The 193,730-nt window shown below is 38.5% G+C and carries 154 protein-coding genes, 2 tRNA genes and 2 pseudogenes (1 of these 158 only partly in view); 64 read left to right on the top strand and 94 right to left on the bottom strand.

Annotated elements, in window-relative coordinates:
* Window positions 1-1,126 (bottom strand): annotated as a pseudogene (locus ACFO5T_RS03850) (hypothetical protein); the annotation flags it as partial.
* Between the two features lie 577 nt (window positions 1,127-1,703).
* Between ACFO5T_RS03850 and ACFO5T_RS03845 the strand changes: the two are divergent.
* The 3 genes from ACFO5T_RS03845 to ACFO5T_RS03835 all read left to right on the top strand — a co-directional run bounded on the left by ACFO5T_RS03845 (window position 1,704) and on the right by ACFO5T_RS03835 (window position 2,206).
* Window positions 1,704-1,775: transfer RNA gene (locus tag ACFO5T_RS03845), tRNA-Gly, on the top strand.
* A gap of 77 nt (window positions 1,776-1,852) precedes the next feature.
* Window positions 1,853-1,936 (top strand) — tRNA-Leu (locus tag ACFO5T_RS03840).
* 48 nt (window positions 1,937-1,984) lie between these two features.
* Complete coding sequence (locus ACFO5T_RS03835) at window positions 1,985-2,206, top strand: GIY-YIG nuclease family protein (RefSeq protein ID WP_380032182.1); 222 nt, start codon at window positions 1,985-1,987, stop codon at window positions 2,204-2,206.
* 135 nt (window positions 2,207-2,341) lie between these two features.
* Here ACFO5T_RS03835 and mutS read toward each other — a convergent pair whose 3' ends face one another.
* The gene (mutS, locus tag ACFO5T_RS03830) at window positions 2,342-4,933 is read right to left on the bottom strand and encodes a DNA mismatch repair protein MutS (protein WP_380032208.1); all 2,592 of its coding nucleotides are present in this window, start codon (window positions 4,931-4,933) and stop codon (window positions 2,342-2,344) included.
* Between the two features lie 462 nt (window positions 4,934-5,395).
* Between mutS and ACFO5T_RS03825 the strand changes: the two genes are divergently transcribed.
* Window positions 5,396-8,374, top strand: coding sequence for a SusC/RagA family TonB-linked outer membrane protein (locus ACFO5T_RS03825; protein ID WP_380032180.1), 2,979 nt, complete (start codon window positions 5,396-5,398; stop codon window positions 8,372-8,374).
* Between the two features lie 9 nt (window positions 8,375-8,383).
* A complete protein-coding gene (locus tag ACFO5T_RS03820; protein ID WP_380032178.1) occupies window positions 8,384-9,706 on the top strand; it encodes a RagB/SusD family nutrient uptake outer membrane protein in 1,323 nt (440 codons plus the stop codon).
* A 141-nt stretch (window positions 9,707-9,847) separates the two neighbouring features.
* Here ACFO5T_RS03820 and ACFO5T_RS03815 read toward each other — a convergent pair whose 3' ends face one another.
* The 4 genes from ACFO5T_RS03815 to ACFO5T_RS03800 are packed head-to-tail and all read right to left on the bottom strand — an operon-like array spanning window position 9,848 to window position 16,556.
* On the bottom strand, window positions 9,848-13,393 hold the full coding sequence (locus ACFO5T_RS03815) for an efflux RND transporter permease subunit (RefSeq protein ID WP_375252023.1): 3,546 nt from the start codon (window positions 13,391-13,393) through the stop codon (window positions 9,848-9,850).
* A 3-nt stretch (window positions 13,394-13,396) separates the two neighbouring features.
* Complete coding sequence (locus ACFO5T_RS03810; RefSeq protein ID WP_380032206.1) at window positions 13,397-14,563, bottom strand: efflux RND transporter periplasmic adaptor subunit; 1,167 nt, start codon at window positions 14,561-14,563, stop codon at window positions 13,397-13,399.
* A gap of 47 nt (window positions 14,564-14,610) precedes the next feature.
* Window positions 14,611-15,951, bottom strand: coding sequence for a TolC family protein (locus ACFO5T_RS03805; RefSeq protein WP_380032175.1), 1,341 nt, complete (start codon window positions 15,949-15,951; stop codon window positions 14,611-14,613).
* A complete protein-coding gene (locus ACFO5T_RS03800; protein WP_035334696.1) occupies window positions 15,951-16,556 on the bottom strand; it encodes a TetR/AcrR family transcriptional regulator in 606 nt (201 codons plus the stop codon). The genes ACFO5T_RS03805 and ACFO5T_RS03800 overlap by 1 nt, the downstream gene beginning before the upstream one ends.
* A 161-nt stretch (window positions 16,557-16,717) precedes the next feature.
* Here ACFO5T_RS03800 and ACFO5T_RS03795 point away from each other — a divergent pair, with 161 nt between their 5' ends.
* Window positions 16,718-17,692, top strand: a complete 975-nt coding sequence (locus tag ACFO5T_RS03795; RefSeq protein ID WP_035325748.1) for a polyprenyl synthetase family protein — start codon at window positions 16,718-16,720, stop codon at window positions 17,690-17,692.
* Between the two features lie 103 nt (window positions 17,693-17,795).
* The gene (locus tag ACFO5T_RS03790) at window positions 17,796-19,214 is read left to right on the top strand and encodes a CotH kinase family protein (RefSeq protein ID WP_380032172.1); all 1,419 of its coding nucleotides are present in this window, start codon (window positions 17,796-17,798) and stop codon (window positions 19,212-19,214) included.
* A 15-nt stretch (window positions 19,215-19,229) separates the two neighbouring features.
* On the opposite strand, the gene folK is transcribed toward ACFO5T_RS03790, so the two are convergent.
* A complete protein-coding gene (gene folK, locus ACFO5T_RS03785) occupies window positions 19,230-20,348 on the bottom strand; it encodes a 2-amino-4-hydroxy-6-hydroxymethyldihydropteridine diphosphokinase (RefSeq protein ID WP_380032170.1) in 1,119 nt (372 codons plus the stop codon).
* A gap of 96 nt (window positions 20,349-20,444) precedes the next feature.
* On the opposite strand from folK, the gene ACFO5T_RS03780 reads away from it, so the two are divergent.
* Window positions 20,445-21,158: a queuosine precursor transporter gene (locus tag ACFO5T_RS03780; RefSeq protein ID WP_380032168.1), complete on the top strand. Its 714-nt coding sequence runs from the start codon at window positions 20,445-20,447 to the stop codon at window positions 21,156-21,158.
* 54 nt (window positions 21,159-21,212) lie between these two features.
* On the top strand, window positions 21,213-23,894 hold the full coding sequence (locus ACFO5T_RS03775) for an AsmA-like C-terminal region-containing protein (protein WP_380032166.1): 2,682 nt from the start codon (window positions 21,213-21,215) through the stop codon (window positions 23,892-23,894).
* Here the strand turns inward: ACFO5T_RS03775 and ACFO5T_RS03770 are convergent.
* From ACFO5T_RS03770 to der, 4 genes are all read right to left on the bottom strand, one after another.
* Complete coding sequence (locus tag ACFO5T_RS03770) at window positions 23,891-26,551, bottom strand: DUF3857 domain-containing protein (protein WP_375252029.1); 2,661 nt, start codon at window positions 26,549-26,551, stop codon at window positions 23,891-23,893. The two genes, ACFO5T_RS03775 and ACFO5T_RS03770, sit on opposite strands and share 4 nt — an antisense overlap.
* Before the next feature lie 104 nt (window positions 26,552-26,655).
* The gene (locus ACFO5T_RS03765) at window positions 26,656-27,573 is read right to left on the bottom strand and encodes a patatin-like phospholipase family protein (protein ID WP_038597473.1); all 918 of its coding nucleotides are present in this window, start codon (window positions 27,571-27,573) and stop codon (window positions 26,656-26,658) included.
* Between the two features lie 75 nt (window positions 27,574-27,648).
* Window positions 27,649-30,429, bottom strand: coding sequence for an outer membrane beta-barrel protein (locus ACFO5T_RS03760; protein WP_380032163.1), 2,781 nt, complete (start codon window positions 30,427-30,429; stop codon window positions 27,649-27,651).
* Between the two features lie 238 nt (window positions 30,430-30,667).
* Entirely contained in the window at window positions 30,668-31,975 is a 1,308-nt protein-coding gene (gene der, locus ACFO5T_RS03755) for a ribosome biogenesis GTPase Der (protein ID WP_298348874.1), read from the bottom strand.
* Window positions 31,976-32,151: 176 nt separating this feature from the next.
* Between der and ACFO5T_RS03750 the strand changes: the two genes are divergently transcribed.
* Both ACFO5T_RS03750 and ACFO5T_RS03745 read left to right on the top strand, forming a co-directional pair.
* Window positions 32,152-32,766: a LysE family transporter gene (locus ACFO5T_RS03750; RefSeq protein ID WP_380032161.1), complete on the top strand. Its 615-nt coding sequence runs from the start codon at window positions 32,152-32,154 to the stop codon at window positions 32,764-32,766.
* A 49-nt stretch (window positions 32,767-32,815) separates the two neighbouring features.
* Window positions 32,816-33,430, top strand: a complete 615-nt coding sequence (locus tag ACFO5T_RS03745; protein ID WP_380032159.1) for a LysE family translocator — start codon at window positions 32,816-32,818, stop codon at window positions 33,428-33,430.
* Here the strand turns inward: ACFO5T_RS03745 and ACFO5T_RS03740 are convergent.
* Window positions 33,423-34,220 carry a DUF2797 domain-containing protein gene (locus ACFO5T_RS03740; RefSeq protein WP_380032157.1) on the bottom strand — a complete coding sequence of 266 codons (798 nt, stop codon included), beginning with the start codon at window positions 34,218-34,220 and terminating at the stop codon, window positions 33,423-33,425. The genes ACFO5T_RS03745 and ACFO5T_RS03740 overlap by 8 nt on opposite strands.
* Window positions 34,221-34,321: 101 nt before the next feature.
* On the opposite strand from ACFO5T_RS03740, the gene ACFO5T_RS03735 reads away from it, so the two are divergent.
* Together ACFO5T_RS03735 and ACFO5T_RS03730 are read left to right on the top strand one after the other, a co-directional pair.
* Window positions 34,322-35,833, top strand: coding sequence for a GH3 auxin-responsive promoter family protein (locus ACFO5T_RS03735; RefSeq protein ID WP_380032155.1), 1,512 nt, complete (start codon window positions 34,322-34,324; stop codon window positions 35,831-35,833).
* A gap of 159 nt (window positions 35,834-35,992) precedes the next feature.
* Complete coding sequence (locus ACFO5T_RS03730) at window positions 35,993-37,606, top strand: OmpA family protein (RefSeq protein ID WP_380032153.1); 1,614 nt, start codon at window positions 35,993-35,995, stop codon at window positions 37,604-37,606.
* Between the two features lie 173 nt (window positions 37,607-37,779).
* On the opposite strand, the gene clpX is transcribed toward ACFO5T_RS03730, so the two are convergent.
* From clpX to ACFO5T_RS03690, 8 genes are all read right to left on the bottom strand, one after another.
* Complete coding sequence (gene clpX / locus ACFO5T_RS03725) at window positions 37,780-39,012, bottom strand: ATP-dependent Clp protease ATP-binding subunit ClpX (protein ID WP_375252397.1); 1,233 nt, start codon at window positions 39,010-39,012, stop codon at window positions 37,780-37,782.
* A gap of 51 nt (window positions 39,013-39,063) precedes the next feature.
* Window positions 39,064-39,738, bottom strand: a complete 675-nt coding sequence (clpP, locus tag ACFO5T_RS03720; protein ID WP_035325770.1) for an ATP-dependent Clp endopeptidase proteolytic subunit ClpP — start codon at window positions 39,736-39,738, stop codon at window positions 39,064-39,066.
* Window positions 39,739-39,827: 89 nt separating this feature from the next.
* On the bottom strand, window positions 39,828-41,150 hold the full coding sequence (gene tig, locus ACFO5T_RS03715) for a trigger factor (protein ID WP_380032150.1): 1,323 nt from the start codon (window positions 41,148-41,150) through the stop codon (window positions 39,828-39,830).
* A gap of 78 nt (window positions 41,151-41,228) precedes the next feature.
* The gene (locus ACFO5T_RS03710; RefSeq protein WP_380032148.1) at window positions 41,229-41,573 is read right to left on the bottom strand and encodes a phage holin family protein; all 345 of its coding nucleotides are present in this window, start codon (window positions 41,571-41,573) and stop codon (window positions 41,229-41,231) included.
* 112 nt (window positions 41,574-41,685) lie between these two features.
* Window positions 41,686-43,269 carry an SGNH/GDSL hydrolase family protein gene (locus ACFO5T_RS03705; RefSeq protein ID WP_038597505.1) on the bottom strand — a complete coding sequence of 528 codons (1,584 nt, stop codon included), beginning with the start codon at window positions 43,267-43,269 and terminating at the stop codon, window positions 41,686-41,688.
* A gap of 10 nt (window positions 43,270-43,279) precedes the next feature.
* Complete coding sequence (locus ACFO5T_RS03700) at window positions 43,280-44,551, bottom strand: OmpP1/FadL family transporter (protein ID WP_380032146.1); 1,272 nt, start codon at window positions 44,549-44,551, stop codon at window positions 43,280-43,282.
* Window positions 44,552-44,679: 128 nt separating this feature from the next.
* On the bottom strand, window positions 44,680-45,447 hold the full coding sequence (locus tag ACFO5T_RS03695; protein WP_380032144.1) for an alpha/beta fold hydrolase: 768 nt from the start codon (window positions 45,445-45,447) through the stop codon (window positions 44,680-44,682).
* A complete protein-coding gene (locus ACFO5T_RS03690; RefSeq protein WP_380032142.1) occupies window positions 45,448-46,161 on the bottom strand; it encodes a pyridoxine 5'-phosphate synthase in 714 nt (237 codons plus the stop codon).
* A 78-nt stretch (window positions 46,162-46,239) separates the two neighbouring features.
* On the opposite strand from ACFO5T_RS03690, the gene ACFO5T_RS03685 reads away from it, so the two are divergent.
* The 8 genes from ACFO5T_RS03685 to murI all read left to right on the top strand — a co-directional run bounded on the left by ACFO5T_RS03685 (window position 46,240) and on the right by murI (window position 54,470).
* The gene (locus tag ACFO5T_RS03685) at window positions 46,240-46,896 is read left to right on the top strand and encodes a CBS domain-containing protein (protein WP_035325779.1); all 657 of its coding nucleotides are present in this window, start codon (window positions 46,240-46,242) and stop codon (window positions 46,894-46,896) included.
* Window positions 46,897-46,902: 6 nt separating this feature from the next.
* Window positions 46,903-47,787, top strand: a complete 885-nt coding sequence (locus tag ACFO5T_RS03680; protein WP_375252388.1) for an NAD kinase — start codon at window positions 46,903-46,905, stop codon at window positions 47,785-47,787.
* 155 nt (window positions 47,788-47,942) lie between these two features.
* Window positions 47,943-48,617 carry a type IX secretion system protein PorG gene (gene porG, locus ACFO5T_RS03675; protein WP_035325782.1) on the top strand — a complete coding sequence of 225 codons (675 nt, stop codon included), beginning with the start codon at window positions 47,943-47,945 and terminating at the stop codon, window positions 48,615-48,617.
* A 7-nt stretch (window positions 48,618-48,624) separates the two neighbouring features.
* Complete coding sequence (locus ACFO5T_RS03670; RefSeq protein ID WP_035325783.1) at window positions 48,625-49,365, top strand: isoprenyl transferase; 741 nt, start codon at window positions 48,625-48,627, stop codon at window positions 49,363-49,365.
* Window positions 49,298-51,979: a BamA/OMP85 family outer membrane protein gene (locus ACFO5T_RS03665; protein WP_380032138.1), complete on the top strand. Its 2,682-nt coding sequence runs from the start codon at window positions 49,298-49,300 to the stop codon at window positions 51,977-51,979. Before ACFO5T_RS03670 ends, ACFO5T_RS03665 begins: the two co-directional genes overlap by 68 nt.
* A gap of 37 nt (window positions 51,980-52,016) precedes the next feature.
* Complete coding sequence (locus tag ACFO5T_RS03660; protein WP_380032136.1) at window positions 52,017-53,021, top strand: OmpH/Skp family outer membrane protein; 1,005 nt, start codon at window positions 52,017-52,019, stop codon at window positions 53,019-53,021.
* Between the two features lie 39 nt (window positions 53,022-53,060).
* On the top strand, window positions 53,061-53,573 hold the full coding sequence (locus tag ACFO5T_RS03655; protein ID WP_380032134.1) for an OmpH/Skp family outer membrane protein: 513 nt from the start codon (window positions 53,061-53,063) through the stop codon (window positions 53,571-53,573).
* 90 nt (window positions 53,574-53,663) lie between these two features.
* A complete protein-coding gene (murI, locus tag ACFO5T_RS03650; RefSeq protein WP_380032132.1) occupies window positions 53,664-54,470 on the top strand; it encodes a glutamate racemase in 807 nt (268 codons plus the stop codon).
* Between the two features lie 6 nt (window positions 54,471-54,476).
* On the opposite strand, the gene ACFO5T_RS03645 is transcribed toward murI, so the two are convergent.
* Window positions 54,477-55,211, bottom strand: coding sequence for a LytR/AlgR family response regulator transcription factor (locus tag ACFO5T_RS03645; protein ID WP_380032130.1), 735 nt, complete (start codon window positions 55,209-55,211; stop codon window positions 54,477-54,479).
* Between the two features lie 2 nt (window positions 55,212-55,213).
* Window positions 55,214-57,412: a histidine kinase gene (locus ACFO5T_RS03640; protein WP_380032128.1), complete on the bottom strand. Its 2,199-nt coding sequence runs from the start codon at window positions 57,410-57,412 to the stop codon at window positions 55,214-55,216.
* Between the two features lie 253 nt (window positions 57,413-57,665).
* Here ACFO5T_RS03640 and ACFO5T_RS03635 point away from each other — a divergent pair, with 253 nt between their 5' ends.
* Together ACFO5T_RS03635 and ACFO5T_RS03630 are read left to right on the top strand one after the other, a co-directional pair.
* A complete protein-coding gene (locus tag ACFO5T_RS03635) occupies window positions 57,666-58,838 on the top strand; it encodes a hypothetical protein (protein WP_380032126.1) in 1,173 nt (390 codons plus the stop codon).
* Between the two features lie 130 nt (window positions 58,839-58,968).
* On the top strand, window positions 58,969-59,850 hold the full coding sequence (locus tag ACFO5T_RS03630) for an OmpA/MotB family protein (RefSeq protein ID WP_380032124.1): 882 nt from the start codon (window positions 58,969-58,971) through the stop codon (window positions 59,848-59,850).
* A gap of 90 nt (window positions 59,851-59,940) precedes the next feature.
* Here ACFO5T_RS03630 and ACFO5T_RS03625 read toward each other — a convergent pair whose 3' ends face one another.
* Window positions 59,941-60,942, bottom strand: a complete 1,002-nt coding sequence (locus ACFO5T_RS03625) for a PorP/SprF family type IX secretion system membrane protein (RefSeq protein ID WP_035325795.1) — start codon at window positions 60,940-60,942, stop codon at window positions 59,941-59,943.
* Window positions 60,943-61,251: 309 nt separating this feature from the next.
* On the opposite strand from ACFO5T_RS03625, the gene ACFO5T_RS03620 reads away from it, so the two are divergent.
* Window positions 61,252-62,154, top strand: coding sequence for an iron-sulfur cluster biogenesis protein NfuA (locus ACFO5T_RS03620; protein ID WP_038597548.1), 903 nt, complete (start codon window positions 61,252-61,254; stop codon window positions 62,152-62,154).
* Window positions 62,155-62,231: 77 nt separating this feature from the next.
* Here ACFO5T_RS03620 and ACFO5T_RS03615 read toward each other — a convergent pair whose 3' ends face one another.
* From ACFO5T_RS03615 to ACFO5T_RS03600, 4 genes are all read right to left on the bottom strand, one after another.
* On the bottom strand, window positions 62,232-63,410 hold the full coding sequence (locus ACFO5T_RS03615; RefSeq protein WP_038597551.1) for an acyl-CoA dehydrogenase family protein: 1,179 nt from the start codon (window positions 63,408-63,410) through the stop codon (window positions 62,232-62,234).
* A gap of 58 nt (window positions 63,411-63,468) precedes the next feature.
* Complete coding sequence (locus ACFO5T_RS03610; RefSeq protein WP_375252133.1) at window positions 63,469-64,287, bottom strand: tRNA1(Val) (adenine(37)-N6)-methyltransferase; 819 nt, start codon at window positions 64,285-64,287, stop codon at window positions 63,469-63,471.
* Entirely contained in the window at window positions 64,287-64,811 is a 525-nt protein-coding gene (rimM, locus tag ACFO5T_RS03605) for a ribosome maturation factor RimM (protein WP_038597557.1), read from the bottom strand. The genes ACFO5T_RS03610 and rimM overlap by 1 nt, the downstream gene beginning before the upstream one ends.
* A gap of 105 nt (window positions 64,812-64,916) precedes the next feature.
* Entirely contained in the window at window positions 64,917-65,435 is a 519-nt protein-coding gene (locus tag ACFO5T_RS03600; protein ID WP_035325802.1) for a 30S ribosomal protein S16, read from the bottom strand.
* A 131-nt stretch (window positions 65,436-65,566) separates the two neighbouring features.
* On the opposite strand from ACFO5T_RS03600, the gene ACFO5T_RS03595 reads away from it, so the two are divergent.
* The 3 genes from ACFO5T_RS03595 to dnaE all read left to right on the top strand — a co-directional run bounded on the left by ACFO5T_RS03595 (window position 65,567) and on the right by dnaE (window position 71,636).
* The gene (locus ACFO5T_RS03595; protein ID WP_380032120.1) at window positions 65,567-66,379 is read left to right on the top strand and encodes a DUF6252 domain-containing protein; all 813 of its coding nucleotides are present in this window, start codon (window positions 65,567-65,569) and stop codon (window positions 66,377-66,379) included.
* A 216-nt stretch (window positions 66,380-66,595) separates the two neighbouring features.
* The gene (locus ACFO5T_RS03590; RefSeq protein WP_380032118.1) at window positions 66,596-67,042 is read left to right on the top strand and encodes a ferritin-like domain-containing protein; all 447 of its coding nucleotides are present in this window, start codon (window positions 66,596-66,598) and stop codon (window positions 67,040-67,042) included.
* Window positions 67,043-67,244: 202 nt separating this feature from the next.
* Window positions 67,245-71,636 carry a DNA polymerase III subunit alpha gene (dnaE, locus tag ACFO5T_RS03585; RefSeq protein WP_380032115.1) on the top strand — a complete coding sequence of 1,464 codons (4,392 nt, stop codon included), beginning with the start codon at window positions 67,245-67,247 and terminating at the stop codon, window positions 71,634-71,636.
* Here dnaE and ACFO5T_RS03580 read toward each other — a convergent pair.
* Complete coding sequence (locus tag ACFO5T_RS03580) at window positions 71,633-72,031, bottom strand: hypothetical protein (protein ID WP_035325807.1); 399 nt, start codon at window positions 72,029-72,031, stop codon at window positions 71,633-71,635. The two genes, dnaE and ACFO5T_RS03580, sit on opposite strands and share 4 nt — an antisense overlap.
* Window positions 72,032-72,275: 244 nt before the next feature.
* Here ACFO5T_RS03580 and ACFO5T_RS03575 point away from each other — a divergent pair, with 244 nt between their 5' ends.
* The 3 genes from ACFO5T_RS03575 to ACFO5T_RS03565 are packed head-to-tail and all read left to right on the top strand — an operon-like array spanning window position 72,276 to window position 75,070.
* Window positions 72,276-72,437, top strand: a complete 162-nt coding sequence (locus ACFO5T_RS03575) for a hypothetical protein (RefSeq protein WP_375252135.1) — start codon at window positions 72,276-72,278, stop codon at window positions 72,435-72,437.
* Window positions 72,438-72,482: 45 nt separating this feature from the next.
* On the top strand, window positions 72,483-74,393 hold the full coding sequence (locus ACFO5T_RS03570; RefSeq protein WP_380032110.1) for a tetratricopeptide repeat-containing sensor histidine kinase: 1,911 nt from the start codon (window positions 72,483-72,485) through the stop codon (window positions 74,391-74,393).
* Window positions 74,394-74,404: 11 nt separating this feature from the next.
* Window positions 74,405-75,070 (top strand): helix-turn-helix transcriptional regulator, encoded by a 666-nt coding sequence (locus tag ACFO5T_RS03565; RefSeq protein WP_035325810.1) that lies wholly within the window; start codon window positions 74,405-74,407, stop codon window positions 75,068-75,070.
* A 402-nt stretch (window positions 75,071-75,472) separates the two neighbouring features.
* Here ACFO5T_RS03565 and odhB read toward each other — a convergent pair whose 3' ends face one another.
* Window positions 75,473-76,723: a 2-oxoglutarate dehydrogenase complex dihydrolipoyllysine-residue succinyltransferase gene (gene odhB / locus ACFO5T_RS03560; protein ID WP_038597575.1), complete on the bottom strand. Its 1,251-nt coding sequence runs from the start codon at window positions 76,721-76,723 to the stop codon at window positions 75,473-75,475.
* 69 nt (window positions 76,724-76,792) lie between these two features.
* Complete coding sequence (locus ACFO5T_RS03555; RefSeq protein ID WP_380032105.1) at window positions 76,793-79,540, bottom strand: 2-oxoglutarate dehydrogenase E1 component; 2,748 nt, start codon at window positions 79,538-79,540, stop codon at window positions 76,793-76,795.
* Window positions 79,541-79,651: 111 nt separating this feature from the next.
* On the opposite strand from ACFO5T_RS03555, the gene ACFO5T_RS03550 reads away from it, so the two are divergent.
* On the top strand, window positions 79,652-80,191 hold the full coding sequence (locus tag ACFO5T_RS03550; RefSeq protein WP_380032102.1) for an alpha-ketoglutarate decarboxylase: 540 nt from the start codon (window positions 79,652-79,654) through the stop codon (window positions 80,189-80,191).
* Between the two features lie 16 nt (window positions 80,192-80,207).
* Here ACFO5T_RS03550 and ACFO5T_RS03545 read toward each other — a convergent pair whose 3' ends face one another.
* The 7 genes from ACFO5T_RS03545 to hflX form a co-directional block, all read right to left on the bottom strand.
* On the bottom strand, window positions 80,208-80,492 hold the full coding sequence (locus ACFO5T_RS03545; protein ID WP_380032099.1) for a YciI family protein: 285 nt from the start codon (window positions 80,490-80,492) through the stop codon (window positions 80,208-80,210).
* Complete coding sequence (gene scpA / locus ACFO5T_RS03540; RefSeq protein ID WP_380032096.1) at window positions 80,493-82,616, bottom strand: methylmalonyl-CoA mutase; 2,124 nt, start codon at window positions 82,614-82,616, stop codon at window positions 80,493-80,495. It lies immediately after the preceding gene.
* Window positions 82,609-83,202 (bottom strand): hypothetical protein, encoded by a 594-nt coding sequence (locus ACFO5T_RS03535; RefSeq protein WP_380032093.1) that lies wholly within the window; start codon window positions 83,200-83,202, stop codon window positions 82,609-82,611. The genes scpA and ACFO5T_RS03535 overlap by 8 nt, the downstream gene beginning before the upstream one ends.
* 2 nt (window positions 83,203-83,204) lie before the next feature.
* Complete coding sequence (locus ACFO5T_RS03530) at window positions 83,205-84,560, bottom strand: methylmalonyl-CoA mutase subunit beta (RefSeq protein WP_380032090.1); 1,356 nt, start codon at window positions 84,558-84,560, stop codon at window positions 83,205-83,207.
* Window positions 84,550-84,840: an FtsB family cell division protein gene (locus ACFO5T_RS03525; protein ID WP_316930951.1), complete on the bottom strand. Its 291-nt coding sequence runs from the start codon at window positions 84,838-84,840 to the stop codon at window positions 84,550-84,552. The genes ACFO5T_RS03530 and ACFO5T_RS03525 overlap by 11 nt, the downstream gene beginning before the upstream one ends.
* A 63-nt stretch (window positions 84,841-84,903) precedes the next feature.
* Entirely contained in the window at window positions 84,904-85,512 is a 609-nt protein-coding gene (gene udk, locus ACFO5T_RS03520; protein WP_035325822.1) for a uridine kinase, read from the bottom strand.
* Window positions 85,513-85,562: 50 nt separating this feature from the next.
* Window positions 85,563-86,789, bottom strand: coding sequence for a GTPase HflX (hflX, locus tag ACFO5T_RS03515; protein ID WP_380032087.1), 1,227 nt, complete (start codon window positions 86,787-86,789; stop codon window positions 85,563-85,565).
* Between the two features lie 69 nt (window positions 86,790-86,858).
* Between hflX and ACFO5T_RS03510 the strand changes: the two genes are divergently transcribed.
* The 4 genes from ACFO5T_RS03510 (at window position 86,859) to ACFO5T_RS03495 (ending at window position 94,731) form a co-directional block, all read left to right on the top strand.
* Window positions 86,859-87,845 (top strand): endonuclease/exonuclease/phosphatase family protein, encoded by a 987-nt coding sequence (locus ACFO5T_RS03510; RefSeq protein WP_380032084.1) that lies wholly within the window; start codon window positions 86,859-86,861, stop codon window positions 87,843-87,845.
* 229 nt (window positions 87,846-88,074) lie between these two features.
* Window positions 88,075-91,845, top strand: a complete 3,771-nt coding sequence (locus ACFO5T_RS03505) for a choice-of-anchor L domain-containing protein (protein ID WP_380032082.1) — start codon at window positions 88,075-88,077, stop codon at window positions 91,843-91,845.
* 51 nt (window positions 91,846-91,896) lie between these two features.
* Window positions 91,897-92,811 carry a PorP/SprF family type IX secretion system membrane protein gene (locus tag ACFO5T_RS03500; protein WP_380032079.1) on the top strand — a complete coding sequence of 305 codons (915 nt, stop codon included), beginning with the start codon at window positions 91,897-91,899 and terminating at the stop codon, window positions 92,809-92,811.
* Window positions 92,812-92,832: 21 nt separating this feature from the next.
* Window positions 92,833-94,731, top strand: a complete 1,899-nt coding sequence (locus ACFO5T_RS03495) for an OmpA family protein (protein ID WP_380032077.1) — start codon at window positions 92,833-92,835, stop codon at window positions 94,729-94,731.
* A gap of 331 nt (window positions 94,732-95,062) precedes the next feature.
* On the opposite strand, the gene ACFO5T_RS03490 is transcribed toward ACFO5T_RS03495, so the two are convergent.
* Window positions 95,063-96,469: a DUF5689 domain-containing protein gene (locus ACFO5T_RS03490; RefSeq protein WP_380032075.1), complete on the bottom strand. Its 1,407-nt coding sequence runs from the start codon at window positions 96,467-96,469 to the stop codon at window positions 95,063-95,065.
* A 26-nt stretch (window positions 96,470-96,495) separates the two neighbouring features.
* Window positions 96,496-99,273: a carboxypeptidase regulatory-like domain-containing protein gene (locus tag ACFO5T_RS03485; RefSeq protein WP_380032073.1), complete on the bottom strand. Its 2,778-nt coding sequence runs from the start codon at window positions 99,271-99,273 to the stop codon at window positions 96,496-96,498.
* Between the two features lie 135 nt (window positions 99,274-99,408).
* Between ACFO5T_RS03485 and ACFO5T_RS03480 the strand changes: the two genes are divergently transcribed.
* Complete coding sequence (locus ACFO5T_RS03480) at window positions 99,409-100,461, top strand: endonuclease/exonuclease/phosphatase family protein (protein ID WP_375253254.1); 1,053 nt, start codon at window positions 99,409-99,411, stop codon at window positions 100,459-100,461.
* Window positions 100,462-100,588: 127 nt separating this feature from the next.
* Here ACFO5T_RS03480 and ACFO5T_RS03475 read toward each other — a convergent pair whose 3' ends face one another.
* The 15 genes from ACFO5T_RS03475 to ACFO5T_RS03405 all read right to left on the bottom strand — a co-directional run bounded on the left by ACFO5T_RS03475 (window position 100,589) and on the right by ACFO5T_RS03405 (window position 119,834).
* Window positions 100,589-101,023 (bottom strand): hypothetical protein, encoded by a 435-nt coding sequence (locus ACFO5T_RS03475; RefSeq protein WP_380032071.1) that lies wholly within the window; start codon window positions 101,021-101,023, stop codon window positions 100,589-100,591.
* 113 nt (window positions 101,024-101,136) lie between these two features.
* A complete protein-coding gene (locus tag ACFO5T_RS03470; RefSeq protein ID WP_380032068.1) occupies window positions 101,137-104,412 on the bottom strand; it encodes a TonB-dependent receptor in 3,276 nt (1,091 codons plus the stop codon).
* 172 nt (window positions 104,413-104,584) lie between these two features.
* Entirely contained in the window at window positions 104,585-106,195 is a 1,611-nt protein-coding gene (gene pgi, locus ACFO5T_RS03465) for a glucose-6-phosphate isomerase (RefSeq protein ID WP_380032066.1), read from the bottom strand.
* An 18-nt stretch (window positions 106,196-106,213) separates the two neighbouring features.
* Complete coding sequence (locus tag ACFO5T_RS03460; RefSeq protein WP_380032064.1) at window positions 106,214-107,506, bottom strand: M23 family metallopeptidase; 1,293 nt, start codon at window positions 107,504-107,506, stop codon at window positions 106,214-106,216.
* Between the two features lie 15 nt (window positions 107,507-107,521).
* Window positions 107,522-108,460 carry a tryptophan 2,3-dioxygenase family protein gene (locus ACFO5T_RS03455; RefSeq protein WP_038597618.1) on the bottom strand — a complete coding sequence of 313 codons (939 nt, stop codon included), beginning with the start codon at window positions 108,458-108,460 and terminating at the stop codon, window positions 107,522-107,524.
* A 101-nt stretch (window positions 108,461-108,561) separates the two neighbouring features.
* Window positions 108,562-109,380 carry a DUF3108 domain-containing protein gene (locus tag ACFO5T_RS03450; RefSeq protein WP_375253082.1) on the bottom strand — a complete coding sequence of 273 codons (819 nt, stop codon included), beginning with the start codon at window positions 109,378-109,380 and terminating at the stop codon, window positions 108,562-108,564.
* Between the two features lie 161 nt (window positions 109,381-109,541).
* A complete protein-coding gene (gene hppD, locus ACFO5T_RS03445; protein ID WP_380032061.1) occupies window positions 109,542-110,702 on the bottom strand; it encodes a 4-hydroxyphenylpyruvate dioxygenase in 1,161 nt (386 codons plus the stop codon).
* 97 nt (window positions 110,703-110,799) lie between these two features.
* Window positions 110,800-111,960 carry a homogentisate 1,2-dioxygenase gene (locus ACFO5T_RS03440; protein WP_038597624.1) on the bottom strand — a complete coding sequence of 387 codons (1,161 nt, stop codon included), beginning with the start codon at window positions 111,958-111,960 and terminating at the stop codon, window positions 110,800-110,802.
* Between the two features lie 183 nt (window positions 111,961-112,143).
* Window positions 112,144-113,052, bottom strand: coding sequence for an ATP-grasp domain-containing protein (locus tag ACFO5T_RS03435; protein ID WP_380032058.1), 909 nt, complete (start codon window positions 113,050-113,052; stop codon window positions 112,144-112,146).
* A 26-nt stretch (window positions 113,053-113,078) separates the two neighbouring features.
* On the bottom strand, window positions 113,079-114,326 hold the full coding sequence (locus tag ACFO5T_RS03430; protein WP_380032056.1) for an NAD(P)/FAD-dependent oxidoreductase: 1,248 nt from the start codon (window positions 114,324-114,326) through the stop codon (window positions 113,079-113,081).
* Window positions 114,327-114,347: 21 nt separating this feature from the next.
* Window positions 114,348-115,352 carry a 4-hydroxyproline epimerase gene (locus ACFO5T_RS03425; RefSeq protein WP_380032054.1) on the bottom strand — a complete coding sequence of 335 codons (1,005 nt, stop codon included), beginning with the start codon at window positions 115,350-115,352 and terminating at the stop codon, window positions 114,348-114,350.
* A gap of 94 nt (window positions 115,353-115,446) precedes the next feature.
* Window positions 115,447-117,159, bottom strand: a complete 1,713-nt coding sequence (locus ACFO5T_RS03420; RefSeq protein ID WP_380032052.1) for a DUF885 domain-containing protein — start codon at window positions 117,157-117,159, stop codon at window positions 115,447-115,449.
* A gap of 1 nt (window position 117,160) precedes the next feature.
* Window positions 117,161-118,657: an aldehyde dehydrogenase (NADP(+)) gene (locus ACFO5T_RS03415; protein WP_380032050.1), complete on the bottom strand. Its 1,497-nt coding sequence runs from the start codon at window positions 118,655-118,657 to the stop codon at window positions 117,161-117,163.
* Window positions 118,657-118,920, bottom strand: a complete 264-nt coding sequence (locus ACFO5T_RS03410; protein ID WP_380032048.1) for a DUF1272 domain-containing protein — start codon at window positions 118,918-118,920, stop codon at window positions 118,657-118,659. Before ACFO5T_RS03410 ends, ACFO5T_RS03415 begins: the two co-directional genes overlap by 1 nt.
* Window positions 118,920-119,834: a dihydrodipicolinate synthase family protein gene (locus tag ACFO5T_RS03405; protein WP_380032046.1), complete on the bottom strand. Its 915-nt coding sequence runs from the start codon at window positions 119,832-119,834 to the stop codon at window positions 118,920-118,922. Before ACFO5T_RS03405 ends, ACFO5T_RS03410 begins: the two co-directional genes overlap by 1 nt.
* Before the next feature lie 132 nt (window positions 119,835-119,966).
* Between ACFO5T_RS03405 and ACFO5T_RS03400 the strand changes: the two genes are divergently transcribed.
* From ACFO5T_RS03400 to ACFO5T_RS03385, 4 genes are all read left to right on the top strand, one after another.
* Window positions 119,967-120,794 carry an AraC family transcriptional regulator gene (locus ACFO5T_RS03400; RefSeq protein WP_380032044.1) on the top strand — a complete coding sequence of 276 codons (828 nt, stop codon included), beginning with the start codon at window positions 119,967-119,969 and terminating at the stop codon, window positions 120,792-120,794.
* 100 nt (window positions 120,795-120,894) lie between these two features.
* Window positions 120,895-121,443, top strand: coding sequence for a response regulator (locus ACFO5T_RS03395; protein WP_038597651.1), 549 nt, complete (start codon window positions 120,895-120,897; stop codon window positions 121,441-121,443).
* A complete protein-coding gene (locus ACFO5T_RS03390) occupies window positions 121,443-122,855 on the top strand; it encodes a sensor histidine kinase (RefSeq protein WP_380032042.1) in 1,413 nt (470 codons plus the stop codon). Before ACFO5T_RS03395 ends, ACFO5T_RS03390 begins: the two co-directional genes overlap by 1 nt.
* Window positions 122,856-122,859: 4 nt before the next feature.
* The gene (locus tag ACFO5T_RS03385; protein WP_380032040.1) at window positions 122,860-123,279 is read left to right on the top strand and encodes a response regulator; all 420 of its coding nucleotides are present in this window, start codon (window positions 122,860-122,862) and stop codon (window positions 123,277-123,279) included.
* On the opposite strand, the gene ACFO5T_RS03380 is transcribed toward ACFO5T_RS03385, so the two are convergent.
* From ACFO5T_RS03380 to trxA, 10 genes are all read right to left on the bottom strand, one after another.
* Window positions 123,276-124,277: a metal-dependent hydrolase gene (locus ACFO5T_RS03380; protein WP_380032038.1), complete on the bottom strand. Its 1,002-nt coding sequence runs from the start codon at window positions 124,275-124,277 to the stop codon at window positions 123,276-123,278. The genes ACFO5T_RS03385 and ACFO5T_RS03380 overlap by 4 nt on opposite strands.
* 2 nt (window positions 124,278-124,279) lie before the next feature.
* Entirely contained in the window at window positions 124,280-124,651 is a 372-nt protein-coding gene (locus tag ACFO5T_RS03375; RefSeq protein ID WP_380032036.1) for a VOC family protein, read from the bottom strand.
* 55 nt (window positions 124,652-124,706) lie between these two features.
* On the bottom strand, window positions 124,707-126,479 hold the full coding sequence (locus ACFO5T_RS03370; protein ID WP_380032034.1) for a MutS-related protein: 1,773 nt from the start codon (window positions 126,477-126,479) through the stop codon (window positions 124,707-124,709).
* A gap of 1 nt (window position 126,480) precedes the next feature.
* A complete protein-coding gene (locus tag ACFO5T_RS03365) occupies window positions 126,481-126,837 on the bottom strand; it encodes an MmcQ/YjbR family DNA-binding protein (RefSeq protein ID WP_380032031.1) in 357 nt (118 codons plus the stop codon).
* Window positions 126,834-127,322, bottom strand: coding sequence for a P-loop nucleotide/nucleoside kinase family protein (locus tag ACFO5T_RS03360; RefSeq protein WP_375252758.1), 489 nt, complete (start codon window positions 127,320-127,322; stop codon window positions 126,834-126,836). The genes ACFO5T_RS03365 and ACFO5T_RS03360 overlap by 4 nt, the downstream gene beginning before the upstream one ends.
* Window positions 127,322-127,942: a DUF4230 domain-containing protein gene (locus ACFO5T_RS03355; RefSeq protein WP_038597668.1), complete on the bottom strand. Its 621-nt coding sequence runs from the start codon at window positions 127,940-127,942 to the stop codon at window positions 127,322-127,324. Before ACFO5T_RS03355 ends, ACFO5T_RS03360 begins: the two co-directional genes overlap by 1 nt.
* A 105-nt stretch (window positions 127,943-128,047) precedes the next feature.
* Window positions 128,048-129,559: a carboxypeptidase-like regulatory domain-containing protein gene (locus ACFO5T_RS03350; RefSeq protein ID WP_380032028.1), complete on the bottom strand. Its 1,512-nt coding sequence runs from the start codon at window positions 129,557-129,559 to the stop codon at window positions 128,048-128,050.
* A gap of 133 nt (window positions 129,560-129,692) precedes the next feature.
* Window positions 129,693-129,857 (bottom strand): hypothetical protein, encoded by a 165-nt coding sequence (locus tag ACFO5T_RS03345; RefSeq protein ID WP_375252756.1) that lies wholly within the window; start codon window positions 129,855-129,857, stop codon window positions 129,693-129,695.
* 19 nt (window positions 129,858-129,876) lie between these two features.
* On the bottom strand, window positions 129,877-130,479 hold the full coding sequence (locus ACFO5T_RS03340; protein ID WP_380032026.1) for a thiamine phosphate synthase: 603 nt from the start codon (window positions 130,477-130,479) through the stop codon (window positions 129,877-129,879).
* Window position 130,480: 1 nt separating this feature from the next.
* On the bottom strand, window positions 130,481-130,777 hold the full coding sequence (gene trxA / locus ACFO5T_RS03335) for a thioredoxin (RefSeq protein ID WP_380032024.1): 297 nt from the start codon (window positions 130,775-130,777) through the stop codon (window positions 130,481-130,483).
* A gap of 160 nt (window positions 130,778-130,937) precedes the next feature.
* Here trxA and ACFO5T_RS03330 point away from each other — a divergent pair, with 160 nt between their 5' ends.
* Window positions 130,938-131,087 carry a hypothetical protein gene (locus ACFO5T_RS03330; protein ID WP_375252753.1) on the top strand — a complete coding sequence of 50 codons (150 nt, stop codon included), beginning with the start codon at window positions 130,938-130,940 and terminating at the stop codon, window positions 131,085-131,087.
* Window positions 131,088-131,127: 40 nt separating this feature from the next.
* Here ACFO5T_RS03330 and acs read toward each other — a convergent pair whose 3' ends face one another.
* Window positions 131,128-133,038 carry an acetate--CoA ligase gene (acs, locus tag ACFO5T_RS03325; RefSeq protein WP_375252752.1) on the bottom strand — a complete coding sequence of 637 codons (1,911 nt, stop codon included), beginning with the start codon at window positions 133,036-133,038 and terminating at the stop codon, window positions 131,128-131,130.
* A gap of 321 nt (window positions 133,039-133,359) precedes the next feature.
* Here acs and ACFO5T_RS03320 point away from each other — a divergent pair, with 321 nt between their 5' ends.
* From ACFO5T_RS03320 to ACFO5T_RS03300, 5 genes are all read left to right on the top strand, one after another.
* A complete protein-coding gene (locus ACFO5T_RS03320) occupies window positions 133,360-135,588 on the top strand; it encodes a tetratricopeptide repeat-containing hybrid sensor histidine kinase/response regulator (RefSeq protein ID WP_380032020.1) in 2,229 nt (742 codons plus the stop codon).
* Window positions 135,589-135,867: 279 nt separating this feature from the next.
* Window positions 135,868-136,206 carry a single-stranded DNA-binding protein gene (locus tag ACFO5T_RS03315; protein WP_035325876.1) on the top strand — a complete coding sequence of 113 codons (339 nt, stop codon included), beginning with the start codon at window positions 135,868-135,870 and terminating at the stop codon, window positions 136,204-136,206.
* 125 nt (window positions 136,207-136,331) lie between these two features.
* Window positions 136,332-138,437 carry a DNA helicase RecQ gene (gene recQ, locus ACFO5T_RS03310; RefSeq protein WP_380032016.1) on the top strand — a complete coding sequence of 702 codons (2,106 nt, stop codon included), beginning with the start codon at window positions 136,332-136,334 and terminating at the stop codon, window positions 138,435-138,437.
* A 26-nt stretch (window positions 138,438-138,463) separates the two neighbouring features.
* Window positions 138,464-139,906 carry an SLC13 family permease gene (locus ACFO5T_RS03305; protein WP_380032014.1) on the top strand — a complete coding sequence of 481 codons (1,443 nt, stop codon included), beginning with the start codon at window positions 138,464-138,466 and terminating at the stop codon, window positions 139,904-139,906.
* 41 nt (window positions 139,907-139,947) lie between these two features.
* The gene (locus ACFO5T_RS03300) at window positions 139,948-141,060 is read left to right on the top strand and encodes a T9SS type A sorting domain-containing protein (protein WP_380032011.1); all 1,113 of its coding nucleotides are present in this window, start codon (window positions 139,948-139,950) and stop codon (window positions 141,058-141,060) included.
* 90 nt (window positions 141,061-141,150) lie between these two features.
* Here ACFO5T_RS03300 and ACFO5T_RS03295 read toward each other — a convergent pair whose 3' ends face one another.
* The 9 genes and pseudogenes from ACFO5T_RS03295 to ACFO5T_RS03255 all read right to left on the bottom strand — a co-directional run bounded on the left by ACFO5T_RS03295 (window position 141,151) and on the right by ACFO5T_RS03255 (window position 151,278).
* Complete coding sequence (locus ACFO5T_RS03295) at window positions 141,151-141,663, bottom strand: GTP cyclohydrolase (protein WP_380032009.1); 513 nt, start codon at window positions 141,661-141,663, stop codon at window positions 141,151-141,153.
* A 21-nt stretch (window positions 141,664-141,684) separates the two neighbouring features.
* Window positions 141,685-142,266 (bottom strand): annotated as a pseudogene (locus tag ACFO5T_RS03290) (methyltransferase domain-containing protein).
* A gap of 127 nt (window positions 142,267-142,393) precedes the next feature.
* Window positions 142,394-144,178, bottom strand: coding sequence for a YfiR/HmsC family protein (locus tag ACFO5T_RS03285; protein WP_380032007.1), 1,785 nt, complete (start codon window positions 144,176-144,178; stop codon window positions 142,394-142,396).
* Window positions 144,179-144,184: 6 nt separating this feature from the next.
* Complete coding sequence (locus tag ACFO5T_RS03280; RefSeq protein WP_380032005.1) at window positions 144,185-146,908, bottom strand: TonB-dependent receptor; 2,724 nt, start codon at window positions 146,906-146,908, stop codon at window positions 144,185-144,187.
* Between the two features lie 3 nt (window positions 146,909-146,911).
* Entirely contained in the window at window positions 146,912-147,292 is a 381-nt protein-coding gene (locus ACFO5T_RS03275) for a response regulator (protein ID WP_380032003.1), read from the bottom strand.
* Window positions 147,282-147,722 (bottom strand): response regulator, encoded by a 441-nt coding sequence (locus ACFO5T_RS03270; protein WP_298349148.1) that lies wholly within the window; start codon window positions 147,720-147,722, stop codon window positions 147,282-147,284. The genes ACFO5T_RS03275 and ACFO5T_RS03270 overlap by 11 nt, the downstream gene beginning before the upstream one ends.
* A gap of 210 nt (window positions 147,723-147,932) precedes the next feature.
* Window positions 147,933-148,772: a cupin-like domain-containing protein gene (locus ACFO5T_RS03265; RefSeq protein ID WP_375253214.1), complete on the bottom strand. Its 840-nt coding sequence runs from the start codon at window positions 148,770-148,772 to the stop codon at window positions 147,933-147,935.
* Between the two features lie 122 nt (window positions 148,773-148,894).
* Entirely contained in the window at window positions 148,895-149,989 is a 1,095-nt protein-coding gene (gene bioB / locus ACFO5T_RS03260; protein WP_035334803.1) for a biotin synthase BioB, read from the bottom strand.
* Between the two features lie 134 nt (window positions 149,990-150,123).
* Window positions 150,124-151,278 (bottom strand): beta-ketoacyl synthase N-terminal-like domain-containing protein, encoded by a 1,155-nt coding sequence (locus tag ACFO5T_RS03255; protein WP_375253215.1) that lies wholly within the window; start codon window positions 151,276-151,278, stop codon window positions 150,124-150,126.
* Between the two features lie 133 nt (window positions 151,279-151,411).
* Between ACFO5T_RS03255 and ACFO5T_RS03250 the strand changes: the two genes are divergently transcribed.
* A complete protein-coding gene (locus ACFO5T_RS03250) occupies window positions 151,412-151,855 on the top strand; it encodes a cytochrome c oxidase assembly factor Coa1 family protein (protein ID WP_038597706.1) in 444 nt (147 codons plus the stop codon).
* Here the strand turns inward: ACFO5T_RS03250 and bioA are convergent.
* The 3 genes from bioA to ACFO5T_RS03235 all read right to left on the bottom strand — a co-directional run bounded on the left by bioA (window position 151,852) and on the right by ACFO5T_RS03235 (window position 155,057).
* On the bottom strand, window positions 151,852-153,117 hold the full coding sequence (gene bioA, locus ACFO5T_RS03245; RefSeq protein ID WP_380031999.1) for an adenosylmethionine--8-amino-7-oxononanoate transaminase: 1,266 nt from the start codon (window positions 153,115-153,117) through the stop codon (window positions 151,852-151,854). The two genes, ACFO5T_RS03250 and bioA, sit on opposite strands and share 4 nt — an antisense overlap.
* 68 nt (window positions 153,118-153,185) lie before the next feature.
* A complete protein-coding gene (gene bioD / locus ACFO5T_RS03240) occupies window positions 153,186-153,818 on the bottom strand; it encodes a dethiobiotin synthase (protein ID WP_380031996.1) in 633 nt (210 codons plus the stop codon).
* A gap of 54 nt (window positions 153,819-153,872) precedes the next feature.
* A complete protein-coding gene (locus tag ACFO5T_RS03235; protein ID WP_380031993.1) occupies window positions 153,873-155,057 on the bottom strand; it encodes an aminotransferase class I/II-fold pyridoxal phosphate-dependent enzyme in 1,185 nt (394 codons plus the stop codon).
* Between the two features lie 85 nt (window positions 155,058-155,142).
* On the opposite strand from ACFO5T_RS03235, the gene ACFO5T_RS03230 reads away from it, so the two are divergent.
* The 3 genes from ACFO5T_RS03230 to ACFO5T_RS03220 all read left to right on the top strand — a co-directional run bounded on the left by ACFO5T_RS03230 (window position 155,143) and on the right by ACFO5T_RS03220 (window position 157,764).
* Window positions 155,143-156,915, top strand: a complete 1,773-nt coding sequence (locus tag ACFO5T_RS03230) for a M61 family metallopeptidase (protein ID WP_380031990.1) — start codon at window positions 155,143-155,145, stop codon at window positions 156,913-156,915.
* Window positions 156,916-157,044: 129 nt separating this feature from the next.
* On the top strand, window positions 157,045-157,551 hold the full coding sequence (locus ACFO5T_RS03225) for a hypothetical protein (protein WP_380031988.1): 507 nt from the start codon (window positions 157,045-157,047) through the stop codon (window positions 157,549-157,551).
* A 3-nt stretch (window positions 157,552-157,554) separates the two neighbouring features.
* Complete coding sequence (locus ACFO5T_RS03220; protein WP_380031986.1) at window positions 157,555-157,764, top strand: helix-turn-helix domain-containing protein; 210 nt, start codon at window positions 157,555-157,557, stop codon at window positions 157,762-157,764.
* A 10-nt stretch (window positions 157,765-157,774) separates the two neighbouring features.
* On the opposite strand, the gene ACFO5T_RS03215 is transcribed toward ACFO5T_RS03220, so the two are convergent.
* From ACFO5T_RS03215 to ACFO5T_RS03190, 6 genes are all read right to left on the bottom strand, one after another.
* A complete protein-coding gene (locus ACFO5T_RS03215) occupies window positions 157,775-158,251 on the bottom strand; it encodes a hypothetical protein (protein ID WP_380031984.1) in 477 nt (158 codons plus the stop codon).
* A gap of 70 nt (window positions 158,252-158,321) precedes the next feature.
* Entirely contained in the window at window positions 158,322-158,600 is a 279-nt protein-coding gene (locus tag ACFO5T_RS03210; protein WP_035325900.1) for a F0F1 ATP synthase subunit delta/epsilon, read from the bottom strand.
* A gap of 48 nt (window positions 158,601-158,648) precedes the next feature.
* Window positions 158,649-160,157 carry a F0F1 ATP synthase subunit beta gene (gene atpD / locus ACFO5T_RS03205; protein WP_035334816.1) on the bottom strand — a complete coding sequence of 503 codons (1,509 nt, stop codon included), beginning with the start codon at window positions 160,155-160,157 and terminating at the stop codon, window positions 158,649-158,651.
* A 295-nt stretch (window positions 160,158-160,452) separates the two neighbouring features.
* On the bottom strand, window positions 160,453-162,300 hold the full coding sequence (glmS, locus tag ACFO5T_RS03200; protein WP_380031981.1) for a glutamine--fructose-6-phosphate transaminase (isomerizing): 1,848 nt from the start codon (window positions 162,298-162,300) through the stop codon (window positions 160,453-160,455).
* A 15-nt stretch (window positions 162,301-162,315) separates the two neighbouring features.
* A complete protein-coding gene (locus tag ACFO5T_RS03195) occupies window positions 162,316-164,094 on the bottom strand; it encodes a DUF4270 domain-containing protein (protein ID WP_380031979.1) in 1,779 nt (592 codons plus the stop codon).
* A gap of 9 nt (window positions 164,095-164,103) precedes the next feature.
* Entirely contained in the window at window positions 164,104-164,916 is an 813-nt protein-coding gene (locus ACFO5T_RS03190; protein ID WP_035325905.1) for a glycogen/starch synthase, read from the bottom strand.
* Between the two features lie 109 nt (window positions 164,917-165,025).
* Between ACFO5T_RS03190 and panC the strand changes: the two genes are divergently transcribed.
* From panC to radA, 6 genes are all read left to right on the top strand, one after another.
* Window positions 165,026-165,874, top strand: coding sequence for a pantoate--beta-alanine ligase (gene panC / locus ACFO5T_RS03185; protein ID WP_380031977.1), 849 nt, complete (start codon window positions 165,026-165,028; stop codon window positions 165,872-165,874).
* Window positions 165,875-165,898: 24 nt separating this feature from the next.
* A complete protein-coding gene (panD, locus tag ACFO5T_RS03180) occupies window positions 165,899-166,249 on the top strand; it encodes an aspartate 1-decarboxylase (protein ID WP_035325908.1) in 351 nt (116 codons plus the stop codon).
* A 53-nt stretch (window positions 166,250-166,302) separates the two neighbouring features.
* Window positions 166,303-167,208, top strand: a complete 906-nt coding sequence (locus ACFO5T_RS03175) for a lysylphosphatidylglycerol synthase transmembrane domain-containing protein (RefSeq protein WP_375252582.1) — start codon at window positions 166,303-166,305, stop codon at window positions 167,206-167,208.
* Window positions 167,209-167,252: 44 nt separating this feature from the next.
* On the top strand, window positions 167,253-168,398 hold the full coding sequence (locus ACFO5T_RS03170; RefSeq protein ID WP_380031975.1) for an alpha/beta hydrolase: 1,146 nt from the start codon (window positions 167,253-167,255) through the stop codon (window positions 168,396-168,398).
* Window positions 168,399-168,635: 237 nt separating this feature from the next.
* Window positions 168,636-170,069: a LuxR C-terminal-related transcriptional regulator gene (locus ACFO5T_RS03165; RefSeq protein WP_380031973.1), complete on the top strand. Its 1,434-nt coding sequence runs from the start codon at window positions 168,636-168,638 to the stop codon at window positions 170,067-170,069.
* 131 nt (window positions 170,070-170,200) lie between these two features.
* Window positions 170,201-171,571: a DNA repair protein RadA gene (gene radA / locus ACFO5T_RS03160; protein ID WP_298349204.1), complete on the top strand. Its 1,371-nt coding sequence runs from the start codon at window positions 170,201-170,203 to the stop codon at window positions 171,569-171,571.
* 71 nt (window positions 171,572-171,642) lie between these two features.
* On the opposite strand, the gene ACFO5T_RS03155 is transcribed toward radA, so the two are convergent.
* From ACFO5T_RS03155 to ACFO5T_RS03140, 4 genes are read right to left on the bottom strand one after another with little or no spacing between them, the layout of a single operon-like run.
* A complete protein-coding gene (locus ACFO5T_RS03155) occupies window positions 171,643-172,677 on the bottom strand; it encodes an aldo/keto reductase (RefSeq protein ID WP_380031971.1) in 1,035 nt (344 codons plus the stop codon).
* A 10-nt stretch (window positions 172,678-172,687) separates the two neighbouring features.
* Entirely contained in the window at window positions 172,688-173,137 is a 450-nt protein-coding gene (locus tag ACFO5T_RS03150; RefSeq protein ID WP_380031969.1) for an RDD family protein, read from the bottom strand.
* Between the two features lie 2 nt (window positions 173,138-173,139).
* Complete coding sequence (locus ACFO5T_RS03145; RefSeq protein WP_380031967.1) at window positions 173,140-174,120, bottom strand: OmpA/MotB family protein; 981 nt, start codon at window positions 174,118-174,120, stop codon at window positions 173,140-173,142.
* Between the two features lie 37 nt (window positions 174,121-174,157).
* Window positions 174,158-174,922, bottom strand: coding sequence for an exodeoxyribonuclease III (locus tag ACFO5T_RS03140; RefSeq protein WP_380031965.1), 765 nt, complete (start codon window positions 174,920-174,922; stop codon window positions 174,158-174,160).
* A gap of 118 nt (window positions 174,923-175,040) precedes the next feature.
* Between ACFO5T_RS03140 and ACFO5T_RS03135 the strand changes: the two genes are divergently transcribed.
* A complete protein-coding gene (locus ACFO5T_RS03135) occupies window positions 175,041-178,466 on the top strand; it encodes a hypothetical protein (protein ID WP_380031963.1) in 3,426 nt (1,141 codons plus the stop codon).
* 38 nt (window positions 178,467-178,504) lie between these two features.
* Window positions 178,505-178,849 carry a hypothetical protein gene (locus tag ACFO5T_RS03130; RefSeq protein ID WP_380031961.1) on the top strand — a complete coding sequence of 115 codons (345 nt, stop codon included), beginning with the start codon at window positions 178,505-178,507 and terminating at the stop codon, window positions 178,847-178,849.
* A 74-nt stretch (window positions 178,850-178,923) separates the two neighbouring features.
* On the opposite strand, the gene ACFO5T_RS03125 is transcribed toward ACFO5T_RS03130, so the two are convergent.
* From ACFO5T_RS03125 to ACFO5T_RS03115, 3 genes are all read right to left on the bottom strand, one after another.
* Window positions 178,924-181,857 carry a proprotein convertase P-domain-containing protein gene (locus ACFO5T_RS03125; protein ID WP_380031959.1) on the bottom strand — a complete coding sequence of 978 codons (2,934 nt, stop codon included), beginning with the start codon at window positions 181,855-181,857 and terminating at the stop codon, window positions 178,924-178,926.
* A gap of 122 nt (window positions 181,858-181,979) precedes the next feature.
* Entirely contained in the window at window positions 181,980-183,515 is a 1,536-nt protein-coding gene (locus ACFO5T_RS03120; protein WP_380031956.1) for a glycine--tRNA ligase, read from the bottom strand.
* A gap of 164 nt (window positions 183,516-183,679) precedes the next feature.
* Window positions 183,680-184,561 carry a hypothetical protein gene (locus ACFO5T_RS03115; RefSeq protein ID WP_380031954.1) on the bottom strand — a complete coding sequence of 294 codons (882 nt, stop codon included), beginning with the start codon at window positions 184,559-184,561 and terminating at the stop codon, window positions 183,680-183,682.
* Window positions 184,562-184,692: 131 nt separating this feature from the next.
* Between ACFO5T_RS03115 and ACFO5T_RS03110 the strand changes: the two genes are divergently transcribed.
* Both ACFO5T_RS03110 and ACFO5T_RS03105 read left to right on the top strand, forming a co-directional pair.
* Complete coding sequence (locus ACFO5T_RS03110; RefSeq protein WP_375253469.1) at window positions 184,693-185,295, top strand: ComF family protein; 603 nt, start codon at window positions 184,693-184,695, stop codon at window positions 185,293-185,295.
* A gap of 65 nt (window positions 185,296-185,360) precedes the next feature.
* Window positions 185,361-187,001 carry an Ig-like domain-containing domain gene (locus ACFO5T_RS03105; protein ID WP_380031951.1) on the top strand — a complete coding sequence of 547 codons (1,641 nt, stop codon included), beginning with the start codon at window positions 185,361-185,363 and terminating at the stop codon, window positions 186,999-187,001.
* Here ACFO5T_RS03105 and ACFO5T_RS03100 read toward each other — a convergent pair.
* Window positions 186,988-187,767 carry a nitrilase family protein gene (locus ACFO5T_RS03100; RefSeq protein ID WP_380031949.1) on the bottom strand — a complete coding sequence of 260 codons (780 nt, stop codon included), beginning with the start codon at window positions 187,765-187,767 and terminating at the stop codon, window positions 186,988-186,990. The genes ACFO5T_RS03105 and ACFO5T_RS03100 overlap by 14 nt on opposite strands.
* A 93-nt stretch (window positions 187,768-187,860) precedes the next feature.
* Between ACFO5T_RS03100 and ACFO5T_RS03095 the strand changes: the two genes are divergently transcribed.
* The 3 genes from ACFO5T_RS03095 to ACFO5T_RS03085 are packed head-to-tail and all read left to right on the top strand — an operon-like array spanning window position 187,861 to window position 191,120.
* Window positions 187,861-189,771, top strand: a complete 1,911-nt coding sequence (locus ACFO5T_RS03095; RefSeq protein WP_380031947.1) for a DUF294 nucleotidyltransferase-like domain-containing protein — start codon at window positions 187,861-187,863, stop codon at window positions 189,769-189,771.
* On the top strand, window positions 189,772-190,461 hold the full coding sequence (locus ACFO5T_RS03090; protein WP_380031945.1) for a 3'-5' exonuclease: 690 nt from the start codon (window positions 189,772-189,774) through the stop codon (window positions 190,459-190,461). It abuts the gene before it with no gap.
* Window positions 190,458-191,120, top strand: coding sequence for an HAD family hydrolase (locus ACFO5T_RS03085; protein WP_380031942.1), 663 nt, complete (start codon window positions 190,458-190,460; stop codon window positions 191,118-191,120). The genes ACFO5T_RS03090 and ACFO5T_RS03085 overlap by 4 nt, the downstream gene beginning before the upstream one ends.
* A gap of 56 nt (window positions 191,121-191,176) precedes the next feature.
* Here the strand turns inward: ACFO5T_RS03085 and ACFO5T_RS03080 are convergent, their stop codons facing one another.
* Together ACFO5T_RS03080 and ACFO5T_RS03075 are read right to left on the bottom strand one after the other, a co-directional pair.
* Window positions 191,177-191,647, bottom strand: coding sequence for an ankyrin repeat domain-containing protein (locus ACFO5T_RS03080; RefSeq protein ID WP_380031940.1), 471 nt, complete (start codon window positions 191,645-191,647; stop codon window positions 191,177-191,179).
* 154 nt (window positions 191,648-191,801) lie between these two features.
* Window positions 191,802-192,233: an energy transducer TonB gene (locus tag ACFO5T_RS03075; RefSeq protein WP_380031938.1), complete on the bottom strand. Its 432-nt coding sequence runs from the start codon at window positions 192,231-192,233 to the stop codon at window positions 191,802-191,804.
* A gap of 219 nt (window positions 192,234-192,452) precedes the next feature.
* Here ACFO5T_RS03075 and ACFO5T_RS03070 point away from each other — a divergent pair, with 219 nt between their 5' ends.
* Window positions 192,453-192,965 carry a DUF1440 domain-containing protein gene (locus tag ACFO5T_RS03070; protein WP_380031936.1) on the top strand — a complete coding sequence of 171 codons (513 nt, stop codon included), beginning with the start codon at window positions 192,453-192,455 and terminating at the stop codon, window positions 192,963-192,965.
* Here the strand turns inward: ACFO5T_RS03070 and ACFO5T_RS03065 are convergent.
* Window positions 192,962-193,730, bottom strand: the 3' portion of a protein-coding gene (locus ACFO5T_RS03065; RefSeq protein WP_380031934.1) for a methionine aminotransferase. 374 nt of this gene lie beyond the right edge of the window; only the last 769 of its 1,143 coding nucleotides appear in the window; its start codon lies off the right edge, out of view — the gene reads right to left on this strand; the stop codon is at window positions 192,962-192,964. The two genes, ACFO5T_RS03070 and ACFO5T_RS03065, sit on opposite strands and share 4 nt — an antisense overlap.

Genomic DNA, 193,730 nt, shown 5'->3' with positions numbered 1-193,730 from the left:
GGTCTATTGACAATTCCGCTGTTGGTGTAGCGGTTAAAGTAACATCTGCTGGATCTACCGTCGCTCCGTTTAAAGTGTCATTGGCTAATACATCACTAAAAGTAATACCAGTAACACCTTCCTCTGCTGTAGCTGTGTAGCTATCGTCCATCGCATCGATTGGGTCTGGTGCGCTTACTACTACTGTAGCTGTCGCAGTCTCGCAATTTGATGGAACAGCTGTCTCACAAATTTGATATTCTAATGTATAAATACCAGGAATTACACTTGGGTCAACGTTTACCTCTCCAGTTGTGGTGTTTAAGGAAATACCAGGGTTAGACGAGTTAATTTCTGTTAAGTTAACAGTACCTGTTGTTGGAGGGCCTGAGTTCAAAGTATCATTACTTAAAACATTTGGAATAGCAACCCCACCAAGACCAGCAATAGCTGAGCCAGAGTCTCCTTGGGCATCTATAAAAATATTTACTCCGGTAAAAACAAACTCAACCGCATCAGCACCGTCAAAGGCTGCTGTATTTCCGGGCGCCTGAGATGTGTTTAAAGAAATTGTACTTGTCTCACCATTAACCCTCGCGCTTCCAGCCGCTGTACCTGCCCCTGGATCTGCTGCCGGGCCACATTCAGCTATTAGAGCAGCTATCGCAGTTCCTACAGTTCTATTAATACTAGTCGGACTAACTTCAAAATGAACATCATTTTCAGACAACTCAGTAAAAGTAAGCCCCCCTTGCAATGTAAACAAAGCTGAATTTGTTAACCTAGTGGGACCACCACCATTAGTCCCACCTCCTAACCTATCCAAATTAACTATAGGATCACTTACTACAACAGGTGTATTTGATGAAGGGCCATCAAAAAAACCAAAAGAAATATTTCCGGCTGCTGGGGTATTTGCTAATACTCTTAAAGAAGGATTAAAATTTACTGCGGGATTAGAATACGAACCAGCACAACCCATAACCTCAGCAAAACTTACGGCATTACCTCCTGTCAAGTTTATAACCCTAACCCAAACACTTCCAGCTTGAGCCTGCCATTCACCACTAGGTCCAGACTGAGACCACACTCCAGTAACTTGAGCATTTAAACTAAACGCAGAACACAATATTACAATTAACAACATCAAACTTCTTTTCCTCAACTTTTGAATTGAGGTAAAATTGTTTTTCAAAACGGATGGAAGCGTAATTTTTCCCATAAATATAATTTATAAACTGATTCTTTATAATAGCTTTATTTCTCGTCTCAGTAATTTGACCTCAATTCTTGACAATCAAAAAATGTCGCTGATTCACAAGAAAACATAATTACTTACAAACATAAACACGTCTGACAAATGTAATGTTAATTTAATAACATAATAAATTATAATGTATTTTATCGATGATTTTAACCTTTTTGTCGATGATTTGAGCCAAATCTACGACAAATAACATATTAATATCGACGAAATACACAACTCTACATCTTTCTTAATATTTCTAAAGGACTGACTGTGAAGCGTTTCATTTAGAATCAAAACAAATTACCCTTCTTAAATGACAATTTACATCTTCCTTACTGTAAGTTAACTCTAAAACAATCTGCGATTGATCCCATATTTTTTTTATAAAAAGTTTAAAAAACTCTTTGTAAAAACTAGAAAAGACTTAAATTTGCATCCGCTATGAGAAATAGTGATGTTCTTTACAGAATGAAATGCGAAAGTAGCTCAGGGGTAGAGCATCACCTTGCCAAGGTGGGGGTCGCGAGTTCAAATCTCGTCTTTCGCTCAAAATTTTAAATAATTACGCTTTCGCGAAAGCGTATAGAAAATATACCAATTTTATTTTCACAGCTGTGAGAATATGCTCGAGTGGTGGAATTGGTAGACACGTTGGACTTAAAATCCAATGTCCATTAGGACGTACGGGTTCAAGTCCCGTCTCGAGTACAAAAGGCTTCCATTTAGGAAGCCTTTTTTATTTTATAACTATTAATAATGGCTATAGTCTATATACTCTATTCCGAAAACCTTGACCGCTATTATATAGGCAGCTGCCTAGATTTAGAACAAAGAATTCAGCAACATATATTAAACAATAAAGGGTTTACCGCTAGAGCACAAGATTGGAAAATCTTCTTTAAAATAATAAATTTAGAATATCAACAAGCACGGAGAATCGAAAAGCAAAACATATTTAGTAAACCTCAAGAAGTATGACGAATTAACACAAAAGCTGATTCAAAAGTATAAATAACGGGTTCATCCCGATAGCTATCGGGACCCGTCTCGAGTACAAAAGGCTTCCATTTAGGAAGCCTTTTTTATTGATTTAATCAATTTAATGTTAACACATTAAGATGTTGATTTACTCTTTTTCTTAACAAGCATTCTTTTTATCTCGTTGAGTTTCATAAGCGCTTCTACCGGTGTAAGCGTGTCAATATCTATATGAAGTATCTCTTCTTTTATTTCTTCTAGTAATGGATCATCTAGATTAAAGAAGCTAAGTTGCATTTCTTCCTCTGCAGCATCTTTTAAGGTACCCGTAAGCTCTTCACTACCGTGAGACTTTTCTAGCTTACCCATCATCTTAGTAGCGCGACGCAGTACTTGCTGTGGCATTCCCGCCATTTTTGCTACGTGTATACCAAAACTATGCGCACTTCCTCCTGGCACCAGTTTACGTAAGAATAAGACGTTGTCTTTAAGCTCTTTTACAGAGACGTTATAGTTCTTAATACGCTCAAAGGTTTCACACATCTCATTAAGCTCGTGATAGTGTGTAGCAAAAAGCGTTTTTGGCCTTCCAGGGTGCTCGTGCAGGTACTCACTTATTGCCCAGGCTATAGATATACCGTCATAGGTACTTGTCCCCCTACCTATCTCATCTAGTAAAACCAGGCTTCGGTCGCTCAAGTTATTAAGTATACTAGCTGTCTCATTCATCTCTACCATAAAGGTACTCTCACCCATAGATATATTATCACTAGCTCCTACTCTAGTAAAAATCTTATCTACTAGGCCTATGTGAGCCGCTTGGGCTGGTACAAAACTTCCCATTTGAGCAAGCAGCACTATTAATGCTGTTTGCCTTAAAATAGCACTCTTACCAGACATATTAGGTCCAGTAATCATAATCATTTGTTGATCTGCACTATCTAGATATACATCATTTGTAACATATGCCTCACCTAGTGGTAATTGTTTTTCTATAACAGGGTGACGCCCTTCCTTTACATCTATTACTTGTGACTCATCTAGGGTGGGTCTCACATAATTATTTTCTCTTGCCAGTTGTGTAAACCCAAGCAAGCAATCAAGTTGTGCAATTTGTGTTGCATTAGCCTGTACTTGCGGAATAAAACCACCTACCCAGCTCACCAGCTCTGCAAACAGTTGCTGCTCTATGGCTTGTATGCGCTCTTCTGCTCCAAGTATTTTACCCTCATATTCCTTAAGCTCATCTGTAATGTAACGCTCAGCGTTAACAAGAGTTTGTTTTCTGATCCACTCCTCAGGCACCTTATCTTTATGCGTGTTTCTTACTTCTATATAATACCCAAAAACATTATTTGAGGCTATTTTTAAAGAAGTAATACCGGTGCGCTCCGTCTCGCGCTCCAGCATCTTTTCTAAGTAGTCTTTACCTCCTTGTGATAATGCTCTTAAATCATCTAGTTCTTTATGAAAACCAGGAGCAATTGCCCCACCTTTTACTATGGAGACAGGAGCCTCTTCTCTTAAGGTTTCTTTTATTTTAGAACGTAACACTTCACAGTTTTGCAACTGCTCACCTATAATTTTAAGCGATTCATTATCTGTAGCAGAAGCTAGCGCTTTAATAGGGACAACGGCTTCAAGTGAGTTTTTGAGTTGTATCACCTCGCGAGGACTAATCTTGCCTGTGGCAACCTTACTTATTAGACGCTCGAGGTCTCCTATCTGTTTGATATGAGACTGCATTTTATCAAAAATATCACCATTGTCTAATAAAAATGAGACCACCTCGTGACGTCGCTTTATCTCATCTAGCCTTTTAAGCGGTAATGCAAGCCACCTTTTAAGAAGACGTCCACCCATTGCAGAAGTGGTTTTATCTATTATATCTATTAGGGTTATAGCCTTTACTCCAGAAGCAGAATTATACAACTCTAGGTTACGTATAGTAAAGCGATCCATCCACACATAATCATCTGCAGCAATACGACTTATGCTTGTGATATGCTGTAGCTTATGGTGTTGCGTTTCTCCTAGATAATGTAAAGCAGCCCCAGCAGCTATAATACCTGCCGAAAGATGCTCGACACCAAAACCTTTAAGAGATTTCACTTCAAAGTGCTTATGCAATGATTCTCTCGCATAATCTATTTGAAAAACCCAATCTTCTTGATAAAAAGTGTGATAATCCGGCCCATACGATTCTAAGAATTTCTTTTTTTGAGCCTTAGAAACAAGTAATTCACTAGGAGTAAAATTCTGTAGCAACTTATCTACATAAGCGACATCTCCTTGAGCCGTAAGATACTCTCCTGTAGACACGTCTAAAAAAGAAACACCCACCTTGTCTTTTTCAAAATATACAGCTCCCAGAAAGTTATTTGTCTTTGCAGAGAGTATATCATCATTCATCGCGACACCAGGCGTGACAAGCTCTGTAACACCTCGTTTGACGATTTTTTTTGTTTGTTTTGGGTCCTCAAGTTGATCACAAATAGCGACACGACAACCCGCTTTTACCAGTTTAGGCAGGTATGTATTGAGCGAGTGATGCGGGAAACCCGCAAGCTCAGTGCGCTCTCCACCATTATTACGATTAGTTAACGTGATATTGAGAATGGCAGCAGCTTTTACCGCATCTTCACCAAATGTTTCGTAAAAATCGCCAACTCTAAAGAGTAACAAAGCATCAGGATATTTTGCCTTGATACCATTGTATTGTTGCATTAATGGGGTCACTTTCTTCTTTGCCAAACTGTAATTTTTAAAGAAAATAAAAATACGCCATTCTTTTGTGTTGACATTAATGACCTAAGGAATGTTATCCCCAGTTTTACACATTTTTTTAGTTCGCTTTCGCGAAAGCGTAAAATAAAGCGCTTTAAGAGCTTTTTACTGCGACCAACACACAAAAGTAAACCGCTAAATATAAAATCGATTTAAACCAATTTAAAATCACTCAAAAACAATAGGAAGAGTTTATTGTATTTTTATTTTTAATATCTTAAAACTATTAAATAATGAAACCCACCGCAAACAACTGTGAGAAAAATTACTATTTTCAATAAAAATATGAATTATCCTTAAAAATCATATATAATTAAGCTTATCATTAACAAATACACACTTATATGTAATTTATATTTAATATTATTTATAATTTGGATATGAATTTAAAATCCAAATTATATGAAACAAAAACATCCATTCATCAAAATGGTTTATTTCTTGTTATTTTTAATTCCTTGTGCAATGATGGGTCAATCTGTCGTTACTGGAGTTATAAGTGATGTAGGAAATAACCCAATTCCTTTTGTAAACGTCATTGAAAAAGGAACATCAAACGGAACTACATCAGATTTTGACGGAAATTATTCTATAACATTATCTGGCGACTCTGGAACCTTAGAATTTACATATTTAGGCTACGCAACTCAAGAAATTGCAGTTACTAGCTCACAAACACTTAATGTAACTCTTGAAGAATCTTCTGAATCACTAGATGAAGTTGTTATTTCTGGACTTGCGTCTTCTGTAAAAAGATCTAACGCAGCAAATGCAGTTGCATCAATCTCTGCCGAACAAATTACAGGTACAACACCACCTCCTACACTAGACGGTGCACTTTACGGAAAATTTGCCGGAGCGCTAGTGAGTCAAAACTCTGGAGCACCTGGTGGAGGACTTTCTATAAAATTACGTGGAGCAACTTCTATACAAGGTAACACACAGCCATTATACATTATAGATGGTGTATATGTAGACAACTCTTCTATCTCTGCAGGTCTTAATGCAGTATCGGCAGCATCGGCTGGAGGTAGTGCTTCAAACCAAGACAACCCAACAAACAGAATAGCAGATATCAACCCAGATGACATACAAAACATCGAGATATTAAAAGGAGCTTCTGCTGCTGCTATTTACGGGTCTCGTGCCGCAGCTGGGGTAGTTATTATTACCACAAAAAAGGGTAAAGCTGGAGAAACACAATTTAAATTTGGTCAATCCTTTGGATGGACTCAAGTGACTAAACTCTTAGGTTTACGTAACTACAATGAGCAACGTGTAGAAGATAGTTTTGGCGCAGACGCTGTACCACTTTTTATAGCAGCTAGAGATGAGGGACGCCTAGTAGATTATGAAGAAGAAATTTTTGGCGAGAAAGGTCTTATAAGTAAAACCAACTTTAGTATGAGTGGTGGTGACACCAAAACTAGATTTTATGCTGGGGTAACACATAGTAATGAAAATGGTATCGTAAAAAATACTGGATATGAAAAAACCTCTCTTAGATTAAATTTAGATCACAGAGCTACAGATTTCTTAAAAGTATCTCTTAATACAAACTACATCAATTCAAAATCTGATCGTGGTTTCTTTAACAATGATAACTCAGGGACAACTATTGGAGTTACATTAACAGGAACAACACCTTGGCTGGAATTATTTCCAGATGAAAATGGTGTGTATCCAGACAACCCAGCCGGTGCTTCTAACCCGTTACAGACACGCGATAGAGTTACAAATAGAGAAACAGTAGATAGATTTATCATAGGAGCATCTGCAAATCTTGATATTTTCAAGGCTGAAAAGTCAAGTCTAGAATTAATAATGCGTGGTGGACTTGACACCTATGGACAGAAGTCAAGAGCTATCTTCCCAAAAGACTTACAGTTTCAAAAACCAGCAAATGGTGGACAAAATGGTGTGGCCGTGCAAGGAGATACACAAAATAGAAACTACAACCTAGCAGCATTTTTAGTTCATAATTATAGAACAGATAATGATCTATCTTTTAGAACTCAAGCTGGTATAACTCGCGAGTATTTTGACAGAAACACACAACTTATCACAGCAAGTGGCCTTGTAGCGTCTGAAACTAATGTTGATCAAGCTGCAAATACGGGTACTAACCAGTTTAGATTACTTCAGGAAGATGCAGGTTTTTTTGTTCAAGAAGAGGTTAACTATCAAGACAAGCTTATAGGAGCTATAGGTCTTAGAGGTGATAAGTCTTCAAATAATGGAGATGCAAATAAGTTAAACTATTACCCAAAAGCTTCCCTTGCTGCCAATATCAACAAGTTTGATTTTTGGAAAGAAGATGGCTTTATAAACAAACTTAAGCTTAGAACGGCTTATGGAGAGGCTGGTAACTTTGCTCCTTTTGGCGCACTATTTACCTCATATACTTCATTCTCTACAGATGGATTACTAGGTATAAGTCTAGTAGGTGTGCGTGGAGATGCTGGATTAAGCCCAGAACGCCAGAAGGAACTTGAATTTGGTACAGATATTACTTTCTTTAATAATAAGGTAGATTTTTCTGCAACTTACTATATCAAAACCGTAGATGATTTAATTCTTAACTCTGCTCTCTCACCTTCTTCAGGTTTTACTAGCGAGTTTGTTAATGCAGGAGAATTACAGAATAAAGGTATTGAGTTATCTCTTAACAGTACTATTATCGAGTCAGAAAACTTTATTTGGGATGCTAGTGTAAACTGGTTTAAGAACACTTCAAAAATCACTCGTCTTGATGTAGATCCTTTTAACGTAGGAGCTTTTGGAGCAACATTAGGAACCTTTAGAATCGAGGAAGGATCAAGTGCTACGCAAATTGTAGGTATAGGCCCTAATCCTGGAGCAAATGGATTCCAGAAGTTTGGAGATTCTGAGCCAGATTTTCAAATGGCTTTAAATAATAGTCTTCAATACAAACACTTTCAATTATCATTTTTATGGCAATGGAAGAAAGGTGGAGATAACATCAACTTAACCACACTTCTATCTGACCTTAATGGTACAAGTGCAGATTATGACGATTTTGGTTTGGACCCAACTGGGACCCTCGCAAATGGACCATACAGAGTTAGCCAGTTAGGATCATCTGCAGACGTATTTGTAGAGGATGCATCTTACTTAAGATTACGTGAAGTAGGTTTATACTATACGCTTCCTTCTGCTACTTTAGATAACTTTTTAGGTGGTAATATAGACAACATAAAAGTTGGCTTTTCAGGTACTAACCTAATTAACATATTTGACTATAACAGTTATGATCCAGAAGTATCAAACTTTGGTGGTGGCGGTATCTTTACCGGTGTAGAGGTTACACCTTTCCCATCTTCTAAGCGATTCTTATTTAACCTAGCTGTAAACTTTTAATATAAAAAGATGAAAAAATATTTTATAAAAAGCCTACTCGCACTAAGTATTTGCGCCGGGTTTTATTCTTGTGAAGTTCAAGAATATTCAGATTTAAATAACCCTGAGGTTGATGCTTTTGCAGAAAACCTAACAAGGGGTGACCTACAAGATCTCGTAGGAGGGATTTTATACAGCTCAAGAGTTGGGCTTGGCACCTATTATGACGACTGTGGAGTTATAGGAAGAGAATACTATAGATTCTCAAGTTCTGACCCGCGTTTTACTAGTGATTTACTAGGTGGTGAGAACTCTGTGCTAGACAATAACACGTTTTACATCACAACACCTTGGTCAGCCCGCTATAGAACTGTAAAAAATGCAAATCTTATTTTAGGTTTTCTCGATGCACAAGACCTCTCTGCCATATTTACAGACGAAGAGCTTAGCGCTACAAGAGGGTTTCTTAATACAATGATTGCTCACGAGCTACTGCTCAACCTTAATCTTACAGATGAAGGTGGTATACGCATAGATGTGGCAGATGAGACTAACTTAGGGCCTATTGTTTCAAAAAGTGAAGCGTTAAGCTTTATAAAATCAACACTAGATGCTGCCGCCTTAGACCTAAGTGCTGGTGGTGATGCCTTTCCATTTGTACTTTCTTCTGGCTTTGGAGATTTTGATACTCCAGCAAGCTTTAGTCAAGTAAGCAATGCGCTTGCGGCACGTGTAGCTGCATATCAAGGCGATTTTGCTGGTGTACTATCATCTCTTGAAGATTCATTTTTAACATTAGATAATAATGAATTAGATTTAGGTGTTTATCACAACTTCACTCAAGACCAAACAGATATTCTTAACCCTATGTTTTTTGCTCTCAACTCATCTACTGCTGGTGCACGTATCGCACAACCATCATTTATTACAGATGCTGAGACAGATGACCAACGTCTTGATAAAGTTGTGCTTAGAGAATCTGCTCTTACTCTAGATGGTCTTACTGGAGAGTATGACGTGTTTAGATATACTAGTAACGTAGACCCTATTCCAATCATACGTAAAGAAGAACTACTCTTATTATACGCAGAGGCAAACATTACGATCAATCCTATGGAAGCAGTAATTGCTTTAGATATCATACGAGAAAGCGCTGGACTGGATCCTTATACCGGAGCTATGGATGCTGCTTCTCTTACAGATGAGATGCTTACACAACGCAGGTACTCACTCTATGCAGAAGGACACAGATGGATTGATGTTCGTCGTTATAATCGTCTTGATGAGCTCCCTATAGACAGAGCAAATGATGATGTATTTTCTCAATTTCCTATACCGCTTACAGAACTTTAATATTAAATAATTGAGCAACTCTAAAACACCCTACCTATAGGGTGTTTTTTTATGCTTTCGCGAAAGCGTAATTACCCACAAAAAAAAAGCGCATTCAGCTTATTGCCGAATGCGCTTTTTCACACTTAACTAACTAACAAATTATGCTGCTTCTGGCAGCTCTTTATCTTCTTCTGCTGTTTCTTTACCTCCTCGTATTTTATATTTAATACGATATACTATGTAATATAGCAATGGTACAATAATAAGAGTAAGGAAGGTAGCTATGATTAATCCGTAGATTACTGTCCACGCAAGTGGCCCCCAGAAAATCACGTTATCACCTCCTACATAAATCCCTGCATCAAACTCTTGGAACAATCCAAAGAAGTCAATGTTAATTCCTATTGCAAGCGGTATTAGACCAAGAACGGTTGTGATGGCAGTAAGCAATACTGGGCGTAAACGCGCTCTACCTCCTTCTATTATCAATTCTTGCATTGTCTTTTTATCAAGCAATTGCTTGTCTTCAAGACCTAGCGCTACTTCTTTTCTATCTACTAGCAACTGCGTGTAGTCCAGAAGTACCACCCCGTTATTTACTACAATACCAGCAAGTGAGATAATACCCATCATAGTCATTATGATAACGAAAGGCGCTCCACTTATGATAATACCTCCAAAAACTCCTATAAAGCTCAAGAAGATTGCAATCATAATAATCACTGGTTTTGATATAGAGCTAAACTGGAAAATAAGTAAGAAGAAAATTAACGCAAGACCTCCAAAGAAGGCACTTACTAAGAAGTTCATTTCTTTAGCTTGTTCTTCAATTTGCCCTGTGTAGTTTACCTTGATATCCTTAGGCACACCATCAAAGTTTTTCATCTCTTCTTGAATGGCTGCAACTACCACACCCGCATCTGTAAATCCAGCAGCAAGGTTAGAATATACCGTTACCACACGTTTTGAATCTCTGTGCTTGATCGCGCTAAAAGATGATGTATTTTTTGTAGTAGTAACAGCACTCACTGGCACTTCTTTTACTTGCCCAGTTGCTGGATCTCTAAACGTAATATTCTGATTAAATAAAGCAGATTTGTCATAACGCTGCTCTTCATTAAAGCGCACGTAGATGTCATAATCTTCTCCGTCTTTCTTATATACTCCAGCTTTATCACCAAAGATAGAACGACGTAGCTGCATACCTACTTGACCTGTTGCCACACCTAGCTCTCCAGCCTTCTGGCGATCTACAATGACCTCTGTACCTGGTTTACCTCTATTTACATTAATCTTAAGCTCATCTACACCTGGCACGTTACGGCTGTTGATGTAGTTACGCATTTGCTCTGCTGCGATAATGAGTTCTTGGTAATCTTTACCTTCTAGCTCGATGTTAATAGGGTATCCTTGTGGTGGTCCTGCAGCATCTTTTTCTACTGTAATCACCACTCCTGGGTACACACCTCTCACGGCATCTTGCACTTTAAAGCGTAGCTCTTCACTATCTGCCTCGTTACGGTACTTGTACTCACGCATTGTTGCCGTAATTTTTGCTTTATGCGGCATCTCGGCAGCACTACCGCCATCTGTTTGAGGATTACCTGCACCCTCACCTACTTGTGATACAGAAGTTTCTACAAGAGCATTGTAATCTTCGCCCTCTAGATATGCTTCGTCATTAAATACTTTAAAGACGCGCTGCTCTATTTCTTTAGTAATGGCATTTGTTTTCTCGATGGCTGTTCCCTCTGGATACTCGATATACACCGTAATTTGGTTAGGCTTATTATCTGGGAAGAACTCTATAGCGGTACGACCTGCACCTATAGAACCTCCAAATGCCATAAAAGTTAAAATTAACAGTAGAAAAATACCTCCTACAAATGCAATAGGTCTGTAGCCTCTAATAGACCACCCTAAGAAGTTTTTGTACACCTTCTCAAGCCACGTAAGGAAACGCTGCTGAAAAACATCGGCGGCACCTTTAAGTAGGTATTTGTAAATCCACATAAAGATAATAGTCGCTAGCACTAGACTTCCTAGACCGCGTATGCTTCCACCTAAAAATAATATCATTAACCCAATAGGCAACATAATGAGTGATGTGCGTATTAGAAATTTTCGCGAAAGCGCCTTCTCCTCTGTATTCATAAACTGTGATACGAGCATCGAGTTTATAAATATTGCCACAAATAATGATGAACCTAGCACCACAGATAATGTGATAGGGAAGTAAATCATAAACTGTCCCATAATGCCTGGCCATAATCCTAACGGTACAAAGGCTGCTACGGTTGTAAGTGTAGAAATGATAATAGGGAAAGCAATCTCTCCGATACCTTTTTTGGCCGCTTCTATGCGTCCCATACCTTCTTCATCCATAAGGCGGTATACGTTTTCTACTACCACAATCCCGTTATCTACAAGCATACCTAGTCCCATAATGAGGGCAAAAAGTATCATCGTATTCATCGTATAACCCATTAAATTAAGGATCATAAAACTCATAAACATAGACATAGGGATTGCAAAACCTACAAAGAGTGCATTTTTAAACCCTAAGAAAAACATAAGTACACCTACCACAAGTATAATCCCGAAGATGATATTGTTTACTAGGTCATTTACTTGGTTTTCTGTTTTGGCACTCTGGTCATTTGCGGTACGCACAACTACATCTGGAGGAAAGACCTCTGCCGTGGCGTTTTCGATAATCTCGTTGATTTGCTCAACGGCTTCAATCATATTTTCGCCAGAACGTTTCTTTACATCTAGCATTACCACTGTCTCGCTTATCTCCTCATCATCTACGGTGTCTCCATCATAAAGCGTGAGGTCACGTGCATAAGTAGTTTTATCTTCTTCTGTAAATGATACCGTTGCGATATCCTTTAGGTATATCGCTCCATTTTCTGATTTAATTACAAAGTCTTCAAGCTCTTCTGGGCTTTGTATCTCTCCTATAACGCGTATGTTACGACGCTGCCCACTGCTTATAAGGTTACCTGCAGAGAGGGTCATATTCTCATTACCTATAGAAGCAAGTATATCGTTAAAACTTACTTGAGCAGCAATCATTTTATACACATCTACCGCTACTTCTACCTCGCGTTCTTGAGCACCACGTATGGTTGCTTCCTTGATTTCTTTAAGACTCTCTATCTCGTCTTGTAGGTACTCTGCATACTCCTTGAGTTTTATAGTAGGGTAGTTACCAGATACGTTTACATTAAGAATAGGTGTCTCTTCTGAGATACTTAGGTCAAAAACATTAGGCTCTACCTTAGCGTTGTTAAACGTAGGCCAGTCCTCATTTGCAGTTTCTGAGTCTACCTCATCCTTAACACGTTGCTTTGCAACTTGTACATCTACGCCTTCTTTAAACTCTACTGTGATGATCGCATAATCTTCTTGTGAGGTAGATAATACTTCTACCACATCAGAAAGATTCTGCAGTTTATCTTCTAGAGGATCTACTATGAGACGTTCTATATCTTCGGCAGTGTTACCTGGGTAAGGTGCAGAGATATAAATTTTAGTCTCATTAATTTCTGGAAAGTTCTCACGAGCCATCCCTAGGTAGGCTCCCATCCCTAAGGCAAGAAACAGCGCCATAAGAACGTAAATAATAGTAGGATTATCTATCGCCCAACTTGAAATCGCAAACTCCTTGTTTACATTTTTCTTTTTCTTATCTGTCATCGCTTAGTATGTTAAGATTTTTACTGGCTGGTTATCTTTTACAGATCTCGCACCTTCTACAATGATTTTATCTCCTACTTCTAGACCAGATAGTACTTCTATGTTAGGTCCTTGAGATTTACCTGTAGTGATAATCTTTTGCTGTGCTACCATTTCGTCCGCTTTCGCGAAAGCGGTATACACAAATTGCTCACCAGCTGCATTTTCATTAATCACATTGAGAGGGATTAAAATTGCACTTTCTGCCGTGTAATCGTTGATAGAAAGTCTCGCTGTAAGATTAGGTTTTACCTTTCCATCCTTATTAGGAACGTCTACTTCTATCGCAAAACTTCTGTTTGATGGCTTGATATAATTACCCGTCTGGCGCACGGTAGTCTCTACAGACTCTCCTAGTACTGGAAACTCCACTTTTACCTTTTTACCAGCCGTTACTGTAGGTAGGTAGCTTTCTGGAATCTCTGCCGCTACATACATATTATCAAGATTTACGATTCTGAATAATGCCATACCTGGAGCAACCACGGTACCCTGGTCTGTAATCACCTCATCTATTACTCCAGAAAATGGAGCTGTAACCGTTGTTTTACCCAGCTGACTTTTAATCTGGCTCACCATATTTTGAGATGACTCATATTGTGTTTTTGCCTGCAAGTATTGTATTTCTGAACCTATTTTTTGATCCCAAAGACGTTGCTGGCGCTCAAAAGTAGTTTTTGCAAGTGCTAGTTGAGATTCCATTTGTGCTACTTGACTGCTTAGACCTCCGTCATCTATACGAGCCAGTGTTTGCCCTTTACGCACGCGCTGTCCTTCTTTTACAACTACACGAGATAAGGTACCTTGATACTCTGGGTAGATAAGTACATTTTGCTTAGTCTCTACATTACCTTGCACCTCTATAAAGTGATTAAACAAGGTGTCTTTTACCGTCATTGTGGTAATAAGAACCTCTTTTTTCTCTCTAGGATTCTTTTCTTCTAGCACCTTTTCTATTTGTGCTAGTTGATCATTTGTCGCTGCGACATCTGCCTTAAGTGCTTCTTGTTTTGCCTGTAACTCCTCTACAGATCCAGACTCTAGAAGGGCTTCTACAGATTTCTCGTTACTGTCTCCACCGCAAGAGGCTAGCGCGATACTTAAGATGGCAAGTGTGATATATTTTTTCATCATTGTTCTATTACTGATTGGTACTATTTGGATTCTCTTTTTAAAAACTAGTTGTTTGTATAGTTAGGTACATTAAGAATAGTCTCTAACTCTGCTTTTGTTGTTACAATTTGTAGCATTGCCTGTATTAATTCTTGCTGCACTTGGTAAAGCTGTGTTTGCGCTTGTCTTAAATCAAAACTCGTACTAAGCCCTTCTCTAAACTTTACTTGGTTTTTATTTTCAATGCGCTCTGCAAGTTTGATGTTTTCTAGCGCAGTGTTGTAGTTATCTATCGCAAGCTCGTGATCACTTTTTGCAGATGCATAAGCAAGTTTTATCTGTTGCTCTGTCTCCTCTCTTTGAGTTGCTGCTTGATCTAGCGCAATCTCAGCCTGCGCTGTTCTTGCATTACGCATACCAGAACTAAAAATAGGGATGTTGAGTGTAAAACCTGTGATAGACTGTGCAAACCACTTCTCATCACTATCAAAAAAGTTAAACTCATTACGCCCTGCAAAGGTACCCACATTAATAAACGCTCCTAGTGTAGGCAAGGCCTTGCTCTTTTCTAGCTTAAGCTCTAGTGCTCTTTGCTCATTAAGATTATTTACAATCTTATAGTCTACATTTTGCTCAATGTTAACCGTATCATTAAGTAATCCTAGTGCTGGAACAGCAAGTGACTCTAGACTATCTTTAAGAACCGTCTCCTCATCTACCCCTACACCTATTGCGAGGTTAAACATTTGCTTTGCAATCACCACCATTCGCTTTGCATTTGCACGCTGGTTTTGAAGCGACAAATAAGTGATTTGTAACTGCTCTACATCTTCCTCTTCTGCAAAACCATTTTCAAAAATGAGTTTTGTCTCCTTAAGGTTATCTTCTAGGTTTGCAATATTTCGATCTAAAATTGCTACACTTTCTTGTGCAAGTAGCACACCGCCATAAGCGTTTATAACTCCTTTGCGTACTTCGAGTTGTGTTTTTTCATTTGCATTTTTAGAATAGTCTAGAAACGTCTTTGCAGCTTGTAGACCTACAAGGTAGGACCCATCAAAAATAAGCTGACTCAATGTAGCGGTCGCAGTAGCATTTTGCTGTGTTCCAAAAACTACGGGTATAAAAGTACCTGGCTCTCCTCCAGTAAACTCGGCTGGTATAAGCTGTGTAGGCTGCTTGATTTGATAATTATAATCTAGACTTGCGCTTACTTGTGGCAACCCACTCGCTGTGGTCTCCCACTTTTGCTTTATTGCCTTTGCGATATCACGACGGCTATTTATTGCTGTGTAGTTGCTATCTAGAGCAAAAGTCACAGCCTCTTCTACAGTAAAACTTCTAGTCTGTGCGGTCACACCTACACTAGCAAGAAGTATTAGGGCTATATATAATCTCTGTATCATTAGTTATGGTTAGATTTAATAAGTTTATTTAAAATTTTTCTACCCTTAGGGGTTACAATACCGCGTATGTGATACTCTAAATACATATCGTGCAAGTCTCCTACAGGAAAAGCAGATCTAGGGAAAATCGTCTCATCTTTAATACCCGTCATACCGGTGAAGTAAATGTTTACCACAAACGGCACACTTATTTCACTAATAAAAAGTCCTTGCTCTATACCTCTAAGCACATTTCTAGTAACACAGCTCTGCATATAGTCGTACTGACTCTTTCTAAGGGTCTGGTGTATCTTAGGGTAATATTTTTGAAGTTGATACATAGAAGAAGTGCGCTCTCCGTTTATATGCTCAAGTACATATTTCTTTATGTCGTATAACTCTTCAATAGGATTTAATTCTTCATCAAGTATCCCATCTATACCTCCACAGACAGAATTAAACATATCAAGTGCGCAAGCAGAGACAATAGCCTCCTTATTAGCATAATAACTGTACACCGTCTTTTTAGACATTCCCATCTCACGGGCAATATCATCCATAGTAATGCTCTTAAATCCTTGATTTAAAAACAGTTCGGTGGCGGTTTTTAATAATTGTTCTTTCATAGTCAAGGCGCGAAGATACGCAGGAAACTTTTTAAGTTTTTAAAGTTTCCGTTAACTTTAGTTAAAATTTAACAACTGTAAGTTTTTACTGTGCGCTTTCGCGAAAGCGTAATAGGGCATAATCTCCTTTTATCACTTATTTTTACAAAAAATTGCCATTTATGCACAGCATACCAGAATACACATCTATATTTTTAGAATATCTCAACAAGCACGCGCTAGAGAAGGAACCTAAAAATCTTTATGAGCCTATTAATTACATCTTACAACTAGGTGGTAAAAGATTGCGTCCAGTACTTACACTTATGGCGTGTGAGCTTTTTGAAAAAGACTATAAGGATGCACTAGATGCAGCGCTGGCAGTAGAGATTTTTCATAACTTCTCTCTAGTGCACGATGATATTATGGATGATGCACCCTTGAGACGCGGGGAAGAAACGGTGCACGAGAAGTGGGATATTAATACGGGTATTCTTTCTGGTGATGCAATGCTTATACGTGCCTACCAGCTTTTTGAAAATTATGAGGGAGCCACCTTTAAGGAGCTGGCAAAACTGTTTTCAAAAACAGCAATAGAGGTTTGTGAGGGACAACAGTATGATGTAGATTTTGAGACGCGTGACGATGTGACCATCCCAGAATATATGAAGATGATTGAGTATAAAACCGCTGTTCTCGTAGGTGCTGCACTTAAAATGGGAGCTATTGTAGCTGGCGCATCAAAGAGTTGTCAAGAAGGTATTTATAACTACGGGCGTGATCTTGGGCTGGCTTTTCAACTACAAGATGATTATCTAGATGCCTTTGGCGATCCAGAGAGTTTTGGAAAGCAAGTAGGTGGCGATATTATAGAAAACAAAAAAACATTTTTATACCTCACTGCCCTAGCAAATTCTAACAAGGATGATGCACAACAGCTAGAGCACTTTTTCTCTATCTCACCGGCAGATCCTACAGATAAAATAGAGACGGTAAAGCAACAATTTCTGGACTCAGGTGCCGCAAAAGCAACCGAGGAAGAAATAGCTAAGTATACTCAAAAGGCGTTTACCGCACTTGATAATGTAGACATCTCAGAAGATAAAAAGGAAACGCTCAGACTTTTTGGGCAAGGGCTTATGAAGCGCACATACTAGCGAGCACACACCTTTTACAAGCAGTCCCCACGTAAACTTTTAACTAAGAGTTTATTATGGCACTCCGTTTGCTTAAATTTACGAGAACTAATCAATGTTACTCGTGAAGTATTTTCTATTTATTTTATTAGCCGCGGTGAGCCTCTCTAGCTGCGCTCAAAACACTTGGCATAGTGAGCAACTAGCTATAGATGACTCGTTACAGATTGCCGTCATACAGATACCAGAAAATAGAAAGCTATCACAAACAGAGGTTTTCTCAATGGGTAATGATTCATACACGCTTACCCTACATAACACAGACTCCATATACAGCACAACTCACACCCTCAAGCTTAATAACAACACCTATAAAGCTTACATAACAACCCTGCCGCTTATTACTATAAACGCCCCGCAAGAAATTGTAAATGAGCCTAAACGTATGTGTCGCATTGGGTATGCAGATGAGGAAATCACATTTACAAGTTATGCCGGTATTGAGCTACGAGGTAGCAGTTCGCTTGTTTTTAAGAAGAAAACCTATGACCTCAACTTTTACAAAGACAGCCTAGGTTTTGAAAATCAAGACTACAAGCTGGCTGGAATGCGCTCTGATGATGACTGGATTCTGGATGGACTTTATAACGAGCCCTTACGTATGCGCTCTTTTATCTCACTTAATCTCTGGAATGATATCTACACACCACATTATCTAGATAAAGAACCTAAGGCAAAGGCTGGTGCGACCGCCGCTTATAGTGAGGTATTTATAAATGGTCGCTACAAAGGTCTTTTCTTACTGCAGGAGCAGGTAGATCGCAAGCTAGTTAAGATAAAGAAAAACAAGGGTGATACCGTGCGCGGTGAGATCTTTCAAGGGGCACGCTACCTGGGTGCCAGCTCCTTTGACTCTATACCTCCTGCAAAGAATTTTTTAGCCAGCTGGGGTGGTTATGATATAAAATACCCATCGCCTTCTAATGCGCCTTGGGACAATGTATATCCTTTTACAGACTTTGTGGTTAATAGTGATGATGACGCTTTCGCGAAAGCGATCTCAAAACAATTTGTACTTGACAATGCTATAGATTACTTCTTATATATAAATGCCCTACGTGCACCAGATAATCTAGGAAAAAATCTCTACCTGATACGTTATGATGCAGGAGCGCCTTACTTTTATGCTCCTTGGGATCTGGACGGAACACTAGGCACCATCTACAGCGGAAAGCGTATAAATACCACAAATGACTTTTTAAGCAACGGACTATTAAGAAGGCTTATCGCCACAGATGCAGATGATTTTATTTCACGTTTTCAAGCGCGATGGCTCACCTTACGACAAGGAGTTTTAAGCGAAGAGCAGTTGCTCAAAAAACAAATGGACACCTATAATCTACTAAAAGAGCAGCAAGTATACGAGAGAGAAGCGCTCGTATGGGACACGTTTATTTATGAGGAAGAAGGCATTACGTATATGCAAGAATGGACAAAAAAGCGACTTGCCTTTTTGGACAAATACATTAGTTATTTAAAATAACAAGCGGCTGTAAAACTAAGCAGTAAAAGAGTTAATCACCTTCAAAAAGTCTTCGCGGTTTTTTACAAAATCAAGATCTGAGATGTCTATAATCTTTACATTAAGATTATGCTGTCCTTTTATAAAATCTAGATACCCTTGATTGATTTTTTCTAGATACTCTGGAGCAATACTTTTCTCATAACTACGGCCACGCTTCTTTATATTTTTAAGCAAACGCTCCGTGTTTTGATATAAGTACACATACAAGTCTGGTTGTGGCATATCTTTATACATCATCTCGTGGAGGCGCTTGTAGAGTACATACTCCTCTTCTTGTAGTGTAACTTGTGCAAAGATGAGCGATTTATATCGATCATAATCTGCACACATAAAGTCTTTAAACAAATCAAACTGACCAATATCATCAAGCAATTGCTGATAACGATCTGCTAGAAAAGACATTTCTAGAGGGAAGGCAAACCTATCTGGATCTTTGTAAAATTTAGGTAAAAATGCATTGTCTTTAAATCGCTCTAAAATAAGTTTTGCATTAAACTCCTCAGAAATCATTGTAGCGAGACTTGTTTTACCAGCGCCTATATTACCTTCTATCGCTATATAATTGTAACCACCTAGATCTATACTGTCTTGTGGCTTCTTGAGCCACTTTGCTTGCTTTGTTAATGTGCTATCATCTTCACAGTCTTCTAGCAACGCTGTAAAAGATTTATTAAAAACAGGAGCTACATCTTCTGCACTTATATCTACGAGCGGCTGCAATACAAAACGACGCTTGAGCATATGCTCGTGTGGTATGGTTAATCGCTCTGTTTGCTTGACAACATCGTCATATAGTAATATGTCTATATCTATATATCGTGATTGATATCCTTTTCCCTCTATTTTATCTCTGCCTAGTAACTTTTCTATAGCTTGCGTTGCATCTAAGAGCTTACTTGCAGATAATGATGTTTCCATCTTTACAGCACAGTTATGAAAATCTGCTCCCTCAAAACCCCAAGCTGGGCTTTGATACACTGGTGAGATTTTGCGCACACGTCCTACACGCTCAAAAAGCAATTGAATTGCATTATTGAGTGCCTCGTACGTATTACCTTGATTACTGCCTAATGATAAGTATATAGTATGCAATGAGATAGCTGTTCTAAGTTGGGCTTAAGATTTCACAACAAATTAAGGAAATCAAAATCACAATGCCCTAATTTTGAAATTGAAGTTATTAAGAAAATGAATCAAATCTCTAGTCACTTAAACTCAAAGGACTTACAACTAGCCTATCGCATCTATTTTACACTAGGTGCTCTTTTTATATGTGCCCTGGTGGTATCTAACCTTATATTTCAAAAATTCTTTAGCTGGGACTTTTTTGGCATTTATACTTTTGAAATTTCTGTAGGGATACTTCCCTACCCTATCACCTTTCTTATTACAGATATTGTAAGCGAGATTTACGGAAGAAAGAAAGCAAACCAGATGGTCACTGCTGGCATTTTTGCATCTCTCTTTTCGCTACTCATCGTTTATGTGGCAAAAGTAGTTCCTGCTACTAGCTGGTCACCTGTAAATGATAGCCTGTTTACAACTGTATTTGGTGCTACGGCGCTGGCAGTTTTTGCGAGTATGATGGCCTACTTGCTTGCGCAATATGTAGATATACACATTTATCATTTTTGGAAACGAGTAACCAAGGGCAAACACCTCTGGCTCAGAAATAACTTCTCCACCTTTTTATCACAATTTATAGATACGGCAAGTGTGCTTTTGCTCTTGTGCGCCTTTGGACTAATAGAGTGGAATTTATTTGGCGGACTATTATTAGGTGGATTCTTATTTAAAATTCTCGTAGCGGCATTCGACACACCGTTCCTTTATCTAGGTGTATGGTTATTTAAGAAGCGTTTTAACCTTGAAGAAGGAGAAGAAATTAAGCTCCCTGTATAATCAAGTATATTCACACTAAGGCAGATTGTAAAAGACAACATTAGAAAACCACAAATGAAAAAGATATTTAAAATTATAGGCATAGTAGTTCTTGTACTTGTTATCGTTCTTGCTGCTTCTCCATTTTTGTTTAGAGGAAAACTAGAAGACCTCCTCAAGGAAACCATAAACAATAACCTCAACGCTCAAGTAGAATGGTCTTCTCTGGATTTAAGCCTCTTCAGAAGTTTTCCTGATGCTACGGTTATAGTAAATGATTTTACGGTAGTAAACAACGCACCATTTGCAGGTGACACACTTGCGAGTGGTAAAGAAATACGCATTGAGATGGGCGTTACCCAGCTCTTTAAAAACACAGCAGATGAGCCTATTGCTATAGATGCACTATCACTTCTAGAAGCAAACGTACACGTACAAGTAGACTCCTTAGGCAATGCAAATTATGATATTGTAAAAGAGACACCAACTACAGAGACTACTACTGAGGAGAGCTCAGAACCTTTTGTTTTTAACTTACAAGAGTACAGCCTCATAGACTCAAAAATAATTTATGACGATCGCTCTACACAAACCCACTTAGAACTTACAGAGGTAAACCACACGGGTTCTGGAGATTTTTCGGCTATTGAGAGTGAGCTAGATACGAAGACCCACGCTGTAGTATCTTTTGATTATGGCGGCACAAATTACTTAGATGGGCACGATCTCGACCTCGAGGCTGTAATCCAAATGGAGCTAGAAAAACAGAAGTATACTTTTAAGGAAAACCTAGCCAAAATAAACGAACTCCCACTAGAGTTTAATGGTTTTATAGAGCTTCTTGAAGATGGTAATCTTATGGACTTATCATTTAAAACACCTTCATCAGATTTTAAAAACTTTCTAGCCCTAATCCCTAAGGAATATAGAGCAAATCTTGATGAGGTGGAAACGAGTGGCGATTTTCGCGTAAGCGGAATTATAAAAGGGAAAACAACCGAGACTAACATCCCAAATCTGGATATTGAGATTGTGTCTAACAATGCTTCTTTTAAGTATCCTGATCTCCCTAAAAGAATGAATAACATCAATATAGATGTAAAGATTAAAAATAATACTGGCATTACAGAACTTACTTATATCGAGATAAACGACTTACGTTTTAAGATTGACCAAGACACCTTTACAGCAAAGGGAACACTTAAAAACTTGATGGGTAATATGCTTGTTAATCTTGACCTAGATGGTGCGCTAGATTTAGGTAACATTGACAAGGTGTATCCTCTTAATCTAGACCAGCCACTGCAAGGTAGACTTGTTGCAGATGTAGTGACGAGTTTTGATATGAACGCTGTCGAGAAGCAACAGTATCAAAATATAAAAAGCTCTGGTAATGCTACACTTAGTGACTTCACTTATAGCACTCCACAACTGCCAAATCCCATTGCTATACAAAATGCAGATGTGAGTTTTAAAACCGGTAACATTGCACTTAACTCATTTGCCGCCACAAGTGGATCTTCAGATATAAATGCAACGGGATCTATAGAAAACCTCATCCCTTTTGTGATGTCTAAGGAAGATTTAAAAGGGCATTTTGATGTGACCTCAAAGGTGTTTAATCTAGATGATTTTGCAACCAGCACTGCTACTACAACTGGTAACTCACCAGCTAGCACAGGTGAGAGTAATACCGCCATACAAATTCCAGATTTTCTAGATGCCTCTGTAAACTTTAATGCCGCAAAGGTAATTTATGATGGGCTAGAACTTAGTAATACAAAAGGTAGCGTGACCATTGCAAATGAGCAGGCATCATTAAGCAATCTTAACTCTGGCATCTTTGGCGGTGCGGCAGGACTCTCTGGATCTGTCACCACACGCGATGGTGCTCCTACTTTTAATATGACTGTAGACTTGAGCAGTATAGACATAGACCGCTCTTTTAAGGAGCTAGAGATGCTGCAAGGACTTGCTCCTATTGCAAAGGCACTACAAGGCGCTCTCAATACCAAAATACAATTGCAGGGACAGCTAGATGACAACTTCAGCCCTATCCTTAGTACCATTTCTGGAGATGCCTTTGCAGAGATTTTGACCGCAGATGTTGATGCAGATAAAATGCCGCTTCTTAATCTCCTATCGCAAAAACTTGATTTTATAAACCTTGACGACCTGAAACTAGACAAGCTCAAAACAAGCCTTACATTTAATGATGGTCAGGTGGCTGTAAAGCCTTTTGATTTTAACATAAAAGGAATTAATGTACAAGTAAGCGGTGGACATAGCTTTACAAATGAGATGAACTACACCCTCAACCTTGATCTCCCTGCAAAATATCTAGGCGGAGACGTGAGCGGCTTACTCTCAAAACTTACAGATGCCGAAAAAGAGAACATCCATATAGACGTTCCTGTTTCCCTTTCGGGAAATTTTATTGCGCCTAAGGTAGACCTTAACTTAAAAGCAGCTACCACAGCGCTTACTAACCAGATTATAGAGATCCAGAAGCAACGCGCAAAAGACAAAGTAGAAGACAAACTCACAGATGTGCTAGGAGGTCTTTTAGGTGGAAACAAAACAACACCAAACACCACTGCGACAGATAGCACAACTACTGACACACAGACTCCTCAAAACACCACCACAACCCCAAAAGCTGAAGACGCCATTAAAGATGTTGCCACGGGAATTTTAGGTGGTCTCTTTGGAAAAAAGAAAACAACAAAAGAAACAGTGAAGGATACGGTTAATTAACCGTTTTTATCACGCTCATTTTCTAACCTATTTTCGAGACTATTATATTCCTTAGGAGTTTCTGCACTCTCTATAACTTGAACACTAGATTGCTGTACTGTCTCTGGTGGGGCTACATATCCAGGAGCTCTTTTTACAAAGGTTTCCTTTACGCGTTCTGACATAATAAAGTATGGAATCCAGACCGCACACCTAAAAATAGCCTTAATAATTTCTTTAAGTGACTCTTGATTTTCTTCTGGAGTAAACATATCTGAAGCAAGCGCATTTGCTGCAACACTATCTAAAATTAAGAAAGCAAGTGTGCCAGCATATAGAATAATCATTAACCTAGGAACAATTGTCCTTCTCTTAAAGAACAATATAATTACCACAAAACTATATACGATAAGCGCTACATTAATAATCATCTCTATGGCGATGAGTATAATCATTGGCTTTCCTGTTAAGCCTTCAGAATTCCATAGAGCAGACCAAGTATAGGCATCAAAATAACCGTCTTCAGAAAGTATTTGCACTAAAATAACGATAGGAGTAAAAACAAGACCTATTGCAATAAGTATGAGCCAGCCTCCTATATTTTTCCCTTGTGTATCCTTAACCTGAGCGGGCACATCATATTCGTAATAAAGTCTATAAGCTCCATACCCAAAAAACATCAAGCTAATTACTAGTAGGAAAATAGCGATATAACTTAGTCCTGAGGTTTCCATTGCAGAGGCTGCTTCTAGGTCATAAGTAATAAAATAAGAAAGATCATCTTGAACCTTACTATGATCAGATATATACTTACGCACGTCACCAGCCTCAACAAAATCTTTCTTTCTAGAGTAATTATGAGTTACTAGTAGTTTGTTTCCAAAATGGCTTGCTTGCTGTTCATACTTAAAATATGAGCTTTCGACCGTATTTTTATAGTCTTCAAATTCCCAAGGCTCCGGTAAGTTGACTGTGATATTAAACTCAATATCTAATGGATAGTTTATAGCATATGGCGCCGTGCGCTCTGGTGATGTAGTAGGGTTTACATAACTCTCTAATAATAACGGATAGGTCTCAATATATATAAGCTGCTCATTGTCTGGTGACTTTGCCCAGATAGAATCTATAACGTAAGACTCTCTTACTATAAACTCATTACGAGTATTTCTTAAATCCTCTACCTCAAGGTCATCTCCCTTTTTTATATTAGGATATAATGTACTGTAAAATCGCAGGTAGTCTTTTTGTATTGAAGCATTACTACGCTGGTCAAAATCTGCACGTAATCTATCTGCATCACTCCCTTTATATGTAGTTACAACGGTTAATGCTCCAGACCCATTAATCTCATCTATATCATATATCTCACTTATAGCAACCCCTCCTGTTGGCTTAAAATCAATTTGAGTCAGCCCTTTTTCTCCAGGTTTTAAAACGAGCCCCTTCTCATAATTTGGAAAAAATTTACCCTTTGCTCCTGTACCCTGATTTGAGATTGTGGGATCGATATAATAATCTTCACCGTCTAGATTATAGGTAACAACACAATGGTCAAAGAGATTAGGCGTAGGGAGTTTATCACCTATACTCTTTCCTGCAGTACTGTTTACCAGCATAGGGTATGCCTCAATGCCATTTGCTTGCAGCAACTCACTTAGTAAAAATGACTTCCCTTTACAATCTCCAAATCGTTGCTCAAGCACCTTAAGTGGTGACTCTGGTTTATGAGAATTCATCCCATTTTCAAAACCAAAATACCTCACATCATCTTGTACAAAATCTATAAGAGTATTTGCAATCTCCTCCTTAGAAGGAGCAAGATCTTTGGTCTCACTTTTGATATTTTGATCTGACAGTCGTTTTAATCGTTTTTTATCTGCGGCACTTAATGTGTAGATCTCTTTATACTGATTTACAATACTCTCCCACGATTCATAATTTACAAATTGCACAAAACCATAATCATCATACCACATAGGCTCGTTAGTATCATAAAACTTAGGTGCAACATCTTCTAGCGTCCATTCGTAAACCTTGCTATTACCTGAAATACTTTCTGCTGGCTTAGGCGCATTATTGAAGTATTTAAACTTAAAAGATTCATTATTAGGCACAGTCACCGTAAAGTGTAGTTTACCTACAGGGGCTGCATATTGAAAATAAAGACTGCTACTATATCCTCCTTCATAAATAGGGTTCTCTCCTGCTATAGTGTAAGCATAGTCTATCACATCACCCTCTCGCACATCTGTAAGATTTACAAGACTTGTAAGTCTCCCGTCATATAGATTCTTTTCTAGATTAGACTCTCTTTGTATAGTCTCAATCTTATTAAGATTAAGTTGAGAGATACGCTCCCCATCACGTATGATATCGATTTTATGAAAAATGAGCTTCTCATAAGATGGGTCAAATTCAAATGTTAGATTAGACATTTGAGTTATGCCCTCTCCATTTATAATTTTAACTACAGAGTTACTATATCTAGTTTTATTTACAGCATTAAGCTGCTTATCATATAGAAGATAGTAGTAGCCACTTTCTGCTTCTTCATTTTCAATATTCTCCTTATAGTCAACTTTATTTACCCACGATGGGATTTGTTTTATACTAGGATTTTGAGAATAGAGTGTTGTAAAAAAAAGAACGAATAGTAAACGTAAAATATGCTTCAAAGCCTGATTGATTTGTGGGTAAAAGACTACAATATAAGCTGTTCCAACTTAATTAGCAACGTATAAACTCTCAAAAATGTTTCCGCTTTCGCGAAAGCGGGATACTACCCCTCGTCATCTACCTTAATCTCGTTGAGCTCTTCGTTTTTGTACTTGGCATAGTCAAAACCACTCTTCCACCAGATTTTCATTTTTTCTTTATTAAAAATGAGCGAATTTGTAGTGAGTACCGTCGGTGTATAATAGAAGTTTATTATCGCCTCTTTTTGATTGGCAGCATATTTACCTATGGTAATATTTTGCTTTTCGATACGATCCATCATAAAGCCGTGTAGATTGCTTAATAGGGAGAACACGTTAGTAGAAGGGAGATTATTATAATAAGTCACTTCTGTTTCTAATATGATTACATCAATTTCGGTTGCGCCGCGTTCTACAGCCTCCTTGATGGGTACTAGTGCGCCAAAACCTCCATCTGCATACTCGCATCCATTTTTTGAGGCGAGGCTCATAAAAGGGATATAATTACACGACATCCACACCCAGTCACAAAAATCTTCGTATGTCTCTTCCTTACTGGATTTATATTCCGTTTTATGAAGTGAGAGATTAGAAACTGTGACTAGCACTTCTTTACCACTAGCCTGTAGCTGTTCATAATTTTCACGCGTAAAGGTTTTTTCTATAAGCTTGCGTAGCTTCTTACTTTCTCCAAAGGTTTTAGAGCCTTTTAAAAAATTGCGCAGTACGCTCCAGTGGTCTATAGCAATAGATTGCTCGCCAAATTTATCTTTCTTTATTACAAAAGGACATACATTAAAAATAGCATTTTGATTTACAGAGGTGTATACCTCTTTTATCTTTTCGATATTTTGAAGTGCAAGATGAGGCACTAAAAGACTTCCTGTAGAGGTGCCTACAAGCATATCATACTCTTTGCCCATTTCTTGCATAAGGTACTGAGCAACACCGCCGCCAAAAGCGCCTTTACTTCCTCCTCCTGAAATGACTAATGCTCGCATACCTCGTTTTAACTAATAGCTAGTCGAAAATAAGGTTTTTAAATTACAAATAGTTTTACGCTTTCGCGAAAGCGTCTAAAAGAACATTATCCCACCATTATCTGTCTCGCCTTTTTTACCTAGCGTGTTAAACTTCCAGCTTAAACTAAGCATAAAATACTGTTGCAATACGGTACTCTGTACGTCTTGTATAAAGTTTGCATTTGCCGTACGACGGGCGTTTGTATTTTGATCAAGCACGTCATACACCTTAAGTGTAGCTGTTGCTCTTTCTTTGGCAAATGAGTATGCTAGTGTCGAGTTCCAGAACAAAGCACTTTGCTGAAAGTCACTTGCAATATTAGGGTTATAGTTATAGTTTATCTCATTACGCCATTCCCAGTTTTTTGGCACAAAAAGAGCCGTACTCAAGCGCACTGTGTGCGAGATAAACTCTTGATCATCAAATGCATCTAGACCAAACTCAGTTTTTGAAAATGAGATGTTATAACTAGGACGCACCTCAAAGAGGTCTTTCCAAGTAAAAGTCACATTTACTCTTGGGGTAAGTGATCTTGTTTTACTTGCATACTTCACATCATTATTGAAGTTTACATTACGGCCAAAGTTCCCGTAAATACCTCCACCATATTTTATGGTTCTTAGTGAATCTATCTTGAGCGTTTTATTATAACCACCACCAGCGCCTACGTTATAATTACCATCTACATTCTCATAAGTAGTGGTGCGCACAAGGTTTTCATCTATGGTAGTTTTATTTACCACGGCATCATTTGTAACACTACCATTACCGTTTAAGTACCAACCACCACCTTTCTGGAAGTCAAAATTATTAAACCCTCCATAAAAATTATAGACATTAGAAGGTGATAAATCTGGATTACCCACAGTGATATTAAGTGGGTCTGACACATCTACAAAAGGATTGAGCTGTTGCACATCTGGCGGACTATTACTCTTACTCACACTGGCATATAATGATGCCTTTGGACTAAAACGATAGTTGATGTAAGAGTCTAGTTCTAGCGCTTCAAAATTTTCCTTTACATTAAGTTCTGGACGCAGATTATCTGTATTTTCTAGTGTTCTAAAAACATAACCTGCTCCAAAGTTAATATTAAACTTCTCTGTGTTATAATTAAGTCCCAGCTTAGGTGTTGTGCGCATATTGCGCCCCTCAAAGTCCGTGCTTAACGTCTCATTAAGTGTGCTGTACTGCTGAGTATTTTCATCAAAATCAAAAGTAGTTCTTGATCGCTTTCGGCTATCATCACGATGCCCAAAATCTGCATCTAGGAATAACTTTTTTGCAATAAGGGGTATGCGGTATGTAAAGTTAAGATTGTATCCATCCAGCTTAGTCTCACCATCTGTAAACTGGTTGCGCTCTATAAGCTCTGGAGCATCTCCTAGTATGGCAGTATTAGAGACTATAAAATCCTCACTTTCTTGTCTGTTTATTTCGTTCTGAAGACGAGCACGCACGTAGGCTCCTTTGTCACCCCACTTTTTTGTAATACTCAAAGTGTTTTCAAAATTCTTCCCCTGATCTTTTATAAAGTTTGCATTATCAGACTGGTTTATAAGATCCCCATTTTCATCAAGAGACTCTTCATCACGAGTATAGCGCGTCTCACTCTTTGCATAAGAAAACTTAGGACGTATGTTTATGAGAATAGTAGAATCCTTCTTAATATTTATAGTTGCATTTGCACTATGATTATCAGAGTTTGAGTCACTTCTTGAGTTGCTATTTGTAAAAAAACGACGATCTGGCAAGATGTTCTCACGCTCGATACGTGTCTCGTCAAAAGAGTTTGCTGCAGAGTAGAAGTAATCCATACTCGCATCAAAACCTTTTGCATACTCATCTGTATAATTTGTCCCGATGCTGCGACTGTTTGTAATACCCTGGCCACCACCAAAACTGCGCCCGTCTATACCAAAACTTCCATTACCGTTAAAGTAGACACTTCTCCCACCGCCAAACATCTTGCGTATCTCCCCAAAGCTAAAACCAGCCTCGTTTATATTATTACCTCCAGCAAGTACACTTATGCGCCTGTCATTATCAAAAGCATTTACAATACCGGCATACTCAAAGCGCTCATCTGTACCTGCACCAGCAGCTACACGACCAAAAACGCCCTTGTTCTTCTCTTCAGAGATGGTCAGATTTATGGTTTTATTCTCTTGATCACCATCTTCACCAGCAAAAGCCTCATCATCTGTTTTTGTATCTACCACTTGTATCTTTTCTACCATCTCCTTAGTAAGGTTGCGTGTAGCTACCGTAGGGTCATCGCCAAAAAAGGGTTTCCCATTTACAAGTATCTGGTTAACTTCCTTACCATTCACTAAGATTTTACCATCTTCATCTACCTCAACACCTGGCAGCTCCTTGAGAAGGTCCTCAATGTTTGCATCCTTTTTTGTTTTGAAAGAGGATACGTTAAACTCTAAAGTATCTTTTTTTACAGTAATGGGGGCCCTACTTTTTACCACAACCTCTCCCAGTGTGTTAGTCGCAAGCCCCACTTCTATAACGCCTAAAGAAATATCACCCGCACTAAGGTCTACTTGCTTGCTATAATTTTCATACCCCAAAAAAGATATATTAACTCGAGCATCCTTTTCTTGGGCTCTCCCTTCTAGGGTAAAAGCTCCATTTTGATTTGTGATGGTGTAGGTGATGAGCGTACTATCTTTTACGGTTTCAAGAAAAACGGTAGCAGCCTCAAGTGGCTCTTTTGATTCCTTGTCTGTAAGTGTACCTGTAACTGAGAAGTTTTGCGCTTTCGCGAAAGCTGAAACTAAAAGAAGTCCAACTAAGATTACTAAATGACGTAATTGCATTGTACTGATTAATTGATGAGTACGTAAATAACCAACCTTTTAGTGAGAAGTTTTAGCAGGATATTGTTTTTAATATAATTTTAACAATTTGAGATACTCCTTAAAAAAAGGTCTTGAGTGATTCTTTCTATACACGCTTTCGCGAAAGCGTAAAAAACCCACAACTGGACCTAAATCAAGTATCTAAAACAAAAAAAGCGACCTATAGAGGTCGCTTTTCTTATATATAAAAGTGGTTTTACTTCTTTCTAAAGTAAATAGAAATAGGCACTCCAGAGAAGTCGTAAGCTGCTCGCAGCTTATTTTCTAAAAATCTTCTGTAGCCTTCTTTAAGGTATTGCGGCAGGTTACAGAACAACGCAAACTGTGGTTGTGGTGTAGGTAGCTGCATACAGTACTTGATTTTTACATATTTACCCTTAATAGCCGGTGGAGGGAATGCCTCTACTAGCGGTAAGAAAAACTCATTAAGCTCACTGGTCTTGATACGTTTTGTTTTACTCTCGTAAACTTTTACGGCAGTCTCAATAGCTTTAAAAATACGCTGTTTCTCAAGCACAGAGATAAATACAATAGGCACATCTGTAAATGGCTCTATCTGCTGTCTAATGTGCTTTTCAAATTCTTTCATTGTGTTAGTCTTCTTTTCTACAAGATCCCACTTGTTTACTAAGATTACTATTCCTTTTCTGTTGCGTTCTGCAAGCCAGAATATATTTTGCACCTGGCCGTCAAAGCCTCTTGTTGCATCTACTACAAGTAGTACAACATCTGCGTGCTCAATAGCACGTACAGATCTCATCACAGAGTAAAACTCAAGATCTTCTTTTACCTTAGCCTTACGACGTATACCTGCCGTGTCTACAAGGTTAAATTCAAAACCGTAGCGATTGTACTTTGTATCCATCGCATCACGAGTGGTTCCTGCAATATCTGTTACGATATAACGCTCCTCACCTATTAATGCATTTATAAAAGAAGATTTACCTGCATTAGGACGACCTACTACCGCAAAGCGTGGTAGCTCATCTTCTTCGTTTTCTTCTTCTTTTTCTGGTAATGCCTCAACTACAGCATCCAGAAGATCTCCTGTACCACTACCATTTGTAGCAGCAATGGTATAAAAATCACCAAGACCAAGATTATAAAACTCTACAGCATCTGCCGCACGTTTATTATTATCTACTTTATTTACAGCAAGAAAAATAGGCTTCTTAGATCTACGTAGTAAGTTTGCAACCTCTTCATCCATCCCAGTGATACCGTGCTCTACATCTACCATAAAGATAATAGCATCTGCCTCATCTATGGCAAGCTCTACTTGCTTGTCTATCTCTGCTTCAAAAATGTCATCACTTCCCACAACATATCCACCAGTATCTATGACTGTAAACTCACGTCCATTCCAATCTGTTTTTCCGTAGTGGCGATCTCTGGTCACACCACTCACAGCATCAACAATTGCCTCACGACGTTGTACTAACCGATTAAAAAAAGTGGATTTCCCTACATTAGGGCGCCCCACAATAGCTACTATGGTACTCATTGTAAAATTTTTAGGTCTGCAAAGATAGGCTTTTAAAAAGGACAAAGAGATGGTAAACAACGTAAATACATCGTCACATAATGGACTAAGGATTACTTAAAATGCTAATGATATGATAAACTTAATGAGAACTAGGTGTCTATAATTTAATTTTGCATCCTTATAACACACTTTAATTGATTTTACTCTTACTACTCCTTGGTTTTGGGATTGCCCTAGTCGCTACAATTATCCCTAGCGCGACTAATTTACTTGTACTCAAAAAAGCTACAGGCGGCAGCATATTTAAAGCGATGTTTGTTGCATACGGAGCTGCACTGGGCGAAACTATTGTAGCAGGGTTTGCTATAAGTTTTGGTTTTTTAGTAAAAAAGCTCTACCAAGATTATTTATGGATACAGATTGCTTTTGTAGTATTAATGCTCTTAGCTGGTATCTTACTTATTCTAAAAAAAACCAGCTCACAAACTTCAGAAGATGAAGCGCATCAAAACTTTGGCACTGGTTTCTTACTTGGCTTTTTAAACATCCCTATGTTTATTTTTTGGGTAGCCGTGCTGTCTTCTATTTCGAGCTATGTATTTATAGGTAAAAACTCTCCTTGGAGTGTCATACTCTCTTTTCTTGCGGGAGTTCTAATAGGAAAAGTTGTGATGCTTTATGCATATGCAAGACTGAGTGATTTTTTTTCAAAGAAGTTTTCTAATCTTGAAAATAAGATGAATATAGTGATAGGTATTGTACTTATAAGTGCTGCAGTCTTTCAATCCATAAAGCTTATTACTGCATAAATAAGCGCAGATAGCGTAAGTTTTACTGTAAGACAACTACTAATCCTTTATGATTATTCTTGCTTTCTTCATAGGCTTTACAGCTACAGTTATAGGTGCACTGCCACCAGGAGCATCAAACCTTGCAGTGATTAAGGCACGAGTAAAAGGGTCTTATCAAGATGCTGTAAAGTTGAGCTATGGCGCTGGTCTAGGTGAGGCATTACTTGCACTTACTGCTTTAAGCTTTGGGATGGTTTTACAAGAGTTTATCTCTATGAACTACTGGGTGCAATATCTCGTTGCATTTTTACTTGCCCTTGTAGGCGTCTATTTTATAGTAAAGAAGCATTCTCAAAAAAATCCAAAACCAAGAAAACAATCTCAATATTTTGTAGGTTTTATTTTGAGCTTTATAAATCCTCCCGTTTTAATCTATTGGGTAGTTGTGTTTTCACTACTAAGTAAATGGATGCTCAGCGCCGGGCCCCATCCTTATCTATGGACCATTTTATTGCTTGCAGGCGTGTTCTTTGGTAAAATAGCCACACTCTTGATGTACAGCAAGTTTGGCTCTCATATTAAACAAAAGTCTACCTCGAGCCCTAATTCTCTTAATCGTTATATAGGCATTACACTTATTGTACTCTCGGTGATACAGCTCGTAAAACTAGTAGTTAGTTAAGGATCTCTAGTCGCACCACATAACCTTCCCAGCTACGTACGTTAAAAACAGTGTCGTCTTCAAAAATGAGGTATTGCCCCTTTATGCCTTTAAGAGTTCCCTCGTATGCAGGTGTTTTATCTAAGTTAAGTGTCTTAAGTTTTTCTGGGTAACGCTCTACAGGAAAGTGAACGTGCGTCTCCTCATTAGTAGGGATGAAATATTGCTTTGCTTCTTCTGGTATATATTGTTTTAATATTTCTCGATGCTCCTTAAGATTTACATCTTCTATATCATTTTTGAGCATTTTACGCCAGTTTGTTTTGTCAGAAACGTGTTCCTTTAACGCAAGCTCTGTAATACCTGCAAGGTAGCGGTTAGGTACTTCTACAATTTCTATAGCCTCGTGTGCACCTTGATCTATCCATCTTGTAGGTACTTGGGTTTTACGAGTTACTCCTACTTTTACATTACTAGAATTTGCTAGATAAACAATGTGCGGTTGTAGTTGGACACTTTGCTCATAAGCGAGATCGCGATCTTCTTCTCCTAGATGCGCTTTAGACAGTTCTGGTTTCATTATCCACTCTGCAGCTTGAGGTACTTTATAAAAGTCATCATAGCAATATCCTTGTCTAAAAATCTTTTTATTCTCCCCACAGGCAAGGCACTCATATTTTACAAACTCGATATGCAGTCTCTTATTAAGCAACTGATTCACCTGTATAAAATCACCTTCCATTACGAGGTAATAATTTATAGGATCTGTATGCTCCGTTTGCATTTTCTTGAGGACACCTTGGTATTGCATTTATAAGAATTTTGATTACTGCATTGTATAAAAAAGGTTAAATTAGCTTTCACGAAAGCAAAAAAAACAACCTATCACACACGTGTAAATATACCAACTTTATGCCGATCCCTTTAGTGCATTCTATTGCTTCTTGGTTCTTAAAAAAGCGCATTCACCAGATGGAGCTTTTTATGAAATACCCAGCCGAAGTGCAGGAAGAATTGCGCGCAAAACTTATCGATAAAGCAAAGGATACCGAGATAGGTAAAAAGTATGATTTTAGATCTATACGTAGTTATAATGACTTTGCCCAGACGATCCCCATCACCTCTTATGAGGAGAATCAAGCTTATATAGAAAGAAGTCGTAAAGGAGAGTCTAACATCTTATGGCCTACCCCTATAAAATGGTTTGCACAGAGTAGCGGCACTACAAATGCACGAAGTAAGTATATACCCGTAAGCCCAGAGTCGCTAGAAGATTGTCATTATGCAGCAAGTAAAGATTTACTCTGTATGTATCTCAATAATAACGAAGGTTCTCACTTATTTTCTGGCAAGGGGTTGCGCTTAGGTGGTAGTAAGCAACTATATCAAGACAATGGTACTGTATATGGTGACCTTTCTGCAATACTTATAGACAATATGCCTTTCTGGGCAGAATTTAGCAGTACTCCTAATCACGACATCTCCCTGTTAAGTGACTGGGAGGTAAAAATGCAAGCTATCGTAGATGAGACGATACAGCAAGATGTAACCAGCCTTGCAGGTGTCCCATCGTGGATGCTTGTGCTACTCAACAATGTACTAGAAACTACGGGGAAAGATAGTATACTGGACATCTGGCCTAACTTAGAAGTTTACTTTCACGGGGGTGTCAATTTTGACCCTTATCTTAATCAATACCAGAAAATCATTCCATCAGACTCTTTTAAGTATTATGAGATTTATAATGCCTCTGAAGGATTTTTTGCCATACAAGGGCAGAATGACTCAAAAGAGTTGCTTCTTATGCTAGATTACGGGATATTTTATGAGTTTATCCCTATGAACACCTACGGAACTTTAGATCAAAAAATCATACCTCTAAGTGAGGTAGAAGCTGGTGTAAACTATGCTATTGTTATTACGACAAACGCTGGTTTATGGAGATATAAAATAGGTGATACGGTGCGTTTTACTTCGACCAATCCATATAAAATTAAGGTAACTGGTAGGACAAAACATCACATTAACGTTTTTGGCGAAGAGCTTATCATCGAAAATGCAGAACAGGCACTTAAAAAAGCCACACAAGAGACTGGTTGCGAGATAAAAGACTATACTGCTGCACCCATTTTTATGGACGGAAAAGAAAAAGGTGCACACGAGTGGGTTATAGAGTTTAAAAATCCTCCAAGAGATATGAGCACTTTCAACACACTCCTTGACCTTGCACTACAAGAGGTAAATAGCGACTACCAGGCAAAACGTTTTAATAATACCACACTTAATGCTCCAAAAATACACGCAGCGCGAGAAAACCTCTTTTATGACTGGCTACGAGAAAATAACAAACTAGGGGGGCAACATAAGGTGCCGAGGCTTTCAAATAAACGAGATTTTATAGAGGCTTTACTACATATCAATTAATTACCAAAACACGTAGGGAGCTACTTGAAAAATTATGCTTTTTTAGTCGCTCATCGGCAAAAAACACCTTCTTATCTAAAAGTCAGGCTTTTACTTTATTCTTAGGGATATCACTCTTAATTTAGAGCAATGCGATTCCCCAGAATCATAATTAAGGAGATGAAAACAACGCTAACTTTTTTTACAGTTACGGCTTTATTGCTTTGCACATTTACAGCACTAGGTCAAGATCAATTAACCTATACTGCACTTGCTGATAATGTAGCAAATTATAGTGCTGAAGAAAAATCCTTCTACGGTGATAATGGTTTTAAGTTTGAAACCTTTAATACTGGTATTAACTCAAAATATTCTGACTACGGCATAGGCTTCTTTAGAGAGAAATTTATTTCATTTTCTGCTCGTAAAATAGGTGGTCTTGCAAAAAAGGATCCCATATCAAATGAACCATATACTAAGTTATATTGCTCAGACATCACCTATGATTATGACTTGAAAAGACCTTTATTATTCTCTTCTATTTTAAATCGCAATGACAATCTAGGTACCCTTGCCTTTTCTCAAGATGGCAACACCCTATATTTTACACAGAGCAAAGAAGATCATACACAAAGCTTTGAACTTTATCGCGCAGAGATGAATCCAGAGCGTGAAGGTGAGTGGATAAACATCACAGCACTATCAGTTAATGGGGATTACTCTGTTGAAAATCCTCATTTGAGCAGAAATGGCGAGTGGCTTTACTTCTCTTCAAATAAACCAGAAGCTATAGGAGGTTTTGACATTTTTAGAATTGCAGTAAAAGACAATGAACTTATAGGAAAAGCAGAAAGGATTGAGGGTAGTGTAAACACGGTTCTTGATGAGAAGTTTCCACAAACGTCTCTTGATGGCAAGTACCTTTACTTCTCTTCAAAAGGACACGATAGCCAAGGTGGTTATGACATCTTTAGGTCAAGAAAATCTAAGCTTGGTTTTGTTTCTACAAGAAACTTAGGAAGCACCATTAACTCTCCAAAGGATGAAGTTGCATTTATACAGGCAAATGAGAACATAGGTTATATGACCTCAAATAGAGATGGGGGTAATGGAGGTTATGATATTTATAAAATAGAAGAATCTATACTAGCACTTAGCGTTGCAGGAAAAGTTATAGACGCAGAGACAGAGATTGCACTGGCAAATGCTTCTGTTGCCCTACTTGATGATTATGGTGAAGAAGTAGCAAGTGTACGTTCTAATACAGATGGTAGTTATAACTTTCCTGTAGAAGGGTTTGTAAACTATACGGTTATTGCTTACAAAGATGGATTTGAAACTACTCGAGAGACATTTAATACAGCAGCTCAAGAGGATAAAATATTTGTCAAAAATCTCATACTTGGAGCCACACCAGCCCCTATTGCAAAAACAGCAGAAAAAACGATACTAAAAATAGATAATATTCTGTTTGACCTTGATAGTGATAGAATTAAAGAAGTTTCAACAATCACTCTTAATACAGTGGTGGCTACGCTTAGGGCAAATCCATCTATTAAAATTGCTATTAATGCCCATACAGACGCACAAGGTAGCGCAAGCTACAACAAGAGACTATCTATGCGAAGAGCTGCCTCAGCGATGAATTATCTACTAAGCAAAGGAATTTCAAAAGATAGGTTACAGTCTCAAGGTTTTGGAGAAGAACAACTACTTATAAACTGTACATTGTGTACTCCGCAAGAAAATGAACTTAACAGGCGTATAGAGTTTGTAGTTATTTCAAATGAGTAACTCTAGTACATAATTAAAATAGCAATCACTATGAGAAGTAATGATTGTAAAGCAGCTATCAGTTGGGGGACCGATAGCTGTTTTTTTTATGTTTATACGGTACGCTTAAAACAAAAAAAGAAGCATCCTAACAAGGACACTTCTTTTGATATAATTTATTATGCTTTTAAAGGCTATGAAGCGGCTTTAAGCTTCTTGAGCGTAGACTTATTTAGTTTACCCTCTGCGTAGGTTTTAGTCACATTAAGTGACTTCTCATCTGAGCTAGGCAAATCAAACATTGCATCTGTTAAGATAGCTTCACATAAGCTACGTAGCCCTCTAGCTCCTAGTTTATATTCTATAGCCTTATCAACAAGATAATCTAGCGCATCATCTGTAATGCTAAACTCTATATCATCCATCGCAAAAAGCTTCTTATATTGCTTTATAATCGCATTTTTAGGCTCTGTAAGGATTGCTCTAAGCGTTCCTGCATCAAGCGGGTTCATATGAGTTAATACAGGGAGTCTACCTATAATTTCTGGTATAAGACCAAAGTCCTTTAGATCTTTAGGTATAATATACTTGAGCATATTATCCTTCTCCAGAGCCTCATCGCTTTTACTTGCTACAAATCCCATAGCCTGCATATTAAGACGCTTAGAGATATGACGCTCTATACCGTCAAAAGCTCCACCAGCTATAAATAAGATATGCTCTGTATTTACTTCTATAAACTTCTGGTCTGGGTGCTTTCGTCCTCCCTTAGGCGGTACGTTTACTACCGTTCCTTCAAGTAATTTTAATAAAGCTTGCTGTACACCTTCACCACTTACATCACGAGTAATAGATGGGTTATCACTCTTACGAGCAATTTTATCTATCTCATCTATAAAGACAATACCGCGTTGAGCTTTCTCTAGGTTATAGTCTGCTGCTTGTAACAAGCGAGTTAAAATACTCTCTACATCTTCACCTACATAACCAGCCTCCGTAAGAACCGTTGCATCTACAATAGCAAGTGGTACGTTAAGCATACGCGCAACTGTTTTTGCTATTAGCGTTTTACCAGTACCCGTTTGTCCCACCATCACGATGTTACTTTTTTGGATCTCGATATCATCATCTGTATCTGGTTGTAATAATCTCTTATAGTGATTATAAACCGCTACAGACATTACTCTCTTTGTAAATTCTTGACCTATCACATACTCATCTAGAAACGACTTTATCTCTTGTGGTTTCTTTAACTTGAGTTCTCCTTCAAGATCATTTGTAGCTACATCCTTAGACTCTTCTATAACAATACCGTGAGCCTGCTCGATACATCTATCACATATGTGTGCATCTAGCCCCGCAATAAGTAGGTTAGTCTCTGGTTTTTTTCTGCCACAAAATGAACATTCTAAATCTTCCTTTGCCATTCTATTTACTATTTTGACTTGAATTACGCTTTCGCGAAAGCGTACCACTCATTAGTCTCTCTTCAAAATTTCGTCTATCATACCGTATTCAAGTGCTTTATCTGCCTTCATCCAGTAATCACGATCACTATCGTTATATACTTTATCATAATCTTGCCCTGAGTGCTTTGCAATGATATCGTACAACTCTTTCTTGAGTGTAAGGATTTCCTTTGCGGTAATCTCTATATCACTTGCTTGACCTTGTGCTCCACCCATAGGCTGGTGTATCATCACACGGCTATGTGGTAAACCGCTACGTTTTCCTTTTTCTCCAGCACATAACAACACGGCTCCCATAGAAGCTGCCATACCTGTACAAATGGTAGCAACATCTGGTTTTATAAACTGCATTGTATCATAAATACCTAAGCCAGCATACACGCTTCCTCCTGGTGAGTTTATGTAAATCTGGATGTCTTTATTTGCATCTGTACTTTCTAAAAATAGTAACTGTGCCTGTACAATGTTTGCTACCTGGTCATTTATTCCAGTACCCAAGAAAATGATGCGATCCATCATTAAACGTGAGAACACGTCAAAGATCGCGATATTCATCTGGCGCTCTTCTATAATGTTAGGAGTAAGTCCCTGAGGAAGCATACTCGTTATGATTTTATCGTAATAGTTAGAGCTTACACCCTGATCTTTAATTGCAAATTTTTTAAATTCTTTTCCGTAATCCATATCTATTCTAGCAATATTTTCTTTAATAAAAAAGCGTTTTACCTAGTCTAGTAAAACGCTTTAAAGATACTTATTATCTAGGAGGTATTCTAATTGTATACTTCCTTAACAAATTCGTCAAAGGTTACTTCCTTTTCCTTAAGTTTTACATTTTCTTTAAAGAATGTAAGCATTTTTACATTCATAAGCTGCTCAGAAAGACGCTTTACTTCTTCTTGATTACCAAGTATACGTGCTGCGATATCATCAAGCTCTTTTTCTTCTGGGTTCATTTGCCCGTACTGCATCATTTGTGCTTTAATCATATCTTTAGAATAATCTTTAAGCTCGTCAAATGTTACTTGAAGTTCGTTTTCTGTAACGACTTTACCCTCTATAAGCTGCCATCTTAAACCTTTTTCAGAGCGTGCAAACTCTTCTTTTGCTTCTTCTTCTGTCATAGGCTTCTCACCTGTAGACTGTATCCATCTAGCTAAGAAGTCTGAAGGTAGGTCAAACTTAGTTTCATCAATAAGACGCTCTGTAACGTCATTCATAAGTTGCTGGTCGCTCTGTTGTGTAAACTGGCGCTCACCATCTTCTTTTATTTTATCTTTAAGCTCTGTCGCAGATTTTACTACGTCCTTTCCGAATAACTTATCAAAAAGCTCTTGATCAAGATCTGCTTGCTCACGCTTGTTTGTTTCTGTAAGTGTAAAAGTAACTTCTGCATTCAGGTCTTTTGCTTCGTCTTCAGAGATTTTTAATGCTGCTTGGTATGTTGCAGGCTCTGAGAAAAGACTTTTAGTCTTAACCGTAATTACATCTCCAGGTTTTGCTCCTACAAATGCATCTACATTTTTCTTCCCTTTAAGTTGCTCTATCTCAAAAGTAGCTTGGTTATCTATACCAGCTTTCTCACTTGCAAATGTTCCAGTTACTTCACTGTCTTTTGCAACCTCTGTTTGAGAGATTAACTTCCCGTATTGTTTTCTAATAGTAGTTACTTGACTATCTACCATTTTATCATCTACCTTAATCTTATAGCTAGTGATTGCTTTTTTAGGCTTAAGATTTACATCAAACTTAGGCGCCATTCCTAGCTCAAACTCAAAGTTATAATCTTCTGCATCCCAGTTAAAATCTTCTTGATTTTTTGGAAGCGGATTACCTAACACGTCAAGCTTCTCCTCTTGTAAGAACTTACCTAGAGCTTCTTGAAGTATTTTATTTACCTCATCTACACGCACAGCCATCCCGTATTGCTTCTTCACCATTCCCATAGGCACGTGACCTTTTCTAAAACCAGGAATATTTGCTGTTTTACGATAGTTCTTAAGTATAGACTCTACCTTCTCGTTATAGTCATCCTTAACGATTTCTACCTTCACTACTGCGTTAAGGTCGTCTATTTGCTCTTTTGTAATATTCATTATAATGTAATTTTGAGGGCGCAAAAATACGATATTTTTACAACTCCAACAATCTTTTAATAAGTGCTTAACGTCCTCTTACTTATCATCTTTAAGTAGCGAGAATAATATGCTCTGAAAAATACTGAGTAAAATACTAAAGAGGAGTGCTATCCAAACGCCACTTACAGAAAAACCTCCCACAAAATAATCTGCTATTAATATGATAATGGCATTTATGACAAATAAAAACAGTCCGAATGTCACGATTGTAACTGGCAGAGTAAGTATCACAAGTATAGGCCTTACTATAAATTTAAGTAACGCGAGCACTACTGCAACAATGATAGCAGTCACAAAACCATCTACCGTTACACCTGGCAAAAACTTTGAAAGCACGACCACAGCAACCGCCGTAAGCAATATTTTAATAATTGTATTCATAATAGGTTGTTTTATAGGTTAAACACGCTTTCGCGAAAGCATAAATTTACACATAAAAAAAACGCCTTTTATAAAAAGGCGCTTTTACTATATAGTATGTAGGTTGTAAAACTTAGTTTACATCGTTGCTTATAGCTACTGTTGCATAAGAACCGATATCTACTCCTGGTATTGTAGAACCATACTGATCATTTATTGCATCTATAATAGCGTTTGCAGTAAATGCATAACCTCTAGGTGTAGGGTGTACACCATCTAGAGAGAAAGCCCCTCCAGTTACAAAGTCTGAGGTAAGCACTCCACCGTTAAAAGAAACACCACCATTTGCAACCACTTGTAATGCAGAACGTGCATCTACAAAAGCAAGATCATTTGCCTGCGCAAGTGCTTGTATAGTGGCATTGTACTGTGTTTGTGCTGCCGTGATAAGCTCTTGCTCTTGTGAGGTAAGTACAAACTGGTCTTGTAAAGGACGTGACACTCCATTTATAGCCTGTAGTGCAGCCTGCTCTGCAGGGATTCCTAAAGAAACTAATAGATTTAAGAAATCTTGATCTGTAGTTCCAAGCACTCCCGCTGTAGTAAGTGGCACTAGATCATCATTTGTAGTCTGGCGTAATTGAGATAATAATCCCGCAGTAATAGGATCTAAGTTAAAAGGAGGTCCTTGTACTATTGCAGAAATATCTGTAAGGTCTTCATCTTGTATCGTGATAAAGTTTGCTCCTTCGGCAAATGTGATTTGACGAGCAGCAGCCTCTTCTGCAGTGATGATTCCAAAAGATGCTAGACCTGGTAACACTTGAGTGTTATATGCTGCAAATGCTGCATTAAGAGTAGCCGCAGTACCTGCGTCTAAAGGAATAGACTGAGATGGTACCGTAGTAAAGAAAGGAATAGATGTTACATCTGGAATATTTACAAGTGCTCCTTGTGCTCCAGAACCTACTAGAAGTCCAACTTCTTGAGAATACACACTAGCAAAAACGTTAGGGTCTGTAATGTCATTAGGACCGTATGTAGTAGGATCAAAGTTTCCTGTCTGATCTACACCAGCACCACCTGATGTTGCAAAACCTAAAATATCATTGTTACCTATCCATAAAGAGAAAAATGATGGGTTTGCCGCAAGTGCATCTCCCATAACTGTAGCATTAGCCTCTGATGCAAATCTTGCAAAATATGGGTTTGCCTGTCCTGTAGGTACTCCAGCTACATTACCATAACCTGGCGCCACAAGGTGAAAACTCTTTGCACCTGGTACACCCACATTGTTAAAAGGTCCCGTTACAACATTTGTAATTTCTGTAGTAGGAGTTCCAGATAATACTGCTGGTCCTGGATTACCATTTGCATCTGTCGCAAGTACAAAGCGGTTATTTGCAATTTGAGTACCTCCTAGTGTTAACCCTCCTAGGTTATCACTTACTAATGGCTGTGTAAACTCACCTCCACCTGCAAGCGCAAACTGCTGCGCCATAATGTTAGGGTATGAGTTTTCTTGACCAGTTATATAAAGTGCTCCATCTGCAAAACCTGCAGTAAGCGAGTTACCTACAGCCACATATGAAGAAAAGTTTGCTTCTCCATTTGTGTATACTGTTCCATCCTCAATTTCATTTTCAAATTCTGGCTCACAAGCAACAAGGCCAAGTGCAAGCGCAGGAAGTGCGATATAATTAAAATATTTTTTCATTGCTGTAATTTTATAATTTGTAGCTTAATCCTAAACCTGGTGCAAATGCACTTGATCTATACGTTCCCGCAAATGGGGCTTCAACACCACTTTCTGTATATGCATCATAAGAAGCATCTACCTCTCTAAAGGCTAAGTATAAGAAAGAAGCATCTATAGCGAGCTTCTGTGTTACGTTATAAGAGAATCCTCCTGTAAAACCAAAAGAATCATTACGTGGAGTTTCTGGAGAGAAGAATCCTTCTTGTACTGGAGACTCGTCAAAATAAGCACCACCTCTTAAAGCAAGCTTATCGCTTACGGCATACTCTGCTCCTAGGCGTAATGTCCAAGCGTTTTGGTAGTTTCTTGGGTTAATAGACTCTAGTGCTACAGATCCATCAGGATTTAAGAAATTAAGATCAAGAGAGTTGTATATATCCCACTCTGCATAATTTACATCTGCGTTAAGAACCCACTTATCTGTAGGCTTGTAAGTGACACCCACTGTCCACTCTGCTGGTAATGGCAATGTTGCTGTAAAGTCAAAATCTCCGTTTACAGTAGGTGCAAGTGGTGAGTTAGGCACATTTGAGAATGTAGCTGTACCCTCTCCTTGCTCTACCTCGATATCAATTCTAGATCTATAGTTTACACCAAAAGACCACTTATCGCTAAACTTAGCATAACCACCTACAGAAAAACCATATCCTTTTACTCCAGAAGCATCAACCTCTACATTTGATCTATTTCCGTTTTCGTCTGTTAAAGTTCTTGTAAGATTTCGATTAAAGTTTACACCTCCTATAGCCAGAATCGGTCCTCCTCCAAAACTTACATTTTCAGTTAATTTTGTAGAGAATATAGGCTGTATAAAAATAGCAGATAGTTCTATACTATTTACTAAGTGCGATCCAGACCAATCTGTTGGATACTCTACTGTACTACCATACGGAGTATAAACTGCTAGCGCTACAGAAGACTTCTCGCTAAGCTTGTAAGCTGCATATAAATATAGAGGCGTTCCCGTAGGGCTGTCTGTTTGTGAAGATGTTCCAAACTCTGTGTTCTGGTACTTTACATCAGAAAATACTCCAAAGCCTCCTACAGATATACTTAGTTTACTTTCTAGGTGCACAAGGCCTCCTGGGTTAAAGAATGCTATCTCAGCACTGTTTACATAAGCCACACCTGTGTGACCCATTGCTAGACCTCGTTGTCCCTGTAGACTCACTCGGTAACCTCCGGCGTACGTCACTGCACAAACAAGTAGCAGAACAATGACACTTAATACTTTTTTCATAATTTAATTTAGGTTATGGGAATTGTGTTATTCGTAAAAATGTACCTTCAAAAATAAGCTATTTATAAAGGAAACTTTGATTTTTTACACATTTACTATGCATACATAGCTTTTTGTGATTGACAATACTATAAAAAATTTATCACTTCTTTATAAAAATCTTTAGGATTTTCTGCGTGAAGCCAGTGACCCGCATTAGAAATTGTCTTGATTTGCGCTTTCGCGAAAGCGTTATAAATCCCATTTTTATCTTCCTCGAGGATGTAATTAGATTTATCTCCTCTAAGGAATAAAGTAGCATCGTTATAAGTTGCGCCCAGTGGTAAGGGCTTTCCTATTTCTTCAATATTTTGAATAAGAGCCGCTAGGTTCATACGTAAACCTAAAACTCCTTTTTCTACCCAATAAAGATTTTTAAGTAAAAACATTCTCGTCCCTAAGTCTGATATATAATTTGCTAGAAATTGATCTGCTCCAGACCTACTAGACATCGCTTCGCTATTATTTGAAAGCGCTGTGAGCCCCTCTAAAATAGTTTGGTGATGCTGTGGATATTCTTTAACTCCTATATCTGCAATGATAAGTTTATCTACCATAGCTGGATACGTAACCGCAAAGAGCATTGCTGTTTTTCCTCCCATAGAGTGACCTAATAAGTGTATCTTATCAAGTCCATTTTCTTCACAATATAGTTTTAGATCTTCTACCAACACCTCGTAGCTAAATGTGTCACTATGAAAACTTCGACCGTGATTGCGCTGGTCTATAAGATGCACTTGGTAACCATCTGCAGCAAATTGTTTTGCCAGCGTTTTCCAGTTGTCACCCATACCTAAAAAGCCGTGTAAAATCACAAATGGCTCACCCTCTCCTATAATATTTGAGTGTACTATCATTTATTGTAATTTTTCTAAATAAGAGGCTACTACGGTCTCAAAACCAAGATATAATGACTCTGCCATAAGAGCGTGGCCTATAGAAACCTCTAGCAAATCTGGGATGCTGTTATGAAAATATGCCACATTATCTAGAGAAAGATCGTGTCCTGCATTAATGCCTATACCTAGATCACTAGCTAGAAAAGCTGCTGCGATATATGGTTTTATAGCCTCCTCCTTATTTATGGTATAACCATCTGCATAAGCTTCTGTATACAATTCTATTCTATCTGCACCTGTTTCTTTTGCCCCTTCTATAATTTCTAATACAGGGTCAACAAAGATTGAGGTGCGTATACCTGCATTTTGAAATTCGGCTATAACCTCCTTTAAAAAGTCCTTATGTTTTATTGTATCCCATCCCGCATTACTTGTAATTGCATCTACTGTATCTGGCACTAGTGTAACTTGTGTAGGTTTAGTCTCTAGTACGAGATCTATAAATTTTTGAATAGGATTACCTTCTATATTAAACTCTGTAGTCACCACATCTACTAGATCGCGAGCATCTTGATATCGTATATGGCGCTCATCAGGTCTAGGGTGTATGGTTATTCCTTGCGCGCCCATTTTCTCAAGGTCGCTTGCCACCTTTAATAGATCTGGCACATTCCCTCCTCTAGCATTACGCAATGTGGCTACTTTGTTAATATTTACGCTTAATTTTGTCATAGCTATCATATATTATTTGATGTCACAAAAATACAAAGAGACCAGTGCTAGGCGGGTATTTTTTCATTATTTTGCATTATGACATTAACAGATTTTATAATAAATGACATAAAGCCTGTCTCAGAAAAAGAGAATATAGGCGAGGTACAATCTATTTTTACACAAACTACGTACTCTCACGTGCCTATTGAGCGAGATGGGATTTATGTAGGGTCGCTCCCTGAGAATGATACACATTGCCTAGATGCAACTACCCCTATAAGTGATTATAACCACGGGTATGAGCAATTTTTTGTAAGATTTGATACTAACTGGCTAGACGTACTAGAAGCCTTTGCTCAAAATGGCTGCAACCTTATGCCAGTACTTGGAGAAAACAACACCTATCTTGGTTATTATGAACTTGAAGATGTGATGAATTTCTTTAATAACACACCATTTATAAGTGAGCCTGGAAGCGTAGTTGTAATTGAAAAAGGAGTGCAGGACTATTCTTTTAGCGAAATAAGCCAGATTGTGGAGTCTAACGATGGTAAACTGTGGGGGATGTTTATCTCAAAAATAGAAAATGATGTAGCAGAGATTTCTCTTAAAATAGGAAGGTCAAACTTTAACGATATACTAGCAGCTTTTAGAAGATACAGCTACATAATAGTCTCAAGTCATCAAGAAGATACATTTCTTACAGACCTACGTGAGCGATCACAATACCTTGAGAAATACTTAAACATATAACTAACTATGAAAATTGGTATATACGGTCAGTTCTACCACGAGGCCGCAGGACAATACATCCAGCAGCTCCTAGATATTTTAGACAAAAAGCAAATAGAAGTTATTATAGAGAAAAACTTTCTCAAACTTATACACGAGAATGACACTATAGAGAAGGACTACAATCACTTTTCTACCTTTAGAGAACTAGATAACACTTACGACCTTTTTGTGAGCATAGGTGGAGACGGTACAATTCTAAAAACTGTTACATATGTACGAGATCTTAACATACCTATAATAGGGATAAACACAGGTCGACTAGGTTTTCTTGCCACTATCAAGAAAAATGACATCGCCGCTTCTATAGAAAAAATACTTACCGGCAAGTACAGCATCTCAAAAAGGAGCCTACTACAAGTCACTACCAATAGCAAAAAAGACCCCATAGGAGAACTCAACTTTGCACTTAACGAGATTACTGTAAGTAGAAAAAACACCACCTCTATGATTTCTGTAACTACAAAATTAGACGGTGAGAATCTTACAAACTACTGGGCAGATGGTCTTATAGTTGCCACACCTACAGGCTCTACAGGCTACTCACTAAGCTGTGGAGGACCAGTAATCACGCCACAAACATCAAGCATTATACTCACCCCCATAGCGCCTCACAATCTTAACGCAAGACCACTAGTTATACCAGATGACACCACAATCGAACTGAGCGTCTCTGGAAGAGCAGATCAACATCTTATCTCTCTTGACTCAAGAATAGCTACGGTAGATAATGAAACAATCATAACGCTACAAAAAGCCCCATTTAAGATAAGCCTCATTCGTTTAGAAGGAGATAGCTTTCTAAAAACACTTAGACACAAGCTACTCTGGGGAGAAGATAAAAGGAACTAGACAATAATTATGCACAAAGGCTGTTTTCTTTTAGGACTGACTATATAGGGTTTAAAGACGCTTTCGCGAAAGCGAACACACACATAATCATCTTAATAACCTCTTATTGCCAGTACCATCACAGAATTGTTATATTTGCAAACTTTTACGGCTATATGAAGTACCTGACGATTGTTTTAATCGCCATTTTTTGGAATTTTGAAGTGCAAGGGCAAACCTATGAGATAGGGGCCTTTATTGGTGGGTCAAATGTTGTAAGTGACATTGGATCAACTAATTATATTGCGCCAAACAAACCAGCTTTTGGAGCGATTTTAAAATGGAACCGAAGTTCAAGACACTCCTTCAGGTTTACAGCCCTGTTTACAGAGCTGGAAGGAAATGATGTAGATAGCCACGAAGCTAGAAGACAAAGTAGAGGATTATCATTTACAAACAGTTTACAAGAAGTCTCACTGGGACTGGAGTATACCTTTTGGGAATTTGATATGTTTAAAGATCGTAATGCAAATGCACCATACTTATACTCAGGTATAACCGCATTTAATCACGAAAACATTTCTAGAGTAAGTGGCGTTACTCAAGATGGGAATGCTCTGGACTTTGCAATACCAATCGTGTTAGGCTACAAAGTAGCTTTTAACTCTATGGTTATTGCATTAGAAGGTGGTGCTCGTTATACATTTACAGATAATCTGGATGGAAGCGCACCCGTAGGAGATGACAATACGATAAGTATTGGAAATAGAAATAATAATGACTGGTATGTGTTTACAGGTGTAACTGTAAGCTTTACCTTTGGCCGCAGACCTTGTTTCTGCGCATTTTAAATATATAATGGACGCACTCGCCCACATTGACAAAAATAAATTACCCCAGCACGTTGCCATCATTATGGATGGTAATGGACGATGGGCGAAAAAACAAGGACTCCTTAGAGCCGTTGGTCATAAAAAAGGTACAAAAGCTGTAAGAGAAGCTGTTGAGGCTGCTGCAGAGCTGGGCATACCCCACCTTACACTCTACGCTTTTTCTACAGAAAACTGGAACAGACCTAAAGCAGAGGTAGATACACTTATGAATCTACTCGTCTCTTCTCTAAAAAAAGAAATTTCTACACTTCAAGACAATGATGTTGCGCTCAACACCATAGGTTTAACGAGCTCTTTACCTAAGAAAGCCCAGCGAGAACTCAATGAAGTGATAGAAAAAACAAAAGACAACAAAAGGCTTAAACTCACTCTAGCACTGAGTTACGGCAGTAGAGAAGAGCTTATAAAAACAGTACGAGAAATAAGCGATAAAGTTAAAAATAACCTAATTTCGCCAGCTGAAATAGATGAATCTTGTATAAATCAGCATCTTTACACCTATGACATACCAGATGTAGATCTGTTAATACGTACAAGTGGAGAGCAACGAGTGAGCAATTTCTTGTTATGGCAAATTGCCTATGCTGAATTTTACTTTACAGAAGTATTGTGGCCAGATTTCAGAAAGGAACATTTACATGACGCTATTTACAATTATCAGAAAAGAGAACGAAGATTTGGAAAGACAAGTGAACAGATTAAATAGTATAGCTACTTTTTCAAGAGCAACAGGCAGATGGATTTTTATTTTGGCCTTATTATGTAGCACCTTAGTAAATGCGCAAAGAGACACCCCGCTAGATCCAAATATCAAGTATGAAATTGCAGATATTAAGGTTACTGGAACTTCTACTTACAATGAGAATACTGTAATTGTATTTACAGGGTTAAGAGTAGGAGAACGTATATCTCTTCCCGGCACAAAAGTTTCTAACGTAATTAAGAAATTGTGGTCATTAGAGCTGTTTTCTGATATTAATCTTTATGTGACAGCAATAGATGGGGATAAAGTAGATCTCCAGCTAGATATTAAAGAAGTGCCAGAACTTAATGAAGTGCACTTTAAAGGTATTAAGCAAAAGAAAGGTTCTACCTTTATCAAAGACAATGGCCTTAACAAAGGGGCAAAAGTCACAGAAAACCTTGAGACCACCACTACAAACTACATTGAGAACTCATATAAGAAAAAAGGATTTTTAAACTCAAAAGTATTTGTAAATACAGTACCTGCATCAGACACGTTAGGTAAAAACAAAGTCAATATGATTGTAAATATTGACAAAGGAGAGCGTGTGAAAATTAAAGATATCAACTTTAATGGCCGCGAAAAATTACAAGAAGCAAAGCTCCTTGGATCAATGAAAAACACAAAGGAGAAAAAAATCTGGCGTCTTTGGAAAAGGTCAAAATTTATTAAGGCAGACTATGAAGACGACAAAGTAGCCATAATAAATAAGTACAAAGAAAAGGGATATCGTGATGCTAGAATTGTATCAGATTCTATCATTAAAAATAATGACAAAACGATAACTGTAGAAATAAATGTTGAAGAAGGTCGTAGATATTATATAGGTGACATAGACTTCATAGGAAACTCAGTTTATACAGACGAGCAACTAAGTAGACAGTTAGGTCTTAAAAGAGGTGATGTCTACAACGGTGTTTTACTTCAAGAACGTATAAAAGATGATACAGACCCTGATGCAGATAATATCGCAAACCTTTATCAAAACAGTGGTTACTTATTCTCAAATGTAAACCCAGTAGAGACTAGTGTAGAAAATGACACCATAAACTTTGAGGTGCGCATTACCGAAGGTAAACTCGCTTACTTTAATAAAGTAACTGTAAAAGGTAATGACAAGACTAAAGATAAAGTTATTTACAGAGAGCTACTTACCAAGCCTGGACAGCGTTACAGTAAGAAAGCAGTAGTAGGTACAATACGTGAGCTTGGTCAATTAGGTTTCTTTGACGCACAGCAGCTTACTCCTAATTTTAATAATTTTGACCCAGTAGGTGGAACTGTAGATCTAGAGTATAACGTTGTAGAGCAAGGAGCAAGCCAGATAGAACTTCAAGGAGGTTTTGGTGGTGGAGGTTTTGTGGGAACTCTAGGACTCTCATTTAACAACTTCTCTATACAGAACATATTTAATAAAGATGCCTACAACCCATTACCTATGGGTGATGGCCAGAAGTTTTCTTTGAGAGCACAAGCAAGTCAGTTTTTCCAGACGTATAGCGCTTCTCTTACAGACCCTTGGTTTGGAGGAAAACAACCAGTACAATTTTCTACATCATTCTCGCACACTATACAATACCTTTTTACAGGTATTACAACAGGTAGCGCAAGTGATCGTGTAGATAGAAACAGTAAATTCTTAATTACGGGAGGTTCTGTAGGATTATCTAAGCGTCTTAAATGGCCAGATAGAAACTTTAGCCTATCACACGCTATAAGTTTCCAGCACTTTGATTTACAAAACTACAACACAGGTCTATTTACCTTTGGAGATGGAGCTTCAGAAAACTTGGCCTATACTATAGGTCTAAGTAGACGTGAGCTTTATGGAGGATTAATTTTCCCTACAAGTGGATCTGACATAAGTCTAACAGCAAAATTAACCTTACCATACTCTGCTTGGAATGGTGTTGATTATAAAGGTCTAGCTATAGAGCGCGATGAGGCTATCGCAGATGGTCTTAGCAGCACAGGTAAAACTGTAGGAGAGATAGATCAAGAACGTTTTAACTGGCTAGAATACTATAAAGTAAAGTTTACTGGTAAGTGGTATACACCACTTGTAGGTAAGTTTGTACTACAATCTGGAGTAGAATTTGGATGGCTAGGTGCTTATAATCAAGATAGAGGCGTACCACCTTTTGAACGTTTCTTCTTAGGAGGTGATGGTCTAGGAGGTTTCTCTCTTGATGGTAGAGAGATTGTAAGACTTAGAGGATACCCTAACCAGTCTGTAACTCCTATAGATAGAGGCGCTATTTTACAAAGCACAGGGCAGGCTAATGATGGTGCTACCATTTACAATAAATTTAGTCTTGAACTACGTTACCCTATCACATTTAGCCCTCAGGCGAGCATCTATGCATTAACTTTTGCAGAAGCAGGATCATCTTATGACAATTTTAGAGATTATAACCCGTTTCAATTGAGTAGATCTGCTGGGGCAGGAATTCGTATATTTATGCCGGCCTTTGGATTATTAGGTCTGGATTTTGGATATGGATTTGACCCAATTCCTGGTACAACAGGAGCAAATGGATGGGAAACTCACTTCATTATCGGACAGCAGTTTTAATTTTTGGCACGATTATTTCTAATGCAACTCTGAAATTATGAAGACAAACGTTTTTATCTTATTAATAGCAACTTTCCTTTTAGGCCTTAGCGCTCAAGGTCAACGAGCAAGTGGTGTACGTATAGGTTATATTGATATGGAATACATTCTCGAGAATGTACCAGAATATCAAGAAGCTTCCTCACAACTTGATGAAAAAGTTGCAAGATGGAAAGGAGAGATAGAAACAAAGCTCGAAGAAGTATCTGCAATGAAAAAACAGCTAGATAATGAGCGAGCACTATTAACGAAAGAACTTATAGAAGAGCGTGATGAAGAGATTGCTTTTGAGAGAGATCAAATCTTAGAGTATCAACAAAAACGCTTTGGACCTGGAGGAGATCTCGCTATACAAAGAAGACAACTCGTAGAGCCCGTACAAGATCAAGTTTTTAATGCGGTGCAAGAGATATCTACAGCCAAAAAGTTTGACTTAGTTTTTGATAAATCTTCAGATCTTATGATGCTTTATACTGCAGACCGCCTTAACATAAGCGATCAAGTATTAAGAAGTATAACTCGTGCTGCAAAGCGCAACCAGATAAACAATAAGAAAGAAGAAAGAGACTTTGATATAGACGAAGCAAAAACTGTAGAGCAAGACAAGGCTACCCAAGAAAGACAACGTGCTATAGAGGCAAAAAAATCTGAGCGTGAGGCAGCACTAGAAGCACGTAATAAAGAACGTAATGCTCAAAAGGCAGAGCGTCAAGCAGCTTTTGAAGAAAGAAGAAAGAAACTTCTTGAAGAGCGTAAACGTAAAAAAGACTCTATTACAGCTGTGCGTGAGGCAAAAGCAGCAAGTAGAAATTCTGGAACTCCTACTTTAGATAAAAAAACAGGTGATGCGCTCTCTGCAAAAGAAGCAGCGCTAGAGGCAAGAAAAAGAAGAAAAGATTCTATAATTGCTGTACGTAAAGCAAAAAGAGATTCTATTATAGAAGCTAGAAAAAGAAAAGCAAATCCTTCACAAGCAGATGGCGAAGATGGAGGAGGTATTTAACCCTTATTAAATTTTACACTTAACTCAAATTAGATTACAATGAAACAGTTTACAAAAGTATTAGCAGCAATTGCACTTATCGTAGGAATGAGCAGCGCTATGCAAGCACAAAGCAAAGTTGCACACATTAACTCGCAGTCTCTTGTAGAAGCTATGCCTTCATATAAGACAGCTATGGCAGAGCTAGAAAAACTACAGAAGTCATATGATGCCGACATCTCAGGAATGGGTAATGAACTTCAAAAAACATTAGAACGTTACAACCGTGAGGCAGAAACGCAAACAGATGAAGAGAACCAAAGACGTATGAACGAAGTACAAGAAACTCGTACTAACATTGTGAAGTACCAACAGTCTGCAATGCAAAAACTTGAAGTAAAACAACAAGAGCTTATCAAACCTATCTTAGAAGAAGCTAGACTTGCTATCCAGAAAGTAGCACGAGCAAAAGGTTATGAGTTTGTACTTGACTCAACTCCAGGAGCAGGAGGCGTTCTTATGGCAGATGGTTATGATCTAATGGCAGACGCAAAAGCGGCTCTAGGGATATAAATCTAAAGCTTGATAACCAATCACTGAGTACATTATCAATAAGTATATAAAAACTGCCCTTTCTAGGGCAGTTTTTTTTATTTTAGAACTATGAGTAATAAGGATGTTATAGGAGTTTTTGACAGTGGTATAGGGGGCACCTCCATCTGGAAAGAAATAGTGACTAGACTACCTGGCGAAAACACCATCTACCTTGCAGACAGTATAAACGCACCATACGGCGCAAAGTCTAAAGAAGACATTATTGCTCTCTCTGTAAAAAACACAGAAAAACTCATTAATCTAGGAGCCAAAATCATTGTAGTAGCTTGTAACACGGCAACTACAAATGCTATAGACTATCTTAGAGAACACTACAATATTCCGTTTATAGGTATAGAACCTGCTATTAAACCTGCAGCTGTACAATCTCAGAGCAAGGCAATAGGTATACTCGCTACAAAGGGCACACTTAACAGCGCGCTTTTTCAAACTACCTCAGAGAGATGGACACAAGGCGTAGACGTTATTGAGGTAATTGGAGAAGGTCTTGTACCTCTTATAGAGCAAGGAGATCTAGAGAATCTTGAGCTATACAACTTATTAGAATCCTATATACAGCCTATGGTCGAAAAAAACATAGACTACCTCGTGCTAGGTTGCAGCCATTACCCCTACCTCATCCCATTATTAAAAAAGATGTTGCCTCCACACGTAGCAATTATAGACTCTGGGCTAGCTGTAGCTAGACAGACAGAGGCAGTTTTAAAAGGTTTAAACAATCTTTCGGGGGACGTGTCAAGTGAGCACTACCTGTATACTAATGGAGATGTGAAGGTGCTTAAAAAGGTCTTATTACGCTTTCGCGAAAGCGTAAAACCCACCACCACCATTACTATATCACACAAAGATTTTTAGAAACGTTTATTTAAAGTAAGCAAGCAGGTTAGACTTCTGACTCGCCGAGACAAGCACCTCTTTACCAGTACTCATAACTACGCTCCCGCCCTTTCCTTTTTTGTAACCAGTAATCTCATTTACATTTACAAGAAAAGACTTATGCACTCGAGCAAACCCAAAATCTGTAAGGGCTACTTCAAAAAACTTGAGCGTTTTACTTACTAGCTTCTTATCGCCAGATTTCATAAAAATCTGCGTATAATTATCATCTGCCTGGCAGTATAAAATATCTTTTGCCGGGAGCACCTCAAAACCATCTTGTACAGGTATAGTTATCTTACCCTGCTTATCCATATTGTGTGTGGTAAGCACCTTGTTTTCTAGTGCATTTTCTTTAGACTTTATCTCGATTACATAGTCTACTGCTTTGATAAGCTCATCTATAGAAACGGGTTTAAGTAAATAATATGAGGCGTGTGTATTAAGCGCATCCATCGCATACTGATTATATGCCGTGACAAAGACTGTCTCAAATGTACGATCGCCCACTTGCTCAAGCAGGTCAAAGGCATTACCCTTAGGCATCTCCACATCTAAAAAGACAAGATCTAGTTTATGATTGCGTATTAACACAAGGGCTTCATCTACATTTTCGGCCTCCCCAACAATAGTTACTTTTGGGCAATATTTTGTAAGATAGTTGCGCAGTATCTCTCTACTTGTCTCTTCGTCTTCTACTATGATTGTTTTGAGCTCCATAATTATGCTTTTTTAATAAAGAGTTGTACTTGTGTTCCCTCTCCGTTTTCAAAAATATCTGATACCGCAACACTTATTCTATCGCCATACATCTCGTTAAGGATTGCAATACGCTTTTTGATATTACCCATTCCTTTAGATTTCTGTTTCTTTTGATTTTCGGTTTTCAACTCCTTGCTTCGCTTGCGCCCCACTCCATCATCAGAAACGGTTATTACCGCCGTTTCTTCATCTTTTTGAGCAAAGGTTATTTGTAATTTTCCTTTTTCTTCTTTGTACCTCATACCGTGCCATACCGCGTTTTCTACGTAAGGCTGGAGCAACATAGGAGGTATCATAAATGCGTCTACATCGAGCTCTTCATCTACCTCGATCTCGTAGTCAAATCTATTTTTGAACCTAAAATGTTCTAGCATTGTATAGCGTTTTATGAGATCTATCTCGCTAGAGAGTGGTATAAAATCCTCCTCACTATTTTCTAATACGGCTCGCATTAGTATAGAGAAGTCAGACAAGTATCTATTTGCAGTGCGCTCATCATTAGTAGCTATAAAGCTATTAACAGAATTAAGGGCATTAAAGATAAAATGCGGATTCATCTGTGAGCGTAGACTTTTAAGAGCAAGTACATTATTTGCATACTGCTGCTTTTTACTACTACGGTACATTGCAAAAGCTGTAAGCATAAGCAAGGCTGTCACTAGAATTAATGATCCTATAATCACCTTTTGTCTAGTATCACGTGCCTTTACAAGCTCTTGCTCTTGAAAAGCTAGCTGATATCTACTCTCATTGAGTTGTCTATCTTTTTCTAAGCTTATGATTCGGTTTTGTTGTTCTGTAATATCTTTTGCAAATCTTGTAGCCTGCGAAATCTCTTGTTCCTTACGATTGTAACTAAGATCTACCACCTCCTTATAAGCCTCGTAAGCTTCTTTAAACTTATCTATGTCACCTTTATCTCTATATACCTCAGAGAGCCTTCTACGTGCATTAGTTTCTACCGTGAGGTCTTCTTTGCGTTTTGCTTCTTCAATACTTTTGTTAAGAAATGTTATAGACTCGTCGTATTTATTTTGAGCAGCCAGTGCAAATCCTATCTTATAATTTTGCTTTTGAGTGGTAATAACATCATCATTAGAAATAGAGTCTGGTGCAACCACACTTAAGTCTTCTATAGCAGATTTACGTAACTCGATCTCTGCGTCATAAGATTTGTTTCTACTATAATAATCTGCAATGTTTGTTTTTGCTCTTACAGAAGATTCTGTTTTTTCAAGACTAGATAACTGCGCCGCTTTGTTATAGTTTGATGCTGCTTCTTGTTGCGCCCCTTGCTGGTCATAAGCATCACCTATTTTTGTACGCACGCGTGCAGCTTCTGAGACTTTATTAAGCTCTGAAACCGTACGCTCTACAGCTTCATAATTTGTAATAGATGTCACATAGTCACCAGTAGCAACGTAGGCGTCTCCCAGGCCTTCTTTTACTGTAACAAGCTGTTGGGGAGTGAGCTTTTTGTTTTCTAGCCTTTTGTAGAGACGTATACTCTCTTGATAACTCTTATTATTATAGTATGCCTTTGCAAGAGCAATCTCTACCGCAGTGCTGGGTGTATTCTTTATACTAAGCTTATAGTTTGTAATGGCAAGATCATACTGTTTCCAGAAACTATAAATATCACCTAGTAATTTAAAACTCTCTGCTCGCTCTTGTGATGACAAGCCCTCTATGGCAAGTGCTTTTGAAACTTGATCTACGCCAGCAGCGGCATCTCTCCTATATATAGATTGTGCCTCGCTGAGATATGTTTTATAGCTTACTAATTCTTCTTCTACATCTTGCATTTGCTCGAGCGCTATAGCCTCTTCCAGCGGCCTTACCTCTACCCTAATGCGCTGCTTGTCTTTTACTGTATAATAAACAGTTTCAAAATCTTCACTTTTAACCACAAGCTCATCACCTAATTTTGCCTCTATACGAAACTCCCCATCGCGGCCAGTCTTTGTGTAAGCACCTCCAGTAACCTCTACATTTACCTTGTTTACAGGCTTCATAGTTTCGGTATCTAGCACACTACCTCTTAAAATGAAGATCTCGTTTGTGCTACGACTTACGGCTCTATTTTTTTGCTGTGCTTGCATTGCTGGTGACAGCAAGGCAATACAGAGTATGCATAATATGTAAATTCTAGTTCTCATTGGTATCAAACATACACTATAAATCTAGCATCCTAAAATCACAAGGCCCCGCAACTTGCTTATAAATGGCATTTTACATCCATATTTTGCCACTTTACTCAAATCACTGGTGCGTTCACTCACCAGTAGTGCTAGTTTACTCAATAACGATAATTTCTAGACAAAGCCCTTGCTACTTTTGACTTGTAACTAATTCAAAAAGAGACATTAGACATAACTCTCAACATTTTTATTCATCTCAAAAAACAAACTTATGAAAACGCTATTGCTACTTGCTGCTACCCTGGGAACACTCACAAACAGTATCGCAGGAGAACTTAAGGTGGAAAATTACGCTTTCGCGAAAGCGGAAACCTCATCACTACACATCTCTACTCCTAAACCTGACACAAACACCATAAAAGTCGCTTTGCTGCTGGACACCTCAAATAGTATGGATGGTCTTATAGACCAGGCAAGGGCTCAACTCTGGGAACTTGTAAACGAGCTTGCACTTGCAAAATGTGGAAATGACTCACAACCAGATCTTAAAATTGCCCTTTATGAATACGGTAATGATCGCCTTAATGCAAGAGAGGGATACATTAGGATGGTGAGCGCCTTTAGCACAGATCTAGATGAGATTTCTAAAAACCTTTTCTCACTCACAACAAATGGTGGTAACGAGTATTGTGGTAATGTGATACAAACCTCGCTCAACCAGCTAGACTGGGGTAAAAATGCAAACGACCTTAATTTAATATTTATAGCCGGCAATGAACCCTTTAACCAAGGGCCTATTACTTATGAAAGTGCTGCTAGCAATGCTTGCGGTAAGGATGTAACCATAAATACTATCTTTTGTGGTGATTATAATCAAGGTGTTAAAACACATTGGAAAGATGGTGCTGCGCTTACAAAGGGCGACTACATCGCAATAAATAGCGACCGTACAACGGTACATATCCCGTCTCCTTATGATGATGAGATTTTACATAAAAATGCAGCACTTAACAAAACCTATGTAGGGTATGGAAATCTTGCCTCGAGTAAGATGGCACTGCAAAGCAGTCAAGACACTAATGCAGAGGCATATGGTAGTGCAAATGCCGTAAAAAGAGCCGTAAGCAAGAGCTCAAGGTTATATAAAAATAGTAGCTGGGATCTTGTAGATGCGCTAGATGATAATGAGGGGATTGTAGAAGAGCTTGAAGTATCAGAACTTCCCAAGGAATTAAAAGGAAAGGACGAAGAGGAAATAAAAACATACATCGCTCAAAAAAAGAAAGAACGTAAAAAAATACAAGAGGAGATTGCCACTCTTAATAAGAAGCGTCAATCATATGTAGCGGCAAAGACAGATAAGAAAGATAACGAGTTGCGCAACGCCCTTATTGAAGCAATAAAAAAGCAGGGTAAAGTAAAAGATTACCACTGGGAAGAATAAGTTTAATACATCTAAATTTTAATTGCCTCTAGCGACAACTAGAGGCAATTTTTGTTTTTATGATTCTCTTAACGTCTATACAAATCACTCTAGCCGTATAAGATAGAAGTAAACACTAAACTAAAGATTTATGAGTATTTCAAGAATATCAAAAAACACCCTACTTATTGCACTTACTGCAGGAATGATAACCTCTTGCGTTTCAAAGAAAAAATATACCCAATTACAATCTGAGTATGACACTACAAAGGTTACACTTACCAAAACTAAAGTAGAGAAAGAAGAGATAGAAGCAAAGTATGCTGCTATAGAGCAACGTGTAGATGATTATAATAATAAAATTAACGCTCTTAAAGACACCAACACAGATTTACAGGCCTCAAATGATTCAAAATTTGAGATTACTACAAATGGTACGGTAATGTCTGAAAACACAAAAAAGAAACTTAGAGCTGTACTTGCAAATGTAGATCCAAGTGAGCTGGCACAAGCACAAACACTTGAAGACTCTATGAATCTTGCCGTATCGCACAAGCTCAAACGCAACCTAGACCGCGATGTGTATGGAAACAACGCTAGCCAAGATATTAACATCGACATAGATGATACGGTTGTACAAATCTCTATCTCAGATAAGATGTTATTTCGCTCAGGAAGCTATAAAGTAAGCAAAGAGGCAGATGATCTTTTAAGACGTATTGCAGCAGTAGTAAATTCTGAGCCTGCAGTAGAGGTTATGGTAGAAGGACACACAGATAGCCGCACCGTTAAGAAGGGTTCTTACCTTAAAGATAACTGGGACTTAAGTGTACAGCGAGCTACAGCAATAGTACGTGAGTTACAAAATAAACATAACGTAGATCCTGCAAAGCTTATAGCGTCTGGGAGAAGTAGCTATGTCCCACTTGTAGAAAACAACAGCAAAGAGAATATGTCTAGAAATAGAAGAACACGTATTCTTATTTTACCCAACTTAGATAAGTTTTTAGCACTTATGGCTTCAAATGAGTAAGTCTAGATAATGTCTTAAAAACAAGAAAGCCTCATCAATTTGATGAGGCTTTTTTATTGTGATTACGCTTTCGCGAAAGCGAGATAATAGTTAGTTTATTGCAGGGCAATTACAGTCATAAGGATCTTTATTTACTCCTAAATTAAGACCTAATGTAATCTGGTGGAAACCACCATTAGTAAGCACTACAGAGTTGCTCTGGTATGAGTATGTGTAACCAAAAATAAAGCGATCATACATTCCTCCTATAAAAGGTGTAACGTATTGTAATTTTTGTACATCTACAGTTTCACCATTTGTTGTAAACTCTGCTCCGTCAAAACTTCTTCTATATGACAAACCTCCCCAGAGACGTCCCCAGTCAAGTTTATAATATGCTTTTGCATTTACATCTAGTGTAGCTTCACCCGTTTGCTCTGTTGCTTGAAACATTACAGATGGTTCAAAACTCCAGTCTGTATAATTAGGTGTTACCGCATATGCCATTGAGACTATATAGCGACGCTGGTTGTTAGGCTCAAAATTTTCACTAAAAATATCACGCTTTGCAGGTATTGCATTCTTAACTGTAAAATGTGCAGAGAAGTCTAAGAAGTTATAAGACATTCCAAAATCTACATTTAAGTAAGAATCACTTTGCTCTATTCCTGAAATTACTGGATCAAAATCTGTGAGGTCAAAATTAGTCTCGTCTAGTTTACCCTGTATTATACCAGCGCTTATACCAAAAGAAAGCTGGTTAAGATCTGCAAAGCTACGACCTAACATTAAGTGATAAGCAAATGTTGCATAAGCACCTTGCTGAGAAAAGTATCCATTTCTATCATTAAAAAGGATACCTCCTACACCTATTTTCTCACCTACTCGACCATTCATACTAACCGTTTGTAATGCTGGTGCATCATCTACTCCTGCCCACTGGCCACGAGCAGTTCCTCTTAACTTTGTGGTTTGAGAGGCTCCCGCCATAGATGGGTGTAATAAATACAGGTTATCTTGTAAGTAATCAAGGTATACAGGTATTCCCTCTTGTGCAATAGCATATTGCGCAAAAAACAAGGCTATTAGAAAGTAGGATTTCTTCAAACTCATAGGTTTTTCGTTTTCTATACAACAGTAAATCGCATTGGATATTGCCCCTTGCGACTGCAGTCTATTATTTTTTAAGTAAGGCCTACAAAAGATTTTACTTCCGTAGCTCTCAAATATATGACTTTTTACAATACATATCCTTAAATATGAAGTGAACTCATATCGGGAGATACTATTACAGCAGCATATTTACCAAAATATAACACTAGTAGTATTAAAAATAATAACATCGTCCCTAGTACTCATTCATATACTATTCTATAACATTTTAAGGCTCATCTTCCCTACCTTTGCAAAAAAAGATCACCTATGGCAACATATAATATATCTGTAGAGGGAACATCAAATCCTGCTATCAAAAAATTTCAAGCAGATCAATTTCTTGTTAATCACAATAGCTACGAATTTAAAAATATAGATGAGGCTGCAAACTCTCCACTTGCACAGCAACTGTTTTACTTACCTTTTGTAAAAACTGTTTACATCGCACAAAACTTTGTCGCGATAGAAAAATATAATATCGTAGAGTGGATAGATGTGCAGCAAGAAGTTGCAAACCAAGTAGAAGATTATCTTAATGATAACGGGCTTGTAATTATAGAAGATGTTGCTGCCAAAAAAATACCAGTAACAGTATATGCAGAGTCTACGCCTAACCCGTCTACTATTAAGTTTGTAGCAAATAAAAAGCTGGTAACAACCTCTTTTGAGTTTAAAAGTATTGATGATACTGCAAATGCACCTATGGCCAAGGCGCTTTTTCACTTTCCATTTGTAAAAGAAGTATTTTTTGATGAAAATTATATCTCAGTCCAGAAGTATGATATGGCAGAGTGGGATGAGGTTGTAACTGAGACACGTGAGTTTATACGTGACTACATTCAAGATGGAAAAGAAATCGTAACTGCAGAGCAGCTCAAAACTCCTCAACAAGTAGACGCCATCGCCGAAGAAAAGTTTGAAACTCTAGATGACGTATCAAAAGAGATTGTAAATATTATAGAAGAATATGTAAAACCTGCCGTTGCTAGTGATGGAGGTAATATTGTTTTTAAACATTATGATGAGAAGACCCAAAACGTCTCGGTAATTTTACAAGGTGCTTGTAGTGGTTGTCCTTCTAGTACGTTTACACTTAAAAACGGAATAGAAAATATGCTTAAGCAAATGCTCCCAGGTAAGATCAATATGGTAGAAGCTATTAACGGCTAGATTTATAATCTCACAAAATTAAAAAAGCCTCATTACACAAAAATGTAATGAGGCTTTTTCAGTTAGAGTAACGTTTACTATTTAAAAGCATTCTCTCCTGTAATATCAAGCCCTGTTATAAGCAAGTGTATGTCGTGCGTACCTTCATAAGTGATTACACTTTCTAGGTTCATCATATGGCGCATAATACTATACTCTCCTGTAATACCCATACCACCTAGCATCTGGCGTGCCTCACGAGCAATTTTTATAGCCATCTCGACATTATTACGTTTTGCCATAGATATTTGTGCAGACGTGGCTCTATCTTCATTTTTGAGCTGTCCTAGTCTAAAAGCTAGTAATTGTGCCTTTGTAATCTCTGTAATCATTTCTGCAAGCTTCTTTTGCTGCAATTGGAATGCGGCAATAGGCTTCCCAAACTGGATACGCTCTTTTGCATAACGCAATGCAGTATCATAACAGTCCATTGCGGCTCCTATTGCTCCCCAAGCAATACCAAAACGTGCCGAATCAAGACAACCTAATGGCGCTCCTAATCCAGATTTATTTGGCAATAAATTTTCTTTAGGCACTTTTACATCTTGAAAGATAAGCTCACCTGTTGCACTTGCTCTAAGTGACCATTTATTGTGAGTCTCTGGAGTAGAAAATCCTTCCATTCCTCTTTCTACTATAAGACCGTGTATACGTCCCTCTTCATTTTTTGCCCACACAACAGCCACATCACAAAATGGGCTATTTGAGATCCAAAGTTTTGCCCCGTTTAATAGATAATGGTCCCCCATATCTTTAAAGTTTGTGACCATCCCACTAGGATTAGACCCGTGATCTGGTTCTGTAAGTCCAAAAGATCCCATAAACTCACCAGAGGCTAGTTTTGGTAAAAACTTGTTACGCTGCTCTTCAGAGCCATATTTCCATATAGGATACATCACTAGTGAAGATTGTACAGAGGCAGTAGATCGCACACCAGAGTCACCACGCTCTATCTCTTGCATTATAAGACCGTAAGAAATTTGATCTAAGCCAGCTCCGCCATATTGCTCAGGAATATATGGTCCAAAAGCACCTATCTCTGCTAGGCCTGGAATGATAGATTTTGGAAACTTTGCATCTTGCGCTGCTTGTTCTATTATAGGTGATACATCACGCTTTACCCAAGCGCGGGCAGCATCACGTATTAATTTATGTTCTTCGGTAAGAAGGTCGTCTAGATTATAATAATCTGGAGCCTCAAAAAGATCTGGTTTCATAGCTTAGTTTTTTGCATCGTAAAAGTAGCGAAAACGTTTTCAATGCCCAAAACCAAGCTTACATTTTGATATAGAAGTCTTTAACTAGCGAGACATATGCGTCCGTATAATCGTGGCGTGACTTTTCTATAATAAGTGTTGTTATCTCTGCGGGACTTTGCGGGGTTACGCTTTCGCGAAAGCGGTCTTCTCCACCTACCACTTCTTCATCTTGAACAGCAAATGAGAAAGACATAAGACTGCGCTTTACTGGTGCGTCTGGGGTTCCTTTTACTCTGGTAATTCTTGTAGGCACAAGTTGCGCTCTTGAGCATAGCAAAATAAAATCTTCTTCACGCTCATAAGGGATTATAACGTTAAATGTACCTTCTGGTGAAAGCAGCTTTGCTACCGCTCCCACAAGTAACTCAAAAGGCATCGCAGATTCAAACCTTGCTTGCTCTCTTGCATCTTGGGCTGCACCATCATTTTGCGACTTTTCTTTTAATGCATCTTGCGAGGCTTGTGTGAGATCTTCTGTATAAAATGGAGGGTTACAAACTATAAGGTCATACTCATCATCTACCTCTGCCGCAAACTCGTATAAATGTGCGTGGTAACAAAACAGACGATCGCCCCAGTCACTGTTTTCAAAATTTTCGGTAGCCTGCTCATAGGCATTATCATCTAGCTCTACGGCATCTATAGTTTGTGCATCGCAGCGCTGTGCAAGCATAAGTGCAATCACACCTGTGCCTGTCCCTATATCGAGTATGCTATCTGGATATGCCTCTGTAGACGTCCAAGCACCTAGCAAGACGCCGTCTGTACCTATTTTCATCGCACAGCGATCTTGAGCGATGGTAAACTGTTTGAATTTAAAGGGTTTTGATGACATTATATGTATAAATCTATCAAGCCTTCAGGTAATTCAAAATGCATTTGCTTGTTCTCGCGGTCTACTTTCTTGATAAAATCATCTACCATAGGGATGAGTACTTGAGAGCCATCACGGTCTATTTCAAAAATAGCCTGCGTGTTACTGTCATTTACATAAGTGATGGTACCTATTTCACCAAAAGCCTTATCTACTGCAGTAAAGCCTACTACCTCGTGGAAGTAAAATTGATCTCCGGTTAACTCTGGCAATAGGTCTAGTGGAAGGTATAAACCAGCTCCTATCATATCATCTGCATCTTCTTCTGTATCTATATCCTCAAATTTTACACGGAGCAGTGTAGACTTGTGTAGTTGTGAAGACTCGATAAAATAAGGTACAAGACTAGGCCCAAAATCGATAAAGACGGAGTCCATATCTACATATTGTTCTGGCTCGTCTGTATCTAGCTTTGCGAGTAGTTCTCCTTTAAAACTGTACTTACGTACTATTTTACCTAGGTAAAAACATTCTTCCTTTTTCATATGTTGTAAAAATACAATGATATCTTATAAAATAAGAAAACGTCCTAATAATTACATTAGGACGTTTCTGTTACATTTATAAAGCCCCTGGGCTTATAATGCTGTTTACTCTTCAGAGTCTGAAGCTGCTGCTTCTCCCTCTGCACCAGGAGCATCCTCAGCATCTGCAACCACTTCTGGCTGTGCTGCTGCGATACGAGCCTCGTTTACAGCTTTCTCAGCTGCAAGAGCGTCTGCTTTTGCTTTTTCTTCTGCTTTAGAAAGGTCACCTTTCTTAGCTGCTACTTTAGAAGCTTTTTCTTCTAACCAAGCGTTGAATTTTTCTTCTGCTTGCTCTTCAGTAAGCGCTCCTTTACGTACACCACCTGCAAGGTGATTTTTGAGCATTGCTCCTTTGTACGATAAAAGACGTTTTGCCGTCTCAGTAGGCTGCGCTCCGTTTTGTAACCACGTTACAGCTCCATCTACATCTAGATCAATCTGTGCTGGGTTAGTGTTTGGATTGTAAGTACCTATTTTTTCTAAGTATTTACCATCTCTCTTTGCACGTGCATCTGCTGCTACGATCCAGTAAAAAGGCTTTCCTTTTTTACCGTGTCTTTGTAATCTAATTTTAACTGACATAAAAGTTAATTTGTGGGGTACCCGACCCCTGTTTTTATTTAAGTCTGCAAATATACTACAATTTTTAATCCTTTCGACACGTTATATCTTTAATATAGAGTACTTTTGCAAAATATTTAAGACACCCCTCAATGAAAGTATTATTTCTTACATTTTTGAGTGTAATGCTCTTTACTTCTTGTAGTACCATAGAAGACAATAGTCCAGCCTTACAAGGAATTAAAGACAGCTTACTCTTTAGAGCAAACGACTCAAGAGCCATTTTTAACATAGATGGCAGTCTAGTAGTCGCTGGAGAACGCGGCCTTGAAGCTGTAAACATTCTCGTTAATAATCAAAGCCAGAGTCCTGTAACCCTAGGAGGTGCAAATAACACAAACATCGCAACCTATACAGATGAGAACGGTATAGAGTACAGCACTCTTAACGCGCTATCTACCGGAAATTTTATCTATACTCTTAATGGAGACAACAGCCTCTCTGGAGAGTTTAACTTTACGGCATATACAGAATCCCTACAAGACTCTGTTTTCTTTTATAGAGGTATTGCATATCAAGTCCCTATACTAAGTCCTTTAATGAATGAACCAGAAGTAATTGTACTTCAAAACAACTTTACTGCAAAGGTAAATACGATAACGTTTACTCCTACTATCATAAATAGTTCGGTATCTGGTAATCTTATAACAGTAGTGGGACAAACTTCGACCACATCTCTTGCGTTAAACTTTCCGCTCAACACAATGCCAGGTGACTATTTACTAGGTACAAATCCAGACCTTTCGGCTGGTTATACGGTTCCCAATGGAGTATCTAATGCTACATCTGGAGAGCTTACCATCATTACAAATGACGCAGCAAATGAGCTTATTGTAGGTACCTTTTCTTTTCAAACAGATGATGGGTTTGACGTAACAGAAGGTGCATTTACTATAAATTACTAAATTTTATTACGCTTTCGCGAAAGCGGAACCACGCACAATACGAGCACTCCACAAGGGGTGCTTTTTCTTTTATGTTAAGTATTTTAAGACACTTAACAGAGATTTACGTTAATATGCGCCAAAACTAGCGCTATGAGGTTAAAGGTGGTTAAACCTCTATCCCAAAGCCCTGTCTCCCTGTACCTTTACATCATTACTAACAACAAAAAACATATTATGAGCTATACAGAAGAAGTAGGAAATAAGTTAAACAATTTATTAACCAAGTCATATGATGCAGAAGCTGGCTATAAGAAAGCAGCAGAAAAAGTAAGCAACACAGGACTAAAAAACTTTTTTAATAACCGTGCTCAAGATCGATATAACTTTGGACACGAAATTAAGGAAGAGGTACGCAGCTTTGGCCAAGAAGTAGATAAAGGAACAAGCTTTACAGCAGATGCGCACAGAGCGTGGATGGATGTAAAAGCAGCTTTTACAACAGATAATGACGAAGCGGTTTTAGAAGAAGCAATACGAGGAGAAAAGGCCTCTGTAGAAACATATAACGAAGTACTCGCAGAGACTTCATTACCAAACTCAACAAGAATAATACTAGAAAAACAACGTAATAGCATACAGAATGCTCTTAACGAGGTAAAAACTCTTGAAGAGTGGGCATAATTGCCACATTTTAAAAAATTGGATTTGAAAAAGGAGAAAAATCCCAACCAGTAGGTTGGGATTTTTTTTTGCATCAATTTCTCATCATCAGCCACTTATAACGAGTAATATTATTGTGCATAAATCATTAAAATTTGACATTAAATAAGGGTATATTAAAGAGTAAAATTCTGTACATTTCTTATCCACATTTTTTACGCCTATGTACCTCATTTTTGACACCGAAACTACAGGACTTCCAAAAAACTGGAACGCTCCTATTACAGACTCAGACAACTGGCCACGCTGTATACAGATAGCCTGGCAGCTGCACGATGAGATGGGACAAGTCATAGAGCACCAAGATTATCTAGTAAAGCCAGATGGTTTTGACATTCCCTATGATGCAGAGCGTATACACGGGATATCAACAGCGCTGGCAGAAAAAGATGGAGTAGCACTCTCAGAGGTTCTTGAGAAGTTTAATGTCGCACTATCTCAAGCAAAATATGTGGTGGGTCAAAACGTAGGTTTTGACACAAATATTATGGGTGCAGAGTTTCACAGGCTCAACATTGGCAACGACCTGCAAGAGCTGCCCGTACTAGATACGTGTACAGAAAAAACAGCAACACTTTGCCAGTTACCAGGGGGACGAGGTGGAAAATTTAAACTACCTACACTTACAGAATTACACAAACATCTTTTTGGTGAAGGTTTTGGAGAAGCCCACAATGCTACGGCAGATGTTGAGGCGACTACGCGTTGCTTTTTAGAACTTATACGCCAGCGTGTATACACAAAAGAGGAGCTAGATGTACAGCCAGACTATTTTGACAGGTTCTCTCAAGCAAACCCGCAGCCCATTGAGTTTATAGGGCTCAAGCACATCAATCTCAAAAAAGCCTCTGAGCGTATTGCCAAAAAACTAGCTGCGCAAAATGAAGCTCCAGAAATATCACAAACAGAACTAGAAGATAATGCTGCAAAGCTCTCTGAGGTTAAGTTTGCTCATCTACATAATCACTCACAGTTTTCTATACTACAGTCTACCGCTAGCGTGCAAGACATTGTAAAAGCTGCTGCGACTCAAAAAATGCCTGCAGTCGCTATGACAGATATGGGTAATATGATGGGTGCATTTCACTTTACAAAAGCCGTAAAGTCTCATAACGCAGGTGTCAAAAAAGCAAATGCCGCAGCTGTAGAGGCTGGCGAAGAGCCAGAAGGAGTACCTCTTAAAGCCATTATAGGTTGTGAGTTTAACGTATGTGTAGATCACAAAAACAAAAGCCAGAAGGATAATGGGTATCAAATAGTGATCCTCGCCAAAAATAAAAATGGATATCAAAACCTCTGTAAAATGGCGTCTATTGCCTACACAGATGGTTTTTATTATGTACCTCGTATAGATCGTAATGTGATAATGCAATATCGCGATGATCTTATTGTACTCACAGGTAACTTATATGGAGAGGTGCCTAGCAAAATACTTAACGTAGGTGAAAATCAAGCCGAGGAAGCCCTCATTTGGTGGAAAGAGCAGTTTGGCGATGACTTATATATAGAGTTAATGCGTCACGGGCAAGAAGATGAGGATAGAGTGATGCCTGTTTTAATTGCGCTTTCGCGAAAGCATAATATTAAAACTGTCGCATCAAATAACACGTTTTACATAGATAAATCTGATGCAGATGCGCACGATGTATTGCTTTGTGTAAAAGATGGAGAAAAAGTAGCTACTCCAAAGGGGCGTGGTCGCGGCTATCGTTATGGCCTTCCCAATGATGAGTACTACTTTAAAAGTGGAGAGGAAATGAAAACCCTCTTTGCAGATGTGCCAGAAGCTATTTTAAATGTACAAGAGGTTGTTGATAAAATTGAACCTTATGAACTTGCGAGAGACGTACTGCTTCCAGCTTTTGACATACCTCAAGAATTTGTATCTCCAGAAGATGCAATAGATGGTGGAAAACGTGGTGAAAATGCTTTTTTAAGACATCTGGTTTATGAAGGTGCAAAAAAACGCTATGGTGAAGAACTCTCAGAAGAAGTTACAGAACGTTTAGATTTTGAGCTTGACGTTATAGAAAAAACAGGATACCCGGGTTACTTCTTGATTGTAGAAGATTTTATACGCGAGGCTCGTAATATGGATGTATCTGTTGGACCTGGTCGTGGATCTGCCGCAGGATCTGTTGCTGCATACTGTTTATGGATTACAAACATAGACCCGATGAAGTACGACCTACTTTTTGAGCGTTTCTTAAATCCGGATCGTGTGAGTATGCCCGATATTGATATTGACTTTGATGATGAAGGACGTGGGCGTGTAATGCAGTATGTAATAGATAAGTATGGAGCAAATCAAGTTGCACAAATTATTACATACGGTACAATGGCTGCAAAGTCTTCTATACGTGATACCTCTAGAGCACTAGATCTATCACTAGGAGATGCAGATCGTATTGCAAAGCTTATACCTACTATGAGTAAGCTGCGCAAGATATTTGGCAAGACAGATGCAGAGTTGCGTAGTTCTTTTAGATCTGATGATTTACCTAAGGTACAAGAACTTATAAATATAGAGACTCAAGACAATCTGGAAGGGCAAATGTTAAGGCAAGCACGCCAGCTAGAAGGGTCTGTACGTAACACGGGTATTCACGCCTGTGGAGTGATTATCACGCCAGATGATATTACAAATTTTGTACCTGTTGCACTAGCAAAGGACTCAGATCTCTATGTAACACAGTTTGACAACTCTGTAGTAGAGGAAGCTGGATTGCTTAAGATGGACTTCTTGGGTCTGAAGACCCTTACTCTTATAAAGGACACTGTTAAGCTTGTTAAGTATCGCCACAATGTAGATCTGGATCCTGAGAATTTTCCTCTGGATGATGAAAAAACATACGAACTTTTCCAGCGTGGAGATACCGTAGGGATTTTTCAATATGAATCACCTGGTATGCAAAAGCATATGCAATCTCTTAAACCTACCGTTTTTGAAGATCTTATTGCGATGAATGCCCTTTATCGTCCAGGTCCTATGGAATACATTCCCTCTTTTGTAAGAAGGAAGCACGGGGAAGAAGAAATTGAGTACGATCTCCCAGCGATGGAAGAGTACTTAAAAGAGACTTATGGTATTACTGTATATCAAGAGCAAGTGATGCTTCTATCTCAAAAACTTGCCGACTTTACAAAGGGTGAGGCAGATGTACTGCGTAAGGCAATGGGTAAAAAGCAAATTGCAGTTCTTGATAAAATGAAGCCTAAGTTTATAGAACAGGCATCTGCAAAAGGACACGATCCAGAAAAGCTGGAAAAAATATGGAAAGACTGGGAGGCTTTTGCCGCCTATGCCTTTAACAAGTCACACTCTACCTGTTATGCTTGGATTGCTTATCAAACAGCATATCTAAAAGCACACTACCCAGCAGAGTATCTTGCCGCTGTACTTTCTAACAATATGAATGACATAAAGCAAGTAACATTCTTTATGGAAGAGGCAAAGCGTATGGGACTAGAAGTACTAGGCCCAGATGTAAATGAATCTTTTAGAAAATTTACGGTAAATGATAATGGCGCTGTACGTTTTGGTATGGGTGCGGTAAAAGGCGTAGGTACAGGAGCTGTTGCCACTATTGTAGAAAATAGAAAAGATGGTAAGTACAAATCTGTTTTTGACTTTGCACGTCGCGTAGATTTACGAGCAGCCAATAAGAAAGCCTTTGAGAGCCTTGCACTTGCCGGCGGTTTTGACGAACTAGACGGCGACACCCACCGAGCGCAGTTCTTTAATGATAATGGTGATGGGATTACCTTTTTAGAAAAAGCTGTAAAGTATGGTGCTCGCTATCAAGAGAATGAAAATAGCTCTCAGGTAAGCCTTTTTGGCGAGTCAAGTGAGGTGCAAATTCCAGAACCAGAAGTTCCTCCGTGTGAAGAATGGGGCACAATGGAGAAGCTCAAACGTGAGAAAGAAGTGGTAGGTGTATATATATCTGGTCACCCACTAGATGATTTTAAAACCGAGATGGAAACCTTTTGTAACGCAACAGTTAGCCACTTTAACCAGATGGAAGCTTTTGTAAATAGGGAGCTTACCTTTGGCGGGGTGATTACAGACGTTCAACATCGCGTATCAAAAAATGGTAAAGGCTGGGCCGCCTTTACAGTAGAGGATTTTACAGATAGTTTTGAGTTTAGAATGTTTGGAGAAGAGTACCTCAAGATGAGGCACTTCTTAATACCTAATAGTTTTATACACGCAAAGGTCTTTATAAAAGACGGCTTTACTAATAGGGAAACTGGTCGAAAAGGAGATCCTCGCACACAGTTTAATAGTATACAGCAACTTCAAGATGTTATGGAGAATAATGCAAAAAAACTCACCATAAACATTGATATTAATGAAGTAGCTGAAGCTCGTGTAGCCGAAATTAAAGAAATATTAGACCAACATATGGGTAGTGCAAAACTGCACTTTCAAGTCTTTGAACCTAAGGAAAAAATCTACGTAAAAATGCCTAGCAAAAAGACCAAGGTCAAAATTTGCCAAGAACTACTAGATTCTCTAGATCAAAATAAAATACACTATAAGTTAAACTAAGCAACATTACGAGAAGGCACTAGCTCTCTACGTACAAGTATTGTAACTTCTTCTTTATAATTCTCCGTCTGGAGCGTATAAGTAAATGCCTGCGGATTTTTGCTACTCTTAACACCCTGCATACTAGCTTGGTGTAAAAGATAAGTGGCATAATTGGGATACCCTAGATACTTACAAAGCATCTCTATCATCTTTGCGTTAGGGCATAGCTCATCTTCATCGACCCCATCTACATAACTATTGTAATAATTGAGAAGCGTTCTTCTTGAAATTTGATACTTACACTCGCACCATAAACTATTTGCTAGGTGATCTGCCCATTGTGTTTTCGTGTTTCCGGGGGTTTCTGTTTCCGCTTTCGCGAAAGCGGACAAAACAATTTTTCTAAACATCATAATGGTATTTTTTTTTCTAATTCATTCTTACATACAAGTCTATTAAGAACAGGAAAGGATTTTCCATCGGTTTTCCATCTAGCACTCTTGATAAGCTAGATATTTACGTATCTAAAAGATAATCAGTACACAAAGAACGATAATTGGCAATAGGTTTCATAAAGGAAATCCGTAAAATGCAGCATATTTTTTCTTTGTGTAGGTTTTTTCTTTCAAAAAAATATAACCCTAAAACATTAAAATTATGAAAACGACAATTTACATCTTAGCATTTTTATTTATGGGAGTAACTTTTACTGCTTGTACTCCAGATACCGTGGTCGAAGAAAGTGATCGCATAGAGAGCACCTGGGGAGAGGATGATAATGGTGGACAAGATGAGAAAGAAGATGAAGAGGATAATTAGACCTTTTGCATCTTAATATTTTTTACTAATTCGTATATTAGAGGGATGAAACAGTTTATTCTGTCATCCCTTTTTTTACTGTATAGTTTTACGGTTTACAGCACCCTCGCACCTCAGAAATATAATGCTGAGGATAGTTTACTGTACTACAAAAAGTTAAGCCGTAAAAAAAAAGAATCCTACAAAGATAGACTGGCAGCAAATGATAAAGCAATTTACTGGTCAAGACAAGTGTCTGACTCTGTATACCTTGAACAACTAATCTATAGGTGTGATTTGTATTACTATGATAAGCAATACGATCAAGCAATTGCCCAGACTAAAACAGTATTAGACGAAGCAACTAGACTAAAAAGCAAGCGATTTATCGCTCAATCTTATGATAATCAAGGAGATATTTATAAGAAAAAGCAGAATACCTCTGAGGCCTTTACAAACTTTGTACACGCCATAGAACTCTTTACTGAGTTAAAGGATAGTATACAGATTATAAAAATTTCAAAAAAAGCGAGCTACATACAAACCAGTCTTGGCGATATGGATGGAGCAGAATATACTATTGTAAATGCTCTTGACTATAGTAACACATTAAAGGAACCTTCAGAAATCTCTTGGTTTTACGACATTCTGGGAAGGGTTTATAGAGAGCGTGGCTTGTGGCAAGAGGCAATACGGTACCATCGTAAAGCATTACAACTTGAGAACAACAAGGGAAGTAAGGCCTCTCTAATTAATAATTATGCCATTACACTATTAAAATCTGGTGATAATGATGGAGCTATACAACAACTAGAGGTAGGGCTTGCTTATAAAGATAGCTTATCACTCAATACATTATACCGACTCAAGGATAACTATGCATTTGCAAAATCACGTGCTGGACACAAAGACGCCATACCCTTACTAGAAGAAGCTTTAAACCTACGAACTAGCATAGATGACATACCAGGAAAGTATGCCAGTCATATACACCTTGCAGAGGCTTATATGACATTAGGAAATACTAAAAAGACTGCATATCACGCACAACAAGCTTATAATATATCTTCTAAAGCTAAGAATACTGAAGCTGTTGTAAAAGCTCTCGATTACTTGATCCCCGTAACCAAAGAATCTAATGTTCTTTTCAAAGAATATACAAGCTTATCAGATTCTCTAACTAAAGCGCAAAACAAAGCTAAGTTTGAGTTTGCAAAACTGCGGTATGATGTAGAAAAGGCCGAAGAGCGGGAAAACATAGCCTTACAAAAAATTACGGCCTCACAGTTACGAGAAGAAATTGCTATAAGAAAGAGAAACTGGGCACTAGTAGGCATAGGAGGTCTTTTAATCACAGGTTTAATATTTATACTATACCAAAGAGAACGCTCAAAAAAACAGCGAATACTAGATCGCTATGAAACAGAAAAACGCCTTGCCAAAAAACTACACGATGAGCTTGCAAACGAGATTTACCTAGTTATGAATGAGGTAGAAAACGAAATAAGCTCACCTGCAGTAGCAGATAGACTTGAAGACATTTACAAGTTAAGTAGAGACCTCTCTAGAGAGACTAAGCCTATACAAACAGATGAGAACTTCCCGACAGAACTTGCAATGAACTTACAAACCTATACCTCATCAGAAAGAAAACTAATACTAAGAGGTCTAGAGTCTATAAACTGGAATGTGATTAATCCCGAAGTAAAAATCGAGATTTACAGAGTATTACAAGAGTTAATGACTAATATGAGAAAGCATAGTAAAGCTTCTCTTGTAGCGCTAGTTTTTAAGAGTGTAGACAAACTTTTAGAAATTAATTACAGTGACAATGGTAAAGGAGTATCACTATCAAGAGATAATCGCGGGAGCGGTTTGTTAAACACGCAAACCCGTCTCAAATCTCTAGGAGGAGAAATAAAATTTGACTCTGCGGTAGATGAAGGTTTTAGAGCAGAATTATCAATCCCTATTTAATTTACAGTACAATGTTTAAAAAAATACTAGCGGCCGAAGACATAGATAACATAAAACTGGGTGTCTCCTCTATTCTTAAACAGCTCAAAATACCAGAAGTTGTACACGTCGAGTACTGTGATGAAGCCTTTTTAGAATTTAAAATGGCCATTCAAGATAACGCTCCTTTTGACCTTTTAATCACAGATCTCTCCTTTAAAGAATCTCATCGTAAAGAGCGCCTTACCTCTGGAGAGCACCTTTTTAAAGCTTTAAAAGAAGTAGATCCATCCATTAAAGTAATCGTCTACTCTATGGAAGATCACCCACAACGTTTTGACAGCCTCTGGAAGTCTGGCTTGCTAGATGGTTATGTTTGTAAAGATAGACGAGGGCTAGAAAATCTTAAGGAAGCCATAGAGCAAGTCGCAAAAGGTGAGAAATACATCTCTCAACACCTTGCAGATAATGTAAAACAAAAAAATCTGGTAGAACTCAATAACTACGATATTGAGCTATTAAGTCTTCTCGCAGATGGGGCTACACAAGATGAAATACAGCATTATTTTAAATCCAAAAATATGAAGCCTTACAGCCGCAGTAGTATTGAGAAGCGACTGCGTGAGTTGCGCACTGAGTTTGGTGCAAAAACTACTATACACCTCATACGTTTGTTAGCAGACTTGCGCCTGATTTAAAAAAAGTCAAAAAAAATTAAAAAAAAACGCCCAAATAAAGGAAATCCGTAAAATTTTACCTCCATACCATCATATCTTTGTGACTCCCCCGTAGCTTTTTTCATAAGAGGGTTATTATTCAAGATTTTGATGATATTTGAAAAAAAGCTATTATAAAACTCTCATTTCTTATAATGGGAGTTTTTATTTTTATGATTACGCAAACCTAAGCTTTCCCCAACTGAAAAGCACTCATTAAATTTTTTTAATGAGTGTTTTTTTTTACACAACTCTAAAAACTTATATCAAACGACTTAGTTGCTTTGATTATTAACACTATGGAGACCGCTTTCGCGAAAGCGTAAAAAAAGAAAAGCCAACTTATTACAAGTTGGCTTTTATATATTATTATATCCTAATGATTTACATCTCTAAGGCTTTCTTGATATCTCCATCCATAAGAATGTTAATAGGATCTTCTAGTGCTTCTTTTACAGCGACTAAGAATCCTACAGACTCTTTACCATCGATAATTCTATGATCATAAGATAATGCTACAAACATTATAGGTGCGATTACAATCTCGCCATCTTTTACGATAGGGCGCTCTACGATATTGTGCATTCCTAAGATACCAGATTGAGGTGGGTTTATGATAGGCGTAGATAACATAGATCCAAATACACCTCCATTTGAAATTGTAAAGGTTCCTCCTGTCATCTCATCTACAGTAATCTTACCGTCTCTAGCTCTTATTGCAAGGCGTTTTACCTCGCTCTCAACCCCTCTAAAAGAAAGGTTTTCTGCATTTCTAATAACTGGCACCATAAGTCCTTTAGGACCTGATACGGCAATTGAGATGTCTTTATAATCAAAAGTGAGCATCTCTTTACCATCTATCATACTGTTTACAGCAGGATACATTTCGAGAGCTCTTACCACTGCTAGTGTAAAGAATGACATAAACCCTAAACCTACACCGTGCTTTGCCTTAAAGTCTTCTTTGTATTGCTTACGCAGGTCAAATATAGGCTGCATATTTACCTCGTTAAAGGTAGTAAGCATTGCTGTTGTATTTTTTGCTTCTACGAGACGCTCTGCAACTTTACGGCGTAGCATAGATAACTTAGTACGTGAGTCACCTCTAGAACCGGGTCCTGGAGTTCCCATAGAAGGTGTTGCTTTTACAGCATCTTCTTTAGTCACACGGCCAGCTCTACCTGTACCCGTAACTTGGCTAGCGGTCATTCCTTTTTCATCAAGAATTTTTCTTGCTGCTGGGCTTGGAGTTCCAGATGCGTATGTCTTTTCAGTTTCGGCTGGAGCTTTTTCTCCTGTGTTAGGAGTTGCTGCCTGTTCTTTTTTGAGTTTTTCTTCTACTTTACCATCTCCACCACCTTCGTCACCACCTTCATAGGTGTCTGTAGCCGGCGCCTCTGCAGCAGTATCAATAAGGCACACAACTGCACCTACCTCAACAGCATCACCTTCTTCTGCTTTAAGTGTAATGATTCCACTCATCTCTGCTGGAAGCTCGAGCGTTGCTTTATCACTATCTACCTCGGCAATGGCCTGGTCTTTTTCTACATAATCGCCGTCTTCAACGAGCCATTGTGCGATTTCAACTTCTGTGATGGATTCTCCCGGTGAAGGGACTTTCATTTCTAAAACCATAATGTTTCTGGTTACGCCAGTGTTACTCAACTTAATTAGACTAAGGACGCTGGCGGCTATTAATTGTTACTATTTTACAGGCGCTTCAAAAACGCTATCTATTACTTTTTTGTGTCTTGCTTTTGATCTTGTACTACTTCCCGCAGCTGGAGATGCATACACACGTCGCGATGCTACTCTAAGTTTTACTTGATCAAAATTCATAAGCATATAACCCCAAGCTCCCATATTTCTAGGCTCTTCTTGTGCCCAGACATAATCTGTTACATTAGGATAACTTGCAATAATATCTTCTAACTGCTTTTGTGGCAGCGGGAATAGTTGCTCTATACGCACAAGGGCTACATCATCACGGCCATTTTCCTTACGACGCTCTAAGAGGTCATAATAAAACTTACCTGTACAGAATACAAGTGATGTAACTTTCTTCTTATCTACCTCAGTATCATCAAGAACTTCTTGAAAAGAACCTGTGGTGAGCTCCTCTTTAGTACTCACTACAAGAGGGTGTCTTAATAATGATTTAGGTGTAAAAACTACAAGCGGTTTTCTAAAATTCCACTTCATCTGGCGACGTAGTAGGTGAAAGAAGTTAGCTGGCGTCGTTACATCTGCCATTATAAGGTTATCTGTTGCACAAAGCTGTAGGTAACGTTCCATACGTGCACTAGAGTGCTCAGAACCTTGACCTTCATACCCGTGAGGTAATAACATTACGAGTCCATTTTGTGTTTTCCACTTAGACTCTGCAGCGCTTATGTATTGATCTAGCATTATCTGTGCACCATTTGAAAAATCTCCAAATTGAGCCTCCCAGATAGTAAGTGTTTTAGGAGCAGCCATCGCATACCCGTAGTCAAAACCTACCACTCCATACTCAGAAAGTAGTGAGTTATAAATATCCATCTTACCAGCTACATCTAGACGGTTGTGTAGATTAATCTCTTCTACATCATCTTCTGTTTTGATAATGGCGTGACGGTGAGAGAATGTTCCTCTCTCTACATCTTGTCCAGATATACGTACATTAAATCCTTCTTCCATAAGAGAACCGTAAGCTAGAAGCTCACCCATTCCCCAGTCTAATTGATTCTTTTCTGTATACTGCTTATTTCTATCTGCAACAATACGCTGTATCTTGCGTATGAATTTTTTATCTTCTGGTAACTTAGTAATACCGTCTGCTATAACATCTAGCTTACTTATATCATAGGTAGTATCTACAGGAGTAAGAATATCTTCTCTACTTCCTATCTCATACCCTTCCCAGTCATCTGCAAGAATCTCAGTAATTACTGTTTTATCTCTCTTACGAGATTCTTCAAGATCTTCTTCAAGATCATCTTTATATTCTTTTTCGAGCTGCTTTACATATCCCTTTTCTATAACCCCTTCTTTAAGAAGTCTTTCTGCATAGATATCACGAGGATTTGAGTGTTTTGAGATTGCCTTATATAATAAAGGCTGTGTAAATCTAGGCTCATCACCTTCATTATGCCCATACTTTCTATAACCTAGTATGTCTATAAATACATCACGGCCAAATTGCATTCTAAAATCAAGCGCAAAAGCAAATGCGTGACACACAGACTCTACATCATCTGCGTTTACGTGTAGTACTGGAGACAAGGTAACCTTACCTACATCTGTACTATAGGTAGATGATCTCGCATCGAGATAGTTTGTTGTAAAACCTACTTGGTTATTTGCTACGATATGTATCGTACCACCCGTGCGATATCCTTCTAACTGTGCCATTTGCACAATTTCATATACAATACCTTGACCAGCTACGGCAGCATCACCGTGTATAGCAATAGGAAGGATTTTCTTCTCATCTCCTCCTAATTGATTATCTATTTTTGCACGAGACATCCCCTCTATCACTGCTCCTACAGTCTCAAGGTGCGATGGATTAGGTGCTAGGTCCATACGTATTTTATGTCCTTTATCGCTTTCGCGAAAGCTAGTCCACCCCATATGGTATTTTACATCTCCATCAAAAAGTTCATCCTCATCATACTCTTTTCCGTCAAACTCAGAAAAGATTGCCTCTGGTGATTTTCCGAAGATATTTGCCAGTACATTAAGACGACCACGGTGTGCCATCCCTACTACAAATTGCTCAACACCTTTATCAGACCCTCTCTCGATAAGCGTATCAAGACCCGGAATCATAGCGTCAAGTCCTTCTACAGAAAAACGTTTTTGCCCTACATACTTAGAGTGCAAGAAACCTTCAAAAGAAGCTGTTTGATTTAATTTTTTGAGAATATGCCTTTTTTCCTCTTTTGAGAAAGAAGGATGGTTATCATTTTTATTGAGCCAGTTCTGTATCCAAGTAATCTCTTCTGGATTACGAATGTACATATACTCAATGCCTATGTGGTCACAGTATATAGCCTCAAGGTGGTTTACAATCTCTTGTAACGTCTTCTTCCCAATACCTAAAATTGAACCAGCTTCAAACTCTGTACTAAGATCAGACTTAGAGAGTCCAAAGTTTTCTATCTCTAGTGTAGGTGCATATTTACGGCGTGCACGTACAGGGTTAGTCTTTGTAAAGAGGTGACCTCTGTTACGGTATCCGTCTATTAATTTTACTATTTGAAATTCTTTTTGAATTCCTTCAGGAATAACCACAGTCTCTCCTCCTACATCACCAGTAACCTCTTCTGCACTTTCTAGCCCAAAGTCAAAACCTTGAAAAAAAGCGCGCCAGCTAGCTTCTACACTATCTGGGTTAAGTAAATATTGATCGTAAAGCTCAGCAAAGTAAGCGGTATGTGCGGCATTCAGAAATGAAAATCTATCCATTTGATATTTAAGTTCTGCGTCTTGCGACTTTAGAAAAGCAAAAATACGATAATTAACATTTTTGGACATATAATACCTATATTTATAACAGAGAATTAAGACACTACAGCTATGAAATGTAATTTTTTAGGGATTATACTACTCACAGGCCTCTTTTTTACAATGACAACAACAATTCAAGCGCAAGAGAATACTACAAAACCTAAAAGTGAGTTTTGGAGCAAGGTGCGTTTTGGCGGTGGATTAGGCTTAAATTTTGGTCGAAACAATACTAACATCACGGTTGCACCAAGCGCATTGTATCAACCCAATCAATATGTCGCATTTGGACCAGGACTTAATTACACTTATCAAAAATTTGGAGATTTTAAAACAACTCTTGTAGGGGCAAGTGCTATTGTCATTTCAAATCCGCTTGATTTCTTACAGCTCTCTGGAGAGTTTGAGCAACTTCGCGTTTTTCAATCGGTTTCTGGACTACCAGACATTCCAAACTCTTGGAATACTGCACTCTTTCTGGGCGCAGGATACCGTCTCAACGTAGGAGGAAATAGCCTAGGCGCAATCGGGATACGTTACAATGTACTCTTTGACGATAATGATTCTGTTTATGCAGATGCGTGGCAGCCTTTTGTACGTGTCTATTTTTAATACACGTTTACTACTATTATAACTTTGAGCCAAGCACAACATTCCACTCCTTGATATCGTAAGAAATAACAATACCATTTTTTACATAAGGATCTTGTGCCGCAAATGTCTCAACTTGTGATTTGTCTTTTACTTGAAAGATTAGCACACCTGTTTCACCAGGACCTTCTGTAGCTCCACCTAGTAGAAGACTGCCCGCAGCTACAGCTGCTTTTGCAACCTCAAAATGATCTTTGCGATAAGGTGTTCTTTTCTCTAAATAGTTTTCTATAAAAGTATATGTAAGGATGTAATATTTCATCTAGTCCATCATAATCTCTAGAAGACCTATCGCCGCCTCACTTATTTTTGTTCCAGGCCCAAAAACTGCTGCAGCACCAGCCTCAAATAAAAATTCATAATCTTGCTGCGGAATCACTCCACCTACAATCACCATAATATCTGGTCTTCCTAGCGCCTTTAGCTCTTCAATTACTTGAGGCACTAATGTTTTGTGACCAGCCGCAAGTGATGAGACTCCTAGTATGTGCACATCATTTTCTACTGCTTGTTTTGCTGCCTCTTTAGGTGTTTGAAATAGCGGCCCTATATCTACATCAAACCCTATATCTGCGTAGCCAGTTGCTACTACTTTTGCTCCACGGTCGTGACCGTCTTGCCCCATTTTGGCAATCATAATTCTAGGACGACGCCCGTCTTGCGTTGCAAACTGGTTTGCGAGTTGTTGCGCTTTCGCGAAAGCGGAATCTTCTTTCATCTCTTTGCTATATACACCACTAAAGGATTGTATCTGCGCTTTGTGACGCCCATAAACCTCCTCTAGTGCATCTGAAATTTCTCCTAGGGTTGCTCTTTCTCTAGCTGCTGTAACCGCAAGTGATAATAAATTACCATTGCCCTCTCTAGCTGCGTTTGTAAGCGCCTCTAAAGCTTGAGAAACTTTAGCTGAGTCTCTGTCATTTTTGATTTGATCCAGACGCTTAAGCTGGCCATCACGCACCTTTGTATTATCTACATCAAGTATATCTAGGTGCTCATCTTCTGTAGGTCTGTATTTATTAACTCCCACTATAATATCTTGACCACTATCTATGCGGGCTTGCTTTCTAGCAGCTGCCTCTTCAATACGTAGTTTGGGAATACCAGCTTCTATAGCTTTAGTCATACCTCCTAGCTCCTCTACCTCTTGAATAAGCTCCCAGGCTTTATGAGCAATATCATTTGTGAGAGACTCTACATAATAACTACCCGCCCACGGGTCTACGGTTTTTGTAATATGTGTTTCTTCTTGTAAGAAAATTTGTGTGTTACGAGCGATACGAGCAGAAAAATCTGTAGGCAAGGCAATGGCCTCATCTAGTGCGTTAGTGTGTAAACTCTGCGTCCCTCCAAAAGCCGCTGCAGCAGCCTCAATAGTTGTGCGCGCAACGTTATTAAATGGATCTTGCTCTGTAAGACTCCAGCCACTAGTCTGGCAGTGCGTTCTCAAGGCAAGAGACTTTGGGTTTTTAGGGTTAAATTGTTTTACAATTTTTGCCCATAACATTCTGGCGGCACGCATCTTTGCGATTTCCATAAAGTGGTTCATCCCTATTGCCCAGAAAAATGAAAGCCTTGGCGCAAAGCTGTCTATATCCATCCCGGCAGCAAGCCCAGTTTTTATATACTCCAGTCCATCTGCTAGGGTGTATGCGAGTTCTATATCACAAGTTGCTCCGGCTTCTTGCATATGATATCCAGAGATTGAGATACTATTAAATTTAGGCATCTTCTTTGCTGTATATTCAAAGATATCTGAGATGATTCTCATAGATGGTGTAGGAGGATATATGTACGTGTTACGCACCATAAATTCCTTAAGAATATCATTTTGGATTGTACCCGAAAGTAGCGCCGTATCTACTCCTTGCTCTTGAGCTGCGACTATATAAAATGCCATAATAGGAAGCACTGCTCCATTCATAGTCATAGAGACAGACATCTTATCTAGCGGTATCTGGTCAAAAAGGATTTTCATATCCTCTACCGAGTCTATCGCCACACCTGCCTTACCTACATCTCCTACTACGCGCTCGTGATCACTATCATAACCACGGTGTGTTGCGAGATCAAAAGCTACCGAGAGTCCCTTTTGGCCTGCGGCAAGGTTTCTACGATAAAATGCGTTACTATCCTCTGCAGTAGAAAAACCCGCATACTGGCGTATCGTCCAAGGTCTTCTTACATACATTGTACTGTAAGGCCCGCGTAAGTTAGGCGCCATACCGGCCACAAAATCTAAGTGCTCTAGATCTTGGACATCTTCAGGAGTATAGGTAGATTTTACATCTATCTTTTCGGCAGTGGTTTTTAAAACCACATCTTGTTGAGAACTACTTTTTACTTGAGCCCCAAGGGTGATATGTTGTACGTCTCTTCTACTCATTACTTTCTTGCGCTACTTGCGCTACTGGCGCAAGATGTTGATAAAATGCATCTAGTGCCACATAGAGCGCAGTGACTCTTTGATCTTTTGCTTGTCTTCCAAAGTTACGCATACGTGAATTGAACAACTTTGGGTTCATAGTATTAGTCTCTACAAGGGCATTTATAGTGGTAGACAAATCTTTATCTTCCATATTATTTATAACACACTGCACTGCAGGATGCTTATAGTTAAGATTACTAGTGCCTCCATCTTCAAGCAAAATATTGCGAGCCCGTAATTCTTTATAAATAGCAATGGAGTGACTTGTTGCAACTCTATCAAACTCTGCTGTACCCGTAAAACCTACATATAAGTAGCGACCGTAAGCACTTACAAGACGTTTTGCCTCTGGATCATATGCCTCTGTAATATCTTGTTCAAATTGATATAGCGCCTCATTAAGTAACGCGCTATCTTCATCACCACAGGTAGTTATACTTTCTTTTTCTGAATATTGTAGTGTAAGTTCTTTCTTGTCATCACAAGATATTAGGCTTACAGACAAAAGGAGAACCACTACTACTAGTTGATTAATTTTTATCATATCTACTCAGTTTTAAGACGCTCTTTTTCGACAGTTTCTGCGAGACGTCTCATTATTATAGGTTCGATTATTGTTTTGCGTGGATTTATTTTTACAAAAGGATATAACTCAAGATTGTCCTTCATCTTATCATCTTGATTAGGATGCTTGTTAGTTCCTAATAAAGTAATGACTCCCTCATCAAAAAGCTGCTGCTCTCTAGTAGCGCTTTCTTTAATCTTGCGTTGTACGGTTCCATCTTTGAGTTGTTTTAATAGACCCCCATTGCGCTCTATATCCTTAAACAGCGTAAGTGCTTTTTCCGCTAGCTGATGGGTGAGTTCCTCAACATAGTAAGATCCATCTGAAGGATTTTGTACAGCATCAAAATAGCTTTCTTCTTTAAGCACTATTAATTGATTACGAGATATGCGCTGTCCAAAATCATTTGTTTTATGATATAATGCATCGTAAGGCATATTTACCACCCAGTCTGCTCCTCCTAAAACTGCGCTCATACACTCTGTAGTGGTACGCAACATATTAGTATTATAGTCGTAAATAGTTTTATTTCTACGGCTTGGGTGTGCTACGATTTTAATAGCTGTGTCTTGATAAGAAAAAGCACTTAAAACAGTTTGTGCTAATTCTCTTAATGCTCTAAGCTTTGCAATTTCAAAAAAGTAATTTGCACCCACACTTACCTCTACAACTACTTCTTCTAGTTTAAGATTTTCTTGCTCGCAAAAGTTTAAATACTCAGCTAGTTGTGCCATACCGTATGCCAGTTGCTGTACCATAGTTGCTCCAGCATTCTGATAAAGTGTAGTGTCTATTGTAAAGGATGACGCTGCTTCTTGTATAACTTCTTTAAAATCTTGATGATCCTTATTGAGGTTTGTAAACCAGTTACCATCTAAAGCAAGATGGTTAATAATATCTAGCTTTACTACGAGCTCATACTTATCACTATATCGATATAGCTCCTTATAAAATTCTGCGTCTAAAAATGATAGATCAAAATACAGAGGCACCGAAGTATCACTAAGCGTTGTAAATAACGCAGCTATATCAAAAGGTTTATTGGCTTGAAAATAAACAGCCTCTACACCATTTGCTATAGCATTATTTGCCGTCTCTGCAGACTGTACTGCTTGATTTATAAAAATTTTCTCTCCTACAAACCACTGCTTAGGTAATGGTATTGCTGGTGATTTTTTTATCTCATCTTTATGGTAAAAAGGGCGTACGTGTATACCCTCTAAGCTCTGCCAGACAAGCGTCTCATTATAATCTGCACCCTTAAGATCAAACTGTATTTTCTGTTTGTATGCTTTTGCAGATACTGGATCAAATTCTGAAAATAAACTAGTCTTCATTTTCCTGTTTTAAACTATCTTGATATTCAATAATGTAAATCTCCTCGTTATCCTTTTTCATAAGGTATTCTTCACGAGCAAACCGCTCTAAACCTGCGCTATCTTTAAGCTGTAGTATTTGAGCATTATCCTTTGAAATTTCGTTTTTAAAATAATCGCGGTTACCCTTTAACTTATCTCGCTCTTGGTTAAGTTCCCTGTGTAATAGGTATGAACTCCCGTCAAAAAACAGCATCCAGATTAAGAAAATGATGGTAATGAGTAAATATTTATTACTCAATACTCTAAACCATTTTTTTTGCCTCAGCTCTTTGACACCCATTGTAGTAAATATAGTAAAACCTTAATTTAAACGTTCGTTTATAATACTTCGTACAATATCTACAGCAACAGTATTATACCTATTGTTTGGTATAATAATATCTGCAAATTCTTTTGTGGGCTCAATAAATTGCTGGTGCATAGGCTTAAGCGTGGTTTGATACCTATTAAGCACTTCATCTAGATCTCTACCGCGCTCTGCAATATCCCTCTTGAGACGACGTATTAATCGCTCATCACTATCTGCGTGTACAAAAACTTTGATATCAAAAAGATTTCTAATAGCAGGATCTGTAAGTATAAGGATACCCTCTACCACCATCACATTAGTAGGTGTGGTAAGCACCGTCTCTTCTGTACGGTTATGTGCAACAAATGAATATACTGGTTGTAATATATTCCTTCCTTCTTTAAGCTCTTTGAGATGTTGACACAGCAATGGAAAATCTATCGCATTAGGGTGATCAAAGTTTACTTTCTTTCTTTCCTCCATAGAGAGGCTAGAAAGATCTTTATAATATGAGTCTTGGGAGATAACCGTTACCTGTCCTTCTGGAAGGTCTGAAACTATCTGATCTACTACGGTAGTTTTTCCACTACCGGTACCTCCACCTATACCTATTATGAGCATAATTGTAATTGTGTTGTTTTAAGTACGCTTTCGCGAAAGCGTTATTCTTTTTATTCCTCTTCTTGTCCGTATTGATCTATATACTCTGGGTATAAAAACTCATTATATGGAAAACGTGTTACGTGTATCTCTCTCACGCGCTCGTATACCTTCTTTCTAAAGGAATCAAAGTTGTTTTTATTAAGCGCCGAAATGAATATCGCATCACCATTAGTGCGTGACATCCAGGTCTCCTTCCACTCCTCTAGTGAGTAGTGAGCCCCCGTGCGCTCTACCATAAGGTCATCATCATCATAAGCCTCTGCCTTATATGCATCAATTTTATTAAAGACCATAAGCGTGGGTTTATCCATACTTTTTATCTCATCTAGAATCTTATTTACGGCATTAATATGATCTTCAAACTGTGGGTGTGAGATATCTACCACGTGTAATAGTAAGTCTGCCTCGCGCACCTCATCTAGCGTACTCTTAAAAGAGTCTACTAGCTGTGTAGGTAACTTTCTTATAAACCCAACGGTGTCTGAAAGTAAGAATGGTAAATTACCTATTACCACCTTACGCACAGTAGTATCAAGGGTTGCAAAGAGTTTATTTTCGGCAAACACCTTACTCTTGCTTATCACATTCATAAGGGTACTTTTACCCACATTTGTATATCCTACAAGGGCTACTCTCACCAGTGCACCACGGTTACCACGTTGTGTAGACATTTGCTTGTCTATGGTTTTCATCTTCTTTTTGAGCAGGGTGATGCGGTCACGTACGATACGTCTATCTGTCTCAATTTCTGTCTCTCCAGGGCCACGCATACCTATACCTCCACGCTGGCGCTCAAGGTGTGTCCATAAACCTACTAGACGAGGTAAGAGATACTCATACTGCGCAAGCTCTACCTGCGTACGTGCATAACTAGTTTGTGCTCGTTGTGCAAAAATATCTAGTATAAGATATGTACGATCTACAATCTTACACTTAAGTAGTGCCTCAATGTTACGCTGCTGTCCCGGTGTAAGCTCGTCGTCAAAAATGACTGTACCTACATCGTGCTGCTCTACATAAGCAGCTACATCTTCCATCTTACCTGTACCTATAAAAGTTTTAGGGTTAGGACGTTCTAATTTTTGACTAAAACGCTTGAGAACCTCTGCTCCTGCCGTGTAGGCCAAAAACTCGAGCTCATCAAGGTATTCTGTCATTTTTTCGTGCGTTTGTTTTTGGGTTACAAGTCCTACAAGAATGCACTTTTCATATTCTATTTTTTCAACTTCCAGCATAAATACAAAGGTAGCAAATGGATTGCAGTCTTTTTGACTAAATTGTGGGTCTCATAGATACAGTTTAAAATGGAGGATACATCCGCTTTCGCGAAAGCGCAAACCAAAAAAATAAAATGTGCTATAGGTTTTTATAATCTTGAAAACCTTTTTGACACAAAAAATGACCCCGCAACACTAGATGACGACTTTACACCAGGTGGTTTTAAGGAGTGGAACTCTTATAAGTTTGACAAAAAAGTTAAAAAACTGGCTAAGGTTATTTCTAAAATAGGAAAAAAAGAGACTGCGGCATCACCAAGTTTACTAGGCGTAGCAGAGGTAGAAAACAAGGCTGTACTAGAAGCACTAATAAAAACTAGTAAGCTTGATGACGAAGGGTATAGCATTGTGCACTATGACTCTCCAGATGAGCGTGGTATAGATGTAGCACTTTTATACAAGAAGAAAGATTTTACGGTACATAAGAGTGAGGCCGTCACATTATATTTAGAGACAGAAGAGGGAGATCGTGATTATACCAGAGATATTTTATATGTGCAGGGTAACTTACTAGGTACAGAGGTACATATACTTGTAAACCACTGGCCATCTCGACGTAGAGGAGCAAATGAAACTTCTCACAAACGAATAAAAGCCGCTCAAAAAAATCGAGAACTTATAGACAATCTTGTCGCACAAAATCCAGAAGCAAGGGTAATTATAATGGGTGACTTTAATGATGGACCACACAGTGAGAGCATAAAAAAACACCTGGTTAAAACTGACTTTTACAACCCGATGCTTTATCTCGGGACGAGATATGAGGGTAGTCTTAATTATAATTATGAGTGGTTCATTTTTGATCAAATTATCTTTTCAAACAACTTTGTGCGCATTTATAACAATGACCTTCTTTATGAGAAGTCTGATATTTATAATGATTTTTATCTCACAGAGTACGATGGGAAGTTTAAAGGTAATCCCTTTAGAACATATGCTGGCAAAAACTACCTGGGTGGCTATAGTGACCACTTCCCTGTCTATACAATTTTAACGGCAACTGTTAAAAACTAGAATTTACCAAGTAGGAAAGAAGTCAGTTGTCGGATTTATAAAGTATTATATCCAATATTTTTGTTAATTGTTTGAAGATTGCTTTATTTGTTACACCTTAGCAGTGTATATAATTTAGCATTATAGTATATTCATTACATAATTTGTATCATAATTGTGCAGTTCTATATGTTTTAAGGATATTTCTTTATTCAACTATAAGGCTATAACTCACGACAAACCCAATCAAATGAAGAGACTTTTACTTTCCCTACTTTGGCTTATCCCTTCGGCATTATTTTCACAAATTACTGTAGACGAATCACTAACAACACAACAACTCGTAGAAGACATTCTCATAAACGCCTCTTGTGCAGGAACTGAGAACTTTGTACAAAGTACAGGTACAGATTTTGCATCTGTAAATGGCGTGGGTGCTTTTAATGCAAATGGCAGTAACTTCCCCTTTCAAGCGGGAGTAGTACTAAGTTCTGGTAGCGTATCTACGGCACCGGGCCCTAACCTTACTACGCAAAGCAACGGTGGGGCAGCGTGGCCAGGAGATACAGACTTAGAAAACTTTACTGGTGCAACGGCAACAAATAACGCTTCATTTATACAGTTTGATTTTACTCCTTTTACTGAGCAATTGAGCTTTGATTTCTTAATGGCATCAGAGGAGTACAATCAAAATTTTGAGTGCACATTTACAGATGCCTTTGCTTTTATACTTACAGATAATGACACAGGAACCTCTGTAAACCTTGCTGTACTACCTGGCACAAACACTCCAATAGAAGTGACAAACATAAGACCTGAAGTACCTAATAATTGTGCTGCAGTAAATGAAGAGTTTTTTGGTCAGTACAACTTCCTCCCTTTTAATGATGAAAACACAGCTGCAACAAACTTTAATGGTCAAACTGTCGAGCTTACCGCATCTACCACAGTAGTACCTGGAAATTCATACACGATTAAACTTGTGGTAGCAGACCAAACAGATAGTCTTTTTGATATTGCAGTATTTATTGAGGCTGGTAGTTTTAACGTTACAAATACAGATCTAGGTGAAGATTTACTCGTTGAAAATGGCCTTGCATCTTGTGAAGGAGACCCTGTTACTCTAGATGCTACAGATCCAGATGCAGAAACTTACACCTGGTTGCTTAACGACGTAGTTATAACTGGAGAAACATCATCAACACTAGTTGTTACTGAGCCTGGTGAATATAGCGTAGTAGTAACTCTTACAGATTTGCCAGATTGTGAAGTACGAGACGATATAACAGTCGAGTTTATTTCTGAACCTGCAGTAAATATTGATGATGTAGTTTCTTGTATGGGAGAAACCGAAACTTTAGACACAGGCCTACCCGCAAGTACAACAACATTTGTTTGGAGTCTAGATGGAACTGTTATAACAGGGGAAACAGGACCATCTATAAGCGCAACAGCATCAGGAACATATACAGTACAAGCTATTTTTGATGCTGGATGTACCTATACAGATGATGCTATTGCTACTTTTAACGTAGCGCCTATTGTAGACCTTGGGGAAGACATCAATAGTTGTCTTGAAGATGCTGTCACTCTAGATGGATCTCCAACTAATGTAGATCCATCTACCTCTACTTATGAATGGTTTTTAAATGGAACTCTTATAGCGGGAGAGACCTCTGCTACTTTAGAAGCTACAGCTACAGGAGTGTATGAAGTTTTTGTAACCTTTGAAGGGTGTGTTGGGACCGATACATTAACAATTAATCAAGCTAACGAGGATGGCTCTAGTTGTAATATAAATGATTTATGTCCTGATGCCCTACCACTAGTATGTGGAGACACTGTAACAGGAACAACTGTAGGATCTACCTCAACTGGTGAGCCTGGAACTTGTGGAACAGGTCCTGGAGCTCCAGGAAACTACTATACATTTACTGGAACAGGAGAGCTTATACAACTAGCAATGTGTAACTCTACATATGATACAAAACTTCAAGTATTCACAGGTACCTGTGATGCTTTAACTTGTGTAGATGGAAACGATGATTCTTGCGGGCTACAATCTGAAGTAGACTTTCTTTCTGTAGAAGGTGTAGAATATACAATCTATGTTTTTGGATTTGGATCAAGCGTAGGAGATTATGAGCTTACTGTCACCTGTATTGAAGCTCCTCAAGGTTGCCTTGATGCCGAAGAACTACTTTGTGGTGATACCGCTACTGGGACTATAGTTGGAGCGCCAGCAACAGATGTTCCATTAGAAGATTGTGGAAATATAGGTGCAGGAGACTCACCAGGAGTCTGGTTTTCATTTACTGGCACTGGTGATAGCACTGAATTTAGTTTACTTGACTCAACATTTGACACTGGCTTACAGATTTATTCTGGCTCTTGTGAAGAGCTCATATGTGTAGAGGGTAATGACGATTTTGGTGGCACAGAGCAATCTAAAGTAGAGTTTATTACAACTGTAGGTACAGAATATTTAATCTATGTGTATGGAGAAAATGGAGCTACTGGTGGTTTTGAATTATCTATAGAATGTACTCCACCTGCAACTTGTGATGATATTGAACCACTATGTAGTCAAGAGGGCCTCATTTTTGAAAATACTTCTGACGGCTCATCTGCTCAAGATGGGATTGATTATGAGTGTTTATTTTCTCAACCTAACCCTAACTGGTTTTACCTTGAAATAGGTCAAGAAGGTGACATAGACTTAGAAATTGTTCAAAACACAGCTTTTGACGCAGATGGCAACCCTACAGGCACTGAACTAGATGTAGATTTTATAGCTTGGGGACCATTTGACAGTCCAGATAACGCCTGTCAGAACTTAAATCCAAGTACAAGTGTAGATTGTAGCTTCTCTGCAGCCGCTGTTGAGACATTTACAATTCCTGACGCTCAAGTTGGTGAGGTTTACATACTTCTCATTACGAATTTTAATGGATCAAGCGGATTTATAAGTGTAGGTCAAACTGGTGGTGATGGAAATACCAACTGTAGTATTGTATGTCCAGATTTTGATATAGACCTAGGAGGTGATCAGTCTGTTTGTGACGTAAGTTCTATAGAGCTCACTGCAACGCTTTCTGGAAGCAATACAGCAAACCCTTCTTATGAGTGGAGCACTGGAGAAACAACACCTTCCATTACTGTTACAGAAACTGGTGTTTATGAAGTTATTGTTACTGTAGATGGTTGTTCTGAGAGTCAAATTGTAAATATTGAGTTTGGATCAACACCTGTTATAGAATTAGGAAACGATTTTGACACTTGTTTCGAAGATGCTATTTTCTTAGATGCAAGCCCTTCTAATATAGATCCATCACAAGTAACTTATCGATGGTTTCAAGACGGTATAGAATTACCAGATACTTCCTCATCAATAGAGGTTGTAGAGCTTGGCAATTATGAAGTTGTCGTTTCAGATAATGGTTGCGTTGCTACAGACAGCATACTTATTACAGGCAGCATTCTTGGTGTACAGCTTATAGATAACTTCCAAACTTGTCCTAATGAATTACAAACTCTGACTGCCACAACAGACGCAGCTGGAGTTAGTTTCCAGTGGTTTGTAAATGGAACAGTAATAGATGGCGCTACAAGTGCTACCTATGACGTTATATTACCATCTACTACTGTAGGTACTCAAACCTTTACTGTAGAAATAACTAGAGGGGTTTGCTCTGGCACTGCACAGGTAGATGTGACTCTATATGAGGTAGGAAATTGTGTTATTTCCGAAGGTCTTTCTCCATCTGGATCACCTGGCTTCAATGATACACTTGACTTACGCTTCCTATCTGACAGATCTGGAATAACCAATCTACAAATATATAACCGTCTAGGTACTTTAGTATTTGAACAAGACTCATATACAAATGAGTGGAGAGGACAAACTGATGCAGGTGATGACTTGCCTACAGGGACTTATTTTTATGTAATCTCTCTTGAACGAGAAGACCCAACATATGGAACTCAAGCTACAGGGTGGATTTACTTAAATCAAGAATAATCAAAAATCTAATTGTACCTACGATATAGTTGAATTAACAACGAGACAACAATGAAGAAACTACTATTACTAACGCTAATTTTAAGTCTATTTTACGTAGACGAGTCTGTTGCTCAACAAGACCCACAGTATACACAGTATATGTATAATATGAATGTGGTAAATCCAGCGTATGCTGGCCTTAAAGAGGGTCTTGCAATAAACCTATTATATAGAAACCAATGGTCAAGTTTAGACGGGTCTCCAGAGACCTTTACATTTACTGCACACTCACCTGTTTCAGAAAAAGTGGGGCTAGGAGTATCACTTATAAGAGATGAGCTAGGCCCAGTAAGAGAGACTAACGCTTATGCAGACTTTTCATACACCATAGATGTAAGTGACGACTTTAAGCTTGCTTTAGGTGTTAAAGCTGGGGCAACTTTTCACGAGGTAGGCCTTGTAGACCTCGAACTTCAAGATCCCGGCGATGCATTTTTCTCACAAAACATTAATCAAACGTATCCCAACGTAGGGACCGGTGCTTTCTTATACAGCGATAAGTTTTATGTAGGACTCTCTGTACCTAATTTACTTAACTCTGTTCATCTAGATACTAATGAACTAAAAATAGGCTCTGAGACTAATCACTACTTTATAACTTCGGGTTATGTTTTTCAAGTTTCAGATAATGTAAAACTTAAGCCTTCAGTAATGATAAAATCTGCGTTTGATGCACCAGTTTCTTTTGATGCAAATGTTAATGCCCTCTTTCTAGAAAAATTTGAATTAGGCGTTTCTTATAGATATGATGATTCTTTTAGCGGGATAGTAGGTTTTCAAGCAACACCAGAGTTTAGAATAGGGTATGCTTATGATGCAGTAACTTCTGAGATAAATAACATAGCCCCATCCTCACACGAGATTATTATAACCTACAACATTCTGCGTAATAAAAAAGCATTACGCTCACCTAGATACTTCTAAACCTAACCATAGCACACTAATATGAAGAAGTTTTACTTATATATATTGCTCCTAATTTTTACAGCAACAGGAGCCGTAGCACAAGACAAAGACACAAAAAAAGCAGATGGTCTGTTTGAGAGACTTGCTTATACCGAAGCTATAACTGAATACACCAAACTTATAGAAAAGGGAAAAGCAGACAAGTATGTATATGCACAACTCGCCGAAAGCTATGCAATACTAGGCAATACAAAAAAAGCAGTTTCTTTTTACAAAAGAGCTACTAAAGGAAAAAGCGCAAAGCTCACACCAGATCTTATGTATAAGTACGCACAAGCTCTTAAGGCAGAGGGTAACGCGGCAGACTATAAAACTTGGATGCAAAAATTTACTCAGGCAAAACCCAATGATTCTAGATCTGCTAGTTTTTTAAAGAATTCTAATTATCTAAGCCAGCTTTTAGGTCAAGAGCCGGCTTATACCGTAAAAAATGCCGGAGCTTTAAATACAAGTTATGCAGACTATGGGAGTGCAGTAAGTAACAACACCCTTTACTTTGCTAGTGCTAGAAATACAAATCGCAAAAAACATAATCTAAATGACGAACCCTTTTTAGATATATATACAGCGACACTAGACGGATCAAAATTAGGAACAGCCTCTTTACTTACAGGTGACGTAAATACAAAGTATCACGAGGGCAAAGTAGCAATCTCTCCAGATGGAAAACGTATGTATTTTGACCGCAATGACTATTATAAAGGAGATCTAGATAAGGACGAGGCTGGCGTAAACCAAATTAATCTTTATACTGCAGAAAAGGTAGGAGGAGAATGGGTAAATGTACAATCTGCTCCATTTAATAGTGATGAGTTCTCAACCGGTCATCCCGCAATTAGTCCTGACGGTAACACGCTCTATTTTTCTAGTGATAGACCTGGCGGAAAAGGAGGGTCAGATTTATATATGGTTGCTGTAAATAAGGATGGAACATTTGGCACACCTACGGCACTTAAAAATCAAATCAATACAGAGGGTACAGAAGTATTCCCTTTTATAGCTCAAGATGGCACTTTATATTTCTCAAGTGATGGTCATATGGGTATGGGAGGCCTTGACGTATTTATGTCAGAGAGTAAGGGGGCAAACACGTATGCTATTCCTCAAAATGCAGGTCCAGGGATAAATAGCCCTGCAGACGACTTTTCAATATATATAAACCAAGATACAGATACAGGTTTTATCTCTTCAAACCGTGCCGGTGGTAAAGGAGGAGATGACATTTATATATTAGGACAACTGCCTCCTTGTGATGTAGATGTTGCTCTCACGGTAGTAAATCCAGCTGGAGAGGGTATAAATAAAGCTCTTGTGATTGTAAATAACACTACAGACAACACAAGTGAGTCTGACACTGCTACAACAACGGGTAGATACCTCTACCAGTCTAAATGTAATCGCACATACACAATAACTGCTAGTGCAGATGGCTATAAAGAAGCAACTCAAAACATTACAGTAGGTAAATCTGGTGTTAACCAGACTATAACGCTAGAACCTATAATAGATCAAGTAGTTGTTACAGAAACAGAAGTTGTTTTAAATCCTATTTATTTTGATTTTGACAAGTCTAACATACGCCCATCTGCGGCAGCAGAGCTAGATAGACTTGTGAACGTTATGATGCAATATCCTACAATGGTAATAAGTGCAGAGTCACACACAGATATACGTGGGTCTGAATCTTATAACAAGAACTTATCGCAACGTCGTGCAGACTCTATGCGAGATTATGTAGTAAGCAAAGGTATAAATGCTAGCCGCATCTCAAGCATAGGAAAAGGAGAGTCTGAGCCTGCTATAACTTGCGGTTCAAACTGTACAGAAGATGAACATCAACTTAACAGACGCTCTGTCTTTAAGATAGTCACTAGATAAACTGGATAATTATTAACTAACCAACCATCCAAGAAGCCGCAATGCGTAAGTGTTGCGGTTTTTTTTTACCGTAATATCAAATTAGTATAAAGCACTAGTTGTAACTTGACATTACAATGTAGCCTATGGTTTTCTAAGAAACCGTACGGTTATATACAGCCAAATTTTTTGGCCTCTTGTGTTGCCAACTATCGAGAAGCACATTTATTTCAGAAGTCTAGCTAAACTACCTTGATGCTTTAATAAAAAAACCCACTGCTAGTAGCACTAACAGTGGGTTTTTAAAATGTATTATTCCGCTTTCGCGAAAGCGTATATATAACTACGTTACTTAGTTTGCATTGATCTGTATCTCATCAAGCTCAAAAGTACCATCAAAATCTGGATCACCAGACCCGCTGTATCTAAAAGCAACATAACCGTTAGACTCAATACAAGAAAGATCTACAATACCAGAGTCTATCCAGTCTCCAAAGAAATCTCCATCATCTACAATCACTCCTGCAGGTAAAACATCCCAAGTGGCTGTTGCAATAGTAGCCTCAGTACCATCCCAATCACTAGAAAAAAGAAGGTCAAGCGTACTACCGTCTGAAAAACTGTTTGAAGTCATAAACTGAAGTGTCTCACCAGTATTAGCTTGAAGGTCTAGCATAGGTGTGATTAACCAAGCGATAGTAGCATCATCTCCAGACTGGAAAGATCCTACTCTTGCAGAAATACCTAAAGAGGCGTTTTGACCTCCACTAGAGTATGCCTCCCAAGTTTCTGACCCTTCTTGCTGGTAGTTAGTCCATCCATTTCCAGATATTGGGCTATTTGTAGCTTGTGTCTCAAAGAAATCTTCAAAAAGAATTGTACTTCCTGCAGCATCTGCCACACCACAATCTATCTCTACCGGATCACAACGCTCTGCTTGATCAAAAATTACGTCATTTCTGTCGTTTATAGCAAGATTAAAGTCTTCTCCAAAGAAATTACGAGTAAGTACTCCAGAAATACTTCCGCGTCCCGTAGGAAGCGCTATAGACTTGAAATTTGCAAAGGTACTTGTGCTTAAAATAAGTGTTTGCTCTGTCGCACAACTAAAGATAGTGCGCTCTCCATCAAACTCATCTAGTGGCTCACCCGCATAAGTAAGGCTTTGATCAATCACTTCTTCTTTTGCAAATTGAACATCTGTAAGTTTTATAAAAATGTTTTCTAAGTCTTCACTTAGGTTTGAGATGGTTGTCTCTACAGGAACAATAGTCTCTACCGTTGCAGATCGCTGTATGTAATCAAATTGTAGTGGAGCTGGTATCTTCTCAAGGTTGTTTGTAACTCCCAGGGTTAACACACCGTTACTTTCACCAAGGTGAAGACCTCCTAATTTTACAAATATCTTACGCCCTATCTCATAATACGTAAATAGAGGGCTCTCGTCTATTAAGATACGTACACCTGCAGTAGGCGCTGTAGCGTTGTCTTGTATAATGATTTCTTCAAACCAGTTACCAGACTCATCACTGCTTATCACAAATCCTTCTACATACTGTGTAGACTCTGTAAGGTCTACCGTTTCTCCTTCTTGAAGGAATAAGTTTCTAAGTGCAGAAACAGAGATTACTTCACCATCAAGAACAGGATCTGTTGCGGTAAGATCTGGTGTGCTAAAATCATCATCTTGCACACAACTAGTTATAGTAAGCAACGCAATAATGGCTGCAAATACGTGGGTTAATTTTATTGTTTTCATATTAAATATATTTCTTAATTGTTTTATTAAAAGCGCACGTATGCGTTTACATAGTATGTTGTTCCTCTACCGAAGAAGAGACGATCACCAAAAACTGGGGTGTCTCTTTGTGCCTCTTCTAGGCTTGACCTATAATTTGCTCGTCTACTATCTTCAAAACCTCCTGTAATGTAGGTCTCATCTAGTACATTATTTACAGTTGCAAAAAAGCCTACAAAGTAGTCTCCTACCCTCCAAGATTTACCTCCTATAATATTGACCAAAAAGTAATCATCTATTTCTGTCTGTCTTAGTAAGTCTCTCGCTACATCTGTATCATAATCATTAAATGGCTGTCCATCTATATCTTGATTAAAGTTTGCTGTTCTAGCTAGGTTACTAAAGTCTAAGTATGAATTTGAGAAGTAGTTTACTGTAAGTCCAAAGTTCCAGAATTCTGGGTCTCTATACTCAAAACCTAGTTGGTAGGCTCTTTCTGGTCCTCCTGCAACGTGCAAATCTTTAATAGCAGTTGTCCCATCACCAAAGGTTTGAGGCCCCTCAAAATCGTCTGATGTATAGTATATATTAGGATTATTTGCATACGTATATTGCCCTACAGATGCCGCAGCCTTAAGTTTAAGAGTAGGTAATACCTGCGCTTCTATACCTAGTTCTGCTCCTATATTTCTACGTTCTACATTAGTGAGTACCTCTTGAACAAAAGAAGCTTCTGTACCAGCAATACTATTTTGTGTAAAGAAGAAACCTATGTCTGTTCCTTTTTGAAAACCAGTATAAAACCCTGTAAGACGTCCCTTTACTATAGGTGATCTAAAAATATAACTTGCATCCACACTCTGTATTTGCTCTGACTCTAAGCCTATAACTACATCATTGTTTTGACGCGCATTACTAAAGCTATTTCGTATACCTGGAGCTACAGAATAATATCCTGCATTTACATCTATAAGGTGACGCCCCGATAATTTATAGGTTGCACCCGCTTTAATTCCTCCGTTTGTAAACGAAAGTTTCTCACTAGGTCCAAAAGAGCGACTACCTGTAAAGTTTCCGTTCTCATAGAGTCCCGTGCGCTGGTATGAAGTATTACTTGCTGTACCAGACACATAAAAATCTACTTTATTATAAGTAAATTGTGCCTGTGCAAAGCCAGAAACTACGGTCGCATCCATATCATAATTATACTTATAGCGATCACCCTCTACTACTACTCTATTAGGGTTACGTACATCACTCTGTGCAAGATCTCCATCTTGCCCATCTTGACTCTCACTTACAGAAAAGTTATCTATATCTAGAAAACCATCTCCCCCTAGTAGGTCGCTTACTTGTGCATAATTTTCGCTTTTTAACCCTCTATAGCTCACATTACCATCTATAGTGATAGCGTCTGTTACTTGAGAGTTAATTATCACATTTGCACTAAGCTGGCTATCATCTATCACATCGTCTTGAAGTATGATATTAGAATTGCCTCCATTAGCATTTGCTTGATATAAAGAGTTCCAATCAAATTGACCATCATTTATAAAGTCCTGCTCTAGAAGGTATGCATTCTGAAAATCATAAGCCGTAGGATTAGGATCTTGTAAAGCATAACTAGGCAAAAGTTGATAATAGTTTGGCGCTGGATTTCTCAAACTACCATTATCTACTCTACCACTTTTTATAGAACCAAACTGGTAGCCCAGGTTTGAGTTGATTGTTGTTTTATCGCTTAATGTCCAGTAGTGATTAAGCATCAAAACAGGCTCTTCTATCTCTCGCTCTCTTGTATTACGTTTCTCTCCATTTTGATAGCCCCAAAAAGGATTATACGTTCTTCCTTTTAGGTCAAACTGCTCTTCTGTAATAGCTGTCGCTCTACCACGCCTATTAGGGGTATAGAATCCTGTAAAGTTTAAACTATGTGCATCATTTATTTTCTTCTCTACAGAGAGATACATAGAGTTTGCATCATATAATGTTCCATCTTGAAAACCTTCTTCTCCAAAACGTCTTGCTAGTAGCACACTATATGCCCATCCATTTCCGTTAAGACCAGAATTATAGCTTGCCATCACTCTACCTTGATATGAGGCATTTGCCGCAGCATATGATATTCTACCTCCCTCTCGTTCTTGTGAAGCTCTCATTACGATATTTGTAACCCCTGCGAGACCTCCAAAACTATATTCACTAGGAGTAAGTCCTTGAGAAAATTCGCGATTACGCTGTGCGTCATTTAGTCCTCCCCAGTTACCCCATTGTGGTCTTCCGTTAAACTGTTTATTCATCTCAATCCCGTTAATGAGCACTTTGCCATTTGCATTATCGAGACCTCTAGGTCTAAAAAAAGTTGCACTCCAGTCAAAAGCGGCTGCGCTTAAAAAAGCATCGCGACCGGCAGATAGAAGTCCTGATACATTAAAGTTACCTAGATCATCATCACCACTGTTAAGATCATTATCAGAAAGTGAGATTAACCCTATTTGCTGCTGCTCTGCAGAGATGTCTACATCTAGTGTAATCAAATCAAGATTGAGCGTTTGCCCAGTTGTAAGAATAATAGGAAGTCTCTTGGTGATAAAACCATTTTTTAAAACCAAAAGAATCTGATCTCCTTCCTGAGTTAAGTTGTTAAGTACAAATACTCCCATAGCATTTGTCATTGTTTCTGCAGCGCTCTTTTCGAGACGTAAAGTAACGTCTGGAAGCGGCTCAGAGGTGATGGCATCCATCACCGTTCCTTTTATTTGTGTTTGTGACCACGCTGTGGCCGCTAGAAACACACATAAAAGTGATAAAGTAAATTGCTTCATAAATGATTAATATTTGGTTGTTTTATTAAGAAACCGTTACGATTCTAGGCCAAAAGTAGGCAAAATAGAACATTTCATTACCTTTGACACGCTCTCTGCAAAAGAGTTTACAAAAAGATAACACACATCTATTTTATGAAACTAAAAGTACTCGCCTTATCTGGTTTATTGACTGTTACCGCTTTCGCGAAAGCACAACAAGACAAAACCTATCGTGCACATACCATTGCTTTTTACAATGTAGAAAACCTCTTTGATACAGAAAACGACCCCATCACCTATGATGATGATCGCACACCAGATGGTAAAGACCACTGGACCGAAGAAATTTATCAAGATAAAGTAAGCAAGATGGCGCGCGTCATTTCAGAAATAGGAGCAGATGTAACAAATAATGCTCCAGCACTCATAGGCCTTGCAGAAATTGAAAATAGAAAAACAGTAGAAGCACTAGCAAATGATCCAAAACTACTTGCTAAGGATTACGGCATTGCTCATTTTGACTCGCCAGATAGACGAGGGATTGATGTAGCCCTTATGTATCAAAAAGCGCTTTTTAAACCGACTAACATTAGCAAGCACGAGCTTCTTATTTATGATAACGTTGACACAAGTAAAAGGGTGTACACGCGTGACCAGCTCTTGGTTTCTGGGCTGCTGGATGGTGATATGATACACGTGATTGTAAATCACTGGCCATCTCGCTCAGGTGGAGAAGCACGAAGTCGTAAAAAACGTATCGCCGCTGCTGCACTTAATATGAAAATTATAGATAGCCTGCAGAGTAATGATCCTTATGCAAAGATTATTACAATGGGAGATCTCAACGACGACCCTACAAGCCCTAGTGTAAAGAAAACAATGAAAGCGTCTGGAAAGAAAGAAAAAGTCAAAGATGATATGCTTTACAACCCTATGGAGCCTATGTTTAAAAAAGGGATTGGTACACTCGCCTATCGTGATGGATGGAATCTTTTTGACCAGATTATTATAAGTGCACCTTTGCTTGATAAAGATTTTAGCACATACCGCTATTATAAAGCAGGTATTTACAATAAGAACTACTTAAGCAACCCTAAAGGGCGTTATAAAGGATACCCTTACAGAAGCTTTGCAAATGGAGGCTACACAGGAGGATACAGTGACCATTTCCCAGTGTATGTATACCTTATTAAAGAAGACCAATAAAACAACTTATAATAGTTAATAAAAATGTCCGCAATCTAATTATTAGATTGCGGACATTTTTTTGTTTTAATCACGCTTTCGCGAAAGCGTAACACTACCCATAAAAGGTATAGTCTAAAGGGCTATATTAAAACCACTGCGACCAAGGTATAATAGCAAGTACTGCAATTAAAGCAAGCGTATAAAATATGGCTATCTTCTTGAACTTAGGCGTAGAAAGGCGCTGTTTTTTATGTTTTGAATACCCCACAGTAACAAGTACTACAGCAATAATCATAAGGAAAGGGTGCTCTACAGCTAGCTGTCTAGCCTGGCTAGATAAACCGCCCATTCCGTTTGCTTTTATGGCTTGTAAGCCATTAGGAGACACAAACCATAACACAAGCCCTATGAGTAACTGTATGTGCATAGTTATAAGTGTAAACAGTGTTAGACTCATATCCTTACCTCCATACTCCTTTTTACCAAAGAATTTAGAGAGGGCATTTACTGTTGCAATAACAAGAACTATAAGAACTAAATACGCCCAAAAAGAGTGGACAAACTGAACAACTGAGTACATATGATGTATATTTATTATGGTTGAGTGTCAAAGATAATTCATAAATATAAAAGCCGCTACTGTTTCCAGTAGCGGCTTTTTAAATTGCCTAAGCAAACAATTTATAATAGCTCTTAGTTAAAGATATAACGAAGACCTACTTGCATTTGCCATCTTGATGATTGTAATCCTGAATCATCAATACGATCTACGTTTTTACCTATTACGTTTCCTGCATCATCAAACTCAAGTAAGCTCTCTACAAAGCTAAATACTGGTTGCTCGTCAGATGTTGAAACTGTTTGTAATGGTGAAACGTTAGATCCTACAAATTTACGTACTCCCCAATCTTTGTTGATAAGGTTTGTAAAGTTGAAGATATCTAAAGAGATCTGGAATGTGTTTTTCTTGTCTCCAGTTTTTACATATATATCTTGTAAGAACTTAAGATCAACGATGTGGCTCCAAGGTCCTCTTGAACCGTTACGCTCAGCATACTGTCCTCTACGAGTACTTAAGTAATCGTCAGACTCGATAAACTGGTCAAGTAACATCCACTGTCTAGCTTGCTCTGCTGCGTCACCAGAGAAAGTAATTTCTGACTGGTTTGCTGGAACATAAATAAGAGCGTTATCACGTGAATCATCATTTAATAAATCACGACCTTCTCTGTATGTAAAGCTATATGGTGAAGATTGTGACCCTTCATAGAAAAGACCAATTGTAGTTTTACCTCCAAAGTCTCCACCGTACTCAATCTCGTAAGATGCGTTTGCAGAAATACGACTACCTAAAGAGAAGTCAGAACGAGAAACTGGAATATCTGAGTTCTTACCATTTACAGTTTGAATTCCTCTCCACTGTGAGCTGTTTTGAGAAGATGTACCATCAAAGATTTTTTCAGACTCTCCATAAGAGTAAGATACTTGTCCTTGGAAACCGTTCTGGATAGGCTTTCTAAGTGTAAACGTAGCGTTGTAAGAAGATCCTTCGTTTGTGTTAGAAGCAAGGATGATTCTACCATAAGTATCATCTATCTCATCACTACGGTTGTAGAACGGACGGTTATCTGCTCCATCATAGTTTCCTACTGGGTCACCTAGGTTAAGGTTCTCATAGTAAACATCTGTAAGTACATCATTATATAAGAAGTCTGCAGATGCGATTAATCCCCATATAGGTAATTTTTGATCGATAGCGATGTTGTATTTACCTACTTGTGGAAGTTTAAAGTTCTTAGCAAAAAGATCGATGTTTCCACCTACTCCTCCAGAACCTGCAGCAACAACTTGTGTTTGCTGGTTTACATCTGCTTGGAAAGGCTCTCCGAAGATAAAGCTAAATCCACCAGTTACACCATTGTTGTTATAAGTACCACCTGGCCATACTAAAGGAAGTCTTGAAGTAAATACTCCTAATCCTCCACGTACTTGTGTTGTATTATTTCCAAAAACATCCCAGTTAAATCCTAAACGTGGTGCGATGTGAGCAGAAGCATCAACACCTTGACCTACACGTGCTCCTTGTAAATCTTTACCTGCAGCAGTAAGAAGAGATACTGTTCTTGTGTTAAAGTCATCATTTACAGTACCATCTTCCCAGTAAGGAATATCAACACGGATACCTCCTGTTACTTTGAAGTTTTCTGTTACTTGTACTTCATCTTGCACATAGAAACCTAATTGAGAAGTTCCAAAATCTGCAGATCCAGCAGACTCATCACCTACAGCACCATTACCTACTAAAGAGTAACCGTGTTGAAAAACGTCTGCATCTTGACCAGTTAAGAACTGGTTAAGTCCAGAAGAAACTAAGTTTCCATCATCATCAAATTGATCTTCGAAAGTATAATCTCCGTAGTTAAAAGCAAAGAATAAGTTCTTTGCAGATGCGATCTCAAGGTTTGCACCAAGTGTTACAGCGTGACGACCAGAAAAGATCTGGAAGTTGTTGTTTATTGTAAAGATATCCTGCTCTAGTAAGTTTGCAGTAGAGAATGGCTCAGATCCAAAAGAGATTGTACCTCCTCCATCTTGAATATCTACAGTAGGGAATGGGTTACCAAAAGGATCTCTATCATCCTTTACAGAAGTATATCCTATCTTAAGGTTGTTTGCAAACTTAGAACCAAACGTAGAGTTTAACTCAAATGCAGTAGAATATGTCTTTGTTTCAAAAAACTCAGAACCATTAATGAAACCAATTCCTCTTTCTCCAGAGTTACGAGCTTCAAGATTAGTCGCCTCAACGATACCTTGACGTATAGATACTTTGTGGTTTTCGTTAATGTTCCAGTCTAAACGTAAGTTTATCTTGTCACTTTCTAAAGTTCTAGTATTGTTATCAAAAATACCAGGATTATAACCGTACTCAGACTGTAAGAAGCTAGCAAGGTTTGCAAGATCTGCCTCAGAAGATCTTCCTTGGTAGTTTGAAAAAGTAAATGGTTGAGGTGTCTCGTCATCCTGACGCTCGTAGTTTGCAAAGAAGAATAATTTATCTTCGATAATTGGACCTCCTATACGGATACCGTAAGTCTTAGCAGAAAATTCTGCAAGCTTCTCACGCTCATCACCTTCATTTGTTAAATCTACAGGAGTTTTACCTGCAAGACTCTCGTTTCTTAAGAAACCGTATACACTACCTTCCCAGTTGTTAGATCCAGAACGCGTTACTGCGTTTACAGATCCTCCAGAGAATCCAGACTGACGTACATCAAAAGGAGCAAGGTTAATTTGGAAAGACTCGATAGCATCTACAGAGAACGGGTTTACACCTGTCTGACCTCCGTTAGTACCTGAACCTGCAAGACCAAAAACATCGTTGTTTACAGCACCATCAATGTAGATTGCGTTGTAACGGTTGTTTTGACCACCTAGAGAGATAGAAAAACCATCGTTCCCCTCAGTAATCTGAGCTTGTGGAGTAACACGTGCAAAATCTGCTATACCTCTAGATACAGAAGGAATTGTAGCGATGTCACGCTCTGTAATTGTAGTTTCTGTACCAGTTTTGTTTGTGTTAAACACACTGTTATTAGATCCAGTAATTACAATCTCGTCAAGTGCATTTGCATTTTCTTGCATTGTTACACTTACTCTTTTAGTCTCTCCGAGACCTAAGTTAAAACCGTTAAGTGCATAATCTTCAAAACCTACATATGTAATTGTAAGGTTGTAAGGACCACCTGATTTAAGGTTTGGTAAACGGTAAAAACCGTCAAAATCTGTTACTGCTCCATAAACAGAACCTGTAGGTACGTGTGTAGCTACAATGTTTGCCCCAGGTAATGGTCCTTCAGTGTTGTCTAGCACACGTCCAGCAATGGAACTTGTTGTTACCCCTTGCGCAAGTGACGAAGCCGTCACAAGAAACAAAGCGATCAATGATAAAAATGTAATTTTCTTCATGATATTTATTAAATAATTAGCAGTGCAAAATTACTTTAATTTCCTAAGCACCAATATTAACTTAAGGTTAACTTATTTTCATAAAGATTTGAAAAAATTGATAGAACTTAAAACGCCCTGAAATCAAGCTCTCAGGGCGTTTTAGTGCTTCATATATTTTGTAAGAAAATTACTACAATTTATAACGCTCTAGTAATGTTCTAGTTGAACTATCGTGAGACGTCATCTTATCGTTATCCATATCAGATAAAACTTGTTTGGCAAGTTGTTTTCCTAACTCTACACCCCATTGATCAAAAGAGTAGATGTTCCATATAACGCCTTGCACAAAAATTTTATGCTCATACATTGCTACTAATGCTCCAAGACTCTCAGGTGTTAATGCCTCACCAAGTATAGTTGTAGTAGGTTTATTTCCTTCAAAAACTTTAAAAGAAGCTAGCTCTTTTATTGCTTCTGGACTTAAACCTCCGGCTTGCAACTCAGCAATTACTTGATCTTTTGTTTTACCATTCATTAAAGCTTCTGTTTGTGCAAAAAAGTTTGCCATAAGCTTGTCGTGATGACTCTTCTCTCCGTGCAATGATTTTTTAAAACCTATAAAATCTGCCGGTATTAATTTTGTACCTTGATGAATAAGTTGAAAGAACGCGTGCTGGCTATTTGTACCCGGCTCTCCCCATATGATATTACCTGTTTCATAAGAAACACGCTCTCCATTGCGGTCTACACTTTTACCATTACTCTCCATAATAGCTTGCTGTAGATATGCGGGAAGTCTATGTAAATATTGAGAATAAGGAATTACAGCCTCTGTCTCAACTTTAAAGAAGTTATTATACCACACACTAAGCAGTGCTATTATTACAGGTAAATTCTTCTCAAAAGGAGTGTTTTTAAAATGCTCATCCATTTTAAACGCGCCGTGTAGTAGGCCTTTAAAATTATCATACCCTACAGCAAGTGCAATAGAAAGACCTACAGAGCTCCATAGTGAAAATCTACCTCCTACCCAGTTCCACATAGGGAACACATTATCTTGGGAGATTCCAAAGTTTGCAATAGCTTCTGCATTTGTAGAGACTGCGACAAAATGATTTTTTACAGCATCTTCTCCTACTTTATCTACAAACCACTTGCGCACGGTAGTAGCATTGCTAAGTGTCTCTTGTGTAGTAAATGTTTTTGAAACTATGACAAATAATGTGGTCTCTGGATCAAGATCTTTAATGGTTTCCATCACGTGGTCACCATCTACATTTGATATAAAGTGTGTATTGAGACGTGTCTTATAATATTGTAAAGCCTCTACTACCATTACCGGCCCTAGATCAGAACCTCCTATACCTATATTTACAACATCTGTAATTTCCTTTCCTGTAGCTCCTTTATGCGCTCCAGAAATCACCTTTTCGGTAAAGGTCTGTATTGATTTTTTTACGGAGTCTACTTCCGCTTTCGCGAAAGCGTTATCACTCTCATCACGCAGTGCGGTATGCATTACAGCGCGCCCCTCTGTAGCGTTAATTTTTTTACCACCAAAAAAACTTTCTATACCCTCTTGTAGGCCTACCTCTTGAGCCAGCTTGAGTAGAAGAGTCATTGTCTCTTGTGTGATTCTGTTTTTACTATAATCTACATAAAATGTATCCCAAAGAATTGAAAAATCTTCTGCACGCTTGTCATTCTTAAAAAGATCTGTAAGATGTTTATCTTTTATCTCCTCATAATGCGCTTGCAATTCTTTCCAAGCTGCGGTAGTAGTTGGGTTTATATTTTTCATTTTGTTGTATCTAGGTGATTATTGTAAAGCCTCTGTAGCTTCTTGCTCTTCTGTAATATCATCTTCAGCTTCTGTCATAAAAGGAAGATTGTCTAGCTGTAATTGTAATGGTCTCTTTATACTGTCAAAAACTGGTAGCAACTCATCTGCCATAGGCTCTGAGGCTGGAAGGTCTTCTGCAAAAGGATCTACTTGTTTGCCATTTTTCCAGAATCTATAACATACGTGAGGCCCTCCTGAGTTACCAGTCATCCCTATAGTACCTATTACCTCGCCCTGTCTTACACTCTGGCCTACTTTTGCTAGGCGTTTTTTCATATGCAGGTATTGTGTATCATACGTACCATTGTGACGTATTTTTACATAGTTACCATTACCACCACGTCTTTCTGACTTGGTAACCACACCATCTGCCGTAGCTAGAATAGGTGTGCCTATGGGAGCGGCAAAGTCTGTTCCTTTGTGAGGTCTTACTCTGTAACCGTAATATTTTATCCTTCTCTTCAAATTATATCTAGATGATAATCTCCCATACTTGAGCGGACTTTTAAGAAAGGCTCTTCTTAAGTTTTCGGCATTTTGATCAAAATAGTCATAACCTCCAGGCAGTGAGTCGTTTTCAAATCTATAAGCATAAATCTCTCTCCCTCTATGTTCAAACACGCAAGCCTTTATATTTCCGACTCCTGCAGGTACAGTGTCATTTACAAATCGCTCATCATAAATCACTTTAAAACGGTCACCTACATCTAGTTTATTGAAGTCTATAGTCCAGGCATAAATATCTGCCATTTTAATACTTACTAAAACACTAGCTCCTAGATCGTCAAAAGTAGATGAGAGGTTGCTACTTATTACTCCAGAAACTTCGCGCTCTACGATAGTAACCGGGTGCTTTTTTGCAGCAGCAGTAACATCATCTTCAAAGTCTACAACCACATAGTCCTCTTTATTTTGCTCATAAATAAAGACCTGAGCTGCCTCAAGAGTGTCTTTAGATTTAAGCAGCATATATGGCTTCCCTACACGTATACGACGCGTGTCAAACACATTTTTTACACTGTCAGATATTTCTTGAATAGTAGCATAATCTACATTTGAGTCAAAGAGTATTTTACCAAAACTGTCACCAGACTGCACAGTATCTCTCTCTACCACATAATCATCAAGTACGTACCCGTACTCTTTGATCACTTCTGGTTCGGTTTCTAGAGTTTGATCTATAGGTGTTGAAGTAGCGTCTTGCTTCTCTCCACAAGAGAATAGGGCAAGGCTTAAAAATAGTGTAATGTAGAGGCGATAATAATTCACTAAAAGTATGTTGTTTTAAACGTCCTTTCCCCAGTTTGCAAGCTCTTCTTCACTCCAGACATCTGGAAAGAAAATGCGACGCTGGTACTTAGGGTGCATATATTTGGTCCATTCACTGCCGCCAGTTGCTTCTACAACTTTTTTACCATTATTGAGGTAATGATTTGCTGCGTGATAATGTGACATCACCCAGGTTACATTTACTGTATAATCATAATGGCGCATTGCATCCAGCAGCTTCTTATCTTCACGAGCTTCCTTAGGCAAGCTTTTAAAGCGAGCATACAAATTTATGGTATTATATTCTTTTGTAAAGGCGACAAAGTCGTTTTTATATTTTGCCTCAAAGGCAGAGAGTAAATATGACTTTTTACCTGTGTTGTAATCTTTTCCGGCTGCTTGCCAGTACAAGTGTTCTAACGCGTGCTCATAAGGAGTATTGCGATCTATGCTTTCGCGAAAGCGGGCATCTATAAGGTTTATTAAGTCTGTGCTTGCAAACTCTATCTTTCTGTACTGTGCGCTTTGAAAACCACTTGCTGGTGTAAGTGTTTTTCTAAACTTCATATACTGCTCTATTTCCATTCCTTCTTGCATTATGCTAAAAGAACTGGTGAGCATATCAAAATAACGACTTATACGATCCAAACGAGAGCTAAAAAAATCTACCGTAAGATCTGGGTGATGAGCCACCTGCTCTATCTCCCATAGTATCATTTTAAATAAAAGCTCGTTAACCTGGTGGTACATCACAAATACATTCTCATCTGGAAAGTTTGTGCGCGGTATCTGTAAACTTAAGAGTGCATCTGTATGGATATAATCCCAGTAAGTAATGGGTTTACTTTGTAACAAGCCCTCAAGGTGATCGTCTAGATCTTGATCTATTTTTTCATACTTATCATCAAGCTGATTGATGATTTTTTCAATATCTGGCTGTATGGTTTTCTTCATTTATAATTGCGACTATAGAAGCTTAAGTTCTAACTCAAAAAAAGATTAAAAAGTGTGTAGCTATAGTCTCTATCTTATTAAATGGCAATTTACAAAAATCCCTAGTCAAAGACCATCTCAAAAGGATACTTAAGCCCCTTGTAAGCATCAAGATCTGCCTTAAGAGACCCTACAGATAAGCTTGCCTTAATGCGCAAGGGTATTTTATTATCATCATCACTCACCCATATGGTAAGACTTTCTTGCTCTTTAAAAACTCTACCAGACTGTACCAGTGGTCTAAACACGAGTGTTTTTACTTTTCCGAATTTTGTTCTAATGGTCTCACGCTCTAAAAAACGCATCTTAAAAGGATAGTTTTCCCCATCAAAAAACATTGTGAGGTTAATCTCATCACCAGCTTTTAACCCTTCTGTCTCTAGATTATTGCGCAGGTAATACATTGCAGAGACCATATCTTGTATACCTGGCTCCGTATCTATAGTGGTCTTTTTGTTATGCTTTAAATCGTTTATGTGTGCTTTATTTGCTTGCTGGTCAAACTCAATCACCTTATTTTTAGTATGGCCACCCTCATCTATTTTGCGCAAGAATTTATAAGGCAAGTCTGTCTTTTTATCTACCCAGCTCTCATAATAATCTTCTACCCCAAAGGCAAGACCCACAATACCCGTAGTCTCTCCAAAACCTTTAATGTGATGCACAGGCTTGCCATTAAACATCTCATCCTTGATGTCTATAGTTGCATACCCACCCGTGAGCAATCCGTAATGCACTCTAAATTTAAGCCACTCACCAGCTTGATACGAGTCATTGTGCGCTTTAGTTACAGGAGGATCTGGCATTTGCACAAAAGCTGTGGTTAAAGCAAAGACTGCCAGCAGGGTACCTATTATTATATGTTTATTTTTTGATTTCATTTTCTGGGGTTATTTGGTGGTTATACCCTTAGAATACAATTGTTATTCCAAAAATAGGATAACAAAAAAACTTCGCCATATTTCTAAGACGAAGTTTTCGTTAAAATATTGTAATTCTGAGTAATAAAAGGAATTACGCTTTCGCGAAAGCGCACTCAAAACTACAACGTACCACGCTGTGCTTGCTCCCTCTCTATAGACTCAAAAAGCGCTTTAAAGTTACCTGCCCCAAAGCCTTTTGCTCCCATACGCTGTATGATTTCAAAGAAAAGGGTAGGTCTATCTTGTAGTGGTTTTGTAAATATTTGTAATAAATACCCATCCTCATCTGCATCTACAAGAATTGATAATTCTTGTAAACGCTCGATATCTTCTTTCATCACCTTCATATGCTCACCCAGGCGCTGTGGGATGTCATCATAATAAGTTTGTGGTGGTGGTGGCAAGAACTCAATACCGCGAGCCTTAAGCTGTGCAACCGTTTTTATAATATCATCTGTTGCTAGTGCGAGGTGTTGTACCCCAGCACCTTCATAAAAATCTAGATATTCTTCTATCTGTGATTTTTTGGCAGCCTCTGCAGGTTCATTTATTGGGAACTTAATGCGACCATTACCGTTACTCATTACCTTACTCATTAAGGCAGAGTACTCGGTGTGGATTTGCTTATCATCAAAAGACAAGAAGTTTACAAAGCCCATTACGTCTTCATAAAATTTTACCCATTTATTCATCTGGTTCCACCCTACGTTACCTACCATATGGTCTACATATTTAAGACCCGTAGGTGTCGGGTTGTAATCTGACTCCCACACGCGGTAGCCTGGTAAAAAGGCACCCTCGTAATTTTTGCGCTCTACAAACATATGAACGGTTTCCCCATAGGTATAAATACCTGCTCTTACCGTTTCTCCCTGATCATCCTTTTCTACAAAAGGTTCACAATATGACTTTGCGCCACGCTTTGTTGTTTCTTCATAAGCGCTTCTAGCATCGTCTACCCATAAGGCAACCACCTTTACACCATCTCCGTGTTTTACTATGTGGTCATTTATAGGTGACTTACTGTTAAGTGGCGATGTAAATACGAGACGTATTTTATCCTGCTTTACTACATAGCTCACCTCATCTCTAGAGCCCGTCTCTAGACCTTTATAAGCATATGGTTGAAATCCAAAAGCGGTTTTATAAAAATGGGCAGCCTGCTTTGCATTGCCCACATAAAACTCTACATAATCTGTACCCAGTAGCGGAAGAAAATCTTGCGCTCCTTCAAAAATTTTTTCCAGTCCGTAGTCTACGGATTTTAAGTCTTTTGCCATATTATATATTTATTTACAAGCCTGTAGCACTAGCTCTTAACTTGTCTTTGTATTATTAATTTGTTGTTTTTTAATTTTTCGCGAAAGCGTACCCACCCTAGTGGTCTAACCACGACTGGTAGTAACTCTCATCTGCAATGCTCATTGCATCTTTACATACTTTAAGAGGCTTAAAAGTATCTACCATAACGGCAAGCTCTTCTGTACCTTCTTTACCTATACTCTTTTCGGCAGTGCCGGGGTGTGGACCGTGAGGGATACCGGCTGGATGCAGTGAGATGTGACCTGCCTCTACATCTGCCCTACTCATAAAATCGCCATCTACATAATACAGCACCTCATCACTATCTATATTACTATGATTATATGGTGCTGGGATACTTAATGGATGGTAATCATACTTTCTAGGCACAAAACTGCACACTACAAAAGCATCTGTCTCAAAAGTTTGATGTACTGGTGGTGGCTGATGTATGCGCCCTGTTATGGGCTCAAAATCGTGTATAGAAAATGCATATGGATAGTTGTAACCGTCGTAACCCACCACGTCAAAAGGGTGAGAAGCATATACCATCTCAAAGATGTCATCTTGCTTTTTTACTTTAATTACAAAGTCACCTTTCTCATCATTAGTTTCTAACTCGTAAGGCTGGCGGAGATCGCGCTCACAAAAAGGAGAGTGCTCCAGCAGCTGGCCAAACCAGTTGCGATAACGCTTAGGCGTATATATAGGCCTGCGTGATTCTACAATAAATAGCCGATTATCTTCTGTATCAAAATCTATTTTATAAATAACACCACGTGGTATTAAAAGATAGTCTCCGTATTTAAAATCAAGATTACCCAGATGAGTTCTGAGTTTACCTGTTCCTTTATGAACAAAGATAAGCTCGTCTGCATCTGTGTTTTTATAGAAGTACTCTTGCGTGCGTTCTTGGGGAGCAGCAAGTATAATGGTACAATCACTGTTGGTCAGAACGGGTTTTCTACTCTCCAGATAATCTTTTTCTGGTTTGATTTGAAACCCCTTAAAACGGTATGACTGCATATTATTCTCACGAGCAATTTCTGGTTTTACAGAGTATTGCTTGCGTATTTCCTTAACCTGTGTGGGTCTATGAACGTGATAACTATTTGTACTCATCCCGTCAAAACCTATCGTACCAAACAGTTGCTCTGAGTATAGGGTACCATCTGGTTTACGAAACTGTGTGTGACGTTTATGTGGGATCTCTCCCAACTTATGATAAAAAGGCATTTTTATAAAATTTAGATTGTCTTAAAGTTACTCAAAATTCAAGTAAGACATCTATTCAGGGTCCCTCTTTATGAGGAAATTAAGAAGTAGTGGTAAGTATATCCAGCCCTGTGCATTCATATGGTGTAAATATATGGGTTTTTTTACGCTTTCGCGAAAGCGTACTCAAAACTACTAAAAACCCTACGAGGTAAGAGCCTTCAAAACACCTTGAGCAAACAGTCTTGCGCTTGCTGGGTCATTACGTATCCATAATTCTGGCTCCACGATTTCTAGCTCGCCTAAAAGAATGTCTCCGTTCTTACCCCAAAGTATATCTGCTCTTCCATATGCTGGCATTGTGCTGCAGGCTTTAAAACAATTTTCGGCAAAGGTGATTTCTTCTTGTGTAGGTGAGTAGGGATGTACCGTACCTCCCCAATCGTCTTGCACGCGATAGTCACCTTGTTTAGGCTTTTTAAGAATAGCGTGAGTAAACTTCCCATTAAAAACCATAAGTGAGGCCTCGCCACGAGAGGAAATGGTGGGTACAAATGGCTGGATGAGCATATCTCGCTCTGCTACTAGGTTTTCAAAAACCTCTTCATAGTCTGCTCGCTCAAACTCTAGTACCTTATGCGTGTGAAAGGCACCGCCAGCAATAGCAGGTTTTATAACCACATCTTGCCAGTCACGTTCTAAACAAACCTCTGCAATTGATCTGTAAGAACCTGTATCTACATACTCAGTAGGCACTATAGCGACACCTTTATCTTGTAAATCTTTAAGGTAGTGTTTATCAATATTCCACTGTATGAGGTCATAGGAGTTAACAAGTTGTGTCTTTGTTTTTACAATCCTTAACCAAGCTGAAAACTCCTCGTAGCGTTCAAAATAATCCCAAATGGTTCTAAAAACCACGGCTCTAGTTTGTGACCAGTCACACTCAGTATCATCCCAAGCGGCACAATGTACCTTTAGACCTAAATCCTCTAGTGCTTGAGTAATAAGCTTTCTTTCGTCAAGAATATTTTGCTCATAGGTGGTTATAACTTTTGGGTTAAGGTATTTCTGGCAAGTAAGTATGGTTACATCTATAGTGTGAGCGCTCATCTTGGTCTATTATTGATATATTATTCTTAAAACTTTCTGTCTGGATGGAGCATATCTAAGACAACACTAGATGTTTTATTATCTATAATTTCTTGTACTAACTTACCTGTACTAGGTCCTAGTGTCCAACCCATCATAGCGTGACCAGTTGCGATTGTAAGGTTATCACACTTAGCGCTTTTACCTATGTACGGCATCCCATCTGCAGATACAGGTCTAAGACCGCACGCAGCGGCTTCCTTTTCTTGCTCCGTAATGTGTACCTCTGGAAAGTACTTGTTTACTCCCTGGGCTATTGCCTCTACTCGTGTTTTATTAATAGTGTGATTAATACCAGCAATCTCCATTGTTCCGGCAAATCTAGTAAAACCATTCATAGGTGTGATGGCTACTTTTGCTTCGGCAAGTATGGCTGGATAGGTAATTCCCGTAGCAGTTTTAGTCTGTATGCGATACCCTTTTCCGGCTTGTAGTAGGAGGTTAATGTTAAGCTTTCGCGAAAGCGTACTTGTCCAGCTACCAGCAGCTAGCACAAACTCATCTGCCGTGAGTACTTCTTTATCTGTATGCACGCTGGTTATCTTACTGCCAGCAGTTGTTATATCAAGTACTTTTTCTTCTTGCCTAATAACGACTCCCTCACGTAACAAATATGATTTTATCTCCTCCATAAACTCACCGGGTGTGCTATGATGGTCACACTCAAAGTAGGAAGCTCCTACGATATCTAGCACAGTTTCTGGCATCATTTTCTGTACCTCTTGAGCCATTATTGTTTTTGCTTGAAGGCCTTCTTTACTTGCGATTTGCACTAACTCATCTTCGTGATACAGGGCTTTTTCTGTCTGGCAGAGCATTAACAATCCTTTTTTCTCAATATGAAATGAGAAGCCCTCTTCTTTTTTTATCTGGTGATAGAGATCTCTCCCCATAACCGCCATTTCTCTCATTACCGATATGGAGCGATGTACGTGATTTTGATTACAAGACTTATTAAAAGCAAGAGACCATTTTAAGAAGTCTGCATTAAGTCGTGGCTTTATATACAGCGGACTCTTTTTATTAAACATCCACTTTATTCCTTGCTTCATAACCCCTGGAGCTGCGAGCGGAATTAAGTGACTGGGCGACATATAACCAGCGTTTATATAACTGGCTCCATCACTCATTTTAGATTGATCTATAATGGTAACCTGATGTCCAGCCTTGTGTAGAAAATAAGCACAGCTCACTCCTACAATGCCTCCTCCTATTATGATAATATGCTTTGCCATAGTCAAGACCTTTTGCGTTTTCTAAATTACCGAAAATCCGAAAGCATACGGATCTTCTTCATCTATTGTGATTGTATTATGACCATAAATACGTGCCCACCCTTGTATACTAGGTATGACTGCTTTGTACTCCCCCACCACGGTCTCTTGCTCAACACGACCTATAAAGGTAGAGCCTATAAAACTCTCGTGCGTGTATGCCTGACCGACCTCTAGCTTTCCTTTTGCATACAGTTGTGCAAGCCTCGCAGAAGTACCAGTACCACACGGACTGCGATCTATAGCTTTATCTCCATAAAAAACAGCGTTACGCCCATCTGAAGCGGGGTTAATAGTATCACCCGTCCATAGCATATGAGTGACATCTCTTATGGTCTCATTTTCTGGATGTATAAATGCACTAGGGTATTTCTTATTAATACGCTCTCGCACCACCTGGCTCATCTGGATAATCTGGCTAGCTGTAAAATCTTGTACTCCTGTAAAGTTTTTTTGAGGGTCAACAATGGCATAATAATTACCTCCATAGGCTACATCAAAATGTATTATACCCAGCTCTGGACAATCTATCTCCAGATCTGTAGCAGCGAGATATGATGCTACATTAGTAAGACGTACCCAATCTACTTTATTCTTAGTTTTTTGGTAAGCAATTTCTACTAGGCCTGCAGGGGCTTCCATTTTTACTACACCTTCTTTTTTAGGTATAATGAGCCCTTCTTCTATGGCAATTGTTATTGTACCTATCGTACCGTGACCGCACATAGGTAAGCATCCAGATGTCTCAATAAACAAGATAGCAACATCGTTTACAGGGTCGTGAGGAGGGAATAATATACTACCACTCATCATATCGTGTCCTCTAGGCTCAAACATCAAGCCCTTGCGTATCCAGTCATATTCTTTTAAAAAATGCTGGCGTTTCTCGCTCATCGTTTTGCCCGCAAGTTCTGGACCTCCCTGAGCAACGAGTCGCACTGGATTACCACACGTATGAGCATCAATACATTTAAAAATATGTTTCATCACTTATGATTCTGTAATGTGACTCCTGTGAGGTTAGCTATTAATTAAATTACATAGGGGTAAAAGGCATAAATGCTAGCTCAACCTTACACTATCAATTACTTTTTTGTATCCACTCTTTTACTCTACGATCTAAAATAGCAAGAGTTACTGTACCCTGTTCTAAAATAACCTCGTGAAAATCTCTTATATCAAAACGACTGCCCAGCTCTTTTTCTGCAAGTGTTCTTAGCTCTCTTATTTTGAGTTCACCCATTTTATAAGCCAGTGCTTGCCCTGGCCAGGATATATATCTATCTGTTTCTGTTTGTATCTCGTGTAGTGACAATGCTGTATTTTGTGACATAAAGGCTACTACCTCTTCACGAGTCCAACCTTTTGCGTGTATACCAGTATCTACAACTAACCGGCACGCACGCCACATCTCATAGGTAAGTTGACCAAAACGTTCATACGGTGTTGTATACATACCCATCTCTGCTGCCAGATACTCACAGTATAAGCCCCAGCCTTCGCCATAGGCATTTACATACATATTACGCCTAAACTGAGGAATACTATCACCCAACTCTTGATTAAGTGCTCCCTGTAAGTGATGGCCCGGCACAGCCTCGTGCACAGTAAGAGATGGCAGTGTGTAAAGGGTCCTACTAGGTAAGTCGTAGGTGTTTACCCAGTAATAACCTGGGCTTGTGCTTCCCTTTGGACTACCTACATATCGCCCTCCAGTATACTTAGGTGCAATTGCATCTGGTACTGGTGCGACACCATAGGGCTTGCGTGGTAATGTTTTAAAAAATCTAGGCAGTTGCGCATCTGCACGCTTTGCCATATCACGTGCAATCATTAAAAGTTGCTCAGGAGTTTTGGCATAAAACTGCTCATCTTCACGCAGGAATTTTAAAAAATCTGCAAAGCTTCCTTTAAAAGCTACTTCTTTTATAATCTTTTCCATCTCGCTTTTTATGCGAGCAACCTCTTCAAGTCCTTTGTTATGAACAGCATCTGCCGTGATATCTAGTGTAGTATAATAACGTATACGGTTTTGATAATAGTCGTCTCCATTAGGGGTTTCAGATACTCCTATGGTAGTGCGTGTGTTAGGTAAATACTCATTCTCAAAAAAAGCTTTTACACTTTTAAATGCTGGAACTACACTGTTTTCTATAGCTAGCTTTGCTGCTGTTTCTAAAGAATCCTTCTGCTCCTCTGTGATTGACTCTGGAAGATTTAAAAAAGGTGTGTAGTAAAAACTGTCTTTATAATCTGCTACAATTTGCGAGTTATAAGTACTCTCATATCCCTCAAAAATAACCCGCGGCTGCGACACGCCTTTTTTTATTCCTTCCCTTAATAATGGTACATATTGATTAACCACCTCTGGCAAAGCATTTAACTTGTCAAGATACTTTACAGCTTGCTTGTATGAGGTGATGGGCCGCACCATATAGTTCCAACTACTATGAAAACCTGAGTCAGACAGTAGCGGATTTAAAAAGCTTTCATACTCATAGTAGTCTACGGTTTCTTGCAGCTTAAATTTTAATAGCTCGAGAGATATCCTTTCGGTTTCTGACAAGGTTTTTGGCGAGATGGTGTTAAGTTTTTTGAGTTGCGCTTTCGCGAAAGCGGACTCCTTCTCAAATCGCTCTTTTGAAAACACCCCCAGTGGATGCACTCCCTTGCTACCCTCGTTCCATTTAAAACTTTGTGACGCCTCAATACATTGCTTGAGCTGCTCTGTGGCAGTTTGTGCAATAGTCGTTGTAGACATAAAAAAGGCTATCACCCACACTAAATATCTCATATTATTTTAAATAATCTGGCAATAAAGCCGTTGGAAAATCTTGAAAACTAAAAGGTCTCACCCATCTCATAATGCTATGGTTACCCACTGCCGTAAATCTACTATCTGTACTTGCAGGATAAGGTCCTCCGTGTGTCATTCCATCTACCACAGCAACACCAGTAGGCACACCGTTATATATAATGCGACCCACTTTATTTTGTAATGCTAGTGTAATGTCTTGTAGGGCTGTAGTCTCATTATCTTCTGCAATAATCGTGGCGGTAAGTTGTCCCTCAAGGCTGTTTATTATTTTAAGAAGCTCATTTTCATCCCCTGCAAGTACAACCATAGAAAATGGTCCAAATACCTCTTTATGTAATGTCTTATTTGCGATAAAAGAAGTTCCATCTACTACGGCTAGTGCTGCGGTGGTATGGTTAGGTTTTGATGAAGACCCTCCTACTTTAAGAGATACGCTCTCTTGTTCTTTTATCTCATTTTTACTTCTCACATATCCTTCTTGTATGCGAGTATGAAGCATACAGCCATTGGGAACGGCCTCAAGATGTTTTGCTAGAATTTCTATAAAATGTGTTGTCTCCTCGCTCTTTACTGTTATAATAAGCCCTGGATTTGTGCAAAACTGTCCTACGCCTTGCGTGATAGAAGCGGCATAGGTTTCGGCTATTTGAGCTGCTCTTTTTGAGATTGCCTGTTGTGTTATTACAACTGGATTAATACTTCCCATCTCTGCAAAAACCGGAATAGGAGTCTCTCTAGCTGCAGCAAGATTGTATAATGCTCTCCCTGCGTGGTGACTGCCTGTAAAACCTACTGCTGCTATACCCTTATTTTTTACAAGTTGCTCTCCTACCTTTTTACCACTACTATTAAGGTTAGAAAAAACACCTTCTGGCATTGCCGTCTTTTGTGCTGCTTTTGTTATTGCTGTCGCCACCATCTCACCTGTGCCGGCGTGCATAGGGTGCGATTTTACAATTACTGGGCATCCTGCTGCAAGTGCACTTGCCGTATCTCCCCCAGCGGTAGAAAATGCCAGCGGAAAATTACTCGCTCCAAAAACCACTACTGGCCCCAGCGGTATGTATGTCTTTTTTAAATTACCACCTTCATCTTGTAATAACGGTAGTCTCCAAGTGTCTTTTTTTACAAGCTCTGCAAACATTCTTAGTTGGCCTAGCGTTCTACCTCTTTCGCCTTGAGCGCGCCCTTCTGGAAGACCACTTTCTTGCATATACATAGTTATTAGGTCTGAGCCTAATGCCTCAATCTCATCTGCAATGGCGTTTAAAAAGCTTGCGCGTTTTACACTAGGAAGTTTACTATATGTGCTAAAGGCGCGAGCTGCTAGATTACAAGCCTCATCTATTTCTAACTGGGTGGCTTCATAAAAAACTGTTGGGTTATCACTATTGGTCACGGGGTTTGCCGTCTTGTAGGTTTTTGCTCCCTCTGCAGATTGTTTATACCCTATTTGATTTTTACCTGTAATCATTATGCTTTTATAGTTTTATGGTGCGCTACAATAGCTACTGGTTTATGAACCACGGTTGTAGATGCTGGATATTTTATTAATAACTCTTTAGGCCTAACGGGACGTTTTTCAAATCCTCCTCCACAGTTAGGACATACTTCTTTTAATAGCTCTATGACACAAGTGACACAAAAAGTACACTCAAAGCTACAAATCATTGCCTCACCAGATTCTGGTGGTAAGAGCACATTACAATGTTCACAAGAAGGTCTTAGCGCAAGCATTAAAGATTTTTATAGTTAGGTAACGTAGGCCTTGTGGCTATTCCTTCTTTTATAATCTTGAGCACGTGCTCTCTTTCTTCTCCAAAAAGCGGTAACCTAGGTGCTCGCACATTTTCTGTTCCTATACCTGTATGTGCCTCGGCGAGTTTTATATTTTGTACTAATTTAGGATTTATATCTAACTCTAGTAAGGGCAAAAACCACCTATAGATAGCAAGTGCTTCTTGTATTTTTCCTGCTTTTTGTAGCTCATAAATAGCGACCGTTTCTTCTGGAAAAGCACATACAAGTCCTGCTACCCAACCATCTGCACCCATAAGCAATGACTCTAGAGCAAGTGTGTCTACACCTGTCATAATTTTAAGCCTATCGCCAAAGTTATTTTTAATGCGCGTCACGTTTGATATATCTCTTGTGCTCTCCTTAACTGCTTGTATGTTATCGTGTTTTAGTAATACCTCAAACATCGCTAAGGAAACCTCAATTTTATAATCTACAGGGTTGTTATAAATCATAATGGGCAGTTTTGTACTACTAGCCACATCACTAAAGTACTGTATCACCTCTTGATCTCCCGCTTTATATCGCATAGGTGGCAACATCATAAGGCCGCTTGCACCGTCATCTTCTGCCTTTTGAGCAGCGGCAATAGCGCCCTTTGTAGACTGCTCTGCAATATTTATCATCACAGGCACTTTACCATCTACATAAGCAACGGTCTCTTTTGTAAGTGTGCGCTTCTCGTGATCTTCTAGCGTACTTGCTTCTCCTAGTGTCCCTCCTAGAACTATGCCGTGTACTCCAGCATCAAGTTGTGCTTTTATATTTTTTTTAAATGCTGGTATATCCAGTTCATCAGTATCAGTAAACTTGGTTGTAACAGCTGGCATTACACCTTTCCACTCTATCGCCATACTTTAAATTTTTTATCAAAGATAGCCGTACGACAACCTCTAGATTAAATACTGTTTTATCCATTACTGACTGTATATTATCCAAATATTAAGCTCTTATGTCATTATCAAGCAAAAAAGTATCTTAGCTCTATGAAAGTGTTGCCTTTTAAAATACCCAAGCCTACTAATGCTGCCATACTTTTTCAAGTTGATGAAGGTGTGTTATACAACTCCCTTCACAATCACGAAGAGGTGCAAATAAGTTTTATAAAAGAAGGATCTGGGACACTCTTTGCAGGAGATGCGGTCCATTCTTTTGTTAAAGGAGACATTATTGTTTTGGGTAGTCACCAGCCGCACGTTTTTAATAGCGATGGTAAACAGGCGTTAATGCATACGGTTTTTTTTAGTCTTGCCTCCTTTGGAGATACATTTTTGGCACTAGATGAGGGCAAAGGGATTGTAGACTTTTACGCTTTCGCGAAAGCGGGATTTAAAACCTCCATAACGCCAGATATCGCTGCGCTTTTTAACTACATCGCTACAGCAAAAGGCATCTATAAGCTGGGCTATTTTATAAACATTATAACCGCGCTCAAGGTCGCAAAGCACTCTCCCCTATCTGAATTTATATACGAACGCCATATCTCTGAAAAAGACGGAAAGCGTATGAGCGCCATCTTTGACTACACCTTAAGCAACTATCACCAAGACATTACTCTAGCACAACTTGCCGCTCTCACAGCACTGACGCCACACGGGTTTTGTAAATATTTTAAACAACGCACAAATAAGACGTATTTTACGTTTCTTACAGAAGTACGTATCTCAAAAGCCTGTACTTATCTTGCTACAGATAGCGATCTCACCATAGGTACTATAGCAGACCTATGCGGCTATAAAACGCTATCTCATTTTAATAAAAGCTTTAAATCTATAAAAGGAATCACTCCCACAGTTTTTAGAAAAGGAAAATGACAAAACCTCAAACTCGCTAGTTATGTTTTTTATAATTATCTTAAGACGATAAAGTGTTAAATACACATATCTTTACCTTAACAACCAAGACCACATACAGATGATAGATACTCCTCTGCGTATACTTATAGTAGAAGACTTAGTGTCTGACGCATTTTTAGTCCAGAAGCAAATAAAGAAGTTTTGCACAAATGTAGAAATAAGTATTTCTGATAAGGAACTCTCGCTTGCGGTGGCTCTTAAACAGTTTTTACCAGACATCGTGATAAGTGATTTTAACCTCGAGGGTTTTACGGGCTTTGACGTTATAAAACAGGTAAAAGAATTTAATAAAGAGATTCCAGTCATTATCATCACTGGAAATCTTAATAATGAAGAAAAAGCCGCCGAACTTATTATGAGTGGCGCTTCTGGTTTTTTCTTAAAAGAAAATCTCCAGAATTTACAGCAAAAATTGCTCCCTCTTTTTGAAAAATTTATTTCAGAAAAGCAAGATCTCATTAAGCGCCTAGAGAGACAACGCGAGAAAGATGCAAGAGAAAAAGAGCTTACAGATTATCTACGCCACCACGATTTTGAAGCCTATGAGCACAAGGAAGCCATTCTTTCACTTAAAGAAAAAGTACTTAAGTTTTTATCCCTAGACTAATGGATAGCTCTCAGTCTAAAAATATCGTAAGGTCCCTATACCTTAGTTTTTTTTCTACCCTAGCAGTCATCTTGCTTATAGGGGCGCTTTATCTAGCATCACAATATTCTCAAAAGTGGATAGTACATACTAATGAAGTTAAGGCGCAAATACACAGCGTATCAGAAACTATACTCAAAGCCGAAACAAAATTGAGAGGCTATCTCATAAGTAAAGACCCAGATTACCGTATAGATTACAAGGTAGAAATTGCAAAACTTGATGATCGCCTAGAAGTTCTAGAACAAAAAATAGAAGGCGACCCCGTACAGGTCAAAAACCTTAAAAAAATGCGCTCTCTACTCAACCAGCGCGTCGAGGGGATGAATGACAACCTAGATAACTACATCTTACGCACACCAGAAGAAAATAGAAAAAAATCGGGTAGGGCAGAAACACTTCAACTCATAGAAGATATAGAGAGTATGAAGAATGTTATGCTCATAGAAGAAAATGAGATTTTAAAAGAACGTAAGTCTACTTATGATAATATCTATGTTTTGAGCCTTATCGCTCTGGTTATCGCGCTATTGCTTATGCTTTATAATGTATATGCGGTAAAAAAACGCCTTATGCCACTCTTCTCAAGACTCGCAGAAAATAATGAAAAGTTAATCGAGCTAGTGCACTCTAGAGATGATGAGATTGCCCTTAAGGAAGCACAAATGGCAATGAATGAGGATCTCATACACGAGATGGAAAATAAGAACAAACAACTTAACCAGTTTGCATACATTGCCTCTCACGATTTACAAGAACCATTACGTACAGTAGATAATTTTATAGACCTCTTTGAAGAAGATTATGCAGAGAAGCTAGACGGTGAAGCCGCTACTTATTTTGGGTTTATAAAAGGGGCTACTTCTCGTATGAAAACCCTTATTACTGGTCTTCTTAATTATAGTAGGTTAGGGCGATCTGGATCACGATCTAAAGTAGAGCTCTCTCAACTTATAGAAGAGATTAAGATAGACCTAGGCCCAAAAATAGAAGAAACACAAACTGTCATTACTCACGACACCTTACCCATTGTACCTGGTTACCCTGTAGAACTAAGACAGCTATTTACAAACCTTATTACTAATGCAATTAAATTTACACCTCCAGAGCGTACCCCAAAAATTCATATAGGACTTAGCGAGACTAAGCTATATTATAGGTTTGAAGTTATAGATAATGGTCTAGGTATTAAAAAGGAACACCTTGAGAAGGTGTTTAATATGTTTACCAGACTACACAGTGCAAAAGATTATGAAGGTACTGGTATAGGTCTCGCTTTCTGTCAAAAAATTGTAGAACTCCATAAAGGTAAAATAAGCGTATCATCTACTATAGGTGAAGGGAGTACTTTTACCTTTACATTAAAAAAATAACCATATGCAACCACTAAGAGAGATATTACTTATAGATGACTCTGAGTCTGATAACTTTGTACACTCTAGAGTCATAAAAAAAGCAAAAGTTACCGCAAAAGTGACAATAAAATACTCTGGTGAAGAAGGACTAGAATACCTAAAAACGTTAATAGATGAGGACTACCCAAAACCTGACCTCATCTTTTTAGACATTAATATGCCGGGTATGGATGGATTTGAGTTTTTAGAACATTATGAGAAGCTAGAAATCAACCAGAAAGCAGGTGTTGTTATAGCAATGCTCACGACCTCAACATCACCAGTAGATAAGCAAAAGGCTGAGAAGTATCCTTTACTGTGTCACTTTGATAACAAGCCACTCACAAAAGAAAGTCTTATGAAGATATTGCGTGAGCAATTTCCAGGCAGATTTGATGATTAATTGCCTTTAAGTCGTTGCCATAAATCTATGAGTAGCTTCTTTCCATTTTCTGGCGTAGGTCGGTCTTCGGTGGCGGTTATGGTACCATCATTTTCTGTAAGAAGGTATCTAAACACAAACTGACTATCATTATCATCATTTGTAATGAGGCCAAAACGGAGGTCATTATACACCCAGCTCTCTTCCTCTTTTTCTAAGATGTACCATCCTTCAGAAATGGTAATAAGGCGTTGTACCTCATCTGTCTCAATCCACTTTTGGGCTTGCGCTCTTTTTTTAGGAAACGTTTTATAAACTATAGGTTGAGAATCAAAAAACGAGTAATCGCCTATAAGGTAAGTATCCTGTGTATCGATATTAATATTCCATAAAACCGTGTTGAGTGGCGCAGGTCTGGTCGAGATTTTAGTATACGTGATTCCTTGCTCTTGCAATGACGCTTCTACTTTATGGTGCACCGCAAATTTTATGAGAACCGTAAGTAATAAATAAGCCGTACTAAGATAAATACCTAGGTTGTTAGTACGCTTTCGCGAAAGCGTACCTCTACCCCTTGTAGCCGCCGCAATAACACATATGAGAAATGGCAGTGTGTATAAAGGGTCCACCACAAAAACGCTATTAAAAGCAACTCTCCAGTGAAAGGGCCAAAATATTTGTGTCCCCCAGGTGGTAAATGCATCTAAAAGTGGATGTGTAAACAGGCCCCAAAAGAAAAGTTTTGACCAGCCCGCCCAGCCTACATCTGGTCGCTTTTTTATCTGGTGGACAAGCCACCCAAAAAACGGTGCGGCTATGAGTGCAAAAATGATGCTGTGGCTAAAGCCTCTGTGCATCTCTGTTGCTGTAATAGTATCTGTAAGGTATCTCCACACCACATCTAGATCTGGTATGGTGCCAGCTATGGCTCCCCAGAGCATTGCTCTATTACCCACTTTTTTACCTAAAACAGCTTCTCCTACGGCTGCACCTAGTACTATTTGAGTTAGACTATCCAATATTATATGTGCTGATCTATTAATATCATATTACCGTCTGGGTCTTTAAACAACATACTTCCAGGGCCGCTTGTAGAGGTATCTACTTCAGTGATGGGTGTCACATTATGTGCTTTGAGATGTTCTTGTATTACTCGCACATCATCATATTGATCTTGAGGCTGGGCATTTTCATCCCAACCTGGATTAAATGTAAGGATGTTACCCTCAAACATTCCTTGAAAAAGACCTATGAGAGCATTTTGATTTTTCATAATCAAATAGTTTTGCTCCATCGAACCTGCAAAAACGTTAAACCCAAGCGTCTCATAAAAAGTTCTGCTTTCTTTAAGGTTTTTTACATTTAGACTCGTAGAAAAGGCACCAAGTGTCATAATAGAAGTTTTAAGTTACTATCGTAAAGTTAGTAATTCATATTAAGTGAAGGCATTAATCTACTATACCCATCTTTTTAAGAAGAAAGCTTGCATTCATATTTTGACAAATGCCTTCCTTAAAGGTGTAATCAAAAAATAGCTCATCATCTATAATTTGTGCATCAAAGTAATAGTTCTTTACCTCTGCAAGATCGTTTGCGGCCTCACAAAGACTTAAGTCGTGTGTTGCTATAATGCCGGTTGCTCCATTACCTACCAGCTTGTCTATAAACTTACGGGAGCCAGCAGCTTTATCTGTACTATTAGTTCCTTTTAGAATTTCATCTAGTATGATAAAATAGCGCTCGTTTACAATCTCATCTACTATAAACTTAAGGCGCTTGAGCTCACTAAAGAAGTAACTCTCATCATCTGTAAGGCTATCTGTGGTGCGCATACTGGTAATGAGTTTTATGGGTTTATAAACTGCCTCACTGGCACAAACAGGTAAGCCTATGTTGCTCATTACAATTTGTAAAGCAACGGTGCGTAAAAAAGTACTTTTACCAGCCATATTTGCACCTGTTACTATAAAAAACTCATCATCTTTTATAGTAATATCATTAGTCACAGCAATGGCAGGATCTAGCAGCGGGTGTGCCGCTCCCTTTACACGTAAGGTTTCTCCAGCTGCTACAATTTCTGGAAAGACGTGATGGTTATGATTAAAGGTATAATTACCCAAGCTATTGTAAGCGTCAAAAAATGATATCACCTCAAACCAATCATTTACCGCCTCTCGATTTGTAATAATCCAATCTTCTATCTTGTACACAACACCTATATCACGCAGAAAAAACCCATTAGTTATAAGTCCTACTAATATGTTATTACGTTGATCTAGGGCATCAAGGTGTCTTGAGAATTTTTTTAAAATACTAGAACTTGCTTGTGCTTCTGTAATGACTTTTTCTCTTTTATTATTAAGAAGTGTACTCGTAAACTCTTGAGTTTCTATCTCTGCAAGTAAACTTGCATATTGAGTAAATGTAGTCTGTATAGCACTTGTATGAGCCGAAAGTAACCCTATGTTTTTTACATATCGCCCACTTATTAATAAACCAATACCAAAAATGACAAATACCCACCAGCCGGCAATAAACCCTAAAAAATAAGCTCCAACTACTGCCAGTGAAATTACAGAAAAGACCTTTGTAAAAACTTTCATCATCTTAGGTACAAAAGTGGTATACTCTTGTAACCAGCTTACAACAGCCTGCGCAGAGACATCTGTTTTTACAAGTGATGCAATAGCTCCATATCTAAGTCTCCAAGTGGCAAGTGTACTAAGCTCCTTTACGGCTTCTTGCTTCTTTTTAATCTCTAGTGTATCATTAGAGAGCATCATCTCTGCAAGTCTTGCAGAGCCGCTCTGTAGCGCTGTACGATTAAAGTATTGATAAAAAGATCCACGGCCAAAAAGGTCTATATCTTGACTATATAAATGTTCCGGATTATGAAACTCACTCCCATCTGGTAAATCTGTAAAATCTCGTTCTAGTACTTTAAGCTCTACTTCACTACGCACTATGAGTGCTTTAAGTAGATCTCGCTCGTGCTGTAACTTACTATGACGCCCCACTAGTATTACAAAAGCAACAATACCCAATAGTAAACAACCTATAAGCAATTGCGTATTACCGAGGCTAAAGTATATACCAGCTCCAGTAGCTATAAAAACGGCAAGACGCACAGTACTTGACACATTGAGTTTTGTCTTGACTTTAGATAATTCAAGACTGTGTTGTGTTATTTGATCCTTATAAAAGGTAGTAGGTGTATTCATATTATAGCGCCTTTAACTCGGCTTGAAGTTTTTTTGTCATTTTTGAAACCACTAAATTATATGAGTGGTCTGTAAGCTCAATAAGTAACGAGACGGGTAGCGATTCTAGCACACAAGTGTTCCAGTGTGTTTTGTTCATATGCCAGCCAGGAGTAATGGCGCCGTCGTGCATCTCACGCAGTTCTACAGAGCGATCTGGGTCGCATTTAAGGTTTACAGCTAGAGGCACGCGCTCTAGTCCACACACGGCAAACATCTTACCCATTACCTTAAAAACGAGCGTATCTGCATCAAAGGGAAACGCTTCTGTTACGCCTTTTTTACTCATACAATATTCTCTAAAGGCCTCTATATTCATCCTTTTTTGATATATGCGATTTTACGCTCTGCACTTGTGAGCGGTTCAAACCAAGTTTCCATAAATTCAAAATCGGCTGGTGAGACGTCAAATTGATATGTCGTCCCTTTTTCTAGATTGCGATGCGTCACGCGCTGCTGTCTAACTTCTTTATCTATGTCTAAAAAGTGTAACTGGAAAGGGATTTGTTGCGCTTTCGCGAAAGCGTAAAAACGTGCTCTCCTATCTGCTTTTGCAAATCCTAAATCTAGTATAGCTGGCGTACCTGCCTCGTGTAACTGGATGATAAGTGACTGTATCATCTCATCGCTGCGGTTAATACGTTCTAAAAACCAGTCTACACCATCTGTCTCTTTCTTGTCATCTAGAAAGAGCGTCTTGTTCCAATAATCTATAGAGAATATGACACCTTTTACCTCTTTTTTAAGAGCGAGGGCATAGGTGGTTTTACCCGCGCCAGTGTTACCTGTAATGAGATGTATCACTAGGCTTCTATTTTAGGTTTACTCGTTGTAGTGTCTGATATTTCTAGTGATGAGTAGTCTAGTTTCCAGCCTATGGTTTCTACCAGTTTTTGCATTAATTGCACCGTCTCAAGTGCTTGAGATTTTGCCTCTTCATACAAGCCGCTTTGTGGTATTTTATCGCGTATGTGCTGCTTTGCTTCTCTATTAATCTCGGTAAGATCTGTACTAGTAAAAGGGTTTGCCCAGCCTTCTTTCTTGTCATAATACTTAAAATCTGTCTCTACAGAAAGTAACTCAGGATCTGGAAAGCCAAAGAGTTTTATGGTTCTATTCTTATCATCTGCCTCCATCTTTATTTTAGTAAGATCAAAACCTATGTGCGCCTTTGCATCTATGAGTACAATAGCTTTTTTTGAACCTAATAAGAGGTTCATCCATTTATTTTTGAGGCCTTCATAGTGATATATTTCGGCAAAATCGCCTTCTACGGTTATGAACTTACATACCGTGCGTATGCGCTCCATAAGCACTACAGATTGTGCGTGGGCATCTGGTGTTTTTGATTTGCCAGAAAACCAGTTGTATATAAAATATGAGAGTACCGCTCCTATTGCGAGCCCTATAAATACTAATTCCATAAAGTAAAGATACTAAAAGCCCTCTTAGACCTGTATACATAAAAATGCCAGCTACTCTCGATAGTATGCTGGCATTATCTTAATTATGATATGGGAGGTGAATTGTTACTTGCTTTCTGACTTAAAGCTCTGTATGGCCGCATTAGGCTCCATAATAGTGTACCCTTTCCAGAAATTAGGATCATAGTTAGGTAAGTAGGTCGCTTCTAGCTCTTCACTCTCTGTTACATTTTTATAAGCTGGCTCGTCTATTACGACAGAGTTAAACACGACAAGCTCTTTTTTTGAGTAACTCGTAGTTGCAAACTCTATCTCCATCGCTACTTCATTTTGTTTTCTTCGGCCTGCTACGTTTTTATTTTTTTCGATGATTTTAAGTGGTCTATCTATGCCTACTTTATCACCATCTTCTAGCTCCATATATCGCAGTGAGTAGCCTCCATTTTCGTCTTTTGCATAGATGCTCTTGCCTCTATACAAGTGCTTTTTATAGCTTATCCCGAACATCCCAAAGCTAGAGAGCTTACGTACATTCTCATACTCTAGGCGCATTACCGCATAGTCTTCTGTATTAATGTACAGCGTGCCTTTAAAATCTTTTCTACCCTTAGGTTCAAAATCTACCACATAAACAATAGCATCTCCTATAGATGTAAATTCCTTTTTTGTAAAACGGTAACGGTTGGACTTTGTTAAAAAATCTAGCTTTGTATCTTCTTTATAAAACATCGCTTCAAAAAGATCAGAGAGATCAGACTTTATACTCGCTGTGATGGCCTGTTCTTTATCATTTTCTTCTTGCTCTGTATCTACCTCAATTTTGAGTCCGCCGTTTGAGCTCCCCATCTTAGTAGAGTCGTCTACCTCTATGGTTGTACCTATAATTCCAGATTTTATTTTAAAATAGGAATCTGCTTTTACATTCTTCTCAACAATCTCTTCCAGTCTTTTACCAAAACTCTCTACACCTACATCTTTCTTACTTTTATCATAGAGCTTTGCCGCTTTATCAATAACAAGTTTTTGTTTATTGTAGTTGCCAGCAAGCGTACCTACAGACTCGCTGTAATAATCACTTTTCTTTTCGACCGCTCCCACCAGGCTGTCCATAAATGCTTGATTAAACTCTGGAATGGTTGTCTTTTCTACCTCAACATCCATTTTATCCATAGTATTAGACGCAGATTGTCTAAAAAATATTTTTTTCTCGGTAAGAGTGTTGGGATAATTTGTGGCAATATTTTCTTTTACACGCGCTATAATATCTTCTGCCTCTAGCGGATTATTGGTAAGAAAAACGTTTTCTAGCTCGTTAGTCTTTACCTTTAATTTAATAATTGTATCTCCTACTTTTTTAGGTAAAATAGCCACCTCCTCATATCCCATAGAAGAGATATATACAGAGTCTTTAAGACTTGCTAGTTTACGTTCTCCTATGGTAAAGATGCCTTCCTCATTTGTAATGGTACCAGTGTTTCTAGACAGCTTTACGGTGGCAAACGGTATAGGCTCATTAGTACGCGCGTCGTGTACTGTTGCGTTAAAAGATTGAGCAACTGCTGTAGCTGCATATGTGCCTATAAGGAGTGTTAAGATAAATTTTATAAGTGCCGTCATAAGATTGCTGTTTTATATATAGACGCAACAAAAGTTAAAATGGTTGCCTAGGTTTTTACAAAGACGCTGTAAAAGCCTAATTGTTACCTAAACAACTAACTATCAACAAAAAAAACATCCCGTAGGATGTTTTTTATTCTTCTTCATTCTCTTTAAGAGCTTTCATTTTTTCTTTGGCAACTTTAAGTCGCTCTTGGCTCGCTTCTCTTTTTTCGCGCTCTTTCTTTTTCTTGCGATCCATAAGTTTAGAATGCTTTGCCTTATTCTTTGTGTTTTTTGGTGTTCCTCTTTTTGCCATACTGCAAATATACTATAGGTTATGTATTTGCCTCTTTAAAAGCTTCTTGCATTTCTACAAATGCAGCCACAGGGTTTTGTGCATTCCATATACCTCCCAGAGCGCCTACTCCTTTAAAGCCAAGTGCCACTGCCTCTGGCGTGGTTACAGCATTAATACCTCCCATCCCTACAATAAACTTATCGCTTGCTCGCACATCAAACCCACGACCTTGCATATCACTTTTTGAAATAGCGGCAAAAACGGGACTTAGAATTGTGTAATCAAAAGTTACAGACTGAGCTTCTAGATCTTCTAACTCGTGGTATGATGATGATACTTTTTTATTCGCTTTCGCGAAAGCGGAAACATACCCTTCTAACCGAGTTTCTTGCGCTCTCCACTTTGCTTCTTCAAGATGCACACCGCGCAAGTCAAACTTCTTACAAAGCTCCTCGTGATAGTTATGAGTCATTATACGGTTGTGATACTGAGCGTCTACTCGATTGAGGTATGTAATATGTTCATCAAGGCTTGCTTCAGGTTTTCTAAAATGATAATGTGTTAAACCTGCTTCAAATAAATGGTGAAGCGTCTCTACCTCATCTGGGGTGGTTTGCTCTGGAGAAATTAATAAAATCATATTATGATTTATTAATGATATCAACTAATGCCGTCTTGTCTAGTACACCAGACTGTCTCCAGACCTGTTTTCCATTTTTGTACAATATCATTGTAGGCACCCCGCGCACTTGATACTTTGCTGCTAGCGGTTGGTTTTTATCTACATCAATCTTTACAATTTTTACACCATCTCCTAGGGTTTCTTTTACTTGTTCTAAAATAGGTCCAAGCGTTTTACACGGCCCACACCAAGTAGCAAAAAAGTCTACTAGCACAGGAGTGTCAGAATTTATGATATCGGAAAATGAAGATTTCATAGCAAATGTTTTTAGTAGTACAAAGTTAATCTATCTTACTACAACCACACTCACTCACCTACTTTTACACTTATTAACAAGTAGAGGTTAAAGAGTTTTAAAAGTATGGCAAACACTATTTTATGAATGTATCTTGAGGTAAACAAAAAAAATAAGAATTATGAGCAAGACAACACCTAACCCCGAGAAAACTAGTAAAAAAGAACAAGCTATTAATCTAGAAGCTACTCACGGTAAAGAAATAAATCACCAAGTAAAAGATAAAAAAGAGTACGTACAACCTAGAGATAACCTTAATGATAACAACTAGAATTTATAAAAAGTCCTAAGTACCACTACTTAGGACTTTTTTATAGTAATGCATTATCCTTTATAGTCGCTACAACTTCTGGATTAAGCAGGGTGCTTATATCTCCTAGCTGCTCACTCTCGCCACTAGCAATCTTACGAAGTATTCTTCTCATAATTTTACCAGACCTTGTTTTTGGCAATCCTGGTGTAAATTGAATTTTATCCAGTTTTGCAATAGGGCCTATACGTTCTGTTATAAGCTGGTTAATCTCCTTACGCACGTTATCTTGATCCCTACTCTCTCCTGTTTCTTTAAGAATCACATACCCATATAAAGCATTACCCTTTACATCGTGAGGAAAACCTACGATGGCACTCTCTGCAACAGCTGGGTGCTCATTTACGGCATCTTCTATAGGTGCGGTACCTAGGTTATGACCGGATACTATAATAACATCATCTACACGACCAGTTATTCTATAATAACCTGTTGCATCTCTTAGGGCGCCATCACCCGTAAAATACCTGTTCTCATAGGCGGTAAAATAGGTTTCTTTATATCGCTGGTGGTTACCCCATATGGTACGCGCCATCCCTGGCCAAGGAAACTTGATAGTAAGACGCCCGTCTACTTGATTACCCTTGATTTCGACGCCATTTTCATCCATAAGTGATGGTTGTATCCCTGGTAATGGTAATGTTGCAAAGGTGGGTATAGTAGGTGTAGCATATGGAATAGGACTTATCATAATGCCTCCAGTTTCAGTTTGCCACCAGGTGTCTGCTATTGGGATTCCTTTTTTACCTATGTTTTCATCATACCAGTGCCACGCTTCTTCATTAATAGGTTCTCCTACGGTTCCTAAAATTTTAATACTTGATAGGTCATATTTGGTAACATTATCAAGACTCTCTTTGGCCAACGCACGTATAGCCGTAGGTGCTGTATAAAATTGTGTGACTTTATGTTTTTCTACAATTTGCCAGAATCTACCCCAGTCTGGATAAGTGGGTACACCCTCAAACATTACTGTAGTTGCCCCATTTACCAGTGGCCCGTATATGATATAGCTATGACCGGTAATCCAACCTATATCTGCCGTACACCAGTATACATCTCCTTGTCTATATTGAAAAACGTTCTTAAACGTATATGCGCTATATACCATATATCCCGCTGTGGTGTGCACCATACCCTTAGGCTTACCCGTAGATCCAGATGTATAAAGTATAAAGAGAGGGTCTTCGGCATTCATTAGGGCCGCATCACAAGTTGCACTTGCTTTTTCTAGTAAGGGCTGTAACCAGTGATCACGGCCTTCTTTTATTGCTACTTCTGTATGTATTCTTTTTACAACAAGCACACTGTCTACACAAGGGGTTTTTGCAAGTGCCTCATCTACGATACCTTTTAAATCTATGGTTTTCTTACCTCTATAAGAGCCATCACTCGTGATTACTAGCTTACAAGAAGCATCATTTATGCGTGTACTAAGTGCTGTACTAGAAAAACCAGCAAATACTACAGAGTGTACCGCGCCTATACGAGCACAGGCTAGTACGGCTATAGAGAGTTCTGGTATCATAGGGAGATATATACATACACGATCACCTTTCTCAATGCCCTGATCTTTTAACACGTTTGCAAATTTGCACACGCGCTCGTGCAGTTGTTTATAAGTAATGTGCTGTGCTTGCTCATCTACATCATTAGGCTCAAAAATGATAGCCGTTTGATCTGCCTTAGTATACAGGTGCCTATCTATACAGTTTTCTGTGATGTTGAGCTGCGCCCCTTCAAACCACTTTACCTCTGGTTTTGTAAAATCCCACTGCAGTACAGTATCCCACTTTTTTCTCCAGACAAAGTTCTCTTCGGCTATTTCTTCCCAAAATTTTTCGGGGGTATTTACAGACTTTCGGTATACCTGAAAATACTCCTCTAGGCCTTTTATGTGGTAGTTACTCATAAGTTTTCTAATTACAGATAAAAGATAGGAAGTAATTATTTAATAGAAAAAGATATAAGTACGCTTTCGCGAAAGCGTAATCTATATACACACAACACTATAATGGAACAGGATTTACGTCTCAATATCCTAAAGCATCCGCCAATGAATAAGTTTTTGGTATATAAATACTTACTAAAAATCACGAAAAAATAAAAAATCGCAAATTTTATCGATAAAATGTATTATTTTCAAGATATAAATCACAAAATCAATTAATTACGTCTGTTTTGAGTATAAAAAATTGATAAGAGCTACTTTAATGGTCCCAAATCATATACTATGGTAAGACAAAGCGTTTTATTTTTACTCTTTTTTTTAATCCTACAGCCAGCCGTTTCTTATAGCCAAGAAAAATTTTCTCAAGAAGATATTTTAATGCTTCAAGAAAAAGAGCTTACAAAAGATGAAATTAACTCATATCTACCTCTCATATTAGAACTATTTAATGAATCTAGTTATGAAAAAATCATTGAGGTTTCACCCTATCTTATAGAAAACGCACAGCGTCTCGAAGAGCAAGCTCTTGCGGCTAGACTACGAAGCGCTTTAGGTAACGCCTTTATACAAGTAGACAATATACACGGAGCAGAAGAGCTATTTACAAAGGGTCTTGAGGAGCGCAGGCAAGCTAGTGACACCTTTGGAATGGTGAGTGCTTATATCAATCTGGGTAATACTTTTTTTGAGCAAGAACCGCAAAAAGCTATTGAGTATTTTGAAAAGTCACTAGAACTTAGTCAAGAGGTTGCAGACAATACGGTAGCATATTTTGTAGCCTATAATAACCTAGCCGAACTATATGTTACTATAAACAAGCCAGATAGAGCGCAACCGTATCTAAACAAGGCAAAAGACCTGCTCGAGCTTCACGATTTTAACGGCAGAAAACAAAATTTTGAGAGTACCGTTTACTATGTACAAGGTGCCATACACCTATTACAAGATAAACCACGAGAAGCTATTACTGCAATAAAAAAATCTATGGAAATAGGTGGTGAGAAGCAAGATGATAATTACAAGATTAATAACTATAAAAATTTAATGCAGGCTTATGAATCTTTAGGGATGTACAGAGAGATTAATGAGGTGCGTAAAGTTTATGATGCTCTCGTTGAAAAACGATATGAGTCCAATAAAATTAAACAAGAAAAAAATGCTACTTCGCGTTTTAATCTCAACAAATACAAACAAGAACTTAGAGCATCTAAGTTAGAAAATGATCTAGCGGCACAAACGGCTCAACAAAACAATTTGCTCCTTAAAACCACACTAGCTATAGGGGCTATTCTACTCATACTAATAGCCTCCCTTTTATATGGAAGATCAAAAAGAAATAAGCTTTTACAAAATTTGAGAGCAAAAAACAGACAGTATCTTGAAGCAAAAAAGAGATCACAAAAGCTAGCAAGTAGCAATACTAAATTTCTATCTACAATAAGCCACGAGTTGAGAACACCCCTGTATGGAATCATAGGTCTATCCTCTGTTTTTTTAGAAGATCCTGCGCTTAAATCGCATAATGACGACCTCAAATCATTAAAATTTTCGGCAGATTATTTACTGGCTTTGGTAAATGACATACTGAGTTTAAATAAATATGGCTCTAAGGAAGGGGAGCGCCTACAGATGTCAAATTTTAGCCTCGATAGATTAATACATCACATAGGGCAAAACCTAGAATTTATTAATAAGAAGAATAACAATAGTTTTCATAGCATTATCGATCCAGAGATTCCTAACACATTGTATGGAGATAAAACCAAGATATCACAAGTGCTTATGAACTTAATGAGTAATGCTAGTAAATTTACAGAAGATGGCAGCATTACCATAAAGGCAACTCTCAAAAAACAAGTAGGCAAAGTAAACAGCATACTGTTTGAAGTAAAAGATACCGGTCAAGGTATACCAGAAGAAGAACAGGCAAATATCTTTAATGAATTTGCCCAAGCAGAAAACTTAACTACTCAAGACGGAACAGGCTTAGGGTTACCCATTGTAAATAAGATTTTAAAAATACTGGGGAGTAAACTTTCATTAGAAAGTAGCCCTAACAAGGGTTCAAACTTTTACTTTGAAATAGATCTCGAGACCGGGAGTGAAGAACACGTAGAAGCTCCATTTGAAATCTCTGGTTATGATAAGCTTAAGGGTAAAAAAATACTGATCGTAGATGATAATAAAATCAATCAAGTAGTTACCAAAAAAGTTCTCGAGCAATATGGTATTGAAAACAATACCGCTAGTAACGGCCTAGAAGCTGTATCAATGGTACAAGAAAACACGTATGACTTTATCCTTATGGATATTAATATGCCCGTGATGAATGGAATAGATGCGAGCGTTGCCATAAGAGAATTTAATACTACAACTCCTATTATAGCATTAACTGCGACAAACTATAATAATGAAAGTAATGAGCTGGGCAAACACGGTATAGATGATAGTATTTTAAAACCGTATAAGACAGAAAAACTTCTTGCTTTATTATTGCATCACCTATCATAGCATACTCACAAAATGTATAAAACAGACTTAATAATTAACCTATAAAATTGATTATAAGCAAATTACCTTACAAGTTGATAGGAAATTTATTCATTTACAAATACTTACAATCATTTACAAGCGACTATAAACGTAAGTAAGCGTTTACCTTTCGTATGGAGATTGTTTTATGTTTCATATTTGCACTGTTCACAAGAACGATGATTTTCTTGGGAGTGACTCAAGAAAGAACTGAAACTAATTTGGCAGGCTTAACCTGCTCAAGAAAACAATTTTATTATGAATGCATTACGCAACAAAGTACAACTTATTGGACGTTTAGGTCAAGATCCACAAATCACAACTTTTCCAGACGGAAACAAAATTGCCAACTTCTCTATGGCTACAGATGATTCTTATAAAGACAAGAATGGACAAAAGATAGAGCGTGCCTACTGGCACAACATCGTAGTACGTGGTGGCCTTGTAAAAGTGGTAGAGAGCTATGTACAAAAAGGTCAAGAAATTGCTATAGAAGGAAAACTTACTAACCGTTCTTGGGAAGATAAAGATGGTATAAAAAGGTACACTACAGAGATTGTGTGCAATGAGTTATTAATGCTTAGCAAGAATAACTAGTAGCTTATCACTTAGTTTACAGTCAGATATATGCGTCATCAATTTTATGTATATGTCTGGCTGTAACTTAAGTCTCCATTATAAAATAGGGGTATTAAAATCATACATTGAGTACCTTTGTCACAATGACAAATTCTGCACTACCCACACAACAAGATTTACATAAATTACTCAAAACTCACTTTGGTTATGATGGCTTTAGACCTAACCAGCAAGAGATTATTGAGTCCATTTGTAATGGGCAAGATGCACTAGTCATAATGCCTACGGGTGGTGGTAAGTCTATGTGTTTTCAACTGCCAGCACTGGCGCTTGATGGGGTTGCCCTCGTGATCTCACCGCTTATTGCTTTAATGAAAGATCAAGTAGATGCTTTGCGAGCAAATGGTATTAAGGCAGCCTATTATAACAGTACACAACCACCAGAAGAGATGCAAAAGGTACTATCTGACCTACAGCACAATGCGCTAGATCTTATTTATGTGGCTCCAGAAAGTTTACAACTATTAGACCCCGTACTTTCTACTATAAAAATATCACTCATTGCCATAGATGAGGCGCACTGTATCTCATCTTGGGGACACGATTTTAGACCCGCATACACACAACTAGGCTACTTAAAAAGACGTTACCCAGAAACACCACTTGTAGCACTCACGGCAACTGCAGATAGGTCTACACAAGATGACATTGCACAACAACTTAGTATCCCACAAGCAAAAAAGTACATCTCCTCTTTTGACAGACCAAACCTCTATCTGGACGTGCGACCAGGTCAAAAAAGAAACGAGCAAATTCTTGACTTTCTAGAAGATCACCCTTTTGAGAGTGGAATCATTTACTGTCTATCAAGAAAAAGCACAGAAAATCTCGCGGCCAAACTTAAGAGCAACGGGCACAACGCTGCCGCCTACCACGCAGGTATGAGTGCAGAGCAACGCTCAAAAGTGCAAGAAGATTTTATAAACGACACCACACCTATAATTTGCGCCACAATTGCCTTTGGGATGGGTATTGACAAGAGTAACGTGCGCTGGGTCATACACTATAATATGCCTAAAAATCTTGAGGGATATTATCAAGAAATAGGTAGAGCAGGTCGTGATGGCTTACCCTCACACACCGTGCTTTTTTATAGCTATGCAGACACGATGCAGCTACGCCAGTTTATAGATGGAGCAAAAAATGCCGACTACCAGATGGCTAAGCTTGACCGTATGCAGCAATATGCAGAGGCTCTAAGCTGTAGGCGTAAGGTTCTCATAAATTACTTTGGCGAGTTCTTATCGCAAGACTGTGGCAACTGTGACATTTGTAAAAATGCCCCCGCATATTTTGATGGTACCGTACTTACTCAAAAAGTACTTTCCGGGGTGGCACGTATGCAACAAAAGGAAGCAATGGGTACCGTGATAGACGTTTTACGAGGTTCTCAAAACGCCCAAGTGTATGACAAAGGGTACCAAAATATAAAAACGTACGGCGCTGCAAAAGATGTCTCTTGGCGAGATCTTCAGCAGTATGTGATACAAATGATTAATCAAGGATTGTTAGAAATACGCTTTCGCGAAAGCGGAAGACTTCTCCTCACACCGCTTTCTAAAGAAGTTTTATACGACGGTAAAAAGATACAACTTGCAAAACCTAGTAAGGAGAAAGCCAAACCGATTACTAAAGAACGTAAGCCTAAAAAACCAAAAGGCTCTCTTTTTGAAAAACTACGAGAACTAAGAGCCGAACTAGCTAGAGAGGCAAATGTTGCGGCTTATATTGTATTCTCAGATGCGTCTCTCAAAGATATGGAAGACCAAGAGCCTGTGACTCAAAAACAGTTTTTAGACATACAAGGTGTAGGGCAAGCCAAAATGGAAAAATATGGCGCCGACTTTTTAAAACTCATCAAAGAACACCTCAACAAACCAAAACCTAAAAGCGGTAGCAAAACGTATCTCGAGACTAAAAACCTCATCCAGCAAGGTCTCTCACTTGAAGAAATTGCAGAGACTCGCAAACTCACCATAGGCTCTGTGTACAATCACCTCATAAAGCTGCACGAAGAGGGTATGGAGATAGATTTTTACCAGTTTATACAGCCCGTAGAGGTCAAGCAAGTACACGACGCCATCTTAAAAGTGGCAGATCCAGATAAGCTCAAATCTTTTTATGAATTCTTCAAGGAGGAGATGCCGTACTGGAAAATAAGACTTGCGCTATTTTTAAAGGGTAAGTAGTTTTCTTTTTACCTATTTTTAGGGTTATGAAAGAATTTACGCTTTCGCGAAAAATAGGTTTTATTACAGGCCCGTTACTTTGCATTCTCATACTGGCATTACCTTTTGATATTATCAACCCAGCGATAGACAAAGTGGTTGCCATTGCCGTATGGATGATTATCTGGTGGATTACAGAAGCGGTTTCTATCTCTGTAACCGCGTTAATCCCTTTAGCACTATTTCCACTACTTGGTATAGGTACTATAAAAGAAGTTGCAAGCAACTATGCAAACCCAATTGTGTATCTGTTTTTTGGAGGATTTGTCATCGCCCTAGCGCTAGAAAAAGTACAACTGCACAAGCGTATTGCGTTGTCAATTCTCAAAATCACAGGGACTAAAGCAAACGGTATCATCTTAGGTTTTATGATTGCCACTGGCCTTATGAGTATGTGGATTTCAAACACAGCAAGTACGGTCGTGATGCTCCCTATAGCTGTATCTGTTATACAGCTTCTCATAGATGACGAAGATGGATTTACAAAAAACGACCGCAACTTTGCGCTTAGTATTATGCTAGGTATCGCCTTTGGCGCAAATATAGGTGGGATGGCAACATTGATAGGCACACCACCTAACTCTGTAATGCTTGCCTTTTTAAATGAAAGCTATAATGTAGATATAGGCTTTTTTCAATGGATGAAAATGGGTGTTCCCTTTTCTATCTTATTGATGACTATTACCTACTTTATGATTACCCGCGTCTTTTATCGCAACGGTTTAGGCACCATAGGGAAGTCTGCAAATATTATACAAACTGAACTTGACAAACTAGGTCCTATCTCAAAGGGTGAGAAAGTGGTCTTAGCCATATTCCTCATTACAGCAATCTCCTGGATGTTGCGCTCGTATTTAAACAACCTGCTACCAGATATTACCCTTACAGATACAACCATTTCTGTCATTGCCGCACTACTTATGTTTATAGTACCTATTGATTACAAGAAAGGTTCTTTTCCGCTCAATTGGGAAGATACCTCGCGATTACCTTGGGGGATTCTCATCCTTTTTGGCGGTGGTCTTGCACTCGCCTCTGGACTAGCGCAATCTGGTTTTATAGATATGATAGGAGATTACATCTCACAGCAAGAAGACTGGAGCATATGGGTGGTGACTGCCGTGCTTATTTTCTTAATGCTCTTTATGACCGAGTTAATGAGTAATGTAGCCCTCGTGACCATACTCGTACCTCTTGTGGTAGGTATTGCCATCGGGATGGATGTGCCTATGCTACAAATGGTCATTCCCGTAACCCTTGCTTCTAGTTGTGCTTTTATGCTCCCTATGGCTACACCGCCTAATGCGATTGTATTTGCAAGTGGTCACGTACACGTAGACCAGATGGCACGTGTGGGTGTGGTTTTAAATCTTATCTCTGTGGGCTTACTCTTTGCGCTGGCTTACTATGTAGTTCCGGTATTGTTTTGATATTTAATCATTAAGACTATATTTGTAAGAAAAATCATTTTATGAAATTAAAATTACTTTTTGGTATATTAATGTTTCAGAGTGTTCTAGCTCAAGCTCAAGAAATTTTTACTGATTCATTTGCAGGGCAGGGAGCTCCATTTTCACTACACACTATTAATGACGAATTATACGTAGGACTCTTTGATGTGAACGCAAACAATGTAGCCTATATTCAAAAGGTGCCCTTTAATGACCCAACTAATAAAATAACAGTAGCTGAAGCTACATCTGGAATTGGCTTTATAAAACTAGCTTATGACGAAACTTCTAACATCCTCATAGGCGGTACTCCTAGTTCTCTTTATAAAATAAACTTGAACGATGCCCTACCTATACAAACCGAAGCATTTAATGATACGAGTGTAGATGCCCAATTGGGTTTAATTTTGTCTAACAGCACACTTTACTTTGTACGAGATAATACAATTTTAAAATATTCTTTGAATGATACTGAGTACACAGAAACCGAGGTCTTTGAGAATGACAATCAAATAATTATTGGAGAAATTTATAATGATGAGCTTTATTTCTTTGAACGCACGGAAAATGGAAGCAACTTAACATTATATAAGATAGATATTACTGCTAGTTCGCCCACTCCTGTATTAGTTTCTAATATGGAAGGTTATAATTTTGGGTTTGCACAAGATGTATATTTAAAAAATAGCTTGCTATACGCTACAATTGAAAGCTCGGCAAACCATAGTATAATTAAGTTTGATCTAGAGGACGCCCTACCGGTTACCCCCGAACTTGTAGTAACTCCAGACAATGCTCCATTAGGCATCACTAGCTATGAATCTAATCTATATTATATCACTGGAACGCAGAAAATTTTCTTTATAGAAGATCCAGAATTGTTAAACACAAATGAGTTCAAGAAAGAAAATTCAATCGTTTATCCTAATCCTGTTGTAAACGATAGATTGTATATACGTTCGAGATCTAGTGATAACTTTCAGTTAATAGATATCAATGGGAAAATAGTTTTGCAAGGAACTCACAATCGCGAGGCAATTACTTTGCACAACATAAACTCTGGAGTGTACTTTTTGAAACTATTTAATAGAGATGGTGAGGTTCTAGAAACACAAAAAGTGATAAAGAAATAAGCACTGCACTGCACTGTACATTTTTGCAAAAACAAATTATAATTTAAGGGTACTTTTTTTAAGTTACGCTTTCGCGAAAGCGTACTCACATTACAACTCAGTAGGTTGAATACCACTTACACATATGCCGAGATCTGTGAGAGTTTTGGTTTTCTTTTCATTACCCGTAATCATCGTGATGGAATTCACTTCTAGATGCTTCAAAATCTTTGCTGCAGCGCTAAAATCACGATTGTCTTTATGAAAACCTACAGCGTCGTACGCATCTGCCTGCGGCATACCTTCTTTTTTAAGCGGTAAGGTATTGAGGAGTGCATAATGACCATTTCCTTTTCCTTCTTGCTCTAGCCAGATTACAATGCCCTTTCCTGCTCGTTCTATAAGTTGCTGTGATATTTCCATTTGCTCACGGCAGTCACACTCTATACTATTAAAATGGTGAGCAAAAATGCACGAGGAATGTACCCTACAAAGTACATCTTCCGCTCCTGAGACATCTCCCATCACTAGCGCGTGAGACTCCTTGATGCCATCATAAAAGAGTATCTCTTTGTAGATACCGTATTTGGTTTTAATAGTTCCTTCGGCAAGTTGTACGATCATTGTGTTGTGATATTAACTAGTTTACTTTTTCTCCATTTTGATAAACAACTCTTTACCTGCACGAGCAGCTACTGAGTTATAGGCTGTCTCCATTTTTTGAATGTCAAAGTGTTTTGAAAACACGTTTTCATATTCTGTAGTGCTTCCTCCGTATGGTGGTCCTTTCTCAGTAAGAGGAAAGTTAAAAAGTAAGCCTACGAGCTTCCCTTTATCTTTAAGCAATGTATGCATATGTGCAACATAAGCAGGTCTCAAATCTGGCTGCAATGCGCAGAAAAACGTTTGCTCTATGATAATATCAAACTGACCGTCATATGTAAAGAAATCTTCTTGTATGAGTTGCGAACTAGGAAAATCTGGCACTCGCTGTTTCAAATTTTCTAATGCAAGTTGAGAAAAGTCTACTACATACACATTTTTAAACCCCTACTCCCAGCAGTACTGAGCCTCATAGCTATAACCGCCACCAGGGATTAAAATTTTAAGCTCCTTATTTTCTAATTGATCGAGGTAGGCTTTGATAGGTGGAGAGACCTCTTTTAGGTCCCAACCTGTACTTCCCTCTGCATAGCGATTATTCCAATATGTTGACGTGAGTTCCATCATTTAGGCTTTAGTTTTAAAACAACATCTAGTGCATAGCAATTTAAGTAAATTACTGGTAGCAGATTTTAAATGTAGTTTGTGTTGCTTGTGGTTACGCTTTCGCGAAAGCGTAAAAAGACCCTAATTATATACCGTAGGGTATTGTGAAGTAAAAGGTGGTCCCTTTACCAAGCTCTGATTCTAGCCAAATGCTTCCCTTATGGATACTTACAATCTTTTTACAGTGTGCAAGACCTATACCGGTTCCCTCATACTCATCATTAGTATGTAGTCGCTGAAAGATGGAGAAAATGCGATCTTGATGTGCTTGATGTATACCTATACCATTATCTGAAAAAGAAAACTGCCACATACCTTGTGATGGGTTATCTACATTACTCACTTTTGTTGTGGTTATGTTGAGAACGGGACTTTTGTTTTCCGGGCAAAACTTGAGTGCATTTGTGATTAAGTTTTGGAACAATAAGCGTAGCTCCACTTCAGAGCCAGACACCACTGGCAGTTGTGTGTAATTTATGGTGGCACCTGTGCGTGTTACAAGTGATGTAATGTCTTTCTCTAAATCTTGCAGTACTTTATGTGTGTCAACCTGAGTAAAAACTCTTGTTTTACCTATTCTAGAATACTCAAGAAGCATATTTATAAGCTTAGCCATACGATCGCTTGCTTCTTCTATAAATTCTAGACTTTGCATTCCCACCTCATCAAACTGTTCTCCATAATCTCCTCTTATGAGGCCTATAAAGCTAGAAATAGTATTAAGTGGCTCTTGTAAGTCGTGACTAGCGATATATGCAAACTGCTCTAGGTCTTCATTTTTTTGACTCAATTCTTCTTTTTGCTCAAGTATGGTTGCATTTTGAATAGTGAGTTGCTCTATAAGTTTCTTTTTTGTGCGATAATTCTTGTATAGTACAAAACCAGCAATAAGAAATAATAGCGCTATACCTGTAAGTAACCAGTTTACAGTAGCTCTTAGGTCTAACTCTGAAGACTGCTCGAGCAGCACCTTTTTTTGATCACTTATACTTACTTTTTGCACCTCAATACTGTCTTGCCTAAGCTTGATTTCTCTCTTGCTATTTTGTAAAAAAACTTCTTGCTTATCTAGTTCTCTTAATTGATTTTTGATTTTGATCTCAAGCTGCTGTGCAATCTCCCTTTTGTCTTCTATAGTTTTCTTTTGTAGTTTATCTACTTCTCTCAACTCTTGTATAGAGTTGTCTTTATACTTTACAATTTCTTGTATGGTATCTATAATTTCGTTTTGACTTAACAACTCACGTTCTTGACGATTAATTACCTCATCCTTTTCTTTTGCATTTGCAAGAACTGTCTGGAGAGAATCTTGCGCCTCTTCAAAAAGTGCTTGCCATTTTTCTGAATTTGCAATTGCATATGACTGTAGTGACGGGGCTACCTTAAAGCTATTTTGGCTTAATAAGCCTTGATTAATCTGGTGTCTAAAAGTTTCTCCTACCCGCACTATGTTAATCATTGAGGAATTAAATAGGTAGTCTTCTGCAATAACTAGCACTCCCTTATTCTCTAGGGATTGTAGGACATACGGCATCTGGTAATTGTACTTTCTATTTACATAAAGTACATCTACATCTTGAATATCTTTTATGGATAAAAAGTTTACTACAGCAACCTGTCTGTCTTGTACTCTTCTTTGTTGAGCCATTGCTCTGAGGTCAATAAGCGTTCTGTCTGGGCCCAGCACGCCTATTACAAACTGCTCTTCTAGCGGTTCTGGCCAGCTTACTTGCTGCGCTATATTAAAGATATAAATAGCTCTTTGTACTCTCGAGACTTGGCTGGGTTGTTGCTGTGCACTCATAGAGGCTAGCGCCCCTAGAAAGAAGATGATTATAACTGATTTTAAAAAACTACCTCCTCTCATCATAAGTCACTACAGCTTGATAGCTACCTTTACAAAATAGTTTGCTCCTTGTACCCCAAACTGACCAACCCTTCTACTATAAACAAAATTACCATTACTAGTATTTGAAGAATGGGTATGCTTATCTGGATACACATTTAAGATATTGTTGCCACCTATAGCAGCTCTCACCCTTGAACTAAACTGATAGTCTACAGATAGATCTGTAATTATCTTTGGTGAGAATTTTTGATCTCTTGACTCTATATTGCCAGTAAACTCATTGAGAACCCAATTATTTGAGTTGCCATCTTCTGGATGGAAATACGTTACTGGCCCAAACAATGTGTTATTAAGTTGAACACGGAGTTTTTGAACGTCATAAAAATTTCTAAAACTAAGTTTATAACCCGGTTGTCCTTTTTCAAGGCGTCCTATTTCTTCTCTATTAAAAATAACCTCTTCTGCCCCCTCAAAAGCTACTGGAACCCTAATATCGCTTCCCAACTTAGTTTTATTAATATTAAAACCTAAGTAGCTTTCTATATTTCCAGTTCCCAATGATTTTTTAAATACTACAGAAGCATCAAAACCTGAAGTCTTTGTGTCTATAGCATTTGTAAAGAACTGCGCCGCTCCTACGCCAAAAGGATCAAGAATATTCTCATAACCCTCTGCAATTCTACCAGAAAGAACAATTCTATCTTTTATAGAAATATAATAGTAGTCCAGAGATACAGAAAGGTTTGCATTTATCTTACTACTTAAACCAGCACTGTAGTGATTAGACAGCTCTGGTCTTAATTTATCTACGTTAAAAGCTTGGGCAGTAAGTGCACTCTCATTATTAAACGTACCCACTTGTACAATATCACCATCTATAAACTGAGTACTTATATTTTGAAAAAACACTTGATGTAGCGATGGGGCTCTAAAGCCTGTAGCAACGCCACCTCTTATACTTGTGTTTTCATATACCTTATAACGTGAGGCTAGTTTCCATATAATTTGATTCCCGAAGTTGTTATAATTTTCATTTCTTGCTGCTCCTTGTACTAACCACTGGTCTGTCACATTTGCCTCTACGTCTACATAAAAAGAGCTATTTGTTCTAAACTTATTAAGCTCATTGTCTGGTTGAATTCCTGGGAAAACCTGCGCTCCTGCTATTCGAGGTATTTCTTCTCCGTCTTGATTTATAAAAACGCTACCTCCATCTATATATGAGGCTTCTTCTCCCGCTCCTATCTGGTAATTTTCTACTCTAAGCTCTGCTCCAAAGGAAAAGTTAAGTCCAGAACGCCAGTTAAAAGATTTAGAAAGATCAATGTTTGATGTATTCTGACTGTATAAAAACCCTCCAGCATAAAAAGTAGTGGGTGATGCTACCCCCATTGATGCATTGTTAGAATTATTTACCGTATAATCTAGAGAGTTTTTGCCTATAGAGTGGCTAAAGTCTATAGTCCACTCACGTTTTACCCCTTTTATGCCTAGCGTAACCGCATCATCTTGAATATCTGTAAGAATTTGAGGCGAAAATCCATTAGGAAATAAATCTGTTATTACACGATCCTGATCTTTTGGGAATCTATAAAAACCAGCACTTTTACCTTCTCTATAATTTCTCCCTCCATTAAGATATACCTGAGCACTGTCTGACACTTTAATCTCACCATTAAAATGGATTGCAAGATTTTGGGTCTCTGCATTTCCTATTTGCATTACCTGTCTATCTGAATAACCTGTTTGATTATAAAAATCATTCTGTTCAATGAGGTTAGCATCTTCTTCTGGGTTATCTACATAGACACTACCTGTATAATTACCTGCTCGGTTTGTAGCTTCTCTTTTTCGGTACTCCCCTGTTAGGTTCAAAAAGCCTTCTTTACCTATTTTCATCCCAAAATTTGCTCCCGCAAACTGAGTAAGACCATCGCCCTCTTGATTAATTTTTACTAAATTATCAAGTGTGATAGCATTAGTCTGTTTCTTTAATACGATATTGATTACTCCAGCAATAGCATCAGATCCATATTGTGAGGTAGCTCCGTCTCTAAGGATCTCTACTCTTTCAATAGCACTTACTGGTATGGCATTAAAATCTGTTCCCACAGCACCTCGACCTATCGTACCATTTACATTAAGTAGTGAGCTATTATGTCTCCTCTTACCGTTTATTAACACAAGTACTTGATCTGTGCCTAGCCCCCTTAAAGTTGCAGGATCTATATGATCTGTACCATCTGCTATGGTTTGATGTGTTGAATGAAAAGATGGTGCTAGATAATGTAAAATTTGACTTAACTCTATTTGCGAAGAGTTTGTAATTTGCTGAGGCGAAATAATATCTACAGAGGCTGTGTTCTGAAATGAAGAGACTGGGTCTGATCTAGTACCAAGAGAAATAGGCTCATCTGCCGAAAAACCAGTTTCAAGCTTAAAATTTATCTCCTTTGTTTCTCCCGCTTTTACAACCACAGTACTGTACTGCACGTTATACATTACAAAATTTGCAGATAGAATGTATTCTCCTTCATCTACTTCAAAAGAAAATGCGCCATCTATGTCTGTTCGTGTTGATTTATTATAGCCCTCTATTGAGACTAATGCTCCAGGAAGCACGCCATAATTATCTGTAACTACACCAACAATTTTTGCTCTAGTTTGACTATAACTTACTGTTGAAATTATAAAGACAAGAAATAGTAAGGACTTAGTATACTTAGGCATTATAGCTATAACATTACACATTATTTAAACTAAGATCATTTGATCGATCACCTCTTCAAGCATCTCTGGTGAAAGCATTTTTTTCTTTACCCCTTTTACAAATGGGTAAGTCGCTAGTTTATCTTGTTCTGCCTGTCTGGGCATCGTTGCAAGAAGCAATATAATAGGGATATTATGATTTTCTCGCTGCTGGTAGTGTTCTAAAAATTCCCAGCCATTCATTACTGGCATATTGATATCCAAAAAAATAATATCGGCTAAGTAACCAGCATCTAAAGCTTGAATAGCTTCAAGCCCATTGCTCGCTACTTCAATAGAAGAAAATTTACCAGATCTTTCTAATACAACTTTGTTAAAATAAGATACAGGTTTACTGTCGTCTATTAATAAGGCTTTATACTTCAAAGTTGAGTTTATTTATTTCTTGTGACCTGAAAGAAGTGTCATTTACGGTTTTCAAAACACCATCGAGTATGTTAAAAGAAAGTGGCTTATTTATGAAATCTCTCACTTTATAATTTACAATAGATTTCTTGACGTGCTCTGGATTTGATGAACTAGAAAGGATAATAACTTGTATGTCGCTTCTAAAATCAGCATTGAGTTGCTCATAGTGATCTAGAAACTCCCATCCATTCATAGCAGGCATATTAATATCTAAAAATATGATGTCTGGCTTGACTTCTTCTCCAGATACAACTTGATCTAAAAACAATAAACCATCTTTTCCGCTCTGTACTGTTTTGACGTGTTCAAATTCCGAGTGGCCTACAACAACTCGTTCATTAAAAAAATTTACAGCTTTGTCGTCATCTATTAAGAGGACTCTTTTCATTATAGGGTATTCTAGGGGTTGGGTATGAAGCAAATATCAAAAAAACATTATTCCCAATACAACGTAGCTTGAAAAAATGAAAAATTATCGATATAATAGCTATTATAATAGATAAAAAACACTTTCAATGTTAAGTCATTGTAATATGTTAGTGTTATTTTAAGATTTAGTGCGGCACTCAGTCATTTATAAAGAGATATAACACCACTTTTAGTTGCTCATTGCTCGCTCATTTTTTTCATCTATCCACGCCTGCCCTTTTCGGCGTCTCATAAAGTTATCATAGTGGCGCATATAGAACACATTGTATAGTGCTTTCCTGAGGTTAGACACTTTTCGCGGAAGCGCACGTAAGCTCATACTAAATCCAGGAGTTTCATATTTCATATAATGCCAGTATCCTTCTGGCATATACAGTGTCTCGCCGTGATTAAGATGGCAAATAAAACCTTTTGCCTTTTTAAGATTTGGAAACTTATCATAATCTGGATCATCAAAGTTGATATCCTCGCGGGTGATGAGAGAGTAAGGTACTTTGTAAAGATGTGGCGTCTCACTAGGAGGAAATAACACACATTGCTTTTTACCCTCAAAGTGAAAGTGTAAGATATTTGCCCAGTCTATATCGTGATGCATAAAGACTTTGCTCCCCTCTCCACCAAAAAACAGCATAGGTATTTGCTTGAGTAACCTTAAACCTATTTTTGGAAACTTAAAATCTTCTTTTAATGAAGGAACTTCTTTCATTAAGTTATACAGAAAAATGCGATAGTTAGTAGGCTCCTTTTTGAGCAAGTCTACATATTCACGCATACTCATTGTGGCGTGCGCTTGATTAAAACCCTCATCGTGTTTTACGGGTCTATCATCATAGAGTGGCACCTCCTTATCTCCGGCTATATCTTTTATGTAGGCTAGGTTCCATTTATCATAAGCCTTCCAGTCATCTATAAGGTGCTCTATAACCACGGGTTTTTGCGGCTTTACGTAATCACGTAAAAATTCCTTTTTGGTTATGGTATGTACTCTTGTAATTTCTTGTAACTGCATATAAGATGACCTTAAATTATGTAAAGCTATAGTACCACAAAACACTAACTCCCTTCTGGGAGTTAGTGTTTTGTGATATACTCTCGCGTATATCTACGATATTACTTCAAATATGGTTCTGCCTACTTAAGCGCTTTTCCGGCAAGTTTTGCCTCTTCGTTGCGCTCTATTTTGTGTCCTGGGCGTGACCATTTTGGTTTTTCTCCAAGTGATTCAAACTTAGAATCTACTGCTTCTACAGATTCTGGTTGTGCTTTTTTAACAAAAGGCTTTTGAGGAGTAAGACCTAATAGATCAAACATTTTCATATCCTCATTTACATCTGGATTAGGTGTAGTAAGTAGTTTATCACCAGCAAAGATGGAGTTTGCTCCTGCAAAGAAGCACATAGCTTGTCCTTCTCTACTCATCTCTGTTCTTCCTGCAGATAGTCTCACCTGCGTTTGTGGTAATACTATTCTTGTAGTTGCAACCATACGTATCATCTCCCAGATAGATATAGGATCTATATCTTCCATAGGCGTACCAGGTACTGCCACTAGTGCATTAATAGGTGTAGACTCTGGCTGTGGGTCAAGCTTTGCAAGTGCCGCAAGCATTCCTGCTCTATCTTCTACAGCTTCTCCCATACCTATGATTCCTCCAGAACATACGGTCACATTAGTCTTACGCACGTTAGAAATCGTATCTAGACGATCTTCAAAAGCTCTCGTAGAAATGACATCTTTATAATAATCTTCTGAGGTGTCAAGGTTGTGATTGTATGCATATAATCCAGCTTCTGCTAGACGCTCTGCTTGGTTTTCTGTCACCATACCAAGGGTACAGCACACTTCCATATCTAGCTTGTTTATGGTACGTACCATCTCTAATACGTTATCAAATTCTGGTCCGTCTTTTACATTACGCCAGGCTGCTCCCATACATACGCGTGAACTTCCAGACGCCTTTGCACGTAATGCCTGTGCTTTTACTTGTTGTACAGACATAAGGTCATTACCTTCTATATCTGTATGGTATCTTGCCGCTTGCGGGCAGTACCCACAGTCTTCTGGACATCCACCAGTTTTTATAGATAAAAGGGTAGAAACTTGTACCGTATTTGGATCGTGATGCTCGCGATGGGTAGTTGCCGCTTCATATAAAAGCGTCATCATAGGTTTATTATAAATAGCGAGTATTTCCTCTTTGGTCCAGTTGTGTCTTATTTCTGTCATAACGTAAAAATATGAAATAGTCTTAAGCAAGTAAATGGCTATTACTAAGTTTTTAAAAAAATGTAGCCAGTACTGGTATAATTTTATGTGTTAAAAGTTCTTTTGGTACGCTTTCGCGAAAGCGTAATACTACCCTAAGCTTTCTCTACGATAATACTCACGGCATTACCTCCAAAACCTACAGCGTTTACAAGAATCTTGTTAAGAGATTGATCTTTTGTTTTATCCTTGAGGTATGGTACACCTATAAAACGTTGCTCTTGCAACATATTTATAGCAAGCTCTAAACTTAACAAACCACTTGCGCCAAAGGTGTGACCTATTTTCCACTTGTTTGTAGTGAGCATAGGTAGCTCTTCACCAAAAACGGCTTTTACAGCGCCCATCTCAGAGGTATCGCCCTTAAGTGTACCTGGTGCGTGCATTACAATAGCATCTATCTCAGAAAGGTCTGTTTTGCCCAGTGCCATTTTCATAGATTTCTGGAAGCAAAGACCCTCGTCAGATATTGATACTGCGTGGTCTAGCATCTCTGTAGCATATCCTACTGCAGTTACATATGCAAGTGCATTTTTCTTTTTTCCTAACTCAAGACAAGCTACTGCTGCAGCTTCTCCTAGTACCATTGTGTTTTTCTTTTTAAAGAGGTTAAGTGCCATATTAGGATATGCACTTGTACCCTCTTCTGTAGGTGTGAGTTTCATTGCTCTTATTTGTGCAATGGTAAACGGTGTAAGTGCCGCCTCAGAACCTCCTACTAAGAATTTTTTTGCCATTCCAGATTGTAACCACGCCACGCCATTTAATAAAGCGTGTAAAGCAGTACTACACGTTATAGAGTGCGATATGTCTGGTCCAGTAGATTTTAAATCGTTTGCTAGCCAAGATGAAATATTACCTAGCGTAGTAGATGGTGATGCCTGTGTAGGAACGATGTTTCGTTCTTTGTATGTTTCAAAAAACTTTTCAAAAAGTTGCGTTGCACCTCTTGAAGAACCTACGTTTATACCAAAATCTCCATCTTTCCATCCTGCTTGCGCTACAGCAATTCTACCTGCATAAAGAGCATATAGTACAGATGGATCAATTCTTAAATAGTTTTTATCTTCTCGACGTATAGCCTGAATAGCTTTTTGGCCCTCTGGTGTTAACCTTGCAGTAAATGCTTCTAGCTCTTCTTCCCAAGCAATTTTTGTAGTTGTTTCTTGGTATGCGTTCCACTGCTCTTCAGCATTTGAACCTAATGGAGAGATAGAACCTAGACCGGTTATAGCTATAGGAGTTTTCAAAGTATAAGTTTGTTTAAAATTGGATTTACAAAAGTACAATTTCGCGAAAGCGTACCCCATCTATTTTTGAGTTTTCTTATAAAGAAGTGTAACTTTTACCTCATAACTGTTACCTATCTAAAAATCAATCACAATGGATAATCAAAATGAACTTATAGAGAAGCCTAGCTGGTGGAAACGCAACTGGAAATGGGCTGTACCCGTAGGAGGATGCCTCTCTATAGTCGTAATAGGAGTCATATTAATAGTAGGTGGCGTCTTTGCTTTTGCAAATAAAATCAAAACAGCTTCTGGAAGTGATGAGGCGCTGGCTCAAGTACAATCTAACCAAGAAGTGATTGCTGTACTAGGAGAACCTATAGAAAGTGATGGTTTTGGGAGTTTTAATATCTCTTTTAATAATGGAGAAAAAAGAACTAATGCAACAACTCCCATAAAAGGCCCTAACGGAACTGGCGTGATACATATCATCACTAGTGGTGAGGATGATGAGAAAGTGTATGAGGTTTATAATGTCACTATAGATGACAGTGACCAAGTGATTGACCTATCGCCACTACTGCTAGAAGACAACTAGAAATGATCTAGCGCTTCTTGTATAGCGCTATACACTTTGGCCAGCTCTTTATCTGTAATTACATAAGGCGGTAGCACATAAATGGTATTACCTAACGGCCTAAGCGCTACGCCTCGTAGCATAAAAAACTGGTAGAGCTCGTCACGCAGGTTGCCATAACGCGCCATCTCTATAGTAAGATCTATGGCGATTACAACACCTTTTACTCGCACATTATTCACTTTATGATGTGCTTTTACAGTTTCTGCAAATGCCATATGAGCAGCGTTAATACGCTCTCTACTTTGTGTGATTTCTTCGGTTTGCAGTACTTCAATTCCTGCAATAGCCGCAGCACAACCTACGGGATGCGCACTAAAGGTATGTGCGTGAAAAAATCCTTTATGTACTTCCTCACTTAAAAAGCCTTCAAAGATTTCCTGAGTACAACTTGTGATACTGAGCGGAAACATTCCCGCAGTAAGTGCCTTACTGAGGCACATTATATCTGGCTTATTATCTAACTGGTCACAGGCAAAGACGGTTCCCGTCTTTCCAAAACCGGTCATAATCTCATCTGCAATGGTGAGTATATTTGCCTCACGGCATTTTTTTACAAGCGCATCAAGACCCGCAACCGAGTGGAACTTCATCCCAGCAGCACCTTGTACTAATGGCTCAAAAATAAAAGCCGCACATTTATTTGATGCAAGTATCCCCTCTAGCATATCCATTACTTCGTCAAGATTATCTTCTTGCGGAGTTGGGATACGTTCTACTTTAAGTAAAAAATCTTCAAAAGGACCGTTATATGAACTCAAACCCGAGGCGCTCATCGCCCCAAAGGTATCGCCGTGAAAACCATCTTCAAAAGCGATAAGCGTGTCTCTCTTATCTCCTTTGTTGTGATAATACTGCAGTGACATTTTGATAGCCGCCTCTACTGCTGTAGAGCCGTTATCATTAAAAAACACCTTCTCTTGGTTACCTGGTAAAATTTCTACCAACTTTTCGGCAAGGGTAACTGCTGGAGGATGCGTAAACCCGCTGAACATTACAAAATCCAACTGCTGCATTTGTTTATGCATCGCGCTAGTGATATACTCATTACCGTGACCATACATTGCGGTATACCAAGATGCTATACCATCTATATACTCATTACCAGCATCATCATACATCACGGCTCCTTTTGCGCGGGTAATCACAATAGGATTTCTAGCCGTTTGATGCTGCGTGAGTGGGTGCCAGAGGTGCTTGCTGTCTTTTTCTAGTATAGTCACAATTATAAGTTTAGTGCAAAGTTAGTTAAGGCAATAGCCTTCTTAGTTAGAAAGAATTTAAAAATAGTCTAGAGATTTATTACACTTTCGCGAAAGCGCTCTGCATACTCTGCAATAACATTTTCATCAAAGTAGGGTTCTTCATCAATACGACCTATTACGGTTGCACCACTCATTTTTTTAATAATAGCCTCTGTGGTAGGATGCTCATCTCCAGAAAATATAATACCACCTATCTCAAGATTGCGTGCCTTGAGCAACTCGATAGTCATCAGTGTGTGATTAATACTCCCTAGGTAATGACGCGATACTACAATCACTTTATCTGTAGGGTTTATTACATCTGCAATGGTTTCGGTGTCATTTATAGGGACTAGTAAGCCGCCTGCACCCTCGATTACAAGTGAGTTTGTGGTTTCTGGTCTTTTGATTTTATCTACGGTAACGGTTACATTATCTATAGCAGCAGCCGCGTGCGGACTCATAGGTGTCTGTAATGCAAAGCTGTTATCGTGATATTGCGATATTTCATTTTTAACTAATCGCTTGACTTTGTGAGTGTCACTATTATCAAGATCTCCAGCCTGTACTGGCTTCCAGTAATCTGCCTGTAAGGCCTCTGTAACAATGGCTGCAGCAACTGTCTTTCCTACATCTGTAGAAATCCCCGTAATGAAATATGTAGCTTGTTTATCTTTCATCCTATATTCTTTTGTAGTTCAACAAAGCTCTTTAATGACTGAGCTTGTTTTGTGCTATAATTGGCTTTTTATTAATTCTAGAAGCTCAGTAACTTCATCTTTACTGTTATATGCGTGCAAACAAATACGCAGGCGCTCTTGACCTTGAGGCACTGTGGGTGATAAAATAGGCTTGACGTTAAAGTTGTTTTCTTTTAGTTTTCGCGAAAGCGTCTTTACCGCATCATTACCACGTATCACACCACAATGTATGGCAGAGTCACTATCTATAAAGAGCCCACCTAAAGCTAATCTTTGTACTTCGGCCTTAAAATGATTTATAAGTTTGCGCAAGTTCACAACTTCTGGTGCATCCTCATTTGTACATTCTAAAAATTGCTCATAAGCACTTAAAATAACGGCAAGTGAGTGTGGAGGCAGCCCAGTGGTATAAATAAAAGACCGTGCAAAATTTACCAAATAGCTCCTCAAAGCCTCACTACCTAAAATCGCCGCTCCGTGCGCACCTATCCCTTTACCAAAGGTGATAATGCGTGCAAAAACCTTATCTTCTAAATGGAGTTCTTGTACGAGTCCGGCGCCTTGAGGTCCCAGCACAGCGGTTGCGTGCGCTTCATCTATAATGAGGTGTATGCCATTTTTCATACAGATGTTTGCAATAGCAAGAAGGTCTGGCGTATCACCATCCATAGAAAAAACAGACTCGGTCACAAGGTATAGCTCGATGGCACCTTCTTGATCATCTAGGTGATGCATCTCTCGCAACCTAGAGACCAGCTTTTTTATACTGGCGATATCGTTATGCTTAAACTTATAGCCTCTAGCTGGGCTCATCTGTATACCATCTCGTATACTAGCGTGTATATACTCATCGTAGAGTATAAGATCCCCGCGCTGCGGCACACTCTGAAAGAAGCCCACGTTTGCATCATACCCACTATTAAAAACAAGTGCGCTCTCAGCTTTATGAAAATCTGCTAGCATCTCCTCCGTGCGAGCATATAGCTTGTGATTACCAGACAGCAATCTACTCCCTGTGGCTCCATTTGCACTGAGCTGCTCTTCTTGCAATATAGCCTGAGCGCGTGCTGTAATTTTCTGGGCGATGCTACTATTACTAGAAAACCCTAAATAATCGTTTGATGAGAAGTCAACGAGATTTGCTGGAGGCGTGAGTACTCGTAGTGCTTGCGTAGCTTTTCGAGCATCTAGTTTTTTCTGTAATTTTTTTGGTAACATATGGTAAAGATACTTCACCAATGTGACATTTTGTAGGGATAGAAGTGCCGTTAGTTTCTTACTTTTAAAATCTAAACTTTCCTTTATGAGATTACTTCTTATTGCATTACTCTTAAGCTCCTTTTGTATCGCTCAAACTAATGGGTATAGCATCTCCTTTGAAAATGCTGTACATCACGAGGCTAGCATTGCTATTACCTTCCCAGAACTTAAACAGAAGACCGTTACCGTACGTATGAGTAGATCATCACCGGGACGTTATGCCATACACGAGTTTGCAAAAAATGTCTTTGACTTTAAAGCAACAAACAGTAAAGGAGAAATACTAGAGGCAACCAGACCAGATCCATACTCTTGGGAGATTGAAAATCACGATGGAGAAATAAACATATCCTACACACTCTTTGCAAATAGGGCAGATGGCACGTACTCACAAATAGATGAGTCACACGCACACCTCAATATGCCTGCAACATTTATGTTTATGGAAGGAGAAGAGCATCGCCCTATCAAGATAGACTTTAATGTAAGGAAAGACTTAAACTGGAAAGTTGCTAGCCAACTCAAAAAAGTCTCACAAACAACATTTACAGCACCAGATTTACAATACTTTTTTGACAGCCCTACAGAGGTAAGTGATTACCAGTTGCGAGAGTTTATGGTAGATGGTAAAAACATACGTTTTGCATTGCATAGTGATGACAGTGCAGAAGATTTTGACGCCTACTGGAATAAGGTAAAAGCCATTGTTCTTGCACAAAAAGAAGTGTTTGGAGAGTTGCCTGCCTATGATTTTGGCGAGTACACCTTCCTTGCCTGTTACGCTCCTCACGTTTCTGGTGATGGAATGGAACACCGCAACAGTACGATACTTACCGATAGAGAATCACTAGCAGCTGGTGGTATGCAAGGCAATATAGGAACGGTTTCTCACGAATTTTTTCACTCGTGGAATGTCGAGCGCATACGCCCAGCAGATCTCGAGCCCTTTGACTTTACAGCAGCAAATATGAGTGGCTCTCTATGGTTCGCCGAAGGTTTTACAAGCTACTACACTAACTTAATTCTTGCTCGCGCAGGCGTTATCACCAGTGAAGATTATGTAAAAGGACTCAACCGAACGTTCAACTATGTATGGAACTCGCCTGCCCGCGATTATTTTAACCCTATTGAGATGAGCTACCAGGCACCTTTTGTAGATGCCGCGACCTCTGTAGATCCTGTAAATAGAAACAACACCTTTATCTCATACTACTCTTATGGAAGTGTATTAGGTCTAGCGCTTGACCTATCATTACGCCAGCAAGGGCTTAATCTAGATGACTATTTTAAAGCGGTGTGGAATCAGTTTGGAAAAAAGGAGGTTTCATACAGTATTCAAGATCTTGAAAATGTACTCTCTGGATATGCGGGTGACGCTTTCGCGAAAGCGTTTTTCTCTCAATATATTTATGATAGTAAGATGCCAGATTATCAAAACCTATTTACAAATGCCGGTCTGAAAATCACACGAGACAAAAACAAACCGTATCTAGGACTACGTGTAAACGCCGCTGAAAGCGGATTACGAATTGCTAGCCCAACTTCAAAAGGCTCGCCTGCATATGTTGCAAAGCTTAATAAAGGAGATCTTATAACTGCAGTAGATGGAGAAGCGATAACGACTGTAGATGCCTACAATGCGCTAGTTAAAAAGCTCACTGTAGGTCAAACGATTGCAGTGACTTATAAACGTTTTGGTAGCGAGACAACCACAAACCTAACAGTAAGCGCAGATCCTACCTACACCATCGCCACCGATGAAAAGGCAGGTAAAAAAGCTCGTAAGCTCAAAAAATACTGGCTACAAGAAAAGTAAAGGGCCATCCTTAAAGGTTATATCCCCAGCACTAAAAATAGTGCTGGGGATTTTTTATGTGTGATTTTTAAATAAAATTATTGTTTTTCAATAATTTTTATATATTTGTTATTGTAAAACGATAATAAAATGAAAAATTTAGCAATTCTTAGAAAACTAATTTCCCTTTACTACTACCTAATGGTAATACTATTTGCGATAGGGCTTATTACCATCCCATTTCTTCTATATCTAGGAAAGAAAACTGAGGTTTCATTTTTTGGTGATCAAATAAACATAAACTCGCTTTCCTCCACAAAAACTGCTATCGTTCTCTTTCTAATAGGCTCGCTATACTTGCTATACTTTCTATCCATTAGGTTGATTAAAAATACAGTGGATATCCTAGCTACTGGTGTATATTTTACACAAATGGTTATCTCTAATTTTAAAAAAGCAGGCAACTACTTTATAGCGATTGGAATTGGAGCAACTATTGTCAAGATTATCGTAGACCTCCTTGTCCTGAGTGAATTAAAAATAAACATTGATGGTGGGATGCTTGTGTTTATCCTCTTTGGGCTTTTCTTTATGTTTTTGAGTGAAGCATTTGCAAAAGCACAGACTATCAATGAAGAAAACGATCTAACCATATAACCTATGCCTATAACGATAAACTTAGACAAGGTGCTTGCAGATCGTGAGATGAAGAGCAAAGAGCTCGCAGAAATCATAGGCATCACCACAGCAAACCTTTCTATACTTAAATCGGGTAAAGCAAAGGCAGTGCGTTTCTCTACGCTTGAGGCTATCTGTAAGGCCTTAGGTTGCCAACCTGGCGACATACTGGAGTATTCTACAGAAAAATAGCCTTAAAGGCTTAAAGCCATTTCGTATTATATGGGTCTGTACCCGCATCATAAACATCTAGTTCCAACTGTAGAGCTATACCACGAGCTACATCAAGTGCATCATCTAAATCTTGATAATTAGAAAGGTTAAAATGTCGTTTTTCATCGTACCATAAATTAATCTCGTAGAAATCTTTAGAGTTAAGAAAAACGGCAACATAACTTAACTCTTCATATTGCACCCAATTGCCCCACTCAATACTACCTATAGTAGACATATCTCTAAAGCGATGATTCTTAAAGTTAAATCGATAATATTTTGAGATAGAATATCGTAAACCAAATATAAAGCAAGTAGTACCAAAATAAGCATACCCTCCTACGTGTTTTAAATCTACAAAAGATTGATACAAACAAAACAAAGTCGCTGTATAACAAGTAGCCGCAATAATATTTTCAAGTAACGACCTTGAGCCTTGAGATATAACTACATCTTCTTTTATCATACGTTAATAATACAAAAAAGCCCAAATTCTCATAAGAATTTGGGCTTTTAATAGTGTATGTTAATGCGCTTTAATCTGCTAGCACAATCACTTTATTGTTGTTCATCTCTACAGTACCACTAGCAATTACAAGTGACCACTTACCGTCTGGTGTTTTGGTAAATTTACCTTCTTGGCCATCGGCTATAGTAGGATTTCCTTCAAATTTTACAGTACCTGCTACTAGTAAAGAAACAGTTGCTGCGTGATTATCTAACATTTGGTATTCACCATTAACACCTGGTACGGTAACCGATGATACTTCACCGCTTACTAGAGATGCCTCTGGAGTTACAATTTCTAAATGCATAGTTTATAATTTATAGTACGCTTTCGCGAAAGCGTAATTAAAAATCTCTTAAGCCTCTTGAAGCATTTTTTCTCCTGCTTCGATTGCCTCTTCGATAGTTCCTTTAAGGTTAAATGCTGCTTCTGGAAGGTGATCTAACTCTCCGTCCATAATCATATTAAATCCTTTGATAGTTTCTTTAATATCTACCAGAACTCCTGGGATACCTGTAAACTGCTCTGCTACGTGGAATGGCTGAGAAAGGAAACGTTGTACACGACGTGCACGTCCTACGGCCATTTTATCTTCTTCAGATAATTCTTCCATACCTAAGATGGCAATAATATCTTGAAGTTCTTTATAACGCTGTAAAAGCTCTTTTACGTTTTGTGCACACTCATAGTGCTCATTACCTAAGATATCTGCAGTAAGGATACGTGATGTAGAGTCAAGTGGATCTACCGCTGGGTAAATACCAAGCTCTGCAATCTTACGTGAAAGTACTGTAGTTGCATCAAGGTGAGCAAAGGTTGTTGCTGGTGCTGGATCGGTAAGGTCATCTGCAGGTACATAAACCGCTTGTACAGATGTAATAGATCCTCTTTTTGTAGAAGTAATACGCTCCTGCATCGCACCCATCTCTGTTGCTAGTGTAGGCTGGTAACCTACGGCAGATGGCATACGTCCAAGAAGTGCAGATACTTCTGATCCTGCTTGAGTAAAACGGAAGATGTTATCTACGAAGAAAAGTACATCTTTTCCTTGTCCTTCTCCTGCTCCATCACGGAAGTACTCAGCTATAGTAAGTCCAGAAAGTGCCACACGTGCACGTGCTCCTGGTGGTTCGTTCATTTGTCCGAATACGAAAGTTGCTTTTGAGTCTCTCATCGCAGTTTTATCTACTTTAGAAAGGTCCCATCCACCTTCTTCCATAGAGTGCATAAAGTCATCTCCGTATTTGATAATACCAGACTCAAGCATCTCTCTTAAAAGGTCATTTCCTTCACGTGTACGCTCTCCTACTCCTGCAAATACAGAAAGACCACCGTGACCTTTTGCAATATTGTTAATCAACTCTTGGATAAGTACTGTTTTACCTACTCCTGCTCCTCCAAATAATCCAATCTTACCACCTTTTGCATAAGGCTCAATAAGGTCGATTACTTTAATACCTGTAAAAAGTACTTCTGTAGATGTTGATAGGTCTTCAAATTTTGGTGCGCTACGGTGTATAGGTAAACCTGCATCTCCAGTTTTAGGAAGATCATCCATACCATCAATAGCATCACCTATTACATTAAATAGACGACCATAAATATCTGCCCCAATAGGCATTTGTATAGCAGATCCTGTTGCAACAGCATCCACTCCACGGCTTAATCCGTCTGTAGAGTCCATTGAGATTGTACGTACTGTATTCTCTCCAATGTGTGACTGTACTTCAAGAACTAATTTTGTTCCGTTTGAGTTTGTAACTTCTAGTGAATCGTAAATTTTAGGTAACTCAGTTCCGCTCTCAAAAGCGACATCTACTACTGGGCCTATAATTTGTGCAACTTTACCTGTAACTTGTGACATTAGTCTCTATATTAATGTTTAGCAAAATAATAGCGAAAAACTTGTCGTTTTTCGTCGTGCAAAGATACTGTTTAATTTTTTATGCAAAAGTGTAAAGTGTAAGTTTTTGAAGTGCTTTTTTTAGAGATGATTACGCTTTCGCGAAAGCGCACTAAAAACTAGGGGTTACGGTTATTACCCGTGATAATTTCTATGACAAAAACTTTTTAGCCCAACCAAAAAGTAACGCATAAAAAAAGGATATTTTAAACTTGAGTTTAAAATATCCTTCTAAAAAATTCTAATTATTTACTACCTACTCTACCGTAACGGACTTTGCAAGGTTACGTGGCTGATCTACGTTTTTATCAAGCATCAAAGCGATGTGATAAGACAGTAATTGCAGCGGTATGGTTGCAAGTATAGGTGTGAGTGGCTCAAGAGTTTCTGGTATTTCGATAATGTGATCTGCAAGGCGTTTTACCTCTGTATCACCTTCTGTAACAATACCTATTATTTTACCACTACGTGCTTTAATCTCTTCAATATTACTTACCACTTTCTCATAATGGCCTTTTCTCATAGCGATTACAAAAACTGGCATCATCTCATCAATAAGAGCGATAGGCCCGTGCTTCATCTCTGCAGCTGGGTATCCCTCTGCGTGTATGTATGAGATTTCTTTGAGCTTTAATGCTCCTTCTAGCGCTACTGGGAAGTTGTACCCACGACCCAGGTAAAGTGCATTAGGCGCATCTTTATATTGTGCTGCTACGAGCTCTGCTTGATCATTACACTTAAGAGCTTTCTCTACCTTTCCAGGTATTCTCTCTAGTTCTTGAAGGTAATTTCTAAACTCTGAGTCTGCCATCTTACCTGTAGCTTGCGCTAATCTAAGTGCGATAAGCGTAAGTATGGTAATCTGTGTTGTAAACGCCTTTGTAGATGCAACCCCAATTTCTGGACCTGCGTGTGTGTATGCTCCAGCATCTGTAATTCTAGATATAGATGAACCTACTACATTACAAATTCCAAATACAAATGCTCCTTGTTTTTTGGCAAGTTTAATAGCCGCCATCGTATCTGCTGTTTCACCACTTTGTGAGATAGCAATTACCACATCATCTTTAAAGACAACCGGATTACGATATCTAAACTCTGATGCGTACTCAACCTCTACAGGAACGCGAGCAAATTCTTCAAAAATATACTCCGCCACAAGACCTGCGTGCCAAGAAGTACCACAGGCAATAATGATAATACGACGAGCGTTTTTAAACTTCTCGATATTATCATCAATACCCGCCATTTTTATAATACCTTCTTTTACAAGCATACGCCCACGGAAAGTATCTTTAATAGCTTGAGGCTGCTCATAAATTTCCTTAAGCATAAAGTGATCATAACCACCTTTTTCTATTTGCTCAAGATTAAGCTGAAGCTCCTCTATATACGGATCAACTAAAGAGTCATCTTTAATCTTACGTACTTTTAATTTTTTATGATTGCGTATTACCGCCATCTCACCATCTTTAAGATAGATGGTTTTCTTTGTATACTCTATAAAAGGAGTCGCATCTGATGCAATGAAGAACTCATCTTCTCCCACACCAATCGCAAGCGGACTTCCTAATCTTGCCACAACAATCTCGTCTGGCTTTGTCTTATCAAATACTGCAATTGCATAGGCACCTATAGTTTGATTAAGCGCTATTTGCACAGCCTTACCAAGCTTTACACCTTCATTTTTCTTGACATCCTCTATTAAGTTTACAAGAACCTCTGTATCTGTATCAGACTCAAAAGTATAGCCACGAGAAATAAGCTCTTGACGCAGTGGATCGTAATTTTCAATAATACCATTATGTATTATTACTAAATCTCCAGAATTTGAAAAGTGAGGGTGAGAGTTAACGTCGTTAGGCACTCCGTGAGTGGCCCATCTTGTATGACCTATCCCTATACCACCAGTTGTAGTGATATCTGACTCGAGCTTAGCTCGTAAATCTGCAACTTTTCCTTTTGTTTTAGAAAACTTAACGTCCGTTCCATCATATAGTGCTATACCTGCACTATCATAACCTCTGTATTCAAGCCTTTCTAGACCTTGAACAACTACAGGATAAGCTTCTCTATGACCTATGTAACCTACAATTCCGCACATATGTAATTTTATTTTTTAAAGTCCTAATGCTATGCCACAAGGGCTAGTAGGATCTATTTCCTCTGTTAATGTGTAAAAAATTCTTAATCTCAAACGCTTTTCTTCGTTTGGACTCGCACTACCGTGCAATATCGTTCCTTCTGGAGAGATAACAGAAGACAATGGAATTCTTTGCCCGTCTTCTGAATCACCCGTACCTCCAATAAGCGCAGTGTTCTCAACAGTTACATTTTGAGAAACCGCTAGCGCGAGACGTACATTTGTAGAATCATTTTGGATAATATTATTGATATGCTGAGTCACTCTAACTTTATAGCTTACACCATCACTATCTAAATCATCTTCAACTTCCCTAGTGAGTCTTCCCAAATGATTTATGCGCGTATCAACAGGACCATTTGTTCCTGTAGTTACATCTATGGCAGCATCTAAAAGCGTACTATTATTATCATAGTCATAAATAAAAACACGCTCTGGCTCTAACTGACCAGCTCCTGCATCATTAAGATCTTCTTGATCTACATAAAAAGTTAAGTTTGCCTCATTTATTAGGATATTACAAGAACGCAAAGCTTCGAGTTGGTCTGCAACACCATCTGCATCTGCATCTGCTCCAAATAAATCTATAAGCGCGATAGAACCATCACCACCTTTAAGGTATAGATTTTCTTCTCCATTTACCGTATTCTGGCTATCATTAAATGTTGTTGTGCCTATTGGGCTAATTCCAAAATCGTTTGTATACCCTATAGCACGTACACCACTCAAAGAGAGTGATATATCCCCTACACCATCATCTGTAGATTCTCCTGGTTCGCCTGAGTCATCATCTCCTTCAAAGCTATAATATATGGTTACATCTACCCCTGTTAGGTTAAATAGAATAGTACTACCCTTATCATCTATAGGCTCTGCTTTAAAATAAAGACCTCTAAAATAATCGTTGAATGTATTGCTATTAAGTAGAACTCCTGTGTCTTCTTGATTAATAATAGCTTCTTGCCAGTAAGCAACAACCTCTGCACCTGTTGTTGTGGTATTATCATAAGCCATTCTAATTCTTGGGCTCAACCTGTCAGAAACTTCAAACTCTGGATCTTCTGGTATGTTTCCATCATCGTCAAGAACTGGCTCTGTAAGAACAAGCTCCTCTGCACTTGGTACAAAACCTTCTTCCAGTTCCCCAGCACTGTTAATATCTCTTACTTCAAATAGCAAATCTCCCTCTACACCAGCAAAATCTCCAATCTCATTAGAAAAATATAATGCGGCATCTTCAAAATCTGAATTTGGATCTAAGCTATTTAAAAAGAAGTTAGATCTATAAACAGATAATTTCATCTGTCCTGGAGTATTTCCAAAAATAGAATCTAGTGTATACGTAGAAGCTCCATCATCATCTGTACCTTCATTAGTCGCAAAATATGCTAGTGAAAAGACAACAGAGTCGATTACTGTAGGGTTATCTTCTGTATTATCTCCAAAGTCAGGATTGGTTCTTGACAAAGCCACTTGTGAAAGAAAATTACTCGTAGTAGATCCATAAGTAGGGTCATTGTAATAACCTACAACACCTATCTGAGAACCATTAGTCTGCACTCCATTAAAACCAGAAGCATCTGCATAATTACGGCTATATGCTGCAACCTCAAAATCTTGAGCTACCTCTGTTTCAAAATTTACCTGCCCTACAATGTCTGTCCCTATAGAACCAAACTCATCCTCACAAGATATAATCAATAACGCAAGGCCCACTACTGCAAGTGCTTGCTTAAATAATTTGTTCAACTTCATAGCAACTATCTATTCTTCTAAAACTTGGGTAGTGTAAAAATCTTCGTATGCCTGAGGAAACTCCTCTTTCTTCTTATACGGCAGAACAGGGATTTTGGTCGTATTTAAAATTTTAAGCAAGTTTTCGTTTAAGTCTTGAGACCCCACAATGGCTGCATCACTATTTCTAATGGTCACCTTCATTAAGTTCTCGTAAGTTGGATCTTCAAGCTCTTTTATAGTCTCTGGATCTACTCCATCAAAAGCAACTTTGTTGAGCAACTCACTATTTAATGAACCTTCAAAACCTTGATTATACACAGATGTCACAATTTTACTTTGTGTAAAAAGTGGCTCACTGGCATAATATTGCTTTAAGTATAAAGGCAAAAGTGATGCTAGCCACCCTTGAACGTGTATAATATCTGGCGCCCAGTTTAATTTCTTAACCGTCTCCACCACTCCTTTTGCAAAGAAAATAGCACGCTCGTCATTATCAGGAAAAAGATTTCCATCTTCGTCTGTAAAGGTCGCTTTGCGCTTAAAATATTCTTCGTTATCTATAAAGTAAACCTGAATACGTTCTTTAGGTATAGATGCAACTTTGATGATAAGTGGCATATCAAAATCATTGATCACAAGATTCATTCCTGATAGCCTAATCACTTCGTGTAGTTGGTGCCTGCGCTCATTAATATTGCCGTAGCGAGGCATAAATATGCGTATTTGCCCTCCCTTGGAATTAACCATTTGAGGAGCTTCAAACGACATAGAGGCAATCTCGGTCTCTGGTAGATAAGGAATCACTTCAGATGACACGTACAATATCCTCTTATCTTTCATATATGTAAAATTAGGTTGTTATTCTATTCAAAAAACACGCAAAAGTACGAATTTTTACGCACTTAGGGTTAATATTAGTAAGTTTGCACCCCGTTAAAATTTTGGTAAAGTGCAAGCAATCACAGCTCATAATCAGATTTCTAAAATCGTCAGTCAAGCAAAAGCGCAAGGTAAAACCGTAGGTTTTGTACCCACAATGGGTGCATTGCACAAGGGTCACGCCTCACTAATAGACTATGCACTCAAAGACTGTGCCCTTATTGTAGTAAGTATTTTTGTAAACCCCACGCAGTTTAATAACGCTACAGATTTAGAAAAGTATCCCAGAACCATAGAAAAGGATCTCGCTTTTTTATCTCACTATGGGTCTAAGGTCACTGTTTACAACCCGTCACCAGAAGAAATCTATGGGGATAATGTGTCTTCAAAAGGCTATGATTTTGGCCATTTAGAAACCGTAATGGAAGGAGAGCATCGCCCAGGACATTTTGATGGTGTAGGTACCGTTTTAAACATTCTTTTTAGACAAGTTAATCCTCACAAGGCATATTTTGGCGAAAAAGATTTCCAGCAACTCACCATTGTGCGCAAGCTCGTTGATATAGAAAATCTTGATTTAGAAATTATAGGTTGCCCCATACATCGCCAAGAGAATGGTCTCGCGATGAGTAGCCGCAATGCGAGGCTTACAGCACATCAACTTGATATCGCTCCTTTCATATACGAGTCGCTATTGTATGTAAAAGATAATTTTGACACACATTCGGCACGAGAATTGAAAGCATATATCGAGTCTATCTACAAAGAAAAAGATGGACTAGAGCTGGAGTATTTTGAGATTGTAAATATCAAAAATCTTCGTACGCTTTCGCGAAAGCGTAAAAATCAACAATATCGCGCTTTCCTTGCCGTTTATGCTGGCGAGGTGAGACTTATAGATAACATCGCCTTAAATTAAACACCTTATTATTACCTTTGCACTATGCTAGTAAATGTTGTAAAATCAAAAATACACCGCGTTAAAGTAACGGGTGCAGAACTACACTATATAGGAAGTATCACTATAGATGAAGATCTTATGGATGCCTCAAAAATTATAGAGGGAGAACGAGTTCAAATCGTAAATGTAACTAACGGTGAACGCCTTGAAACGTATGCAATACCGGGACCACGCAACAGCGGTGAGATCACTCTTAATGGCGCAGCTGCTCGTAAAGTGGCAAAGGGAGACATCCTTATCCTTATTACATACGCCTTTATGGAGCTAGACGAAGCTAAGGAGTTTAAACCTACGCTTTGTTTTCCTAACGAAGAGACTAACTTACTCAAGTAAGCTTGTTTACAAAAAAACATACAAGCCTTGCGCTTAAAATTATACTCCCACTCGTGGGAGTTTTTTTGGTTTGGTATCAACTCAACAAAATGACTGTGACAGAGCGCAGTGATATGTGGGAAGCTATCAAAACGGTAGACCCTATATGGATAATTATCTCTTTACTTTTTGGGTTGTTTAGTCATTTTTCAAGGGCTTATCGCTGGAAATTTTTGCTAGAACCTCTGGGCTACAAGCCTAGATTTCGCTCGAGCTTTATGGCAATTCTCATAGGCTACTTTGCAAATACATTTATTATACGATCTGGAGAAGTACTACGAGGAGTGTCACTGTCACGCACAGATAATATACCGTTTGAAAAAGCCTTTGGAACTATTGTAGCAGAGCGCATTGCAGACTTAATTGTACTCCTCTTGGTTATGGCTACTGCGATTGCCTTACAGTCTACTGCTCTTGTTTCTTATTTTAGAGATAATGCAAATCCTATGGGTTTTATTATACTTCTTATTGTCGGGATTGCGACGGGTATCGTAGGGTTAAGATTACTTAAAACTTCCTCTCACTCATTTATTAAAAAGATAAGAGATTTTGGTCTTGGGCTTTTAGATGGCATCAAGAGTATACTTAAGATGAAGCATAATGGTGCTTTTATTTTTCACACGCTCTTCATATGGTTTATGTATATAGGAATGTTTTGGGTAATGAAATTTACAGTACCTGGCATTGCAAGCGCTCCACTAGGAGTAATTCTTGCATCTTTTGTAATAGGAGCTTTTGCTATGAGCGCGACTAATGCTGGTATGGGTGTTTACCCTATAGCAATGGGTGCAATTTTTAGCTTTTTTGGTTATGAAGGCGGGATCATTTTTGGATGGTTACTCTGGGGTACTCAAACTATTTTTAACGTGGTAGTAGGAGGTATTTGTGCCTTAATAGTACTCATATTTAATAAAGGCTGATTTTTTTACTACTTTAGAGCTTAGTAATCTAAAACAAGCCCCAAATGAAATTACGTTTTTTAACACTCATTATCAGTTTTTTAAGCCTACCGCTATTTGCACAAATAGACTATAAAGAGATTTCTTCAGATATTCTAGGAGAGACAAGACAGCTTAAAATACAACTACCTCGTAATTATGAGGGTAATGTAGATAAAACCTACCCTATTATCATTGTTATGGACGGTGATTACCTTTTTGAACCTGTCGCTGGTAATGTAGATTACTATAGCTACTGGGAAGAAATGCCTCAAGTAATAGTTGTGGGTATTAATCAAGTAGAAAGTCGCAATGATGACACCTATTATGACGAGGTAAGCAACTTACCATCAGACACAGGTGCTTCGTTTTTTGAATTTATAGGCCTAGAGTTAATGCCTTACCTAGATAAAAATTATAGAACAAGTACTTTTAGAATTGCAGTAGGCCACGATCTCACAGCAAATTTTATGAACTATTACCTTATGAAAGACCCTGCACTCTTTCAAGGATATATATCTCTTAGCCCAGACATCGCTCCTCAAATGGAAGAACGACTTACTGCTAGATTAGGAGCCATCGATCAAAAACTCTTTTATTACCTCGCTACTGGAACCGAAGATATAGGAGCCCTACGCAACTCTATTATCCAGCTAGACAGCCAGATTAAACAAGTTAAGAATGAAAGCTTGCAATACAATTTTGATAATTTTGAAGGAGCAACTCACTACTCACTCGTGGGAAGAGCTATACCAAAGGCATTAGAGCAAATGTTTTCTGTGTATAGACCTATAAGCAAGACAGAATACAAAGAACACTTACTCAAAAGTGACGCTCCGTATGACTATTTAATAGATAAATACGCTACTGTAAAAGACCTCTTTGGCCTAGATGACCCTATACGAATCAATGATTATGTTGCGACTGCAACAGCCTTAGAAAAGAAAGGAGACTGGACGGGGCTTGCAAACCTTGGGCAACTAGCTAGAAAACAATATCCAGAGACTATGCTAGGTAATTACTACCTAGCTTTATCTCTTGAAAAGGCTGGGGAACCTAAGAAAGCGATGCGCACTTATCAAAATGCTTTTCTACTAGAAGAAGTTTCTTTTCTTACTAAAGATCTTATGCTCGATAAAGCAGATAAAATAAAAGAGGATTTTGGCTACTAACCTTGTGTAAAAAACAATAACGCTTACGCGAAAAAATAAAAAGCTACCCACTATTAATGAATAGCTTTTTTTTACACATACATTTCAGTCCCTCAAATGAAATGTATACCACAAAAATCTCAAAAGATTGATGGTTTTGACCTATACCCTAGGTATAGTTTTCACCTAAACCACCGTATTTATTACCAAAAGCACCATTATTCTAAAAAAACTTGATCTTTAACAACCCATTTAGATTTGACAATCCTACTACGCTACATATTACTATTTACCCTTCTCTTGACCACTAGCTTCACTACTCACAGTCAAAAAGTAGCAGATGCTCTAGAGGTAACTTCTTTTGAGTACATAAGAGACGTAAATAATAGTATCACAAAGTCCACCCTTCTAACAGAAAACTTCAAACCAATAGATCAAAAAGATTTAAACTGGGGAAGTCAGAATGGATGGTACTGGTTTAAAATCACGCTAGATCTTAAAGAAAGTGAAGAAGGTGTTTACCACTTTAAAGTTCCCTCCATTCACATTAAGAATTTCTCTCTTTATCAAGTATCAAATGACACTTTAAAACATCTAGGCACCTCTGGAAATAATATTGACATTAAAAAAAAACCTGAGCTTGAGAGACTCACAAGTGTACCTGCAACAATGCAGCAAGGAAAAAATACATTTTATATACAGACTTTTTTCTGGCACGAGGCTTACTTCCCACTTACCATTGTAGATAATATTACTTACCAGCGCAATAACTTTACATCGCTTGCATTTTCTGGCAGTTATTTTGGTTTTGCCTTATTAGTAATCATCCTTAACTTATTTATGTATTTCACCTTTAATGAAAAGGTGTATTTATATTACGTATACTTCCTGTTTGCAACCTCTGTAAGTATCTTTTATGATGATGGCTTTTTCTCATACTTCTTTCCAAGTCTCATAGATTACTATGATTTCCTAGAGATGTTATTACACTGGATTTGTGGGCTTACAGCACTATTATTCTGCTTTACATTCTTGAGAATCGAAAAGGTGCTTCCTGGCATTAAAAAATGGTTTTATATAGCCCTATTCATATCTGCTGGATTTTATGCTGGGAGTTTGCTGCTAGATAACTTCTATCTATTTAGATACGCTGGGTATATGATGTCTTCATTACTTGTTGGTTGCTGGCTACTTTGCTGGTATATAGCTAGAAGATATAATTACGCATACATACTCGTAGTCGCATACCTCATATTGCTCTTTTCTTCTATAGGTCACTTTGCTGTGCGAGTAACTGGTTACCAATTTATTGAGATTACTTCAAATCAAGTAAAATTTGGTGGTATTATAGAAATGCTCATTCTAGGCACAGCACTACTATATCGCTTTAAATTTATAAAAAGAGAAAACCACGACATACGAAACCAGTTAGAACACTATGTAAAAGAGTTACAAAACGTAGCAAACACAAAAGAGCAAACACTCCAAGAGAGTGTAGATCAAATCAGTATAAGTCACAATCTTTCTAAGCGCGAGACCGAAGTACTTTTAGAACTCTCTAAAGGTTTCACAAATAAACAAATAGGAGAGGCCTTACACATCTCTATAGCTACAGTAAAATTTCACACTAGTAATATTTATGCAAAACTAGATGTGTCTAATAGGTCAGAAGTAATTGAGAAGGTAACCTAATATGTTTACGCTTTCGCGAAAGCGTACTCACACCCCCTACAACCTTACTCACCATCTTGTGTATATCTTAGTGCCGCATCACCAGTATTGCATCGTATGATTTCCTAATTTAGCCAAAAGCTTTTCTCTCAATGGCCAAAATTAAAACCACCTTTTTCTGTCAAAACTGCGGGACCCAGTATGCCAAATGGCAAGGGCAATGCAACGCCTGTAAACAATGGAACACCATCGTAGAGGAAGTAGTACAAAAAGCCGACAAGAAAGATTGGAAAAGCAGCACTACAAAAGTTTCAGGACTTACAAGAACAAGCAAGCCACTTAAAGTAGCAGATATCTCTACCGCCTCTGAAGCGCGTATGAATACAAAAAATGGCGAGCTTAACCGTGTGCTGGGTGGTGGACTTGTACCAGGATCGCTTACACTCTTAGGTGGAGAACCAGGTATAGGGAAAAGTACACTGCTGTTACAAATAAGTCTTGCTCTACCTTATAAAACACTATATGTTTCTGGTGAAGAAAGCCAGCAACAAATAAAAATGAGAGCAGAGCGCATACATCCAGAAAGCGACCAGTGCTACATTCTCACTGAGACAAAAACCCAAAACATCTTTAGACACGTAGAGGAGGTACAGCCAGATATCGTGATTATAGACTCTATACAAACACTACACTCAGATCATATAGAGAGTACAGCAGGCAGTATTTCTCAAATACGAGAAACCACATCAGAGCTTATACGCTTTGCAAAAGAGACAGCAACGCCAGTGATTCTTATAGGTCACATCACAAAAGATGGTAATATAGCTGGCCCTAAGATACTGGAGCATATGGTAGATACCGTACTACAGTTTGAAGGAGATCGCAACCACGTATATCGCATACTTAGGGCACACAAAAATAGATTTGGGAGTACCAGCGAGCTTGGTATTTATGAGATGCAAGGCTCAGGCCTTAGGGAGGTAAGTAACCCGAGTGAGATACTCATATCAAAAAATGATGAGGAATTAAGCGGTACAGCCATTGCCACTACAATGGAAGGAATGCGACCACTTATGATAGAGATACAAGCACTTGTGAGCACCGCAGTATATGGAACACCACAACGTAGCTCTACGGGTTATAATGTAAAGAGGCTCAATATGCTTCTAGCCGTACTTGAAAAACGAGCTGGATTTAAACTAGGTGCAAAAGATGTGTTTCTTAACGTGACAGGAGGCATCTCTGTAGATGACCCTGCGATAGATCTTGCCGTGGTAGCAGCCGTATTATCAAGTAACGTAGATATCCCTGTAGATAAGGCAATGTGCTTTGCTGCAGAGATAGGGCTTGCAGGTGAGGTAAGACCCGTAAACCGCATAGAACAACGCATTCTGGAAGCAGAGAAGCTAGGTTTTACCAGTATTATTATTTCAAAATACTGTAAAATACCAGATAATACTTATCATATAAATGTGATAAAAGTGGCTAAAGTGCACGATGTAGTGAGACACTTATTTGGGTAATTACGCTTTCGCGAAAGCGTAAAAAAAACGCCACCCTAGGGTAGCGCTTCTTAATAAGATGTACAGTATATTTATGGTGCAGGGTTTGGTATCGCCTCGTGTACCTCATCTATAGCCTTAAGAACCTCTTCAGAAAGGGAAACAGATGCACTGCCTATGTTTTCTTTAAGCTGTTTCATACTGGTAGCTCCTATAATATTTGCCGTAACAAATGGCCTATCATTTACAAAGGCAAGCGCCATTTGTGTAAGGCTTAAACCGTGACTATCTGCAATTGCTTTATAACGTCTTGTAGCCTCAAATGAGTTATCACTATGATAGCGACTGTAGTTAGGAAACAAAGTAACACGCGCATCTTCTGGATAACCATCAAGGTATTTACCTGTAAGTTGCCCAAAACCAAGAGGTGAGTATGGCAGTAAGCCTAAACCTTCTCTATGTAACACCTCTGTAAGACCTACCTCGTCTGTGCGATTAAGTAAGCTATATGGGTTTTGTACCGTTACGGCTCTAGGTGCTCCTTTACGAGCTTCTTCCATAAATCGCATTGTCCCAAACGGTCCTTCGTTTGATAAACCTATATGCCTGATTTTACCCTGCTTTACATAGGTGTCGAGACTTTCTAAAATGGTTGCAATATTATCTTCCCACTGCTCGCTACTGTCGTGCTTGTAACCTCGTTGCCCAAAGTAATTTGTATTACGCTCAGGCCAGTGTAGTTGATAAATATCTAGGTAATCTGTCTGAAGACGTTTAAGACTCTTGTGTAAAGCATCTTCTAGTGCTCCTTTTGAAAAACCTAGGTTATCTCTTATAGGTTTAAAAGTAGGGCTAGGACCCGTAATTTTTGATGCCAGCACAATCTTATCACGATTCTTATTTTTTGCAAGCCAAGTCCCAATAATGGTCTCTGTAGACCCTTGATTTTCGGGTTTAAAAGGAACACTATACATCTCTGCAGTATCAATGAAGTTTACTCCATTATCAAGCGCATAGCTCATTTGCTCGTGTCCTTCTGCCTCAGTATTTTGACGTCCCCACGTCATAGAGCCTAGGCATATTTTTGATACTTCTATATCTGTATGCGGTATTTTATTGTATTGCATCACTTCTTATTTACTTAAAAATTGAATTTTTAATAGGTGTAATATCACTTGCCTTGACAACTATTGTATTAGCCCAGATATCACCTAACCTCTGCCTCTTATCAGTATTATTTATTGTTATAATCGCAATTAAACCAAACATAAACATATCTATTGGATCTAATAAATGCCTTTTTAAAGACTCTTTAAACGTAAGATTTCTAATCTTCATATTTGCCGGCAATACTTTCAATCCCATTATGGAGTTTCCAAGTGTACCTCCTAATAATGATTCAAAAACAACAGTGAGAATCAACCATCCCGTAACTGGTATTAACGCCGGCAATCCATTGAGATGATATGTTCCCTCTACATCAGGAGTGCCAAAAGCAAATATCAATAGGAAGGTTAAAGAATAAATTATAGTATAATCTATAAATCCCGCCAAGAATCTACGTTTGAGATTAGTTTTATAAATCATTTTTAATCTATCTCTTGTAACAAAGCCTTTACCTCATCAAGTTTTGGTGTAAGGATTACTTCTATTCTTCTGTTTTTGGCTTTATTTTCTGGCGTGTCATTTTCGGCTACGGGAGCATATTCTCCTCTACCTGCTGCTGTAAGATTTTTGGGATCTATTCCTTTATGCTGGCGCAGTATGTTTACAATAGATGTTGCTCTCTTTGCACTAAGGTCCCAGTTACCCTGTAGGTTACCACTTCCTCCATAAGGCACATTATCTGTGTGTCCTTCTATAAGCACAGCAATCTCTGGGTTATCTGCAAGCACACTACCTAGTTGCCTTACTGCCTTCGTTCCATTTGTACCCACGGTCCAGCTACCAGAATCAAAAAGAAGCTTGTTTTCAAGTGAGACATATACTTTCCCATCTCGTTGCTCTACAGTAAGGCCTTTACCTTCAAAATCTGTGAGCGCTTTAGATATCGCATCTTTAAGACCTCTCATTTTTGCATCCTTTGCCGCAATAAGACCTTCTAGCTCATCTACTCTGGCAGACCTGTCTGCTAGATCTTTTTGTAATCTCTCTAGTCGCTTACGCTCTGCTTCAAGCGCTGCTGTTTTTTCGGCAAGATCATTTTGTTTTGATTCTAACTCTTCGAGCAGTTGTCTGTTCTTCTTTGAGTTTTCTGCTATTGAGGCACTGCTGTTAGTCTCTAGGGCATTATAGCTGTCTTGTAATTGTGCAAGATTTGCCTTTGCAGCATCATACTCTCCACTTACCTCATTGTATTTATTAGATAATGCATCAAGATCTACTAGAGCAAGATCACGCTCTTCTTTAGTTTTTTCTAGAGCAGCTTTTGCCTCGGCAAGCTCCTTAGACATATTGCGGTTATCTTTTCTAAGGCGGCTATATTTTGCCTCAAGATCTTTAAACTTTTTTGCAGGCACACAAGACACTAGCGCACTCACAGCCAGAAGGCATATCAGTATTTTTTTCATTTTATAACTTTATTTGTTGTGTAAAATTTAGTGATCTTTATGATAAGTCTAGCTCTACCATATGAGGGCAGTGATCACTATGCTTTGCATCAGAGAGTATGATTGCTCGTGATATTTTATCTTTAAGAGGTTCACTCACCATATTATAATCTATACGCCAGCCCTTATTGTTTGCCCTAGCATTTGCTCTATAACTCCACCAGGTATAGTTATCTGGTTCTTTATTAAGATGTCGAAAAGAATCTATAAAGCCACTCTCCATAAAATTACTTATCCACTCGCGTTCTACTTGTAAAAAGCCACTTACCTTCTTATTACGCACAGGGTCGTGTATATCTATAGCCTCGTGACAAATATTATAATCTCCACCTATCACAAGATTAGGTTTATCTTGCTTGAGCTCATTTACGTAATCTTGTAATAAATCCATATACTCCAGCTTGTGCTCAAGGCGGGCACTATTAGTACCAGAAGGTAGATACATACTCATCACAGACACGTCATCAAAATCTACACGTATGTTGCGCCCCTCAAAATCCATAGAGGCGATACCAGTACCATAGTCTATGTGCTTTGGTGTCTTTTTAGTAAGTACGGCTACTCCACTATATCCTTTCTTTTGTGCACTAAACCAGTAGTGCTCGTATCCCAGTTCTTCAAAAACGGCAACATCTACTTGGTCTGGTGTAGCTTTAGTTTCTTGTAACAAGACCACATCTGGATCTGTTTGCTTAAGCCAGAGTGCAAAATCTTTGCGCAAGGCAGCACGAATTCCGTTTACATTATAAGATACTATTTTCATACGTTGCTTGATTAAAGTGCTAAGTTATAAATTAGGTTTTTTCACTCCTCTTAAAAACCTTATAAAGTTTACCTTTACGAGTAGGCACTATTAAGCCTAGTATGGAGTTTTACTATAAATGCGGTTATTTTACGTCATCATATGTTTTCTATTTACCAGCGCGCTACTGGCTCAACAAACTCGTACAGTAAAGGTTGCGACTAGAGATACTATTGTGATAGACTCTGTAAGTATTAATCCATCCCTTTTTAGTATAAAATCACTAACGGGTAAGACAGTAGACAGTTCTCTTTACACTATAGATTATGCTAAGAGTATTCTTTCGCTTAAAGCGAAAAAAACTACGCTCCCAGATAGTCTAGAGATTACATACAAACTATATCCAGATTTTCTCACTCGCCGCTACTCAAAATTTGACAAAAGTCAAATAGTAGAAAGCACTGGCGCTCTAGATAAACTTGTAAGCCTTGGTGTTGATAAAAGAAAAAATAGCACCCAGCCCTTTTCTGGTCTTAACGTGAGTGGAAGCATTTTAAGAGGAGTCGCCGTGGGTAATAGTCAAAACAGCACGCTCAACTCCGAACTAGATTTACAAATAAGTGGTAAGCTTAGTGAGAAAGTTACTTTACGGGCTTCTTTACAAGATGCAAACATCCCAAGCCAGCAAGGAGGGTATTCTCAAAATCTAGACGAATTTGATCAAATATTTATAGAACTCTTTTCAGACAACTGGAACATAAGAGCAGGAGATATAAATCTTCAAAACACAGATTCCTACTTTGGGCAGTTTACAAAAAAGATTCAAGGGCTTTCATTATCAGGCACTATTAATCACTCAGACACAAAAAGCACAGACCTCTTTGGCTCTGGTGCGCTCGTACGTGGGGTATTTACACAAAGTACATTTACAGGTCAAGAGGGTAATCAAGGACCTTATAAACTCACAGGACCTAATGGCGAACTTTTTGTGCTTGTGGTCTCTGGTAGCGAGACAGTATACGTAAATGGCATCCCGCTGCAACGAGGAGAAAATGAAGATTATGTAATAGATTACAATGCTGGAGAAATACGTTTTAACGCTACATATCCCATCACAAGCGAGATGCGTATCAATGTAGAGTATCAATTTTCTGAGCGAAGATATACTCGCGTGCTGGCTTATGCGGGGGGAAGCTTTCGCGAAAGCGATAACCTAAAAATTGCTGCTCACGTATATTCTGAAAGTGACATAAAAAACCAGCCTTTACAACAAAACCTAACCGCCGAACAAGTTGCCATTCTAGAAGCCGCAGGAGATAACACTGCCGAAATGGTAGCACCCAGTGCCGTACCCGATACCTTTGACACTAATAAAATACTATACCGGCAGATTATAGTAAATGGTGTAGAGGTCTTTGAGTTTAGCACAGACCCAGATGAGTCTCTTTTTCAAGTGCGATTTACTAATGTAGGTGTTAACCAGGGTGACTATGTTTTGAATACAACAAACACATTACAACGCACCTTTGAGTACGTAGCTCCAGTAAATGGAGTGCCACAGGGGTCTTTTGCACCAGAGGTACAATTATTTTCACCCACGTTACTGCAACTAGGTGTTGTAAATGGTAGTTATACACCATCTGAGAAGACCTCTATAAATTTTGAAGCTGCAGGGAGTAAAAATGACACTAACACATTTTCTACTCAAGATGATGATGATAATAACGGTTATGCTTTACACCTTGATGTAAATCAACACCTTATCAAGAAAGATAGCACCAAGCTTCTCAAAGCATTTGTAAATTGGGATTATATTCAAGAAGACTTTGTAAATGTAGAGAGGCTTTATAATGTGGAGTTCAATCGTGATTGGAATTTGGAAAATTCGCTGGCAAATGCAAATGGACTCTTGCTAGGTACACAAAATTACAGCACGCTAGGCCTTGACTATACAGATCTGCAAAATGGCGCACTTACGTATACTTTTCAAAATCTACATTTTGATGGATACTATAACGGTTTGCGACATCGTCTTTTAGGTAGATGGCAATTAGGAAATCTAAAAACTATCGCAAACGCAAGTATACTGTCTACAGATGATTTACTGCTCAGTACGAACTTTACACGAGTAAATGCACGAGCGATTTATGACTTAAAAAATGCGTGGGTGGGCAGCTCTCTGCAACTAGAAGATAACTTACGTATTGCAAAAAGTAATGACTCTATCACACCAGATAGCCAGCGATTTAATGAGTATGCCCTTTACACAGGGATAGGTGACAGCACAAATATTTATGTAGAAGTAGGTTTTAAATACCGTACTAATGACAGCTTACGACTTAACACAATAGAGCGGGTTAATACTTCAAATACGTATTACCTAAAGTCACAGCTTCTTAAAAATGAAAAGACAAACTTGTCCATCTTTGTAAACTACAGAAACCTGGTATACACAGACCAGCGAGAGAGTGAAAACTCACTTAACTCACGATTACTTTATGACCAGCGGTTTGCAAATGATATCGTTAGGTTAAATACTGTTTATGAAACAAATAGTGGCACACAACCTCAACAAGAATTTACCTATATACAAGTAGATGAGGGGCAAGGAACACACACCTGGAATGATTATAATGGTGATGGTGTGCAAGAGCTAGATGAATTTGAGATTGCACAGTTTCAAGATGAGGCAGATTATGTACGAGTTTTGTTACCTAATCAAGTATTTGTACGGACGCATCAAAACAGATTAAGCCAGCAACTCACACTGCAGCCAGGCCAGTGGTCTGGACAGAAGGGTATTAAAAAATTCTTGTCACATTTTTATAACCAGACGAGTTATATACTTGACAAAAAGGTGTTGCGCCTTGCTAACGATTTTAGTCTGAACCCATTTAACGAAGATGAAAACGAGATAGGTGCCACCATAAACTTGAGGAACACACTATTCTTTAACAGAGGTAAACAGCGGTATACTACTTCATATAGTTTTTTATCTAACACCTCAAAAACATTACTTTCTACTGGGTTGCAAGAAGGGAAATTACTCACACATCAACTTAACTTTTTACATAAGATTAAGGAGAGCTGGCTTTTTAATTTTAAAACTAGCGTGGGCAGTACACAGAGTATCGCCGAAAATTTTGTCTCTCGTAACTTTGATATTGATAATAGTGGCTTTAATCCTAAGGTGTCATACCTTTTTGGAAAGCAATCTAGAGTATCATTGTTTTATGAATTTCAAAACAAAGAAAACCAGAGCGAGGGACAAGAAAGATTAGATCAGCAAAATCTTGGCATCTCCTTTGCACTAGCAGATTTTGAAAAGATATCTGTTTCGGGTGAGATGAAGTTTATAAATAATGATTTTCGCGGAAGCGCATTCAGCCCAGTCGCTTATCAAATCTTAGAAGGACTACAACCAGGATCAAATTTTACGTGGAATGTAATCGCACAAAAAAGAATTACAAAGTTCTTAGATCTTAATGTTTCTTACTTTGGAAGAAAGAGCGAAGAAACTAGAACAATTCATACTGGTAACATACAGATTAAAGCGTTCTTTTAATTTTTTACGATATTTAAAGCACTAAAAACAACCTATTTATGAAAACAAAGCTATTTATTACCGGTATTACCTTAGTGACAGGCCTTGTGCTCGCAAGCTGCGGTCAAAAGGCTACTACTGAGGAAAAAGCAAAAGAAGAAACTACTATGTCATTTGATTCTACAGGATACACATCTGGAACAATTATACAATCTAAGGCAGAAGGTGATTGTGAGTGGACGATAAAGCTTAAAGACGGTCGTTTTTTAGACCCTATGACTATAGATAAAGATTTTATGAAAGACGGTGCTACCGTATGGATTAAGTTTTTACCACAAAGACGTATGCAACGTTGTGACAAGGCAAATCCTGTTGACCTTACAGAGATTAAAATGGCTGAGTAATAGTATCACCTATGTAAAATAAAAGAGCCGTTGCAATTGCAACGGCTCTTTATATTTATAATAAGATGTTGTTCTTATTGTACAACAATGCGTTTTACTTTTCCAGCATCACCAGTTCCTACTTTTACAATGTAGATACCTTTTGCTGCATAAGACATATTTAAGTCATAATCATAACCGCTTCCGTCATTAAAGAGTCTATGGTTTAGTAAACGTTGCCCTAGCATATTATATACGTTAAGATCTAGACGTTCATTAAACTCTGTTGTATTAAGAGAGATATTAAACTGATTATCTCCTCTATTAATAACCTGAAGTTCTGTACCTACTAAGAATGGCTCAGGAACAGAAAGACTTTCGGCAGCACAAAGTTGTAATATCCAACCATTTAAAGTACCACCATCACCATTTGCATTATCTGTAACTCTAAGTGTCCAGTCACCAGAAGAAGTAAGACCATTAAGTGTACTTAAATCTCCAGATGGAGCAAATACTCCAGTAAAAGGTGCATCTCCATCTGCTATAGAAGTTGCAGCATCACCATCAAATACCGTATTTGTAAAGTTATCTCCAGATCCACCTACTGCATTTGCAAGCTCAACAACAGTTCCATCAGGAGCAACAAGTTCTATAGTTAAATCACTATCCCAAGTGTGGGTAATATCTACAGTTACGTTTACATCTGTAAGAATAAAATCATCGGTAACGACAATTATAGTTTCTGTTACTGTACCTGAGTTAGGTCCTATAGCTGCAGAGTCAGTACTATCATAAGACAAACAAGATAAATTTGTCACTGATGTAGATGCACTATCATTTGTAGCGTCTGCATCACCGGCTAAAGCTGTTGTCGCTTCTATCACATAAGTTGCTATCTCACTCAAATCTACACCAGTTGTAAATGTGTACATTCCTGTCATTCCTGGATCGATACTAAGTGCTCCTACATTTTCTGTTACAGCACCAGCACCATCTAAAGTATAAGTTACATCAAACCCGGTTTGTGCAACAGATCCAAAGTTTTCTATGGTAATAGTAACCGTCTCTGTCATTAAGTTCTCACCCGTTGTAGGAGCTGTCACAGCAACAACACCAACATCTGCTGCTGGTATATTAGTCACATCTCTTGTAGTTGAATCATTTGCATTGTCTTCGTCAATACTATAATCTGTTGCAGCTGTAACTGAATAAACTTGCCCTTCTGTTGAAAAGTCTGCAGTTGCCGTAAACGTATATTGAGCTGAAGTAGAAGATGCAAGTGGTCCTGCAAAAGTTTCAGTAACTACTGCTCCACCATCTATTTGGTATGTTACATCTATATCTGAAGCTTCATTTTCTCCAAAGTTGAATATAGTAACAGTGATTTGTTCTGCATTAGAAAGGTTACCATCTACTGGCGCATCTATACTAGTAACACCAGTATCATTAGGAAGGTTTGGTGCTAGTTGAAAAACTCCCAAAACATTAGCACGACCACTTGTCCCTACATATTCATTTAAGAACCAGAATCCTTTATCATTAGATGGATCTACATCCATTTTTCCATAATCTCCGTAACGAGTACCAGGTATATCTCCAGATCCTTTTGCGATTAACGTTTCCTCAACCGTCATTGTACCAGGTGCATCTGCTGCATATCTACCAGTATAATAAGAGCTCAACGTTAAATCAGCTGATCCATCTGTAGGCGTAGTAGGACCCGCCATACCAGAATAACCCATACCAATGTTACCGTTTTGATCCATTGCCATAGACGCGTGCCACGCGTGCTTTCCGTCTGGTGCTGTATAAGTACCCTCTTGAAAAAGTGTCCAAGCACCTCCATCTGCAGCTTGACGTATTTCTATCCAGCGTATACCCGCAAGTTCTCCTGCAGTATCATCTGTATCAACTACAAAGTTAAAAACACCACTGTTATGGCTTCCAAATTTTCTAAACTGTGCTTGGTTCATTATAGTTGCCTGTAACGCATCAATATCTGATCCACCGTTAGGTTGTGCTAAGTTTGTAAACAGCCCTCCATCAAAAACTGAAGTAAAATCTGTTACTACAATTTCTAAAGGTGCAGAAACTGTTGAGTTGGCTGTATTGTCCCAATCCATTGTTGCTTCCCATAATTTTACGTGGTCTGTCGCTACACCTCCCCAGGCGTCATCTTGAAGATATACAATTGGACATCCTCCCGTTGTAGGGTGATTATCATCTGTGATATTAAGTGCTTGTGGACTGTGGAAACCGCTAGTTACTATACCTGGTAATTCAAATCCAGCCATCTGTGCAGCAGGATCTGGTGATCCATCTCCAAGAAATGCTCTCTCAAGAACCCATAGCTTAGTTGAGCCACTTGTATTTTCTGTTACATAATATCCGTCTCTCCAAACTGATAATTTATTATAATCTGAAATACTTGGAAAATTATATACTGTCCATTCAGTGTTTATTGGATCTGAATCATCAGAGATTGCAATTTGCACTCCGTTTCCTAAAAAAGAAACAACCCAACGATTGGCTAAGTTATCGTAAGACACTGTAAGATCACAACATCCAGAAGCAGGAAATATATTTCCTGTTCCTAATTGTGCTGTAAGAGGTGTTCCATCTTTATCAAATATTCTAAATCCAGTATTGAATACTGCAAAATAATGGTTTGGCCCTACTGCTCCAGAAGGGTCTGTAGGCTGTGAATTAGAAAGCGCAGTTTCAATAACCATATTTGGCATTCTTCCAGGCACAGTGCCAGCTGTTCTATGCTTAGTAGCCGCTAGTGCATCTGGACCTTTACTTCCTTTGCCTATTATAATTTTGTTCTTTGTAGCACGACCATCCTGCATAGGGACTGGCTTATCTACAGAAGGGATTAGTTCTGAGCGTGAAGCTATAGATGGCATTTTGGTGACAGTTGCTGCTGTAGTAACCGTAAAAGGTCCAACAGGCTCTGTCTGCTGAGCAGAAACTCCAAAGCCAAAGGCTAAGAGTGCAATGCACAACAGAAGGTTAATTTTTTTCATTGTGTAGTTTTTGGTTATATAAATAATTTGTTAAATAATTCCTAAAAATAAGAAAAACACACCTTAAAGCATAAAAAAACGCCCACTAAATGGGCGTTTTAACAGTGTATGCATAATAAACACTATGCTATCCAGTGCTTAAAATTTACTTCCTTATCAATTATTGCTGCGAGGTCTGTGATAAGAACACGCTTTTGTTCCATCGTATCTCTATGGCGTATGGTCACCATTTTATCTTCTAGCGTATCGTGATCTACAGTAATACAAAAAGGAGTTCCATTTGCGTCTTGTCTTCTGTAACGCTTCCCTACAGCATCCTTTTCGTCATAAAACACATTAAAGTCATACTTAAGATCATCTATAATTTGCTTTGCTACTTCTGGTAAGCCATCTTTCTTTACAAGCGGAAAAACAGCTGCTTTTACAGGCGCAAGTACAGCAGGTAATTTAAGTACTGTTCTTGTTGTGTTGTTTTCTAACTCTTCTTCAACCAGCGAATTAGAAAATACTGCAAGAAACATACGATCAAGACCTATTGATGTTTCTAGAACATAAGGTGTATAACTCGCATTATCTTCGTGATCAAAATATTGTAGCTTTTTACCAGAGTGCTCTTCGTGTGCCTTAAGGTCAAAATCTGTGCGGGAGTGTATACCCTCTAGCTCTTTAAACCCAAAAGGGAATTTAAACTCAATATCTGCCGCAGCATCTGCATAGTGAGCAAGCTTCTCGTGATCGTGAAAACGGTAATTATCCTCTCCCATACCTAGAGATAAGTGCCATTTCATTCTGGCTTCTTTCCAGTGTTTGTACCACTCCCCTTGTGTTCCAGGTTTTATAAAAAATTGCATCTCCATTTGCTCAAACTCACGCATTCTAAAGATAAACTGTCTTGCAACAATCTCATTTCTAAAAGCCTTACCCGTTTGTGCAATTCCAAAAGGAATCTTCATACGTCCCGTTTTCTGAACGTTTAAGAAGTTTACAAAAATACCTTGAGCAGTTTCAGGTCGCAAGTAAAGATCCATAGCACTCTCTGCACTAGCACCTAGCTTAGTTCCAAACATAAGGTTAAACTGTTTTACATCTGTCCAGTTCTTACTACCACTTAGCGGGCAACCTATGCCTAACTCTTCTATGAGTAGTTTTACATCTGCCAGGTCTTCTTTTTCTAGTGACTTACCTAGGCGAGATAAAATTGTATCTATCTTTTCTTGATATCCAAGTACACGTGGGTTTGTGCTTAAAAACTCTTCTTTATTAAACGCATCCCCAAAACGCTTTTGAGCCTTCTTTACTTCCTTTTCGATTTTTGTTTCAATCTTAAGACAGTAATCTTCTACTAGCACATCTGCTCTGTAACGTTTTTTTGAATCCTTATTATCTATTAACGGATCACTAAAAGCATCTACGTGACCAGAGGCTTTCCAGGTAGTAGGATGCATAAAGATTGCCGCGTCAAGACCCACTATATTATCGTGCATTTGCACCATAGATTTCCACCAGTAATCACGTATATTTTTCTTTAACTCTACACCGTTTTGACCGTAATCGTAAACAGCGCTTAGTCCGTCATATATTTCGCTACTTTGAAAAACGTAGCCATATTCCTTTGCGTGGGAGATTACTTTTTTAAATTGATCGTCTTGTTGAGCCATAGTATGTAGATGGTTATGATACTGATGATTTATGTGGAGCTGTTTCCGCTTTCGCGAAAGCGTAATAAAAACCCTTTAAACCTCAATAATTGAGAGTAATATTTACTTATTTAACTAGGCGTAAAAATAACAATCCATCTGTAGTTATGGAAATTGCAAGCAACCTATTTTAAGGTAAGGGTTGTAGAGAGCAACATTGCTTGATCGTGGAAAACGCGCACAGTGTATGCACCTCCATCTATTTGCTGTATGGGAAGCACTAGCTCGCATATGGTGTATGCCTTATTTGAGTAAGGGATTTTAGTTTTTGTATTGTACACAATCTCTTCTCCACTAGGCCACTTTTCTGATCGCTCTACACCTAGCATTTTACCCTGCTCGTTAAGAACTTGTACATAAAAGATTTTATCACCTGCTACTGCCAGTTGATTATCATTTACCGTAAAACATACTTGTATCATCTCTACACGACTGGCGCGAGAGGTGATTACAAATTTACCACTGTTGCGTTGTATAACGCCGCGTGCAGCGAGGTTACTCACGGTGAGCTTTGCTCCTTGTGTGAGCCTGTCTGCAAGCTCTCTATTAGATTTTTGAATACTGTCTTGAGACTTCTTTGCATCATCTAGTGCTTTTTGTGTCTCTTGCTGGAGTGTTGCCAGCCTTTTAGTTTCTAGCGTAAGGCTGTCATTTTCGGTAATAAAATACTCCCGCTCCCTACGTAGTTTTTGTATCTCGAGCTGATATTGTCGCATCTTTGACCTAGTAACATCTTCTCCTTGAAGTGTCTTTTTGAGCTCTATAAGTCTTACTTGTGCTTGTTTGAGGTTTGCTTTTAACGCATCACGTTCTTCTAGCAGTGTGCTATATTTTGATATTTCTTGCTCAAGTTGCGTAGCTATTTGTGCTTTCTCTGTGAGTAATTGTGCTTCTCTCTTTTGCACCTCACTTTGAAAATCATACGTATAATACCCTAACCCAGCGACAACTAGACATAGCAGTATAAAAAGAATTAGTAAAGTATTATTGGTACTTTTAGTACGCATAGATGGTCTATTATTCGCTCAAAGGCGTTAAATTAGAAAAAAAAAGTAAAACCTTGCTACAATCTTTACGATCTCTGTTTTTTCCTGAAAGTTGTAAATCTTGCGACAATGAGCTTCTTGAGGCAGAAATTATGATTTGCACACAGTGTAGACATACACTCCCTCTTACAGATTTTCATAGGTACAACGACCCTGCAATAAAAAAAGTATTTTACGGGCGTCTCAATCTTGAAGAAGCGACAGCCTTATTTTATTTTGAGAAAAAAGGTCCTGTACAAGAACTCTTACATAACTTAAAGTATAGAGGTCACAAAAACATAAGCGACTTTTTAGGCAACTGGCTAGGTGCAGACCTTGCTACTCTTGATAACTATAAAGGAATAGATTGCATTGTGCCCGTACCTATACACCCTAAAAAGAAGAAAACAAGAGGTTACAATCAAGTAGCCGGTTTTGGTAAAGCGCTTGCAACGTCACTTACTGCAACATATAGAGATGATGTGCTTATAAAGTCTAAGAATACGAAGACTCAAGTTTTTAAAGGCCGTTTCACTCGCAGTGACGAGGTGCTCGATGCTTTTACCGTAGCGGTAGACAACTCGCTAGAAGGAAAGCACATTTTACTATGTGATGACATACTCACTACGGGAGCCACGCTGGAGGCCTGCGCATTGCAGCTGCTTAAAATCCCTAATATTAAGTTAAGTATTGCTGTTATGGCAATAGCGCAATAGGTATTTCGTTTTGGGTAAATTAATTGTTTCTTTGCAAATAGATGAGAGATAACCCTTGGTACTTTATGAACTTAAAAAGAGCAACCGTTTTTGCTCTTGTAATCGTGGGTATGGCACTCACTCTGGTAAATTGTGCAAAACGCGGCTCACCAGACGGAGGACCTATGGATAGCCTACCTCCTGTTTTTGTAAAAGCGACACCGCCTAACTTTACAACCAACTTTGATGGAGATGAGATACGCATTTACTTTGATGAATATGTAAAGCTCAAAGACTTGCGCAAGCAGCTTATCATCTCGCCTCCTATTGTAAATAGAGTCATCTCACCGCAGGGATCTGCTTCAAAATATATCAAAATTGACATTCAAGATACGCTAGCTCCTAACACCACTTATGTATTTAACTTTGGACTAAGTATTGTAGATAATAATGAAGGAAACCCTTTCCCTTCATTTAAATATGTGATGTCTACTGGAGACTACATAGATAGTCTTAAAGTATCTGGAAAAATTATAGATGCTGTGGCAGAAAAGCCAGACAACTTTGTTACTGTAATGCTTTACGAAGCAGATAGTACTTATACAGACTCAACGGTTTATAACAAACCCCCTCTATATGTTACTAATACGCTAGATAGTTTAGACACTTTTACCCTAGACTACCTCAAGCCTGGAAAGTATGCGCTTATAGGCCTCAAAGATGAGGATGCAAACTATACCTTCCAGCCTAAAAAGGATAAAATTGCCTTTGTAGAAGAGTTTATTAACGTTCCTACAGACTCTTCTTATACTCTAAAGTTATTTACAGAGGCTCCTGCTTATAAAGTCTCAAGACCCAAGCACGCAGCAGAAGGCAGAATAGCCTTTGGAACCACGGGATATAGAGATAGTATTGCTATTAATCTTCTAACAGATGCAGGAGACAAGCACACCTCAACAATTACTAAAAAAGGTGAAGATACCCTTTACTACTGGTACAAGCCTAAGCTAGCAATAGACTCTCTTATATTTAACGCTACTGCTCCCGGATACTCAGACACCTTGCAAGCACGTATAAGAAAACCAAGATTAGACTCGCTCTCATTTTCATCGAAGTACCGAAATGTAATTTTATTTAATAAAGCTTATCGTATACAGAGTAATATCCCCATAGATAGTATAAACAAAGAGCTTATTACTGTAGTAAAAGACTCTACAGAAATAGAGTTTGACTACGCCCTTGTAGAGAATAGTACAGCTATTGATTTTGACTTCAAGAAGGAAGAAAAAACGAGATATAGTATTACGGTCTTACCAAATGCGATTACAGATTACTTTGGACAGAAGAATGACACCTTGCGCTACAAAGCCCAAACTAAAGAAATAGGTGATTACGGTGATATAGAGCTCACACTAGTAAATGCACAAGCATTCCCATATATCGTACAGTTGCTAGATAGTCAAGAAAAGGTAGTAGAAGAGCGCTTTAGTACAAAAGAAACGGTATTTGAGTTTAAGCTTCTCAAGCCTGGTAAGTATAAAGTGCGCCTTGTAGAAGATGCAAATAACAATAAAGTCTTTGACTCTGGTAACTTCTTACTAAAGAGACAGCCAGAAATTATAATAAACTACCCTGGTGAGATAGAAGTGCGACCTAGCTGGTTTGCAAAGGAGCGATTTGAGCTACTCCCTAAAGAACAGCCACAGGAAGCTCCTACCCCAGAGTAAATACATCTTTGTCTTGAAGAAACGGCAACTTTGCTCTTGTCTCTTTAATGTGGTTTTTTGAAAGTGTAGCAAGCACTACCTTTTCTTCAACTCTTGCAATAGCCATAGTTTTACCCAGCACATCATATGCAGCGGTATGACCTACATAATTGAGATTATTTGCATCTGTACCTACTCGATTTACACCTATGGCATAGGCCATATTTTCTATAGCGCGCGCTTGTAATAAAGTATCCCACGCTCCTACTCTTGCCTCTGGCCAGTTTGCCACATATAAGACCACATCATAGCCTGATGTATTTCTTGCAAAAACAGGAAATCTCAAATCATAACAAACTTGCAATAGTATTTTCCACCCTAGGTAGGTCACAGTGATTGGCGCATCACCAGCTTGATATTTTTCACCCTCACCGGCCATATTAAAAGTGTGTCTTTTATTGTAATAATCTATTGTACCCTCTGGGGTTATAAAAACAAAACGATTATAGTACAAATCGTTTTCCTCTACAATGAGACTACCACAAATAGCCGTTTTATATTTTTTTGCCTGTGCTTTCATCCACTGCACTGTGATGCCATCCATAGTCTCTGCTAGAGGTTCTGGATTCATAGAGAAACCGGTTGTAAACATTTCTGGCAAAATGGCGAGATCACAGTTTTCTGGTAATTGTGTAAAGTGCTTTTCAAAGGCTAGACGATTTTGAGCGGGTTGCTCCCAGATTAAATCGCTTTGTATCATTGCCACATTAAGTTGATCTCTTTCCATAGCATAAAGATAAAACGTATGCCTATATAAAACCACCGTACTATTATAAAAGCTAGCAACTCATTATTATCTTTACGTACCATCGCACTGTCTATGCAAAATACAATCGCAACACGTATATATGATTTTTTAAAACAGTTCCCGCCTTTTCAGTTTATGGCGAGTGACGATCTCTTTAAAATATCTACGCTGGCAAATGTGCTCTATCTAGATAAAGATCAGATTCTTTTCTCTCGAGACGAGCTTTATAGTGATCGCTTTTATATCGTTCAGCAAGGCGCCATAAAACTCACCAGACCTTCTGGTAATAAGACAAAGGTGGTAGACATTTGTGATGAGGGCGATTTATTTGGCCTTAAAGTAACAAGTGAGAACACCTACCGTACCACAGCAACGGCAAATGAGGAAACTATTATCTACACGATACCGGTAGAAGCGTTTTCCGCTTTCGCGAAAGCGAACAAAGCCATCTCAAATTACCTCATCGCCAGCTTTGCTTCAAACATAAAGGATCCCTATACCTTACAACAAAACGGATCCTTACTTAACACCTATGAGCCCGATCGCAATCAAGACTTACTAGGCTTGCAGCAAGCAAACTACAGTAAGAATGTAGTAAGTTGTGACCCAAGTGCTACTGTGCAAGAGGCAGCACAACTTATGCAATCTAGCAGGATAGGTAGTCTGGTTGTAACTAGCAACGAGCTACCTGTTGGGATTTTGACTAACAGAGAACTGCGCAACACCATTGCAAGTGGTACAGACACTACAAGCACACTTACAAAGGACATAATGATTCATCCCGTGGTGTGCGCTCCTGGAGATATAACAGTGGGCCAGGCGCAGCTTATGCTTATAAAGTACGGAGTAAATCATCTTGTAATTACAAAAGATGGAACAGATAGAAGCGCTATAATAGGGATATTAAGCAAGCACGATATTGTAGTCTCATTTGGTAATAGTCCTGCAGAGCTTATTAAAGAAATTAAAAGAGCAGAAAAGACTAAACTCCTACGTATGTCTTGGGAGAAAGCAACAGTGATACTTACCAACTACCTTGACCAAGGCTTACCACTATCGCACATACTCAATATCTTCTCTGAGCTCAAAGGTGCACTCATATATCGTACGATGGAACTCTCACTAGCCAAAATGAGTGAACCCCCTCCAGTGCCTTTTACTTGGCTAGCTTTAGGGAGTCAAGGCAGAGAAGAGCAGCTGTTATATACAGATCAAGATAATGCCCTTGTTTATGAAAATGTCCCCGCAGAAAAAGAGGAAGCCACAAAAGCTTATTTCTTAAGACTGGCAAACCGTATGAACAAACGCCTGCATAAAATAGGCTATGATTATTGTCCTGCAGATATGATGGGGAGCAACCCTTTGTATTGTTTACCCATAAGTGAGTGGAAAGAAAAATTTAAAGGCTGGATATATGACCCCTCACCAGAGAGTATGCTACTCTCGGGTATCTTTTTTGATTACAGGCGTACCTTTGGAAGCCAGCAACTCGTTGACGAGCTCACTACTCATATTTACAGTTTATTAGGCGACAGCTCCATTTTTTATCGATTTATGGCAAAAGATGCGCTTAAAAATCCGCCGCCGGTGAGTTTTTTCAGAAATTTTCTGGTAGAAAGTGATGGAGCTCACAAAGATGAATTTGACATAAAAAACAGAGCAATGGCCCCTCTTATAGGTGCGGCAAGAGTTCTTTCTCTATATCACGGTCTCAAAAATGTAAATAGAACTTCTACTAGATACGAGCAACTCGCAACGCTAGAACCAGAAAACCGAGAGTTATATGAAAGTTGTGCTTATGCGTTTAAAGCACTACTTAAATTTAGAGTACAGCAAGGTTTAAAAAACGGAGATAGTGGTCGCTTTATACAACTAGAGTCATTATCAAAATCTGATAGACTTAAACTCAAGAGATGTTTTAAACCCTTACGAGATGTGCAAGAAGTACTCCGTGTGCGATTTCAAACTCAAAACTTAAGCTAGATGTCCTTATTCTCAAAAAATAATGACTCACAACCAGAGTTTTGGATAAAGTATCTTGACGCTTTCGCGAAAGAAAAAAAGGAAAAAAGCTTCTTTAAAAAAACCGCAGACAGCAAGGGATTACAAAACACAAGATTTGTAGTTTTTGATACAGAGACCACGGGTCTAGATTATAAAAAAGATCGCATTCTTTCCCTAGGTGGTGTTGCCGTGGTAGGTAATCAAGTTATTGCGGCAGACACGCTCGAGCTGTTTTTAAAACAAGACTTTTACAATCCAGACAGCGCACAAATACACGGCATCTTAAAACAAGGCAATTACCTCAAGGTAAATGAAAAAGAAGCCATTGCCCAGTGTCTAGATTTTATAGGCACAGATATACTGGTAGGGCATCACGTAGGCTTTGACGTAGCAGTGGTAAATCAATCACTTAAAAGAGCTGGGCTAGGCAGGCTAAAAAACAGACAACTCGATACAGAGATTTTATACAAGAGACTAGTGCATCCAGTAAACAGACCTCTACAAGACAAACGCTACACCCTAGATGAGCTTGCCGAAGCTCTTAAAATACCACTACACGACAGGCATACCGCAGCAGGAGACTCTTTAATCACGGCGCTTGCTTTTATAAAAATTGTTCATAAGCTCAACAGCGATGGCGAGATGAAATTAAAACACCTTTTTAGATGATTAATCAAGACACACTTATTGTATTTGACATAGACGGTACACTTACAGACAGCATACCCACCTATTTACCCGTAATAACCAAAGTACTTGCAGATATAGGTCTTAAAGATATAGATACAGACTATGACAACTACCTGCATCATACAGACCGCTATGCACTAGAGTATAATTATGAGCGCAATTTTGGCAAGAAAGCACCACAAGATTTACGGTACACACTAGACACACTCTTGGGAGAAGAGCTCATAAAACACCCTTCTGTGCCAGAGATAAAAGGTGCTACAACATTACTTGAGGTTCTCATAAACGAAAAAATCCCTTTTGCATATGGTACTGGAGCTTTCCCAAAAGCAACAGTGGTAAAGATGGAAGGCTCTGGTGTGCCATTTATACCAGAAGTACTCGCTACCTCGCTAGAAAATGTATCACGAGTAGGTTTTGTAAAAGAAGCCATAGAGAAGTCTAAGGCACATTATGGTCACTCTAGTTTTGAGCGCATCATTGCTGTGGGCGATGGTCTTTGGGATCTCAAAGCTGCACAAGATCTTGAGATAGACTTTTTAGGAATAGGCACAAAAAACAAAGACGCAATGTTTAAAAATGGATGCACGCATTGGGTAAAAGACTATGTAAATTTTGACCTCTCGCAATTTGGATAGATTAAAAATGCGTAGGTGAAGATGGAGAATTACGCTTTCGCGAAAGCGTAAACCTGCTACTTGCCTTCTAAAATAGCCATTAGCTTTTCTGCTCCTTGCATTTTTGCGTGATCGTAAGCGGTATTTCCTTTCTCATCTACGTGGCTTGTGTCTGCACCATTATCTATGAGTAGCTGTGCAATTTCTGACTGCGCAAAAGTTGCTGCATAAATTAAAGCGGTTGCACTATTTAAATTTTTAGCATTTACATCTGCACCGTGGTCTATAAGGAGCTTTGCGATGGCCGCATAACCCTTAAAACAAACACCCATAAGGGCCGTGTTACCAGAAGCATCTTTTGCATTAAGATCTGGTTTGTGCTTAAGCATAGCCTCTGCCATATCTTGATTACCGTAATAAGTCGCAAGTAAGAGTGGCGTTGAACCACGTTGATCTTTTATATTAATAAGCTCTGGGTGTGCCGTTATAATTGCTTTTACCATCTCTACATCTCCGTTGCGTATGGCATCAAAAAGTTTGTCATTCATAATATGTTGTGCTATCGGTCTCGTATGACCGTCAGTTACGGGTTAATATACGTTAATTTTCGGTTTAGAACTGGCGTGAACAATTCCGAGTGGATTCGGACGTAGTCGAATCCGCCGTAATTGCGGTTATACATTGTTGCCTGCAGTATTTTTTTCATTCTGAGTATAATATTTTTACTGCTTCATCGAATTTTATTGGAAAATTATATTTCGAAGCAATTTTTATTCGTTCAGGACCTAATTCAGCTGGACTCCATTCGTTTGGGATTAATTCAGCCAATCTTAGAGCTTCCGAGTTTAATTTTTCATTTTCACTTTTCATTATTTTCGGTTTCTCAAGATTTCCGATACTATCTATTTTAATTGAAATCCAAACTGTTCCTTTTTCGTCAGTCAGATTCATATTCGAATATATTATTTTCGGAATACTGTCAAGTCCGTATTTAAACTTCGCAGGGTATTCAATCGGGTCGATAATTACGTCCGTCTGATTTTCAATTGAAAGATTATTCAATTCCGTTTTTTGTTTTTCAGTTTTACAACTAAAAATCAGAATCGAAATTATTATGAATAGTAGTTTTTTCATATTGCAGGCAACTAACTTAGTTGTATAAATATAATCACAAAACAAATATCGCGCTCACAAGCAATCATAATATTTACCTATAATATGATTTAAGTAATCATTGTAAAAACCTTTGTTCATCTAGTAGCCTCGCTAAAATCTTGTTAATTACAATTCTCTTAAGACCCTAAGCTCAAGTTCTAAACTATATTTAAAAACACTAACCAAAACTATATTACAATGAGCAACTCTGCATTATCAAACTGGCTAGAAAAAGATACAATGGCTTCTACCGCTTCGAGAGGAGTTATCTCTGGTGTACTAGGTGGACTTGCAGGTACTATTGTAAAATTTGCAATCGAACGTTTTTTACCAGTAAGACAGCCTAACACAGAAAGCGCGCAACTTAAACTAGTAGATAATATTTCTGAAAAACTCACAGGTGAACCTGTAAGTGCTTCAAACCGGGATCTAGCAGAACAACTGGTAAACATCCCAATAGGAGTAACACTAGGCGCGAGTCTAGGCTATGCAAAACGTGACAGACCAGAGACTAATGTAGTAGAGGGCGCCCTCTTTGGTACAACAGCATATCTTGCTACACACGAGACATCATTACCACTTATGGGTCTAGAAGAAGCTCCAGAAGACATCCCAGTAAAGTTACAAGCAAATGAGTTTCTGGCTCACGTAGCCTTTGGTATAACTGCAGAGCTTGTGAGAGGCTGGGTGGCTAGAAGACTAGATGATTAAATCTCACATAAAATAGTTGCTGCTTTTTTAAGGGTTTCATCATCTTTTGCAAAGCAAAAACGAAGCATTTTAAAATCTTCTTGATGAAGATTAAATACTGAGGTTGGTATTGATGCTACTTTATGGTCTTTTGTGAGCCTCTTTGCAAATTCTACATCTTCCTCCTGCGTTATCTCGCTATAATCTAGCATTTGAAAATAAGTTCCAGCAGCGGGTGTTACCTTAAAACGTGAGTCTTTAATTAGGTCTAAAAATAAATCCCTCTTTTGCTGAAAGAAATCATTGAGTTTCAAGTAATGTTCTGGTTCTTTAAGATATGTTGCAAAGGCTTTTTGTGATGGGTGATGCGCAGAAAAAACATTAAACTGGTGTACTTTCTGAAACTCCTCCATTAATGCCTTAGGCGCTACTGTATATCCCATTTTCCACCCTGTATTGTGAAAGGTTTTTCCAAAAGATGCAGTAATAAAACTACGCGCTCGTAGCTCTGGATACCTAGCTACACTCTCGTGTTTTTTACCATCAAAAACAATATGCTCATACACCTCATCACTAAGCAAGATAATATCTGTGCCTTTTAGTATTCTAGACAGCTCCATCATATCCTCCTTATCAAGTATAGTACCCGTAGGGTTATGCGGCGTGTTTATAAAAAGCATCTTAGTCTTGGGAGTTATAGCACGCTCTACCGCACTCCAGTTTACTTTATACAACGGCGCCTTGAGTTGTATAGGGACTATAGTTCCTCCATTTACCGTTACTGCT

Source organism: Dokdonia genika (assembly GCF_042652845.1).
In the GTDB taxonomy this organism is placed as follows: Bacteria; Bacteroidota; Bacteroidia; order Flavobacteriales; family Flavobacteriaceae; genus Dokdonia; species Dokdonia donghaensis.
This window is presented reverse-complemented; position numbering and strand designations above follow the sequence as displayed.

Excerpts from the sequence above, each read along its gene's own strand:
- ACFO5T_RS03665 (WP_380032138.1), top strand. The coding sequence starts at position 49,298 with ATGACGCTATTTACAATTATCAGAAAAGAGAACGAAGATTTGGAAAGA.
- ACFO5T_RS03505 (WP_380032082.1), top strand. The coding sequence starts at position 88,075 with ATGAAGAGACTTTTACTTTCCCTACTTTGGCTTATCCCTTCGGCATTA.
- ACFO5T_RS03315 (WP_035325876.1), top strand. The coding sequence starts at position 135,868 with ATGAATGCATTACGCAACAAAGTACAACTTATTGGACGTTTAGGTCAA.
- ACFO5T_RS03350 (WP_380032028.1), bottom strand. The coding sequence starts at position 129,559 with ATGACGGCACTTATAAAATTTATCTTAACACTCCTTATAGGCACATAT.
- ACFO5T_RS03155 (WP_380031971.1), bottom strand. The coding sequence starts at position 172,677 with ATGCAATACAATAAAATACCGCATACAGATATAGAAGTATCAAAAATA.
- ACFO5T_RS03495 (WP_380032077.1), top strand. The coding sequence starts at position 92,833 with ATGAAGAAGTTTTACTTATATATATTGCTCCTAATTTTTACAGCAACA.
- ACFO5T_RS03375 (WP_380032036.1), bottom strand. The coding sequence starts at position 124,651 with ATGACACTTGGTGCCTTTTCTACGAGTCTAAATGTAAAAAACCTTAAA.
- ACFO5T_RS03265 (WP_375253214.1), bottom strand. The coding sequence starts at position 148,772 with ATGCAGTTACAAGAAATTACAAGAGTACATACCATAACCAAAAAGGAA.
- ACFO5T_RS03825 (WP_380032180.1), top strand. The coding sequence starts at position 5,396 with ATGAAACAAAAACATCCATTCATCAAAATGGTTTATTTCTTGTTATTT.
- ACFO5T_RS03095 (WP_380031947.1), top strand. The coding sequence starts at position 187,861 with ATGCAAAATACAATCGCAACACGTATATATGATTTTTTAAAACAGTTC.
- ACFO5T_RS03815 (WP_375252023.1), bottom strand. The coding sequence starts at position 13,393 with ATGACAGATAAGAAAAAGAAAAATGTAAACAAGGAGTTTGCGATTTCA.
- tig (WP_380032150.1), bottom strand. The coding sequence starts at position 41,150 with ATGAATATTACAAAAGAGCAAATAGACGACCTTAACGCAGTAGTGAAG.
- ACFO5T_RS03110 (WP_375253469.1), top strand. The coding sequence starts at position 184,693 with ATGATTTGCACACAGTGTAGACATACACTCCCTCTTACAGATTTTCAT.
- ACFO5T_RS03780 (WP_380032168.1), top strand. The coding sequence starts at position 20,445 with ATGAATCAAATCTCTAGTCACTTAAACTCAAAGGACTTACAACTAGCC.
- ACFO5T_RS03100 (WP_380031949.1), bottom strand. The coding sequence starts at position 187,767 with ATGGAAAGAGATCAACTTAATGTGGCAATGATACAAAGCGATTTAATC.
- ACFO5T_RS03320 (WP_380032020.1), top strand. The coding sequence starts at position 133,360 with ATGGTAAGACAAAGCGTTTTATTTTTACTCTTTTTTTTAATCCTACAG.
- ACFO5T_RS03630 (WP_380032124.1), top strand. The coding sequence starts at position 58,969 with ATGAGTATTTCAAGAATATCAAAAAACACCCTACTTATTGCACTTACT.
- ACFO5T_RS03395 (WP_038597651.1), top strand. The coding sequence starts at position 120,895 with ATGATAGATACTCCTCTGCGTATACTTATAGTAGAAGACTTAGTGTCT.
- ACFO5T_RS03545 (WP_380032099.1), bottom strand. The coding sequence starts at position 80,492 with ATGAAATATTACATCCTTACATATACTTTTATAGAAAACTATTTAGAG.
- ACFO5T_RS03390 (WP_380032042.1), top strand. The coding sequence starts at position 121,443 with ATGGATAGCTCTCAGTCTAAAAATATCGTAAGGTCCCTATACCTTAGT.
- ACFO5T_RS03345 (WP_375252756.1), bottom strand. The coding sequence starts at position 129,857 with ATGGCAAAAAGAGGAACACCAAAAAACACAAAGAATAAGGCAAAGCAT.
- ACFO5T_RS03635 (WP_380032126.1), top strand. The coding sequence starts at position 57,666 with ATGAAAACGCTATTGCTACTTGCTGCTACCCTGGGAACACTCACAAAC.
- ACFO5T_RS03225 (WP_380031988.1), top strand. The coding sequence starts at position 157,045 with ATGAAAAATTTAGCAATTCTTAGAAAACTAATTTCCCTTTACTACTAC.
- ACFO5T_RS03775 (WP_380032166.1), top strand. The coding sequence starts at position 21,213 with ATGAAAAAGATATTTAAAATTATAGGCATAGTAGTTCTTGTACTTGTT.
- mutS (WP_380032208.1), bottom strand. The coding sequence starts at position 4,933 with ATGCAACAATACAATGGTATCAAGGCAAAATATCCTGATGCTTTGTTA.
- ACFO5T_RS03710 (WP_380032148.1), bottom strand. The coding sequence starts at position 41,573 with ATGAATACAATTATTAAAATATTGCTTACGGCGGTTGCTGTGGTCGTG.
- ACFO5T_RS03125 (WP_380031959.1), bottom strand. The coding sequence starts at position 181,857 with ATGAAAAAAATTAACCTTCTGTTGTGCATTGCACTCTTAGCCTTTGGC.
- ACFO5T_RS03435 (WP_380032058.1), bottom strand. The coding sequence starts at position 113,052 with ATGAGCGCTCACACTATAGATGTAACCATACTTACTTGCCAGAAATAC.
- ACFO5T_RS03415 (WP_380032050.1), bottom strand. The coding sequence starts at position 118,657 with ATGATTACAGGTAAAAATCAAATAGGGTATAAACAATCTGCAGAGGGA.
- ACFO5T_RS03070 (WP_380031936.1), top strand. The coding sequence starts at position 192,453 with ATGAGCAACTCTGCATTATCAAACTGGCTAGAAAAAGATACAATGGCT.
- bioD (WP_380031996.1), bottom strand. The coding sequence starts at position 153,818 with ATGAAAGATAAACAAGCTACATATTTCATTACGGGGATTTCTACAGAT.
- ACFO5T_RS03440 (WP_038597624.1), bottom strand. The coding sequence starts at position 111,960 with ATGCCTTTTTATCATAAGTTGGGAGAGATCCCACATAAACGTCACACA.
- ACFO5T_RS03195 (WP_380031979.1), bottom strand. The coding sequence starts at position 164,094 with ATGAAGTTGAACAAATTATTTAAGCAAGCACTTGCAGTAGTGGGCCTT.
- ACFO5T_RS03145 (WP_380031967.1), bottom strand. The coding sequence starts at position 174,120 with ATGAAAAAAATACTGATATGCCTTCTGGCTGTGAGTGCGCTAGTGTCT.
- ACFO5T_RS03210 (WP_035325900.1), bottom strand. The coding sequence starts at position 158,600 with ATGCATTTAGAAATTGTAACTCCAGAGGCATCTCTAGTAAGCGGTGAA.
- ACFO5T_RS03480 (WP_375253254.1), top strand. The coding sequence starts at position 99,409 with ATGAAACTAAAAGTACTCGCCTTATCTGGTTTATTGACTGTTACCGCT.
- ACFO5T_RS03740 (WP_380032157.1), bottom strand. The coding sequence starts at position 34,220 with ATGCAATACCAAGGTGTCCTCAAGAAAATGCAAACGGAGCATACAGAT.
- ACFO5T_RS03425 (WP_380032054.1), bottom strand. The coding sequence starts at position 115,352 with ATGAAACATATTTTTAAATGTATTGATGCTCATACGTGTGGTAATCCA.
- ACFO5T_RS03655 (WP_380032134.1), top strand. The coding sequence starts at position 53,061 with ATGAAACAGTTTACAAAAGTATTAGCAGCAATTGCACTTATCGTAGGA.
- ACFO5T_RS03645 (WP_380032130.1), bottom strand. The coding sequence starts at position 55,211 with ATGGAGCTCAAAACAATCATAGTAGAAGACGAAGAGACAAGTAGAGAG.
- ACFO5T_RS03105 (WP_380031951.1), top strand. The coding sequence starts at position 185,361 with ATGAACTTAAAAAGAGCAACCGTTTTTGCTCTTGTAATCGTGGGTATG.
- ACFO5T_RS03215 (WP_380031984.1), bottom strand. The coding sequence starts at position 158,251 with ATGATAAAAGAAGATGTAGTTATATCTCAAGGCTCAAGGTCGTTACTT.
- ACFO5T_RS03640 (WP_380032128.1), bottom strand. The coding sequence starts at position 57,412 with ATGAGAACTAGAATTTACATATTATGCATACTCTGTATTGCCTTGCTG.
- ACFO5T_RS03230 (WP_380031990.1), top strand. The coding sequence starts at position 155,143 with ATGAGATTACTTCTTATTGCATTACTCTTAAGCTCCTTTTGTATCGCT.
- ACFO5T_RS03405 (WP_380032046.1), bottom strand. The coding sequence starts at position 119,834 with ATGGCGATAGAGTGGAAAGGTGTAATGCCAGCTGTTACAACCAAGTTT.
- ACFO5T_RS03295 (WP_380032009.1), bottom strand. The coding sequence starts at position 141,663 with ATGATCGTACAACTTGCCGAAGGAACTATTAAAACCAAATACGGTATC.
- ACFO5T_RS03280 (WP_380032005.1), bottom strand. The coding sequence starts at position 146,908 with ATGTGTAATGTTATAGCTATAATGCCTAAGTATACTAAGTCCTTACTA.
- ACFO5T_RS03735 (WP_380032155.1), top strand. The coding sequence starts at position 34,322 with ATGCCGATCCCTTTAGTGCATTCTATTGCTTCTTGGTTCTTAAAAAAG.
- odhB (WP_038597575.1), bottom strand. The coding sequence starts at position 76,723 with ATGGTTTTAGAAATGAAAGTCCCTTCACCGGGAGAATCCATCACAGAA.
- ACFO5T_RS03120 (WP_380031956.1), bottom strand. The coding sequence starts at position 183,515 with ATGGCTCAACAAGACGATCAATTTAAAAAAGTAATCTCCCACGCAAAG.
- ACFO5T_RS03705 (WP_038597505.1), bottom strand. The coding sequence starts at position 43,269 with ATGAAAAAATATTTTAATTATATCGCACTTCCTGCGCTTGCACTTGGC.
- ACFO5T_RS03450 (WP_375253082.1), bottom strand. The coding sequence starts at position 109,380 with ATGAAATCAAAAAATAAACATATAATAATAGGTACCCTGCTGGCAGTC.
- ACFO5T_RS03285 (WP_380032007.1), bottom strand. The coding sequence starts at position 144,178 with ATGATGAGAGGAGGTAGTTTTTTAAAATCAGTTATAATCATCTTCTTT.
- ACFO5T_RS03615 (WP_038597551.1), bottom strand. The coding sequence starts at position 63,410 with ATGAAACCAGATCTTTTTGAGGCTCCAGATTATTATAATCTAGACGAC.
- ACFO5T_RS03805 (WP_380032175.1), bottom strand. The coding sequence starts at position 15,951 with ATGATACAGAGATTATATATAGCCCTAATACTTCTTGCTAGTGTAGGT.
- ACFO5T_RS03135 (WP_380031963.1), top strand. The coding sequence starts at position 175,041 with ATGCGGTTATTTTACGTCATCATATGTTTTCTATTTACCAGCGCGCTA.
- udk (WP_035325822.1), bottom strand. The coding sequence starts at position 85,512 with ATGCTCATAATAGGTATAGGTGGAGGTACCGGTAGTGGAAAAACTACC.
- ACFO5T_RS03470 (WP_380032068.1), bottom strand. The coding sequence starts at position 104,412 with ATGAAGAAAATTACATTTTTATCATTGATCGCTTTGTTTCTTGTGACG.
- ACFO5T_RS03685 (WP_035325779.1), top strand. The coding sequence starts at position 46,240 with ATGACATTAACAGATTTTATAATAAATGACATAAAGCCTGTCTCAGAA.
- ACFO5T_RS03595 (WP_380032120.1), top strand. The coding sequence starts at position 65,567 with ATGAAAGTATTATTTCTTACATTTTTGAGTGTAATGCTCTTTACTTCT.
- ACFO5T_RS03400 (WP_380032044.1), top strand. The coding sequence starts at position 119,967 with ATGAAAGTGTTGCCTTTTAAAATACCCAAGCCTACTAATGCTGCCATA.
- ACFO5T_RS03090 (WP_380031945.1), top strand. The coding sequence starts at position 189,772 with ATGTCCTTATTCTCAAAAAATAATGACTCACAACCAGAGTTTTGGATA.
- ACFO5T_RS03250 (WP_038597706.1), top strand. The coding sequence starts at position 151,412 with ATGGATAATCAAAATGAACTTATAGAGAAGCCTAGCTGGTGGAAACGC.
- ACFO5T_RS03305 (WP_380032014.1), top strand. The coding sequence starts at position 138,464 with ATGAAAGAATTTACGCTTTCGCGAAAAATAGGTTTTATTACAGGCCCG.
- clpX (WP_375252397.1), bottom strand. The coding sequence starts at position 39,012 with ATGGCAAAGGAAGATTTAGAATGTTCATTTTGTGGCAGAAAAAAACCA.
- ACFO5T_RS03600 (WP_035325802.1), bottom strand. The coding sequence starts at position 65,435 with ATGTCAGTTAAAATTAGATTACAAAGACACGGTAAAAAAGGAAAGCCT.
- ACFO5T_RS03565 (WP_035325810.1), top strand. The coding sequence starts at position 74,405 with ATGTTTAAAAAAATACTAGCGGCCGAAGACATAGATAACATAAAACTG.
- ACFO5T_RS03130 (WP_380031961.1), top strand. The coding sequence starts at position 178,505 with ATGAAAACAAAGCTATTTATTACCGGTATTACCTTAGTGACAGGCCTT.
- ACFO5T_RS03355 (WP_038597668.1), bottom strand. The coding sequence starts at position 127,942 with ATGGAATTAGTATTTATAGGGCTCGCAATAGGAGCGGTACTCTCATAT.
- pgi (WP_380032066.1), bottom strand. The coding sequence starts at position 106,195 with ATGAAAAATATAAACCCAACTACTACCGCAGCTTGGAAAGAATTGCAA.
- ACFO5T_RS03550 (WP_380032102.1), top strand. The coding sequence starts at position 79,652 with ATGAAATGTAATTTTTTAGGGATTATACTACTCACAGGCCTCTTTTTT.
- ACFO5T_RS03420 (WP_380032052.1), bottom strand. The coding sequence starts at position 117,159 with ATGAGATATTTAGTGTGGGTGATAGCCTTTTTTATGTCTACAACGACT.
- atpD (WP_035334816.1), bottom strand. The coding sequence starts at position 160,157 with ATGTCACAAGTTACAGGTAAAGTTGCACAAATTATAGGCCCAGTAGTA.
- ACFO5T_RS03115 (WP_380031954.1), bottom strand. The coding sequence starts at position 184,561 with ATGCGTACTAAAAGTACCAATAATACTTTACTAATTCTTTTTATACTG.
- ACFO5T_RS03555 (WP_380032105.1), bottom strand. The coding sequence starts at position 79,540 with ATGGATAGATTTTCATTTCTGAATGCCGCACATACCGCTTACTTTGCT.
- dnaE (WP_380032115.1), top strand. The coding sequence starts at position 67,245 with ATGTACCTCATTTTTGACACCGAAACTACAGGACTTCCAAAAAACTGG.
- ACFO5T_RS03500 (WP_380032079.1), top strand. The coding sequence starts at position 91,897 with ATGAAGAAACTACTATTACTAACGCTAATTTTAAGTCTATTTTACGTA.
- ACFO5T_RS03625 (WP_035325795.1), bottom strand. The coding sequence starts at position 60,942 with ATGAGTTTGAAGAAATCCTACTTTCTAATAGCCTTGTTTTTTGCGCAA.
- ACFO5T_RS03270 (WP_298349148.1), bottom strand. The coding sequence starts at position 147,722 with ATGAAAAGAGTCCTCTTAATAGATGACGACAAAGCTGTAAATTTTTTT.
- ACFO5T_RS03075 (WP_380031938.1), bottom strand. The coding sequence starts at position 192,233 with ATGAAAAAACTACTATTCATAATAATTTCGATTCTGATTTTTAGTTGT.
- ACFO5T_RS03385 (WP_380032040.1), top strand. The coding sequence starts at position 122,860 with ATGCAACCACTAAGAGAGATATTACTTATAGATGACTCTGAGTCTGAT.
- ACFO5T_RS03190 (WP_035325905.1), bottom strand. The coding sequence starts at position 164,916 with ATGAAAGATAAGAGGATATTGTACGTGTCATCTGAAGTGATTCCTTAT.
- glmS (WP_380031981.1), bottom strand. The coding sequence starts at position 162,300 with ATGTGCGGAATTGTAGGTTACATAGGTCATAGAGAAGCTTATCCTGTA.
- ACFO5T_RS03485 (WP_380032073.1), bottom strand. The coding sequence starts at position 99,273 with ATGAAGCAATTTACTTTATCACTTTTATGTGTGTTTCTAGCGGCCACA.
- ACFO5T_RS03475 (WP_380032071.1), bottom strand. The coding sequence starts at position 101,023 with ATGTACTCAGTTGTTCAGTTTGTCCACTCTTTTTGGGCGTATTTAGTT.
- ACFO5T_RS03820 (WP_380032178.1), top strand. The coding sequence starts at position 8,384 with ATGAAAAAATATTTTATAAAAAGCCTACTCGCACTAAGTATTTGCGCC.
- radA (WP_298349204.1), top strand. The coding sequence starts at position 170,201 with ATGGCCAAAATTAAAACCACCTTTTTCTGTCAAAACTGCGGGACCCAG.
- ACFO5T_RS03835 (WP_380032182.1), top strand. The coding sequence starts at position 1,985 with ATGGCTATAGTCTATATACTCTATTCCGAAAACCTTGACCGCTATTAT.
- ACFO5T_RS03660 (WP_380032136.1), top strand. The coding sequence starts at position 52,017 with ATGAAGACAAACGTTTTTATCTTATTAATAGCAACTTTCCTTTTAGGC.
- hppD (WP_380032061.1), bottom strand. The coding sequence starts at position 110,702 with ATGGCAAAAGACTTAAAATCCGTAGACTACGGACTGGAAAAAATTTTT.
- ACFO5T_RS03700 (WP_380032146.1), bottom strand. The coding sequence starts at position 44,551 with ATGAAAAAAGTATTAAGTGTCATTGTTCTGCTACTTGTTTGTGCAGTG.
- ACFO5T_RS03580 (WP_035325807.1), bottom strand. The coding sequence starts at position 72,031 with ATGATGTTTAGAAAAATTGTTTTGTCCGCTTTCGCGAAAGCGGAAACA.
- ACFO5T_RS03695 (WP_380032144.1), bottom strand. The coding sequence starts at position 45,447 with ATGATAGTACACTCAAATATTATAGGAGAGGGTGAGCCATTTGTGATT.
- panD (WP_035325908.1), top strand. The coding sequence starts at position 165,899 with ATGCTAGTAAATGTTGTAAAATCAAAAATACACCGCGTTAAAGTAACG.
- ACFO5T_RS03680 (WP_375252388.1), top strand. The coding sequence starts at position 46,903 with ATGAAAATTGGTATATACGGTCAGTTCTACCACGAGGCCGCAGGACAA.
- clpP (WP_035325770.1), bottom strand. The coding sequence starts at position 39,738 with ATGGATTACGGAAAAGAATTTAAAAAATTTGCAATTAAAGATCAGGGT.
- ACFO5T_RS03745 (WP_380032159.1), top strand. The coding sequence starts at position 32,816 with ATGATTATTCTTGCTTTCTTCATAGGCTTTACAGCTACAGTTATAGGT.
- ACFO5T_RS03530 (WP_380032090.1), bottom strand. The coding sequence starts at position 84,560 with ATGAAGACTAGTTTATTTTCAGAATTTGATCCAGTATCTGCAAAAGCA.
- ACFO5T_RS03330 (WP_375252753.1), top strand. The coding sequence starts at position 130,938 with ATGAGCAAGACAACACCTAACCCCGAGAAAACTAGTAAAAAAGAACAA.
- ACFO5T_RS03490 (WP_380032075.1), bottom strand. The coding sequence starts at position 96,469 with ATGAAAACAATAAAATTAACCCACGTATTTGCAGCCATTATTGCGTTG.
- ACFO5T_RS03535 (WP_380032093.1), bottom strand. The coding sequence starts at position 83,202 with ATGATAAAAATTAATCAACTAGTAGTAGTGGTTCTCCTTTTGTCTGTA.
- ACFO5T_RS03690 (WP_380032142.1), bottom strand. The coding sequence starts at position 46,161 with ATGACAAAATTAAGCGTAAATATTAACAAAGTAGCCACATTGCGTAAT.
- ACFO5T_RS03800 (WP_035334696.1), bottom strand. The coding sequence starts at position 16,556 with ATGAAAGAACAATTATTAAAAACCGCCACCGAACTGTTTTTAAATCAA.
- ACFO5T_RS03795 (WP_035325748.1), top strand. The coding sequence starts at position 16,718 with ATGCACAGCATACCAGAATACACATCTATATTTTTAGAATATCTCAAC.
- recQ (WP_380032016.1), top strand. The coding sequence starts at position 136,332 with ATGACAAATTCTGCACTACCCACACAACAAGATTTACATAAATTACTC.
- ACFO5T_RS03455 (WP_038597618.1), bottom strand. The coding sequence starts at position 108,460 with ATGAAGAAAACCATACAGCCAGATATTGAAAAAATCATCAATCAGCTT.
- ACFO5T_RS03670 (WP_035325783.1), top strand. The coding sequence starts at position 48,625 with ATGGACGCACTCGCCCACATTGACAAAAATAAATTACCCCAGCACGTT.
- bioB (WP_035334803.1), bottom strand. The coding sequence starts at position 149,989 with ATGACAGAAATAAGACACAACTGGACCAAAGAGGAAATACTCGCTATT.
- ACFO5T_RS03590 (WP_380032118.1), top strand. The coding sequence starts at position 66,596 with ATGAGCTATACAGAAGAAGTAGGAAATAAGTTAAACAATTTATTAACC.
- ACFO5T_RS03510 (WP_380032084.1), top strand. The coding sequence starts at position 86,859 with ATGGAGGATACATCCGCTTTCGCGAAAGCGCAAACCAAAAAAATAAAA.
- ACFO5T_RS03430 (WP_380032056.1), bottom strand. The coding sequence starts at position 114,326 with ATGGCAAAGCATATTATCATAATAGGAGGAGGCATTGTAGGAGTGAGC.
- ACFO5T_RS03570 (WP_380032110.1), top strand. The coding sequence starts at position 72,483 with ATGAAACAGTTTATTCTGTCATCCCTTTTTTTACTGTATAGTTTTACG.
- ACFO5T_RS03370 (WP_380032034.1), bottom strand. The coding sequence starts at position 126,479 with ATGAATACACCTACTACCTTTTATAAGGATCAAATAACACAACACAGT.
- scpA (WP_380032096.1), bottom strand. The coding sequence starts at position 82,616 with ATGAGTAGAAGAGACGTACAACATATCACCCTTGGGGCTCAAGTAAAA.
- ACFO5T_RS03080 (WP_380031940.1), bottom strand. The coding sequence starts at position 191,647 with ATGAATGACAAACTTTTTGATGCCATACGCAACGGAGATGTAGAGATG.
- ACFO5T_RS03220 (WP_380031986.1), top strand. The coding sequence starts at position 157,555 with ATGCCTATAACGATAAACTTAGACAAGGTGCTTGCAGATCGTGAGATG.
- ACFO5T_RS03150 (WP_380031969.1), bottom strand. The coding sequence starts at position 173,137 with ATGATTTATAAAACTAATCTCAAACGTAGATTCTTGGCGGGATTTATA.
- porG (WP_035325782.1), top strand. The coding sequence starts at position 47,943 with ATGAAGTACCTGACGATTGTTTTAATCGCCATTTTTTGGAATTTTGAA.
- ACFO5T_RS03610 (WP_375252133.1), bottom strand. The coding sequence starts at position 64,287 with ATGTCATCAAAACCCTTTAAATTCAAACAGTTTACCATCGCTCAAGAT.
- ACFO5T_RS03365 (WP_380032031.1), bottom strand. The coding sequence starts at position 126,837 with ATGAATATAGAGGCCTTTAGAGAATATTGTATGAGTAAAAAAGGCGTA.
- ACFO5T_RS03765 (WP_038597473.1), bottom strand. The coding sequence starts at position 27,573 with ATGCGAGCATTAGTCATTTCAGGAGGAGGAAGTAAAGGCGCTTTTGGC.
- ACFO5T_RS03730 (WP_380032153.1), top strand. The coding sequence starts at position 35,993 with ATGAAAACAACGCTAACTTTTTTTACAGTTACGGCTTTATTGCTTTGC.
- acs (WP_375252752.1), bottom strand. The coding sequence starts at position 133,038 with ATGAGTAACTACCACATAAAAGGCCTAGAGGAGTATTTTCAGGTATAC.
- ACFO5T_RS03085 (WP_380031942.1), top strand. The coding sequence starts at position 190,458 with ATGATTAATCAAGACACACTTATTGTATTTGACATAGACGGTACACTT.
- ACFO5T_RS03575 (WP_375252135.1), top strand. The coding sequence starts at position 72,276 with ATGAAAACGACAATTTACATCTTAGCATTTTTATTTATGGGAGTAACT.
- ACFO5T_RS03235 (WP_380031993.1), bottom strand. The coding sequence starts at position 155,057 with ATGTTACCAAAAAAATTACAGAAAAAACTAGATGCTCGAAAAGCTACG.
- ACFO5T_RS03620 (WP_038597548.1), top strand. The coding sequence starts at position 61,252 with ATGGCAACATATAATATATCTGTAGAGGGAACATCAAATCCTGCTATC.
- trxA (WP_380032024.1), bottom strand. The coding sequence starts at position 130,777 with ATGAAATCTTCATTTTCCGATATCATAAATTCTGACACTCCTGTGCTA.
- ACFO5T_RS03340 (WP_380032026.1), bottom strand. The coding sequence starts at position 130,479 with ATGATTTTATTAATTTCTCCAGAGCAAACCACCCCAGATGAGGTAGAG.
- ACFO5T_RS03760 (WP_380032163.1), bottom strand. The coding sequence starts at position 30,429 with ATGCAATTACGTCATTTAGTAATCTTAGTTGGACTTCTTTTAGTTTCA.
- ACFO5T_RS03810 (WP_380032206.1), bottom strand. The coding sequence starts at position 14,563 with ATGAAAAAATATATCACACTTGCCATCTTAAGTATCGCGCTAGCCTCT.
- ACFO5T_RS03140 (WP_380031965.1), bottom strand. The coding sequence starts at position 174,922 with ATGAAAATAGTATCTTATAATGTAAACGGAATTCGTGCTGCCTTGCGC.
- murI (WP_380032132.1), top strand. The coding sequence starts at position 53,664 with ATGAGTAATAAGGATGTTATAGGAGTTTTTGACAGTGGTATAGGGGGC.
- hflX (WP_380032087.1), bottom strand. The coding sequence starts at position 86,789 with ATGCTGGAAGTTGAAAAAATAGAATATGAAAAGTGCATTCTTGTAGGA.
- ACFO5T_RS03170 (WP_380031975.1), top strand. The coding sequence starts at position 167,253 with ATGAAATTACGTTTTTTAACACTCATTATCAGTTTTTTAAGCCTACCG.
- der (WP_298348874.1), bottom strand. The coding sequence starts at position 31,975 with ATGAGTACCATAGTAGCTATTGTGGGGCGCCCTAATGTAGGGAAATCC.
- rimM (WP_038597557.1), bottom strand. The coding sequence starts at position 64,811 with ATGAAAAAGGAAGAATGTTTTTACCTAGGTAAAATAGTACGTAAGTAC.
- ACFO5T_RS03300 (WP_380032011.1), top strand. The coding sequence starts at position 139,948 with ATGAAATTAAAATTACTTTTTGGTATATTAATGTTTCAGAGTGTTCTA.
- ACFO5T_RS03410 (WP_380032048.1), bottom strand. The coding sequence starts at position 118,920 with ATGCTTGCGCTAAGACCTTCTTGTGAACATTGTAATGTGCTCTTACCA.